Origin of the sequence: Amycolatopsis sp. NBC_01480 (assembly GCF_036227205.1) — a bacterium.
Lineage (GTDB): Bacteria > Actinomycetota > Actinomycetes > Mycobacteriales > Pseudonocardiaceae > Amycolatopsis.
Map to the genome: position 1 here is coordinate 5608651 of NZ_CP109442.1, position 229532 is coordinate 5838182.

The 229532-nt window shown below is 69.2% G+C and carries 213 protein-coding genes and 12 pseudogenes (2 of these 225 only partly in view); 129 read left to right on the top strand and 96 right to left on the bottom strand.

Annotation, left to right across the window (positions count from 1 at the left end; translation table 11 throughout):
- From OG371_RS26870 to OG371_RS26895, 6 genes and pseudogenes are all read left to right on the top strand, one after another.
- A protein-coding gene (locus OG371_RS26870; protein WP_329057942.1) for a flavin-containing monooxygenase crosses the window boundary here: on the top strand, positions 1-338 show its 3' portion. It extends 1489 nt beyond the left edge of the window; 338 of the gene's 1827 nt are visible here — the last part of the coding sequence; the start codon falls outside the window, past its left edge; its stop codon occupies positions 336-338.
- Positions 338-667: a hypothetical protein gene (locus OG371_RS26875; RefSeq protein WP_329057943.1), complete on the top strand. Its 330-nt coding sequence runs from the start codon at positions 338-340 to the stop codon at positions 665-667. The genes OG371_RS26870 and OG371_RS26875 overlap by 1 nt, the downstream gene beginning before the upstream one ends.
- Positions 664-1584, top strand: a complete 921-nt coding sequence (locus OG371_RS26880) for an NADP-dependent oxidoreductase (RefSeq protein ID WP_329057945.1) — start codon at positions 664-666, stop codon at positions 1582-1584. Before OG371_RS26875 ends, OG371_RS26880 begins: the two co-directional genes overlap by 4 nt.
- Positions 1581-2492 carry an alpha/beta hydrolase gene (locus OG371_RS26885; RefSeq protein WP_329057946.1) on the top strand — a complete coding sequence of 304 codons (912 nt, stop codon included), beginning with the start codon at positions 1581-1583 and terminating at the stop codon, positions 2490-2492. The genes OG371_RS26880 and OG371_RS26885 overlap by 4 nt, the downstream gene beginning before the upstream one ends.
- Before the next feature lie 10 nt (positions 2493-2502).
- Entirely contained in the window at positions 2503-3072 is a 570-nt protein-coding gene (locus OG371_RS26890; protein WP_329057947.1) for a TetR family transcriptional regulator, read from the top strand.
- A gap of 161 nt (positions 3073-3233) precedes the next feature.
- A pseudogene (locus tag OG371_RS26895) lies at positions 3234-3662 on the top strand (SDR family NAD(P)-dependent oxidoreductase); the annotation flags it as partial.
- A gap of 307 nt (positions 3663-3969) precedes the next feature.
- Here the strand turns inward: OG371_RS26895 and OG371_RS26900 are convergent.
- Entirely contained in the window at positions 3970-4164 is a 195-nt protein-coding gene (locus OG371_RS26900) for a hypothetical protein (protein WP_329057949.1), read from the bottom strand.
- Positions 4165-4432: 268 nt separating this feature from the next.
- Here OG371_RS26900 and OG371_RS26905 point away from each other — a divergent pair, with 268 nt between their 5' ends.
- The 17 genes from OG371_RS26905 to OG371_RS26985 all read left to right on the top strand — a co-directional run bounded on the left by OG371_RS26905 (position 4433) and on the right by OG371_RS26985 (position 23380).
- Positions 4433-5470 carry a helix-turn-helix transcriptional regulator gene (locus tag OG371_RS26905; protein WP_329057950.1) on the top strand — a complete coding sequence of 346 codons (1038 nt, stop codon included), beginning with the start codon at positions 4433-4435 and terminating at the stop codon, positions 5468-5470.
- A 168-nt stretch (positions 5471-5638) separates the two neighbouring features.
- The gene (locus OG371_RS26910; protein ID WP_329057951.1) at positions 5639-6739 is read left to right on the top strand and encodes a hypothetical protein; all 1101 of its coding nucleotides are present in this window, start codon (positions 5639-5641) and stop codon (positions 6737-6739) included.
- Positions 6740-6753: 14 nt separating this feature from the next.
- Positions 6754-8052 carry an ATP-grasp domain-containing protein gene (locus tag OG371_RS26915; RefSeq protein WP_329057952.1) on the top strand — a complete coding sequence of 433 codons (1299 nt, stop codon included), beginning with the start codon at positions 6754-6756 and terminating at the stop codon, positions 8050-8052.
- Complete coding sequence (locus tag OG371_RS26920) at positions 8049-9305, top strand: ATP-grasp domain-containing protein (protein ID WP_329057953.1); 1257 nt, start codon at positions 8049-8051, stop codon at positions 9303-9305. The genes OG371_RS26915 and OG371_RS26920 overlap by 4 nt, the downstream gene beginning before the upstream one ends.
- 108 nt (positions 9306-9413) lie before the next feature.
- The gene (locus tag OG371_RS26925; protein ID WP_329057954.1) at positions 9414-9602 is read left to right on the top strand and encodes a hypothetical protein; all 189 of its coding nucleotides are present in this window, start codon (positions 9414-9416) and stop codon (positions 9600-9602) included.
- Between the two features lie 61 nt (positions 9603-9663).
- Positions 9664-10920 carry an ATP-grasp domain-containing protein gene (locus OG371_RS26930; protein ID WP_329057955.1) on the top strand — a complete coding sequence of 419 codons (1257 nt, stop codon included), beginning with the start codon at positions 9664-9666 and terminating at the stop codon, positions 10918-10920.
- A 145-nt stretch (positions 10921-11065) separates the two neighbouring features.
- Positions 11066-12082 (top strand): amino acid--tRNA ligase-related protein, encoded by a 1017-nt coding sequence (locus tag OG371_RS26935; protein WP_329057956.1) that lies wholly within the window; start codon positions 11066-11068, stop codon positions 12080-12082.
- 52 nt (positions 12083-12134) lie between these two features.
- On the top strand, positions 12135-12575 hold the full coding sequence (locus OG371_RS26940; protein ID WP_329057957.1) for a hypothetical protein: 441 nt from the start codon (positions 12135-12137) through the stop codon (positions 12573-12575).
- Positions 12576-12581: 6 nt separating this feature from the next.
- On the top strand, positions 12582-13829 hold the full coding sequence (locus OG371_RS26945; protein ID WP_329057959.1) for a hypothetical protein: 1248 nt from the start codon (positions 12582-12584) through the stop codon (positions 13827-13829).
- A complete protein-coding gene (locus OG371_RS26950) occupies positions 13829-15406 on the top strand; it encodes a methionine--tRNA ligase (protein WP_329057960.1) in 1578 nt (525 codons plus the stop codon). The genes OG371_RS26945 and OG371_RS26950 overlap by 1 nt, the downstream gene beginning before the upstream one ends.
- The gene (locus OG371_RS26955) at positions 15403-16440 is read left to right on the top strand and encodes a S66 peptidase family protein (RefSeq protein WP_329057961.1); all 1038 of its coding nucleotides are present in this window, start codon (positions 15403-15405) and stop codon (positions 16438-16440) included. Before OG371_RS26950 ends, OG371_RS26955 begins: the two co-directional genes overlap by 4 nt.
- Positions 16437-17483, top strand: a complete 1047-nt coding sequence (locus tag OG371_RS26960; RefSeq protein WP_329057962.1) for a hypothetical protein — start codon at positions 16437-16439, stop codon at positions 17481-17483. The genes OG371_RS26955 and OG371_RS26960 overlap by 4 nt, the downstream gene beginning before the upstream one ends.
- Positions 17484-17515: 32 nt before the next feature.
- On the top strand, positions 17516-18385 hold the full coding sequence (locus tag OG371_RS26965) for a class I SAM-dependent methyltransferase (RefSeq protein WP_329057963.1): 870 nt from the start codon (positions 17516-17518) through the stop codon (positions 18383-18385).
- A gap of 32 nt (positions 18386-18417) precedes the next feature.
- Positions 18418-19644 (top strand): pyridoxal phosphate-dependent aminotransferase, encoded by a 1227-nt coding sequence (locus OG371_RS26970; RefSeq protein WP_329057964.1) that lies wholly within the window; start codon positions 18418-18420, stop codon positions 19642-19644.
- On the top strand, positions 19637-20872 hold the full coding sequence (locus OG371_RS26975; RefSeq protein WP_329057965.1) for an MFS transporter: 1236 nt from the start codon (positions 19637-19639) through the stop codon (positions 20870-20872). Before OG371_RS26970 ends, OG371_RS26975 begins: the two co-directional genes overlap by 8 nt.
- Before the next feature lie 13 nt (positions 20873-20885).
- On the top strand, positions 20886-22010 hold the full coding sequence (locus tag OG371_RS26980; RefSeq protein WP_329057966.1) for an inosamine-phosphate amidinotransferase 1: 1125 nt from the start codon (positions 20886-20888) through the stop codon (positions 22008-22010).
- Positions 22007-23380 (top strand): MFS transporter, encoded by a 1374-nt coding sequence (locus OG371_RS26985; protein WP_329057967.1) that lies wholly within the window; start codon positions 22007-22009, stop codon positions 23378-23380. Before OG371_RS26980 ends, OG371_RS26985 begins: the two co-directional genes overlap by 4 nt.
- A 344-nt stretch (positions 23381-23724) precedes the next feature.
- Here OG371_RS26985 and OG371_RS26990 read toward each other — a convergent pair.
- The 3 genes and pseudogenes from OG371_RS26990 to OG371_RS27000 form a co-directional block, all read right to left on the bottom strand.
- Positions 23725-23946, bottom strand: a pseudogene (locus OG371_RS26990) (IS3 family transposase); the annotation flags it as partial.
- Between the two features lie 44 nt (positions 23947-23990).
- On the bottom strand, positions 23991-24158 hold the full coding sequence (locus OG371_RS26995) for a hypothetical protein (protein WP_329057968.1): 168 nt from the start codon (positions 24156-24158) through the stop codon (positions 23991-23993).
- A 190-nt stretch (positions 24159-24348) separates the two neighbouring features.
- Positions 24349-25299 carry an AraC family transcriptional regulator gene (locus OG371_RS27000; protein ID WP_329057970.1) on the bottom strand — a complete coding sequence of 317 codons (951 nt, stop codon included), beginning with the start codon at positions 25297-25299 and terminating at the stop codon, positions 24349-24351.
- 100 nt (positions 25300-25399) lie between these two features.
- On the opposite strand from OG371_RS27000, the gene OG371_RS27005 reads away from it, so the two are divergent.
- A complete protein-coding gene (locus tag OG371_RS27005; RefSeq protein WP_442876184.1) occupies positions 25400-26365 on the top strand; it encodes an NADP-dependent oxidoreductase in 966 nt (321 codons plus the stop codon).
- Here the strand turns inward: OG371_RS27005 and OG371_RS27010 are convergent.
- From OG371_RS27010 to OG371_RS27025, 4 genes and pseudogenes are all read right to left on the bottom strand, one after another.
- Positions 26327-26900 (bottom strand): annotated as a pseudogene (locus OG371_RS27010) (IS701 family transposase); the annotation flags it as partial. The gene OG371_RS27005 and the pseudogene OG371_RS27010 overlap by 39 nt on opposite strands.
- Positions 26901-27025: 125 nt before the next feature.
- On the bottom strand, positions 27026-28489 hold the full coding sequence (locus OG371_RS27015) for a nitrilase-related carbon-nitrogen hydrolase (protein WP_329057972.1): 1464 nt from the start codon (positions 28487-28489) through the stop codon (positions 27026-27028).
- 9 nt (positions 28490-28498) lie between these two features.
- Positions 28499-28639: a hypothetical protein gene (locus OG371_RS27020; RefSeq protein WP_329057973.1), complete on the bottom strand. Its 141-nt coding sequence runs from the start codon at positions 28637-28639 to the stop codon at positions 28499-28501.
- A gap of 5 nt (positions 28640-28644) precedes the next feature.
- Positions 28645-29670 (bottom strand): NAD-dependent epimerase/dehydratase family protein, encoded by a 1026-nt coding sequence (locus tag OG371_RS27025; RefSeq protein WP_329057975.1) that lies wholly within the window; start codon positions 29668-29670, stop codon positions 28645-28647.
- Positions 29671-29779: 109 nt separating this feature from the next.
- On the opposite strand from OG371_RS27025, the gene OG371_RS27030 reads away from it, so the two are divergent.
- Positions 29780-30418, top strand: coding sequence for a TetR/AcrR family transcriptional regulator (locus tag OG371_RS27030; protein ID WP_329057976.1), 639 nt, complete (start codon positions 29780-29782; stop codon positions 30416-30418).
- 598 nt (positions 30419-31016) lie between these two features.
- Here the strand turns inward: OG371_RS27030 and OG371_RS27035 are convergent.
- The 3 genes from OG371_RS27035 to OG371_RS27045 form a co-directional block, all read right to left on the bottom strand.
- Positions 31017-32111, bottom strand: a complete 1095-nt coding sequence (locus tag OG371_RS27035) for a glycosyltransferase (protein WP_329057977.1) — start codon at positions 32109-32111, stop codon at positions 31017-31019.
- 1029 nt (positions 32112-33140) lie between these two features.
- Positions 33141-33725 carry an NADP-dependent oxidoreductase gene (locus OG371_RS27040; protein WP_329057979.1) on the bottom strand — a complete coding sequence of 195 codons (585 nt, stop codon included), beginning with the start codon at positions 33723-33725 and terminating at the stop codon, positions 33141-33143.
- A 34-nt stretch (positions 33726-33759) separates the two neighbouring features.
- On the bottom strand, positions 33760-34443 hold the full coding sequence (locus OG371_RS27045; protein ID WP_329057981.1) for a DNA-binding response regulator: 684 nt from the start codon (positions 34441-34443) through the stop codon (positions 33760-33762).
- Positions 34444-34557: 114 nt separating this feature from the next.
- Between OG371_RS27045 and OG371_RS27050 the strand changes: the two genes are divergently transcribed.
- Complete coding sequence (locus OG371_RS27050; protein WP_329057982.1) at positions 34558-35400, top strand: NAD(P)H-binding protein; 843 nt, start codon at positions 34558-34560, stop codon at positions 35398-35400.
- 279 nt (positions 35401-35679) lie between these two features.
- Here the strand turns inward: OG371_RS27050 and OG371_RS27055 are convergent, their stop codons facing one another.
- A complete protein-coding gene (locus OG371_RS27055) occupies positions 35680-36111 on the bottom strand; it encodes a tautomerase family protein (RefSeq protein WP_329057983.1) in 432 nt (143 codons plus the stop codon).
- A 445-nt stretch (positions 36112-36556) separates the two neighbouring features.
- Between OG371_RS27055 and OG371_RS27060 the strand changes: the two genes are divergently transcribed.
- Positions 36557-37039, top strand: a complete 483-nt coding sequence (locus OG371_RS27060; RefSeq protein WP_329057985.1) for a winged helix-turn-helix transcriptional regulator — start codon at positions 36557-36559, stop codon at positions 37037-37039.
- A gap of 22 nt (positions 37040-37061) precedes the next feature.
- Here the strand turns inward: OG371_RS27060 and OG371_RS27065 are convergent, their stop codons facing one another.
- Positions 37062-37655 carry a TetR/AcrR family transcriptional regulator gene (locus OG371_RS27065; protein WP_329057986.1) on the bottom strand — a complete coding sequence of 198 codons (594 nt, stop codon included), beginning with the start codon at positions 37653-37655 and terminating at the stop codon, positions 37062-37064.
- 116 nt (positions 37656-37771) lie between these two features.
- Here OG371_RS27065 and OG371_RS27070 point away from each other — a divergent pair, with 116 nt between their 5' ends.
- The gene (locus tag OG371_RS27070) at positions 37772-38638 is read left to right on the top strand and encodes an SDR family oxidoreductase (RefSeq protein WP_329057988.1); all 867 of its coding nucleotides are present in this window, start codon (positions 37772-37774) and stop codon (positions 38636-38638) included.
- A gap of 339 nt (positions 38639-38977) precedes the next feature.
- Here OG371_RS27070 and OG371_RS27075 read toward each other — a convergent pair.
- The 4 genes and pseudogenes from OG371_RS27075 to OG371_RS27090 all read right to left on the bottom strand — a co-directional run.
- Positions 38978-39694, bottom strand: a pseudogene (locus OG371_RS27075) (ABC transporter ATP-binding protein); the annotation flags it as partial.
- A complete protein-coding gene (locus tag OG371_RS27080; RefSeq protein WP_329057989.1) occupies positions 39691-41613 on the bottom strand; it encodes a dipeptide/oligopeptide/nickel ABC transporter permease/ATP-binding protein in 1923 nt (640 codons plus the stop codon). The gene OG371_RS27080 and the pseudogene OG371_RS27075, both read right to left, overlap by 4 nt.
- Positions 41613-42617, bottom strand: coding sequence for an ABC transporter permease (locus tag OG371_RS27085; RefSeq protein WP_329057991.1), 1005 nt, complete (start codon positions 42615-42617; stop codon positions 41613-41615). Before OG371_RS27085 ends, OG371_RS27080 begins: the two co-directional genes overlap by 1 nt.
- Positions 42618-42622: 5 nt before the next feature.
- Positions 42623-44212 carry an ABC transporter substrate-binding protein gene (locus OG371_RS27090; RefSeq protein WP_329057993.1) on the bottom strand — a complete coding sequence of 530 codons (1590 nt, stop codon included), beginning with the start codon at positions 44210-44212 and terminating at the stop codon, positions 42623-42625.
- Between the two features lie 164 nt (positions 44213-44376).
- Between OG371_RS27090 and OG371_RS27095 the strand changes: the two genes are divergently transcribed.
- Positions 44377-45855 (top strand): amidohydrolase family protein, encoded by a 1479-nt coding sequence (locus tag OG371_RS27095; RefSeq protein ID WP_329057995.1) that lies wholly within the window; start codon positions 44377-44379, stop codon positions 45853-45855.
- Between the two features lie 3 nt (positions 45856-45858).
- Here the strand turns inward: OG371_RS27095 and OG371_RS27100 are convergent, their stop codons facing one another.
- The 3 genes from OG371_RS27100 to OG371_RS27110 are packed head-to-tail and all read right to left on the bottom strand — an operon-like array spanning position 45859 to position 52402.
- Positions 45859-49335: an indolepyruvate ferredoxin oxidoreductase family protein gene (locus tag OG371_RS27100; RefSeq protein ID WP_329057997.1), complete on the bottom strand. Its 3477-nt coding sequence runs from the start codon at positions 49333-49335 to the stop codon at positions 45859-45861.
- Positions 49332-50693, bottom strand: coding sequence for a serine hydrolase domain-containing protein (locus tag OG371_RS27105; protein ID WP_329057999.1), 1362 nt, complete (start codon positions 50691-50693; stop codon positions 49332-49334). The genes OG371_RS27100 and OG371_RS27105 overlap by 4 nt, the downstream gene beginning before the upstream one ends.
- Entirely contained in the window at positions 50690-52402 is a 1713-nt protein-coding gene (locus tag OG371_RS27110) for a serine hydrolase (protein ID WP_329058001.1), read from the bottom strand. Before OG371_RS27110 ends, OG371_RS27105 begins: the two co-directional genes overlap by 4 nt.
- A 123-nt stretch (positions 52403-52525) precedes the next feature.
- Here OG371_RS27110 and OG371_RS27115 point away from each other — a divergent pair, with 123 nt between their 5' ends.
- The gene (locus OG371_RS27115; RefSeq protein WP_329058003.1) at positions 52526-54100 is read left to right on the top strand and encodes a PucR family transcriptional regulator; all 1575 of its coding nucleotides are present in this window, start codon (positions 52526-52528) and stop codon (positions 54098-54100) included.
- Here OG371_RS27115 and OG371_RS27120 read toward each other — a convergent pair.
- The 4 genes from OG371_RS27120 to OG371_RS27135 form a co-directional block, all read right to left on the bottom strand.
- Positions 54084-54434 (bottom strand): RidA family protein, encoded by a 351-nt coding sequence (locus tag OG371_RS27120; RefSeq protein WP_329058005.1) that lies wholly within the window; start codon positions 54432-54434, stop codon positions 54084-54086. The two genes, OG371_RS27115 and OG371_RS27120, sit on opposite strands and share 17 nt — an antisense overlap.
- A 31-nt stretch (positions 54435-54465) precedes the next feature.
- Positions 54466-55581 (bottom strand): NAD(P)/FAD-dependent oxidoreductase, encoded by a 1116-nt coding sequence (locus OG371_RS27125; protein ID WP_329058007.1) that lies wholly within the window; start codon positions 55579-55581, stop codon positions 54466-54468.
- 149 nt (positions 55582-55730) lie between these two features.
- Positions 55731-56852, bottom strand: a complete 1122-nt coding sequence (locus OG371_RS27130; RefSeq protein WP_329058009.1) for an epoxide hydrolase family protein — start codon at positions 56850-56852, stop codon at positions 55731-55733.
- A 30-nt stretch (positions 56853-56882) separates the two neighbouring features.
- Positions 56883-58247, bottom strand: coding sequence for an MFS transporter (locus tag OG371_RS27135; protein WP_329058011.1), 1365 nt, complete (start codon positions 58245-58247; stop codon positions 56883-56885).
- Between the two features lie 81 nt (positions 58248-58328).
- Between OG371_RS27135 and OG371_RS27140 the strand changes: the two genes are divergently transcribed.
- From OG371_RS27140 to OG371_RS27160, 5 genes are all read left to right on the top strand, one after another.
- Positions 58329-58892 (top strand): CGNR zinc finger domain-containing protein, encoded by a 564-nt coding sequence (locus OG371_RS27140; RefSeq protein WP_329058013.1) that lies wholly within the window; start codon positions 58329-58331, stop codon positions 58890-58892.
- 183 nt (positions 58893-59075) lie between these two features.
- Entirely contained in the window at positions 59076-59522 is a 447-nt protein-coding gene (locus OG371_RS27145; RefSeq protein ID WP_329058015.1) for a TIGR03618 family F420-dependent PPOX class oxidoreductase, read from the top strand.
- Positions 59523-59654: 132 nt separating this feature from the next.
- Positions 59655-60950: an MFS transporter gene (locus OG371_RS27150; RefSeq protein ID WP_329058017.1), complete on the top strand. Its 1296-nt coding sequence runs from the start codon at positions 59655-59657 to the stop codon at positions 60948-60950.
- A 58-nt stretch (positions 60951-61008) separates the two neighbouring features.
- Positions 61009-61962, top strand: a complete 954-nt coding sequence (locus OG371_RS27155) for an SMP-30/gluconolactonase/LRE family protein (RefSeq protein WP_329058019.1) — start codon at positions 61009-61011, stop codon at positions 61960-61962.
- A complete protein-coding gene (locus tag OG371_RS27160; protein WP_329058021.1) occupies positions 61959-63200 on the top strand; it encodes an epoxide hydrolase family protein in 1242 nt (413 codons plus the stop codon). The genes OG371_RS27155 and OG371_RS27160 overlap by 4 nt, the downstream gene beginning before the upstream one ends.
- A 57-nt stretch (positions 63201-63257) precedes the next feature.
- Here the strand turns inward: OG371_RS27160 and OG371_RS27165 are convergent, their stop codons facing one another.
- Positions 63258-64448: a Coenzyme F420 hydrogenase/dehydrogenase, beta subunit C-terminal domain gene (locus OG371_RS27165; protein WP_329058023.1), complete on the bottom strand. Its 1191-nt coding sequence runs from the start codon at positions 64446-64448 to the stop codon at positions 63258-63260.
- A 279-nt stretch (positions 64449-64727) separates the two neighbouring features.
- Here OG371_RS27165 and OG371_RS27170 point away from each other — a divergent pair, with 279 nt between their 5' ends.
- Complete coding sequence (locus OG371_RS27170; protein ID WP_329058025.1) at positions 64728-65603, top strand: LLM class F420-dependent oxidoreductase; 876 nt, start codon at positions 64728-64730, stop codon at positions 65601-65603.
- Positions 65604-65677: 74 nt separating this feature from the next.
- On the opposite strand, the gene OG371_RS27175 is transcribed toward OG371_RS27170, so the two are convergent.
- From OG371_RS27175 to OG371_RS27190, 4 genes are all read right to left on the bottom strand, one after another.
- Positions 65678-66562, bottom strand: a complete 885-nt coding sequence (locus OG371_RS27175; RefSeq protein ID WP_329058027.1) for a hypothetical protein — start codon at positions 66560-66562, stop codon at positions 65678-65680.
- Positions 66563-66591: 29 nt separating this feature from the next.
- The gene (locus tag OG371_RS27180; RefSeq protein ID WP_329058029.1) at positions 66592-67344 is read right to left on the bottom strand and encodes an SDR family NAD(P)-dependent oxidoreductase; all 753 of its coding nucleotides are present in this window, start codon (positions 67342-67344) and stop codon (positions 66592-66594) included.
- A 34-nt stretch (positions 67345-67378) separates the two neighbouring features.
- Complete coding sequence (locus OG371_RS27185) at positions 67379-68431, bottom strand: 2,3-butanediol dehydrogenase (protein WP_329058031.1); 1053 nt, start codon at positions 68429-68431, stop codon at positions 67379-67381.
- Positions 68432-68540: 109 nt separating this feature from the next.
- Positions 68541-69878, bottom strand: a complete 1338-nt coding sequence (locus tag OG371_RS27190) for an MFS transporter (RefSeq protein WP_329058033.1) — start codon at positions 69876-69878, stop codon at positions 68541-68543.
- A 184-nt stretch (positions 69879-70062) separates the two neighbouring features.
- Here OG371_RS27190 and OG371_RS27195 point away from each other — a divergent pair, with 184 nt between their 5' ends.
- Genes OG371_RS27195 through OG371_RS27205 form a run of 3 tightly spaced genes read left to right on the top strand, consistent with a single transcriptional unit; the run spans position 70063 to position 72754 of the window.
- Positions 70063-70518 (top strand): VOC family protein, encoded by a 456-nt coding sequence (locus tag OG371_RS27195; protein WP_329058035.1) that lies wholly within the window; start codon positions 70063-70065, stop codon positions 70516-70518.
- Positions 70515-71774 carry a Coenzyme F420 hydrogenase/dehydrogenase, beta subunit C-terminal domain gene (locus OG371_RS27200; RefSeq protein ID WP_329058037.1) on the top strand — a complete coding sequence of 420 codons (1260 nt, stop codon included), beginning with the start codon at positions 70515-70517 and terminating at the stop codon, positions 71772-71774. The genes OG371_RS27195 and OG371_RS27200 overlap by 4 nt, the downstream gene beginning before the upstream one ends.
- 44 nt (positions 71775-71818) lie before the next feature.
- Positions 71819-72754 (top strand): cyclase family protein, encoded by a 936-nt coding sequence (locus OG371_RS27205; protein WP_329058040.1) that lies wholly within the window; start codon positions 71819-71821, stop codon positions 72752-72754.
- Between the two features lie 32 nt (positions 72755-72786).
- Here the strand turns inward: OG371_RS27205 and OG371_RS27210 are convergent, their stop codons facing one another.
- The 4 genes from OG371_RS27210 to OG371_RS27225 all read right to left on the bottom strand — a co-directional run bounded on the left by OG371_RS27210 (position 72787) and on the right by OG371_RS27225 (position 76412).
- Positions 72787-73578, bottom strand: coding sequence for an IclR family transcriptional regulator (locus tag OG371_RS27210; RefSeq protein WP_329058042.1), 792 nt, complete (start codon positions 73576-73578; stop codon positions 72787-72789).
- A gap of 22 nt (positions 73579-73600) precedes the next feature.
- Positions 73601-74416, bottom strand: coding sequence for an alpha/beta fold hydrolase (locus OG371_RS27215; RefSeq protein ID WP_329058044.1), 816 nt, complete (start codon positions 74414-74416; stop codon positions 73601-73603).
- Entirely contained in the window at positions 74413-75390 is a 978-nt protein-coding gene (locus tag OG371_RS27220) for an NAD-dependent epimerase/dehydratase family protein (protein WP_329058045.1), read from the bottom strand. The genes OG371_RS27215 and OG371_RS27220 overlap by 4 nt, the downstream gene beginning before the upstream one ends.
- Positions 75391-75512: 122 nt before the next feature.
- Positions 75513-76412 carry a LysR family transcriptional regulator gene (locus tag OG371_RS27225; RefSeq protein ID WP_329058046.1) on the bottom strand — a complete coding sequence of 300 codons (900 nt, stop codon included), beginning with the start codon at positions 76410-76412 and terminating at the stop codon, positions 75513-75515.
- Between the two features lie 134 nt (positions 76413-76546).
- Here OG371_RS27225 and OG371_RS27230 point away from each other — a divergent pair, with 134 nt between their 5' ends.
- On the top strand, positions 76547-78277 hold the full coding sequence (locus OG371_RS27230; protein ID WP_329058047.1) for an acetolactate synthase catalytic subunit: 1731 nt from the start codon (positions 76547-76549) through the stop codon (positions 78275-78277).
- 50 nt (positions 78278-78327) lie between these two features.
- A complete protein-coding gene (locus OG371_RS27235; protein WP_329058048.1) occupies positions 78328-79146 on the top strand; it encodes an MBL fold metallo-hydrolase in 819 nt (272 codons plus the stop codon).
- A 17-nt stretch (positions 79147-79163) separates the two neighbouring features.
- Here the strand turns inward: OG371_RS27235 and OG371_RS27240 are convergent, their stop codons facing one another.
- Positions 79164-79925: an aspartate/glutamate racemase family protein gene (locus tag OG371_RS27240; protein WP_329058050.1), complete on the bottom strand. Its 762-nt coding sequence runs from the start codon at positions 79923-79925 to the stop codon at positions 79164-79166.
- Positions 79926-80061: 136 nt separating this feature from the next.
- Between OG371_RS27240 and OG371_RS27245 the strand changes: the two genes are divergently transcribed.
- From OG371_RS27245 to dmpG, 4 genes are all read left to right on the top strand, one after another.
- A complete protein-coding gene (locus OG371_RS27245) occupies positions 80062-80931 on the top strand; it encodes an alpha/beta fold hydrolase (protein WP_329058051.1) in 870 nt (289 codons plus the stop codon).
- Between the two features lie 95 nt (positions 80932-81026).
- On the top strand, positions 81027-81842 hold the full coding sequence (locus tag OG371_RS27250) for a 2-keto-4-pentenoate hydratase (protein WP_329058052.1): 816 nt from the start codon (positions 81027-81029) through the stop codon (positions 81840-81842).
- A complete protein-coding gene (locus OG371_RS27255) occupies positions 81839-82837 on the top strand; it encodes an acetaldehyde dehydrogenase (acetylating) (RefSeq protein ID WP_329058054.1) in 999 nt (332 codons plus the stop codon). The genes OG371_RS27250 and OG371_RS27255 overlap by 4 nt, the downstream gene beginning before the upstream one ends.
- Positions 82834-83856 carry a 4-hydroxy-2-oxovalerate aldolase gene (dmpG, locus tag OG371_RS27260; RefSeq protein WP_329058055.1) on the top strand — a complete coding sequence of 341 codons (1023 nt, stop codon included), beginning with the start codon at positions 82834-82836 and terminating at the stop codon, positions 83854-83856. The genes OG371_RS27255 and dmpG overlap by 4 nt, the downstream gene beginning before the upstream one ends.
- 465 nt (positions 83857-84321) lie before the next feature.
- Here the strand turns inward: dmpG and OG371_RS27265 are convergent, their stop codons facing one another.
- Complete coding sequence (locus OG371_RS27265) at positions 84322-84921, bottom strand: TetR/AcrR family transcriptional regulator (protein ID WP_329058056.1); 600 nt, start codon at positions 84919-84921, stop codon at positions 84322-84324.
- Between the two features lie 56 nt (positions 84922-84977).
- On the opposite strand from OG371_RS27265, the gene OG371_RS27270 reads away from it, so the two are divergent.
- The 4 genes and pseudogenes from OG371_RS27270 to OG371_RS47505 form a co-directional block, all read left to right on the top strand.
- Complete coding sequence (locus OG371_RS27270; protein ID WP_329058057.1) at positions 84978-85337, top strand: hypothetical protein; 360 nt, start codon at positions 84978-84980, stop codon at positions 85335-85337.
- Positions 85338-85547: 210 nt separating this feature from the next.
- Entirely contained in the window at positions 85548-85961 is a 414-nt protein-coding gene (locus OG371_RS27275) for a hypothetical protein (RefSeq protein ID WP_329058058.1), read from the top strand.
- Positions 85962-86176: 215 nt separating this feature from the next.
- Positions 86177-87664 carry an alpha/beta hydrolase gene (locus tag OG371_RS27280; protein ID WP_329058059.1) on the top strand — a complete coding sequence of 496 codons (1488 nt, stop codon included), beginning with the start codon at positions 86177-86179 and terminating at the stop codon, positions 87662-87664.
- 390 nt (positions 87665-88054) lie between these two features.
- Positions 88055-88222, top strand: a pseudogene (locus tag OG371_RS47505) (hypothetical protein); the annotation flags it as partial.
- Between the two features lie 310 nt (positions 88223-88532).
- Here OG371_RS47505 and OG371_RS27285 read toward each other — a convergent pair.
- On the bottom strand, positions 88533-89153 hold the full coding sequence (locus OG371_RS27285) for a TetR/AcrR family transcriptional regulator (RefSeq protein WP_329058060.1): 621 nt from the start codon (positions 89151-89153) through the stop codon (positions 88533-88535).
- Positions 89154-89220: 67 nt separating this feature from the next.
- Between OG371_RS27285 and OG371_RS27290 the strand changes: the two genes are divergently transcribed.
- On the top strand, positions 89221-91467 hold the full coding sequence (locus tag OG371_RS27290) for a CocE/NonD family hydrolase (protein ID WP_329058061.1): 2247 nt from the start codon (positions 89221-89223) through the stop codon (positions 91465-91467).
- A 275-nt stretch (positions 91468-91742) separates the two neighbouring features.
- Here the strand turns inward: OG371_RS27290 and OG371_RS27295 are convergent, their stop codons facing one another.
- Positions 91743-92495, bottom strand: coding sequence for an alpha/beta fold hydrolase (locus OG371_RS27295; protein WP_329058063.1), 753 nt, complete (start codon positions 92493-92495; stop codon positions 91743-91745).
- Positions 92495-92863, bottom strand: a complete 369-nt coding sequence (locus OG371_RS27300; protein ID WP_329058064.1) for a DUF1330 domain-containing protein — start codon at positions 92861-92863, stop codon at positions 92495-92497. The genes OG371_RS27295 and OG371_RS27300 overlap by 1 nt, the downstream gene beginning before the upstream one ends.
- An 89-nt stretch (positions 92864-92952) precedes the next feature.
- Here OG371_RS27300 and OG371_RS27305 point away from each other — a divergent pair, with 89 nt between their 5' ends.
- Positions 92953-93555, top strand: coding sequence for a TetR/AcrR family transcriptional regulator (locus OG371_RS27305; RefSeq protein ID WP_329058065.1), 603 nt, complete (start codon positions 92953-92955; stop codon positions 93553-93555).
- Positions 93556-93588: 33 nt separating this feature from the next.
- On the opposite strand, the gene OG371_RS27310 is transcribed toward OG371_RS27305, so the two are convergent.
- Positions 93589-94467 (bottom strand): tyrosine-type recombinase/integrase, encoded by an 879-nt coding sequence (locus tag OG371_RS27310; RefSeq protein WP_329058066.1) that lies wholly within the window; start codon positions 94465-94467, stop codon positions 93589-93591.
- Between the two features lie 57 nt (positions 94468-94524).
- Positions 94525-95535, bottom strand: coding sequence for an NAD-dependent epimerase/dehydratase family protein (locus tag OG371_RS27315; protein ID WP_329058067.1), 1011 nt, complete (start codon positions 95533-95535; stop codon positions 94525-94527).
- 78 nt (positions 95536-95613) lie between these two features.
- Here OG371_RS27315 and OG371_RS27320 point away from each other — a divergent pair, with 78 nt between their 5' ends.
- Both OG371_RS27320 and OG371_RS27325 read left to right on the top strand, forming a co-directional pair.
- Positions 95614-96246 (top strand): TetR/AcrR family transcriptional regulator, encoded by a 633-nt coding sequence (locus OG371_RS27320; RefSeq protein WP_329058068.1) that lies wholly within the window; start codon positions 95614-95616, stop codon positions 96244-96246.
- An 89-nt stretch (positions 96247-96335) separates the two neighbouring features.
- Positions 96336-97114 (top strand): annotated as a pseudogene (locus OG371_RS27325) (ISL3 family transposase); the annotation flags it as partial.
- Positions 97115-97125: 11 nt separating this feature from the next.
- Here the strand turns inward: OG371_RS27325 and OG371_RS27330 are convergent.
- Both OG371_RS27330 and OG371_RS27335 read right to left on the bottom strand, forming a co-directional pair.
- Entirely contained in the window at positions 97126-98040 is a 915-nt protein-coding gene (locus OG371_RS27330; protein WP_329057475.1) for an IS3 family transposase, read from the bottom strand.
- Positions 98040-98372, bottom strand: a complete 333-nt coding sequence (locus tag OG371_RS27335) for a transposase (RefSeq protein ID WP_329057902.1) — start codon at positions 98370-98372, stop codon at positions 98040-98042. Before OG371_RS27335 ends, OG371_RS27330 begins: the two co-directional genes overlap by 1 nt.
- A gap of 53 nt (positions 98373-98425) precedes the next feature.
- On the opposite strand from OG371_RS27335, the pseudogene OG371_RS47510 reads away from it, so the two are divergent.
- Positions 98426-98569: pseudogene (locus tag OG371_RS47510) on the top strand (ISL3 family transposase); the annotation flags it as partial.
- A 26-nt stretch (positions 98570-98595) separates the two neighbouring features.
- Here OG371_RS47510 and OG371_RS27340 read toward each other — a convergent pair.
- Positions 98596-98781: a hypothetical protein gene (locus OG371_RS27340; RefSeq protein WP_329058069.1), complete on the bottom strand. Its 186-nt coding sequence runs from the start codon at positions 98779-98781 to the stop codon at positions 98596-98598.
- 181 nt (positions 98782-98962) lie between these two features.
- Between OG371_RS27340 and OG371_RS27345 the strand changes: the two are divergent.
- Positions 98963-99863: pseudogene (locus OG371_RS27345) on the top strand (IS5 family transposase).
- Between the two features lie 15 nt (positions 99864-99878).
- Here the strand turns inward: OG371_RS27345 and OG371_RS27350 are convergent.
- Positions 99879-100763 (bottom strand): alpha/beta fold hydrolase, encoded by an 885-nt coding sequence (locus tag OG371_RS27350; protein WP_329058070.1) that lies wholly within the window; start codon positions 100761-100763, stop codon positions 99879-99881.
- 89 nt (positions 100764-100852) lie between these two features.
- On the opposite strand from OG371_RS27350, the gene OG371_RS27355 reads away from it, so the two are divergent.
- Positions 100853-101347 (top strand): MarR family winged helix-turn-helix transcriptional regulator, encoded by a 495-nt coding sequence (locus tag OG371_RS27355; protein ID WP_329058071.1) that lies wholly within the window; start codon positions 100853-100855, stop codon positions 101345-101347.
- A 403-nt stretch (positions 101348-101750) separates the two neighbouring features.
- Here the strand turns inward: OG371_RS27355 and OG371_RS27360 are convergent, their stop codons facing one another.
- Positions 101751-102380 carry a TetR/AcrR family transcriptional regulator gene (locus OG371_RS27360; RefSeq protein ID WP_329058073.1) on the bottom strand — a complete coding sequence of 210 codons (630 nt, stop codon included), beginning with the start codon at positions 102378-102380 and terminating at the stop codon, positions 101751-101753.
- Positions 102381-102523: 143 nt separating this feature from the next.
- Here OG371_RS27360 and OG371_RS27365 point away from each other — a divergent pair, with 143 nt between their 5' ends.
- Positions 102524-103312: an SDR family NAD(P)-dependent oxidoreductase gene (locus OG371_RS27365; protein ID WP_329058074.1), complete on the top strand. Its 789-nt coding sequence runs from the start codon at positions 102524-102526 to the stop codon at positions 103310-103312.
- Between the two features lie 149 nt (positions 103313-103461).
- On the opposite strand, the gene OG371_RS27370 is transcribed toward OG371_RS27365, so the two are convergent.
- Positions 103462-104070 carry a TetR/AcrR family transcriptional regulator gene (locus tag OG371_RS27370; RefSeq protein ID WP_329058075.1) on the bottom strand — a complete coding sequence of 203 codons (609 nt, stop codon included), beginning with the start codon at positions 104068-104070 and terminating at the stop codon, positions 103462-103464.
- A 106-nt stretch (positions 104071-104176) separates the two neighbouring features.
- Between OG371_RS27370 and OG371_RS27375 the strand changes: the two genes are divergently transcribed.
- The 5 genes from OG371_RS27375 to OG371_RS27395 all read left to right on the top strand — a co-directional run bounded on the left by OG371_RS27375 (position 104177) and on the right by OG371_RS27395 (position 112965).
- On the top strand, positions 104177-104668 hold the full coding sequence (locus OG371_RS27375) for a nuclear transport factor 2 family protein (RefSeq protein WP_329058076.1): 492 nt from the start codon (positions 104177-104179) through the stop codon (positions 104666-104668).
- Positions 104669-104714: 46 nt separating this feature from the next.
- Positions 104715-105665, top strand: coding sequence for an NADP-dependent oxidoreductase (locus OG371_RS27380; RefSeq protein WP_329058077.1), 951 nt, complete (start codon positions 104715-104717; stop codon positions 105663-105665).
- A 190-nt stretch (positions 105666-105855) separates the two neighbouring features.
- A complete protein-coding gene (locus OG371_RS27385) occupies positions 105856-109116 on the top strand; it encodes a family 78 glycoside hydrolase catalytic domain (RefSeq protein WP_329058078.1) in 3261 nt (1086 codons plus the stop codon).
- 57 nt (positions 109117-109173) lie between these two features.
- Positions 109174-109566, top strand: a complete 393-nt coding sequence (locus tag OG371_RS27390) for a hypothetical protein (protein WP_329058080.1) — start codon at positions 109174-109176, stop codon at positions 109564-109566.
- Positions 109567-109578: 12 nt separating this feature from the next.
- Positions 109579-112965: a glycosyl hydrolase gene (locus OG371_RS27395; RefSeq protein ID WP_329058081.1), complete on the top strand. Its 3387-nt coding sequence runs from the start codon at positions 109579-109581 to the stop codon at positions 112963-112965.
- A gap of 70 nt (positions 112966-113035) precedes the next feature.
- On the opposite strand, the gene OG371_RS27400 is transcribed toward OG371_RS27395, so the two are convergent.
- On the bottom strand, positions 113036-115126 hold the full coding sequence (locus tag OG371_RS27400) for a hypothetical protein (RefSeq protein WP_329058082.1): 2091 nt from the start codon (positions 115124-115126) through the stop codon (positions 113036-113038).
- Positions 115127-115668: 542 nt separating this feature from the next.
- Here OG371_RS27400 and OG371_RS27405 point away from each other — a divergent pair.
- Positions 115669-116928 carry an alpha-L-rhamnosidase-related protein gene (locus tag OG371_RS27405; protein WP_329058083.1) on the top strand — a complete coding sequence of 420 codons (1260 nt, stop codon included), beginning with the start codon at positions 115669-115671 and terminating at the stop codon, positions 116926-116928.
- 255 nt (positions 116929-117183) lie between these two features.
- Here OG371_RS27405 and OG371_RS27410 read toward each other — a convergent pair whose 3' ends face one another.
- Positions 117184-118071 carry a DUF7666 domain-containing protein gene (locus OG371_RS27410; protein ID WP_329058084.1) on the bottom strand — a complete coding sequence of 296 codons (888 nt, stop codon included), beginning with the start codon at positions 118069-118071 and terminating at the stop codon, positions 117184-117186.
- Between the two features lie 105 nt (positions 118072-118176).
- Between OG371_RS27410 and OG371_RS27415 the strand changes: the two genes are divergently transcribed.
- Positions 118177-118905 (top strand): TetR/AcrR family transcriptional regulator, encoded by a 729-nt coding sequence (locus OG371_RS27415; protein ID WP_329058085.1) that lies wholly within the window; start codon positions 118177-118179, stop codon positions 118903-118905.
- Positions 118906-118992: 87 nt separating this feature from the next.
- On the opposite strand, the pseudogene OG371_RS27420 reads toward OG371_RS27415, so the two are convergent.
- Both OG371_RS27420 and OG371_RS27425 read right to left on the bottom strand, forming a co-directional pair.
- A pseudogene (locus tag OG371_RS27420) lies at positions 118993-119229 on the bottom strand (epoxide hydrolase N-terminal domain-containing protein); the annotation flags it as partial.
- A gap of 17 nt (positions 119230-119246) precedes the next feature.
- Positions 119247-119870 carry a TetR/AcrR family transcriptional regulator gene (locus OG371_RS27425; protein WP_329058086.1) on the bottom strand — a complete coding sequence of 208 codons (624 nt, stop codon included), beginning with the start codon at positions 119868-119870 and terminating at the stop codon, positions 119247-119249.
- A 102-nt stretch (positions 119871-119972) separates the two neighbouring features.
- Here OG371_RS27425 and OG371_RS27430 point away from each other — a divergent pair, with 102 nt between their 5' ends.
- Positions 119973-121001, top strand: coding sequence for an MBL fold metallo-hydrolase (locus OG371_RS27430; RefSeq protein ID WP_329058087.1), 1029 nt, complete (start codon positions 119973-119975; stop codon positions 120999-121001).
- 36 nt (positions 121002-121037) lie between these two features.
- On the opposite strand, the gene OG371_RS27435 is transcribed toward OG371_RS27430, so the two are convergent.
- Positions 121038-121442 carry a winged helix-turn-helix transcriptional regulator gene (locus tag OG371_RS27435; RefSeq protein ID WP_329058088.1) on the bottom strand — a complete coding sequence of 135 codons (405 nt, stop codon included), beginning with the start codon at positions 121440-121442 and terminating at the stop codon, positions 121038-121040.
- Between the two features lie 127 nt (positions 121443-121569).
- Here OG371_RS27435 and OG371_RS27440 point away from each other — a divergent pair, with 127 nt between their 5' ends.
- Both OG371_RS27440 and OG371_RS27445 read left to right on the top strand, forming a co-directional pair.
- On the top strand, positions 121570-122430 hold the full coding sequence (locus OG371_RS27440; RefSeq protein ID WP_329058089.1) for an SDR family oxidoreductase: 861 nt from the start codon (positions 121570-121572) through the stop codon (positions 122428-122430).
- 40 nt (positions 122431-122470) lie between these two features.
- Positions 122471-123418, top strand: coding sequence for an SMP-30/gluconolactonase/LRE family protein (locus OG371_RS27445; protein WP_329058090.1), 948 nt, complete (start codon positions 122471-122473; stop codon positions 123416-123418).
- Between the two features lie 128 nt (positions 123419-123546).
- Here OG371_RS27445 and OG371_RS27450 read toward each other — a convergent pair whose 3' ends face one another.
- On the bottom strand, positions 123547-124275 hold the full coding sequence (locus OG371_RS27450; RefSeq protein WP_329058091.1) for an SDR family oxidoreductase: 729 nt from the start codon (positions 124273-124275) through the stop codon (positions 123547-123549).
- A gap of 194 nt (positions 124276-124469) precedes the next feature.
- On the bottom strand, positions 124470-125510 hold the full coding sequence (locus OG371_RS27455; protein WP_329058092.1) for a LysR family transcriptional regulator: 1041 nt from the start codon (positions 125508-125510) through the stop codon (positions 124470-124472).
- A 298-nt stretch (positions 125511-125808) separates the two neighbouring features.
- Here OG371_RS27455 and OG371_RS27460 point away from each other — a divergent pair, with 298 nt between their 5' ends.
- From OG371_RS27460 to OG371_RS27490, 7 genes are all read left to right on the top strand, one after another.
- Positions 125809-126441 (top strand): nitroreductase family protein, encoded by a 633-nt coding sequence (locus tag OG371_RS27460; RefSeq protein ID WP_329058093.1) that lies wholly within the window; start codon positions 125809-125811, stop codon positions 126439-126441.
- Positions 126442-126470: 29 nt separating this feature from the next.
- Entirely contained in the window at positions 126471-127391 is a 921-nt protein-coding gene (locus OG371_RS27465) for an aldo/keto reductase (protein ID WP_329058094.1), read from the top strand.
- 27 nt (positions 127392-127418) lie between these two features.
- Positions 127419-127754, top strand: a complete 336-nt coding sequence (locus OG371_RS27470; protein WP_329058095.1) for a hypothetical protein — start codon at positions 127419-127421, stop codon at positions 127752-127754.
- A 67-nt stretch (positions 127755-127821) separates the two neighbouring features.
- Positions 127822-128445 (top strand): hypothetical protein, encoded by a 624-nt coding sequence (locus OG371_RS27475; RefSeq protein WP_329058096.1) that lies wholly within the window; start codon positions 127822-127824, stop codon positions 128443-128445.
- A gap of 51 nt (positions 128446-128496) precedes the next feature.
- Complete coding sequence (locus tag OG371_RS27480) at positions 128497-130050, top strand: acyl-CoA synthetase (RefSeq protein WP_329058097.1); 1554 nt, start codon at positions 128497-128499, stop codon at positions 130048-130050.
- A complete protein-coding gene (locus OG371_RS27485) occupies positions 130047-131318 on the top strand; it encodes a thiolase family protein (RefSeq protein ID WP_329058098.1) in 1272 nt (423 codons plus the stop codon). The genes OG371_RS27480 and OG371_RS27485 overlap by 4 nt, the downstream gene beginning before the upstream one ends.
- Complete coding sequence (locus tag OG371_RS27490; protein ID WP_329058099.1) at positions 131315-132421, top strand: FAD-dependent oxidoreductase; 1107 nt, start codon at positions 131315-131317, stop codon at positions 132419-132421. The genes OG371_RS27485 and OG371_RS27490 overlap by 4 nt, the downstream gene beginning before the upstream one ends.
- 205 nt (positions 132422-132626) lie before the next feature.
- Here OG371_RS27490 and OG371_RS27495 read toward each other — a convergent pair whose 3' ends face one another.
- From OG371_RS27495 to OG371_RS27510, 4 genes and pseudogenes are all read right to left on the bottom strand, one after another.
- Complete coding sequence (locus tag OG371_RS27495; RefSeq protein ID WP_329058100.1) at positions 132627-133595, bottom strand: AsnC family transcriptional regulator; 969 nt, start codon at positions 133593-133595, stop codon at positions 132627-132629.
- Between the two features lie 82 nt (positions 133596-133677).
- Positions 133678-133845, bottom strand: a pseudogene (locus OG371_RS27500) (IS5/IS1182 family transposase); the annotation flags it as partial.
- Positions 133846-133904: 59 nt separating this feature from the next.
- Positions 133905-135124, bottom strand: a protein-coding gene (locus OG371_RS27505) for an IS3 family transposase (protein ID WP_329058101.1) whose coding sequence is annotated in 2 segments (ribosomal slippage) — positions 133905-134842 and positions 134842-135124 — 1221 coding nt in all. Because the reading frame shifts where the segments join, the coding sequence is not laid out codon by codon here.
- Between the two features lie 190 nt (positions 135125-135314).
- Positions 135315-136217 carry an AraC family transcriptional regulator gene (locus tag OG371_RS27510; RefSeq protein ID WP_329058102.1) on the bottom strand — a complete coding sequence of 301 codons (903 nt, stop codon included), beginning with the start codon at positions 136215-136217 and terminating at the stop codon, positions 135315-135317.
- 112 nt (positions 136218-136329) lie between these two features.
- Here OG371_RS27510 and OG371_RS27515 point away from each other — a divergent pair, with 112 nt between their 5' ends.
- The gene (locus OG371_RS27515) at positions 136330-137166 is read left to right on the top strand and encodes an SDR family oxidoreductase (RefSeq protein ID WP_329058103.1); all 837 of its coding nucleotides are present in this window, start codon (positions 136330-136332) and stop codon (positions 137164-137166) included.
- Between the two features lie 259 nt (positions 137167-137425).
- Here the strand turns inward: OG371_RS27515 and OG371_RS27520 are convergent, their stop codons facing one another.
- Entirely contained in the window at positions 137426-138082 is a 657-nt protein-coding gene (locus OG371_RS27520) for an RBBP9/YdeN family alpha/beta hydrolase (protein WP_329058104.1), read from the bottom strand.
- A 30-nt stretch (positions 138083-138112) separates the two neighbouring features.
- Positions 138113-139000: a LysR family transcriptional regulator gene (locus tag OG371_RS27525; RefSeq protein WP_329058105.1), complete on the bottom strand. Its 888-nt coding sequence runs from the start codon at positions 138998-139000 to the stop codon at positions 138113-138115.
- 100 nt (positions 139001-139100) lie between these two features.
- Here OG371_RS27525 and OG371_RS27530 point away from each other — a divergent pair, with 100 nt between their 5' ends.
- The gene (locus tag OG371_RS27530) at positions 139101-140345 is read left to right on the top strand and encodes an FAD-dependent oxidoreductase (RefSeq protein WP_329058106.1); all 1245 of its coding nucleotides are present in this window, start codon (positions 139101-139103) and stop codon (positions 140343-140345) included.
- Positions 140346-140374: 29 nt separating this feature from the next.
- The gene (locus OG371_RS27535; RefSeq protein ID WP_329058107.1) at positions 140375-141640 is read left to right on the top strand and encodes an MFS transporter; all 1266 of its coding nucleotides are present in this window, start codon (positions 140375-140377) and stop codon (positions 141638-141640) included.
- Between the two features lie 103 nt (positions 141641-141743).
- Here the strand turns inward: OG371_RS27535 and OG371_RS27540 are convergent, their stop codons facing one another.
- Positions 141744-142736, bottom strand: a complete 993-nt coding sequence (locus OG371_RS27540) for a ketopantoate reductase family protein (RefSeq protein ID WP_329058108.1) — start codon at positions 142734-142736, stop codon at positions 141744-141746.
- 173 nt (positions 142737-142909) lie between these two features.
- Here OG371_RS27540 and OG371_RS27545 point away from each other — a divergent pair, with 173 nt between their 5' ends.
- The 4 genes from OG371_RS27545 to OG371_RS27560 all read left to right on the top strand — a co-directional run bounded on the left by OG371_RS27545 (position 142910) and on the right by OG371_RS27560 (position 147749).
- Positions 142910-143890: a LysR family transcriptional regulator gene (locus OG371_RS27545; RefSeq protein ID WP_329058110.1), complete on the top strand. Its 981-nt coding sequence runs from the start codon at positions 142910-142912 to the stop codon at positions 143888-143890.
- Between the two features lie 170 nt (positions 143891-144060).
- Positions 144061-145386, top strand: a complete 1326-nt coding sequence (locus OG371_RS27550) for an MFS transporter (RefSeq protein ID WP_329058111.1) — start codon at positions 144061-144063, stop codon at positions 145384-145386.
- Positions 145387-145396: 10 nt separating this feature from the next.
- Positions 145397-146593, top strand: coding sequence for a mandelate racemase/muconate lactonizing enzyme family protein (locus tag OG371_RS27555; RefSeq protein WP_329058112.1), 1197 nt, complete (start codon positions 145397-145399; stop codon positions 146591-146593).
- A gap of 55 nt (positions 146594-146648) precedes the next feature.
- Positions 146649-147749, top strand: coding sequence for an NAD(P)-dependent alcohol dehydrogenase (locus tag OG371_RS27560; protein ID WP_329058113.1), 1101 nt, complete (start codon positions 146649-146651; stop codon positions 147747-147749).
- 25 nt (positions 147750-147774) lie between these two features.
- On the opposite strand, the gene OG371_RS27565 is transcribed toward OG371_RS27560, so the two are convergent.
- The gene (locus tag OG371_RS27565) at positions 147775-148314 is read right to left on the bottom strand and encodes a TetR/AcrR family transcriptional regulator (protein WP_329057867.1); all 540 of its coding nucleotides are present in this window, start codon (positions 148312-148314) and stop codon (positions 147775-147777) included.
- Between the two features lie 89 nt (positions 148315-148403).
- Between OG371_RS27565 and OG371_RS27570 the strand changes: the two genes are divergently transcribed.
- Both OG371_RS27570 and OG371_RS27575 read left to right on the top strand, forming a co-directional pair.
- Positions 148404-149405 carry an amidohydrolase family protein gene (locus OG371_RS27570; protein WP_329058114.1) on the top strand — a complete coding sequence of 334 codons (1002 nt, stop codon included), beginning with the start codon at positions 148404-148406 and terminating at the stop codon, positions 149403-149405.
- Positions 149402-150289, top strand: coding sequence for a patatin-like phospholipase family protein (locus OG371_RS27575; RefSeq protein ID WP_329058115.1), 888 nt, complete (start codon positions 149402-149404; stop codon positions 150287-150289). The genes OG371_RS27570 and OG371_RS27575 overlap by 4 nt, the downstream gene beginning before the upstream one ends.
- Positions 150290-150393: 104 nt before the next feature.
- Here the strand turns inward: OG371_RS27575 and OG371_RS27580 are convergent, their stop codons facing one another.
- A complete protein-coding gene (locus tag OG371_RS27580) occupies positions 150394-151041 on the bottom strand; it encodes a TetR/AcrR family transcriptional regulator (protein ID WP_329058117.1) in 648 nt (215 codons plus the stop codon).
- 158 nt (positions 151042-151199) lie between these two features.
- On the opposite strand from OG371_RS27580, the gene OG371_RS27585 reads away from it, so the two are divergent.
- From OG371_RS27585 to OG371_RS27600, 4 genes are all read left to right on the top strand, one after another.
- Complete coding sequence (locus OG371_RS27585) at positions 151200-152054, top strand: NmrA family NAD(P)-binding protein (RefSeq protein WP_329058118.1); 855 nt, start codon at positions 151200-151202, stop codon at positions 152052-152054.
- Positions 152055-152118: 64 nt separating this feature from the next.
- The gene (locus tag OG371_RS27590; protein ID WP_329058119.1) at positions 152119-153069 is read left to right on the top strand and encodes an SDR family oxidoreductase; all 951 of its coding nucleotides are present in this window, start codon (positions 152119-152121) and stop codon (positions 153067-153069) included.
- A gap of 37 nt (positions 153070-153106) precedes the next feature.
- The gene (locus tag OG371_RS27595) at positions 153107-153640 is read left to right on the top strand and encodes a cupin domain-containing protein (RefSeq protein ID WP_329058121.1); all 534 of its coding nucleotides are present in this window, start codon (positions 153107-153109) and stop codon (positions 153638-153640) included.
- Between the two features lie 418 nt (positions 153641-154058).
- On the top strand, positions 154059-154961 hold the full coding sequence (locus OG371_RS27600) for a hypothetical protein (RefSeq protein ID WP_329058122.1): 903 nt from the start codon (positions 154059-154061) through the stop codon (positions 154959-154961).
- Between the two features lie 756 nt (positions 154962-155717).
- Here the strand turns inward: OG371_RS27600 and OG371_RS27605 are convergent.
- The 3 genes from OG371_RS27605 to OG371_RS27615 all read right to left on the bottom strand — a co-directional run bounded on the left by OG371_RS27605 (position 155718) and on the right by OG371_RS27615 (position 157423).
- A complete protein-coding gene (locus OG371_RS27605; protein ID WP_329058123.1) occupies positions 155718-156659 on the bottom strand; it encodes a quinone oxidoreductase family protein in 942 nt (313 codons plus the stop codon).
- 192 nt (positions 156660-156851) lie between these two features.
- Positions 156852-157127: a nitroreductase family protein gene (locus OG371_RS27610; RefSeq protein ID WP_329073276.1), complete on the bottom strand. Its 276-nt coding sequence runs from the start codon at positions 157125-157127 to the stop codon at positions 156852-156854.
- Positions 157091-157423, bottom strand: coding sequence for a hypothetical protein (locus OG371_RS27615; RefSeq protein ID WP_329058124.1), 333 nt, complete (start codon positions 157421-157423; stop codon positions 157091-157093). Before OG371_RS27615 ends, OG371_RS27610 begins: the two co-directional genes overlap by 37 nt.
- A gap of 385 nt (positions 157424-157808) precedes the next feature.
- Between OG371_RS27615 and OG371_RS27620 the strand changes: the two genes are divergently transcribed.
- The 3 genes from OG371_RS27620 to OG371_RS27630 all read left to right on the top strand — a co-directional run bounded on the left by OG371_RS27620 (position 157809) and on the right by OG371_RS27630 (position 160056).
- Positions 157809-158558, top strand: a complete 750-nt coding sequence (locus OG371_RS27620) for a hypothetical protein (protein WP_329058125.1) — start codon at positions 157809-157811, stop codon at positions 158556-158558.
- An 85-nt stretch (positions 158559-158643) separates the two neighbouring features.
- A complete protein-coding gene (gene rlmN / locus OG371_RS27625) occupies positions 158644-159750 on the top strand; it encodes a 23S rRNA (adenine(2503)-C(2))-methyltransferase RlmN (protein ID WP_329058126.1) in 1107 nt (368 codons plus the stop codon).
- Positions 159751-159780: 30 nt separating this feature from the next.
- Positions 159781-160056, top strand: coding sequence for a hypothetical protein (locus OG371_RS27630; RefSeq protein ID WP_329058127.1), 276 nt, complete (start codon positions 159781-159783; stop codon positions 160054-160056).
- Positions 160057-161617: 1561 nt separating this feature from the next.
- Here the strand turns inward: OG371_RS27630 and OG371_RS27635 are convergent.
- Together OG371_RS27635 and OG371_RS27640 are read right to left on the bottom strand one after the other, a co-directional pair.
- A complete protein-coding gene (locus OG371_RS27635) occupies positions 161618-163492 on the bottom strand; it encodes an AAA family ATPase (protein WP_329058128.1) in 1875 nt (624 codons plus the stop codon).
- A 247-nt stretch (positions 163493-163739) separates the two neighbouring features.
- Complete coding sequence (locus tag OG371_RS27640; protein WP_329058129.1) at positions 163740-164153, bottom strand: winged helix-turn-helix transcriptional regulator; 414 nt, start codon at positions 164151-164153, stop codon at positions 163740-163742.
- Positions 164154-164259: 106 nt separating this feature from the next.
- Between OG371_RS27640 and OG371_RS27645 the strand changes: the two genes are divergently transcribed.
- From OG371_RS27645 to OG371_RS27660, 4 genes are all read left to right on the top strand, one after another.
- Entirely contained in the window at positions 164260-165093 is an 834-nt protein-coding gene (locus OG371_RS27645) for an enoyl-CoA hydratase/isomerase family protein (RefSeq protein ID WP_329058130.1), read from the top strand.
- A gap of 816 nt (positions 165094-165909) precedes the next feature.
- The gene (locus tag OG371_RS27650; protein WP_329058131.1) at positions 165910-168078 is read left to right on the top strand and encodes a hypothetical protein; all 2169 of its coding nucleotides are present in this window, start codon (positions 165910-165912) and stop codon (positions 168076-168078) included.
- Positions 168075-168497, top strand: coding sequence for a hypothetical protein (locus tag OG371_RS27655; RefSeq protein WP_329058132.1), 423 nt, complete (start codon positions 168075-168077; stop codon positions 168495-168497). The genes OG371_RS27650 and OG371_RS27655 overlap by 4 nt, the downstream gene beginning before the upstream one ends.
- Positions 168498-169133: 636 nt before the next feature.
- On the top strand, positions 169134-169613 hold the full coding sequence (locus OG371_RS27660) for a hypothetical protein (protein WP_329058133.1): 480 nt from the start codon (positions 169134-169136) through the stop codon (positions 169611-169613).
- Here the strand turns inward: OG371_RS27660 and OG371_RS27665 are convergent.
- Both OG371_RS27665 and OG371_RS27670 read right to left on the bottom strand, forming a co-directional pair.
- Entirely contained in the window at positions 169561-170475 is a 915-nt protein-coding gene (locus tag OG371_RS27665; protein WP_329057475.1) for an IS3 family transposase, read from the bottom strand. The two genes, OG371_RS27660 and OG371_RS27665, sit on opposite strands and share 53 nt — an antisense overlap.
- Positions 170475-170807: a transposase gene (locus OG371_RS27670; RefSeq protein ID WP_329057902.1), complete on the bottom strand. Its 333-nt coding sequence runs from the start codon at positions 170805-170807 to the stop codon at positions 170475-170477. The genes OG371_RS27665 and OG371_RS27670 overlap by 1 nt, the downstream gene beginning before the upstream one ends.
- 222 nt (positions 170808-171029) lie before the next feature.
- On the opposite strand from OG371_RS27670, the gene OG371_RS27675 reads away from it, so the two are divergent.
- From OG371_RS27675 to OG371_RS27700, 6 genes and pseudogenes are all read left to right on the top strand, one after another.
- Positions 171030-171545: an ATP-binding protein gene (locus OG371_RS27675; RefSeq protein ID WP_329058134.1), complete on the top strand. Its 516-nt coding sequence runs from the start codon at positions 171030-171032 to the stop codon at positions 171543-171545.
- A gap of 32 nt (positions 171546-171577) precedes the next feature.
- A complete protein-coding gene (locus OG371_RS27680) occupies positions 171578-171865 on the top strand; it encodes a transposase (protein ID WP_329057890.1) in 288 nt (95 codons plus the stop codon).
- On the top strand, positions 171862-172746 hold the full coding sequence (locus tag OG371_RS27685) for an IS3 family transposase (protein ID WP_329057889.1): 885 nt from the start codon (positions 171862-171864) through the stop codon (positions 172744-172746). The genes OG371_RS27680 and OG371_RS27685 overlap by 4 nt, the downstream gene beginning before the upstream one ends.
- 73 nt (positions 172747-172819) lie before the next feature.
- Positions 172820-174379, top strand: a complete 1560-nt coding sequence (locus OG371_RS27690; protein WP_329058136.1) for a tetratricopeptide repeat protein — start codon at positions 172820-172822, stop codon at positions 174377-174379.
- A 312-nt stretch (positions 174380-174691) separates the two neighbouring features.
- Positions 174692-175264: pseudogene (locus OG371_RS27695) on the top strand (radical SAM protein); the annotation flags it as partial.
- 29 nt (positions 175265-175293) lie between these two features.
- Positions 175294-175566: a hypothetical protein gene (locus tag OG371_RS27700; RefSeq protein WP_329058137.1), complete on the top strand. Its 273-nt coding sequence runs from the start codon at positions 175294-175296 to the stop codon at positions 175564-175566.
- A gap of 531 nt (positions 175567-176097) precedes the next feature.
- On the opposite strand, the gene OG371_RS27705 is transcribed toward OG371_RS27700, so the two are convergent.
- Together OG371_RS27705 and OG371_RS27710 are read right to left on the bottom strand one after the other, a co-directional pair.
- Complete coding sequence (locus tag OG371_RS27705; protein WP_329058138.1) at positions 176098-176427, bottom strand: TetR/AcrR family transcriptional regulator C-terminal domain-containing protein; 330 nt, start codon at positions 176425-176427, stop codon at positions 176098-176100.
- Between the two features lie 120 nt (positions 176428-176547).
- Positions 176548-177453 carry an NAD(P)H-binding protein gene (locus OG371_RS27710; RefSeq protein WP_329058139.1) on the bottom strand — a complete coding sequence of 302 codons (906 nt, stop codon included), beginning with the start codon at positions 177451-177453 and terminating at the stop codon, positions 176548-176550.
- Between the two features lie 126 nt (positions 177454-177579).
- Between OG371_RS27710 and OG371_RS27715 the strand changes: the two genes are divergently transcribed.
- Positions 177580-178506: an AraC family transcriptional regulator gene (locus tag OG371_RS27715; RefSeq protein WP_329058141.1), complete on the top strand. Its 927-nt coding sequence runs from the start codon at positions 177580-177582 to the stop codon at positions 178504-178506.
- A gap of 42 nt (positions 178507-178548) precedes the next feature.
- On the opposite strand, the gene OG371_RS27720 is transcribed toward OG371_RS27715, so the two are convergent.
- The 5 genes from OG371_RS27720 to OG371_RS27740 all read right to left on the bottom strand — a co-directional run bounded on the left by OG371_RS27720 (position 178549) and on the right by OG371_RS27740 (position 185988).
- On the bottom strand, positions 178549-179490 hold the full coding sequence (locus OG371_RS27720) for an RNA polymerase subunit sigma-70 (RefSeq protein ID WP_329058142.1): 942 nt from the start codon (positions 179488-179490) through the stop codon (positions 178549-178551).
- A 4-nt stretch (positions 179491-179494) separates the two neighbouring features.
- A complete protein-coding gene (locus OG371_RS27725; RefSeq protein ID WP_329058143.1) occupies positions 179495-180055 on the bottom strand; it encodes a dihydrofolate reductase family protein in 561 nt (186 codons plus the stop codon).
- A 1375-nt stretch (positions 180056-181430) separates the two neighbouring features.
- Entirely contained in the window at positions 181431-181895 is a 465-nt protein-coding gene (locus OG371_RS27730) for a (2Fe-2S)-binding protein (protein ID WP_329058144.1), read from the bottom strand.
- A 23-nt stretch (positions 181896-181918) separates the two neighbouring features.
- The gene (locus OG371_RS27735) at positions 181919-184219 is read right to left on the bottom strand and encodes a xanthine dehydrogenase family protein molybdopterin-binding subunit (protein ID WP_329058146.1); all 2301 of its coding nucleotides are present in this window, start codon (positions 184217-184219) and stop codon (positions 181919-181921) included.
- A gap of 107 nt (positions 184220-184326) precedes the next feature.
- Positions 184327-185988: an AMP-binding protein gene (locus OG371_RS27740; RefSeq protein ID WP_329058147.1), complete on the bottom strand. Its 1662-nt coding sequence runs from the start codon at positions 185986-185988 to the stop codon at positions 184327-184329.
- A 90-nt stretch (positions 185989-186078) separates the two neighbouring features.
- Between OG371_RS27740 and OG371_RS47515 the strand changes: the two are divergent.
- Positions 186079-186356 (top strand): annotated as a pseudogene (locus OG371_RS47515) (IS701 family transposase); the annotation flags it as partial.
- A 433-nt stretch (positions 186357-186789) separates the two neighbouring features.
- On the opposite strand, the gene OG371_RS27750 reads toward OG371_RS47515, so the two are convergent.
- Both OG371_RS27750 and OG371_RS47520 read right to left on the bottom strand, forming a co-directional pair.
- Positions 186790-187950: an acyl-CoA dehydrogenase family protein gene (locus OG371_RS27750; protein WP_329058149.1), complete on the bottom strand. Its 1161-nt coding sequence runs from the start codon at positions 187948-187950 to the stop codon at positions 186790-186792.
- A gap of 526 nt (positions 187951-188476) precedes the next feature.
- The gene (locus tag OG371_RS47520) at positions 188477-188689 is read right to left on the bottom strand and encodes an IS3 family transposase (protein ID WP_442875990.1); all 213 of its coding nucleotides are present in this window, start codon (positions 188687-188689) and stop codon (positions 188477-188479) included.
- A gap of 599 nt (positions 188690-189288) precedes the next feature.
- On the opposite strand from OG371_RS47520, the gene OG371_RS27755 reads away from it, so the two are divergent.
- The 6 genes from OG371_RS27755 to OG371_RS27780 all read left to right on the top strand — a co-directional run bounded on the left by OG371_RS27755 (position 189289) and on the right by OG371_RS27780 (position 194737).
- Positions 189289-189492 (top strand): hypothetical protein, encoded by a 204-nt coding sequence (locus OG371_RS27755; protein WP_329058150.1) that lies wholly within the window; start codon positions 189289-189291, stop codon positions 189490-189492.
- A 20-nt stretch (positions 189493-189512) separates the two neighbouring features.
- Complete coding sequence (locus OG371_RS27760) at positions 189513-191411, top strand: RiPP maturation radical SAM C-methyltransferase (RefSeq protein ID WP_329058151.1); 1899 nt, start codon at positions 189513-189515, stop codon at positions 191409-191411.
- Positions 191412-191421: 10 nt separating this feature from the next.
- Positions 191422-192039, top strand: a complete 618-nt coding sequence (locus OG371_RS27765) for a DUF5825 family protein (RefSeq protein WP_329058152.1) — start codon at positions 191422-191424, stop codon at positions 192037-192039.
- Positions 192036-193268: an MFS transporter gene (locus OG371_RS27770; protein WP_329058153.1), complete on the top strand. Its 1233-nt coding sequence runs from the start codon at positions 192036-192038 to the stop codon at positions 193266-193268. Before OG371_RS27765 ends, OG371_RS27770 begins: the two co-directional genes overlap by 4 nt.
- Before the next feature lie 115 nt (positions 193269-193383).
- The gene (locus OG371_RS27775) at positions 193384-193731 is read left to right on the top strand and encodes a hypothetical protein (RefSeq protein WP_329058154.1); all 348 of its coding nucleotides are present in this window, start codon (positions 193384-193386) and stop codon (positions 193729-193731) included.
- Between the two features lie 418 nt (positions 193732-194149).
- Positions 194150-194737 (top strand): TetR/AcrR family transcriptional regulator, encoded by a 588-nt coding sequence (locus OG371_RS27780; RefSeq protein ID WP_329058155.1) that lies wholly within the window; start codon positions 194150-194152, stop codon positions 194735-194737.
- A gap of 26 nt (positions 194738-194763) precedes the next feature.
- Here OG371_RS27780 and OG371_RS27785 read toward each other — a convergent pair whose 3' ends face one another.
- Positions 194764-195315: a TetR family transcriptional regulator C-terminal domain-containing protein gene (locus OG371_RS27785; protein ID WP_329058156.1), complete on the bottom strand. Its 552-nt coding sequence runs from the start codon at positions 195313-195315 to the stop codon at positions 194764-194766.
- A gap of 85 nt (positions 195316-195400) precedes the next feature.
- Here OG371_RS27785 and OG371_RS27790 point away from each other — a divergent pair, with 85 nt between their 5' ends.
- Positions 195401-195862, top strand: coding sequence for a hypothetical protein (locus OG371_RS27790; RefSeq protein ID WP_329058158.1), 462 nt, complete (start codon positions 195401-195403; stop codon positions 195860-195862).
- A 32-nt stretch (positions 195863-195894) separates the two neighbouring features.
- Positions 195895-196602 (top strand): CPBP family intramembrane glutamic endopeptidase, encoded by a 708-nt coding sequence (locus tag OG371_RS27795; RefSeq protein WP_329058159.1) that lies wholly within the window; start codon positions 195895-195897, stop codon positions 196600-196602.
- On the opposite strand, the gene OG371_RS27800 is transcribed toward OG371_RS27795, so the two are convergent.
- Positions 196589-197581: an aldo/keto reductase family protein gene (locus OG371_RS27800; RefSeq protein WP_329073277.1), complete on the bottom strand. Its 993-nt coding sequence runs from the start codon at positions 197579-197581 to the stop codon at positions 196589-196591. The two genes, OG371_RS27795 and OG371_RS27800, sit on opposite strands and share 14 nt — an antisense overlap.
- Before the next feature lie 117 nt (positions 197582-197698).
- On the opposite strand from OG371_RS27800, the gene OG371_RS27805 reads away from it, so the two are divergent.
- Entirely contained in the window at positions 197699-198550 is an 852-nt protein-coding gene (locus OG371_RS27805) for a helix-turn-helix domain-containing protein (protein WP_329058160.1), read from the top strand.
- A 44-nt stretch (positions 198551-198594) separates the two neighbouring features.
- Here the strand turns inward: OG371_RS27805 and OG371_RS27810 are convergent, their stop codons facing one another.
- Both OG371_RS27810 and OG371_RS27815 read right to left on the bottom strand, forming a co-directional pair.
- Positions 198595-199560, bottom strand: coding sequence for an oxidoreductase (locus tag OG371_RS27810; protein WP_329058161.1), 966 nt, complete (start codon positions 199558-199560; stop codon positions 198595-198597).
- Between the two features lie 134 nt (positions 199561-199694).
- Positions 199695-200651 carry a DUF1152 domain-containing protein gene (locus tag OG371_RS27815; RefSeq protein WP_329058162.1) on the bottom strand — a complete coding sequence of 319 codons (957 nt, stop codon included), beginning with the start codon at positions 200649-200651 and terminating at the stop codon, positions 199695-199697.
- 87 nt (positions 200652-200738) lie between these two features.
- On the opposite strand from OG371_RS27815, the gene OG371_RS27820 reads away from it, so the two are divergent.
- Positions 200739-201185 carry a hypothetical protein gene (locus OG371_RS27820; protein WP_329058163.1) on the top strand — a complete coding sequence of 149 codons (447 nt, stop codon included), beginning with the start codon at positions 200739-200741 and terminating at the stop codon, positions 201183-201185.
- A gap of 4 nt (positions 201186-201189) precedes the next feature.
- Here the strand turns inward: OG371_RS27820 and OG371_RS27825 are convergent, their stop codons facing one another.
- The 3 genes from OG371_RS27825 to OG371_RS27835 form a co-directional block, all read right to left on the bottom strand.
- Positions 201190-201810, bottom strand: a complete 621-nt coding sequence (locus OG371_RS27825) for a class I SAM-dependent methyltransferase (RefSeq protein ID WP_329058164.1) — start codon at positions 201808-201810, stop codon at positions 201190-201192.
- A gap of 61 nt (positions 201811-201871) precedes the next feature.
- Positions 201872-202798, bottom strand: coding sequence for an NmrA family NAD(P)-binding protein (locus OG371_RS27830; protein ID WP_329058165.1), 927 nt, complete (start codon positions 202796-202798; stop codon positions 201872-201874).
- Positions 202795-203619, bottom strand: a complete 825-nt coding sequence (locus OG371_RS27835) for a polysaccharide deacetylase family protein (protein ID WP_329058167.1) — start codon at positions 203617-203619, stop codon at positions 202795-202797. The genes OG371_RS27830 and OG371_RS27835 overlap by 4 nt, the downstream gene beginning before the upstream one ends.
- Positions 203620-203708: 89 nt before the next feature.
- On the opposite strand from OG371_RS27835, the gene OG371_RS27840 reads away from it, so the two are divergent.
- From OG371_RS27840 to OG371_RS27850, 3 genes are all read left to right on the top strand, one after another.
- Positions 203709-204059 (top strand): winged helix-turn-helix transcriptional regulator, encoded by a 351-nt coding sequence (locus OG371_RS27840; protein WP_329058168.1) that lies wholly within the window; start codon positions 203709-203711, stop codon positions 204057-204059.
- 534 nt (positions 204060-204593) lie between these two features.
- Entirely contained in the window at positions 204594-205388 is a 795-nt protein-coding gene (locus OG371_RS27845; RefSeq protein WP_329058169.1) for a choice-of-anchor P family protein, read from the top strand.
- Positions 205385-205975 (top strand): class F sortase, encoded by a 591-nt coding sequence (locus tag OG371_RS27850; protein WP_329058170.1) that lies wholly within the window; start codon positions 205385-205387, stop codon positions 205973-205975. The genes OG371_RS27845 and OG371_RS27850 overlap by 4 nt, the downstream gene beginning before the upstream one ends.
- 74 nt (positions 205976-206049) lie before the next feature.
- Here OG371_RS27850 and OG371_RS27855 read toward each other — a convergent pair whose 3' ends face one another.
- Positions 206050-206289: a hypothetical protein gene (locus OG371_RS27855; protein WP_329058172.1), complete on the bottom strand. Its 240-nt coding sequence runs from the start codon at positions 206287-206289 to the stop codon at positions 206050-206052.
- A gap of 128 nt (positions 206290-206417) precedes the next feature.
- Here OG371_RS27855 and OG371_RS27860 point away from each other — a divergent pair, with 128 nt between their 5' ends.
- Positions 206418-207800 (top strand): FAD-binding oxidoreductase, encoded by a 1383-nt coding sequence (locus OG371_RS27860; RefSeq protein WP_329058173.1) that lies wholly within the window; start codon positions 206418-206420, stop codon positions 207798-207800.
- 132 nt (positions 207801-207932) lie between these two features.
- Positions 207933-209702 (top strand): MFS transporter, encoded by a 1770-nt coding sequence (locus tag OG371_RS27865; protein ID WP_329058174.1) that lies wholly within the window; start codon positions 207933-207935, stop codon positions 209700-209702.
- A gap of 75 nt (positions 209703-209777) precedes the next feature.
- Here OG371_RS27865 and OG371_RS27870 read toward each other — a convergent pair whose 3' ends face one another.
- Both OG371_RS27870 and OG371_RS27875 read right to left on the bottom strand, forming a co-directional pair.
- Positions 209778-210443 carry a peptidylprolyl isomerase gene (locus OG371_RS27870; protein WP_329058175.1) on the bottom strand — a complete coding sequence of 222 codons (666 nt, stop codon included), beginning with the start codon at positions 210441-210443 and terminating at the stop codon, positions 209778-209780.
- 26 nt (positions 210444-210469) lie between these two features.
- Positions 210470-210724: a DUF2631 domain-containing protein gene (locus OG371_RS27875; protein WP_329058176.1), complete on the bottom strand. Its 255-nt coding sequence runs from the start codon at positions 210722-210724 to the stop codon at positions 210470-210472.
- Positions 210725-210828: 104 nt separating this feature from the next.
- Here OG371_RS27875 and dxr point away from each other — a divergent pair, with 104 nt between their 5' ends.
- The 3 genes from dxr (at position 210829) to ispG (ending at position 214522) form a co-directional block, all read left to right on the top strand.
- Positions 210829-212034 carry a 1-deoxy-D-xylulose-5-phosphate reductoisomerase gene (gene dxr, locus OG371_RS27880; RefSeq protein WP_329058177.1) on the top strand — a complete coding sequence of 402 codons (1206 nt, stop codon included), beginning with the start codon at positions 210829-210831 and terminating at the stop codon, positions 212032-212034.
- 3 nt (positions 212035-212037) lie between these two features.
- The gene (locus OG371_RS27885; protein WP_329058178.1) at positions 212038-213252 is read left to right on the top strand and encodes a M50 family metallopeptidase; all 1215 of its coding nucleotides are present in this window, start codon (positions 212038-212040) and stop codon (positions 213250-213252) included.
- 136 nt (positions 213253-213388) lie between these two features.
- Positions 213389-214522: a flavodoxin-dependent (E)-4-hydroxy-3-methylbut-2-enyl-diphosphate synthase gene (ispG, locus tag OG371_RS27890; protein WP_329073278.1), complete on the top strand. Its 1134-nt coding sequence runs from the start codon at positions 213389-213391 to the stop codon at positions 214520-214522.
- 75 nt (positions 214523-214597) lie between these two features.
- On the opposite strand, the gene OG371_RS27895 is transcribed toward ispG, so the two are convergent.
- Positions 214598-214852 (bottom strand): hypothetical protein, encoded by a 255-nt coding sequence (locus tag OG371_RS27895; protein WP_091628189.1) that lies wholly within the window; start codon positions 214850-214852, stop codon positions 214598-214600.
- 81 nt (positions 214853-214933) lie between these two features.
- On the opposite strand from OG371_RS27895, the gene OG371_RS27900 reads away from it, so the two are divergent.
- On the top strand, positions 214934-215743 hold the full coding sequence (locus OG371_RS27900) for a helix-turn-helix domain-containing protein (protein WP_329058180.1): 810 nt from the start codon (positions 214934-214936) through the stop codon (positions 215741-215743).
- Here the strand turns inward: OG371_RS27900 and OG371_RS27905 are convergent.
- On the bottom strand, positions 215737-216033 hold the full coding sequence (locus OG371_RS27905) for a hypothetical protein (RefSeq protein WP_091628186.1): 297 nt from the start codon (positions 216031-216033) through the stop codon (positions 215737-215739). The genes OG371_RS27900 and OG371_RS27905 overlap by 7 nt on opposite strands.
- Positions 216034-216229: 196 nt before the next feature.
- Here OG371_RS27905 and OG371_RS27910 point away from each other — a divergent pair, with 196 nt between their 5' ends.
- Both OG371_RS27910 and OG371_RS27915 read left to right on the top strand, forming a co-directional pair.
- Positions 216230-216991: a GntR family transcriptional regulator gene (locus tag OG371_RS27910; RefSeq protein WP_329058181.1), complete on the top strand. Its 762-nt coding sequence runs from the start codon at positions 216230-216232 to the stop codon at positions 216989-216991.
- Between the two features lie 56 nt (positions 216992-217047).
- The gene (locus OG371_RS27915) at positions 217048-217446 is read left to right on the top strand and encodes a VOC family protein (RefSeq protein WP_329058182.1); all 399 of its coding nucleotides are present in this window, start codon (positions 217048-217050) and stop codon (positions 217444-217446) included.
- Here the strand turns inward: OG371_RS27915 and OG371_RS27920 are convergent.
- Positions 217443-217778 carry a cupin domain-containing protein gene (locus tag OG371_RS27920; protein WP_329058184.1) on the bottom strand — a complete coding sequence of 112 codons (336 nt, stop codon included), beginning with the start codon at positions 217776-217778 and terminating at the stop codon, positions 217443-217445. The two genes, OG371_RS27915 and OG371_RS27920, sit on opposite strands and share 4 nt — an antisense overlap.
- A 71-nt stretch (positions 217779-217849) precedes the next feature.
- Here OG371_RS27920 and OG371_RS27925 point away from each other — a divergent pair, with 71 nt between their 5' ends.
- Positions 217850-218785: a helix-turn-helix domain-containing protein gene (locus OG371_RS27925; RefSeq protein ID WP_329058185.1), complete on the top strand. Its 936-nt coding sequence runs from the start codon at positions 217850-217852 to the stop codon at positions 218783-218785.
- 42 nt (positions 218786-218827) lie between these two features.
- Here OG371_RS27925 and OG371_RS27930 read toward each other — a convergent pair whose 3' ends face one another.
- Positions 218828-219040 (bottom strand): DUF4177 domain-containing protein, encoded by a 213-nt coding sequence (locus tag OG371_RS27930; RefSeq protein WP_329058187.1) that lies wholly within the window; start codon positions 219038-219040, stop codon positions 218828-218830.
- 91 nt (positions 219041-219131) lie between these two features.
- Here OG371_RS27930 and OG371_RS27935 point away from each other — a divergent pair, with 91 nt between their 5' ends.
- The 3 genes from OG371_RS27935 (at position 219132) to map (ending at position 222740) form a co-directional block, all read left to right on the top strand.
- The gene (locus OG371_RS27935) at positions 219132-219986 is read left to right on the top strand and encodes a GNAT family N-acetyltransferase (RefSeq protein WP_329058189.1); all 855 of its coding nucleotides are present in this window, start codon (positions 219132-219134) and stop codon (positions 219984-219986) included.
- Between the two features lie 73 nt (positions 219987-220059).
- On the top strand, positions 220060-221865 hold the full coding sequence (locus OG371_RS27940; RefSeq protein ID WP_329058190.1) for a penicillin-binding transpeptidase domain-containing protein: 1806 nt from the start codon (positions 220060-220062) through the stop codon (positions 221863-221865).
- A gap of 17 nt (positions 221866-221882) precedes the next feature.
- Positions 221883-222740 (top strand): type I methionyl aminopeptidase, encoded by an 858-nt coding sequence (gene map, locus OG371_RS27945; RefSeq protein WP_329058192.1) that lies wholly within the window; start codon positions 221883-221885, stop codon positions 222738-222740.
- Positions 222741-222794: 54 nt separating this feature from the next.
- On the opposite strand, the gene OG371_RS27950 is transcribed toward map, so the two are convergent.
- Both OG371_RS27950 and OG371_RS27955 read right to left on the bottom strand, forming a co-directional pair.
- The gene (locus OG371_RS27950) at positions 222795-223766 is read right to left on the bottom strand and encodes an SGNH/GDSL hydrolase family protein (protein ID WP_329058193.1); all 972 of its coding nucleotides are present in this window, start codon (positions 223764-223766) and stop codon (positions 222795-222797) included.
- Between the two features lie 630 nt (positions 223767-224396).
- Positions 224397-225080: a FadR/GntR family transcriptional regulator gene (locus OG371_RS27955; protein WP_329058194.1), complete on the bottom strand. Its 684-nt coding sequence runs from the start codon at positions 225078-225080 to the stop codon at positions 224397-224399.
- Between the two features lie 48 nt (positions 225081-225128).
- Between OG371_RS27955 and OG371_RS27960 the strand changes: the two genes are divergently transcribed.
- The gene (locus OG371_RS27960) at positions 225129-226400 is read left to right on the top strand and encodes a CynX/NimT family MFS transporter (protein WP_442875991.1); all 1272 of its coding nucleotides are present in this window, start codon (positions 225129-225131) and stop codon (positions 226398-226400) included.
- 51 nt (positions 226401-226451) lie between these two features.
- Here OG371_RS27960 and OG371_RS27965 read toward each other — a convergent pair whose 3' ends face one another.
- Positions 226452-227846 (bottom strand): mycothione reductase, encoded by a 1395-nt coding sequence (locus OG371_RS27965; RefSeq protein WP_329058195.1) that lies wholly within the window; start codon positions 227844-227846, stop codon positions 226452-226454.
- An 86-nt stretch (positions 227847-227932) separates the two neighbouring features.
- A complete protein-coding gene (locus OG371_RS27970; protein ID WP_329058196.1) occupies positions 227933-228793 on the bottom strand; it encodes a M15 family metallopeptidase in 861 nt (286 codons plus the stop codon).
- Positions 228794-228981: 188 nt separating this feature from the next.
- On the opposite strand from OG371_RS27970, the gene OG371_RS27975 reads away from it, so the two are divergent.
- Positions 228982-229532, top strand: the 5' portion of a protein-coding gene (locus OG371_RS27975; RefSeq protein WP_329058197.1) for a S1 family peptidase. It continues 277 nt past the right edge of the window; the window shows 551 of its 828 coding nt (coding positions 1-551); it begins with the start codon at positions 228982-228984; its stop codon lies beyond the right edge, outside the window.

Genomic DNA, 229532 nt, shown 5'->3' on the forward strand with positions numbered 1-229532 from the left:
CCATCAATCTCCCGCACGTCACCTCCTACCAGGCCAGGCACGTCGCGGAGTTGGTCGCGCGCTTCCTGCGCGCGGGCGTCACCGTCGCCGAGGCGACGCTGGAGGCCGAGCAGCGCTGGGCCCATGAGATGGCGCGCGTGCACGTGGACCATTCGCGGTACGAGTCGGAGTGCACGCCCGGCTACTACAACAACGAGGGAAGCCGGGACTCCGGCCGGCCGTCGTTCGCCGACAGACAGTACGGGCGCGGGCCGATCGGCTACATCGCGGTGATCCAGGACTGGGCCGCCACCGATGTCGACCGCGATATCGCCATCACCACAGCAGGGGGACAGTGATGCTGAGCTCCGACGATCACGTCGAGATCGGCCAGACTCTGGCTCTGCACGGACACTTCTTCGACAGTGGGCACCTGGACCGGATCGAGGAGATCAGGAAAACCGCCGCCGAACTCGGCCCGAGGATCCCGTTGGCGCACCACGTCACCAACCTGGTCATCACCGAAACGGGAACCGACTTTGCGACCGTGCGGTCGAAAGGTCTTACGATCATGGCGAACGGAGCGTTCGCCGGTGTCGACCACCTGGACACTGTGCACAGGCACGACGGTTGCCGGCGGATCAGCCGCCGAGTGGTGACCCCACGACAGGGTAGGCAAGAATCATGAAGGCGATTCGTTTTGAGCAGTACGGGCCTCCGGAAGTGCTCGCTCTTCACGAAGTGGCCGAACCGCATCCGCGCGCCGGCGAGATCCGGATCCGGGTCCGGGCCGCGGGGGTCAACGGCCTGGACTGGAAGATCCGTGCGGGGCTCGTCCGAGAGCTGTACGAGGTGAACCTGCCCAGCGGCAGCGGTATCGACGCTGCGGGCGTCGTCGACGAGGTCGGTGCTGACGTGACCGATGTCCGGCTGGGCGACGCCGTGTTCGGCTGCGGTACCGGGGTGCTCGCTGAGTACGCCGTGCTCGGTTTCTGGGCCCACAAGCCGGACAGCCTGTCGTTTGAGGAAGCCGCGGGATATCCGATCCCGGTCGAGACCGCGTTCCGCATTCTCGACCAGGTCGGGATCCAGCCGGGTCAGACCCTGCTGATCAGCGGCGCGTCCGGCGGGGTGGGCAGTGCCGCCGCACAGATCGCCCGGTACCGGGGGATCACCGTCATCGGCACCGCAGGCGCCGCTCGCCAGCACTACCTGCGCACACTGGGTGTGGAGCCGACGACCTACGGCGATGGGTGGGTCGACCGGGTACGCGCGCTGGCGCCGACCGGCATCGACGCCGCACTGGACATCTCAGGCTCGGGCGTCGTCGCCGACTGCGTCGCGCTCACCGGCGACCCGTCCAAGGTCTTGTCCATCGCCGACTTCACTGCTCCGCAGCACGGTGCCCAGGTCTCGTTCGCACCCACAGAAGTTCCCGTCGCACTGCGCGCGGCGGCCGCGCTGCACGTCGAGGGAGGGCTGACCATCCCGGTGGAACGGACGTTCGCGCTGGCCGAGGCCGCCGCCGCACAGGCGCATGTCGCGGCCGGTCACGCCGCGGGGCGAACGGTCGTCATCGTGTCCGGCGAGGAGGCCACGACGTGAGCCGCGACCAGCGTGCCGAGATCGACGCGGTTCTGCGGGCGCCGCGGCCGGTGCCGAGCAGCTTGGCGGAGATGCGTGCGGGCTTCGCCGCGACGCAGTCGCGCAGGCTCGTCCCCGCAGCGATTCGGATCTCGGACACGGCGCTCGGCGCTCGTCGTGCGCTCCTGGTCGAGCCCGCCGGGCCTCCGGACGAGGGTACGCTCCTGTACTTTCACGGCGGCTCGTTCATGCTCGGCTCCCCGGAGACGTCGCTGTCGGTGACTGCCAACCTTGTTACCCGATCGGGCAGTCGTGGATTCTCGTTGGACTACCGGCTGGCTCCCGAGCACCCGTTCCCGGCGGCGGTCGACGATGGCATCGGCGCCTACCAGGCACTGCTGGCGGCCGGCACGGACCCCGCGAAGATTGTTCTCGCCGGAGACTCTGCTGGTGGCGGGCTCGCCGTCACCACCGTGCTCAAAGCACTGGATCGCGGCCTGCCCCTGCCTGCGGCGATCGTCGTCTTCTCCCCGGCCCTCGACCTCACGTTCAGCGGCGCGAGCATGAGCTCCAAGGAGGACGCCGACCCGATCTTCACTCCGGCCATGCTGCGGCCGGCCGTCGAGATGTATTGCGCAGGGCAGGACCTGCACCAGCCTCTGCTGAGTCCGGCTCGCTACGCTGATCTCACAAGGTTCCCGCCGATGCTGCTGCAGGTGGGCACGAACGAGCTGCTGCTCGACGACTCGGTCCGGATGGCCGAACGCGCCCGCGGAGCCGGCGTGGACGTGGTGCTCGACGTCACCGCGGACGTGCCGCACGTCTTCCAAGCATTCGCGGGCGTCCTCGGGGAGGCCGACCAGGCGCTGGACCGCGCAGCGCTCTTCGTGCGGCAGCATGTCGGCGCGAGGGGAGGACCGGGCGGGTAAAGTGGCGGTCATGCCCCGTTGGGAAACCGGCAGTAAAGAACGGCTGAAGAAGGCAGCTCTGGAGCTGTTCGCGGAACGGGGCTTCGAGGACACGAGCGTCGTCGAAATCGCCGAGCGCGCCCGCGTCACCACGCGCACGTTCTTTCGCTACTTCCTGGACAAACGCGAGGTGTTGTTCGCAGAGACCGACCACCTTCGCGAGGTACTCGTGGGGAGGCTCCTCGATGCCCCCGATGTCGCGGATCCATTGCAGGCCGTGATGCAAGCCCTGACCGGGTTCGACTGGAGCGGCCTGACGCTGCAACGCCAACGGCACGCGGTGATCGCCGCGAACCCGGGCTTGCTGGAGCGCGACCTCATCAAGAATCACGACATCGTGGTCGAGTTCACCGAGATCCTGAGGCAGCGTGGCGTCGAGGCGCAGGCGGCACGGCTCGCCACCGCGGTGGGGACGCAGGTGTTCCTCACCGCCTACGGACAATGGCTCGAAAGCGGCGAGACAGCGAGCTTGACGGAGCTCAGCGACACCGTGCTGGTGATCCTCAAGTCTCTCATGCCGGCAGACCGGGCGAAAATCTGATTTCCACCCGGTAACTCGAGCCTGACTGAGGCGCGCGAGGTCCGCACCGATAACCAGCGATTCCGTATCCACGGGGCCTGCCACGCTGTTGGCCCTGTTGAGCGACGTCGGCAAGGCCAAGCTCGCGAGCGACCCGCGCCTCGACGTGCTCGTCAACAACGCGGGCGGCGCTGCCGGCGTTGTCGCGGGCGCGGGGCGCGATCGTGAACATCGGCTCGAGTTCCGCGCGCGACCCGCGTGGGGTGCCGCTGTGCTATGCCGCGGCCAAGGCTGGGCTGAGCGCGTTCTCCCGTGGGTTGGCGGAGAAACTGGGGGAGACGGGTGTCCGGGTCAACGTCGTCACTCCCGGTGCCACCCGGACTGCGATCCAGACGAGCCCGGATGGCTATGTGGGACGGCTGTCGGCGAGCATGGGCCTGGACCATGAGACGGTGCTCGCGGCCATGCCGGAGCAGGCGGGCATGGTGACGGGCAAGCTGATCGAACCCGCTGAGATCGCCCGGGTGGTGCTGGTGCTGGCGTCGCCGGCGATGCCCAGCGCGGTGGGCTCCAACTGGATCGTCGACGGGGGCAGCCTCAAGACTCCGTGAAAGTCTTGACCAGGTGAAGCGGGTATCCGGAGCCTCGTGAAGCTGACAACCACCCTCGCCGGCCTGGCTGGCACCGAGGCGACCCTGCCGGCTCGGTCAGGGCATCGACCGGTGAGCATCCGCGACTGACGTGTCCTGTCCGGCCAACGACCCGTCCCCGTGCGGCCGGCCTGCTCGCCATCGAGCACGTCGGCATCGGAGCGCGCGGTGCTCTCCCGCGCGGCCGACGGCCGTCCGGTCGGACTTCGTCGTGTGCACACGAGAGGCCAGAAGTCCAGTGCAAGCCGGACCGGCTCTGGACAGAGCACTAGCTCGTGGCGAGCCGGTCGCTGATGCCGTCAATGCCGGACGAGCTGGCCCGCGCCATCGCCGGTTTCGCGAAGAAGGTCATGTCCTGAATGAACCCGCCGCAATCCTGACCGGCGCCGGTGGGCTGGGCCGAGCGGCGCTGATCGACGGCGCCCGGTATCGAGCTGCGGCTCGCGCTTGTCGACTCCTTCAAGGTACGCATTCTGGACCGTCGTCCGCGTCGCCGCCGGCTGGGCGATTGGCCAGGTACCTCCGATGCGGGCCGTATGCCTGATCTATTCGTATTCAGAACTTATTCTGAATTGACGACATATGTACGATTGTTGCCGAGTTTGGAGCCAAAGGTGCGCAGTTTGTGCTCGAAAATACATGCGCGCACCAGGCGCGGTGATCTTCGCGCAGGTATCAGGTAATCAGTGGGTTATGCGCGGCGACGGCCGTGGGGAGAAGGGAATTTCGTGGTGGACGATCCCGCGATGTGCTCGACGCATCTGGTCGAGCTGGTGGCCAGGCTGTCACCCAAGGCAGTCCTGCTGTACAAGTTCGCGGTGGAAGACCCTTTCTGGACGCGGCTGGAAGCCCAGCGCCGGCTGGGCGTCGGCGAGGCGGAGCTCGATGAACTCGTCACCACGCTGGCGGAGTTGCTGCTGCTGCGCCCTTCACGGGATTCCAGTCGCGAGTTCGACGCGGTCGGCCCCGGTACCGCCACTGCTGAGCTGCTGAACGCCGAAGAGAACGAGATCCGCCGACGGCAGGCAGTTCACCGGCAGGTCAAACGGGAGCTGCTCGCGCTGCAGCCCACCTACTTCGAAGCCCGCCAGGCACGCAGAAGCGCTGAGGCGATCGATGTGGTCGACGACGTGGCGGTGGTCCGGCAGTTGCTCGCCGACGAGGCCCAGCGATGCGGGCGGGAGCTGCACATCGCGCACCCGGGCGGCGGGATGGACCCGGACGGCCTGGACCGTAGTCTCCAGCTGGACATGATGATGTTGGAGCGCGGTGTGGTCATGCGCTCGGTGCTGCAGCACTCCACCCGCCTGCATCCGCCGACGCAGCAGTACGTGGCCGCGGTGACCAAGGCCGGCGCGCTGGTCCGGACCACGTCGATCGTGCCGCGCCGGATCATCGTCTTCGACCGGGAGGTGGCGTTCCTGCCGCCCGAGGACGGCGACCCTGCGGGCGGCGCCGTGGTGGTCCGGGAGCCGGCCGTGGTCAGCCACCTGCTGGAGAGCTTCGATCTGCTCTGGCACGTCGGGCACCGGTTTCCGCTCCTGCCCGAGAGCGGGGCCGACGACGGCACCGGGGCGGCGGAGCGGGAGCTGACCGGGGCGATCCTGCTGCAGATGGCGGCCGGGGTGAAGGACGAGGTCATCGCGCGCCGGCTGGGTATTTCGGTGCGGACCTGCCGCCGGCACATCGCCGACATCTCGACGAGCCTCGGTGCGCAGAGCCGGTTCCAGGCGGGCGTGCTCGCGAAGCAGCGCGGCCTGGTCGACTGACGACGAGACCTTCGGTGGGTTACGTCGAGCGGAACGGCTTCCGCCGTAACTTCCTGCAGGACCACTTGTTGCGTCGGTTCGACGCCGTCCGGCCCGTGATCGCGGTGCTAGATTTCCGCTGAGCACAACGACTATTGCCGGCCGAAGATCGGACTGAAAGGCAAAGAAATGACGGCTGCCTGGTTCGCCTCCGATAATCCTGAGCGGCTGACGCTCCGCGACTCCAAGGCGGCTCTGTCCACGGGATTCTGCGACGACACGACCGAACGGGCGATCACGGACATCCTGGCGGCGACCGACCACGGCACGGCCAACGCGAACCGCGCGCTCGAGGACCTGCAAAAACTCCTGGAGCGGATGCGGCACACCCCGGAAGGGACCGAGCGGGTCAGCCGGATGAACGCGTTCGTGCGCACCCTCGGCCGGGCCGACAACCTGGCGACCTTCCTCGAAATCATGCGGACCTCGCTGAAAACGGGTGAGCAGGCCGACCACGAGATCGCCGAACGGTCACGCGCCGGTCGCGGGCACTGCATCTACGGCTGGGCCGGGCAGTCGCTGATGCTGGCTTCGGAGACGCATCCCGTCCCGAGCACGACGCCGGCCGGTGAGGGGGTGGCGGAGTTCATGGGCTCCCCGGTCTCGGAGTGGCACCTCAGCATCCACATCTGGCAGCCGAACCCGGAGGCTCAGGGGTTCGAGTCGACCAAGCGCTTCGAACCCGGCGTGATCGTCGAACCGCCGCATTCACATCCCTTTTCTTTCGTCTCTTACGTTTCGGTCGGCGAGATGCGGCAGTCGATCTACGAGGAGTCCGCCGAACCCAGGCCGGCCGCCGCCGGAGACCGCTACCAGGACGTCGTCTTCGAGCGGGTGGACGGCGTCTGGCCGCCGCACCAGGAGTACGAGCCGAGCCGGCTCCGTACGGTCGAGGACCGCCTGCGACTGGAGCAGGGGGAGAGCTACTTCATGTCGACCGACCTGATCCACGACGTCGAGGTGGACCGGGCGGCGGCAGCCGACCGGCCGGCGATCACGGTGTTCCTCTGCGCCGAGACCACCCGGATCGCGAGGTCCTACATGGTCGGGTCGATGGCGGAGTTCCATCGTCGCAACGCGGACATCACCGATCGGGCGAAGGCGCTCGCCCCCGAGGAGTGGGACGCCAAGCTCGACGCCACGGCCCGTTATCTGCGCGGCGAGGCCGACCACCTCCGGCTGGGCGAGGTCTTCGAATGCGGCAGTTCGTACGCCTTTATGAACATCTGAGACGGAGCGGTGAAATGAATCCCGAAGTCAGCGGACCGGCCGGCCCGCGGCGGGCGGTCGTGCTGTGCAAGTGGCAGCCTGTGCTCGCCGGGGAACTGCTCGGACGGGTGCGCGTGCACGTCGTCCTGGACGCCTTCGACGTGGCGCACGCCGACATCGACGAAGGGCTTCTCGCGCTGGCCGCGTCGGTCCACACGGTGAGCACGTTTAACGCGCTCGAAGAACTCGCCACCGTGGCCGTGTCGATCCGGCTCCAGGACCCAGAAGTCGGCCGGGTGGTGAGCTTCACCGAGTTCTCCCAGCTCGGCGCGGCGTACCTGGAAGAGGTCTTGGGGCTCGGTGCCACGGTTCCCGCCTCGGTGGCGACGCGTGACAAGCGGCTGATGAAGCAGGTGCTCGCGGAGGCCGGCGTGCCCACCGCCTCCTTCACCTCGCTGCCCGATCCTTCCGACGACGCCGCGGTGGTATTGATGGCCGGTCGTCTGGACTACCCGGTCGTGGTGAAGCCGGCGGCCGGTTTCGGGACGATGAGCACGTACTTCGCCCAGGACGCGGAGGGGTTCCTCGAGGTCTGCCGCTCGTTCCGCTACGAACCGGCGCTGTCCTCCAGGCAGCTCACGGTCGAGTCCTTCATCGACGGTGAAGAACTCCATGTGGACGCCTACTGGGGAAGTGGAGGACCGCACTTCCTGTTCGTCTCCCGCTACTTCGCGCCCCGTCTGGCCGTCCAACGTGGAGAGTGCGCGCAGGACGGCGGCGAGCTGCTTTCCCGCGAGGCGCACCCGGCGCTGTACGACGAGCTGGAGCTGTTCACGCGGCGCGTCGTGGACGGGCTCGGGGTCACCGGGACGATGCTCCACCTGGAGGTGTTCCGGCAGGCCGACGGCGGGATCGTGTTCTCCGAGATCGCCACCCGGACCGGTGGCGGCTGGATCCCCGGGCTCGTCGGGCAGGCGCTGGGCCGCAGCATCTGGTCGGTCGTGGCCGATCTGGTGGTCGACGGCCAGACCGCCGCGCCCCGGCCGGTCGCCCCCTGCCTCGGCGTTGTCCACTTGCGACCGGACGCGCCCGGCCGCATCGTGGAGATCCCCACCGCGGAAGAAGTCCTCTCCGTGCCCGGGGTGTTCGAGGCGCACGTACTGCAGAAGCGCTCGGACGTGCTGTGGATGCAGCACCCCTCGGAGTGGGTGGTGTTCGCCTTCATCGGCGCCGAGACCGCGGACGAGCTGGCTGCCCTCGGCAAGGAGATCCCCGCGCTGTTCCCGATCCGCACCGTTCCCGTGGCGCCGGAAGAGCCGGGCCCGACCGGATGACCGGGGTTCCCGGGCCCGTCGCGCTGCTGCTCTCCGCCAAGCTCGCCGGTGGGGTGGTCATGCTCAGCGCGGCGTTGCGACGGCGTGGATGGCGGGCCGTGCTGGTGTCGGAGCTGGCGGACGACCCGAATGCCGCAGCGTGCGACGGCCACGTCGTGGTGGCGTGGGACAGCGCGGATAAAACCGTCGCCGCGGCGGTGGAACGCGCCGGCGTACGCCCCGCCGCGGTCGTGAACATGGTCGAATCCCTCAGCGCCCGCCGCGCCGCACTCCTGGGTCACTTCGGCCTGGCGGATCCGAGCCCCGGCCTCGTTTCGCTGCTGGACAAAGCCGCGGTCCGGAGCGCCGCCGACGCGGCCGGAGTCTTTCCGGTGTGGTGGACGGCGGGCTCGCTCCGGGTGCTCGCGGAGACCGGGCCGGGCCGGTACCCGGTGGTGCTCAAACCGGCCACGGAGAGCGGGGCCTCCCGCGATGTGCACCTCCTGCGTTCCGCGGAGGAGTGGGAGCGCACCGTGGCCGGTCTACTGGCGGGGCACGCCGAGGACCTCTTCGTCGTCGAGGAGTTCCTGGACGGCGAAGAGTTCTCGATCGACGGTTACGTCATCGCGGGGAGATTCGAGCCCGTGTTCGTGGCCGACAAACCCGACCACGACACGGTGCGGCTGCGTGATCGGGGCCTGCGGATGTCGCCCCCGCTGCGGATCCCGGCCGAGACCGTAGCCGGCTTCGTGGCGGATCTGCAGGTCCTGGTGAGCGGGCTGGGGCTCGACTCGGCGTGGCTGCACGTCGAGGGCCGGCTCGGTGCCGGCGGTCGGGCCGGACTGATCGAGGTCAATCCCCGGCCGGGCGGTGGCCTGTACCCCTCGGCCATCCGCCACCGGACGGGGGTGGACCCGATCGAGCTCTCGCTCAGCCTGGCCCTCGGCACTGCGCTTCCCGTTGCGGCCTCCGGACACGACGACGCGCTGGCGATCGTCCCACTGGACGCGGAGGCGCTCGGGGTGGTCGATTGCCGTACCACCGCCGCCGAGTTGAGGCGCCTTCCCGGCGTCGTCGACGCCTACGTGATCGACGGCTACCGGGTGTCCACCCTGGACAAGGAGAATTTCTTCGCCGCCGTGATGGTGACCGGCCGCGACGAGCGGCAGCTGCGCGAACGGGCTTCCGGGGCACTGGCGATCATGGACTACCGGGTGTCCCGTGGCCCGTTTTCGCCGGATTTGCCGGGAAACCCGGCTCGGCCGCCGCGGTGAACTTATGGCCATGCAACTTGCTGCGCCGGGGAAACCCCCGATCGCGGCCCCGGATTCGCCAGAATGACGAGTGTCCACCAGGACATGGACGATGAGGAGCAGGCAATCATGCGGAGAGTTTTCACGGCGGGCGTCATCGCCGCCGCGTTCTGTGTCAGCGTGGCTATCGCCCAGGGGGCCGTCGCGTTCGCCGCGACCGCCACCGCGGCTGCCGCTCCCGAGCACGGCCGGTCGACCGTGGCGCCCGACCACGACGGCGGCGGCACCGACTGGAGCGTCGTGCTCGGCGGCCATTGACGGAAATCGTAGTAGGAGGCGGAGCGTCGCTGTGGACTCGCAGACCCGGCACCATCTCCTCGTGATCCTGGGGACCGGCGGTCCCGGGCCGGGGCTGTTGGCCGCCAGCCTGACCGCGCTCGCCCGGGTCACCTGGCTGTACGACGCGCGCGACCTGCGTGATCCGGCGCGGGAGCTGGCGGTCATGCGCTCGGCCGGCCGGGCGGTCGAGGTCCGGCCTGGCGGTCACCTCGCGGCGGCCGCCGCGGTGCACGGCGTCGATCGTTTCGACGGCGTGCTGACCTTCGCGGAGAGCTCACTGAGGATCGGCGCGGTGATCAGCGAGGAGCTCGTGCTGAAGTCCAACTCGGCGGCCACGGTGGAGCATCTGACCAACAAGCACCTGCAGCGGCTCGCGCTGGCGGAAGCGGGGCTGCCCGGGCCCCGGTTCCAGCCGGTCCACTCGGCCGAGGGGATCGACCAGGCGCTGCGGCGGGTCGGGCTCCCCGCGGTGCTCAAGCCGATCCGCGGTGCGGGCGGGGCGCTGACCACGCTGATCTCCTCGGCCGAGGAGATCAGGTCCGCGTGGGCGGTCGCCTCGTCCGTCCTCGGCGGACTGGACGGCGAGCAGGGCGCGCACCGGCTGCTGGCCGACACGGCGACCCCGCACATGCTGCTCGAAGAGCTGCTGGTCGGGCGGGGATGGCACGAGGACACTCGCTACGGCGACTGTGTCAGCGTCGATTCGCTGACGGCCGACGGGATGACCGAGCACCTGGCCGTCAGCGACCGGCTGCCGCTGACGTCGGGGGTGCGGGAGAACGGGCAGATCTACCCGTCGGTGCTCCCCGGCGAGCTGCTGGCCGAGATCACCGCGATGGCGGAGGTCGGCCTGCGGGTGCTCGGGGTGACCGACGGGATGACCCAGACCAAGATCAAGCTGACCGAGGCCGGACCGCGGATCATCGAGATCAACGGCCGGCCCGCCAGCGGGCTCTGGACCACGGTGCGCGAGGCCTCCGGCTACGACGTGATCGCGGAGGCGGCCAAGGTTGCCCTACGGCTGGAAACGGGCGCCAGACCGGAATTCGCCGGTTACACGGCGATGCTGACGCCCTGCCTCGACGCCGGACTGGCCGACCGGCACGTCGAGGTCACCCTCGACGGGGTATTCGAACAACGGCCGGGAGTGCACGGCGTCCGGGCGCTGCATTCCGGGACTGTGGACCTCTCGCTGGACAGCGGCCACGCACTGGCGGCCTGGGTCAGCGGGCCGACCCCGGAGAGCATTCACGACCATGTGTCCGCACTGCGGCAGGCGATCCGGATTTCGATGTGAAGCTTCACCCGGTCGCCGGCCGGAGTGAAATGAAGTAATTCCCCTTCCTGGGGTCAGAACAATTCTTCCTGATATCACCGCGTTCCCCCGTACATTCCGGGTGGGTGCGCGAACCCGTGCTGCGCCGAACAGATGGAGGCTCTCCATGACCACGCTCACCAATTCCCCGGCTACGCGTTCCCGGGTAGATTCCCGCCGGCGCTACCTGGCCATTCTGGACGACCCGATGTACACCTGCCTGGTCGGTCTGCAGGACCTGGTCAGCTACGAAACCGCCCGGTTCTGGCGGGAACGGCAGGTCCGCGCACTCCACCTGCCCGTGACCACCGGCTCGATCTCGTCTCCGATGGGTCTGGGCAGCGATTCGCTCCCCGTGCAGGTCGACCTGTTCGGCGTGCCGACCTATCTCGCCGATTCCATGCAGTTCATGCTCGAATACGGTTGCCGGCTCGCGCCGGACGGCTGTTACTACCTGATGCCGAGTTTCCGCGGAGAAAAGGCGGACAGCACGCATCTCAGCCAGTTCTTCCACAGTGAAGCCGAGATCCCGGGTGAGCTGGACGACGTCATCACCGTGGCCGACGCCTACGTCCGGTACCTGGCGGCCGCGGTGCTGGAGCACCTCACCGACGAGGTGGCCGGAGTCGCCGGGGGAGTGGCCCACCTCGAAGCGTTCCTGGCCTCGGCCACCGCCCGGATGACCTTCGACGAAGCGGTGGCGGCGCTCGAGGGCCAGGCCGGTTGCTTCGAGGTGCACGACCAGTGGCGGACGATCACACGACGGGGCGAGGAGAAGCTCATCGAGCAGTACGGCCCCGGCGTGTGGCTGAGTCACTACGACCGGCTCTCGGTGCCGTTCTACCAGGCCGTCGACGAAACGGGCGCCAAGGCTCTCAACGCCGACCTCTTGCTCGGGCCCGGTGAAGTGATCGGCTGCGGTGAGAGGCACACCACGGCGGACGACGTGCGCGCGGCCCTGCACGGACACGGCGTCGCCGAGCACGACTACCAGTGGTACGTGGACCTGAAAGCCCGCCGTCCCCTGCCCACCAGCGGGTTCGGGATGGGCGTCGAACGCTTCCTGATGTGGGTGCTCCGGCGGTCCGACATCCGCGAGCTACAGCTGGTGGAACGTTACAACGGCGAGGTCACCGTGCCCTGAGTCGCCCGGTTTCGCGGGTCTGGCCGGGTTTCGACTGTTCGGGAGGTAAACGATGTTGTTCGGCGGCGAAAAGGCCGGCGCGATGATGTCCACGTTGGACACCCTCGGGTTCGAGCGGTTGCTCGCCCTGCCCGCGGTCCCCGCCGGCAACCCCCGGCGGATGCGTTACCCGGTGACCGTGAGCACCAGCGTCGACGACGGGCAGTGGTACGTCCGCTCCTTCGGCACGGACTTCGACCTCGTCGACCCGACCCGGCGCGGCACGCTCGGACGCTGGTACTCGCTGGGCTGGGGCGTGGTCGACGACCTGCAGGTCGCCGAGCTGCTGATGGTGCACGCCGGCGAGGCCGGCCCGGACGTCCTGCCGGTGCTGGACACCGAGCTCGAGCACCACGGCGTGACCCGAGCCGAGCGCAGTGTCCGGCCGGGCCGCTGGGGCACTGAGCTGCGCATCTCCGCGGTGTTCGACCGAATGCCCGAGGGGTGGTGCTGAGCCGGCATGTCCGCGCCACCCTACGTACGAGCGCTCGAAGCGGCCGAGTTCATCATGGGACCGCCGTCGATCAAAGGCATCCCCCTGTGGCGCGGCGCCGGCCTCCGCGCCGTGCGCCTGCTGATCGAGGGATTCCTCACGCTGGTGGCTCAGCGGGACGAGGCCGAGGTCGTCGAACACGGCTTCCTTGCCTCCGCCGAGGCCAACCGGCAGGTCTTCGGCAGCTACGCGAACGTCTACGAGCTGGTCGTCGTGCCAGGAAAGCCGGGTATGCAGTTCCGCTCGGACAACATCGTCAGCTCGGTCGGGCTGCTGCGGCGCGAGGGCCGCAGGACTCCGGTCGTCTCGGTCGGCAGCATCCTCCGCGACTCGCCGGGCAAGACACCGCCGTTGTTCCGCGACCGCAACATCTGGCCGGTCGTCGAGTTGAACCAGCTCGCTGACGAGGGAGAGGCTTCTGCCCTGCTGGATTTCTACGCCACCGTGCTCGAAGACCTGCTGTGGTCCATCGGGATCCCGTCGATCACGGTCAAGACACCCGAACTGGCGAGTTACGGCAAGACGACCTACCTGACCGTCGCCGTGCTGCCGAACAAGCGGCCGACCGTACTCGCCACACTCTACGTGCTGGCGGACGAACTCCGGCTCGCGCTGGGGGAGCGGCACGACGTGATCGACGTCGGGTTCACCGGCAAGCTGCTGGCGACGGCGGCCATGGTGCACGCCGACGTCCGCGGCTTGGCGCTGCCGAGCACCATCGCGCCGGTCCAGGTGGGCGTCACGCTCGCCGAGCGCGGTGATCGGGCCGAGCGGTGGCTGGCGGAACTGCACGGCGCCGGGTTGCGGTGTGAAACCGCGTTCGCGAGCGGCTCCGGAGGCCGGGCTCGCGCCGAGCGGAGCTGGCACCGCAGGAGTGTGCCCCTGGTGATCGGCCTCGACCGGACAACGGGCTCGGTGACGGTCTGCACGCGCTCGCCGCTGCACCGGGCCGAGCTGCCGGACCTCCCGTCGCCGCAGCAGGTCCGCGATCTGCTGGCCGGAAGCGACGCTCGGCTGGCCGGGACGGCGAAACGCTTGTTCGACGCGGCGATGGACGAGGGCGAGTACCTGCGGTCGATGTGCGAACCGTGTGCCGAAGCCGCCGATCTCGCCGTCTTCGGCGTGGTGGTCCCGAGTCCGCGGGTGCGGTGCGAGCGCTGCGGGGACTCCAAGGGACAACGGCTGTTCATCAGCGACGAGGGGCGGTTCTACTGATGGCGGAATCCGTGTTCGTCTCGACGGCCATCCCGTACGTCAACGCGCGTCCGCACCTCGGCCACGCGTTCGAGTTCGTGCAGGCCGACACCGCCGCCCGGCACCTGGCCCGGCAGGGCAAGCAGGTGTTCCTCTCCAGCGGGACCGACGAGAACAGCCTCAAGAACGTCCTGTCCGCGCAGAAGACCGGTGAGTCGACCGCCTGCCTGGTGGAGCGTCATGCCGGGGACTTCGTCCGGTTGATGAGCGAGCTGGGTGTGGTCGTCGACCGGTTCGTGCGGACGAGCGTCGACGCCGACCACCGGCTGGGCGCCGCCGCGCTGTGGCAGCGGATGGCCGACCGCGGTGACATCTACTCGCGCCACTACGAAGGGCTGTACTGCGTCGGCTGCGAAGAGTTCCGGACGCCGTCCGAGCTCGCCGGCGGGCGCTGCGCGGTGCACCGGACCGAACCCACCGTGGTGCGGGAGCGCAACTACTTCTTCCGGCTCTCGAAGTACCAGGACGCGATCGTCGCCGCGCTGAGCACCGGTGAGCTGCGGATCTGGCCGCAGTCCCGGTGCAACGAGATGCTCGGACTGGCCCGGGGCGGGCTGACCGACATCAGCATTTCCCGCTCGGTCGAGCGCGCGCACGGCTGGGGGATCCCCGTACCGGGGGACGACAGCCAGGTGATGTATGTGTGGATCGACGCGCTCACCAACTACGTCAACGCGCTGGGCTGGGTCCGGGACAGCGACGACTACGACCGGTACTGGCGTGACGCGGAACAGCGGATCCACGTGATCGGCAAGGACGTCACCCGGTTCCACGCCGTCTACTGGCCCGCGATGCTGATGTCCGCCGGCCTGCCGCTGCCGACCGACGTGGTCGTGCACGGCCACGTGACGCTGTCGGGGCAGAAACTGAGCAAGTCGCTGGGCCACGTGATCGACCCGGTGGAGCTGATCGGCAGGTACAGCGCGGAAGCGACCCGGTTGTTCATGCTCGCCGAGTTCTCGCCTTGGGCCGACGTCGACTTCACCGACCAGCGGCTCGTCGCGCGGTACAACTCCGACCTCGCAAACGGCCTGGGCAACCTCGTCGAGCGGGTGGCGGGCATGACCCACCGGTACCGCGCCGGGATCGTGCCCGAAGCCGGACCGCGTGGAACGGCGAAACATTCGCTGCTGCACAACGCCGTCGCGGCCGCCGCAGCGTGCCGGACGGCGCTCGACCGGTTCGACTACCGCGAGGCGGTGGCCCGGATCTGGGACCTGGTGCGCGGGGCGAACCGGTACCTCGACCGGCTTGTGCCCTGGGAGCTGGCCGCCGCGGAAGAGCGCGGCGACGGCCACGCCGCCGAGACCCTGGACGGTGCTCTGCACGACCTCGTCGCGACCCTGCGCACGATCGCGCTGCTGCTGGGGCCGGTGCTTCCCGAGACCGCCGCGAAGGTGCTCGACGTCCTCGGCGTGCACGTCGCGGACACGAGGGAAGACGGTTTCAGCGCTCTCGACGGCTGGTCACCCGGCATCGCCGGGGCGAAGATCGCCCGCTCCCCGCACCTGTTCCCCCGTCTGGAGCTGACCTGGTGAACCGCCGAGGACTGCGGCTGCCGCAGGAGATCACGCCCGGAACCGCGGTGGGCATCTGGACACCGTCCGCGCCGGCGCCGTCGCTGTTCCCCCGTCGTTTCGAGCGGGCGCTGAAGGCACTCGAGGCCGAAGGTTTTCCCGTGGTGCTCGCCGATTCGGCGACCGGAAACGCCGGGATCGGGGCGGCCGCTCCGGCCGTGCTCGCCGCCGACCTGCACGCGCTGCTCGCCGAACCGCGGGTCGGGGCGGTGCTGTGCGCGACCGGCGGGTACACGTCGTCGGCCGTACTGGCGCGGATCGACTGGGCGCTGGTGCGGGAGGCGGCGATCCCGATCATCGGGTACAGCGACATCACCGCCGTGTTGTGGGCGGTGATGTCCCAGGCCGGGCTGGTCTCCTTCCACGGACCGATGCCGGTCTCCGAGTGGGGCGAGTGGGGCGGTCCATGGGCCTACACACTGGAGAACCTCCGCCGTGCGCTGCACCCCGGAGCCGAGCCCGTTCCGTTGCCCGAGCCCGGCTGCTGGACCGACGAAACCCTGTGGTGGGACAAGGAAGACACCCGACGCAGGAAGACCCGGACCGGCGGCTGGCGCTGCCTGGTGCCGGGCCAGGCCGAAGGATGGCTGCTCCCCGGCTGCGCGGCCACCGCGACGCACCTGTTCGGCACGCCCTACCTGCCCGACGTCGACGGTGCCCTGCTCTGCCTGGAGTTCGCGGGCATGGGACCGGACCAGGTGTGGGCGCACCTGGTGCAGTGGGCGGACAGCGGCCTGCTCGGCCGGGTCGCCGGGCTGGTCGTCGGCCGTCACGCCGGACCGAAACCCGCGGCCGGCGGCTCACTCGACTTCGACGCCGTCGTCCTCGACGTCGTCGGAGACCGCGGGTTCCCGGTGCTGGCCGACGTCGACTTCGGCCACACCGAACCCATGCTCACGCTCCCGGTCGGCTGCCACGCCCTGCTGGACGCGACGGCTCGTGAACTGACCCTGCTCGAACCCGCCACCACCCCCGCTACGAGGAGAACGCCATGACCGGCGCGCATTTCACCGACGACGACGACCAGCTCGTCGTCCACTTCGAGCAGAAGCTGTGTGTCCGCTGCGTGCTGCCGGAGAACTTCCCCGGCTCCGATTTCGACGCCGACGGCGTCTGCGAGTACTGCTGCACCGAGGTCGAGCGGGTGGACACCTCGCGCGGCGAAGTCGACCAAGCGCTCGCGGAAGGCCTCGCCAGGACGGCCGGGGTCGCCGACTACGACTGCGTGCTGCTCTTCAGCGGCGGCAAGGACAGCTCGCTCTCGCTGATCCAGCTGGTCGAGGAGCACGGCCTCCGGGTGCTCGCGATGACGCTGGACAACGGGTTCCTGTCGCAGGTCACCGCGGCGAACATGAGCGCGGTCCTCGACAGCGTCGGCGCCGACCACATCGTGGTGCGTCCGCAGAAGCGCGTCATGCACGGCGTCTACCGCAGCGCGCTGACCAGCTCGTTCGGTCCGGAGACGGTGAAGTACTCGACCGCGGCGTGCGGCTCGTGCATTGGGATGGTCTTCGCCGCGGGCATGCGTACCGCGGCCTCCTACGGCGTCCCGCTGCTGGCCGGTGGCTGGACTCCCGGGCAGCTCACGACGTCGGCCTTCGTGCCGGCGAGCTTCCTGCGCGAGGTCATCGACCGCAACCTCGACCCGGTGCGCGCGACGACCCCGGCGCTCAACGACGACCTCGACGCCTGGACCCGCGACTCGGGCGAGTTGCCGACCGGGCTGGTCAACCCGCTCTACGCGACCGGCTACACCGAAGCCGGGGCGTTGAAGATCCTCGAGAAGCACGGCTGGCACGCGCCGCGCGACACGGACTCGTGCTCGACGAACTGCCGGCTCAACGGGCTGCTGATCGTCGACCACATCAAGAAGTTCGGCTACCACCCCTACGTCTACGAGATGGCACACCACGTGCGCATCGGGGCGATGTCCCGCGACGAAGCCCTGTCGAAGCTGCGCAACGTCAACCTGAAGAGCTCGGCGGTCGGCGCTGTCGCCGTCGAACTCGGCATCCCTTCGCCGCTGCACGTCCGCTGACCCGTTCAACCAACCACCAGGAAAGGCCCTTCATGGTCACCGCAACCATCGCCGCTGCCGAGGCGCTCGACGGGCTCTCCGTCGCCGACATCGCCAAGCTGGACTTCTCCCGCGTCGTCGGGCTCACCAACGAACCGAACATGCCCTCCGGCGGCGGCGAGACCGTGCGCCGGGTGCTGCAGCTCGCACACCCGCGTCCGGGCCGGCCGGTGCTGGAGGTCGGCAGCAACACCGGGTACACGAGCATCGAGATGGCCAGCTGGCTCGACGCCCCGGTCACCGGCCTCGACTACAACCCGGTGTCCAACGCCTTTGCCACGCACAAGGCGCAGCGGACCGGGATCGACAACGTCACCTTCGTGCTGGGCGACGGCCAGGGGATGCCGTTCGAGGACAACACGTTCGACCTGGTCTTCTGCAGCAACGTCACCTCGTTCATGGCCGATCACGCCAAGGCGATCGACGAGTACTACCGCGTCCTGGCTCCCCTCGGGGTGCTCGCCGCGGTGCCGATCTACTACCGCTCCGCCCCGCCGGAGCCGCTGCGCTCGGCCGTCGAAGAGGCCATCGCCGCTCCCCTCAAGGTCACCGACAAGGACTACTGGGTGGACATGTTCTCCCGGGAGGGCGTCAGCCTGGTCGAGGACGAGCCGTACGAGTACGTTCGTCAGAGCGGCGAGCGGATCGCCGAGTACGTCGAGACCGTGACGCGCCAGCCCCACCTCGAACTCCAGCCCGCCGAGAAGGTCGCCGCGCTGCGCGAGCGGCTGGCGCACTTCTACGAGCTGTTCGACGAGAACCTGTCATACTGCGGCTACTCGATCATGCTGTTCCGCCCCGGGCACCCCAACCCCGAGCCCGTCCTGCACGCCACCCGGCCCGCGCGGACGACGTCGCTGTGACGGCCGCCGAAGTGCGCAGTCCGTTGCGTGCCTTGACGGACGACGACGTCCGGCCCAACCGGCTGCAGGACGTCGCTTGGCTCCGTGAGTACCTCGCGGCCGGGGCCCGGGCGGGGGAGCCGATCCTGCTCAGCCTCGGCGAGACCTGGGCGAGCACGCCCGAACCGCTGGCCGCGGCCTTACGACAGGTGCCGGATGGTTCCCACGGGTACCAGATCTCGATGTACGGGCTCCCGCAGCTGCGCAAGGTGCTCAAGGAGTATGTGGCCGACACCCAGCGGCTGCCCCGTACCGCGGCGTGGGAGCTGGCCGTGAGCTGGACGGGGACCCGCAGCGCGATGCGGGACTTCGCCACCACACTGGAGCGTGGCACGGTCCTCGCCGTCGCGCCGGCTTGGGACTACAGCGGCGTGTTCGAGCCGCTGGGCTTCCGGAGCGCCTACGTCCCGTTCGACCCGGCCGAGCGATCGGGACCGAGCCCCGAAGCCGCCCGTGCGGCCGCCGCCGCGGTCCCCGGCGATCTCGCGATGGTCGTCCTCAACGCCCAGCACAACCCGACCGGCGCGAACTGGTCGCCGGCGCTGGTCGAGACGCTGATCGAGATCGCCCTCGAACGTGGAGCGGCGATCCTCGTCGACGACGCCTACTTCGGCGTCTGCGAGACCGACCCCCGGCCGACGTCGGTGCTGGAGATCCTGCTGACGCGGCTGGCCGGGGAACACTCCCCGGTGCCGTGGCTGGGAGTGCGCTCGCTGGGAAAGCAGTTCCACTGCAACGGCTGGGCGCTGGGCGCGGTCATCGCCGAGCCCGGGCGGCTCGACGACCTGGTGAACGACATCCGGCCTCAGCACACCTTCAACTACGGCATCCATCTCCAGTGGGCGATGGCCCGGTGGCTGGCGGACCGCCCCGCGGTGGAGCAGTACCTGGTTCGCGAGCGCGCGGGGACCGCGGAGAAGCGTGCCGCCGTCCTGGGCTGGCTGCCGGCCGGGATCCGGGAGCGGGTGATCGCCGGTCCGGCGGCACCGTACGTGCTCTACCCGGTACTGGAGGGCACCGACGTCACCGCCTACCTGCGCCGGGCGGTGCTCGAATGCGGGGTCGTGCTTTCGGACGCGTGGCCGTTGGCGCGCGTCGGGCCGACGGCGTCCACGGGCTACGTGCGGATGTACCTCGGTCCGGCTCTGGACGAGCTCACGACGGCACGGGACCGCTTGGCCGCGGCGGGTCTGTGGCCGGAGGAGAGCCGGGGTGAGTGAGACCGCGGCGGCCTCGCCCGCGAAGGTCCGGTTCCGCGGCCACCGGGCCCTGCTCACCGCGCTGGTCGTGGACGGCGTCGGATCCGGGCTGTTCCTCCCGTTCGCGGTGCTGTACTTCCTCCACACCACGACGATTCCCCTCGCTTCGGTGGGCGCCGCCCTGACCGCGGGCAACCTGCTCGCGGTGCCGACCCCGCTGCTCGCGGGCCCGCTGATCGACCGGTTCGGCCCGCGAGCGCTCACCATCGCCGGGAACCTGCTCAGCGCCGTGGCCTTCGCCGGCTACCTGGTCGTCGGTTCGTCGTGGCAGCTGGCGGTGACGGCGCTGGTCGCCGGCGTCGGCCGGATCACGAGTTCGACCGCGCTGGTCTGCCTGATCAGGGTGCTGGCCGCGCCCGGCGAGCGGCCGCAGTGGTTCGCGGTGCAGAGCGTGGCGCGCAACGCGGGCTACGGGCTCGGCGGGATCGCGGGCGCGGTGGCCGTCTCGGCCGACGGCCCCTGGGCCTACCCGTTGCTCGCGGCGGTCAACGCGGCCAGCTACCTGATCGTCGCCGGCGTTCTCGCGTGGCGACGGTTCGACACCTCCGCCGGGGAACAGGCCCAGCCGGACCCGGATCCGGCCGGGAAGCCCGCCGGCTACCTCGAGGTACTCGGGGATCGGCGGCTGCTCGTCGTCGTCGGGGTCAACGTCCTGCTGGTCGTCTGCATGAGCGTTCTGTCGGTCCTGGTGACGGTCTACCTGGTCGACGTCCTCGGCCGGCCGGCCTGGGTGGGCGGCGCCCTGTTCACGCTGAACACGGTCATCGTGGTGCTAGGCCAAACCGCGGTCACGCGCCGGGTCGACGGCTTCCGGAAGCCACGGATCGTGCAGGGGGCCGCGGCCGCGTGGGCGGTCGCCTTCCTGTGCCTGTGGCTGCTGAATGCGGCGCCGGGCTGGGTCGTGCTGCCCGGAGCGACGCTGGCCGTCTGCGCCTGCACCCTCGCGGAGATGCTGTACGCGCCCACGATCAACGCCTTGGCCGTGGACGCCGCGCCCCGCACGGGGTCGGGCCGCTACCTGGCGGTCTACCAGTTGTCGTGGGGCCTGAGCACGGCGATCGCGCCCGGGCTGCTGATCTGGCTGCTCGCCCAGGGCGGGCAGTGGCCGTGGCCTGTGCTGCTGGTGCTGTGTGCCCTCGCCGCCGCGGCGATCGGCCTGCTGCTGAAGAACCGTTCTGTCACAAATTAGAAAGCATGAGGAAATGACGATCACGACCGAGCAGGCCGCTGCCTCGGAGTCCCGCCCGGCCGCCGCCGGGATCAGCGGACCGGTGCGGTCTCCCGACGAGTTCTCCCCGCTGCGGGAGGTCGTCGTCGGGCGGGCGCGCGGTGCGTTCATCCCGAGTCCGCGGGACATTTCGGCGTGGCTCGCCCTCTACAGCCATCTCGGCGCGGCACAGGTCGCGGAGATCCAGGGCGGCGCTCTGCCCGCGCAGGTCGTGGCGGATACCGAAGAGGACCTTGAGACGCTCGTCGGGACTCTGCGCGGCCTCGGCGTGGTCGTCCACCGTCCGGCCGAAGTCGACCACACGCGGCCGTTTTCCACTCCGCACTGGGAATCGCCTTCGGGGATGTACTCCTACTGCCCGCGCGACCTCACCCTGATCGTCGGCGACACGATCATCGAGACACCGAGCTCGGTGCGGGCGCGCTACCACGAACTCGACGGGCTGCGCGAGCTGTTCCAGCGGTACCTGCGCGCGGGTTCGCCGTGGATTTCGGCACCGAAGCCGCAATTGCGGGACGAGCTCTACGAAATCGGCGTCGACGGCCTGCCCGCGCTCGGCGAGCAGGAGCCCGCGTTCGAAGCGGCGAACGTGCTGCGGTGCGGCCTCGATCTGTTCTACCAGGTCAGTTCCAGCGGCAACGAGTTCGGCCGGATCTGGCTGGAGTCCGTGCTGGCTCCGCGCGGCTACCGCGTGCACCCGGTCCGCGACGTGTATCCCTTCACCCACCTCGACAGCACCATCTCACTGATCCGGCCGGGCCTGGTGCTGCTGAACCCGGAGCGGGTCACCGAGCACACCATCCCGAGCGCGCTGCGCGGGTGGGACCGTATCTGGTGTCCGGCCATGCGTGAGCTTCGTACGCACTCGACGGCCCACCCGCTGAGTTCCCCGTGGCTGGGGATGAACCTGCTGATGGTGAGCCCCGAACTGGCGATCGTCGATGCCGCTCAGCCCGACCTGATCGCCGCGTTGGAGCAGCGGGGAGTCGGCGTGTTGCCGCACACGCTGCGGCACGGCCAGGCGCTGGGTGGCGGGTTCCACTGCGTCACGCTGGACACCATCCGCGACGCTCCCTCCGGCGTGGACTATTTCGCGTGAGCCAGGAGGGACGTCTGCCGTCGCGGCGAGGTGCCCCAGAGGATTCTCGCCGGCGTTCGGTGACGGTGGCCGTCCTCCTTCTGGTGACGCTCATGGGTTTCGAGTCCATGGGTGTGGCCTCGGCGATGCCGACGCTGGTCACCGACCTCCACGGCACCGCGCTCTACGCTTGGCCGTTCCTCACGTTCCCGGCCGCCGGTGTGGTCGCGGTGGTGTGGTCGGGCCGGTGGTGCGACGGCGCCGGGCCGCGGCCGGCGTTGATCGCCGGGCCCCTGCTGTTCGTCGCGGGGCTGCTGCTCGCCGGGGCCGCCCGGTCGATGGCGGTCCTGCTCGCCGCGCGGGTCCTGCAGGGGCTGGCCGACGGGGTGCTGATCGTCCCGATCTACGTCGTGGTCGGGCTCCTCTATCCCGAACGGGACCGGCCGTCGATGTTCGGCGCGCTGTCCACGGCGTGGGTGGTGCCCTCACTCGTCGGACCGGCGCTGGCCGGCTGGTTCACCGAGCACCTGTCGTGGCGGTGGGTGTTCTTCGCGATCGTGCCGTTCGCCGTGCTGGGCTGGCTGATGCTCGTGCCGGTCCTGCGCACCCTGCCGCCGCACACAGCGCCGGTGTCCGCCTCCCGCCGGACGCCGCTTTGGGCGGCGCTCGCCGGCGCGGGAGCGCTCTTGCTGATCAGCTGGGCGGCCCAGCTCCGCTCGGCCGCGGCGTTCCTCCCGGCGGAGATCGGGCTCGTCGTGCTCACGGGATCGGTGCGCACCTTGCTGCCTCCCGGCGCCTTACGGGCCCGGCGCGGCCTCCCGGTCACCGTTCTCGCACGCGGGTTGCTGACCGGCACGTTCTTCGCCACGGAGGCGTTCGTCCCGCTGACGTTGAGCACGGTGCACGGCTACTCGGTGACGGCGTCCGGCCTGCCTCTCACCGTGGGCGCGCTCGGCTGGGCCGGGGCGTCGATGTGGCAGTCGCGCAGGTCCGGGATTCGCCGGGAAACGCTGGTGTGGCTCGGTTTCCTGCTCAGCTGCGCCGGTATCGGGAGCATGGCGCTCATCGCTCCGGCCTGGGGACCGGCGTGGCTGACGGCCGCGCTCTGGACGGTGGCCGGAGCCGGCACCGGATTGGCGACGAGCAGCCTCAGCGTGCTTACCCTGTCCGCCTCGACCGACGCCGACCGGGGCTTCAACTCCTCGGCAATCCAGGTCAGCGACATGCTCGGTTCGGTGCTGCTCGCGGGCTTGGGCGGGGCACTGGTCGCCAGGCTGGCGCCCCCGGCCGGCGTCGTCGTGCTGGACCTGCTCATGGCCGCCTTGGCCCTGGCCGGTGCCGCGATCACGGGAAACCGTTGCGAAACAGCGGCTTCCGTGAGTCTCGAGTAGACCTTCGCGGTCACCGTGGCAGGGCGGTGCCGGCGAGTCCACGGGCGTATCCCGGGCGGTAGGGTCGCGGGCGTGATCATTCCGGCTGGCGTATCCGGAGCCGCTTGAGGTGATCGGGATGCTGTTCGCCGACTTCGGCTATCCGGGGGAGATCGAAGGGCTGGTCGAGGGCCGCAGCCGCGCGTGCACTTCATGTCTTTGACAGTCGTGATCGCGCGACAGCGCAACGTACTACCTGGCCATTACGCGCTCCGGCGATGACGGCCTGATCGGCCCTTGCCGGATGGGACTGCCCCGAGTTCGGTTGGCTCGCGGGTCGAGTGGATCAGGCGGCGGTTGCGCCTGTTGATTGTCTTGAACTCGATCGGGGTGAGCTTGCCGAGGCGGGCCTGCCGACGCCGGCGGTGGTAAGTGCGTTCGATCCAGGTCACGATCGCCGAGCGAAGCTCTTCGCACGTCTGCCGGCGTTGCCGGTCCAGGACGTACTTCTGCAGCAGCGCGAAGAAGGACTCCATTGCGGAGTCGTCACCACACGCCCCGACCCGTCCCATCGATCCACGTAAACCGTCGCGGTGTGAAGTGTGCACGCGGCCCACTGTCGATGACGCTCTCACTCCGCGTCGACCGGTCGGGGCTGGGCGACCCGGAACACCGGCGAGCCTCGGCTGCCCGGTCCCACCCAGTCCGGCTCACCCGCCAGCGACACCAGGAAACGCTGTCCATCGAGGACGACCTGCGTCAACGGCGACCGACGCCCCGGCACTTCGAGGGTCACCACGTAGGCCGGACTGAGCCCGTGCCTGGTCAGCCACCACCCCAGCGGTTGCAGCCGCTGACAGTGCCAGGGCGTCTCGCGGTATCGAGTGCGGTGTAGTCGACCGGGCCGATGATTCCCCTCGACGATCCGGTGCCGGCGAAAGCTGGGCATAGCGCGACCTCTCCGCCCTGGCGTGACCAGGAAGAGCGTGTCAGCGGATTGCGGCCGACGGTCGGCCGTCGTCGCGCCACGCGGTGCGGTATCGCCCGGGAGTCACACCGTGGGACCGGGCGAAAGCCCTGCTGAAGGCGGGGACCGACTGATAGCCGACCCCATCGGCTACGGACTCGACAGGGTCCCGGGTCTCGCGTAGGCGGACCGCGGCCAAGTCCATACGCCACTGCGTCAGGTAGGCGGCGGGGCTCTGCCCGGTGGCTGCCGGGAACCGACGCGACAGGGTCGCTCGGGAGACGCCGAGCGCGGAGGCCAGCGTCGTCGTGGTCCACGGCCGTGCGGGCTCGGCGTGCAGGTGTTCCATCGCACTGTGCACGAGCGGGTCGCCGAGCACGCCGAGCCAGGTGCCACGATGTCCGGACTGGGTGGGCAGCCAGGCCCGCACGAGTTGGACGAGCAGGACGTCGACCAAGCTATTCAGCACCGCCCGTCCCGCCAGCCGTGGGTGGCTCAACTCTCGCCCGAGCATCCGGACGGTGTCGTCGAAACCGGCCTCGCCCTGGTCCCCGCGGATGTGCACCACCTCCGGCAGTGTGCCGAGGATCTGGGTGTGCACGGTGTGGTCGCAGTCGTAGCCGATGTTCAGGATGCGGGTGCGGGTGGGCTGCGACCCGAGGCGGATCACCTCGCCCGTCTCGAACGCCCGAGCCACCACCGCCGGATCGGCTACCGGGGTGGTCATGCCCGGCGCGCTGCCGAGCACGTGCGACCGCCCGCTCGGCATGAGCACTACGTCTCCCGCCGCCAGCTCCAGCCACTGTGGTGACGAGCCGTCGAGACCGAGCCACGCGCTGCCGGCGGTGACCACGTGCAGGGCCGCCGTCGTGCAGCCTGCCACCGGGATCGACCAACTCCCGCCCGCCTCCACGCAGGCGCCGACCGTGCCCCGCACGCCGGAGATCTCCAGCACATCCGCAACGAGATCCATGCAGCCATGCTAGATGACGCAAACGAGCAAGAAAGTGAGTATTTCAAGCCTCGACTGCTCACGAGCTGCTCCATACGGTGAATTCATGACAACCGACACCATGCGGGCGCTCGTCGCGACCGGCTACGGCGATCCCGAGCAGCTCAGGATCGCCGAACTGCCGGTCCCACGCCCCGGCCCCGGCCAGATCCTGGTGAAGATCGCCGCCTCGACGATCAACCCCACCGACCTGCGCGTCATCGCCGGCGGCTTCCGCGACCTGGTCGAGCTGCAGTTCCCCTACACACTCGGCAACGAGTTCGCGGGCACCGTCACCGAAGCCGGCCCGGGCGTCACCCGCTTCCGTGTGGGCGATGAGATCTTCGGCCTGGCCCTGCCTCGCCAGCTACGCCTCGCCGCCGACCCGGTACGACCGTCGCTGAGCACCGGAGCCCTCGCCGACTACGCGGTCTTCGAAGCGGACACCTCCGCGCTGGACCACCGTCCGGCCGCCCTCGGCGCGGAGCAGGCCGCGTCCCTGCTGATCGCGGGCGGCACCACGCTGGCCCTCATGGACACCGCGAAGATCCGCCCCGGCGAGTCCGTCCTCGTGATCGGCGCCACCGGCGCGGTCGGCCTGACCCTGATCCCCAGCCTGGCCACCGCCGGCGCCGAGATCACGGTGACCGCTCGCACCACCGAGGCCGCCGACCTGCTGCACAGCCTCGGTGCCCACCACGCGGTCGGCTACGACGCCTACCCGACCGGCGTCGACGTCGTCCTCAACCTCGCACTCTTCGCCGACGGCCTGCCCGCAGCGGCACGCAGCCTGCGCCCCGGCGGCCGGCTGATCTCGATCATCTTCCCGCCACCGGAGCCCCAGCAGCTGGAACGCGACGACGTGGAGCTGGCCTTCGTGATGCAGACGGGCGACGAGACCAACGGTGCGCGGGCCGTCGCCGAAGCCGCGATCGCGGGCCGGCTCTCGACGCCGATCGCCCGCCGGTACCCACTCGACCACGGCGTCGAAGCGGCAGTCCACTATGCCCGTCAGCACCCGCTCGGCAAGGTCGTCGTGACCGTCTGAGCAGCGAAACCGTCCCGGCCACCGCAGCCGCGCCCAGTCGTATTCGCGCGGCCCGTGCGCACCGGCACCGACCGGCAACCGCCGTCACGACCGGGCCGGCAGGTCCGCGATCAGCTCGTCCGCCCGGGCCTCGGTGCCCTCGGTGGTGGTCAGGGTGTCGTTGACCTCGGTGGCCGGCACATACGCGGCATCCTGATCCTCCAGCCACACCCGCAGGTACCCGACCTGCCCATACATTTCGTCGGCGGTGATCCACGCGAACGGCACTTCTGCGGCGAACGCCTCCGCCGGCATCGCCATACCTTGGCGCGGCTTCGTCTCGAACTCGGTCCGTCGGGGATCCCGGCCCGCCGGCCCCATTCCTGGTCGATCAACGCATGCCCACGATCGGACGCGCAGGCCAGGAACGTGCCGATCTGGCAGTTTTCGATCCGGCCCGCGGTCCCGGAGTACTGCCGCTGCACTCCGGCCGATCGCACACCTTTCCTCGGGGGCCGGTGTCGTCCACGATCAGCACCCCACCCGGCTCACCGACCATCAACACACGGCCCACGACCGCCGGCCCGAGCTGGTCCCTAGCACTGTTGGCCGCCCCAGACACTGCCAGTACTCCTTTACACAGGGCGGTGTTCGAGGCTGCGATGGGGACGAGCGAGAGGTTCAACCCCCGCCTCCGCTTAAGGTGCCGCCGACACCGGCTCGCGCTCGGTGGGCCTGAGGAGATTCGGATTCGCGACGACGCGGCCGGGAGATGCCGACACCGATGAAGAAAATGGTGCCGGCCAGGCACAGCCAGGAAAAAACGTCTCCGATGACGCGGTAAGCCGTGGTGGTGCTGCGAGTCGGTACATCAGTCAGCCAAAGGCTACGCTCGACCGTGGTGTCCTGTATGGACAGCGAATGTCCGTTGTGGTCGAAGGCTTCGGACCCGCCGTCGAAGTCTTGGCGGACCAATGAGTAACCGTTTTCGACGGCCCGCAGACCTGACATCTCGGTGTGCACGCGACCCATCTCTGGCCAGTCACCTCCCGGTACCAGCATGATATCAGCGTCGACGTGCATCATGGCGGGGAAGTCGGCGTCGTAGCAGATCACGTTGGCGACGCGGCCGTATGGGGTATTCACGACCGGAACCGCGCCGTCACCAGGTGTGTAGCTCTCCAGGCCAGGAACGGGGTGGGCCTTCTGGTAGGTCCACAGTAGATTGCCGTCTGGTCCGATCAGGTGCGTTTCGTCGCGGTCGCGGGACGGGTCGGGCAGGTGGACGTTGTCGGCGACGTCGAGCCAGATGTGTTCCTGCCTTGCGACGTCCTGGGCTCGTGCGACGAACGTGGCTTCGCCCGCAGCCGAGATGCGCGCCGCGTTTTCGGACCAGACGACGATCTTTGCGCCAGCCCGGGCCGCGCTCCGGGTGTCAGCAAACAGACCGTCGATCACCGCGGTGGACTCCGCTCGCACTGTGTCCGGGTCGAATCGTGGGATGGCGGCCTGCCCGAGCCGCCCTACGGTCGCCGCGTCGACACGAGGCTCGCCGAGTGCCGTCATCTCGATGCCGAGCAGGGCCATTCCGGGGTTGATGCCGGCGACGCGGACGGTTTGCGCGGTGTCCACCGGGAACCAGGCCAGCCGCGCGCCACCAGCGACCGCCACGACGGCGACCACGAGCGCATAGGCGCCCACCGTCCGCGCGGTGCGCCGGGCCGGTGGATGCGCCCACGCCCAGTTCGCCACGGTGGCGAACGCGCCGATGAGGAATCCGATGCCGTACGGACCCACCACGGAGATCACCTGCAACAGTGCCAGGTTGCCGTCCTGTGTGGTGGCGAGCAGGCCGTAGGCCGTGCCGAACGGGCTGAACGTGCCCAGCAGGAACTCACACGCCGCCAGCGCCATCGGGAACAGCAACACCTCGCCGGCCGTACCCAGCCGTGGCACGAGCAGTCGATCTGCCACGTAGGGCAAGGCGAGCACGGTGCCGAAAGCCAGGCCACCCAGTACGGTCAGCCCGGCCAGCGGCACAGCCATCTGCCACATCCAGAACACCGCCGCTCCCACGGAGACCAGCCATACCAGGACCAGCCCGGCAAGACGACGGCTGGTGCGGGTGAAGCGCAACAGGAACACCGCGAACAGTCAGGCGGCCAACGGAATGTCCCAGCGTCCGCCCACGGCAAGCAATGACGTGGCCGCCCCGATGGCCGGCCACAGCCAGCGTCGCCGATCGTTCGTGCCCTGGTTCATCGAAGTCTCCGGAACGATCAAGTAGTCGAACATCCGGCTCAATGCTTGCCGGCTGGCCCGACAGGAGAAGCGGCCCGGACGGCCCGCGGTACGACAATGCCCTTCTCGATCAGGCTGATCGCGGTGTCGACAAGGGACTCCCGCGCCGGTCGCATCGCCCAGCCCAGCTCACGTTGCGCTTTCGCCGCGCTGACGCGCTCCCGTCGGCCCAGAAAGTACGGGAGGGGACGCAGCGACCGGTCGAACCTCGCCATCAGCCCCACCACGCAACTCGGGATCGTGTGCGTGGGAACACGAAAGCCGCGGTCGTTGAACTCGGCGGCGAGGATGCCCGCCGCATCACGCATCCATACCTCCTCGCCGGCGAGGATGTACCGGTTGCCCGCGGCCGAGGGGACCTCCAGCGCCAGCCGGTGCCCGACGGCCAGGTCCCGGACATCAACAATCGCCATCGCCATCTTGGGCGATGCCGGTACGTCCCTCGTCAGCAGGCGGCGCACCACCTCCACCGACGTCCGAGCCGACGTCGCGCCCACCGGCCCGAGTGCCCAGCCGGGGTGGACAGCGACCAGTTCGAACTGTTGTGCCGCGGGCAGTTCCGCCACGAAATCCCACGCGGCTCGCTCGGCGAGCGTCTTGCTCTTCGCATACGGCGGGCTGGCCTCCACAACCGACCAGTCCGCTTCGGTACGCACCGTGGGATCACGACGGTCGCGACCGGCCGTGATGGCCGCGATCGACGACGTCAGCACGACTCGTTTCACCGTGCCACTGGCCGCAGCCGCGCGCAGCACCCGCAGGGTGCCGTCGACCGCAGGTCCGATCAGTTCCCCCTCATCGTCCGGGAGGGTTGCCGGGAACGGGGATGCGACGTGCAACACGTGGTCGCACCCCCTGACGGCCTCGGCCCAGCCATCATCCGAGCCCAGATCCGCCCGGACGACCTCGACCTGGCCGGGCAGGGCCGCGGTGGCAGTCGTGCGCGCCGTCGCCCGCACCACGTATCCGTGATCGAGCAGTTCCTGGATGACGTGACCGGCGATGAAGCCGGTGCCGCCGGTCACGAGCACTCGTTCGGGCATCTCGACGCTCCGGGGTCAGGTGACGAGCAGGATGTATGCAGAGTATACATCTGCGGGTGTCAACGGCAACCTGGTCGCGTACCATCACGTCGTGCCCGAAGCCCGGACCAGCTATCACCACGGCGCCCTCCGCGAGACCCTGCTGGACGTGTGTCTCGGCCTCGTCGAGACCGAGGGGATCGGTGCGGTGAGCCTGCGCCGCGTGGCGCGCGATGCGGGAGTCAGCCCCAGAGCTCCCTACAACCACTTCCCGGACCGGGCCAGCCTGCTGGCCGCACTGTCCGGCCGCGGCTTCGCGGAGGTTGCGCGACTGCTGGAAGCCGCCGCCGCCGCAGCGGACACACCGGTGGCGGCACTGGTCGCACTCGTGCGCGCGTATGTCGACTTCGCCCGGGACAGGCCCGCCTACTTCCGCCTCATGTTCCGACCGGAACTGTCCGAGTCGGTCAACGTTCCCGCCGGACACGAAGCCCGCGATGCCGGGTTCAAGATCGTCAACGATGTCGTCGGACGCTGCGTCGACGGCGGACTGATCGCCGAGACACAGCCCGAGGTGCTCACCGTCGCCCTGTGGGGACTCGGGCACGGCCTGGCGTCACTGTGGACGGACGGAGAGCTGACCAAGCAAGCCGCCGACTTGGACCGCACCGCCGACACCCTCGTCGACCAAACTCTGGCACTACTGGAGCGACTGCTGAGCACGGGGCAACGCCCCAGTCCCGGCACGTGATCATGACGGACTGACCCCCAGGCCCCAGAACGGTGCTCACGGAGGCGCTCGAGGAAGTCTCCCGGGGCGTGGCGCCGGACGTACCTTCGATTACTACGGGCAGCGTCCCGATTCGGCCCGCTTGCCCCAAGGGGAAAGCCCGCGGAGCCGCCGGTGAACGTTCGTGGTGGAAGCCGCCCACCACCTGGCAGCCTGGTCGGCTGCGCCGGTTTCCGCGCCGATCACGAAGTCGTCGGGGCGTTCGCGGTGCGGCGTCCTGAGACGGAAGGCTCACGAGGCGGTACCTGCGCATTGTCGCGCTCCGTACTTGGAGATCTCCCCACCCCGGCGGGGCGCTGCGCACGAGCCGGCCGCAACGTCGAACCACACGCGGGGTCAGACCCGAACACTGGGGCCGCCCGGCGCCGGCACCTGTCGGGTCAACCCGATGCCCTCGAACAGGCCCACCGACCGGCGGCCTGCCGACCGGCCCGGGTGGCCGGCGCCTGGGCCGGTCTGATCGACCGGTCCTTCAACGAGTCGTCGGCCTCCGCAACGGTGCAGGCCGGCGGGCGTGCCGGCGCCGCGGACCCAGTGCGTCCGTCCACCCTCGGAGAGGTCAGGCCCCCTGAGCGCACCGGGCGATCAGCTCGTCCAGCGCCTCCGCCGGGGAGCTCGTCGACGCGAGTTCGGCCGCTACTGCCTTGGCGGCCGTCCGGTAGGCGGGGTCGTCCAGGACGCGGCGGGCGGCGGTACCGGCGTCGGCCGGGTTTTCGATGGCCACGGCGGCGCCGGCGGCCGCGGTGAGGGCGGCGTTCTGCGGCTGGTCGGCGATGTACGGGCGGAGCACCAGGGGGATGCCCTGCGACAGCGCGGAGAGCAGGGTGCCCGTACCACCCGCCGAAACGACGAGATCGACCTCGGGCAGCAGCTTCGACAGCGGGACGAAGCCGACCGTCCGCACGCGGTCGTGGTCGAGGTCGGCGGGCAGCAGGTCCGCGCCCTCCGTCACGATCACGTCACAGCCGGCCCCTATGACGGCGGACACCATGGCCGCCAGTTCGTCCTTGGCCTCCGGGACCGTGACCGTGACGGTCGTCCCCAACGTGACCAGCACGCGCGGGCGGTCCGATGCGAAGGCGGGCGGCGTGTACGCCGATCCCCCGTGCTCGTTGGCGACGGGCCGGACCCTGATTCGGTCGGCGTCTGGCCTGCGACCCTGGCCCAGCAGCACGTCCGGGTAGGAGTCCAGCAGCGCAATCCGCGGGGCCGGGGTCAGCGAGCGGGCCTCGTAGTTCGCCAGCGATCGCTGTTTCAATCCCCCTGCGAACTCTTCGGGCAGCGGGGCGCCGACCGTGTTCTCGGCCCAGGGCACGCCCAGGATGGTTGCCACCAGCGGGCCCAGGAAATCGACTTCCTCGCACACGATCAGGTCCGGGGCGAAGCCGCGCGCCTGCGCCAGCGCCTCGTCGAGGCCGAAATCGATGCGCACGCTGGCGAAGTACTCGATGGTGGAGGGACCGGGGTAGGCCGGGTGGGCCCCGGTGCGGCGCAGGGCCTCATCGACCATCGCCGACTGGTTCGGGCCGGCGGCGAGGACCGTCAGCGGCGCGACCTGGTCGGTCACGTCCTTCGCCGAGAGGACAGCCACCTCGTGCCCGGCAGCGACGGCCGCGTCGGCGATCGGCAGCAGCGGCAGCAGATGACCCGTCATGGGATTTCCGCTGAAAAGAATACGCACTGGAATCTCCTCATACAGTGACCGGTCCAGCGCGTCCAGCTGCTTTCCGTACGCGGCCGCCCGGAATCGACCTTGTCTCGGCGGCACCGCGTCAGGACGAGGCGGGCCCGATGTCAGAGCTGATGTAGGTGTCCTTCTTGCCGCCCGTCGGCCTGTCCGCGCTCCGTGATGGTCCGTTTCCGCGTCAACGGGGGCGTACACGGTCCGCCGGCCATGCCCATCAGGCTGATGGTCGCCGCGCCCGCCACGATCAAACTGCCGCGATCCATGTACTCGCTACCCCGATAGCGATACTTCCGCAAAGCGGTTTCCGCACCGAGGGTGCGAACAGGCAGGATAACTGCCCATTGCCCCCAAGGGTCGTGAGATGCGGAACCAGCGCCCTGCTCCGCGGGTGATGTCTCCGGGAGCCGTCAGGCAGCGGTCAGCTCGGACGCGCTGACCGCTGCCAAAACCGCGAAGATAGACAAACGCCGCTCGGCAAAACGTGCACAGGCGCGTGCCTGTCGTTGTCCCGTCAACCGGCAATGCCCGGAATGCCGACGTACTGACGGCAGCGCGCGCTGCCGGGCGGAATCGTCCGGCTGGGACATGGCCGCGAGGTGTCGATGGAGGGTTGGGGACGCCGGGTGGCGAGAATCCTCCATCGACGGACACCGAGAGCTCCTGCCGTGACGCGACCTTGACGGCGGAACCGTCGCCGGAGCTTCAGCGGACGAACCGCAGCGGCCGGCCGACCTCACGGAGCCGAGAACTTCCTCAGGGATTCGGTTCGTCGTGTTCTCTCCGCGACGCGAGACCGGGACGCTTCAGCCGTCCAGGACCGCGGGCCGATCATCAAAGCATCGCCGAGCGAGCTGCGGTACCGCCAGCGAAGGCGGGCCGCGATCACCGACGGCACCCCTGCGTAGCGAAATCGTTCGTATCGCATGGGCTCGGCGAAATAACGGTTTCCGGACTCGGAGAAACGTCGCCTTTTCGCACAGGATCGCACCGGGTTTCTCAGGCCTGGTCGTCCGCCAAGCGGATGATCGCCTTTCCGGTGTTCGCGCCGGTCAGCATGCCGGTAAACGCTGCGGGAACGGCCTCGATTTCTTGGCTGACCGTCTCTCGGTACGCAAGTTGGCCGTTCTCCAGCCACGCTCCCACCCGGGAATCGAAATCCTTTCGAAGATCCTCGTGGTCGAATGCGATGAACCCCTGCATGCGGAGCCGTTTGGTCACGATCTTGAACGCGTTTACCGGCACCGCGCGATGCTCGGACGCGTTGTAGGCCGAGATGGTTCCGCACAGCGCCACCCGCCCGAAGTCATTGAGGACTTCGACTGCCGCGGCCAGGTGATCCGACCCCACGTTGTCGAAGAAGATGTCCAGTCCTTCGGGAAACGCGCTCTGCAACTGCTGGAGTACGGGACCATCCTTGTAGTTGAACGCCGCGTCGTATCCCAGCTCGTCGACGAGGTATTTCGTCTTTTCGACGCTCCCCGCGCTTCCGACAACTCGTTTGGCGCCGGCGAGCGCGGCGAACTGCCCCGCCATGCTGCCTACGGCACCTGCCGCGCCGGACACGAAGACAGAGGCGCCCACGCTGACAACGTCCGCTCACGCCGCTTATCGGAAGCTAGCCAAGCTCTCCCGGCATCCCAGCCAGTCCGAGTTCGCCTGCCCGCACCCCGCCCTGGAACCGCGAGCTGGCTTCGAGCACGGCCATCAGGTCGGCGACCCGCCGCCGATACGTGCGCAGCGAGGTGCCGAGGCTCCGTGCGGCTGCCTCGTCGGTATTGCCCGCGCAGAGCGCCCGCAGGACCATTCTTGCCTCGGGAGCGAGTTCGGGTATGTCGCCGCGCAGGTAGACGTCGAGTTCGGTGGCTGTGTCCCAGGCCGCGGTGAACAGCGAACGAATCCCGCTCACCAGGATCGGGGAGGCTGTCACTGTGTATTCCCGGCCGAGCGGTGACGGCTCTCCGGCCACGATGGCCACCCGCCGGTCCATGATGATCGTCTCGTGCGGGAGCGACGCAGAACTGATCCGCATCCGGGTGCCTCCGGCGTCGAGCCGCCGCATCAGGGCACGCTGCGCCTCGGCGGCGAGCGCCAGCGGGCTCAGCAACTTGCGCACCGCGACGGTTCGCTTGCCGGGCGCCAGGACCCTGCGGGCGAGTGCCGATCGCAGCCCTGGCTGTGACCAGGAATCCAGGTCGCCGGCCACGAGCACGAACTCCTCCCGCACCGCGTCGAACAGATCCCCCGCCCTGGCCACGAGTTCCGCGTCGCCACGCACCGTGCTGGTCTGTGTATCGGTCACGTCTCCAGTGTGACAGGCGCTGCCGAGGAGGCCGTGTGGCAGGAAATGGCCAGTTCCTGGCCGTGGCCGCCGGACCGGGAAAGGCTTGTAGGTGCCACCTTGAAAGGACTTCAGATGTACCTCGTCATCGGAGCGACAGGCAACGTCGGCGGCTCGGTCGCACGACAGCTGTTCCACCAGGGCGCCGACGTGCGGGCACTCGTGCGAGATCCCGCCAAAGCCGACCTGCCGGCGGGCGTCGAACTCGCCGTCGGCAATCTTGACGACCGCGACAGCGTGTCGAAAGCGGTTCAGGGCGTCGATGCCATTTTTCTGATGCACGGTGCCGGCGGGACCGAGCAGACCAAGACGATGATCGCCGCCGCGCAGGACGCCGGTGCGCCGAGGATCGTCATGCTGTCCTCCGCCGGCGCGCGTCTCCTGCCGCTGGACGGTCCCATGCCGACCGCGCTCGCGGCTCGTGAACAGCTGCTGCGCGAGTCCGGTCTCGGGGTGACCTACCTCCGGCCCAGCGCGTTCGCGTCCAACACCCTCGGGTGGCGCGACGCGATCCGAGCGGGCAAAGTCGTCGACCCGACCGGTGACGGCCAGCTTGCCGTGACCGACCCGGACGACATCGCGCGCGTCGCCGTAGCCGCGCTCACCGAAGAGGGCCACGTCGGCAAGGGCTATCTGCTCACCGGCCCGGAGGCCCTGACCTCACGTCAGCAGGTCGAGATCATCGCCGACGTGATCGGGCGGCCGATCGACTTCGAGGACGTCACTCCGCACGAATTCGCCACGGCCGCCATCGAGCAGGGAACCCCGCCCGAGCACGCGCACCTCATGGAACGCCTGCACGAGGTGTTCCGCGCCCGCCGCCAGGTGACCATCACCGACGACGTCCAGAACATCACCGGAACCGCACCGAACAGCTTCCGCGACTGGTGCGAGCATCACGCGGACGCCTTTCGCTAGTCGGGACGCCGGCACCGCCACGGGCCACGTTCTGGACTCTGCCTCGTCTGATGGCGTGATCCCCGTGGACAAGGTGACCAGACAACCTCGGGCAGCGCCGTTGGCGGGCGTGGACCGGCAGTCCGGCGCGCCCGACACGTCTTCCCGAACGAGGGCGCGGCAAGCGCTCAACAGTCTCACCGAGACCGCCGCCACCGAAATGATCGACTAGTGGAAAGTGGCGGCGAGTCCCGGCCTCGGTGAGTGATGAGTGCTGTCGGAGGGGCGGGTGAGGCTGCATCAACCGCCCGAGATTCCCAGTGCGGCGAGCTTGTCCTGGTGCTTCGCGAACCAGGCGGCCTCTTGACCGGCAGGGGGGAAGAGGAGCCCGAGTTCCATCGCGGCGAGGGGGTCGGTCTCTTGGATGGCGAGGAGGACTTCGGTTTCGGGGGCGCCGGTGATCTCGACCCACATCGCTGAGAGCTGCCGGAGCATGGTCTGCCGCACCTCGATGTCACGGCCCTCGCGGATGTTGCCGATGATGAGTGACAGGCGTGAGGGCTTGCCGGCGCTGAACACCCGACCGGCCGGGAGGTCGGTGAAGACCACGTTGACGAACAGCGCGGGAGCGCCGGTGTTGCTCGTGTGGATGCGGGTGATTTCGTCGACGATCTGCTGGCGCTGCTCGTCGGAAAGCAGATTGTCGGGGCTGAAGACCTGATAGACGGGCATAGCCGGTTCCTCTGTGGTGGTCGGGGTCGGGTGGGGGCACGCCGGTCGACGTCGTCCGGCGCTGGTGCGGGCCCTCGACGAGTCGCCGCGAGCCGAGCCGGGGTTGGTCATCCGTGTTGGCTGACGCTGCATGCTCGAGGGGAGGGCGATGTGCCGACGGCACTTGGTCCCGGAACGGGGAGCGGCTGCCGGCGGCGACAGGTGGAACGTATCATGGTTCTATGATGGAACGCACTGATCCGGCAGGTCTTCAGGGGTTGTGGCACTGTTGCGGCGGTGATCGCTCCGTCTCCGTCGGCATCGGCGCGAGTATCGGGGCGCAGGCACTCCATCCGGCGGGAGCTCGATCAGCTTCTCGTTGATGCGGATGGCAAGTGCGTCGCGCACGGCATGATGACGTGCCTGATCTCGGCCGTCTGATCCGTGACCGACCTTGAGAGAATTGATGAAGCGCACCGACACCTCAGCGTGGCCCTGCACGATCGCTCGCGCCACGACCGTCTTCGGCGACCACTGGAACGTCCTGCTGCTCCGTGAGGCTTTCTACGGTGTCCGCCGCTTCGAGGACTTCCAGCGGTCCCTCGGTATCGGGCGCGGCATCCTCACTGAGCGGCTAAGCGGCCTCGTCCACGACGGTCTGCTCGTCAAGGTCGAGTACCAGGACAAGCCCGTCCGTCATGAGTACCGGCTCACCGGCAAGGGACGAGACGCCTTCCCGGTGCTGATGTCGATGGCGGTCTGGGCCGATCGCCACATGGTCGGCCCGGAAGGCACCCCGGTGATCTTCGAGCACAAGACCTGCGGCTATGACCTCCACATCGAGGTCGCCTGCTCTCACTGCGGAGATCCGGTCGATCTGCGCGAGACAGGGGTTCGGTGGGGTCCCGGGCACCCGTCTCACCGGCAGGACGATGATCGCCAGGCTTAAGCGATGTTCTGATGTTGGCCTTTCATTCTTTGGTTTCGCGCTGACTCACGTTCGAGACCATCTCGACGAGGGTGTCGACGAGCTCTTCCGCCTTGACGCCCCACTTCGGGTCGGCGAGCTGGTTGCTGACCTCCATGCCGGTGATCCCGTTCACGCTGCCGATGAGCAGGGCACCGTATCGGCGGGCGTTCTGCTCGCCGACCAGGTCGGCGACGATCATCAGGAACTCGTCCTGGCTGCGCTGGGCGGCACGGGCCATGGCGGTCGGGTCGCCGGCCGGATTGCTGAACATCAGCCGGTAAAGGTGAGGCTGACGGCGGCCGAGCTCGAGGAATGCGGTGACGACGCCCCCAAGTTTGTCGGCGGAGGAAATCCCGGTATTCGCGCGTAGCGCCGCCGACTGGTCCGCGAGCCGTTCCCATGCTCGTGTCCCGATCTCGATGAGCAGGCTCTCCTTGTCGGGGAAATGGGTGTAAGGCGCACCGCGGGTCACCCCGGCACGTGCCCCGACCGCCCGGAGCGTCACGGCGCCGAGACCACCGAGATCGAGCAGTTCGGCCGCCGCGTCGATCAAGGCTCGGCGAGTGGCGGCAGCGGATTCGGCACGACTGATCACGCGGCCATGCTACCGCAGCTCCGATGACAACGTCATCCCATTCACTTGACAACGTCACGCGAAGTCGCGATGCTGATTGCATGACAACGTCATCCGAAATTCGAGAGCTTGTGGTCGTGACCGGTGCGTCGACCGGGATGGGTGCGGCCACCGCGCGCGAACTTGCTCGCCGTGGCTTTCACGTCCTGGCTGGGGTCCGGCGTGAGAGCGACGGTGCGGCGCTGCGCGCCGCGGCCGTCGAGCCGGTGATCCTCGACATCACCAACCCGGAGCACGTCGCGGCATTGGTGGCACGCATCGACGGCGACCCGCAACGGCGTACGTTGCGGGCGCTGGTCAACAACGCCGGCGTCCCCGGCGCCGGCCCGGTCGAAGTCACGCCGCTCGACGAGTGGCGGCGCATCTTCGAGGTGAACCTGTTCGGCCACGTCGCCGTGACTCAGGCTCTGCTTCCCGCGCTGGTGCGCAGCAAGGGCCGCGTCGTCAACATCAGCTCGGTGAACGGCAAGCTCTCCATGGCCGGCTACGGCCCCTACGCGAGCAGCAAGCACGCGATGGAAGCCCTGAGCGACGCACTGCGCAACGAATTGGCTCCTCACGGCGTGCAGGTGGTCGTGGTCGAACCGGGCGGTGTCAAGACCGAGATGGCCGGCCACGGCCTGGCCGGACTGAGCCGGCTCAGCGCCGGCATGACACCGGAGCAGGATGCCCGTTACGGCACTCTGGTGCAGGCGTTGCCCTCCCACGTTGCCGCGTTCACCAAGGCCGGCGTGACCTCCGACGTCGCGGCCAAGACGATCGTCAAGGCCGTGACCGACCGCAGGCCCCGCACCCGCTATGTCATCGGCGCTGTGGCCGGGCTACTCATCCGTGCCTCTCGCTTCCTCCCTGACCGGCTGCTCGACCGGATGACGACCTCCGACCTGCGCAAGCACTACCCGGCTGAGAAGCACAACCGAACCGCTGCGGCGCACCACGCCTGATCGGCGACCCGCGCCGCCGCCCGATATTCCGAACCGCAGGATCCGGGCGGCGGTCCTGACAGTCGATGCCAGGCATCGACTGTCAGGACCCGGCAAGAGGGTGCGCACCAAACAATCCTCTCAGCTGGTTCAGCGACGGCGTTGCATTGTCGGAGAAGCGTTTTCGAGGTGTCCGCCAGCCGCGGCAAGGTCTGCTCGGCCCGCGCGGTACCGGGGCCAGTTCGACGGTTCTGGCGGTATTTCGTGATCATCGCGTCCCGCGTGGCGGCGGGCCGGGCGAGAGGCGACAAACCGAGATCGCGTGAGGCAAGAAAGTCCGAGTCAAGAAGATCTCCGACCGGGCACCGCCGCCAGCAGCCGGCGCGTGTAGTCGTGAACGGGACGCTCGAGCACCTCGGAGACCGGCCCCTGCTCGATCACGCGGCCTTGGAGCATGACCGCGACGTGGCTCGCGACATACCGGACGACCGCGAGGTTGTGGGAGATGAAGAGCAGCGACAGCCCGAGTTCGCGCTGGGTCTGACGGACGAGGTTGAGCACCGCGCCCTGCACCGAGACGTCGAGCGCCGAGGTGATCTCGTCGGCGATGAGGACCTCGGGCAGGCCGGCCAGGGCCCGCGCCAGCGCGACCCGCTGACGCTGCCCGCCCGACAGCTCGCTGGGCAGGCTGTCCGCGCAGGCGGGGTCGAGGTGCACGAGCTCGAGCAGCCGGGTGACCTCGGCCGCGCGAGCCGCCCGGGTCAGCCGGTGCGGGATCGCCTCGGTGACGCTGTGCCCGATCGTCATGCGCGGGTCGAGCGACGAGTACGGATCCTGGAAGACCAGCTGCAGCGGACGGCGGCGGCCGCGGCGCGGGAGCTCGGCGCCGTCGAGCAGGATCCGGCCGCCGCTCAGCGGGACCAGCCCGACGGCCGCCCTGGCCAGCGTGGACTTTCCCGAGCCGGATTCTCCCACCAGCCCGACGACCTGGCCGTCGGGCACGGTGAGGCTCACCCGGTCCAGGACTTTTGCGGTGCCGTAGCGCACCGAAACCTCGTCGAACACCAGCTCGCTCATCGGGTGACCGCCTCGTCGATCGTGACCGCGGGATCGAGCGAACACGTCTCGTTGGCACGCCAGCAGGCGACCCGGTGGCCGGCCGCGTCCGTGACCAGCTCGGGTTCGGCCGTCCGGCACCGGTCGTCGGCCAGCGGGCAGCGCGCGGCGTAGGCACAGCCGGCGGGGACCTCGGCCGGCCCGACCGGGCGACCGGGGATGCTGGCCAGCGGCGCGTCGACGTCGGTGGCCATGTCCGGCACCGCCGCGACCAGCGCGCGGGAGTACGGGTGCCGCGCCCCGGTCCACAGCTCGGCGGCGGGCAGCTCCTCCACGACCCGGCCGGCGTACATCACCAGCACCCGGTCGCAGACCTGCGCGAGGACTGACACGTCGTGGCTGATCATCAGCAGCGCGGCGTCGTCCCGGGCGCGGATCTCGGCGAGCAGGTCGAGAACCTGCTGCTGCACTGTGACGTCGAGGGCGGTGGTCGGCTCGTCGGCGATGATCAGCCGTGGTGAGCCCATCAGGCCCATGCCGATCATCGCGCGCTGGCGCATGCCGCCGGAGAACTCGAACGGGTACTGGCGCGCGCGCCGCTCGGGTTCGCCCACCTTGACCGCGCGGAGCCGGTCGACCGCCCGGGCGAGCGCGGCTTTGCGGCTGAGCCCCTGGTGCCGGCGGGCGCCCTCGGCGAGCTGGGGACCCACCCGGTGCCCCGGGTTGAACGACGTCATCGGGTCCTGGAAGACGATGGCGAGGCCTTGGCCCAGCAGCCGTCCGCGGTGTCGGGGATCGGAGCCGTCCAGCAGGTTCTGCCCGGCGAAGCGCAGCCGGTCGGCCTGCACCCGGCCCGGCTCTTCGACGAGCTGGGCGATGGCGAGCGCGGTGAGCGACTTGCCCGAACCCGACTCTCCCACGACGCCCAGCGCCTGACCGCGGCCCACGCGGAAGCTCACGCCGCGCACCGGCCGGATCGGCCCGGTGGCGCCCGGGAACGACACGTGCAGGTTGTGCACGTCGAGGACGGTGTCGAGCCGGGGATCGGCGTCCGCCGCGGCCGGTTCGGCGGGTGTGCCGGGGCCGGCCGCCGCCGTCGCGGGCGGGAAGCCGAGGATCCGGGTGATGCCGAAGCTCCGGGCGAACGCTTCGCCCGTGAGGTTGAACGCCAGCCCGGCGAGGATGACCGCGACGCCCGGGGCGAGCGCGGCCGACGGCTGGGTGTAGATGCCGGACAGGCCGTCCTGCATCAGCCGGCCCCAGTCGTAGGCCGGGGACTGGACGCCGAGGCCGAGGAACGACAGTCCCGCGAAGGCGAGCAGCGTGCTCCCGGCGCCGATGGTGACGTTGACGATCAGCGGCTCCGCGATGTTGGGCAGCACGTGGCGCACCAGGATCCGCCACCGGCGCACCCCGGAGATCCGGGCCGCCGCAACGAAGTCGAGGCTCTCCACGCCGGCCACGAGCGTCTGGCACAAGCGGCCGAAGACGGGCGCGCCGGCGAGGCCGACCGCGAGCACCGCACCCGTCGTCCCGACGCCGAAGACGACCGCGAAGAAGAGCACGAGCAGCAGCGCGGGGAACGCGACCAGGATGTTGACCACCGCCCCGATCAGCCGCCCGGCCCGGCGTCCCAGCAGGATCGGCGCCGCGCCGAGAAGCAGGCCGGCGACGAGGGAGACGGCCGTGGCGCAGACGGCGAGCAGGATCGAGAGCCGGGTCGCGACGAGAACGCGGAAGAAGTTGTCGCGCCCCAGGGCATCGGTGCCGAGGAGGTGCTCCGCCGACGGGCCCGCGAGGATGTTCGAGGTGTCGGCGGCGTCCGCGCGGTCCTGCCACAGGATCGGCGCGAAGACGGTCAGCAGCACCACGATCGCCAGCAACGTGAGGCCGACGACTCCCACGGGGGTGCGCAGCACGCGGCTCGGACGGCGCACCATCACGACTCTCCGATCGTCGAACGGGGATCGAGGACCGCGATCGCGACGTCGGCGAAGGTGTTGACCAGCAGCACCCCGACCCCGTACACGAGCACGATTCCCTGCACGACTGCGTAGTCCTTCGAGACGATCGAGGCGACGATCGTGCGGCCGAGGCCCGGCCAGGCGAAGACGTTCTCGACGAGCACGGTCCCGGCGATGAGGGAGCTGAGCAGCAGCCCGCCGAGGGTCAGCGTCGCGGTCACGGCGTTGGGCAGTGCGTGCACCAAGGTGATCCTCGACGTGGGCAGCCTCTTGGCCCGGGCCGTCCGGATGTAGTCGGTTTCGAGGACGGCGAGCAGCTCGACGCGCACGATCCGGGCCAGCACCGCCGCGGGGCCGAGGGCCAGCGCGACGACCGGAAGGATGTAGGACGACCAGGTGTCGTTCCCGGCCACCGGAACCCAGCCGAGGGTCACCGAGAAGACGAACACGAGACCGACCCCGAGGAGGAAGTCCGGGATCGTCCCGAGCACCACGCTGGTACCGGCGAAGACGAGCTCCGTGCGCCGGCCGCGGCCCCGCCGGGTCCGCATCGCGACCGCGACGCCGACCGGGACCGCGATGACTGCGGCGAGCAGGAACGCCAGCCCGGCCAGCACGGCCGTGGCCGGGAGCAACTGCCCGATGATCTGACCGACCGGGAGTTGCGAGACGATCGACGAGCCGAGGTCGCCGCTGAGAACCCCCTTGAGGAAGTGCAGGTACTGGACCGGCAGCGGGTCGTCGAGGCCGAGCGCCGCCCGCCTGGCGGCGACGACGGCGGGCGTCGCGGTGGGCCCGAGCGCGGCCCGGACGGGGTCGCCCGGCACGAGGTGGATCATCAGGAAGGTGGCGCTCACCAGTACCCACAGGGAGACCAGCAACCGGCCGGCCCGCCGCAGGGCGAACCGGGTCCACCGTCCGTTGAGGATGGCCAGCCGGGGTTCGGTCGCCGTCGCCGTCGCGCTCAGGGTTTCCGGCATTCCGATCAGCCCAGCATGTGGATGCTGGACGGGACGATGCTGCCCGTGGACACGAACTCGGCGTCCTTGCCGAAGGTCGTGAGGACCTGGTTCGCGAACGGCACCAGGTCCGCGGCCTTGAAGAGGGCGGCTTCGCCCTTGAGCCAGTCGGGGCAGCCGTCCGTGCCCGTCTGCCCCATCGCCTTGGTCACGGCGGTGGTGTAGCCGGCGTTCTCGACGGCGGAGAAGTTGCTGCCGTCCGGGACCGTGGCGCCCGAGAGCGTCGGGACCATCTGGTCGGGGGTCGTCACGTTGATCGGCTCCCAGGCGATGTCCCAGTCGCCGGTGCTGAACAGCGGGCCGGCCATCTCGGTCGTGGCCAGCTGCTTGACGGTGACCTTGATCCCCAGCGCTTTCCATTGGGAGACCGCGAGCTCCGACGCCGCCGCGCCGCCGGTGCCCAGCGCGGAGTCGGAGATGAAGGCGAGCGAGAGCTCGGCGCCGTTCTTGGCGCGGACCCCGTCGGGGCCCTTCGTCCAGCCGGCGGCGTCCAGCGCCGCGGAGGCGGCGGCCGAGTCGAACGGCGGCACGCTGCCGGCCACCGAGTTGCCGGTGCAGCCCGCGGAGGAGATCGTGGCGAGCTGAGTCGCCGCGGTGCCCTTTCCTGCCGTGAGCACCTTCGCCAGCTGCGTGTAGTCGGCGCCCTGCGTCAGCGCCTGCCGCACCGCGGGATCGCCGGTCGCGTGCCCGGGGGCGTGGTTGTACCACTGCTCGCCGACCAGTGTCGTGGTGTCGGCCGACTTGAGCCCGGCGGCCTGCAGCCGGGCGGCGTCGGGCCCGACGATCTGAGCCGCGTTGAGCTGTCCGGCGAGCAGCTGGTTGGCCGCGGTGGTCTCGTTGGCGACGATCTTCACCACGATCTTGGCGGGCGTACCCTTCGCGGCCGTCGACGCCCCGTCCGGCCCCCAGGTGTAGCCCGGGCGGACCTGGTAGACGTACTCCGCCCCCGGGGTGGCCTGCGTGAGCTCGTAGGGACCGGTCCCCGCGGTGTGGTCCTTGAGCCCGGCGCGGTCCTTCAGGCCCGACGCGCACACCATCGGCAGGAACGAAAACGAGCTCAGGACGAATGGCGCCGGGGCCGCGAGCTTGAGCGTGACCGTCGAGCCGGTAGCCGTCGCCGTGGCGCCGGCCGGCACGAAGACGCCCAGGAACGGGCTCTTGTTCTTGGGGTCCTCGACGTAGGAGATGTTGTCGGCGGCCGTCTTGGCGTCGAAGACCGAGCCGTCGGAGCAGGTGATGCCCGGCTTGATGTCGAAGGTGACCGTCATGGCGTCGACGGTCTTCCAGGCGGCCGCGAGCTGGGGCCGGACTTCGCCTTTCGCGTCGACGGCGACGAGCGCGTCGTAGGCGAACTGGTTGAGCTGCAGGAGCGAGCTGACGGCGGAACCCTGCGGGTCGAGCGCACCGGGGTCCGAGGACAGCGCCAGGGTGAACGTCTTACCGTCGACGTAGGTCTTGGGGCCGCCCGATGATCCGCCGCTGCCGCAGGCGACCAGACCCCCACCGGCCAGCAGGAGACAGAGCGCGAGCTGGGCACCCTTGTATGTCGGACTCATCTCGTACCTCGTTCGTACCGCTGCTCGATGGATGGGCCGTCAACCTTGCGGCCACATTAAAGCCGGGCAGCGCGCCGGTGTCTGTGCGACTCCACCAGGCACCCCCGCCCCATTGGTGGAATGCGCCAAGTTCGGGCCCGGCCGGCGGCACGACAATGACCGGCATGGAGACGACGATTCTGCGCGGTGGCCGCGTCATCGACCCGGCGGCCGGCACGGAGGTGGTGGCCGACGTCGTGGTGCGCGACGGACGGGTGGCGGCCGTGTCCCCCGTCCCGGTTCTCGAACCCGAAGCGACGGTCGTGGACGTGACCGGCCTCGTCGTCGGGCCCGGGTTCGTCGACCTGCACAGCCACGTCCATTCGGTGGCGGGGCAACGCTTGCAGGCCTTCGACGGCGTGACGACGAACCTCGACCTCGAGGCCGGTCTCATGCCGGTCGAGCGTGCCTACGCCGAAGCCGCGGCCGCCGGGCGCGTGCTCAACTACGGCTACTCCGCCTCCTGGGCCGAAGCTCGCGGCCAGGTGCTGGCCGGCGTCGAGCCCACGAGCCGGTTCGACGGCTCGCTCGAACTGCTCGGCAATCCTGCTTGGCAACGCGACTCGTCGGCCACCGAGCTCGCGGCGTGGCTGGCGCTGCTGGAGGGCGAGCTCGCGGCCGGCGCGCTCGGCATCGGCGTGCTCCTGGGGTACGCGCCGCGCTCGGACCCGGGGGAGTACCTGGCCGTGGCCCGGCTCGCGGCCGCCGCCGGCGTGCCCACCTACACCCACGTGCGCGACCTCGTCGAGGTCGACCCGACCACCCCGATCGACGGTTCCCGGGAGGTCACGATCGCGGCGGCGGAGACCGGCGCCGCGATGCACCACTGCCACGTCAACAGCACCTCGCGCCGCCACGTGGACCGGGTCCTCGCGACCCTCGACGACGCGCGGGCCGCCGGAGCGCCGGTCACCGTGGAGGCCTACCCGTACGGCACGGGCAGCACCGGGGTCGGGGCGTTCTTCCTCGCCCCGGACCGCCTGCGCGCCGCCGGGCTGGCACCGTCGAACATCGTGCTGCTCGGCACCGGCGAGCGGATCGCCGACGAGCGCCGGCTCGAGGAGGTCCGCGCCCTCGATCCGGCCGCGACCTGCCTCGTGGAGTTCCTCGACGAGCGCGCCGAGGCCGATCGTGAACTGCTGCGCCGCGCCCTAGCCTTCCCCGACACCATCGTCGCCAGCGACGCGATGCCGATCGAGTGGCCGGACCGACGCGCCGACACGCGGGAGTGGCCGTTGCCCGCCGGTGCCACCACCCATCCGCGCACCGCGGGCACGTTCGCGCGCAGTCTGCGGCTGATGGTGCGCGAGCACGCGTTGTGGGACTGGCCCGAGGCCTTCCGGCGGTGTTCCCACCTGCCCGCCCGCGTCCTCGACGGTGTCGCGCCGGCCATGCGGGCCAAGGGTTTCCTCGCGCCCGGCGCCGACGCCGACCTCGTGGTGCTCGACCCGGCGGCGATCACGGACCACGCGACCGCCGCCGACCCGGTCCGCCCGTCCGGCGGGGTGCGCCACCTCCTGGTGGGCGGCACGTTCGTCATCAAGGACGGGCAGCTCGATGTGACCGCCTACCCGGGCCGAGCGGTCCGCGCCGAACCGCGCTGACGGTCAGCTCTCGGCGGGCAGCAGCTCGGCACGGACGGCCGCCAGTTCACGGCGGTACTTCGCCACATTGCCAAGCTTGATCGCCTCGTAACCCCGGACCAGATCGGGCAGTCCGGCGAGCTTGACCACGACATCTGCGTTCTCCGGCCGCAACGCCGTGAGCGCTTCCCGCACGGCGTCGCGGTACTCCACGACGAGGGCGCGCTCGACCTTCCGGACCTCGGCGTAGCCGAACAGGTCGAACGGCGTCCCCCGCAGCCGGCGCATCGCCACGAGCAGGCGGAAAACGGGCTTGAACCACGGGCCGAGGCTGATCTTCCCGCGCATCCCGAGGGCCCGCAGCACCGGCGGGTGCAGCCGGTAGGCAACCTTGGCGTCCGGCCCGTACTCGGCCGCGAGGGCGTCGCGCACGTCGTTCCCGATCGACAGGCGCGCGACTTCGTACTCGTCTTTGTAGGCCATCAGCTTGTACAGCTGCCGCGCGACCGCCTCGGACACCGCGCCGCGGTCGGCTTCGGCCCGGTGCACCTCGGCGACGAAATCGGCGTATGCCTTGGCGTACCGGATGTCCTGGTACGCCACGAGATCGGCGACGCGGACCGCGACCAGCTCGGCGAGCACGGAACCCGGCCGCGCGCCGACGCTGTCCACCAGTGCCTGTACCTCGGGGGCGACGGGCGCCGCGGCCGGGGCGCCCGTGCCCACGGCGGTGTGAAAAGCGTCCGGGTCGCTCACGAGCTGCCGGCCCCGGCGGAAGGCCTGGACGTTGGCGTCGACCTGGGCGCCGTTGAGCTCGATGGCCTGCTCGATCGCGGTGGCCGGGATCGGCAGGACGCCGGTCTGGTAGGCCACCCCGACCAGGATCAGGTTGGCGAACTGGTCCCGGCCGAAGAGCGCGTTCGAGATCGCCCGCGCGTCGGCGAACAGGTTCTTGGCCGGGTCGGTGTGCTCGCCGATGAGGCCGGTCAGGGTGGTGACGTCCGGGAAGCCCACCCTGGTGTCGGCGACCATGCCGCCGGTCGCGACCTTCGCGGTCGAGACGACGGCGACGGTGCGTCCGGGGTCGGCGGCGGCCAGGTGCGCCGGATCCGCGGCGACCAGCAGGTCGGCGCCCAGATAGAGGTCGACTTCGCCGGCGGCCGCCTTGTTCGCGCCGCCGTCGTCGGCACGGCTGATCTTGAGGTCGGAGACGACCGCGCCGCCCTTCTGGGCCAGGCCGGTCTGGTCGAGCGACCGGACCCGCAGCCCGGCGAGGGCGGCGGCGACCCCGAGGATCTGGGACACCGTGACGACACCGGAACCGCCGATGCCGAGGATCCGGGTGGTGTGGTGGTCCCACCCGGCCGGGGCCGCGGGCGGTTCCGGCAGCGACGTCCCGAGCGCGGCCACGGCGCCCCGGGCCGGGCGCTTCTTGCCCGCCGTGACGGTCAGGAAGGACGGGCAATCGCCCTTGAGGCAGGAGAAATCCTTGTTGCAGGAGGACTGGTCGATGCGGGTCTTGCGGCCGAACTCGGTGTCCACCGGCTGCACCGAAAGGCAGTTCGACTGGACGCCGCAGTCACCACAGCCCTCGCAGACGCGTTCGTTGATCACGACGCGCTCGACGGGCTCCGCGGCGAGGCCGCGCTTGCGCTTGCGGCGCAGCTCGGTCGCGCACTCCTGGTCGTGGATGAGCAGGGTGACCCCGCCGATGGCGGCCAGCCGCTCCTGGGCCGCCACGATCCGGTCGCGGTGCCAGACCTCGACCCCGCGGGGCAACCCGCGGCGGCGGTAGGACTTGAGGTCGTCGGTCGTGATGATGATCTTCTTGACGCCCTCCGCGGTCAGGGCGCGCGCGATCTCCGCGACGGTCATCTGGCCGGCCGCTTGCTGCCCGCCGGTCATCGCGACCGCGGAGTTGTACAACAGCTTGTAGGTGATGTCGACGCCACCGGCGACCGCCGCCCGCACGGCGAGGCTGCCCGAGTGGTGGAACGTGCCGTCGCCGAGGTTCTGCAGCAGGTGCTTGCGCTCGAGGAACGGCGCCATGCCGAGCCACTGGGCACCTTCGCCGCCCATCTGGGTCAGGCCGATGACGTCCCCGACGAGATCGGGGGTCATCACCAGCGCCAGCGCGTGGCACCCGATCCCGGCGCCGACCAGGGAGCCCGGGGGTGTCCGGACCGAGCTGTTGTGGGGGCACCCGGAGCAGAAGTACGGCGTGCGGACGGCGAGCGGGAGCAGGGCGCGCCGGGCGCGCGGACGGCCGCGCTCCAGCCAGTCCGCGACCGTCGGCACGTGCCCGTGGGCCTGGATCCGGGCGGCCAGCGCGGCCGCGACCTCGTCGGGGCCGAGTTCTCCGTGTGTGGCAAAGAGCTTGCTGCCGTCCGGTGTCGTCTTGCCGGTCACCAGCGGCACGCCGGACCGGCCGAAGAGCAGGTCCTTGACGGCGGTCTCGAGGAACGGCCGCTTTTCTTCCACGACAACGACTTCGTCGAGCCCCGAGACGAACTCGGTGACGATCTCCGGGTCGAGCGGGTGGATCAGGCCGAGCTTCAGCAGCCGGATCCCGGCCCCGGCGAGGTCGGCCTCGCCGAGCCCGAGCAGGGTCAGCGCCTGGCGCACGTCCGCGTAGGACTTGCCGGAGGCGATGATCCCGAGGCGTGCGCCGGACGTGGCGCCGGTGATGGTGTTCAGGCCGTTCAGCCGGGCGTAGCGCAGGGCGAGCTCGAGGCGGGGGCCGTTGCGGCCGCGTTCGAGCTCGATCAGCGTCGGTCCGGCCAGCTTGGCGGTGACCGTGTGCGTGAAGGGTTTGCCGTCGACTTCGCGGGAGGGCATCGCGCGGGTCAGGCGGTCCGGGTCGACGCGGACGGTGCCGGACCCGTCGGCGATGTTCGTGACGATCTTCAGTGCGGTCCACAGGCCGCTCGCCCGGGACATGGCGACCGCGTGCAGGCCGAGGTCCAGGACCTCCTGCGGGCTCCCGGGGTAGAGCGTCGGCATGCCCAGATCGGCGAGCAGCAGCTCCGACGCGCCGGGGACGGTGGACGACTTCGCGGTCGGGTCGTCACCGACCAGCGCGACGGCGCCCCCGGCGTGGTGGGTGCCGCACAGGTTGGCGTGGCGCAGGGCGTCGGCCGCGCGGTCCAGGCCGGGTGACTTGCCGTACCAGAAGCCCGTGACGCCTTCGACGCGCTTGTCCGGCATCGTCGAGGCGAGCTGGGTGCCCTGCACCGCGGTCGCCGCGAGCTCCTCGTTGACGGCCGGGCGGAAGACGATGTCGAGCTGCTCGAGGAGCGCGGCGTGCTTGGCGAGCTCGAGGTCGTAGCCGCCCAGAGGTGAACCCTCGTAGCCTGAGACGTAGAGCGCGGAGTCGTGGCCGGCCGCCGCGTCGGCGCGCCGGACGTCCAGGGCGAGGCGCACCAGGGCCTGGATGCCGGTCAGGTGGACGACCCCTTCGCCGGCCAGGTACCGGTGGTCGAGCGAGGCCGGCGTGGTCATGCCGCCGGCCGGCCGGTGCGCGGGGCCGCCTGCCCACCGAGGTGCAGGTACCGAGTCCCGTCGTCGAGGTCGTAGAAGATGACGGACAGCCACTCCGAGCGACCCGGGATCTGCAGGACGTAGGTGTCCGGGGCGATCGGGACCAGCGCGGCCTCGATCCGGTCGGTGCCGAGCGAGGCCGCGAGCACGCCGCTGGGGCGCGCGACCAGCGCCAGCCCGTCGCCGTGGTCGGCCACTTCGTAGCTCATCAGGACGCGCTCGTAAGTGCCGGTGACGTCCGCGGGGCCGGCCGCCACCGGGGCGGCGGGCGGCTCCGGCCGGGCCGGCATGGTGACGCCCGCGTGCTCGGCGGCCAGCTCCGCGACCAGGTCCCGGTAGAGCTCGGCCGAGTCGGCGGAGTTGACCAGCAGCGCGATCGACACGGGTACCGGGCCGGGGATGACCTGCAGGTACGCGGTCTGGCCCAGGGTCTGCCCGTCGTGGCCGAAGACCGGCCGGCCCCAGTCGCCGAGCATCCAGCCGAGCCCGACGTGCGTCCCCTCCGCGTCCGTCCCGGGGATGGCCACCTGGGGTGCGCGCATCGACCGGGCCGCCTCGGCCGACAGCAGCCGCTTTCCCGCGGCCGTGACGCCGTCGGCCAGGTGCAGCTGGGCGAAGGTGAGCAGGTCCACGGCGCGGGCGTGGATCAGCCCCTGGGGGCCGGCCGCGCGCGGCAGGCCCCACTGCGCCGTGACCTCGGTTCCGATGTGGCCGACGGCCGCGCCCCACAGCAGCGCCTCCTCGGGAAGGGTGCCGGCGGCGTCGAGCCCGAGCGGCGTGAGCAGGCGTTCGCGCAGTACCGCGTCCCACGTCTGCTTCCGCAGCACCTCGACGAGCCGGCCGAGCAGCGCGAACCCGGAATTGCAGTAGCTCATCGTCGCGCCGAGCGGGTGCGTGGTGGCGAGCTGGGCCATCTCGCCGACGTAGCGGGCGAGGCAGTCGTCGCCGCGGCCGGTGTCGGCGAAGAAGTCGCCCCCGATGCCGCTGGTGTGGGTCAGCAGGTGCCGGGCGGTCACCCCGGCGGTGATCCGCTCGTCGAGGACCCGGAAGCCGGGCAGGTAGGTGCCGATCGGGACGTCGAGGTCGAGCAGCCCGTCGTCGACGAGCTGCATGACCAGCGTCGCGGTCCAGACCTTCGTGATGCTGCCGATCTGGAACACGCTGTCGACGGTGGCGGGGGCGCCGGTGCGGGTGTTCAGCACCCCGGTCGCGGCGAGCACCGTTTCGTCGCCGACGGCGAGGGCGACGCTCGCGCCGGGGACCTGGTGCTTCCCGGCGAGTTCGGTGAGCCGGGTTTCGAGGGTGGCGGGGTCCATCATGCCTCCGGGAGGAAGATGCCGACCTGGTCGACGACGATCCGCTGCACGGCGCCGTCGGGGTCCAGGTCGGCGGTGACGCCGATGCCGGGCTTGGCAGGGCAGCGGAACGCGGTACCGCCCGCGCTCGTGAGGACGAGGTCGCCGAGGACGTCGGAGACGGCGACGAGCTCCGAGCCGCGCGGGCGGATGGTCAGGGTGATCGGACCCATCCGGTAGCGGCCGGCCATCGCGGCGAGCAGCGCGTCCGACGCGGGTTCGGGTCGCCGGGTGAACACGGCGGGGGCCACCTGGGGCTCGAGTGTCACGCAGAGGCCGGCGACCGCACCGTCGGCGTCCTGGGTGAACACCAGCGGGCAGTCGATCTCTTCGTCGACGAACACCAGGTCCCAGGAGTCGTGCCCCCGGTGCTCGAGCCGGATCCGGCTCGTGGCGTCGTGGAAGCCCGGCACGAGCTCGCCGTCGGAGAGCCGGATGGTCAGGTCGCCGTAGGCGGGATGGGTGTAGGTGCCGGCGAAGCCGTCGAGCGCCCGCGACGGCGGTGCCCCGGATGCCCGCGCCCGGCGCTGCTCGCGGGCATCGGTGTAGCCGGCGTCGAGGGCGGTCTGGAGGTCGTGGAACCGGGCGCCCCAGCTCACAGTGGTGTCGCCGGTCAACCGGTCGACGATCCCGTAGATCAGCGGCAGGCGCAGGAAGCTGCTGTCGAGGTTGGTGAGCACGGCGACGCCGAGGCCGGCGTCCGGGACGACGCAGACGTCCGAGGAGAACCCGAGGGTGTTGCCGCCGTGGTGCACGAGCCGCCGGCCGCGGTAGCTCTCGACCTGGCAGCCGAGGCCGTAGCCCAGCGAGGCGATCTCGGCGAAGCGGTCGATGCTGATGCCGCCGAGCATGGCGGGCCGGTGCAGCTGCTCCAGCGCCGCGGCGGACAGCACGTCGGTCCGCCCGCCGAGCCGGGCCGACAGCCACCGGGCGAGATCGGCGATGGTCGACACGATCCCGCCGGCGGGGCCGGCCTTGACCGCCGTGGCCCGCGCCGGCAGCGCCTGCCGGACGAAGCCCGTGGACGTGGCCTTGTAGGGCTGCGCCGGCTCACCGGCCGGCACGTCCTGCACGGAGAACACGGTTTCGGCCATCCCGAGCGGCGCCAGCAGGCGGGCGCGGACGGCCGCCGCCCACGGCTGACCCGTCAGCACCTCGATGAGGTGCCCGGCCGCGAGGTAACACAGGTTGTTGTAGTCCCACACCGTGCGCAGCGGCCGGGACACCGGCAGGTGGCGCAGCCGCCGGGTGGTCTCTTCCAGCGACATCTCGGCGTCGCCGAACCACAGGAAGTCGTGCCGGGGCAGGCCGGTCCGGTGGCTGAGCAGATCGCGCGGGGTGACCAGCTCCGTCGCGTGCGGATCGTGCATCGCGAACCACGGCAGCACATCGCGGACCGGGGCGTCGAGGTCGACGAGCCCGGCGTCCGCGAGCAGGCAGAGGGTCGCGGCGGTGAAGGCCTTGGTGTCGGAGGCGAGGGGGAACGGCGTGCCGGCGTCGACCGGCCGCCCGGTCTCCAGGTCGGCGTGGCCGAACCCGTCGCACACCACCACTTCGCCGTCGGACACGACCGCGACGGCCAGGCCCGGGACGGTGAACCGGGCCTGTTCGGCCGCGATGAAGGCGCGGATCGCGTCGATGTCGGCCATCAGACGGCCCTGCCTGCCGAGCACCTGTTCATGTCCTCACGCTAGGGCGGCTCGGGCACCCGGTGTTGGTGGTGAGGCGCAAAACCGCCGGTTACGGTTGTTGCCCCGGCACTAGGTTCGGGCCGCTCGACCGGCCATGCTGGAGCGGTGCCCGCTATCCACGACCTGCTGAACCGGCTCGGCCACGAGCTCGCCACCTTGGCCGTCGCCCCGGCCGACGTCACCGGCGACTTCACCGACGTGGTCGTCTACGACCCGCTGGACGCTCCGGCTTTCGAAGCGGGGGCGCTGGTGCTCGCGGTGGGCGTGAGCGCGGAGTCCGCACTGGCGCTGCGGCTGGCCGCCGCGCGGCCGGCTGCGCTCGTGGTGCGGCACGACGGACCGGTGGGGCAGCCGCTGCTGGCCGAGGCCCTCGACGCCGGGGTCGCTCTCCTCGTCGTGCCGGCCGGCTGCCCGTGGTCGAGCGTGTTCGCGATCGCCTCGTCCCTGCCGGGGCAGCTGCCCCCGGTCCACGCCGACTCCGGGTCCGAGGTGATCAGCGACCTGTTCGCGGTCGCCAACGCGCTCGCCGGCACGCTCGACGCCCCCATCACCATCGAGGACAACCAGTCACGCCTGCTGGCCTACTCCGCGCTGCAGGGGGAAGTGGACGTGGCCCGCGCCGCCACGATCCTCGGGCACCGCGTCCCCACCTCGTTCCGCCACCAGGTGCGGCGGCTCGGCGTCACCAAGAGATTGTTGCGGGAGACGGAACCCTTCTTCCTGAAGTCCTCCGAACCGGACATCCACTCGCGCACCGTGGTGACGTTGCGCGAGCACGGCGAGGTGCTCGGCTCGATCTGGGCGGTCACCGACACGCCGCTCGACGCCGCGCGCACCGCGGCGCTGGCGGAAGCCGCCCGGAGCATCGCCGTCCGGCTGGCCCACCACCGGCTCATCACCGACCTGCGGCGCCGGCACGACCTGGCGTCGATGACGCTGCTGCTGCGTGGCGGGGCGGGTGCGGCCGGGGCCGGCCGCCGGCTGGGGCTGGCCGGGGCCGCGTACCGGCTGGCCGCCATCGCCGCCACCCGGGCGGCGAACGGGAACGAAGCCCTGCTCGACCGCTGCGCGACGGCCCTCAAGCAACACCTTTCCGTGACGTGCGAAGCAAGCGCGATCGCGCGGATCGACGACGTCGTGTACGCCGTGATCCCCGGCTCCGCCGATCCCGGCGAGAGCTTGGCGGCGGTGCGCAAGGTCGTGCTCGCTGCCCGCGCCGCGGCCCGCCTCGACTCGCCCGAGCAGGTCGTCATCGGGGTGAGCGGACCGGTGGCCGGCCTCGACGATCTCGACGAAGCTCGCGAGGAGGCCGATCGGGTCCTGCAGGTGCTCGCCGGCGCGCGCAGCCATGACGGGTGCGCCGAGGTCGGCGAGGTCGGCCTCGCGGTGAGCATGCTCCGCCTCGCGGAGCTGGAATCGGCCCGCCGGGCCGGGCGGCGCAGCGTGCTGGACGACATCGACGACTACGACTCGGCCCATGGAACGAGCTACGGCCCGACCATGCGGGTCTACCTGGGCTCGTTCGGCGATCCGGCCGTGGTGTCCAAGTCCCTCGGGGTGCACACGAACACCTTGCGCTACCGCGTGCGCCGGCTGCACGAGCTCTTCGCCGTCGACCTGGACGACGCGGATACCCGGTTCGAGCTCATGGTGGACATCCGCCTCAGGGCGCCGGCTTGACCGGGGCGTGGGCGATCACCTCGATTTCGACCAGCGCACCACCGATCAGGGTCACTTCGACGACGGAGCGCGCCGGGTACGGGTCGGCGAAGAGCTCGGCGTAGACCTCGTTCATGGCCGGCCAGTCCGCCATCGAGGTCAGGAACACCGTGGCCTTCACGACATCGCTCAAGTGTGCGTCGTGGGAGGCGAGAACCTTGGAAACGTTGGAAATCGCCTGACGGGTTTCCTCGGCGACTCCGCCCGGAACGAGGCCTGTGTCGCCGAGGCCGAGCTGGCCCGAGACGAACAGGAGGTCGCCGGCGCGAAAGGACGGTGACAGCGGGATGGTCACGAGAACTCCTCGGTCGGGAAATGCGGACTGGTCAGTGATCGAGCTTGGCCGGCAGCCGGTCCGCGGCGATGGCGGCCGCCAGCGCGCGGTCGGCCAGCGTGCCGGTGCGGAACAGTTCGGCGCCCGCCTTCGCCAGCGTCGGTGCCATCTGGACGCCGTAACCGCCCTGGCCGACGAAGCTGAACAACGCGGGTTCGCCGGCGTGCCGGCCGACCACGGGCGCCCGGTCCGGCGCGAACGTGCGCAGCCCGGCCCAGCTCGTCCGGACGCTGCGCAGCTGCAACGTCGTCACCGCGTTGACCCGTTCGAGCACCAGCGCCACGTCGAGCGGGTCCGGTTTGACGTCCCCGGGAAGCACTTCGCTCTCGTCGCCCGGCGACATCAGCACCGCGCCGCCCTCCGGCTTGAAGTACCAGGTCTCCGCGATGTCGGCGACCACCGGCCAGGCGCCGGCGACGGGTCGTGCCGGGCGCGAGATCACCACCGTGCGCCGCCGCGGGGACAAGCCGTGCCCGGCGTCGCCGCAGAGCCCGGCGACCTCGTCCCCCCAGGCGCCGGCCGCGTTGACGAGCACGTCGCCCTGCCACCGCCGGCCGTCCGCGGTTTCGACGTCCCACCCGGAGGCGAGCCGGGTGGTGGCGGCGAGGCGGGCGCCGGTGACGATCTCGCCGCCGCGGTGGCGAAGGGTTGCCGCGTAATAACTGTGGAGCGCGTGCACGTCGATGTCGCGGGTGCTGGGGTCGTACCCGCACAGCAGCACGTCGTCGGTTCGCAGCGCGGGGCACAGCGCCGAGGCTTGCTCCGCGGTCAGGGCCGTCATCGCCGGTTGAGCCGCGATCATGGCCTCCAGCGCGGCGGCGCCCGGCTCGTCCCACGCGGTCAGCAAGCCGCCGCGCGGGGCCAGCAAGGCGGGCATGTCCGGGAGCGCCGACAGCCGGGCGAACTCCGCCTCGCTGCGTCGCGTCAGCTCCCGCACGGGAGCCGGACCGTAGCCGGTCATGAACAAGGCGGCCGACCGCCCCGTGCTGTGCACGCCGAGCGAGGACTCCGCCTCGAGCAAGATCACGTCGTGGTCGAGGGCGAGTTCACTGCCAAGAGAAACACCCGCGATGCCACCACCGACGATGATTACCCGCTCCCGTGTCATTCCGTGAGTGTCGGCCGCCCGGGTGGGCCAAGGCTTGTGCACGGGACGAAAACCGTCGACGGTGATGTCTGCATCACCGACAAGACAACCGTTCCCGCCCGCGACTCGACGCCACCTTCTCGTGCCGAACGTCCACTCGGGACGGACGGTCAGCGGAAGAGGCGGAAGAACCCGCGCACCTGCTCGACCAGCGACTCCGGCTGCTCCAGCGCGGCGAAGTGGCCTCCTCGTGGCAGTTCCTCGAACCAGCGCAGGTCGGTGAACCGCAGTTCGGCCTCCCGCCGCGACGGGCGGGTGATGTCGCGCGGGTAGACCGACAGTCCGGCCGGCGCGGTGACCTTGTCCCGGAAGTTGGCGAAGCTTTCCCAATATAGGCGCGCCGACGACGTGGCCGAGGCGGTGAACCAGTAGACCGAGATCTCGTCGAGGATCTGCTGCCGCGACACCGCGTCTTCGTGGTGGCCGTCGTGGTCGGTCCAGGCCCGGAACTTCTCGGCGATCCAGGCGGCCTGGCCCGCCGGGGAGTCGGTGAGGCCGTAGCCGAGCGTCTGCGGCCGGGTCGCCTGCAGCGCCGAGTACCCCCGGCCGGTGCGCTGGAACTCCTTCTCCGCCTCGAGGTTCGCCAGTTCCGACGGTGTCGGGTCGTCGAACGTGCCCGCTGCCACGGATCCCAGGTTCAGGTGCACGGCCGCGGCCCGCTCGGGCGCCACCTCGCCCAGTGCACCGGACACTGCCGAGCCCCAGTCACCGCCCTGCGCGCCGTAGCGCTCGTAACCCAGCGAGACCATCAACGTGTCCCAGGCGCGCGCGATGCGCGTGACGCCCCACCCGGTCGTCGACGGCTTGTCGCTCCAGCCGTAGCCGGGCAACGAGGGCGCGACCACGTGGAACGCGTCCGCCGGATCGCCGCCGTGCGCGCGTGGATCGGTCAGCGGGCCGAGGATCTCCAGGAATTCGAGCACCGAACCCGGCCACCCGTGCGTGAGCACCAACGGGAACGCGTCCGGCTCCGGGGAGCGGACGTGCAGGAAGTGGATGCCCAGCCCGTCGATCGTGTCGCGGTACTGCGGGAAAGCGTTCAGCCGCTGGGCGAATCCGAAGTCGTAGTCCTCGGCCCAGCTGCGGCACAGGTCCTGCGCGTAGGCCAGCGGCAATCCCTGTGACCAGTCGTCCACCGGCTCGGGCTCGGGCCACCGCGTCCGGCGCAGCCGTTCGCGCAGATCCGCGATCTCGGCTTCGGTGACGCTGACTTCGAACGGCTTGGCGACCATGGCTTCCTTCCTCGGTGAGGTTTTGCCGGATCAGGCGCCGGGGCGCCGGGTCAGGCTGACGATGAGCCCGCACAGGGGGAGTGCTGCGAGCACGGTGAGGGCCACCGGCACAGGCACGATGCCGGACAGGCCCGCGACCGCGGCCGGGCCGATCCCGCCACCCAGTGCGTTCATGAAGTTGAGCAGGCTCTGTGCGGTGTCGCGGTCGCTCGTGGCGACGAGGTCGGTGGCGAGGCCCACCAGTACGGCCTGGGCGCCGGCGAACCCGCACACGGTGAGCGCCGTGCCGAGGATGACCGGGACCGGCCCGGTCCAGACCGCGACCACGAGCACGCCGGCGACGGTGACCGCGGCGAGCCCGGCCGACACCTGCCAGCCGGTGAACCGGCCGGTCAACGTGCCGATCAGCCGCCCGGCCAGTACGGAGCAGGCGGCGGCCGGGACCAGGAGCACGCCGGCTTCGAGGGGGCCGCCGCCGGTGGCCTGCTCGATCAGGGACGGGGCGAGGAACAGCACCCCGTAGTAGCCGGCGAAGACCGTCCCGCCGATGAGCCCGGCCGCCGGGAAACCGCGGGCCGTGAGCACCCGCCGGGGCACGAACCCGTCGGGCGTGCGCCGCACGCGCCACCACAGTCCCGCGGCGGCGAGCACCCCGGCGGCGGTCACGACGAGCGTGACCGGTCCGGGCAGGCCGACCGAGTGGGCCTGCAGCACCGTGATCACCGAACCGGCGAGCACCGACAGCACGGCCGCGCCGACGACGTCGAATCGCCCGGCCGGGCCGCCGCTCTTCCGCGTCAACACGCGCCTGCTCGGCAGGGCGGCCGGCAGGAGGGGCAGTGCGAGGACCGGGATCGCGAGCACGGCGCGCCAGCCCAGCCAGGCGGTGACCGCCCCGCCCAGCAGCGTCCCGGACCCCGACGCGGTCGCGCTGGCGGCGGCGATGATCCCGAGCGCGCGGATCCGGTCCCGCCCGGGAAGGGCGGTGGCGGCGGCGAAGACAGCGATCACGGTCGCACCCGCCCCGGCGCCACCGATCAGCCGGCCGGCGATCACGACCGGCAGCGTCGGGGCGAATCCCGCCAGCGCGGAGCCCGCGGCGAGGGTCACGACCCCGGTGACGAGGACCTGGAAGGGGTTCCACCGGGCCAGCAGCCGGCCCGCGACCGGCATCGCGAGCGCGGAGGTCAGCGACCAGGCGGCGAGGATCCACGCGGTGGCCCCGAACGGCACCGCGAGCGCGCGGCCGATGGCCGGCAGCGCCACCGACGGTGCGCCGAGCGCCACGTACATCGGCAGCACCAGCAGTCCCAGGGTGAGCCCCAGCCGCCGTCCGTCCGGTGCCGGGTCCGCCTCCTTGCCGGGAGCCTCTTCGGACGGGATCGCCTGCGGCATCATCGCCTCCTCTCCCGTATGGTTGTGACATGTGACATCCGGTTTGAGTGTCACGCTACGGAACCCGAGGAGACACGTCAAATGCTGGATGCGTGTTACAGCACGTCGGCGGTCCAGACGGCCGTCGACCTTGCCAACACCTTGAAGCCGGTCAAGGGCGAGGACGAGCTCGAGACCGTGGAGCAACTGCGGGACTTCCTCGACGGCCATCCCCCGGCCGGAACGGCCGGTCCGCGGCGGCGTCTCACCCGCGCCGACCTGGCGGAAGTCCGCGAGGTGCGTGAGACGGTGCGTGCCGTGCTCGAACGAGCGAGCACCGACGCGGCCGGAGTCGCGGACCTGATCAACGGCGGGCTGCGTCGCAGCCGCGCCACCCCGGCGCTGCGTCACGATCACGACCGTTGGTGGACCGAGGTGACCTCCGACACCGACCGCTGCTCGGCGCACCTGGCCGCGATCACGCTCAGCGCACTGGCCTCGGTGATCGCCACGCTCGGTCCCGCTCGTCTCGGGGTGTGCGCCGGGCCGACCTGCCGGGCCACTTTCGCGGACCTCTCGCGCAACGGCTCGAAGCAGTACTGCACCCGAACCTGCGCGCACCGGGCCAGTGTCGCGGCCTACCGGAGCCGGAACAACCCTCGCTGAGGGTCGGCACCCCGCCGGGCCGGTCGCTGATCATGCCGGCTGACGCTCGTCGCGGCCGCGTGCCGGGCGCTGTTCCGCGTGCCGGAACATGCCGGACCGACGGACCCGGCTTGCTGGCAGCGTCGGTCCTCGGCCCACGTTGTTTCGGCCGTCCGAAGACCGAACCGCAGAGGGAGAGGGACTATGCCAGAGCTGACCGCCGAATGCCGGTCCATGATCGAAGGCCGCAACTTCGCTTACCTGGGCACGATTCGCTCCGACGGCAGCGCTGCGGTGACCCCGGTCTGGGTGGATCTCGCCGGCGACCACGTCGTCGTCAACGGGGTCCCCGGTCGAGCCTGGGCGAAGCACCTGCTTGCGGACCCTCGCGTCACGGTGTGCGTCACCTCGCTGCTGAATCCGTACCAGTGCGTGACCATCACCGGTCGCGTCGTCGCCCACGAGCCCGATGACAACGCCGAGCACTTCGCCAAGCTGGTGACCAAGTACCGCGGCGGCAGGCCGGCGTCGGAGCTGCTGCCCGACGGCCAGCAGCGGCTGATCTTCAAGATCGCGGTCGACCGGTTCGGCTACCGCACCGAGGATCCGCCGGCCGAGACCCGCGACCTCGTGTCGGCGAATCATCAGTAGCCCTCGCCCCCCGGACCTGAGCGGGCGCGCCTTCCGAGGTCGTGCCGCCACCAACTCGATGAGAGGGAAGACATGAGCGCCGACCTCCACCACGCGGTGGCCAAGCCGTCAGGGGCGGAACAGAAGAAGAGGGTGCGGAGAGCGGCTCTCGCGGCTTACCTGGGCGGGACTCTCGAGTACTACGACTTCTACCTCTACGGGACGGCCGCGACCATCGTCTTCCCGAAGATCTTCTTCCCGGCCGGCAATCCCGCCCTCGCCACCATCTCGTCCTTCGCCACGTTGGGTGTCGCCTACGTCGCCCGGCCGTTCGGCGCGATTCTCTGGGGGCACCTGGGCGACCGCATCGGGCGCAAGCGCACCCTGGTGATGACGCTGTCGCTCATGGGCATGTCGACGTTCCTGATCGGGCTGCTGCCGGCCTATGGTCAGGCCGGCACCTGGGCACCCATCCTGCTCGTGCTGATGCGGGTGCTGCAGGGTGTCTCGGCCGGCGGGGAGACCGCGGGCGCGGCATCCGTGGCGATGGAGGAATCGCCGATCGGCAAACGCGCCTTCTACCCGTCGTTCACGATGTCCGGCATCGCCGGCGGTCTCATCCTGTCCGCTGTCGCATTCCTCCCGATCGCTGCCATGAACGAAGCTGATCGGCTTGCCTGGGGCTGGCGGATCCCGTTCCTGGCTTCGGCCCTGGTCCTCGTCGTTGCCTTCCTCGTCCGCCGGACCCTCGCCGAGCCGGTGATCTTCGAGGAGGCGGCGGAGCAGCGCGAGATCCAGAAACTTCCGATCGTGACGATGCTCAAGACCCACCCGAAGCAGCTCGCCCAGGTCGCGCTCATGACACTGTCGAGCGTCCCGCTCATCGTCATGCAGTCGTTCGGACTCTCTTTCGCGGTCCGCGCCGGCATCGCGTCGTCGACGATGCTGTGGGTCACGATCAGTGGGAACGTCCTGTCCTCGATCACGATCCCGCTGATGGCGCTGCTGTCCGACCGGTACGGGCGACGGCCGGTCTTCGCCGGCGGAATTCTCCTCTGCGCCGTCCTGATCTGGCCCTACCTCTCCGCGATCTCGGCGCTGGACGTCCCGCTCGTCTTCGTGGTCGGCATCGTCATCATCGCGGTCGGAAGCGCCATGCCCACCGGGGTGTACCCGGCGTTCTTCGCCGAGCTGTTCAACGTCAAGGTTCGCTACAGCGGCATGTCACTCGGCATGCAGATCGGCTTCGTCGTCGGCGGATTCACGCCGCTGTTCGCGACCACGCTGGTCGGCGGCTCGCTGGACTGGTCGCCCGCGGCCTGGATCGTGTCCATCACCTCCGTGGTCGCCGCCGCCGCGGCGCTGTGGGCCCGGGAGACGAACCGGTCGTCCCTGGAGGACCTCGGCAACCCGATCACCCGGTCGGATCGTCGGCAAGCGCACGTCTGAAAGGACGGAATACCATGACGTTCTTCGCTGCAGAGCCGCATCGAGAGATGGTCCCCGCATGACAGAGATGAAGCTCCTGGCCGAGGGACTGAGCTTCCCGGAGGGCCCGGTCGTGGCGCCGGACGGATCGGTCCTGGTCGTCGAGATCCGGCGCGGGACCGTCACGCGGATCTTCCCCGAGGGGCGGGTGGACCGGATCCTGGACGTCCCGGGCGGCCCGAACGGGGCGGCCGTCGGGCCGGACGGCCGGCTCTACCTCTGCAACAACGGCGGCTTCTCGTGGGCGCGGCGCGACGGGCTCGACCTCGTGACCGGCCGGGCCGACGACTGGATCGGCGGCCGCATCCAGGCTGCGGACCTGGCGACGGGCACGCTGGAGACGCTGTTCACGGAGTGCGACGGCCGGCCGCTGGGGGCGCCCAACGACCTGGTGTTCGACCACGCCGGAGGCATCTACTTCACCGACAACGCCTCGACGTACCCCCGCCACCAGGACCGCGGCGGCCTGTACTACATCTCACCCGGGCTCGACCGCATCACCGAGGTGGGGTTCCCGCTCGGGCACCCCAACGGGGTCGCGCTCTCGCCCGACGGGTCACGGGTCTACGTGGCCGACACGCTGACCTCCGCGATCTGGTACTGGGACGTGGAGTCGCCCGGCGTCCTCGCGCGGGGGCCGCACGACGGCGGCGCGAACTTCCTGTACCGGCTCCCGAACGTCAAGACCTTCGACTCCATCGGCGTCGACGCCGAGGGCAACATCGCCGCCGCGACTCTCGTCGAGGGTTCCGTGGTCGTCATCAGCCCCCGCGGCGAGACCGTCGCCGTGCACGAAGTGCCGGAGCCGGACCCGCTCGTCACCAACGTCGCCTTCGGCGGAGACGACCTGCGCACGGCGTTCGTCACGTCGGGCGCGCGCGGCCGGCTGTACGCCATGGAATGGCACTGCCCCGGGCTCCGGCTCAACTTCACCGAAGTCCGCCTTCCCCCCGACGAGGAGGTTCCTGCGTGACCGCAGGCCGACAGCAGCACGTGACCCCGTTCAAAATCGACATCCCCCAGGACGACCTCGACGACCTGGAGCAGCGGCTGCGGCGCACCCGCTTCGCGCCGGACTTCGGGAACGAGGACTGGCGCTACGGCCACAACGGCGACTACCTCCGTCGGCTGGTGCGGTATTGGATCGACGAGTACGACTGGCGTGACGTCGAGCGGCGGATGAACGAGCTGCCACAGTTCAAGGTCGAGCTCATGGGTGTGCCGCTGCACTTCATCCACGTGAAGGGCACGGGCCCGGACCCGATGCCGCTGCTCCTGCACCACGGCTGGCCGTGGACCTTCTGGGAGCTACGCAAGGTGATCGGGCCGCTCACCGACCCGGCGGCCCACGGCGGCGACCCGGCCGACTCCTTCGACGTCGTGCTGATCTCGCTGCCGGGCTACGGCTTCTCCTCGCCGCTCACCCACACGGGCTGGAACTGGTGGAACACCGCCGACCTGGAGCACGCCCTGATGCGCGACGTCCTGGGCTACGAGCGCTACGCCACCGCCGGCGGCGACTGGGGCGGACTGATCGCGCAGCAGCACGGCCACAAGTACGAGCAGGACGTCATCGGCGTCTACACGCACTTTCCCGCGCAGCTGAGCCATTACCTGCCCAAGCACCCCGACGCCCCGCCCGGGGTTGCCTACGACCCGGTCCTGGGCGTGCCGGCCGAGAGCGAATACAGCGATGACGAAGAAGGCTGGTTCGCCCGCGGCAAGCAGTTCGCCGGGAACGAGAGCGGCTACGGCGCGATCCAGCTGACCAAGCCGCAGACCCTGGCCGCGCTGCTCGCCGACTCCCCGGCGGGCCAGCTCGCCTGGATCACGGACCGGCGCTACATCGGCGGCCTGGCGGAGCGCGGGGCCGGCGTGGCGGCGTTCGAGCGGGCGTGGCCGAAGGAGGACCTCGTTACCACGGCGGCGGTCTACTTCCTGACCAACACCGGTGGCACGTCGTCGCGCTACTACTGGGAGTCCCGCGGAAATCCGTGGACGCCCTCGCACGACCGGTTCCCCGTGGTGGGAGTGCCGACCGCGGTCAGCATCTTCGCTGGCGAGTCCTACAAGCCCCCACGGACCTTCACCGAGAAGTACTTCAACCTCCAGCAGTACCGCGTCCACGACGAAGGCGGCCACCTCGCACCGGCGGAGGTACCCGCGACCTTCGTCGACGACGCCGTGACGTTCTTCCGCACCTTGCGCTGAGCCACGGGGTTGGTCGCCGGTGGCCGCCGCCCACTCGGGCGGCGGCCACCGGCCGTCTCAGCAGCCGGAGCCCGTACGCGCCGGCAGCGATGCCGGGTCGACCATCGGCTCGACGTTGTCGTGGCGCCGGATCCGGCGCAGAGTGCCGGCGAACTGCTGCCACAGCCGCCGGGGGCCCGCCGCCCGGAGAGCGGCCAGCGGCCGGTACTTGCGCAGCGCGACGCGACGCGAGCCCGTCACCTGCAGGGCCAGCTGCTGCGCCGGGGCGCCGAGGCGGCGGTCGAGGTGGTTGACGTGCATCTGTTCGAGTTCCACGGTCGAGAGCGGGGAAAGCACCAGCGCTCCGGCGGCGACGGCGCGCCGGACGAGGTCCTGACCCCGCGCGGTCCGGACGAGCAGCGCGTTCGTCCCGGGCGCCTCCTCGTAAATGGGCTTGCCGTCGCGCAGGATCCAGCCGTCCGGGGCGGACAGGTCGGCGGACTCGCCGACCGCGTCCGGGCAGATCTTGCACCGGAACTGCAGGTCGTAGCGCCAGCTCTGGGCGCCGGTGGTGTGCCACGCCTGCTCGTAGGTCAGGTCGTGCCGGGTGCCGTCGGTGGTCTCCACCCGGGTCGGCCCGGGCCAGCCGTCCCCGCGGTAGCGGAAGACGCTCACCTCATCCGTCTCCACGCCGTGGTGCCGGATGATCTGGAGCGGGACCTTCTCGTTGTGCACGCCCCCGCAGAAGATCGTCAGCAGGTAGCGCACCTGCTGGTCGACCCGCGGGTCGACGCGGCCCAGCGAGCGCACCGCCGAGATGTCGCACGGCTTGGCGAGCACCGCGAACCGCAGCCCCTCGTCGAGCAGCCGTTTGATGTTCACCAGCGGAGCCGCCGGGCCGTAGCGCGACTGGGCACCGCTCAGCGCCGTGTCGGGGTCGGTCGAGACCAGTGCGTCGGTCAGCCACGGGGTCGTCGTCGACGCCCGCACCTGTACCACGGCGTCGATCTCCCCGGTTTCGAGCAGGAACCGGCCCAGCGCGGTGAGCGTGCCGCCCGCCGCGGCGCGGTGGCGCACTGCCTCGTCGCCCGCCCACGACCGGTGCAACGCCCGGACCGGGCCCCAGGCGGCGGTGGTGCGCGCCCCTGCGGGGCGGCCCTCACCGGTGAGCGTGGCGCCGGGGCAGGCGGCGAGGATGCGCTGCTCGGTCGCCGCCGGCAGCGGCCCGAGGAAGGCCGGGCGGGAGTGCCCCGACGCGTTCAAGCCCATCCGGACGGCCTCCCCGCCGGTCAGGCTTGCGCAGAGCCCGCATCCGGTGCAGAGCCCGGACGTGACGACTTCCTGCAGTGTGCGAGGTGCTCCGCGCGAGGTCACGACGTGTCGATCCTTTCTCGGGGTGAACGATCCCGTACCACGATGCGGGGTCGCACCCCCCGGGCGCCGCGCTTCGTTCCGGCGCCCGGAACGAAGCGTGCTCGGTCTTCCGCGCGCTGCCTAGGTTCGACTGTGCGTGCGTCGCGTCCTGACCCGTCCACTGAGGAGCAGTTGGTGCACATCGGAGTCGTCCTCCCGCAGACCGAGATCGGCGCGGACACCGCCGGCATCCGCCGGTACGCCCAGCGCGTCGAAGAGCTCGGCTACCGCCACGTGATGGTCTACGACCACGTCGTCGGTGCCGACCCGGAGGTCCACGCACCGTGGACCGGGGCCTACGACGTGCACACCACCTTCCGTGAACCGATGGTCCTGTTCGGCTACCTCGCCGCGCTGACCGAACTCGAGCTGGTCACCGGAATCCTGGTCCTGCCCCAGCGCCAGACCGCGCTGGTGGCCAAGCAGGCCGCCGAGGTGGACCTGCTCACCGGTGGCCGGTTCCGCCTGGGCGTGGGCGTGGGCTGGAACGCCGTGGAGTACGAGGCGCTGGGCAAGGAGTTCCACAACCGCGGTCGGCGCAGCGACGAGCAGGTGACGCTGCTGCGCAGGCTGTGGACCGAGCGGATCGTCACGTTCGCCGGCGAGCACGAGCGGGTCACCGCGGCCGGGCTCGCCCCGATGCCGATCCAGCGCCCGATCCCGATCTGGTTCGGTGCGCACTCCGCCCCCGCCTACCGCCGGGCCGGACGCCTGGGCGACGGCTGGTTCCCCGAGATGGCGCCGGGCCCCGCGCTCGACGAGGCGATCGCGATCATCGAGAAGTCCGCCCGCGACGCCGGCCGCGACCCCGCGGAGATCGGCATGCACGCCCGGGGCCGCTGGAAGGGCGACCTCGATGGGCTCGTCGCCGAGGTCGAGGCGTGGCGCGACAGGGGAGCGACTCACCTCGCGGTGGACACCATGAAGCAGGGGCTGACCACGGTCGACGAGCACCTCGACGTCCTGGAGCGGGTGGCCAGGGAGCTGCGGCTGGCCGACGCCCCGAGCTGATCCCCCGGCGCACGAAGGAGGGGCCACCCCGGACGCGGGGTGGCCCCTCCTTCGCATGGTGCGCGCTGCCTCCGTCAGGAGGCGGGGGTGAGGCCGGCCGACGCGGCGACTCCCATGCCCGTGATCCATTCCTCGACCGGCTCGTAGGCCACCGTCGCCAGCGGCCTGCCGCCGGTGAACTGGGCCGCGACCCAGGTCCGGACCTCGGCACCGCCCGTGCCGGCCGGTTGCAGCTCGGCCGGGGTAAGGGTCGCCATTGACGACCAGGAGTCACCGGCCATGCGTGCGAGGAAGTCTTCGTCCCAGCCCGGGTTGATCGCCTCGGCGGCCTTGGCGATGTTGTCGGCGATCAGGGCCTGCCGCTCCGCCTCGGAGAGCTTCTTGACCCCGGGGATCAGCGATGGCGGGGCGTGGGAGATGCCGCCCGAGGCGACGACGAGCACCCGCTCGTCGTCGGGCAGCGTGCGCAGGTGGTCTCCGACCGCTCGGCCGAGTGCCGCGGTCCGCTCCAGCGTGGCGAGCGGGGTGCCGACGCAGTTGATGACGATGGGGATCATCGGCACCGCGGCGAGCGAGCCGAACAGGTCCGCCGTCGTCTGCCCGAAGCCGTGGTCCAGCGAGAGGTGCTCCGCGACCGCGATGTCGATCCCCGCGGCGACCAGGTGGTCGGTCAGTGCCTCGGTGCGCTCCGGGGGAACCAGGTAGTCCTCCTTCGGCGTGCCCCAGTCGCCGTAGCCGGTGGCGGTCTCCACCACCGTGAAGCACGGGGCGATACCCGCCAGGGCCCGCATGTGGTCGGGCCCGAAGTACACCAGGAGGGTCGGGTCGAACTCCTGGACGGCCGCGGCCACCCGTTCGAAGCCGGCGCGGAACCGCAGGCCCTCGCGCTTCTCGACGTCCTGGGCCATCTGGGGGCTGTGCGAGGCGCACAGCACTTCAATCGTGGGACCGGTTCCCATGCGTGTCGTCTCCTCGGTCGGTGTGTCGGTCAGGTCAGCAGTCCGCCGTCGACGCCCAGCGACTGGCCGGTGATGCTGTTGGCGTCGGGCGAGAGCAGGAACGCGGTGGCGCCCGCGACGTCGTCGGCCGTCTGCGGCCGGCGCAGCGGCATCCGCGAGGCGAACTCCGCCATCAACGCGTCCGGGTCGTCGACCTGCTGCGCCTCGGCGCTCCAGATGGCGGTTTTGATCACGCCGGGGCAGACGGCGTTGACGCGGACCTGGTCGGGCCCCAGCTCCCGGGCCATCGCGCGGGTCAGGCCGATGACGGCGTGCTTGGACGCGGCGTAGTGCGACCACAGGGGGAACCCGTCGCGGCCCGCGATCGACGAGATGTTGACGATGGCCCCGCCACCCGCCGCCACCAGCAGGGGGGCGACGTGGCGCGACATGAGGAACACGCCCCGGGCGTTGACGGCCTGGACCTGGTCCCAGTCCTCCACCCGCATCTGCAGGAACGGGGTCGCCCGCCCCACTCCGGCGTTGTTCACCAGCCCGTAGAGGCCGCCGAATCGCTCGGCGATCGCGGTCACGGTGCTCTCCACCGCCGCGGGGTCGGCCACGTCGAGCCGCCACGACTCGGCCCGGCCGCCCGCTTCCTCGATCTCCGCGGCGACGCGCTTCGCGCCGTCGGCGTCGACATCGGTCACCGCGACCTGGTACCCGTCACGGCCCAGCCGGGCGGCGATGGCCCGGCCGAGGCCGGTGGCCGCACCGGTGACGATCACACCTTGGTTGCTCATCTCTCCTCTTCCTCTGCAGTCGTCGGGGCGGTTCTCAGGGCCCGACAAGGATCTTGATGTGGTCCGCGCCGTGCTCCAGCAACGCCGTGAAGCCGTCGTCGATCACGTGGCCGAGGTCCGTGCGCCGGGTGACCATCGGCTTGGCCGGGATCTTCCCGGCGGCCAGCAGCGCCAGCGCGCGCGGGAAGTCGCGCTGGTAACCCAGCGACCCGCGGATGTCGCGCTCGTTCATGGTCAGCTCGTTGAGGTCGAACGTCACCGGCTCGCTGTGCAGTCCGACCGTGACGACGACCCCGCCGCGGCGGGTGAGCGCGATCGCCGAGGCGAGTGCGGTGGGTTGGCCCGAGCACTCGACGACGACGTCGTAGCCGCCGGTGGCGCGCAGCTCCGCGTCCTCGTCGTGCTCGCCGGCCGTCGCCGCGTCCGCGAAGGTCCGGTCCGCCCCGAATTCGCGGGCGAGGCCGGTGCGGCGCGCGAGCGGGTCGACGATGGTGATCAGCCCGGCGCCGTGGGCGCGGGCCACCGCCGTCACGCCGAGCCCGACGGCCCCCGCGCCGAGCACCGCGACCGAGTCGCCGATGTCCGGGGTGCCGCGGCGGACGGCGTGCACGGCGACCGCCAGCGGCTCGAGCAGGGCCGCGGCTTCGTCGTCGACGTCGTCGGGAATGCGCACGGCCTGCGCCGGGTCGACGGTGACGTACTCCGCCAGGCCGCCGTCGGCGTTGAAGCCTAGGTAGGCCGCCATGTCACAGAGGTGGTAGTCGCCGCGCCGGCACTGCCGGCAGGCACCGCAGCGCAACTCGGCCTCCAGCGCGACGCGGTCCCCGGCCGCCCATCCGGCGACGGCCGGCCCGACGTCGGCGACCACCCCGACGAACTCGTGCCCCATCGTGATCGGGGGCTCGGCGTGGGTCGCGGGGTGCGGGCCGTCGGCGATGACGACCGGCCCGGCCTGCCACTCCTTGAGGTCGGAACCGCAGATGCCGCACCAGGTCACCTTGACGAGGAGCTCGGCCGGGCCGGGGACCGGCACGGGGACGTCGTCGAGGCGGATGTCGCCGCGTCCGTGCCACCGCAGTGCCTTCATGCCTTCCTCCTCGTGTGCGGAGCGGCGGCCAGCGGGGCCACCCTGCCACGGGTGATCGTGCCCCGCCCGGTATCGGGCGGGGCAGCGTTCGTTCCGGGAACCGGGACGCTCAGTCCTCGACGACGACGCGGGGCCCGCTGCGCGGCTCCACGAAGGCGACCGGCAGGGCGATCAGCGCGGCGATCGCCAGCAGGACGACCATCCAGGTGACGGTGCCGGTCGAGGCCACGATGGACGCGGTGGCCAGCGGCGCGAGGCCGGCCATCACGTAGGCGAGGTTGTAGGACAGCGACACCCCGCTGTAGCGGATCGCGACGGGGAACAGCGCCGCGAGCACCGACCCGCGGGTCGCCTCGATGGCCCCCACCGCGAAGAACACCAGGCAAAAGGCGATGGCCACGGCCACGATGCTGCCGAGCGCCATCAGCGGGAACAGCAGGACCGCAGCCGGGATCTGGAGCACTGCGACGGTGATGAGCACGGTGCGGCGCCTGCGGTCGACCAGGCGCCCGACCGTCAGGAGCGCGATCAGGCCGAACACGTAGCTGAGGTTGAGGATCATGAGGACCGTCCCTCGCGAGGCGCCGGTGCTCTGGATCGCGTAGGTGATCCCGTAGGTGTTGACGACGTAACCGGTCGCCCCGCTCACCAGCACCCACGACATGGCGCGCAGCACCCCGAGCGGGTGTTTGCGCAGGACCGGGATCAGCGGCACCCGCGGCGGCTCGTGCGCCAGCGCCGACTCGAACAGCGGGCTCTCGGTGACGCGCCGCCGCAGGTAGAACCCGAAGACGAGCAGGACGAAGCTCAGCCCGAAGGCGATGCGCCAGCCACCCCCGACGAATCCGCCGGGGTTGACCGCCGAGAGAACCACGAACACGGTGGTCGAGAGGAGCGGGCCCGCCGTGGTGCCGAACGCCGGGGCCGACCCGTAGAGCCCGCGCTTCTCCGGCGGCGCGTGCTCCACGGCCATCAGCGCCGCCCCGCCCCACTCGGCGCCCGCGGCGATGCCTTGGATCGCGCGCAGCAGGACCAGCAGCGCGGGGGCGGCCAGGCCGATCGTCGAGTAGGTCGGCAGGAAGGCGATCAGCAGCGTCGAGAAGCCCATCACCAGGAAGCTCCAGATCATCACCTGCTTGCGGCCGATCCGGTCCCCGAAGTGCCCGGCGACGATGCCGCCCACGGGGCGGAAGAAGAAGCCGATGGCGAACGAGGCGAGCGCGCCGAGCTGGCCCGCGACCGGGTTGGCGGTCGGGAAGAACTGGGGGGCGAAGACCAGCGCCGAGGCGAGGCCGTAGAGCGCGAAGTCGTAGAACTCGATGGTCGTGCCGACCGCGCTCGACAGCACGACGGTGCGCGCCTCCCGGGGGTCGATGCGCGCGACGGGGGTGGATGGCGTACCGGACGTGGCTTCGTCGCCGGTCGTCGTAGGAGTGCTGTCCGTCATCGGTGTCCCTCTACTGTCCTGGGTGCCGTTGGGGCTGGTCCCGTGCGGAGACGGGGTGGCGCACAGGGTGCGACCGCCGAGCCGGGCAGCCCACACATCGGTCCGCTCTGCGGAACGCGCGATGGCGGGCGGACAGTGCTCCAATGATGCTGGTTGCCGGCTCCGCAGGAAAGGGAGATCACCCATGGATCTCGTCGTGAACCACGTCGGCCTGACGGTCGCCGACCTCGACCGCTCGACCGCGTTCTACACCGCGCTCGGGGGCGAGGTCGTCGGCGGTGACCGGTTCGACGGCCCGCACATGGACCGCGGGCTCGGCGTCGAGGGCGTCGATCTGCACGTCCGCATGGTCCGTTTCGGCTCGGTGATCCTCGAGCTGCTCCAGTACGCGGCGCCTCCCGGGCAGCCGTGGACCGGGCGGAACAACGACGTCGGCGCCTCGCACCTCGCCTTCACCGTGGACGACATCCAGGCCGTGCACGCCGCGCTGGTCGCGCAGGGCGTCGAATTCTACTCCGAGCCGATCGAGATCAAGACCGGCGCCTTCGCCGGCGGCTTTTTCGTGTACGCGAAGGATCCCGATGGGGTGACGGTCGAGTTCCTGCAGGCGGGCCCCACGCTCGCGGGCCTGGCCCCGTGACCGCCCTCCCGCTGCGCGCCCGCCGGCCGGCGTCGCTCACCGAGGTCGTGCGTTCCGGGCTCTGCTCGGGCTGCGGCCTGTGCGCGAGCCTCGCCGGCCCCGGGAAGATCACGATGGGGCTCAACATGAAGGGCAACTCGCGCCCGCTCGTGGTCGGCGAGCTCGACGAGCGGACCCACCGCACGATCCTCGACGTCTGCCCCGGCGCCACCCTCACCGGCCCCGGCCGCCCGGCGGGCGCGAAGACCCACCCCGTGTGGGGGCCGATCCGCGAGATCCACCGGGTGTGGTCGGCCGAATCGGAGGTCCGCCACCACGCCGCCGCGGGCGGCACGCTGTCGGGCCTCGGCCGCTACCTGATCGACAGCGGCGAAGTCGACGCGATACTTCACGTGCGCGCGTCGGCGAAGACACCGTGGCTGACGGAGGCGACGGTCTCGCGGAACGCCGACGACGTGTACGGCGGCGCCCAGTCCCGCTACGGGCCTTCGGCGCCGCTGGTCCACGTCAAGCAGCTGCTCGATGGCGGCGAGCGGTTCGCCGTCGTCGCCAAGCCGTGCGACATCTCCGCGGTACGGGCGCTGGCGCGCGTGGACCCGCGGGTGGACCGGCAGGTCCGCTTCCTGCTCACGAACTTCTGCGGCGGGGTGTTCAACGCGCAGGTGGCGCGGGCGATGATCCGCTTCCACGGGGTCGAGGAGTCCGAGGTCGACACCTTCCGCTTCCGCGGGGACGGCTGGCCGGGCCCGCACCGCGTGCAGGCCAAGGACGGGCGGACGTTCGACCTCAGCTACGAGAGCGCCTACAAGGATCGGCCCTGGGGTTACGACATGCAGTTCCGCTGCAAGATCTGCCCCGACGGGGTCGGCGAGTCCGCCGACATCTCGGTGCCCGACGCGTGGATCCTCAAGGACGGCAGGCCCGTCTACGACGAGGCACCCGGGGTCAACGTGGCGGTGGTCCGCACCGAGCGCGGCCGGGATCTGCTCGCCCGCGCGGTCGAGGCCGGCTACCTGGAACTGTCGTCGATCTCGATGACCGAGCTCGAGCAGATGCACGGCAACCACCCGGCCCGCAAGGTCGGCGCTCCCGCGACGTTCACCGCTCTGCGGGTACTGGGTCAGCCCGCGCCGCGGGTGACGGGGTACCGGCCGCTGGCTTCGGTGCTCCGTGCCGGGTGGCGCGTGTCGTGGGGGCAGTTCGCCGGCACCGTCCGCCGGGTTCTGAAGCGCGACAACCGCGAACCGGTCATCTGAGCCGGGGCGTCCTCGCCCCATCGCCGAGGAGGAGTCGGAACCGCATGACGACCCAGGACCACCGGACCGAAGACTGGCGAGCGCTCGGCAAGCGTTTCGGCAACTGGGGCCGGTGGGGTGCCGACGACCAGCTCGGCACCCGCAACCTCATCACCGCCGACCGCGTCAAGGCCGCGTCCGCGCTGGTCCGCCGGGGCGCCGTGTTCGACCTCGGGATCCCCTTCGACGAGGACGGGCCGCAGATCGGCGGCGGGCGCACCAACCCGACCCGGGTCATGTCGGTGGTGGGCGGTGCCGCCGCCGACTACGGCGCCCAGCGGTACAACGACGACTACGTCTTCATGCCGCTGCAGGCCGCGACGCAGTGGGACGCGCTGTCCCACGTCTACTACGACGACCTGCTCTTCAACGGCTTCCCGAGTTCCTCGGTGGACCGTCACGGCGCGCACAAGCTCGGGATCGAGACCCAGTCCAAGGGGATCGTCGGGCGCGGCGTGCTGCTCGACGTGGCCGCCCACCTCGAGGTCGACTGGCTCGCCGCCGACCACGTGATCACCCCGGAGCAGCTCGACGAGGTCGCCGGCCGCCAGGGCGTCGAGGTCGGTGCGGGCGACATCGTGCTCATCCGCACGGGGTGGCGGCGCAAGTTCGTGCGGGAGGGCGACGGGCGCGCGTTCCTCGCCGAGGAACCGGGCATCGGCCTGGAGTGCTGTGCCTACCTGCGAGAGCACGACGTCGCCGCCGTCGCCAGTGACAACTGGGCGGTGGAGGTCGTCCCGTCGCAGCTGGCGGACGAGACCTTCCCCGTGCACATGGTGCTGATCCGCGACATGGGCCTGCTGCTGGGGGAGATGTTCGACCTCGAGGAGCTCGGGGCGGACTGCGCCCGGGACAGGGTCTACGAGTTCTTCCTGTCCGCGCCCGTCCTCAAGTTCACGCACGGCGTCGGGTCGCCGGTCAACCCGCTGGCGATCAAGTAGAGAGGGAAGGCGCTGACAGGGGAGGGGCGAGGTCAGCCGGCCAGACCGTCGAGCGCAAGCAGGTCGAGGTGCCCGGGGATCCGGTACAGGTCGCGGCCCACCCGGGCCGCGGTCTCCTGGAGCGCGAACAGCCCGTCCTTGGGCAGCTCGGTGTCGCTGGAATGCGCGATCGAGATCGCCGCGACCGTTTGACCGCCGACCTGGACCGGGACGGCCAGACAGCGCAAACCGACCGCCGCCTCCTCGTCGTCGCGGGCGAAGCCGCGCTCCCTGATCTGGAGCAGGCACCGGCGCAGCTGGTCGACCGAGGTGATCGACGTCGTGGTCCGGCCGGGGAGGCTACGGCGCTCGCGCAGGACCTCGGCGGTGTCGAGGGAGCCCCACGCCATCAGCACTTTGCCGGCGGCGGTGCAGTGCGCGGGCAGGCGTCCTCCGATCGACGACGGGGACGCCGCGGTCGCCCGGCTCTGCAGCTTCTCGATGTAGAGGACGTCCGCGCCGCACAGCGTGGCCAGGTGCACCGTGTGGCCGTAACGGCGGTTGAGCTCGGTGAGGTGGGGCAGCGCGACGTCGCGCACCGTGGCTTCGCGCGAGCGCGCGCTCACGGCGAACACGCGGGTGCCGACCTGGTAGCGGTGGCCGACCCGCTCGATCGCCCCAACCGACAGCATCTGCTGCAGGATCCGGTGCGTCGTCGTCTTGGGCAGGCCGCTGCGGCGGGTGATGTCGCTCAGGCTCAGTGCCTGCCGCGTCGGTCCGAACGTGTCGAGGACGTCGAAGGCCTTGCTCAGGACCCCGGTGACGTCGTTGTCGATGGCAGTCATGTCCTCTTCCTCTTTCTGTGTCTCAGTCCTGCAGCTCGCGCGGCCGTGCCGCCCTCGCGAGGAGGTCGAGGATCAGCGGGGTCACCGTGGCGGCTCGCTCCAGGAGGAACCAGTGCCCGGTCCCGGCGAAGACGTGTAGGTCCGCGTCGGGAAGCAGTCCGGCCAGCTCCACGCTGTCCCCGAAGGGCACGACGCGGTCCTCGCGACCGGCTACGACGAGCGCCGGCACGGAGAGCGCGCGCAGGTCGTCCCCGGAAGGCCCTGGGCCGGCGGCGGGCAGGCCGGCGAACAGGGACTGCAACGCCTCGTGCGCGCCCGGCGCCGCGCTGTCCCGGTAGCGCTGATCAACCTGTTCAGGGGTTACGGCGGCCGGATCGGTGGCGAAGCACTCCCGCAGCAGCTCCGCCATCGCGGCGCGGTCCGGGTGGTAGGCGCGGATGAGGTCCTGGGCCTGCGACCGCGACGGATGCAGCCGCGCGCTGAACAGGACCAGCCCGCGCACGAGCCCGGGGCGCCGGAGGGCCATGGTGAGCGCGACCCGGGCACCCATGGAGTTGCCGAGCACGACCGCGTCGCCGATCCCGAGCGCGTAAAGGAGCGCGAAGGCCTGCTCGACCCACAGCTCCGGGCCGTAGGCGAGCCCGGCGGGCTTGCCGCTGGCGCCGAAACCCCACAGGTCGGGAGCGACGACGCGGTGGTGCTGTGCCAACGCCGGGACCAGGTGGTCGAAGTTGGCGGCGGCCGTCGTCCCCGGCGCGGTGCCGTGCAGAAGCAGGACCGCCGGGCCCTGGCCGAGGTCGACGTGGGCCGTCGCGGGCCGGGCGCCCACGGAGCTCATGGTGTGGCCACCTGTGTCCGGTCCAGCGCCAGCCGCTCCGCGGCGGTGCGCTCCCAGCGCCGGCGCTCCGGATCGTCCAGCAGCGCCAGCAGCGCCCCGTCGACCATCTCCCGCAGGTCGAGGAACGGCGGGAGCAGGCCGGCGTCGCGCGCCGCGCCGAGGTCGGCGACGGTGTTCTCGTTGGTGAAGGGGAAGACGCAGTCGAGCTGGTCGAACACGGGCCGGTCCAGGCCGGTCGGGCCGCCGCCCACGGTCCGCACCGTCGCCGGCACGCCCGCCACCTCGGCGCAGATCTGCACGAACCCCTCCAGCGACGTGACGCAGCGCGGGGAGGCCACGTTGTAGGCCGTGAAGCCTGGCGTCGTCGTGGTGACGGCCCGGGCCAGCGCGTCGGCCGCGTGGCTGAGGTGGACGTACTGGTGCACGGCCTGCCCGTCCCCGGGCAGCAGGACGGTCGCGCCGTCGAGCAGCCGGTTGAGCACGAACTCCTCGCGCGGGATGAAGTTGCGCGGCCCGAGCACCAGCGGCAGGCGCACCGCGACGGTGCGCAGCGGGGCCGGCCGGGCCGAGCGCAGCTCCTGCTCACACCCGATCTTCTCGACCGCGTACTGCCCCCAGAGGGGGTGTGGCCCGTACGGCGTGTCCTCGGGCCAGGGGAGCAGGGGGGACGGGCGGTAGACGTTCAGCGTCGAGGCGTGCACCAGGTGCGGCACGGAAGGGAGCACGTCGAGCAGCAGAGCGGTCTGCGCCCGCGTGTAAGCGGACAGGTCGAGCACGGCGTCGACGTCGAGAGCGGCCAGCGGCATCAGGTCGGCACGGACCGTGCGGTCGCCCAGCACCTCGCCCACCGGCGTGCTCCACCGCGGGCGGCGGCTGCCCCGGTGGAACACGGTGACCTCGTGCCCGTGTGCCAGCAGCGCCTCCACGGCCGCCACTCCGACGAACCGCGTGCCTCCCATGACGAGAACCCGCATCTGCACCCCTTCCCGGCAGCGTGCTCCACCTCGTGTCCTGGAGGTCGAATCTCGCTCCGGCGGGTGTCCACTGTCCAATACCGGTCAGGGGTGCGCGAGAAGCTGTGCTTCTCAGGTCCCCCTCATGCGGGAGCGGGGAGCTCCCCGTGCAGCGACCTGCAGATCTCGAGGAACTCGGCGACCGGCGTACCACGGGCGTGCGCCAGATAAGCCACCCCGAAGCCCGCGGTGACCCGGTTCCGGAACCGTCGGACCGCCACCCCGGAGGGCCGCAGTTTCAGTGCCCGGTTCCGGTCCATCACGCCGACGCCGGCCCCGGCGGCGATCGCGCGCAGGATGCGCTCGGGATCGGGTTCCCAGGTCGTCGACGACGGCGGTACGCCGCCCCAGAGGCGAGCCTGCACGTCGTCGAAGTAGCCGGGCGCCTGGGCGCGGGGCCAGAAGACGAACGGCAGGCCGCGCAGATCGGTGGGCTCCAGAGCGCGCCGCTTGGCGAGGGGGTGATCCGCGGGGAGGACGGCCACCAACTCGGTCTCGCCGAGGGCGAGCACCTGCACGTCCCCGGGGTCCGCCACCGGCAGGCGGACGAAGGCGACGTCGACCTCGCCGGCTCGCAGCATCACGAGGTTCTGCGTGGTCCAGGCGGTGTCGATCACCAGCCGCACCCGGGGATGGCACTCGGAGAAGCGCGCGATCGCCTCGTCCGGGAGAGCACCGACGACCGAGCGGGTGTGGGCGATGCGCAGTTCGGGCTGCTCCTGCTCCACCGCGTCGCGGACCCGTTGTTCGACGCGGTCGATCTGGCCGAGCAGGGGGACACCCTCCTCCAGCAGGATCTGACCCGCAGCGGTCAGCGTCACCCCGTCGGGCCGGCGGTCGAACAGTTCGGCTCCGAGCTCACCCTCGAGGATCTTGATCTGCTGTGACAGGCCCGGCTGGGCGATGTGCAACCGGGCTGCGGCCCGCCGGAAGTGCCGCTCCTGCGCGAGCACGGCGAAGTACTGCAACCGCCGCAGGTTCATGCGCTCGATGATTGATGATCACCGAGCGATAGTCAACGCTTATCGGGCCGGTGGACGCGCTATTGGACGACTCCGGGGACCCCGGCCGACGATCGGGCGATGCAGCTCACCGCAATCGTCTTCCGGACCCTGTCGTGACGTCGCCCACCGTGGCCGAGGCGCTGGCCGCCGGTCTGGCCCGCCATCACGTCACCACCATCTTCGGGCAGAGCCTGCCGTCGGCGCTGTTCCTCGCCACGCCGCACCACGCGATCCGGCAGGTGGCCTACCGCACCGAGAACGCCGGTGGTGCGATGGCCGACGGCTACGCCCGCGTGAGCGGCCGCATCGGGGTGGTCGCCGCCCAGAACGGGCCCGCGGCGACCCTGCTGGTCCCGCCGCTCGCCGAGGCGATGAAGGCGTCGGTCCCCGTTCTCGCCCTCGTGCAGGAGGTGCCCCGGGCGAACCGCGACCGCAATGCCTTCCAGGAGTTCGACCACGAGGCGCTGTTCGCCTCGTGCGCGAAGTGGGTCCGGCGGCTGGACGATCCGGCGCGCGTCGACGACTACCTCGACATGGCGGTCGCGACGGCCTGCTCCGGGCGGCCCGGCCCGGTCGTGCTGCTGCTGCCGCGGGACGTGCTCACCGCTGCGGTACCGCCGGGGACGACCGCGCGGCGGGCCCGGCTCGGCACCTTCCCGCAGGATCCGACGCGCCCCGCGGCCGAGCCGGTCGCGCGGGCCGCGGAGCTCCTGCGCACCGCGCGCCGGCCCGTGGTCGTCGCCGGGGGCGGGGTGCACCTCTCCGGCGCGAGCGCGGCGCTCGCCCGGCTGCAGGAGCGGGCGTCGCTGCCCGTCGGCACGACCACCATGGGCAAGGGCGCCGTCGACGAGCAGCACCCCCTGTCGCTGGGCATCGTCTCGAACTACATGGGCCGCGGCTCGACGGGCCGGCACGTGCGCCCGGTCGTGCAGGAGGCCGATGTGGTGCTGTTCGTCGGCACCCGCACCAACGAGAACGGCACCGACGCCTGGCGTGCCTTCCCGCCGGGGGCGACCTACGTCCACATCGACGTCGACGCCGCGGAGGTCGGCCGCAACTACGAGTCCGTTCGGCTCGTCGGCGACGCCCGGCTGACCCTCGAAGACCTCTGTGCCGCGCTGGAGGCCGGGGACCTCGCCGCCCGCAAGGCCGCCCGCGTCGACGTCGTCGAGCGGATCGCCGGGGCGCGGCGGGCGGCCGACGCCGATCTCGCCCCGCTGGTCACGGGCGAGTCCGTACCGCTACGGCCTGAGCGGGTCGTGGCCGAGCTCGACGCCGTGCTGCGCGACCACGACGTCGTCCTCGCGGCGGACGCCAGCTACTCGACGATCTGGATGGGCAACCAGCTCCGGGCCCGCCGGGCCGGCCAGCGGTTCCTCGCCCCGCGGGGGCTCGCGGGGCTGGGCTGGGGCGTCCCGCTCGCCCTCGGGGCCCGGGTGGCCCGGCCCGACGCCGTCGTGGTCGCGCTGGTGGGCGACGGCGGTTTCGGCCACGTCTGGTCCGAGCTCGAGACCGCCGTCCGCGAGGACCTGCCGATCGTGGTCGTGCTGCTGAACAACGGCATCCTGGGTTTCCAGAAGCACGTGGAGCTGGTGCAGTTCGGCGCCCACACCAGCGCGACCGACTTCGCCTCGGTCGACCACGCCGCCGTCGCCCGCGCCTGCGGTGCCGACGGGGTGCGGGTGGACACCGTCGCCGACCTGGGTCCCGCGCTCGCCAAGGCCGTGGGGAGTGGCCGGCCGACCCTGGTCGAGGTGCTCTGCGACCCGGACGCCTACCCTCCGATCACGGCGTGGGACGAGGTGGGCGAGCGGGCGATCCGCGGCACGGGGGGCGCCGCGTGACCGGCGGCGCGCGAGACCGGGTGACGGCTGACGGCGTTGTATTGGAACGAGTGTCCGAGCACGCCTGGTGGGCGCAGTGCGAGGGCTACCAGACCACCGCCGTGGTGTCGGGGACGGCGGCGCTCCTGCTCGACCCGCTGAGCGGCGGGCGCGGGCCGCGTGTCCGCGACGCCGTGCGCTCGGTGCTTGGGGCCGACGTCACCGCCGTCGCGTACAGCCATGCCCATCGCGACCACGCCGGCGACGCGGCCGAGCTGGTGGGGACCGCCGGCGGGGAGGTGGCCGTGCTCGCGGCCCGGGACTGCGCCGCCCGGCTCCCGCGCCTGCGGGGGACGGTCGCCCCGACCCGCCTCCTCGACGACGGTGAGGTCGTCGACTTCCACGGCGTCGCGGTCGAGGCACGCGTCGTCGGCGGCCACACCGTCGATTCGACGTGGTTCCGGCTGCCCGACGAGGGCGTCCTGCACCTGATCGACCTCGTCCACCCCGGTCAGGCCGAGTTCGACGGGTTCGGGATGGCCCCCGACCTCGGCGACTACCGCGCGGCGCTGCACCGCGCGCTGGAGGCCGACTGGCAGGTGCTGACGGCCGGGCACGGCCTCCCGGGTACGCGGGCTGACGTGGCGCTCGTCCTTGACTACTTCGCGGACCTGGAAGTGGCGGTCGCCGGTGTGCTGGACGCCCGGCCGCCGGCGGAGTTCGCCGACGCGGCTCCGCACAACTACGGCCGCATCGAGGCCCGGGTGGCGGCGGTGCAGGCGGACGCGGTGGCCGTGCTTACTCCGCGGTGGGGCGGCCTGCCCGGCTTCGGCGACGCGGCACCGTCCCACGTCAAGCGCATGTACTCGCACCTCGTCTGGTTCGGCTGAGCGGGGCCGGGGCGGCGTCAGGGTGCCTTCGGGTAGCTGTACCGGCGCCCGACACCGGCCGCGCCCGAGCGCAGCAGGCGGGCGAGCATCGCGGTGTGGGCGATGGCCACCTCGACGCAGTCGAGGACGGGGACGCCGTCGACCGCGGTGATGTCGTGGGTGCGGGCTACCTCGGACAGGATGCCCTCTGCGGGGACGACGAGATCGGCGCCGGCCTCGGTGGCGCTGCGGCAGGCGCGGACGAAGGCGTCGGGCAGCTCCCCGCCCCCGGCGGTGGCGTCGAGGGCGGCCGACACCGTCGCCTCGTCCGCGGGCACGTCGACCGGCAGGGCCACCACGTAGTGGTCGTCCAGGCCGAGCGCCGTGATCAGGTCCGTCGCCGTGCCCACCTGGTGCTCGTTGAGGCACACCAGGCCCACCCGCCGCGACAGCGACCGCGCGGTGAGCAGGACGCTCTCGGTCATCGACGTCACCGGTACGTCCACCGCGCTACGGGCCTCGCGCAGCAGCGGGGCGACGAACGACCCCATGAGGAACGCGTCGAACCCCCGGCCCGGGGCGGCCTCGACGTTGTCGAGCACCTGGGAGAGCGCCCGGTGGAAGCCGAGCGGGTAGCGCAGCACCTCCATCGGCGCGCGGTCCCCGTACGTTCCCGCCCGCAGGCCGTGCACCTCGACGGTCACACCGGGCGAGCCGGCCGCGGCGACGTGCTGGCGGAGCACGCGGGCGTACCCCGGAACCCGGTCGAGGTCGGTCATCGACTGATACCAGATCCGCATGGGCGCCACGCTAGGGACCGCGGGGATCACCCGGCGGCCGGCGATCCGCAGAGCGGAACGATCGGCCGCGGCGACAGCCGGGTGCGGGGGAGGGTCGCGGTTCGTGCGGGGCCGCCCGGCCCCGGGGAGGAGAACCATGACGACCCGTCCCTACAGCAGCGTGTGGTCCGACTTGGCCCCGCTGCCGTTCTCCCAGGGATACCTGCAGGCGGGCCCGTACCGGACCCGCTACCTGCACGCCGGCGGCGAGGACAAGCCGGTGCTGCTGATGCTGCACGGCATCACCGGGCACGCCGAGGCCTACGTCCGCAACCTCGCCGCGCACGCCGAGCACTTCTCGGTGTGGGCGATCGACTTCATCGGCCACGGGTGGTCGGACAAACCCGATCACCCGCTGGAGATCCCGCACTACCTCGACCAGGTCGAGCACGTCCTCGACGCGCTCGGGGCGCGGAAGGCGTACTTCACCGGCGAGTCGCTGGGCGGGTGGGTCACCGCGAAGTTCGCGCAGACCCGGCCCGGCCGGGTCGACCGGATCGTGCTCAACACCATGGGCGGCACTATGGCCAACCCCCAGGTCATGGAGCGGCTCTACACCCTGTCGATGGAGGCGGCGAAGGACCCGAGCTGGGAGCGGGTGAAGGCCCGGCTGGAGTGGCTGATGGCCGACCCGTCGATGGTCACCGACGACCTGATCCGCACGCGGCAGGCGATCTTCCAGCAGCCGGGGTGGCTCGAGGCGTGCAAGGCGAACATGGCGTTGCAGGACCTCGAGACCCGCAAGCGCAACATGGTCACCGACGACGACTTGCGGGCGATCGCGGCTCCCGCGTTGGTGCTGTGGACCACCAAGGACCCGTCCGGCCCGGTCGACGAGGCACGGCGGATCGCCTCGCTGATCCCGGACGCACAGCTGGCGGTCATGGAAAACTGCGGGCATTGGCCGCAGTACGAGGACACCGCCACCTTCAACGGGATCCACCTCGACTTCCTGCTCGCCCGGTGACGTCTACTCGTTGACCGGCACCTTCGGCGGATGAGCCGTTCCGGGGGTCGGAACACTGCGGTTCCACCGGGTGAACGTCCGGGCAGGGTGGCGTCATGACCGGTTCGATCCTCACCGACCAGATCGCCAAAGCGGCTCAGCGTCTGCAGGAGGCACAGCGGTCGCGGACCCCGTGCCCACCCGTGCGCGAGCACCTGAGCGATCACGGCGTGGCCACGGGGTACGCCGTGCAATCGGTGCTCACCCGCGCCCGGCTCGACGAGGGACGCCGGGTGGTCGGGCGCAAGGTGGGCCTGACCTCTCCCGCTGTCCAGGCCCAGCTCGGGGTCGATCGGCCGGACTTCGGCGTGCTGTTCGACGACATGGCCTGCGCGCCGGACCACCCGATCGACATCGGGCGGCTGCTGCAGCCGCGGATCGAGGCCGAGATCGCGTTCGTGCTGGCCGGGGACCTCGACCGGGACGACCTGGACGAAAACACCGTGCGCGCGGCGGTGGCGGAAGTGGCGCCCGCGTTGGAGATCGTCGACAGCCGGATCACCGGTTGGGACATCACCTTCGTCGACACCGTGGCCGACAACGCCTCCAGCGGGCTGTTCGTCCTCGGGGACGACCGCCACCCGCTGGGCGACCGGGATCTGCGCGAGGTCGCGATGACCCTTGACGACGGCTCCGGCGTCGTCAGCTCCGGGAGCAGCGCCGCCTGCCTCGGCGACCCCGTCTCCGCGCTGCTCTGGCTCGCCCGGACCGCGTACGAACTCGGCGACCCGCTGCGCGCCGGCGAGGTCGTCCTGTCCGGGGCGCTGGGGCCGATGGTCCCGGTGCGGCCGGGGTCGCGGTTCATCGCCACCCTCACCGGCCTGGGCACCGTTCGCGCCGCGTTCACCGATCCGACAGGAGCCACGGAATGACCGCCTCCACAGCGACCGCGACGACCGCCCGCTGGGGCGACCCGGCCGAGACCCAGGTCGCGATCATCGGGTCGGGCAACATCGGCACGGACCTGATGATGAAGATCATCCGGCTGTCCGGCACTCTGCAGGTCGCCGCACTGGTCGGGATCGACGCCGACTCCGACGGTCTGGCCCGGGCGCGGCGCCTCGGTGTCCCCACCACCGCCGAGGGGGTCGGAGGGCTGATCGCCCTGCCGCACTTCGAGAAGATCGCGGTGGTGTTCGACGCGACCTCGGCCGGGGCGCACCAGGCGAACGCGAAGGCGCTGGAGCCCTACGGCAAGGTCCTGATCGACCTGACCCCGGCCGCGATCGGGCCGTTCGTCGTGCCGACGGTGAACCTCGACAGCCACCGCGAGGCTCGCAACGTCAACATGGTGACCTGCGGCGGTCAGGCCACGATCCCGATCGTCGCCGCGATTTCCGCGGTCGCCCCGGTGGCCTATGCCGAGATCGTCGCGTCGATCGCGTCGCGGTCCGCCGGTCCGGGCACTCGGGCCAACATCGACGAGTTCACCGAGACCACCGCCCGGGCGATCGAAGAAGTCGGGGGCGCCGAGCGCGGCAAGGCGATCATCGTCCTGAACCCGGCGGACCCGCCGATGATCATGCGCGACACGGTGTTCTGCCTGGTCGGGGACGCCGACCCGGCCGCCATCCGGGCCAGTGTCGAGGCGATGGCCGGGCAAGTCGCCGGGTACGTGCCCGGCTACCGGCTCAAGCAGGAGGTCCAGGTCGACCCGGTGGCCGACGACGAGCCGCTCGCCACGCTCGTCGGCCCCGGCGTTCGGCCGCGGTGGAAGGTGTCGGTGTTCCTGCAGGTCGAAGGCGCCGCTCACTACCTGCCCGCCTACGCGGGCAACCTCGACATCATGACCTCGGCCGCGCTGCGCACCGCCGAGGAGCTCGTCCGCCACGCCGGAACTGGCCAGGCCGCGGAGGCCCTGCGATGACCAACGCCGCCCCCCGCCTCTACCTCCAAGACGTCACCCTGCGGGACGGCATGCACGCCGTACGCCACCGCATGCGCCCGTCCGACGTCCGCCGGATCGCCGCCGCGGTCGATGCCGCCGGCGTCGACGCGATCGAAGTCGCCCACGGCGACGGCCTGGCCGGGGCCAGCCTCACCTACGGGCCCGGCAGCAACACCGACTGGGAGTGGATCACCGCCGCCGCCGAGGTCCTCCAGCACGCCGTGCTGACGACGCTGCTGCTGCCCGGGATCGGGACGTTGCACGAGCTGCGGAAGGCCCACGACCTCGGGGTCCGGTCGGTCCGGGTGGCCACCCATGCCACCGAGGCCGACATCGCGGCCCAGCACATCGGCGCCGCCCGCGAGCTGGGCATGGACGTCTCGGGCTTTCTGATGATGTCGCACATGGCCCCCGCCGCCGAGCTGGCCGCGCAGGCGAAGCTGATGGAGCAGGCGGGCGCGCAGTGCGTGTATGTCACCGACTCCGGCGGCCGGCTGACGATGGGCGACGTCCGCGACCGGGTCCGCGCCTACCGCGACGTCCTCGACCCGGACACGCAGATCGGGATCCACGCCCACGAGAACCTGTCGCTGTCGGTGGCCAACTCCGTCGTCGCCGTCGAGGAAGGCGTCATTCGTGTCGACGCGTCGTTGGCCGGGCATGGCGCGGGTGCCGGCAACTGCCCGATCGAAGCCTTCGTCGCTGTCGCGGACCTGCTCGGCTGGAAGCACGGCGCCGACCTGTTCGCCCTGCAGGACGCCGCCGACGACATCGTCCGGCCGCTGCAGGACCGCCCCGTGCGAGTCGACCGCGAGACGCTCAGCCTGGGCTACGCCGGGGTCTACTCCAGCTTCCTGCGCCACGCCGAGCGCGCCGCAGCCGAACACGGCCTCGACACCCGCACGATCCTCGTCGAGGTCGGGCGACGCGGACTCGTGGGCGGCCAGGAGGACATGATCACCGACATCGCCCTCGACCTGACGCGGGCCAGGACCTGACGGACGGCCGTTTGTCCGGGACGGACGAGGCCATCCATCTCTACAAGCTCGGCTGGTCCTTGGCGCGAGTCGGTGATCACGTGGGTGTCAACCACGCCACTGTGCTGAACAAGCTGCGCGAACGAGGCATCCCCACCCGAGACACACCCACGGGTGACCCTGCGCCGAAGCAGGTGGAACTCGATGACCCGGCCTGCGGCTATGTCCACTCGGTCAGTTTGGATGCGGCTTCTGTCGTTCACGTCGTAACGGTGGCCATCGGAGTTGTCGTCGGCCTGACCTTGTGTTCGGCTTCGGCAACGTCCTTAACCTCGCACTCGACTCGAAGCGCCAGTTCGGGTCGCGCCTCTCGTCGTACCCGCGGTCGACCTCGATGCCCGTCCAGTTGTTCGAGCATTACATGAGGATCCTTGACTCAGCATTAAAGATCCTCATGACCCGCAACCGCCAGCTGGTCCTGCCCGGTCACGCCCGCAAGCCGTTGATCGCGGCGTCGACCGCGGCCAGGGCCGCCTTCCTGTCGAGACCTGCCCTCGAGACGAGCGAGAGGCCTTGGACCACGTACAGCAGTAGCTGGGCCTGGGCCTCAGGGCTGGCGCTCTCGGTGACTTCCCCGGCGGCCTGTGCGCGGCGCAGCGCGTCGGTAACGATGTCGGTGAACCGGCGATATGAGCGGACGACGATTTCCGTGGCTTCACTGTCGTGCGGTACGAGTTCGGCAGTCGTGTTTCCGACGAGGCAGCCGTTCGGCATCCCCACGTCGGAAATCAGTTCGTCCAGGCGAGCCGGGTGGGTCAGGATCTCGCGAAGCGCCGGGAGGAGTGGAGCAGTGTCGAGCGTGACGGTCAGGCGCCGCTCGTACACCTCCCAGTAGAGCCTGACGGCTTCGAGGTAGAAGCGGCGTTTGTCCCCGAACGTTCCGTAGAGGCTGCCGCGCTCGACGGCCAGTGCGTCGACCAGGTCTTGGATCGACGTAGCCCCGTATCCCCGGGACCAGAACAGTTCGAGCGCGCGCTCCAAAGCCTTGCCTTTGTCGAACTCGCGGGGGCGTCCGGTTCGTGCCACGTCTCCGACTCTACGACTTCTTGACAGTCCGTTCAAGAAGTCATAGCGTCCCCCTCATGACTTATGGAACGGACGCACAGAAGTCGATGAGCGCCGCTGTCGCGAAGGGTGAAGCAACGGAATTAACAGGCAGGACTGCACTCGTCACCGGATCCGGCGCGGTCGGCGGACTCAGGCATGCGACAGCCAGGGTCCTGGCCGCACAGGGCGCCGACGTGATCGTCACCGGCACCGATCCGGCGCGGTCACCGGCATTCGACCCGCAGGTTTACAAGCAGCGTCATGCCGTGGAATGCGGCATCAACCAGCTCAAACAACACCGGGCTGTGGCCACCCGCTACGACAAGTCAGCCGTGCGCTACGAAGCGACCGTTCACATCGCCTCCATCAATATCTGGCTACGACCACACATATGAAACGCGCTCTAGCCTCGCGCCTTCACGAGATGGGTTGGCCGATGCTTGATCAAATCAAGCAGAGAGTACTTCTGACCTGCGACGATGGGCCTTGACTATGGTCCTGTCGGTTGCACGGACAGAAGCGCTCTCCAGGTGAGTTGCGCATCGGATCGTACCCGCGTGTCCGCGTCGAGGGCGGTGGCAGCGGGGCGGTCTTAGACTGGCACGGTGCTGTCGGTCGAGACGGTCCACAAGTTGGGTACTGGACGCCGCGATGTCGACGGCGTTGGCGCCGTGGAGCGCACGGTCTCCCGGCTCATGGACAGCCTCGCCGAAGCTGGACCGAAGGCGCTCACCGCGATCCGGTCGCAGTCGGCCGAAGTACGGTTGCCGGCCTGGGAACTGGCCGAAGCGAACGGTCCGGCAGCCGACGGCTCGGTGATCGAAGACGTCGACGGCATGCTGGTCCTTGCGCACGCCGGGAACCAGGACGTCATCGCGACCTGGAAGAAGAACTTCGGCCATCATCCGCTCGTCGCATTCGTCGACCACGGCCAGGTTGGTTCCGGTGAGCCGGCGGCCGCGCTGCAGCGGCCAAAAACTAGGTTCCCCGACCACGGAGCCGATCGAAGAACTCGATAACGAAACAGATGCAAGTCCGTAGCACCTGTCCAAAGATCTACTGTGGTGGTCTCCGCATAAGAACCCCCGTCCGATTTGTGGGCAACACCAAGTAGCGGTGAAGGCCACGTGGGTACGTTCGAGGTTGCCGGCGAGTCACGCGCCGCCGTGCAGTCATCCCAGGTGAATCCCGAGGGGTTCAGCTCTGGTCCATGAAACCCGGTCAAGGAATCCTCGTGAGCAAACGTCATGCAGTCGCAGCCGTAGCAGCCGTCCTGGTGGTGACGGGCTGTGCCGACGACACCGAATCGCCGAAACCCTCGAACATGACGACCTCGGCCGCCTCGAGCCGGCTGTCTCCATGCGAGGTGCCGCAAATCCCCACTGCGACGTGTGGCAGCATCACGGTCCCACTGGACCGTGCCCAGCCAAACGCGGGCACGACGACAGTGGGGTTCGTCCTCATTCCGCGCACCGACCAGTCGCAGCCTTCGCTGGGCACCATCGTCACGAATCCCGGCGGTCCCGGCAACGCGACGACCGACGGCCTCGGCCACCTCTACGCCGACGGGTTGCGGCCGCTCCTGGACCGGCGTGAGCTGCTGCTCATCGACCCGCGCGGAGTCGGCAGGTCCGATCCGATCAATTGTGCCGCGCTGGCAGGCCCGGAGGTGGTCTTCGCTCCATTGGACCAGCAGCGGTCGGCCATCGGGGAATGCGGAAGGCAGCTGGGCGGCAAGGCCCGGTACTACGGCACCGCTGCCGTCGCCGACGACTTCGACGATGTGCGCACAGCGCTGGGGCTCGAGCGTCTGGACCTGCTCGGAGACTCGTACGGCACGTACCTGATGGCCACCTACGTCGCACGCCATCCCGAACACGTCAGGTCGGTCGTACTGTCCGGCGCCTACCCGGTCCACACCGACAACAACGTCTCGGGTGGTGTCGCCGTGGCAGCACTCCGACGCGCGATCGAGCTGGTGTGTGAGCGATCGACATCATGCTCCGGTGACACGGTCCTCGACGACCTCGGCCGGCTCGCGGCGAAGCTTCGCGCCAACCCGGTCAGCATGGATGTGCAGTACGAGCAGAAGAATTACCGGGTGGACCTCGACGAACGAATGCTGGCAAGCACCGTCGGTATGATCTACTCGGGCTCCGCTGACCTCGAGAAGGACTTGAAACTCGCTAAGGCCTTGGCCGCGGCCAAGACCGGCAACCTCGACCAGATACAGGAGCTGGTCCGCGAACACCTGGTCACGATCGCGAAAGACTTCGCACTAGGCGCCAAGTTTGTCTCGCAGACGCTGCTGTGGGCCACCACGTGCCATGACTACCCGGAAGACTTCGACTACGCCGACAGCTTCCCCGACCGCAAGCATGACTTCGACGACTCGGTGAAACGGCTCCCGCCTCAGGACTACACCCCCTTCTCCACCGAGGCTTGGCTCAGCAGGGACTTCTACGACCTCGGCGCCTGCCTGGAGTGGCCATCCGACCCGACGGCTGGCGCGCCCTTCGCCAAAGGCACCGAACTCCGTGACGTTCCGGCACTGGTGCTCACGGGGGATCTGGATGCCAACACGTCGATCGCCTCCGGCAAGGAAGCTGCCGCCCAGTTCCCGAACGCCAGGTTCGTCGAGGTCACAGGCGCCGGCCACACTCCCACGTACACCCCGGACGGCTTGAAGCAGATTTTGGAGTTCATTGCCCAAGACCGGTGATTGCGGCACGAGGCGGAGTCCTCGCCCGCGGTACACAGTACCGGCCTCCCTGGCGCGCCGTGGCGGACATGGCTGGGGCATATGGGTCCTGGGCAGCTGTTTATGGATTGTTCCGGTGCTGGCAACGCGCGGGTGTCTGGTCAGCAATCCTGACTGCGCTGCAGGCGGTGGCTGAGGTGGCTGGTCGGATCATGTGGGACGTGAGTGTGGATTCCACGATCGTGCGGGCGCATCAGTATGCGGCGGGTGCGCGGAAAAGGGGGATCTTCAGGCCGGGCCGCCGGGCGGGGTCACCGCCGAACCGGATGATCACGCGTTGGGGCCGTCGCGGGTGGGTGGACTACGAAGGTGCATTTGGGGTGTGAGCAGGGGCAGAAGCCGTTGTCGGTCGTGCTGACCGCCGGGCAGCGGGGTGATAGCCCGCAGTTCGTTCCGGTCCTGGCCGGGATCCGGGTGCCCCGGACGGGTGGTAGGCGGCCGCGGACGTGTCCTGATCGGGTGCCGGCGGACAAGGCTTACACGTCGAAGCCAATCGGGCTCACCTGCGCGGTCGCGGGATCAAGGCGACCATCCCGAGTAAGGCTGATCAGGACGCGTACCGCAAGGCCAAGGGGTCGAAGGGCGGGCGGCCACCGGCCTTCGACCCGAGATCTACAAGCAGCGTCACGCGGTGGAGCGCGGTATCGACCGGCTCAAATGCCACCGCGGGGTGGCCACTCGTTACGACAAGTTCGCTGTCCGCTACGAAGCCATTGTCCACGGGGCTGCGATCAACGAATGGCTCTGGCCGACTTCGATACAGGCGTTAGGACATCATGCGCCGCCCAGGTAACAGATCAGGCGGGTAGTTCCTGCCGCCGTGACCCGCCTAGGGTCGAGGTGCGAGGAGCGTCTGCAGCGCCGGACCGATGTGCCGGACGATCGCCTCGGTCTCTTCTTTGGCGAGTACGGCCACTTGCACGATCTGCCGGCCGACGACGATGCCGACGAGCATCGAGGCCGCGAGAGCGACGCGGACCTCGGTGTCGTGACTGTCCGAAGCGGACTGCCGGGCGCCTTCGGACAGGCGCGCTTCGATGAACTCGCGGAGCAGCGTGTTCGCCTTCTCGTTGGCTATCGCTCCACGAAGCATCGCGCGCAGCGCGTCGGCGTCAGGCTGATCACTCTCCCAGACGGCGAGGTGCGCACGTGCCACCCGCTCGCCAACGGACTCGGCGGGACCGCGGTACGCGCTCGCGATGCGGGAGAGCGCTTCGGGCGAAATCGACATCACGGCGCCGAACAGCTCGTCCTTCGACCGGAAGAACTGCATGACGAGGGCGGCGTCGACGCCGGCGTCCGCGGCGATCGCCCGGATCGTCGTGGCTTTGAAGCCGTCTGCCGCGAACCGCCGGCGGGCGGCGTCGAGCACCGCCTGGCGGGTCGTGTTCTGCCCGGGCCTGCGGCCGCGCCGGGTGTGCGACATCGGCCCTTCGGGTTGCTCTTCCACGTCGGCAGTCTACGATCACCAGATATCAACAGATGTTGATATGCTCACCGTAGTGAAGGGAGCTCCGATGACGCACACAGGAGTTCTGGCCGGTCCGATCAGCGGGCTGAAGTACGAAACCCCGACGCACCGTGGGCTCACGGGCAAGCAGGGCGAGTTCCGGTACGAGGAGGGGGAGCGGGTCGCCTTCCTCGTGGGAGCGACGCCCATCGGCAACGTCTCCGCGCGCCCCCGCGTGAACCTGGCGCAAATCGTCGCCCGCGTGGACGGCGACGTCGCCAAGCTGCGCGATCCGGGGCTGACGAACGTCGCCCGGTTCGTGTTCTCCCTCGGCCGGCGCGCCAGCCGGGACGAGGGGACGGAGATCGCCCCGGAGGTCCACGACATCGTCGGCCACCGGCGGATCGACTTCCGGCACGACGCCGACTTCGCGGGCACCGCCGTCGCCGACAAGGTCCAGGCGTTCGCCGACGACCCGGTCGTCGGCGAGCTCCTGCGTGACTTGACCGAAGCCGGGGTCTTCGAGGAGCTCGGGCCGCGGACGCTGTGCACGCCGGCGAGCGCCCGCAACGAGGTCCGCCGCAACGCCATGGGCATTCTGCGGTTCCGGGACGTCGAGATCCCGCTGCGGAACGGCGGGTATGTCCTCGCGGACGTCTTTCGGCCCGCCGAACCGGGGAACTACCCGGTCGTCCTCAGCTCGGGCCCCTACGGCAAGGCGTTCAACCACCACTCCATCGCGACGGCCGCCGACCTCGAAGCGCACGAGCTCATGGAGGACGACTACTTCTCGGGCAATCCCGGCGGCCAGCCGTTCGAGAACCACGAAACGGTCAACACCGCGTCCTGGGTCCCCGACGGCTACGTGGTCGTGCGGACGGACATGCCCGGCGCCGGCAACACTCCCGGACAGCTCGCTCCCTGGGGCATCGCCGGCGCCGAGGCGCTGCGCGACTGCATCGAGTGGGCGGGCGGGCAGCCGTGGTGCAACGGCAACGTCGGCACCTGGGGCATGTCCTACCTGGCGATGAACCAGCACCAGGCCGCGAGCTTGCACCCGAAGCACCTCAAGGCGATGATCGCCATCGGCACGGATGTCGACCTCTACGAGGAGGTCGCCTACAACGGCGGGATCTTCAACGAGCAGTTCTGGTCCGTCTGGAAGGCCTCCGGGATCGACCCGGCGATCGTGGGGGAGCCCGACATCGCCGATTTCATCCGGACCCTGAAGGACAGTCCGTTCCGAGACAGCGATCCGGACGCCGTCTTCGGACCGCGGGCGGACGTCTTCATGAGTCCCGATCTGACCGGCGTGACCGTGCCGCTCTGGGCGGTCGCCGCGACGACCCACTCCGCGCACTTCCACCAGCTCGGCGGCAGCAACGCTTATCTCGCCACGCCCACCTCGGACAAGAAGCTCGACCTCTGGGACGACTGGTTCCAGAAGGCCTACGCCGACGAGACCGTGGCCGCGCACAAGGCGTTCTTCGACCATTGGCTCAAAGGGATCGACAACGGGATCATGGACGCTCCGCCGGTGCGCCTCGAGATCCGGTCCGGTAACGGTGCCGCGGTCGTCCGCCACGAGGACGAGTGGCCCGTCGAACGCACCCACTACCGCCGCTGGTACTTCGACGCGGCTTCCCGGGAGCGACGGTACTTCCGGCTCACGACGACCGAGCCGACGGCCTCGGCCGAGGCGTCGTACTCGGCGGAGATCGCGCTCGTTCCGCCCGCCGCCGGCGCGGCTCTGCGCGTCGATCCCGCGTCGCCCCGGTCCGATCCGCGCGTCACCGGAATCTCGTTCCTCAGCGCGCCGTTGCCGGCCGACGCGGTCCTCGCCGGGTACGGCAAGGTCGGCATGGTGGTGTCCGCCACCAGTCACGACATGGACATCTACGTGTCGGTCCGGGTCATCGACGAGGCCGACCGCGAGGTCGACTTCACCGGTTTCGCCACGAGTGGCTTCGGTGACCGCCCCATCCCGCTCATGAAGGGCTGGCTGAAGGCGTCGCACCGCCGGATCGACGAAGAACGCAGCACGGACTACACGGTCAAGCACACCCATCGCAAGGCCGACTACGCGCCGCTCGTCCCGGATGAGGAGGTCGAGGTCGAGATCGAGCTGATCCCGAGCACCGGCCTGCTGCGGAAAGGACACCGGATCCGCGTCGACGTGCAGCCCTACGACGGGGTCGCGCACGGCATGCACCACGCCTACGACCCCACCTTTCACGACGGAGCCGTCAACACGATCCACACGGGCCCGTCGCGCCTGGGTTACGTGCAATTGCCGATCATCGATGAAGGGTAGTGAAGTTCGGGGAATGCGGTGCTCGGGCTCGAGGTCAGGAAGCTGTCCTGTGATAGTGCCGCGGGCACGGTTGTGGAGCGGTGGCATAAGTTCCGTAGAACCGAGCCATTAGTTGTCCTGGCAATGACCTGGCCGGACCTCGGCTCGGCACCACTCGCCGGCACCGGCCAGGGAGTCAGCCGGCGCCGGTGGTGGCGTGCCGTTTCCTGCGCGCCTCGCACCGGAACCAACCAGCCCGCAGACCGGCTCGGATCAGCCGGGATTTTGGGCCACACTCAGGGGATCGTTGCCCAGAAGCCGGTCAGGACCGCAGCGCCACGAGCCGGGTCTTCGGTCATCCACCAGTGGCCCAAGCCTTCGAGGACCGCCACCTGGGCACCGGCACGGGCGGCGGCTCGCCGGCGTTGTTCTTCGGTGCCGACGGCTTGGTCTGCCGTGGCCAGGATCGCCAGACCCGGACACGCCGCAGCGCGCTCCATGTCCAGCCCGAGCCCGAGCGTCCCCGGATCGGCGGCCGAGCGGTACAGCGCGAGGACCGCCCGTCCCATCGCAGCGTCCTGCCCGGCCGCGACGCGAGCCGCGACCTGCCGGCTCATTCCCCGCTCCGCCAACGCTTCTGCACGCTCCTCGGCCGTACCGCCGAACCGCGCTACGACATCGGCTTCGCCGACATCCGGTGTCTGCCAAAGGCGGGCCAGCTCGTGCCACCGGTAGCCGGGGTCGTAGATCCCGAGCACGTCGCTGACCCAGCTGCGCACGAGGTCCGGGCGGCTCAGCACGACGTTCAGCACGTGGCCACCGCCCCAGTCGTGACCCACCAGGTCCACCGGCTCGCCCAACGCCGTCAGCTCCTCGACGAGCCAGTCCCGGTAATCCGCCTGGGTGGCGCCGAACCCGGCGGGCAGCGGCGCGCCGAAACCGGGCGGTGACAGGCAGATCAGGTCGGACCGGACGCCCGCCAGTTCGGCCAGCAGCGGCTCCCAGACCGCCGTCGTCTCCGGGTTGCCGTGAACGAAGACCGCGGGCATCAGACGGCGAACGGCGTGGTCGGCTGCAGCACCGATTCCACCAGCGCCTCGCTGCGCAAATGGGCGACCGCCTGGTAGTCCGGGTCGCCGATCATGGCCGCGAACGCCTGCCGGTCCGGGTAACGGACCAGCACCACCATGTCCCAGGCTTGTCCGTCCTCGGCGACCAGGGCTCGCCCGCCGTCGCCCAGGTACTCCAGGCTCAGGCCGTAGCGGGCGTTGATCGACTGGCCGAGTGCCTCCGCGTAGCGCTGGTAGCTCTCGCGGCCGCCGTCCGGGCGGAATCGCAGCAGGTTGAGCATCACGACCGGGCCGCCCGGGTCGTCGGCCAGCAGGGCGTCGAGGGCGCGGTCGTCGATTTCGATCATCGGAAGCCTCCTGTAGCGGGGTACGGGTACGTCACCACACTACACATGCTTGTTGGGCGACATGCAAGTTACTTTGCTAGACTCCAGGCATGACCACCACCCGCCGCACCCAGCAGGAACGCCGAGACCAGGCCGAAGCCGCCCTGCTGGCCGCCGCCGCCGAACTGGTCGTCGAGCAAGGCGTTCGCTCGCTGACGCTGGCACGCGTCGGGCAACGTGCCGGCTACAGCCGCGGCATCGTCACCCATCACTTCGGCGGTAAGCAGGCACTGGTGGAACGCCTCGCCCGGGCAACGCAGGCCGGGTTCGTGCCCGGCCTTGACGATCTGCCGCCCGGGCTCGACCGTCTCCTGCGGCTGATCGACGGCTACCTCGGCGAACTCGCCCGCCTCGGCGTGTTCAACCAAGCTTTTCTGCTGTTGTGGGCCGAGGCTGCCACGCAACCCGACTTGGCGTCGATCTTCCGCGAGCGCGACGCCGCCTTCCGCGCCGACTTGCGCGTCGACGTCGAGGCCGGCATCGCGGCCGGTGTCATCGACCCCGGTCTGAGGCCCGACGACGTCGCGGTCGCCATCGTCGGGCAGCTACGCGGGATCGCTTTGCAGCGACTGTTGGACCCGCGTGGTGTGGACATCGAGCAGGTGCGCCACAGCGTCACCGGCTACTGGCGCCGGGCGCTCGCCCCGGCATAATCGAACCTCCCCTTGTTCGCTCAGTGCCGGGCGCTACGAGCGGGCTCGGCCGCGACTGCGCGAGAAGTACCGAGACGCTGCCTTGGTCGATTGCAGGCCGAGACGCTCCCGCACGAGGGAGACGTCCGCGCCGTCCTCGCGAAGCCGGACGCCACAGGTATGGCGCAACCGGAACGGGCGGAGCCCGGGTATTCCAGCGGCTTCACCCGTCAAGACCACGACGCGGGTGATCCCCGCGACAGTCATCGGCATTCCCCCCGGACCGATCCACAACGGACCTGGTCGCTCGCAGCATGCCACCCATGCTGCGAGGCGTTCCCTCGCGATATCCGGCAACGGAACCACTCGGACGTGGCCATCTTTGCGTCGCAGGTGAACGCTCGCGGCAGCGTCCACCAGGCTGAGGTCTTCGACGCGAAGGCGTACACACTCCTCCGGCGTCGCTCCGGCGTAGAGCAATACCGCAACAATCGCAGCATTGCGCACCCCACTGCGCACGGACGCACGGTCGACGTTCCGCTGTTGCATCAGGCTGAGCGGATGAACGTCCGCCGGCTGCTTCCGCGGCACGCGTTCCACCTGGATTCGTAACCCTGCACCGCGCTCGTAGAGCAGAGTCGCCGCGATGAGAGCCTGATTGATCGACGATGGAGCGGTCCCGGACTCCACGAGGTAGGCGCGCCATGACGCTACGGCAGCTTCAGCGCCACCGACGTCGGAAAACGCCGCTGAATGATTTGCCTCGTTTGCCGTGACCCATTGCACATACGCCGCAACCTGCCCTTTGTAGGCACGAACGGTGTTGACCGCGAAGCCGCAGCTGTCCAGATAGCGGCCCATGGCACCCGCGGCGTGATTGGCGAGATCGCTGACACCGCGCGCGGGAGGAACACCGACGGACTCAGCGTTCATACGCCGTCTCCAGAAATTGTCAGAACGGGGAGCAGGTGCGCAGTCACGTACCGGAGTTCAAATGAGCTGCCGTTCGGCCAGGCTGCGTCCGGTCTGCTCGATCGCGTCGGGGATCGATCGCAATGGGTGTCCGAGGAGAGTCTCGGCGGTGGTGCTGTCGAAGCGCTGGTTCTGGCCGATCAGCCATCGGTTGTCGCGCAGTTGGGGTTCGAACACGCTGGCGAGCCAGGTGAACCAGGTCGGCATCGCCCGTGCAGGCATCCTCCGGCTTGCTTCGGGAAGGCGTTCGCGGATCACTCTGGCGACGTCGATGAGTGACATCGGGTCGGTGGCGATGATCGTGCGGCGACCGGCGGCGCTCGTGGAGGTCATCGCGGCGATGTGGGCGTCGGCGACGTCCCGCACATCGACCCACGGAAGCCGAAGGTCGGGGATCATCGGGAGTGCCCCCGACATGATCTGTTGGATCGCGGTGACTGAGGTCCCAGGATCGTTCGTCAGGAGTGGCCCGACCACCGCGCCCGGGTTGATGACTGCAAGCCGGTCCGGGACCCCACGCTGCTGCACAAGCTCTCGCGCGGCCCGCTCGGCCTTGACCTTCGAGACGGTGTACGCGTTGAGGCGCGGATCGTCCGGGTCGGTCCAGTCGGCGTCGGTGTAGATGTGCCCTTTGGGTGCGCGGGCGAACTGCATCGTCGCCAACGCCGAGGTCATGACCACTCGCTCCACGCCCTCGTCCAGTGCCGCTCCGACCGCCCGGATCGCCCCCTCGACGGCGGGACGGATCAGCTCGTCCGGGTCTTTCGGTTTCGCCAACACGAACGGGGAGGCCACATGCAGTACGTATCGGCAGCTGCCGACCGCTTCCGTCCACCCCTGATCGGACAGCAGGTCGAGCTGGCAGATCTCGAGCTCTGCGGTGTCGACGCCCGCTGCCGCCATCGCCGCATGCACCTCGCCGACACGAGAGTGCGACCTCACCGAGCCACGTACCGCGTATCCGCGCCGCAGCAGCTCGGCTGCGATGTGACCACCGATGAACCCCGAGATGCCCGTGACCAGCACCATATCCGGCATATCCACCCCCGCCCGTCATCTTGACAGTGAGTAGTTTACGAAGCATCTGCTCACTGTCAAGATGACGGGATGGACAAGGAACCACTCACCGGGGATCAGTACCACCACGGCAACCTGCGCGCCGCGCTGCTCGACAGCGCGCTCGTCGTGCTGACCGAGAAAGGTGTCGCCGGGTTCAGTATGCGCGAAGCCGCACGACGGGCGGGGGTGTCGCAGTCTGCTCCCAAACATCACTTCGGTGACGCGCGCGGGCTCCTCGGTGCGCTCGCGACCCGTGCGTACCGGCAGCTCTGTGATCGGCTCGAATCACTCGAACTCGCAGGGCTCGATGCGCGAGAGAGCGTCACGTGCATCGCTGCGGAGTACGTCGCCTTCGCGGGTGAGAACCGTGCCCTGTTCGACCTGATGTGGCGGATGACGCAGTTCGACTTCACCGCACCCGAACTGGCCGAGCAGAAGCACCGCGCCCTCCTCGTCCTGGATCGAGGCCTGCGCGGTGAGGACGCCGAACCGGCGGCTGGCGACACCGACCCCGCACTGCTGCCGAGCTACGCGGTCTGGTCTCTCGTGCACGGGTACACGACCCTCGCCTTGGAGGGGGCAATCGACCGCAGCAACCCGGATCCACTGAACAGCGAACTGCTTCCCGCCATGCTCGCGCTTCTTGACGTGTCCGGCCCTCAGCGGACGAGCATTCCGTAGGGGATGAAGTACAGCCCTACACCCTCAATTGCGTTGAGCTACTACCGCACCGCTGAGGGAACTCGGGGATACGACTGGCTCTCCGCCGGCGCTGGGCTCTGGAAGCCCTCGTGATCGACCACCTCACCGTCGCCCGCGTCGCTGCCGGTCTCGGAGTCTCCTGGCACACGGCGAACATCGCCGTCGACGAACACGTCTGGCGGCACACGAAACTCGGCGACAAATACGTGACCGTGATCATCGACCTGACCCCGGTCCGCGGCAAGACCGGCCCTGCCCGCTTGCTGGACGTGGTCGAGGGTCGTTCGCAGGCCGGGTTCAAGACCTGGCTCGCCGAACGGCCCGACACTTGGCGGGACGGGATCGAGGTCGTCGCGCTGGACGGATTCACCGGCTTCACGACCGCCACCGCCGAGGAGATCCCTACCGCTGTCACGGTGATGGACCCCTTCCACGTCGTCCGCCTCGCCGGCGACGCGCTCGACACCTGCCGTGGCCGGGTCCAGCGCGACAGGTTCGGCAGACGCGGGCGGAAACACGCCCCGCTCTACAAGGCCCGCCGCACACTCCACACCGGCGCAGCCCTCCTCACCGAGAACAGCAGACCCGCCTGGAGGCACTGTTCACCGACGACCGGCACGTCGAGGTCGAGGCGACCTGGGGCATCTACCGGCGCATGATCACCGACTACCGGGAACCGGACCGCGAACTTGGGAAGAAGGTCATGCAGACCGTCATCGACACTCTCAGCAGCGGCGTTCCCACCATGCTGGCATAGCTCCGCAAGCTCGGCCGCACGCTGAAGAAACGCGCTGGAGGCATCCTCGCGTTCTTCGACCGGCCCGGCACTGAGGTTCCCCCCGAACAGTGGACAGGTCTTCAAGCAGCTTTCGCTGCGCCTGTCAGGGACTGTTCGTAGCACACAGGATTGAGCATCCCGATAGCCGAGTGACGCCTCTCATTGTTGTACCGACCGATCCACTTGTCAACTGCAGCAACAAGTTCTGCCTTGACTGTGAACGTGTGGCGGTAAAAGTACTCGTGCTTGAACGTTGACCAGAACGATTCCGCGGGGCTGTTGTCCCAGCAGATACCGGTCTCACCCATCGACCGTTTCAACCCGTACCGGTCGCAGGCTCGCGCCGTCAACCCGGCCGTGAATTCCCCACCGCGATCGGAATGCAGCACTGTGCCGGCGACACCGCGGCTGCGGCAGGCCACCGCCGCGTCGATGGCCTCACAGACCATGTCAGCACCGATATGGTCGGCGACGATGTGCCCGAGCACGCGGCGGGAATGCCCGTCGCGGATCGCGCACAAGTACAGATCACCCTCACCGCAGGTGAGGTAGGTGATGTCGGTCAGCCAGACCGCGTCGAGCTTGCCCTGGTCGAAGTTGCGTCGCACCAGATCCGGCGGAAACGACGCCGCCGGGTCAACCACCGTGGTGCGGACTTTGAAGGTGCGGGGACTGATGCCCTCGATCCCGATTCCGGCCATGATTGCCGCGACGGTTTTCTCGTTCACTGTTTCACCGCGTGCCCGTAGTTCGGCGGTGATCCGCGGGGACCCGTAGGTACCGTCGGACTCGGTGTGTACGTCGAGGATCTTCACCGCCAGATCAGCGCGGCGCTGCCGCCGGGGCGTCAACATCGTTGCTGCGGAACGTTTCATGTACGCGTAGTAGCCGGACGTCGAGACACCGAGCAGCCGCGCCATGCGCAGGACAGAGAACCGTGTGCCCTCGGGTGGTGTGGAGCCGGCGGGCTCGTCGGGGCCGGCGTACTTCGCCATCAGATCGAACCTCGCGGGTTCTTCTGCATCGCGGCAAAGTACGCCGACGCTTTTACCAAGAACGCGTTGTCCTTCTCCAGCTCGGCCACCTGCCTGCGCAATCGCAGCAGTTCGGCTTGCTCTGCAGCTTCCAGGGGTTTCTCGCCGTGGACCCCGGCGGCGGCGATCCTCCGCCGTTCGTCTTTGACCCAGACACTGAACATCCCCGGATCGATCCCCAGCTCACGGGCAACCTCGGCGATCGTGCGGTCGGAGTCGATCACACGATGCGCAGCCTCAATCTTGTACTCGGCCGTGTACGACCGACGCTTACGAGGAGGCATAACGGACATCCTTCCAGCAGGACCGCAGTCCTGCTAGCTCGGTGTCCACCGCCCAGGGGGAACCTCACACCGGCAACGGACCACCGAGCCATCAACGGGTGGCTCGAACACCTCCGCGGCTCGGCGCTCGGGTTCCGAAACCTGACCAACTACATCGCCCGGTCACTATCGAAGCTGGCGGCTTCAGACCACTCCTACTCCGCTGACTGCGATGAGCCGATATGCATGCCTGTCACATTGGGGAAGTTTCTCGCGCTTCCTGCAGCTGGCCATCACCGGACGGGCTGTCGACCACCTCGTCGATCGCATGAAGCTTGAACCGGGATGGGTCGTAATCGCCGACCTGCCACGCGAGGTCCATGGTGCCGACGCGCCGCTCATGGCCAGTGCGGACGGGTGAAGTCGGCGTTTCGATCACCAGTTCGTCGGCCCGGTCGCGTTCGACCCCGCTGGCGAGTTATTAATCCGGCCAAAAGTAGGCCGACCCCTACGTGGCGCGTAACCGTTGCTACGAAGCCGTTCGGCCGTGACGAACTACGACTGGAGTACTAGGGCGTGTTTCCTGGATCTTGATCTAGAGATCCGGTAGATCGTGGTGGGTGTTTGATCGGCACGATCTGCGTGATGAGGAGTGGGGCCGGCTGCGGTCGTTGCTGCCGTTGAATCTTGGCCGTGGTGGTCGGTGGGCTGATCACCGGGCCACGATCAACGGGGTGTTCTGGCGGGCCCGCACCGGGTGCCCGTGGCGGGACATGCCCGCCGAGTACGGAAACTGGGTGACGGTCTACAAACGGCACAACCGGTGGTCGCAGGATGGGACGTGGGCGGCGATCCTGGACCGGTTGCGGGCTGGGTGCGACGAGGCCGAAGGGATGGACTGGACGGTCGGCGCGGACTCCACCGTGGTCCGTGCGCATCAGCACGCCGCCGGAGCCCGTCACGGCCGGGCCGCCGAGGCTGACACAGGGGGCTGGGTCGAATGACACGAAATCCCGGGCTGGCCGTCAGGCTCTGGGGCGCTCGCGTGGTGGGCTTTCCACCAAGATTCATCTGGTCGCCGACCGGCGGTGCCGGCCGATCGCCCGGTTGACCAGCCCGGGTCAGCACGGTGATTCGCCCCGCTTTATCCCGCTGCTGCAGCGGATCCGGATCCGGCGTCGTGGTCTGGGCCGGTCCCGGGTCCGGCCTGCTCGGGTGATGGCGGACAAGGCTTACTCCTCCAAAGCCAACCGGGCTTACCTGCGCGGGCGCGGGATCAAGGCGGTGATCCCGGTCAAGGACGACCAGAAAGCCAACCGCCGCAAGCGCGGCTCGGCCGGTGGCAGGCCACCAGCTTTCGACGCCGAGCGCTATAAGGACCGCAACACCGTCGAGCGTGCCTTCAACAAGCTCAAAGCGTTCCGGGCCGTGGCCACCCGATACGACAAGCTCGACATCATCTATCAGGGCACCATCGACGTCGCCTCGATCAAGATCTGGCTTCGCGACCCCGTCCCATGATCCAAGAAACACGCCCTAGTCGACCTGGGCGATGAAATCCAGCAGGATCTCGGCCAGGGCTTGCGGAGATTCCTGCGCTATGAGGTGGCCGACACCTTCCACATGGGCCGAAGTGATTTCACGCGTAGTCAACTGGCGAAGGGTCTGCTCGGTGATGGGGGCATTGACGCCGTCGACACTGAGCACGGGGACGTCCAGTGGGCGAGTCTCGGCTAGCGCCCTGGTCCTGCCTCCGTCGGAGAAGATGGCCTGGTAGAGGCCCGTGGTACCGCGCCAGCCGTCTGGCCGCTTGTAGGTACGCAGGAATTCGTCGAAGTCGACCTGGGTGATCGCCCCCTGCACTCCGGTCATCATTGGATAGGCCCATCCCTCGATGAACTCGCGCTCATGGCCTGGGATGAGCATCTCCGGGATGCCGGGGGCACCCAGGAACCCGTTATGCCAGGACCCGCCGTTGTTTACGTCAGCAAGAGCCTCCAGGCCGAAGCCGGCGAGAGTCGTCTCGATGCCAGTGAAACTGAGGACATCCTCGGGGTGCGTGGCTGCGAAATGAAAACCCACGCCTCCGCTGATGTCCTGACATGCGACGTGGACGGCACCCAGGTCGATGTGCTCGACCAGCTGATGCAGATCCTCGGCGGAGGCGGATTCGCTGTAGTCCCCTTCCTCGGTGCTGGAGTCGCCGAAACCCCTGAGGTCGACAGCGATCACACGGTGAACGCGAGCCAAGATCGGGATCAGCTTGCGGAAAGCCCACCAGGTCTCCGGCCATCCATGGAGGAGCAGGATCGGGGAGCCACTGACACCTGCTGCGACATGGTGCAGGCGGGCGCCGTTGATGTCCGCCAGGTGGTGGGTCACACCGGGAATGGTCATGCCGGCGGGTTCGGTGAGAATCATGGATTCACTCCCAAATAGACAACCTTGGTTGTCCATCACATTAGACAACTAAGGTTGTCGTTGTCAACGGTCTGTCGTAAGCTCCGCGAGTGTCCCGAGCCGGTGCCGACCTCGCGCAACTACTTCTTGGCGCGTTCCGCACGTTGGCCGATCGAGCCACAGCCGAACTCATCGCCCGTGGCTACCAAGAGGTGCGACCGGTCCACGACTTCGCGCTGCAGGCGATCCTGTCCGGTGCTGACACCACCTCCGAAGTCGGCCGCCGGATGCACGTCAGCAAACAAGCTGCGGCGAAGACCATCTCCGCTCTGGAACAAAGCAACTATGTAGCGCGTGAACCCGATCCTGCGGACAGGCGCCGCCAGCGTCTCTACGTCACCGCAAACGGGCTCGCGATGCTGAGCGAAGCTGAGGCAATCTTCGACGAGCTCCGCGGGGAATGGGAGAGACAAGTGGGGGCAGCCCCGCTCGCGCAGATGGAAGGAATGCTGAGCGCACTGCTGGGCAAAGACCCTACCCAGGTCGACATCCAGGTCGACGCAGCCAAGTGGATGGCACCAGAAGCGAGTTCCTTAGGCCACTAGCCTCGATCCTTCATAAGGGTTTCGTTGCGAACGCGGTGGTGGCGGTGATTCCGGCGTCGGTGCAGAGGTCGGCCACGCGGGGTCTATGGTGCCGACGCGCCGCTCATGGCCAGTGCGGACTGATCGACGTCCGTGCGGTCGCTGTGCCGGCCAAAAGTAGGCCGACCCGTGCGCGGCACGTAACCGTTGCTACGAAGCCATTCGGCCGTGGCTGTGGTCGGATTAGTAACGGTCGGCACAGTAGTCATCGCGAGCGGCTGGGATCTCGTTGTGCTGGAACGGAGACCGCCGCCGGCCAGCTGAGGAAAGCCCGACTGCGCCGCTGCCTTCGTGCGGCTGGCGACCACTGCCGCGCTGGTCGGGATCGCCGACATCGGCGTAACCCGATGTACCTGGCGCGAAATCAGGAGCGGGGTTCTCCGTGAGGCTCAAGGTGCGGCCGGTCGCCTCCCAGCGCGGCCAGCACGGTCCGGTAGGTCAGGTCGGCCCGCGCGCCCACGTCGCCCGCCGCGATGCCCAAAGCCGGTGAGTCCGCCGGCAGCTGCGCTGCTTCGTGGACGACGGCCAGGTAGATGGCGCAGCACCACGCCGTGTCGGTGGCGGTGATCTCGCCGGCTTCGCGCAACCGCCTGAACAGCTGCGCCAGCCCGGTTGTCACCTCAGGACTCAGGGGTGTCATCTTGGTGGCCGGGTCCGCGGTGAGTTCCATGATCGCCCGGCTGTCGACCTTCAGCTCGAAGAGCAGCTCGGTCAGCCGGTACAGCGCCGCGACGGGCGGCGCCGTCGCCACTCGTGCCTGCTCGAGCCCCCGCAGGTAGCGCTCGTTGAGCAGGCGGGTCAGCGCCTCCAGCAGGGCCTTCCGGGACGAGAACCGGCGGTGGACGGTGGCGCGCGCGAGCCCCGCGGCGTCGGCGATCCGTTCCAGCGTCGCGGTCGGGTCGACCGCGAGCAACTCCTCGGCGGCCGCCAGGATCCGCGCCGTGCTGCGCTCCGCGTCCGCCCGCAAGCGCCTCGGTTCGGCGTCTGCGCTCACCCGGAACCCCCTCCTTCTCGCTCGGCTCAACCGAGAGTCCCGGATCAGCTTACATCCGAATCATCAACGTCTCGACTCGGCGACTAAATGAGACTGTGGTGTAGCATTTGTTGAGTCAAGTCAGATGCGAACGGAGAACCACCATGGATCTGGATCTTGCGGGCAAGCGTGTCCTCGTGACGGGGGCGAGCCGGGGCATCGGGCTGGCGACGGTCGAGGCGTTCGTCGCCGAAGGCGCCGAAGTCGTCGCCGTGTCGCGGAAGAACACCCGCGAGCTCGAAGCCACCGGCGCGACGTTCGTGTCCGCCGACCTCCTCGACCCCGGCGCACCGCGCCGGGTGCTCGACACCGTGCTCGCGAGCGCCCCGCGCCTCGACGTGCTCGTCAACAACGCGGGCGGCGGGGAAGCGTTCGACGCGGACCTCCTCGACCCCATCGGCGGTTCCGGCGCGGCGTGGGACGACGTGCTCGCGCTGAACCTGCGCGCCGCCGTGGAGATGACGCGGGCCGCGCTGCCGGCGTTGTCGCGGGCGCGGGGCGCGATCGTGAACATCGGCTCGAGTTCCGCGCGCGACCCGCGTGGGGTGCCGCTGTGCTATGCCGCGGCCAAGGCTGGGCTGAGCGCGTTCTCCCGTGGGTTGGCGGAGAAACTGGGGGAGACGGGTGTCCGGGTCAACGTCGTCACTCCCGGTGCCACCCGGACTGCGATCCAGACGAGCCCGGATGGCTATGTGGGACGGCTGTCGGCGAGCATGGGCCTGGACCATGAGACGGTGCTCGCGGCCATGCCGGAGCAGGCGGGCATGGTGACGGGCAAGCTGATCGAACCCGCTGAGATCGCCCGGGTGGTGCTGGTGCTGGCGTCGCCGGCGATGCCCAGCGCGGTGGGCTCCAACTGGATCGTCGACGGGGGCAGCCTCAAGACTCCGTGAAAGTCTTGACCAGGTGAAGCGTGTAACTCGAGTAGCTCGGCCGGCGCAGCCCGAGCTCGGAGCTCGCGGTTCGACCGCGCTCAACGTCGAGGCCTGGCCCGAACTCACCAGCCCTGACCCGAGCGGATCCGAGGTCCTCGGAATTCTCCTCAAGAAGTTGTGACGTCCGGCCGTGATCGGGTCAGGCGCCGGGCCGCCTCCACGACGCAGGCCCGCCTCCGGGCCCGCTCGTCCGGGTCGTCGGCCTCCGCACCGGTCAGCATGGTGGCGAGTTGCGGGACGCTGAACCACCATGCAGCGAGTCCGATGATCAGGAACATGAGGTGGCCGGCGTCGATGCCGCTGTCGATGGTCCCGTCGCGTTGGGCCCGGGCGGTGGCGGCGACCTTGCGGCGGTAGTGCTCGACGCGGACGGAGGCGTTGACCGGTGGCGCGCCGCGCAGGCCTTCCCACTGCAGCAGGCGCGCCAGTTCGGGGTGCCGGCCGTAGTAGTCGAAGGTGCGTCCGGCGACGTCGCCCATGTCGCCGAAGCTCGGGCCGTCCGGTGCGACGACGCGGGAGAGTTCTTCCAGGGCTTCGGTGAGCACTTCGTCGAAGAGGGCGTCCTTGTCGCCGAAGTAGGCGTACAGCCGTTCCTTGTTGACGCCGGCGCGGGCGGCGATGCGGGTCACGGTGGTGCCGTCGGACCCGTGCTCGGCGAACTCGACCAGCGCGGCTTCCCGGAGCAGGCGGCGCGTGTCGTCGACGGTTCGCTTCATGCGTGAAGGCTAGCACCGACGCCAACGTTGCCGTTGGTGGAAGCGGAGTGCTACGTTCGGAATATGCAACGCCAACGTTGGCGTTGGTCGTGAGCGGAGACTTCTGATGAGCTTGACCGAGGCGACGGCGTACACCGACCGGGACGGAATCGTGGACGCGGTCACCCGGCTCGTCGAGGGAATCGACTTCGGCGACGAGGAACTGCTGAGGTCCGCCTTCACCGAGGACGCGGTGTTCGACCTCGGCGGCATCGACCACAGCATCCACGTTTTCGAGCCCTACGTCGGCCGCGAGCAGGTTGTCGAGACGCTGATGCGGACCGTGGGCACGGCGATGGACACCTTCCACGCCCTGTCCAACATCCGGGTGTGGGTGGCGGGCGACACCGCCAAACTGACCTGCTACCTGATCGGCCAGCACCACCGGACCGGCGAGGGACCCTCGGTCGACTTCCAGGACCACCTCCTGCTGGGCAACCGGTTCGAGACCGACCTGGTCCGCGACCACGACCACGTGTGGCTGGTCCGGCGCAACCGGATCAGCTCGCGCTGGTCGGTGGGCAACCCCGCCGCCGGCAAGATCCCCGTCGAGCACTGACTGTCGAACCCGCGTCGAGAACACAACCGAAAGTGGAGGACTGGACATGCGTGCGATCGGCCTGACCGAGTTCGGCGGCCCCGAGGTGTTGCGGGTGATCGACCTGCCCGATCCCGTTCCGGGCCCCGGCGAGGTGCGTATCCGCGTGCACGCCGCCGCGGTCAACCCCACCGACACCGTGCTGCGCGCCGGCGTTGTGAAGGCCTGGTTCGACGGCCGCCCCGGGCCCTACGTGCCGGGTATGGACGCCGCCGGCGTGGTCGACGCGATCGGCCCGGACACGGACACCTCGCTCCGGCTCGGGGATCCGGTGGTCGCGATCCTGCAGGCCTACGGTCCGCGCGGTGGCGCCTACGCCGAACTCGTCGTCGCGCCCGCGGAATCAGTGGTCTCGATACCGCCCGGCGCGGACTTCCCCGCCGCGTCCACACTGCTGATGAACGCCCTGACTGCCCGGCTCGCGCTGGATCTGGTGGCCGTACCGGCCGGCGGCACCGTCGCGGTGACCGGAGCGGCCGGCGCCTTCGGGGGGTATGCGGTGCAGCTGGCCAAGACCGAGGGATTGCGGGTGTTCGCGGACGCCTCGGAGGCCGATGTCGAGCTGGTGAAGGAATTGGGCGCGGACGAGGTGGTGCCGAGGGGCGCCGACCTCGCCGGCCGGTTCCGCGCGCTCGCGCCGGACGGGGTGGATGCGGTGCTCGACGGGGCGGCGCTGGACGGGCTGATCGTCGCGGCGGTCCGGGACGGTGGCGGGTTGGCCGTCGTCCGCGGCTGGGACGGCCCGGTCGACCGCGGTATCAGGCTGCACAAGGTCTTCGTCACCGAGGTGGCGACCGACCACGCCCGCCTGCTTCGGCTGCGGGAGCAGGCCGGCGCGGGCGAGCTGACCCTGCGGGTGGCCGACGTGCTGCCGGCCGACCAAGCCGCAGAAGCCCACAGTCGGCTGGCCGAGGGTGGCGTTCGCGGCCGTCTCGTCCTGGATTTTGCCGCCTTCTAACGGATCGTATGGCTCGTGCGTCAGGTGTTCAGGTGACGCCTCTGACAGGGCGAGACAACATCTCGCCGGAATCTTGCTTCGGTGGGCGAGTGGTTGTAGACAGACTGGGCTTGATTGAAACGTTTTGATCGCGCGTTCCCGCACGACGACGCTGACGGGTGAGACGATGCCGTCGAACAACAGCTCAGGGATGTCCCGACGCCGGGTCCTGGGCGCCGGAGCCGGTGTCGGTGCCGGCGTCGCGCTCGGAGCCCTGTTCCCCGGGGTGGCGAAAGGCGAGGCGGCCGCGACCGTCGGCACCGAGCCGATACGCGCCATCGAGCCGCGGACCGAGTTCGCCCGGAACCCACTGGGAATCGACGCGGTGAAGCCGCGGCTGAGCTGGTGGCTCGCCGGAGGCGGCCGCGGAGTGCGGCAGAGTGCCTACCAGATCCTGGTCGCGAGTTCGCCCGACCGCCTGACGGACAAGCGGGCCGACATGTGGAACAGCGGACGTGTTCCCTCGAGCGAGTCGGTGAACATCGAGTACGCGGGCCGGCCCCCGGCCGCGCGAACCCTGTGCCACTGGACGGTGCGGGTCTGGGACGCTGCCGGCGAACCCTCCGCGTGGAGCGCACCGAACCAGTGGGAGATGGGTCTCCTCGACCCGGCCGACTGGCTCGGTACGTGGATCGGCGCCGCCGCCGGCCCGGCGGAGCTGACCTTGGACATGGCGCGGTGGATCTGGTTCCCCGAAGGGGATCCTGCGGCCGGGCTGCCCCCGATGGAGCGTTACTTCCGGCGGTCGTTCGACATTCCCGCGGATCGCCGGGTGAAGCGCGCCAGGATACTGCTGACCGCGGATGACCGTTTCGTCTTGTGGGCCAACGGCGTGAAGCAGGCCGAGACCGCAGCGGACGGGCAGTGGCGGGACGGCCGCGTCGTGGATCTGACCGCGGCACTCGGAACGGGTGGCAACGTCCTGGCGATCACAGCCATCAATACGTCCGCGTCCCCGGCCGGGCTCATCGCTCGCCTTGCCGTCGAGTACGAATCGGGTCCACCGTCGATCCTGGACAGCGGCGGCGAATTCCGGGTGAGCGAACAGGCGCCGGACGGCTGGCAGGGTCCGGCGTTCGACGACAGCGCCTGGGTCCGGGCCCGGGAGGTCGCCTTGTACGGCGGAGGGCCGTGGGGCCGCGGAGTCTCCGAGGCGGAGGTCGTGACGCCCGCGCCGTTGCTGTGCCGCGAATTCACGGTGCGCGACAACGTCCGCCGGGCAAGGCTGTACGTGGCCGGGGTCGGCTACCACGAGCTGGAACTCAACGGACTCAAGGTGGGCGACCACGTGCTCGACCCCGCGCCCACCGACTACGACGAACGCGTTCTGTCCGTGACGCACGACGTGACCACTATGCTCCACAAAGGACAGAACGCCGTCGGGGCCGAACTGGGCCGGGGTTTCTTCGGCGAGAAGGTCTCGACCGCATGGGACTGGACCACCGCAACCTGGCACGGCGAGCCGCGGTTGCTCGCCCAGCTGGAGATCGAGTACGCGGACGGTACCCGGGACACCGTGGCGACCGATCCGCAGTGGTGTTACGCAGGGGGTCCGACCCAGTCGGATTCGATCTACGCCGGCGAGACCTACGACGCACGGCTCGCACGGCCGGGCTGGTCGACGCCGGGGCACGACCGGCGCGACTGGCCGGCTGCTGCGGAGCTGGCCGCGCCGGCCGGCCGGGTGGTCGCTCAGCGGGGCCATCCGATCCAGGTGGTCGAGACGGTTGCGCCTGTCGCGATCACCGAGCCGATACCCGGTACCTACGTGTTCGACCTGGGCCGGACGCTCGGTGGTTGGGCGGAGCTGCGTGTGCAAGGGCCGCCTGGAACACGGTTGGCGCTGCAGTATTCGCAGCAGCTGCACGACGACGGGACCGCCGATGCCGATCAGACCTATGTGCAAGGCGGGCGTTTCCAGCGCGACGAGTACGTTCTCGGCGGCAGCGGGACGGAGACCTGGCGGCCGCGCTTTAGCCACAAGAGCTTCCGCTACGTCCAGGTGACCGGTCTGCCCGCAAAGCCCGCGAAGGACTTTTTGCGAGGGCAAGAGGTGCGTACGGCGGCTCCGGTGACCAGCAGTTTCTCCTGCTCGAACGAGCTCTACAACCGCATCCACGGGTTGGTCGTCCGCAGCACCGGCCACCATCTGCTCGGCATCCCCGCGGTCGACGTCATGTACGAGAAGATCGGCTGGACCGCCGACGGGCACCTCAACCTGCCGTCCGTCGCGCTGAACTTCCGTGCCCAGGCCTTTCTGGCCAAATGGCTGGATGACCTGGGCGACAGCCAGCGGCCGGACGGCCTGATGCCGGTGATCGCCCCCAGCGGGGGATGGGGGTACGACTGGCGGGCACCGGAGTGGACCGCGGCTTACCCGATCGTGATGTGGGAGGTCTACCAGCGCTTCGGCGACCGCCGGACACTCGACGCGCACTACGCGCGAGTTCGGCGATATGTCGACTGGAGCATGGCTCAGCTGGACCGTGACGGCTTGGCGGTCAGCAGCCTCGGTGACTGGCTCGCCCCGGGTGGGACCCAGCCACCGGAGGACAGGCGGCTCAGCGCGACGGCGTATCTGTGCCGCACGTTGCAGATCGTCGTCGACGCGGCGACCACGCTGGGCTTCGACGCCGACGTGCGGTCGTATTCCCAGCTGCTGAACGCGGTTCGGGACCGGTTCAACGCCGCGTTCCTCGATCGGGAACGGGGCAGCTACCGCACCTCGACGGACGACGGCTACCGCCAGACCTCGAACCTGCTCCCGCTCGCCTTCGGTCTCGCGCCGGCGGACCTGATCGAACAGGTCGTCGCCGGCCTCGTCGCCGACGTGCGTGCGCGCGGCCAGCACCTCAACACCGGTGCGCTCGGCACCGCCCTGCTGCTTCCCCTGCTGACCCAGCACGGTCACGTCGATGTCGCGCATGCCGTCGCGAGCCGGCGCACCTACCCGAGCTGGGGTTACTGGCTCGACAACGGTGCCGACACCCTGTGGGAGACCTGGGAGCTGCACAACGAGGGGCAGGGCCGGCCGCCTTCGCACGACCACTACCTGTTCGGCTCGATTGATCGGTGGTTCTTCGAGCACCTCGCGGGCATCACCGCGGCCGAACCCGGATACCGGCACATCCGGATCCAGCCCAGTGTCACCGGGTTGGCACACGCCGCTGCCCGGATCGAGACCGTGCGCGGCGTGGTGGGTGTCGAGTGGCGCCACGACGGGGGAACTCTGGTGCTGCGGGTCGAGGTGCCCGCCAACACGACCGCGGATGTCCACGTGCCCGGAGCGCGGGCGGACGGCACGCTCGAAGGTGCCCGGCCGACCGGTGGACCACCGGATGTCACGCCGCTCGGCGACGGCGTGTTCCGCGTCGGCGCCGGGAACCACCGGTTCACCAGCCGGATCGCCTAGGTGCCCCGGAGCACGACCTCCTACCCGGCAACGACCCCAGGACAGGTGAGGGTGGCAATGGGCGACTCAACGGACCACGGCCCGCAAAGCGGCGTGACCCGGCGGTCCGTGCTCGGCGGGATGGCCGGAGCGGGGATCCTGGCGATGACCGAGGCGGGCGGGGCGGCCGCGGCCGCCGGCATCGGGCCGGGCGGGGGACCGGGCGCCGATCCGGCGCCTGAGCTGACCGGGAACCTGTTCGCCGCGCCGCCGAGCACGACCCGGCCGAAGTACCGGTGGTGGATGCCGTTGGCCTACACCGACGACGCGGAACTGGCCGCGGAGCTGGCGCAGATGCGTGAGGCGGGTGCGGGTGGCGCGGAGGTCGCGGCGTTCGGTGTCGCGGGCAGTGGCAACGACCAGAACCCGTTCCTGGAGCAGTACGGCTTCGGCACGCCGAAGTGGACATAGAAGGTCCAGACCATGCTCGCCGCCGCCGAGCGTGAAGGCCTCGGCCTCGACCTGACCATCGGCCCGCGCTGGCCGGCCACCGTCTCGACGGTGACCGACGTCAACGACCCGGCCGTGTCCAAGATGCTGGTCTTCGCGCACGAGTTCCACCCGGGAGGCTCGTCACGTTCCGGGCCGTTGCCCACCAACTACGACCGCACTCCGCCGCAGGACGCTGACACCACACTGGTCGCCGCGCTGGTGGCCCGGTGCACCACGCCCGGCACCAGTGATTCCTCGCCGCTGCCCTGGCTGCTGGTCCGCTCCACGGTGCTCGACGTCACCGCCGAAGTCACCGGCGAAGATGCCCTTTCGGTCACGTTCCCGGGCGGCGAGAACGACACCTACGCACTGATCGTCTTCCGTTACGCCCCCACGGGCCAAGCCCTCTCCGGTTTCACGCCCACCGGGGCGAACTACGCGCTGGACATCCTCAGCGCGGCCGGAACCAACGCCATCACCGGCTTCTACGACACGAAGATCCTCACTCCGGCGGTTCGCGACCTGCTGCGGCGATCCGGGCGCAGCGACCTGTTCGAGGACTCGCTCGAGCTGGGGGAAACCCAGAAATGGACCGGCGATTTCACCGAAGAATGGACCGCGCGCCGCGGATACTCGCCCCTGACGGTCCTGCCCGCTCTCGCCGGGGCGGGCCAGCACGGGATGAACACCGACAGCGAGCAGTTCTTCGACTTCGACGACGGCAGCGGTTCGCGCGTCCGCCACGACTACCGGCAGACCCACAGCGACCTCTACATCGCCCGCCACCTCGACGGCCTGCGGCGTTGGGCGAGCATCCGGTCGCTCCGCACCCGGATCCAGCCCTACGGCGCGCCGATCGACACCGCCGAGGCGGCGTCGCACATCGACGTGCCGGAAGGGGAAACCCTCGCCTTCGGCGCCAACACCACCGATTACAGCAACATCGAGGACCACAAGGTGGTCGCTTCGGGAGCCCACCTTTCCGGAGTTCCGGTGATTTCGAGCGAAGCCTGCGCTTTCGAGAGGACGGTGTGGGCGACGACCGCCGGCGGCGACCGAACACCGACTTCCGCGCTGCGCGCCATCTACCTGGGCTTCGCCGGCGGGGTCACCCAGGTGGTCTGGCACGGCTTCCCCTACCTCACCGCGGGGCCGCCCGGGTCGGGCTCCCAAAGCCGGTGGCCGGGCATGAGCTACGGCGGCAACACCGACTTCTCCGAGGCCTGGGGGCCCAAGGGCGGACCTAACTGGGCCGACTACCGGTTCGTCAACGACGCCCTCGCCCGAGTTCAGCTCACCATGCGCCAGGGTGTGGCCCGGTTCGACTGCGCGGTGTTCCGGCACGACTTCGGGATGAACGGGACGTGGACCACCGGCGTCGGCGGAGACACGCTGCTTCGCTCCACCTCCGAGCTGGCAGCGGCCGGGTACACCTACGAGTACCTCGCTCCGGCCCACATCATGCGCAAAGACGCGACCGTGAGCGACCGCGTCCTGTTCCGCGACAGCGGTGGTTACCGTGCCCTGATCCTGCGCAAGCAGTCGACCATGAGTGTGGCGGCGGCCAAGACGGTGCTGAGCTTCGCCCGCGACGGACTACCCGTTCTGGTGGTGGGCGACCCGCCGTCCCAGGTCCCCGGCTTCGACCCCGCCGGGGTGCTGGACAAGCAGCTGGCCGATGTCGTCAGCCGGCTGATGGCACAGCCGACGACCCGATCGGTCAACGAGGACGAAGACTTACCCGCTGCGCTGCAGGCCTTCTCCATCGAACCGGCTGCCGCGCCCATCGGCGGAACCGGTCCACTGCTGTCGCTGCGCCGCCACACCCCGTCAGTGGACTACTACCTGCTGATCAACCCCACCGGTGTGCCCGTCCGGCAGCTGATGCGGCTCGCCGGTCGCGGTAAGCCCTACCTGATGGACGCTTGGACGGGCGAGATCACGCCGGCATCCGGCGCCCGCCCCGGCAACGGCGCGGCCGTCGTGCCGGTCGAGCTCGGTGCCGGAGACATCACCGTCGTCGCGGTCACGGCTCGCGACGACCACACCTTCAGCCGGTCCGCGCCCTGGTCCGTCCCCTCGATGCTGGCGGCCGCCGCCGGCGGCGGGAATCCGGAACCGTTGCACCTCGGCGCCTGGACGCTGACGGTGGAGAGCTGGACTCCCGGTCCCAGCGGGCAGCCCGGCGATACCGCCCGAACCCGGCTCGGCGCCGTCACGGTCGCGAGCGGCGACGACGGCACACTGCCCGCCTGGACGTCGATCACCAGGGAAAAGGGTTATCCGGAGGACCTGGCCGACGTTTCGGGGATCGGGACCTACACCGCGGACATCACCCTGGGAGACGTCTGGCACGGAGTGAAATCCGCGTACCTGGACGTCGGTGCGGTCGTGGACACCGTTCGCGTGGCGGTCAACGGCCGTGATCTGCCGCCGGTCAACCAGCTTGACCGGCGGCACATCGAAGTCGGCCCGTACCTCCGCCCCGGCCGTAACACTGTCTCGATCCGAGTCGCGTCCACCTTGCTCAACGCGGTCCGGGTCGCACCGGGCACCGACGCCTCCGGGCGCCCGCGGATGGACTACGGACTGATCGGGCCCGTCACCCTCACCCCGCGTGCGAGCCGCAACCCGATCCTCACCGCGGAAGCACTGCAACGGCTGGTCCCGCTGGCCAGGGGCGGGTACAACGAGGTCGCGGTCACCGTCACGAACGGGTCGCCGCGTTCGTGCGCGGTGACGATCGCTGCCTCCGCGGCGGGTGGCATCACCGCGTTTCCGGAGCCCGCGCGGGTGACCCTGGCCGGCGGTGAGTCCACTGTGGTCACTGTCAAGGTGCGCAATGCCGGTCTCGAATCCGGTACGAGCTTGCTCACGGTCGTCGCGGGCGTGGACAACGGGCCGGCCGCCACGACCACGTCCACGCTGGCCCACTCGCGTAACCTCGCGCAGAATCCTTACGGGACGGTGCTGCCTCGGCTGTACGGGTCCGCGAGCCAGGACTTCTATCCGCCCTTCAGAGCGGTGGACGGCAAAGAGGACACGTTCTGGGTTTCCCGGGGGAGAGCGACCGGACAGGGGCCGACCAGGGAACGCCCCGTCGACTTCACCGTCGACTTCGGTGACAAGGTCCAGGTCGGCACGGTCAGCGTGAGCAGCGGGCCGCAGGCCGACTACGGACCGCGCGACTTCGACGTGGACGCTTCCGGCGATGGCCGGAACTGGACCACCGTCCGCAGCGTGACCAACGCGCCGCGCGGCACGTCGACAACGACGTTTCCCCCGGTACAGGCGCGGTTCCTGCGGTTGCGGATCACGGCCACCCTGGATCCACTGCGGCGCAACGTGCAGATAGCCGAACTCGTGGCTACTCCTTGACTGTCGGCACCGAGGCGCGCGTTGAGCCGTGGGGTGCCCGGGACGGGGCCGGGACTCGCTTCGACTGGCCTCAACCGGCGAGTACGGCGACGGCGACCGCGTATCCGCCGAGGGTGATCGCACCGTCCGGGTTCCGCTCGTCCCGGATCGGCCCCCCGGCGGACCGCTGGTCCACGATCCTGACCCGTCCTCCGCGCAGTCCGTCGAGGCTGACCTCGACCGGCGCGTTGGTCTTGTTGATCACCAGCACCTTGCGGCGCCCGTGATCCTTCATCGCGAGTGCGTAGAGGCTGCCGGAGGACGGCTGGCCCGGGATCTCGACGAGGCGGCAGCCCGGCTTGACCTCGTCGAGGATCAGTTCCAGCACGCGGTACCGGGCGTTGGGCGTGCCGGTCGTCCAGTCCAGCATCGAGACCGACGGGAACTGGCCGGGATGGCCGACCAGCTGGCTTTCGCCGATGATGTCGATGCCCATGAGCGCGAGGCGGGCGAACACGTAGGCGTAGATGCCGCCGGAGAAGTTCCAGTACGCGTCCGGGATGGGCGCCGGATCGGTCTGGGTGGACGACGCCGGGAGGATTGTGCCGAGCTCGTTGACGGTCGTGCGGACCGTGGGTGCGAGTGCCTTGCGGATCTCTTCGATCTGTCCGACGGTCGCGAGGAATCCGTCCGCCTGCGCGAATCCGTCGGGTCCGTACTGGTCTGCGGTGTCGGCGGTGTTCGGCTGGGCGTAGAAGTGGTAGCTGATCAGGTCCAGCGGAATGCCCGGCCGGTGGTTCTTCGGGTCGAGGAAGTGCCGGTAGTAGTCCAGGCTCGCGGCGTTGCCGAGCGCCAGCCCGACGAACTTCGTGTGCGGTGACACTTCGTGGATCGCGGTGACGATCGCGTCGTACAGCGTCGTGTAGTCCTGCGGGCTGATGGCGTGCTCGAAGTCGATCTCGTTGAGCACTTCCCAGTACGGCAGTGGGTAGTGGTGGTGTGAGGCGTGGAAGACGCCGTACTCGTCGGTGAATCCGCCGGCGGTGTACCAGGAGACCAGGCGCTTGTAGTAGTCGGCCACGACGCCGGGCGAGACCGCGAGCCGATTGCCTTGCGAGTAGCCGAATGCCGCCTCGTCCGGATCGGCCGGATAGGCGGTGGGGGCGGCCCAGCGAGACAGATCGCGTGAGAAGTCGTCGGTGAGCAGCGTCGCGCCGGTAGCCGCCGTCACGGCGACGTTGTCGAAGGTGGCCGACTCCGTGCCGTACTCGCGGAAGCCGACCGTCCCCGAGGCGAAGGTGCTGTCGTGCACGGTCAGGACCTCGGTGCCGTTCACCGTGACGGCGAGGTCGGCACCGGCCGCTGTCGTCCGCACCTGGTAGGTCCGGCCGGGCTCGACCGCGAAGGGCAGCGCGGTGGGCTGGACACTGGCGACCTGGCCGCCTTTGAACAGGACGAAGACGATGTACCCCGGGGCTGCCGGTGAGCCGTAAGGGTAGTTCGACAGGAGGAAGCCGTAGCCGTTGCCGGTGTCCTGCATCCGGACGAGCCATCCCGCCTGCGCGTAGGACAGCCCGTTCTGCGAGCCCGTGCCCAGGGGCGTGACGTCGACGGCGAAGGTGTAGTCGGTCCAGTCCGTCCCGCTCGCCGCGAGGCCGTTGCCGCCGCCGATCACGCGCAACGCGCCGCCCTGGAGCGCCCACGCGGTGGGCAGCCACATCCATTCCGGGATCGTGCTGAAGTTGAGCATCGGCGACCGGCCCCTGGTGGCGTTCTCGAAGTCCTCGACGAGCGGGTCGAGGAGCGAGAAGTCCCAGCTCGTACGGCCGCCGGCCGGCGGCTCCAGCTCGGCGACCCCGAGCTTCGGGTAGGGGTACCAGGGCACGAAGCGCACGTAGTCGGTGTCTAGGCTCCGCAGCGCGCTGTAGACGCGGTCATGGATCGGCGACTCCCGCCGGATCTTGGGGTTCACCACGACCTGGAGCGTCGGCGTCGATCTGGACACCCTGCTCGGGCCGTTCCAGTCGATCGGCACGGACGCGCCGGTACCCGCCGCGTTCGCGGGTGTGGCGCCCAGAAGCGGCAGCCCGGCGGCGGCGAACCCCGCGACGCCGAGGGATTTCAAGGCGGTCCGGCGGTCGATCGATGCCGGCTCGGCTGGTGTGCGGATCGGGCGGTTCATAACAGCTCCTGTCGGAATCGGGCCTGGGCCCGGCGATCACTGTGCCTACGCACGGTGGTCTTCGATCGCGCCCGAGACCGAGCGGAAGTCGTTGCCGTAGCGCGGGAAGAGGCGGTGTCCGGCAGTGGGCGGGCGCCGCGGTACGCCGGCCACTCGAGGCGCCTTCCCGTCGTCGAAGGCGGCGTGGCCCAATCGCCTCGGCCGGTCGGAGTTTGCTGAACGACCCGTCCCGCACAGCCTGGACAGCGCCGGATCGCCGGGGGTGCCCTGCCGCGGACGAACGCCGGATCTGTCCGTCAGGTCGCTTTTCACGCTTGATCATCACCTCGGTGTGATGTTCTTCCACAGTGGACGGGCTGCGCCGCGACGCACCTCCGGGATCCGGGGTGCCGACACGCCGACCCTGGGGATTGCGCAGCCCTCGAGCATTGGTTGAATCGTTTCATATCGACGCAGTGACGAGAGTATGCGCTACAGGTGCGAGCGTCCAGGGCTCGAGCCGAAATATCTGCCCCGCTCCTTCGCGGGACAGGTTGCCCTCGTTGCCCTCGGGCGCGCCGGTCAACGGCCGCACGGACTACTCCGCCGAGACCGGCGTCTCCGGCACCGGGACGCAGTTGTCCTACGCCTTGCCGCTCGTGTTCGGGCTCGTCCCGGCGGGCCGTGAGCAGTCCACAGTGGACCGGCTGGTCGCCGACGTCGCGGCGCACCAGAACCACGTGACGACCGGGTTCGTCGGCACCACGCTGGTGTTCCAGGCGCTCGGCAAGTACCAGCGCAACGACGTCGCGCTCGCCATCGCGCAGCGCACCGACTGCCCGAGCTTCGGCTACATGGTGAACCAGGGCCCGGGGACCATCTGGGAGAAGTGGGACAACTCCTCGGCGTCGGACGGCACGTCGTCGAAGGACCACATCGGCCTCGGCGGCGCGATCGGCCAGTGGTTCCAGCAGCAGCTCGCCGGGGTCCAGCCCGGCAGCCCCGGCTGGCGCGAGTTCACGCTCGCCCCGGCCGTCGCCGGGAACCTCGCCCACGTGACGGCGCAGCAGCAGACCGTGCGGGGCAACGTGGTGAGTTCTTGGCAGCGCGACGGCAGCACGCTCACCTACCACGCGACGGTTCCGGTCGGCGCGAAGGCGACGATCCGGCTGCCGCTGCTCGGCGGGAAGCAGTCGTCGGTGCGGGAGAACGGGCGGACGGTCTTCGCCGACGGCCACGCCGCCCAGCCCGACCCCGGCCTGACGGTCGGCCGCGCCGACGACGAGACGCTCACCCTGACCGCCGGTTCGGGCGACTACACGTTCACCGTGACGCCGCCGCGCACGCCGTTCACCCGGCTCGCGCTCACCACGGGCACACCCCCGGCCATCACCGCGGGCGGCAGCGGTGACATCCCGGTGGTCGTCGAAGGACGGTCCACTGTGGCCGGTCAGGCGACGCTCGGGGCCCAGGTCCCGGCGGGCTGGACCGTGACGGCCACCCCGGCCGCGATTCCGTTGACCCCGGCCACGTCCGAGACGCCGGGCAGCGTGCGGATCACCGTGCCCGCCGGGGTGAAGAGCGGACTGTACCCGGTGACGCTGACCGTGAAGGCACCTCTCGGGGGAGAGGCGAAGACGACCGTGAACGTGCCCGTGTTCGGCAGCTGGGCGAGCGGCACGACGGCCGCGGCGTCGAGTGAGCACGCGCCGAACGTCGTCAACGGCGCGACTCGTACCTATGTGGCGTCGAATGCGATCGATCACGATCTCGCGACGTTCTGGAACGACGACACCGACGGCCGGTACCCCCGGACACGGTGACCGTCACCGCGCCCGCCGCGACCACGCTGACCGGTGTCGGATTGGCGTCCCACCCGGACGGTGTCCCGACCGACTTCACCGCGCAGACCTGAGACGGCGCCCAGTGGGCCGAGCAGGTGCACGTCACCGGCAACACGGCGGTCTACCAGTGGATCCTGTTCCCGGCGTCGGTGACCACGACCCAGGTGCGGATCGTCGTCGCGGCCGCACAGAACAATTTTTCGAGGATCGCGGATCAGCCTTGGGCCGCGTCGATCAGGCCTGTTTTGCTCGTGTGCCGGCGATCAGCTCGAGCAGGTGCGCGTTCTGGGCCAGGTAGTGATAGTCGGCGGGGCGTACGGTCGTCGCGGACCAGGCTGCGAAGTAGGCGTCGGCGGCGGTGTCCGGTGCGTAGGTGCCGCGGGCCGCGGCGACAGCCGCGGCGTGCGCGACAGCGCCGGATGCCGCGGCGGTGCGCGCGGCGGTGGCGGCCTGTTCCGCGATGTTCGCGGCGGCAAAGCCTTTCGCGACATTGTGGATCTCGGCGTACGCGGTCGTGAGGGCGGCAGCCGCGTCGATGGCGTCCGCGGCGAGGTTGGCCGCGTGGGCGGCTCCCGCCGCGGCGGCCGTCCATGACGCCGCATCCCCGTCGGCGGCCTGGGACGCCGCCATGGCCGCGGCTATGAGGCGTCCGGTGTCGGGGCCGGTAGCCGGATCGGCGATGACCGCGCCGGCCGCCTGGCGTCCTTCCCGGAGGTCGTCTTCCCCGAGCGCGCCGTCGAGAAAGCCTTCCGTGACCTCGATGCACTGGCGGATCCGGGCGTCCACCGGGTGTCGTTGCTCGAGGTAGCCGAAACTGCGTTTCGCGCAGCCGACGGCGAAGTGTCGCAGAACGTCGGGCGGGATCTCTTCGACGAGCCTCATCTCGCGTGCGGCGAACTTGGTTCCCTGGTGGGAGGTTTCGCCTCTGGCTTCCGCTGCGAACCAGCGCTGTCCGTAGACGTTGCGGACGGAGTCTCGCGGGGTCGGCGCGGCGTGCAGGCCGTGGGCGCAGCAGACGATGGTCCCGCTCACCTCGTTCCATTCCCCGATGCGCCAGGACAGGTTGCCGTTCGCCGAGGTCAAATCGTCCCTGACGAACCGGTAGCACTCGATGATCGACATTGTTTCCTCCGGCGGGTACGCGGTGTGCCGCACTCTCACCGTACAGCGTATCGCGAGTTCGTACGCTGTATCGCCAGACCGTCATGGCTTCGCTAGACTCACCCAGTGCCCGCGCCGCGTCGTCCCGCCCAGCCCCGAAGCGAGCCACTCTGGGTTCGCGAGTCCCAGCAGGAGTCGAAGTCTCGGCCGCTGACCCGCGAGCGGATCGTCCGAGCGGCGATGGCCGTCGCCGATGACGAAGGCCTCGACGCCGTCTCCATCCGCCGGATCGCCGGCGAACTGCAAGCCCGCCCGATGAGCCTCTACACCCACATCGGCAGCAAGGACGACCTGCTCGAGCTCATGCACGACGCCGCGGTCGAAGAAACGCTCATGGGCGATGTCCCCGCCGACTGGCGCGAGGCCTTGCGGATGCGCGCGCGATACAACCGGGCCGCCGCCCTGCGTCACCCCTGGCTCCTGGCCACCCGGGACGCCGGATGCCCGATCGGCCCGGCCTCGCTCAAGCGCCTGGACGAATCCGCGGCCGCGGTCCGCGGGCTCGACGCCGACAGTGCCGTGCGTCGGGCACTCGTCCTCGCGGTCGACACCTTCACGTTCGGCCACGTGCAGGCCCAGCTGTCCGGGGGGATCCGCCGCCGGACCGCGGACGAGGTGAACGCCGCACGCCGCAAGGTCACCACGGAGTACGTCCAGACCCGGATCGATGCCGGCGAGCTTCCCCATCTCGCCGGCACCGGCGTCTCCGAGCTGCTGTACGACGATGATGCCGAGGCGAGCTTCGAACTCGGTCTCGAATGGCTGTTGGCCGGGGCGGCCGCGTCGCTCTCCTGACCAGCCCGGAACTCGTAAGGTCCGGATCCGACCTGGTACCTCGCATAGCCGTTCCGCGTGTCCGCCACGTCGCGCCGACCGGCGCGGCCACCCGGTCGTCGGCGGCTTGTCGCTCCAGCCGTAGCCGGGCAACGAGGGCGCGACCACGTGGAAGGCGTCCGCCGGGTCGCCGCCGTGCGCGTGCGGGCCGGTCAGTGGGCCGAGGATCTCCAGGAATTCGAGTACCGAGCCCGGCCGGCCGTGCCTGAGCATCAGCGGGAACGCGTCCGGTTCCGGGGAGCGGACGTGCAGGAAGTGGATGCCCAGCCCGTCGACGGTGTCACGGCTTCGGTTACTCATTCTCACACTTGAGGTCTGGGTCTCGAACCTTTCGGTGAATGGTTCGTGGTGCCGGTCAGGGGACCGAATGCCGCGAGGGACAGCGCCTCGTGGAGGCCGGTGATCCAGTCGTCGACCGGTTTGTCCGGGGCCATGCGCACGAACGCGAGAGCCATCGCCGCGAAGAGCGCGAACAGGGACAGCCGCCGCTGCTGCTCGGCGTCGGCGTCCGGGGGTGTGATGCGCCGGGCGAGCTCGCCGATGTCGCGGCCCATCGACTGGGTTCCGACGCCCAGCAGGTCGGGTTCGCTCAGGATGAGCGCGCGGCGGCGTGCCTCGAGATCGCGGTCCTGCCGGGTCATTTCCCGGGCCGCGGCGGCCGCGGACTCCGACACCGCCGCGAGCGGATCCAGCGCGGCGGTGGCGGGATCGAGGTGGTGCACCAGGCGCTGGAGAAACGGGTCATGCCAGAAGATCCCCGCTTTACTGCCGAAGGTGCGGAACACGGTGCGTTCCGCGACGCCGGAGCGTTGCGCGATGTCGGCCATGGAGACCGCGGAGTAACCCACCTGCTCGGAAAGCTCCAGGGCCGCCAAGCGCACGGCGGCCTCCTTGCGGGCCGCGTTCGCCGCCCGCCGCCCCAGCATCTCGTTTGTCTCCACGTCGCCAGCCTAGCAAAGTTGGCAGTTTCTGCCACAATCGGCTACGGTCGAAAGGTGGCAGAAACTGCCAACTTTGGAGGGAGCAGGATGAAGAAGCTGACCCGGCGGCAGGTCCTCGCCCGGGCCGCGGGCATCGGCGGAGTCGTTGTCGCCGCGGCCGGCACGGGTGGCTATCTCGGTTTCCTGACGCCGTCAGGCGACGTCGCGGACTACGCCGAGCACCTCGTCGACGACCAGCGGGCGCTGCAGCCCGGGGAAGTGCGCGTCACCTTCCTCGGCACGACCACGCTGCTGGTCGACGACGGGACGACGCAGCTGCTCTTCGACGCCTTCATCACCGACATTTCGCTCAGCACAGCCATTTTCGGCAAGCTGCGGACGGACCCGGCGAAGGTCGAGGCGACGCTCGACCGGGTCGGCGCCGACCGGATCAAGGGCATCTTCGTCTCGCACTCCCACTACGACCACGCCCTCGACGCGGCCTACATCGCCCGGCGCGCGAACGCGACGTTGCACGGCTCTCCGTCCACTCTCAACATCGGCCGCGGCGGCGACGTCCCCGAGGCACAGCTGCGGGCCTACGAGGTCGGGCGGCCGGTGAAGATCGGCGACTTCGCCGTCACGGTGCTGGCGTCGAAGCATTCCCCCGGCACCAAGGGCGGCGACGGCACCCCGATCACGCAGCCGCTGCGCCAGCCCGCCGATGCCGGCGACTATCTCGAAGGCGGCTCGTTCGACTTCCTCGTCGAGTACGGCACGCATTCGCTGCTGGTGAAGGCATCCGCGGGGTACCTGCCGGGCGCGCTCGACAATGTCCGGGCGGACGCGATGTTCTGCGGCACGGCGGGAAGCGTGGGCAAGGATGCGGCGTTCCGGAGCGAGTTCTACGCGCAGACCGTCGCGAAAGTGCGGCCGATGCTGTTCGTTCCGTTGCACTGGAACGACTTCTTCACGCCGGTGACCGGTCATCTCACGACGAACATGAAGGCGATCGACGACGTCGCGGCCGGCTGGGACTACCTCATCGACCAGCTCGGCCGCACGCATGCGGAGTTCGCGCCGATGGAGGGGTACAGCAGCGTCATCCTGTTCGGCCCGACCGGCCGGGCGGCGTAAGGCTCGGAGAAGTCTTGCCGGCTCGGCGACGGGACGTCAGCCGGCGTGCTCGTCGCGGTGGTCGTAGGCGTCGTGGGCGGCGAGAACCTCCGGCAGGTGCTGCACCGACCACTCCGTGAGCGCCTTCAGCGGCACCCGCAGGGTTTCGCCCAGCGGAGTCAGCCCGTACTCCACGCGCACCGGCACCGCCGGGTAGACCGTCCGCCGGACCAGGCCGTCGCGCTCGAGGGCGCGCAGTGTTTGGGTGAGCATCTTCTCGCTCACGCCCGACAGCCGGTTGCGCAGCTGGGTGAACCGGCACGGCCCCTCCTTGCCGAGCTCACCCAGCACCAGGATCGACCACTTGTCGCCGATCCGGTCGAGCAGATCCCGTGACGGGCAGCCGCGCGCATACGGATCCCACGACGTTGTCGTCCTGGTCACAGCGTTGTCGGTCGTCACCGCATCCACCTCTTTCCTTTCCGGCGGGTGGCTACCTTACCAAAAGGTGGCTACTTCCCGACGGTAAGCCACGGCGTCATGGTGGAGCCGTGCCGCGGATGGGCCGCGGCGGAAAAGAGGATCGCCCGTGTCCATCGTCGTCACCGGAGCCACCGGCCAGCTGGGCCGGCTCACCGTCGAAGCGTTGCTGCGCCGCGGGATTCCCGCCGCACGGATCGTCGCGACCGGCCGGGACCTCACGCCGCTCAAGGACCTCGCCGACCGCGACGTCGTGGTGCGCCGGGCCGACTTCGCCGACCCGGACAGCCTCGAGTCGGCCTTCGCCGGAGCCGAAAAGCTGCTCCTGATCTCGGCCTCGGCCCCGGTGGACGAACGCGTCGCCCACCACCGGCGTGCCATCGACGCCGCGCGGGCCGCCGGCGTGTCCCTGGTGGTGTACACGAGCATGGCGCACGCCGACACGGCCACCACGATCCTCGCCGCCACCCATCGCGCCACCGAGGAGTACCTGCGGGAGCGCGACATCCCCAGCGTGCTGCTGCGCAACAGCTGGTACCTCGAGAACTACACCGCCTCCCTGCCCTCGGTCGTCCGGCACGGCGCGGTCATCGGGGCCGCGGGCGACGGAAGGGTCAGTGCCGCGACCCGGGCCGACTACGCCGAGGCCGCGGCCGCCGTGCTGAGCACCGAAGGCCACGCCGGCGCGGTGTACGAGCTGGGCGGCGACAACGCGTTCACCCTCACCGAGCTCGCCGCGACGATCTCGGCCGCCACCGGGAAACCGATCGCCTACAACGATCTTCCGGCAGACCAGCTCGTCGAGGCGCTGCTCGGCGCGGGGCTGCCCGCCGAGCTGGCGAACGTCCTCGCCGACGCCGACCTGGGCCTGGGGCGCGGTGAGCTGTTCACCGGGTCCCGCGACCTGAGCCGCCTGATCGAGCGTCCGACCACGTCCCTGGCCGACGTGGTCGCCGACGCACTGCGCTGACCCCGGCCACCCTTCCCCGCACCAGAACGGAAAACCCACGATGTCCACTCGCACCGCGCTGCTCACCCTCACCACCACGGCGGCCGCACTGGTCGCCCTCGCCGCGCCCGCCACCGCCCACGAAGGCAGGGCACACCCGGTCACCATCAACGGCACCGACGCCTTTCCCGAAAGCGTCGCGGCCGACCGCCGGTACGTCTACACCACCAGCATCGGCGACGGCACCGTCTACCGCGGACGCACCGGGGCGAAGACCCTCGACCCGTTCCTGCCCGCCGGTCAGGACGGCCGCACCCAGGCCACCGGGATCAAGATCACCGGCGACCGCCTCCTGGTCGCCGGCGCCTTCACCGGTCGGTTCTACACCTACACCGCCACCGGGAAACTCGTTTCCGCTTACACCGTCCCGGAAACGGGCGAACCGACCCTCGTCAACGACGCCGCCGTCACACCCCGCGGAGACGTCTACATCACCGACTCCTTCCGCGCCGTCGTCTACCGGATCCCGGCCGCCGAGGTACACGCCCCCGCCACCGGCACCCACCGGACCCTGCAGGTGGCCTACCACCTGCCGGACTACACCGCCGGCCAGTCCAACGGCAACGGCATCGTCGCCACCCCCGACGGCAAGTCACTGATCATCGGCTACTGGTACAGCGGCGCGCTCTACCGGATCACCCTCGCCACCGGCGAACTCCGCAAGATCGACGCACCGGCCCTGCCCAGCGCCGACGGCATCGCGCTGCGCGGAAACACCCTCTACATCGCCCGCTCGGTCGACAACAAGGTCGACACCGTGCGGCTCTCCGCCGACGCCACCCGGGCCACCGTCGTCTCCGAACGCACCTACCCGGGCGCCGACACCACGACCGGCGTCGCGGTCAGCGGGGACCGGCTGCTGGTGACCAATTCCCAGATGGACACCTACCTGTACGGCACCCCGCTGACCAGCCCGGTGTTCACCCTCGAAAGCCTGCCGCTCCGATGAGGACGGTGCCGGTCTGCAGCGAGCGGTTGAGGCGTGCTCGGCGCCAGGTCAGACCCGCGGCAGGCCGGTCGACCGTGGCGACGCCTGCTTCGGTGGTGTAGCTGTCCGGTGTGAAGCCACGCCGAGGCTCAGAGCAGCAGTCTGCCGCCGTCGACGGTGACAATGCTTCCGGTCGCGTACTCCTGCTCCATCAAGTGGACGTAGCTGCGCGCGACATCGGCGGTCTCGCCGACGCGGCCGACCGGCAACGCCTCGCCGGTCGAGTGGAACATTTCCGCGCGCACCTCCTTCGGGTATTCGCGCCACATTTCGGTGCGCACCATGCCGGGCCGCACCACGTTGACCCGGATCGGCGCCAGCTCCACCGCCAGTGCCCGGCCCAATGCTTCCATGGCGCCCAGTGCGCTGGACGCCGCCGCCCAGCCAGGCCCAGGACGCTGGGAGGAGCCACCGCTGGAGAGCACGATCGAGCCGCCGGGCCGGATGTGCGGGGCGGCGTACTTGACCGAGGCGTAAGCACCCCAGAAGCGGGTTTCGAAGAACTGCCGCACTGCGCTGATCTCGGTGGCCAGCACCGGGGCCGGTGTCATCGGCTCACCGGCGGTGTACACCAGGTGGTCGATCGGGCCGATCCGATCGAACAGGGCCTTGACCCCACCCTCGTCTCGCACGTCGACGGTCTCACCCTGGGCACCGGCCGGCAGCTCGGCGAGCACCTCGGTCACCTTGGCCTGCCGGCTGGACACCACCACGACCTCCCCGCCGGCCGCAACCGTCGCGTGCGCGGTGGCCAACCCCAAGCCGGCCGTGCCGCCGATCAACACGACACGTTTACCCTGCAGAGGTGCCTCTGACATTTCATTGACCTTTCGAATAAGACGTCACTGAACGGTCGAACGTGCACCGAATCTGTCGTTACACGGTCGCTGCCTCAGCGTGTGGACTCAGAAACTCCAACAAGCAGGCGATCCCCCGCTGTTCCCACGGCAGCATCGAAGATTTGAGGGCTGGTCATCCACTATTCGAATGCTGCCCACAGGTCACCCGGTTGTCACCGGTGAGATGGTCGCGGCCGCGAGTCCTCCGCGGCGAGCTGGATTCGGATGTCCTCGGGTACGTGTACGCCGCGGGTTCGCACGTCCTCGACGAACCGGTCGGTGAGCGGTTCCGACTTGGCGGGCCGCAGTGCGACCAATTGCCTGAACCATCGCGGCGAGAACGATCTGACGGCTCCGGGAAATCCGGGGCTGACCGCGCTGATCGGTGATACCGCAACGCCGAGGCCGGCGGCCGCGAGCTGCGGCGCCGCGGTGGTCACCGACGTTCTCATCACCGGCTCCGGGCGCACTCCGGCCTCGGCCAGCGATCGGTCAAGCCACGCACTGAGACCGTTGTCCGGTGCGAAGTGCACGAGCGGGGCGCCGTCGAGATCCGCCACCCGCATGGTCGGCTGCTCGGCCAGGCGGTGACCGGTCGGTGCCGTCAGCACGATCTCTTCCTCGGCCACCGTGATGGCCGTGGCCGCCATGCGGTCGGGCACGGGAGCGGGTGCCAGGACAAGGTCGACCTCTCCGGAGTCGAGTAATCCGACCAGCTCGGCCATCTTGGCGGATTCCCGCAGGGTGATCAGCACCTCCGGGTGACGTTCGTGCCACCCTCGGATGATCGGTGCCACCAGTGGCACGCACAGGCTCTGCGCACAAGCCAGCCGCAGCGTCCCGCCGGCCGCCTCTCCGGTCGCGCGGGCGGACCTGACCGCGGCTGCGGCGGCGGTGACCGCTCGCCTGGCGTCCTCGACAGCGGCCCGCCCCGCAGGCGTCAATATGACGCCGCGACGCTCGCGACGCACAAGGAGCGTCCGGGTCTCACGTTCCAGCATGGCGAGCTGATGGGAGACGGCGGGCTGCGACGAGTGCAGCAGCCGCGCGGCCTGCCGCGGTTCTGGGTAAGGAGAAGTGTTCGATGTCGACGCCCGCGCGGAAGCTGGGTGGCAGAAGGAGCCGGTGGAGATGACGTGTCCGGCTCGCGGCGCCTCGGCGTTTGCCGATGAGCTAGTACTGCGACGGCACTCGGGTGGCGTGAAGTAGATCATCCTGGTGGTGGTCGATGCGGCGGTGGATCAGCTGGTCGCAGGTTTGGAGCGGAAGAACGGACAACCGTCGAACCGGATCGCCCACCGGCCGCTCGCCTCGAACCGGCACGGCTCTGCGACCTGCAGGTCGAGCACGGCGAGGACCTTGGACCACGCCTGCGTCAGCGCTCGGTCGTGGCCGAGTAACGACGTCAGACCCGTCGATATTCGACGGCTGAGCTCTTGACGATCGAAAGTCGAACTTGTACGTTCCGAAAGTCGACCTAACGCGCCGATATTCGGACGACAGGAGATCGATATGACGGACGACATCGACGTGCAGACCGTGGACGTGTTCGAAGCGATGGGCTCGGCCATGACGATGCGCTGGCTGACCGAGGAGCCGGTCCCGGACGAGGTGATCCGTAAATTGATCTGGGCCGGGACCCGGGCGTCGACCCCGGAGAACTCCCAGCTCTGGGACTTCATCGTGGTCACATCACCGGAACAGCGTGCGCGTCTGCACGAGACCATCATTCCCGACATCTCGGCGCTCGACGGCGTCAAGGCTCGGACGGCGGGCGTCACCGACCCGGTGAAGCGCCGCATGTACGACGGTGGATCGCACCTGCTCACCACCCTTCGAGACGCGCCGGTGCTCATCTTCATCTGCGCATCGTCCTGGGTTCCCGGCGACCCGAAGGAAGATCGCTACCAGTTCGCCGCCGTCTACGGGGCCGCGCAGAACATGCTCGTGGCCGGACGGGCGATGGGCCTGGGGGTCGCTCCGACCGGCATACACACGCTCAACACGAGGGGCGTCCGAGCGGTGCTCGGCGTGCCGGACCACAAGATCATCGGCGTGACCATGGCGGTGGGGTGGGCAGCCCGCCCGTTCGGCCCGCTCAAGCGGAAGCCGATCGAGGACGTCATGCACTTCGAGACCTGGTGACCGGCGTTCACCGACCGAGAGGAACAGACATGCCTCAAACGATGCAGACGTGCACGATGGCCGGCCGCGACGTCACCCGCGTCGGCTTCGGCGCGATGCAGCTGGGGGAGCTGCCGGGGCGGCCGACCGTCGACCGCGACACCGCGATCGACGTGGTGCGCACCGCCGTCGAACTGGGCGTGAACCACATCGACACGGCCGCCTTCTACGGCCCCGGCACGGCGAACGAGGTGATCCGAGAGGCGCTGACGCCGTACGGCGACGACCTCGTGATCGTCTCGAAGGTCGGCGCCGTGCACAACGGCGAGGGCAGGGACCTCGCGCAGCGGCCCGAACAGCTGCGCGAGCAGGTGGAAGACAACCTGCTCGGCCTCGGTGTCGACCAGGTCGACGTGGTCAACATCCGGAGCGTCCAGCACGGCCTCACCGGCGGCTTCGCCATCCCGGACGACCAGATCGTCGATGTGGACGACCAGCTGGCCGAGCTCATCGCGCTCCGCGACGAGGGCAAGATCGGCGCGATCGGCCTCAGCTCCGTCGACTCCGACACGCTCCGCCGCGCGCTGCCCGCCGGGATCGTGTGCGTCCAGAACTTCTATAACCTCCTCCACCGAGCCGACCACCCGGTGCTCGAGCTCTGCCGCGAGAACGGAATCGCCTGGGTGCCGTTCTTCCCGCTCGGCTCGGCCACACCCGGGAGCCGGAACGTCCTGGCCGAACCCGCTGTGCTCGACATCGCCGCCCGGCTTGACGTCACACCCGCCCAGGTCGGACTCGCGTGGCTGCTCGCGCACGATCCCTCCACGCTGCTCATCCCCGGCACCGCCAGTGTCGACCATCTCCGGGACAACGTGGCGTCGGCTTTCGTCGAACTCGACGATTCGGCGATGGCCGTCCTCGACGGTCTTGTCCCGGCCGCGCAGCCTCAGGCAGGCGCGTCATCGTCGTAATCGGAATTCGGAAAGGATGATCGGTTCATGGCGACCGTGCAGCTTCGCCGTTATCAGGTCAAGTCGGACGAGCTGGAAAACTTCGTCAAGCATTGGGATTTGATTATCCCCTTGCGGCAACAGTATGGGTTCGACGTGCTCTTCGCCTTCGTGGACCGATCCACGAACCAGTTCGTGTGGGCAGTCAGTCACGAAGGGGACAGCGACGAGTTCGATGTCGCCGAGAAACGTTTGATGGATTCTCCTGAAGCTGCCGCTGTAAGGGCGGAGCACCAAGCCACGGATACCTCCGGCCGGCTTCCTGTGGAACTTCTTGATGACATGTTCATCGTCAAGGTCGACGTCATGCACCAAATCTGGTGACTGACCGACTCGAGCACGCCCCTCGAGGGCGGGGGCCGTCGCGATCGAACGAAAGGAGACAAAAGACATGGGAACTCTTCCGTGGCGAAGGGTCTTGCTCGGCGAGGTCGAGACGGGGATATCGAAGTTCGAAATCGCGGAGATCGATTCCACGGACCCGAACGGTTTCGGTGCCGGGTTCATCTGGGGCTACGACGAGGCCCCGACCTTGCCCTATTATCCGGATGAGCCATACCGGGTTCGCAGTGTGCTGGCCAACCCTGGCGGACTGCGCGTGTTCGGCGCGCACTTCCCCCCGCTGTCACACTTGGCCGAGATGAAGTGGTCGCCGGCGGCCCCGGATCAGAAGAAGCTCATCGATGCGCAGCCCAGCGGGATCCATTGGTATGACGGACCCGGCTTTGGGTGTTTTCATTCTCACGACAGTATTGCCATCGATACGGTTGTCAGCGGAACGATCGCGCTCGAGGCGTCCGATGGAACCCGCGAAATCCTGAAGCAGGGTGACGTGGCCGTCTTTTGTGGTTCGAACCACAGGTGGCAAGTGATCTCCGAGGAGCCGTGCACCATAGTCGTCACGGAATTCCATGTGACTCGCCGCCAGGGCGAGGAGCCGTCCGGAACGATGGAAGACGTGCGGAAGCGTATCGCCGCGCTGGCAAACGTATCAAAGCCCCGGCACGAACACTGACACAATTCAGTTCATCGAGGTTTGCCTTCCAAAGGCGGAAGGGAGAGAACCGTGTACCTGACTCAGGGGCTGCACCGCTCACTCCAGCAGAACCCGAACGCGCCCGCCACGATCTGCGGCAAGAGGGTGCGCACGTTCGCCGAGCAATCCGACCGGGTTGCCCGGCTGGCCGGAGCGCTCCGGGAGCTGGGAGTGGTCGACGGCGAGAGGGTAGGCATCCTGTCGCACAACTCCGACAGATACCTCGAGGCGCTCCTGGCTGTGCCGTGGGCCAACGGCGTGATCAACCCGGTCAACTTCCGCTGGAGCGCGGCCGAGATGATCTACGCGCTCGCGGAGTCCGAAACCGAGATCCTCTTGGTCGATGACACGTTCGCCCCGATGGTTGCCGCATTGCGCCCGGGCTACGAGGGCCTGCGTGCCGTGATCTACCTGGGCGACGGGCCGCCGCCGCTCGACGACGCCCTCGGCTGCGAAGATCTGATCGCCGGGACCGCGCCGCTCGCCGACTCGATGCGCGGCGGCCACGCGCTCGCCGGCCTGTTCTACACCGGTGGCACGACGGGGTTCCCGAAGGGGGTCATGCTCAGCCACGCCAACATCCTGACCTCCGCGTTCGGCAGCCAGGCCACCTGCCCCTTCGTCGTTCCACACGGGCGTACGTTGCACGTCGCGCCGATGTTCCACCTCGCCGACCTCGCGATGTGGGTGGCTCAGTTGATGCTCGGGGGCACGCACGTGGTGCTTCCCGCCTTCGATCCACCCACGGTCATGGCAGCCATCGACGAACACCGCGTCACCAATGTCGTCCTGGTGCCCAGCATGATCCAGATGCTGGTGGACCACCCGGAGCTGGCGCGACACGACCTGTCGAGCGTGCGTGTCATCGTCTACGGCGCCGAGCCGATCACCGAGGTTCTGCTCGAGCGGGCGATGAACGCCTTCCCCCGAGCGGACTTCGTGCAGTGCTACGGCATGACCGAACTCGCTCCGGTGGCCACGATGCTGTCGGGGGAAGACCATCGCCAGGGATCACGGTTGCGTTCGGCCGGTCGCGTCGCGGCGCACGCCGAGGTGCGTGTGGTCGACCAGGAGGACAACGAGGTGCCACGCGGCACGGCCGGCGAGATCGTCGTGCGCGGTGACCACGTGATGCTCGGGTACTGGAAAAAGCCCGAAGTGACGGCCATGGCGTTGCGCGACGGATGGATGCACACCGGCGACGGCGGCTACATGGACGACGAGGGCTACCTCTTCATCGCCGACAGGATCAAGGACATGATCATCTCCGGAGGCGAGAACGTCTACGCGGCCGAGGTCGAGAACGCCGTCGTCAAGCACCCGGCCGTCGCCGCGTGTGCCGTCATCGGGATCCCGGATGACCGCTGGGGCGAGCGGGTGCACGCGGTCGTGGTGCTCAAACCCGGTGCGCGGACGCCGACCGCCGAGGCGATCCGCGGGCACGCCAAGGGGCTGATAGCGGGATACAAGGCGCCGCGCAGCGTGGAGTTCGTCGACGCTCTCCCGACCTCCGGGACGGGCAAGATCGACAAGCGCGTGCTGAGCGCGCCGTACCGGCCCGACGCGGCCACGAAAGGCACATGATGACTTCAAGCGGGGACGTTTTCGTTCTGGGCATCGCAAGTACACCCGCCGGCCGCTTTCCCGGCCAAACGTTCTTCGACCTGTGCCGCAACGCGGTCATCGGGGCCGGCAACGACGCCGGCTTCACCGCGTTGCCCGTCGAGCGCGTGTGGTTTTCGAGCGTGTTGATGGACTTCTGGGGCCAGCGTGCGTGCCGCGGCCAAGAAGTCCTCACCCCGCTGTCCGATGAAGGCGTGCTGCCGCACGGTCTGTGCATCCAGAACGTGGAAGCCGGATGCGCCAGCGGGACGATGGCGTTCTTCGGGGCCGTGAGCGACGTCCTGTCCGGCGAAGCAGAGGTCGCGCTCGCTGTCGGCGCCGAGAAAATGAACCATCCGACACGGCCACGGCAAGACATCCTCGCATGGATCGAAGGCACCGCGGGCCAGCTTGACCCGGAATACTTCTACGCCCCGCATCGCAAGCTCGCCGCCGAACTCGACGTGAGCTTCGATCCCGGCGAAGAAGGCCGGTCGGTCGCCATGGACGTCTACGCCCTGTGGGCCCAGGCGCACAAACAGGCCTTCGGGACCACAGACCAGCAGATCGCCGCCGCGGCCGCGAAGAATCACACCAACGCCGTGAACAACCCCCGGGCCCAGTACCGCTTCCCGATGACCATCGAGGAGGTCCTCGCCGACAGAATGGTCACCCAGCCGCTCACCCGTGCCATGTGTGCCCCGACGGGTGACGCGGCAGCAGCCGTCCTGGTGTGCTCACGCGCGTACCTGGAATCACAACCCCGCGCCGTGCGCGAGCGTGCGCTGCCGATTCTCGGACACGCCGCCTGCGGTGGCCGGCGATGGTCGTTGTTCGAGGATGACCGCTCGGCCGCCCGAGCAGCCGAACGCGCCTACAAAAAGGCAGGCATCGGGCCGTCGGACCTGGACCTGGTGGAGCTGCACGACGCCACTTCGATAGCGGAAATCCTTCTCGTCGAGGACCTGGGCCTCTGCGCCCGAGGGCAGGGCGGACCATTCACGAAATCAGGCGCGACGGCACCGGACGGCACGATCCCGGTCAATACGTCGGGAGGTCTCGTGTCCCGCGGTCATCCGATCGGCGCATCGGGAATCATGATGCTCAACGAGGTCGCCTTGCAGCTGCGTGGCGAAGCCGAGGCGCTGCAACTGCCCCGGGCGCGGGTCGGGCTCGCGGAGAACGGCGGCGGGATCATCGGTCACGACAACGCCGTCTCCGCGGTGACGATTCTCGGCGCTCCCTCGTGAACGACGGTGTGAGGGCGCGCGGCCGGGCGATCGTGGCCGGTGCGGGCATAGTCGGGTTGAGTACCGCGCTGTCGCTGCGCCGGGCGGGCTTCGAGGTCGCGGTTCGAGAACGGGCACCGCAGGTCAGGCAGACCGGTGCCGGGCTCGGAATCTGGCAGCACACGATCACCGAGCTCGAACGTCTCGGGCTCGGTCCACGGCTGTCCGAGATCAAGGCCGAACTCAGTTTCGACCGCTTTCGCGACCCCTCCGGTGCCGTGCTGGACGTAGGCGACATGCCGCCGGGGCGGGTGGTGCACCGCCGACGGCTCGGCGCGCTACTCGTCTCCGCCGTCGGCGAAGAGAATATCCGCACCGGCAGGGAAGTAGTCGACTACACCGAAGACGAGGCCGGCATCGTTGTGCACTACGCGGGTGGTGACCAGGAGCGAGCGGATCTGCTCGTCGGCGCCGACGGCCTGAACTCCCGAGTGCGCAGGAGGCTCATTCCGGGCTCGGAGAGCCACTACGACGAAGAGGGCCACCATGTTTGGCGGGCGGTACTGCCGTTCGACGGGGATCTCGGCGATGGCTACCCGACTATCGGGCACCACCGCACCCGCGGCACGGTCATGCGGCTCGCCGACGGTTCCTGCTTCTGGGTGCTGGCCCAGTTCGGTGTCACCGGCGAGTTCGCCGGAAGCCCCAAACAGGAAGCCGTTGCGAGGGTTGAGAACCTGCACGACGGACCTGCCCGGTGCGTGCTGCGCGAGGTCGTCCTGGCCACCCCGGAAGATTCGGTTCTGGACAACCAGGTCGCCGTGGTACCGGAGATCCCACGCTGGAAGAGCAACCGTGTCGTGCTCGCCGGGGACGCCGCACACGCCATGTCCCCGCACATCGGATCAGGTGCCTCACTGGGCATCGAGGACGCGTATGTGCTCGGCGACCGGCTCGGCCGAACCGATATCGCCTCGGCACTGGACAGCTACCAAACCGATCGCATGGCCCGATATCGGCAGGTGCGCCGGCACGCCAAGGCCATGGCCACCGCGCCGACCCCGGCGTCCTACGTGGAACTCTTCTCCCGCTACTTGAACTGGTTGAACAACACCGCAGCATGATGAACGGGAAGCAGATCCGAGGGCGGGGAGCGTCACGTATCAAGCGGAGCCGGTGTGTCCCCGATGAAGCGGAGTCCGGCACAAGCCGAGCGGGATACCCGGCAGCCCGTCCGCTCCGGCGCTGCTCGTCTGGCCGCGGTACACCGCCCGGCGACGGTCGGGCCGTGAACCCGTGCGCGCCCCCGTGCGGACGAGGGCAGGAACCTCAGGCCGGTACCGGCGAAGTCTCCGCCGGCTCGGGCGAGAAGCGCGGTAGGTGCTTGCCGAGGGTGTCGGCCAGTTCCTGGCCTTGGCGGACCAGGTCCTCGCGGTAGGCGATGACGGTGTTCCAGTACAGGCAAAGGGTGCCGTGGCGGGTGTCGCCGTGGCACACCGGCATGCCCAGCCAGCTGTGGAATCCTTCGGAGACGACGAGGTCGGTCGCGGATCGGAAGATCGGATCGGTCTGAGCGTCGGCCACGAAGATGTGCTGGTTGTGTTTGACGATGTTGGGGAGGACGACTCCCTCGGTCTGGCCTTTGATCAGGATCTCCTCGACGTAGCGAGACGAGAGACCGCGCCAGCGCATCGTGGACGGTGACGGGGACAGCGTCGGATCAGCGGCCCAGACGTTCCCGGCGGACACGTGGACCCGGTCGGCGCCCAGCGACGCGGTGGCCACGTCGCAGGCGAGGTCGAGCAGTTCGGCCATGCTGCCGGCCCGGGACGCCTGCTCGTCGAACTGCTTGACGTGGTCCGACCGACCGGCGGTGCCGAGGGTGATCGTCTCGACGACGTGCGTCGAGAGTGACTCCTCGATTCCAGGTACCTGCTCGACGTGGCGGACGTAGAACTCGAGAGCCTCGCTGTCGGATTCGAACGACGCCAGGACGATCAGCTCGTAGGCCCCTGTCGTCAGGTGGACCTCGTCGACCTGGGGCATCGACGCCAGACGGTCGGCCACGGCGAACCGCTGGCCCGACTCGACCCGCACCAGGACGATGAGCCGCGACGGCGCCGGGAGGTTCATGGTGGCTCCGACCCGCATGCCGTCGCGCTCGATCAGCCGGCGGATCCGCTGGCGCACGGTCTTCTCCGACACGCCGACCTGGGCGGCTACCTCGAGGTTGGACATGCGCCCGTTCTCGGCCAGCAGTCCGAAGATCCTCTTGTCCAACGGGTCGAGTTCGGGCACGTGAACCTCCTTGACTTCGACACGGTAGCGTACCGGCCTCCGAATATCGACCATCGATGGTCGATATTCGGCGATCAAGTGTCAAGACGCGGTCTTCCAGCGGCAACGCCCATTGCCGGCCCGGACGGCCGTCCGCGATCTCGTCCCCACCCCGCCTTGCGACCAGCCGCACCAGCTTGCGGAACTGGCCCGGCGCCAGCCCGGTGAACGGGGCAATCCACTCCGGCCGCGACGCTGTGATCACCTGCACCACACCGACATGATCGACTACCGGCCCGGCCAGCCCGACACCGGGTTACGAGACATCCCTTAGACCGCTGCGCCGGCGTCAGTGGCCGTGGTGTGGAACGTCTCTTCGTACTCGGCCGGAGGAATGTTCCCGCAGAACGAATGTAGCCGTTCGGTGTTGTACCAGGCAACCCATTCCATGGTGGCCAGTGTCACGTCCGTTGTGTTCTCCCATTCTCCTCGGTAGTCGATGAGCTCCTTCTTATAGAGACTGTTGAGCGATTCGGCTGCGGCATTGTCGTAGGAGTCTCCTGTGCTGCCGACCGAACGTGCCGCACCGATCTGATCAAGCCGTTCGGCGTAGCGAATGGATGTATATTGAACGCCTCTATCGGAATGATGAACAAGACCGTCAATGCCACCTTCGGTGTCGCCTGCGCGTGCCCAGATCGCCATTTCCAGGGCGTCGAGTGCGAGATCGGCGCCCAGATGGTCAGCGACCTGCCAGCCCACGATCCGGCGGGAGCACAGGTCCTGAACGAACGCGGTGTACACCCAGCCGGCCGTGGTGGCGACGTAGGTGATGTCGGCGACCCACCGCTGGTCCGGCGCGTCCGCGGTGAAGTCACGTTCCAGCAGGTCACATGGCCTGTCCGTGCCCGGGATGGTGGTCCGTGGCCGCCGACGGGACGCGGTCACCCCGCTGATGCCCAGCTCGCGCATCAGCCGCTCGACCGTGCACCGCGCCACCTCGACACCCTCCCAACAGAGCTGGCCCCAGACCTTCCGTGCCCCGTACAGGCCACGGCCCGGCCCACGCCACACCCGCAGAATCTCCTTCTTCAGCCATTCGTCCCGGACCGCACGAGCCGACGGGGCCGACTCCCGTTTCTTCGCCGCCCAATACGTCGACGGCGACACCTCCAACACGGCACAGACCGGCTCAACACCGAACTGATCCCGGTGGGTATCGATGAACTCGACTAGCGCGGCGGTTTCGGGTCGAGTTCCCGGGCGAAAAACGCCGACGCGGCCTTCAGGATCTCGTTCGCCCGCCGCAGCTCACGATTCTCCCGCTCCAGCTCAGCGATCCGCTGGATATCACTTGTCGACGTACCGGCTCGTTTCCCGCCATCGACCTCGGCTTGCCGCACCCAGGTCCGCAACGCCTCCCGATGCACACCGAGCTGGTCGGCGACCCGAGCGATCACACCCGTCCGCTCGCCCTGCTCACGTAGCTCAAAGACCATCCGGACGGCACGTTCCCGCAGCTCAGACGAGTATTTCCTCGGTGGTGCCATAGCTCCTCACCCTTCCAGGTATCAGAGCCTCCAACCAACCCGGGGCGATCCACTTCCAGATTCTGACCAAGCCGTCCCAGGTTACCAACCGCAGGCCGCGCGACCGTCGCTGCCGCCCTCGTCGCCAGTGCGCACGGTTAGCGGGCGGCCGGCCCCCGCTCTATGTCGCCGAGCGGTGATTCGCGGCCGGTCAGCCGGCCTCGCGGGCGAATCGGGCCGGTGAGCGGCCTACAGTTCTGGTGAAGGCGGTGCTGAACGCGCTGGCCGAGCCATATCCGGTGGCGAGCGCGATGTCGCCGATCGATTGCCGGCCGGAGCGGAGCGCATCGCGGGCGACGGCCATCCGCCAGTGGAGCACATACATCATGGGTGGTTGACCGACCAGGACATTGAACCGTTCCGAGAAAGCGGAGCGGGACATGTGCGCCTCGGCTGCCATTGAGGACACCGACCAGCCCTGACCGATGTCGGCGTGAAAGGCGTGCAGCGCCGGGGCGATCTGTGGGTCCATCAGCCCGGCGAGCATGCCGTGCTGCTGCTCCAGAAGCAGTTCGGGCGACCGCATAAGTTCAATCAGCACGATCTCCAGCAATCGGGACAATACAGCCTCCTGGCCGGGTGGGGCGTCGAGGGCTTCCGCGTCGATCAGCGCGAAGACACCGTTCAGTCGAGTACTGGACTCGCTCGCGCGCAGGTGCAAGACCGGGGACAGAAAAGCAGTAAGCATTTCGATGTTTGTCGAATCAAACTGGAAGTGCCCGGCGAGCATCCGGACCAGCTCAGGGTCGCTCTCGTCCGAGCGCTCCGGGCTCATCTCCGCGAAGACTTTCTCGAAGTCGACGATCTCGGCCGCCTCGTTCCCGCCGCGCAGCAGCCACGTAGAAGGCCTGGTCAGCAACAGGTAGTCGCCGGCCTCCAGGCTTCTCTCACCGGCGCCGGGCAGGTCGAAGCGGCAGCGCCCACTGACGAGGCGGCCGAAGACCACGCCCTCGGTGGCCGGGAATCGCCACGCCCAGTCACCGCGTCCGGTGACCCGCTTCCACACCAGGGCGCGCGGCCGAAGCATGTCGACGAGCTGATTCAGCGGATCCACCTAGCACCCCTCCGGGCTGGACGATCTGTAATTAATCGCGGACTCCCAACTATAGATCGTCTGACCTGTGGTTTCTAGACTCAGAAACAGTCGATCTCTAGAGGAGGCCTTCATGGCAAGGACCGCATTCATCACCGGCAGCTCCACCGGCTTCGGCAAGGCCACGGCGGTCGCTTTCTGCGACGCCGGCTGGAACGTCGTCGCCACCATGCGTAACCCGCAGGACTGGGACCGCGAGCCCTCGGACCGGCTGTTGCCGATCGCGCTCGACGTGACCGAGCCGACGTCGATCCGGTCAGCCTTCGAGGCCGGCGTCGCCGCTTTTGCGCGAGTGGACGCCGTCATCAACATTGCTGGCATCGCCGCGTTCTCGGTCTTCGAGACGACGCCGGACAAGGTGGTCCGCCTGCTGTTCGAGACGAACCTGTTCGGCCCGCTGGAGCTGATGCGGGTGGCGATCCCGCACCTGCGGGAACACGGAGGCGGACACATCGTGAACCTGACCTCGGCGTCGTCGATCGTGCCCGAACCGCTGATGGCCGCCTACAACGCGAGCAAGGCCGCGTTGGACAACTTCTCCGAGACCGTACGCCTGGAGCTGGCGCCGCAGAACATCGAAGTCAAAATCATCGAGCCTGGCTTTGTGCCGACCACGGCCTTGGTGCCAAAGTTGTACGCCTCCGCGCCGACGCTGGACATCCCTCCGGCCTACGCCGCGTACGTGCAGCAGCGGATGAACTTCTTCGCGCAGCACGCCGCCGAACCCCCGGTCCCCCTGCCCACCGCGGAGGACGTCGCGCAGGCCATCCTGGCATCGGTGAACGACGACGCCCGCCGACTGCGTTGGGTGGTCGGCGAGGACCAGAACGAGCGGATGAGGATGAAGTGGAGCACCTCCGAGCCCGAGTACACCGCTTGGTCCTGGCGCGAGTTCGGCCCAGCCTTGTGAGCAACGCCTGCCCGGCGGACCGCTGACTTCCCTGTCCGCCGGCCGCGCGGACGGCATATGCCTGTCTCGCTTGTGTTTAGCATGCGATTTAGACTCCGGTGCATTTCGAGGTGGTCAGGAAGTGCGACGACCCCGTGCCTGGAGGTAGTCGAAAAGGCGCCCGCTGGGCGCGTCATGGACTTGATCCATGTGTGCGGTCCGCGTACAGGGATGCACTGGCCTTCCCGATCCCCACCTGACGCGATCACGCCGCGCCTTCTCACTCAACGCTCATCACGACGGTCTCGGCGAGGAGGTCTCGGAGCAGTGCTTCACCCTGAGGCCAGGGACCGAAGCCGGCCTCGGGGTTGACGTGGTCGGCGTCGCCGAGGTCGACGAACCGTGCACCCCACTGTTCGGCCAGCCGGCGGGACCAGCCGATCGCTGCCCAGGGGTCGGTGCTGCTGGCCGTGAGGACAGCCGGGAACGGCAGCGGGTTCGCCGCGGACGGACCGAAACCGGCGATCGGCGCGCCGTGGGTTGCCGAGTAGTCGATATCGGGCGGTGCCACCAATAGCGCCGCCCGGACCTGATCGGCGTGTCGGTGAGCCCAATGGGCGACGGTGTGACAGCCGAGGCTGTGGGCGACCAGCACGATCGGCCCTGTCGTCCGCTGGACGGTGTCGTGCAGTTCGGCGACCCACTCATCCCGCTCCGGTCGTTCCCAGTGCCGGTGCTCGACCCGGACGGCGCCGCGCAGGTCCCGGTGCCAGTGGGACTGCCAGTGACCACGCCCGGAACCACCCAAGCCCGGCACGATGATCAAGTTCTCCACGGCGGAGACGATAGCGCCTCCGACCGTATCCGAACCGGTCAGGCCGGGGCGTCCGCCAGCTGGGCGCGGGGGCGTCGACGTACAGCGGAGGGCGCTGCCCATGCGTGCAAGTCATGCCCCAGCCGCAGGGCGTCACGTGGCTGGGTCGGTCGGCGACTTCGTTGCGAAGACGTCGGCCACCGTGGCCACGATCGCGCGAACCTGCGGTTGCCGTGCCAGCCAGGTGGGCAGGGCGAATCCGGGGTCGGAAAGCGGCGCCCATGGCCAGCCGGGAAGCAGCCGTTCCGCACTCGGGCGGGTCAGCAGCGCGGCGACGGCGTCGCTCGCGGTGACGCAGGCGAGTGCGTTCTCGGTGAACCAGGCGAACACCCAATCAGGGCGCACTTCGAGTGCCTCCGCCGCGCTCAGGACCCGGTCGTGCTCGGCGGTCACCTGGTCACGGCTGTGCGCGAGGACCCGCACCCCGTCCAGGTCGGCGAGCGGGCAACGAGTCCGGCCGGCCAACGGGTGGTCAGGCCGGATCGCGACGCCGAACGGCTGCTCGTAGAGCAATCGCGCCGTGAACGGCGGTGCCGGACGTTGGTGGGTGAGGGCGAGGTCAAGGTGGCCTTCCCGCAACATGCGCACCTGGTCGGCGCTGCTGGCGTCGGTGAAGGAGACCGCCGCTTCGGGGACGCGGTCGCGGAGCGTGCGCAGCACCTGCTCGAGCCACGCCACGGGCGCGCCCGGCGGCAGCCCGACGCGGACGATCTCCTTGGCCGGGCCGGCCGACCGGACGACCTCCCGGGTCGCGTCGGCCAGCCGTAGCACGAGCCGGGCGTGTTCGTGCAGAGCCAGGGCCGCCGGCGTCGGACTGACGCCGGCGGGCACGCGGTCGAACAGGGGAGCGTGCACGAAGCGTTCGAGCTGACGAAGCTGGCGGGTCAGCGCCGGCTGCGAGATGCGCAGGTGTTCGGCCGCACGCGAGATCGAGCGGTGCTCGAAGATCGCGACGAAGTACCGCAGCTGCCGCAGCTCCATGGGTGGCCATACCTTTGCGTTATACCCTGCCTGCCCGAATGATATTGGCGCCGTCCCCACCGCGCATCGTGTACTGGCTGGACACGAGGAAGGGCAGGCGATGAGCAAGTCGTACGACGTCGTTGTCGTCGGGGGCGGCGCGGGCGGTATCGGGGCGGCGGTGGGCGCCGCACGGACCGGGGCCAGGGCGCTCCTGGTGGAGCAGTACCCGTTTCTGGGCGGGGCGGCCACGACCAGCTCGGTGCTGACCTACTGCGGGTTCTTCGATCAGCGAGGCGAGCGCGTGGTCGCCGGGGTGGGCGAGCAGGTGCTCCGGCAGCTGCGAGGCCTCGGCGCGTACGAGGAAAAGACCATGGGCTGGACCGGCAACCGCATCGTTCTGCTCGACACCGAGGCGACCAAGCTGGCGTGCGACACCGTCACCGCCGCGGCCGGGGTCGACGTGCTCCTGCACACCACACTCATCGGCGCGCGTCGTGAAGACGGCAGGGTGGCCGAAGTCGAGCTGCACCATCGGGGTGGCCGCGAGAAGGTGACCGCGCCGGCCTTCGTCGACGCGAGCGGCGACGGCGCGCTCCTGGCGGCGGCGGACGCCGGTGTACGGGTGGAGCCGGTCGAGCGCCGGCAGACCAGCACGCTGGTCTGCCGCTTTGGCGGTGTCGGCCGGGACGCGGACCTTTCGCGCGAGGGTCTGCGGGCCGCGATCGCCGCCTACCACCAGAACACCGGCGTGGAGCTGGCCAGGGACTACGGCATCGCGGTGCACCTGCCGCTCACCGGCGAAGTCATCGCCCTGCTGGTCGATGCGCAGGTCGATGTGCTCGACGCGGCCGCGCTCAGCCGGGACGAGGCCGGCGCGCGCCGCCAGGCGTGGCTCTACCTGGACGCGCTGCGCAAGCACCTGCCCGGCTGGTCCGGCGCGTACCTGATCGAGACCGGACCCCAGATGGGCATCCGGGAAAGCCGGCACCTCGCCGGCCGGGACACGCTCACCGGTTCCGACGTACTCGGTGCGCGCAAGCGGCCCGAGGTTTCGATCGCCCGGTGTGGCTGGCCGATCGAGGACCACGCGGGTCCCGGCGTCACCCGCTACACCGAGCTGGCCGGGCGCGGCTGGTACGACGTGCCCTACGACACGATCTGCTCGGCCGGCACCGGCAACGTGTGGGGTGTAGGCCGTCTGACCAGTGCCGACGCTCAGGCCTACGCTTCCGTGCGCGTGATGGGTACGGCCTTCGCCACCGGGCATGCCGCCGGCGTCGCGGGCGCGCAGTACGCCGGCGGGACGCCGCACGACGTGGGCGCCGTCCGCGCGGAACTTCTCCGCCAGGACGCGATCGTCTGACCACATTCTTCGCGATTGGAGACTCGACGATGAGTTCCGCAGCACCCTCTCCCTACCGCTGGGTCGTCCTGCTGTTGTGCTGGGCGAGCTTCACGATGACCTCGGTGGACCGTTCGACCTGGGGGCCGGCCTCCGCCGCGGTGAGTGACTCCCTGCACGTCCCCTTGGCGGCGCTCGGCATCTTCGCGACCTGCTACTACATCGGCTATGTCGTGTCGAACGCGGCGGGTGGGTTCCTGACCGACTGGCTCGGCAGCCGCGTAGTGCTCGGTACGAGCCTGCTGGCGGCAGGCTCGCTGATGATCGTGTTCGGCTCGACCACCTCGATCCCGCTCGGGCTGACCGTGCAGGGTCTGGTCGGTCTCTTCGCCGGAGTGGAGTTCTCCGCCGGGATGAAACTCATCACGATCTGGCTCCCGGAAAGCGAACTCGGCCGGGCGAGCGGGATCTTCATGACGGCGACCTCGCTGGGCACCGTCATCGCCAACGCTGTCGTGCCGACCCTGATCGAGCACGCGGACTGGCACGCCTCCTACCACCTGTTCGGGGGAGTGACGGTGGTTCTGGCTCTTCTGTGCGCGGTCTTCCTGCGCGACGGCGCAGCCCGGGCCGACAGCGCCGGGCGTGCGCTGCCCGACATCCGGCCGCTGCTGCACAACCGGAATCTGCTGTTGCTCGGTCTGGCCGGCTTCGGTGGCCTTTGGGGTACCTACGGCTTCGTCACGTGGTCCAACACCCTGATGATCAAGGGCAGCCACATCTCCCCGGTCGACGCCGGAATCGTCGTGGTGATCTTCTCCGCCGTCGCCGTCGCCGTCGGCGTGAAGCCGGTGGTCGGGTGGCTCACCGACGGGCTCGGCTTCGGGATGCGGCTGCCGATCATGGTGATCTTGGTGCTGTTCACCGCCACACTGCTGGTGTTCGGGGCATTGCGCAGCTACACCGCCTTCCTGGTGGTCGCGCCCGTCCTCGGGATCACGGCTTACGCCTACAGCCCGCTCACCGCGGCGATGATCCCGAAACCCGCCGGCGGCCGGCTCACCGGCTCGGCGGCGGGAACGGTCAACGCGATCTGGCAACTGGGGAGTGTCCTGGTGCCCGCCGCGGTCGGCCCGGTCTTCCACGCTTCGGGCTCCTTCCACGCCGCGTTCGCGGTGCTGGCGATCGGTCCGCTGCTGGGCGCCCTCGCCGTCCTCGGCGTGCGGGATGACCGTCCACAAAGGTCCTCCGCGGTGGACGTTCCCGACCGCGGTCTTCGTGCGGGGGCCTCGTCGGCCGGCGGGCCCACCGCTTGACGACTCGCCGGTCATCGACGCCACCGTCGCCGACAGCCGCGTCGCGCTCAGCAAGCACTGGATCGCCGAGGGGAGAACGTCTGTGCAGGGTCACCGGGAGCTGTCACCGGCGGTGGTAAAGGCCGTTGGCTTCCCCGTGCAGGCGGCACAGGCCGAGCAGCGCGTCGATGTTCGGCGAGGGCACGCCCAGCGCGGCGCCGATCTCGCGGACGGAGGTGAGCAAGGCGTCGAGTTCGATGGGCCGTCCGGCCTCGGCGTCCTGCAGCATCGAGGGCTTGAACGAGCCGAGGCGGGCGGTCGATTCGAGCCGTTCGTCGGCGGACTGGTCGATCCCCAGTCCGATGGCGCGGCCGATCGCATTCGCTTCGGTCACGCACCGGGCGACAAAATCGCGGGCGAGGGGGTCACCGAGGATGCGGTCCACCGGCATCCGCGTCAGGACCGAAGCCGGGTTGAGGGACACGTTGCCGTACAGCTTGAACCAGATGTCCCGGCGGATGTCCGGGCTGACCTCGACGTCGAACCCTGCCTCGCGGAGATCGGACCGGAGTGCGCCTGCGTGGGCCGCCCGGGAAGCCGGATCCGCGGCTCCGATGACGATGCGGTTGCCCGAGGTCCGCACGATTTCTCCCGGCGCCGGCGTGAACCCGCTGAGGTGGATCGCGGCCCCGATGACCCGTCGCGCGGGAAACGCCGAGGCGAGCCGGCCGCCCGGATCGACCGAGTGCAGCCGGTGATCGCGCATGCGGCCGCCGAACCCGTCGAAGAACCACCACGGCACCCCGTTCATCGCGGTCACGATCGACCTGTGCGCCGGCAACCCCGCCGCGAGGTCGTCGGCGATCGCGGGCAACGCGGTGGTCTTGACCGCGACGACGACACAATCGGCCGGGGGCAGGTCCGTGAGCCGTTCGGCGACCTCGATCGGTTGCCACGCGATCGGCGCCCCGCGGTTCTCGCGCAGGCCGATCCCGCGCTCACGGATCGCGGCCAGGGTGTCGTTGCGCGCCACTCCGCTCACGGTGGCGCCCGCCCGCGCCAGGCGGGCCGCGATCTGCCCGCCGATCGCCCCGAGCCCGTAGATGCAGTACCGCATGCTCTCCTTTCCCAGCCCGTCGGCGGCGCACTTTCCGGCCACAGCCTTTTCCGAAGGCTAGGGGCAGCCGGTGGTGGGTCACCAACAACGGCCCGTTGTGAGAGCGCGCAACCCATTGTCGACCCGGTACGGCGTGCAGTGCCGTCACCGGACTCGCACGCCCGGGAGGGACGATGGCTGTGACCGAGCACAAAGGATCTCTCCGTGTTCCCCGTGACCTCGACACCCGTCTGGTCCGCACGTTCACGATGGTCGCCCGCGAGATGAGCTTCACGAAAGCCGCCGGTGTGCTCGGCCTGACCCAACAGGGCGTCAGCAGCCACATCCGGCGCCTGGAAGAGCTGGTCGGCCGTCCGCTGTTCGAGCGCAACCGGTCGCTCGTTCGGCTCACCGAGCAGGGAACGTCGCTGCTCGCCCACGCCCGGGCGCTGGTGGCCGCGACGGACGACTTCTTCGGCTACTCCGACGCCGGAGCCTCGCACGTCCGGGTCGCCGAGATCCAGGGCAGGCGGATGATGCAGGACTGCTGGCCGGTATTCCGGCGGCAGCACCCCGAGTCGCAGGTGGACTTCTACGACATGCTGAGCTCGGAGCAGGTCAAAGCGGTGCAGGACGGCCGTCTCGACGTGGGCATGGGCCGGCTGGCCGAAATCAACCCCGCGCTCGGTTCGGCTCCACTGCGGCTGGATCCCGTGCTGGCGCGCGACGTCCGGGACCCGGGTCCGCTCGCCTTGCGCACCAGCCGGCTGGGGGTCACCGGCATCTCCGGTGGCAGGGTCCACAGCTGGATCAGGTTCTGCGACGAACTGGCCGCCGCCTACGACGTGGAATTCGAGAAGATCCCGCACGACAACACGATGGTCGAAGCCATCGGCCGTGGCCAGATGGCCGGTGAGATCCCGCCGATCCTGGCCATGGCGGGAACGCGCGACAGGCCTGGTGCCGAATACTTCCATTTCGAGACGTTGACGGACGTTCAGCCGTACTTCCCGTGGCGGATCTTCTGGCGGAAGAACGAATCGAGGCGCGAGGTGCACGGGTTCGTCGCGGCCGCGAGGCAGGTCGCGCGTGAGCAGAAATGGCTGCGACTGCTACCGCGCGACGTGGAAACCTGGATACCGCCGGACGGCGAAGAGCATTTGACATCAGCCTGAATGGTGCTCGCCAGACGCTGGTTCGGCGTCACAAAAAGTCGTTGTCACGTTACGTGAATCTGTTGTGTGACATCACTCGTGAAGGCCGGGTAGCCTGGCTGGACCGGCGACGATGCCGGTCATCATCCGGAAGATTCGAGAACGCGATGACCAAACCTCAAAGCGCTTCCGTGACCAGGGACGTGCCGGCCGCCTTCGATGGAAAAGGATATCGGCGCGTATTGATCTCGAGCTTCATCGGCTCGACCGTGGAGTTCTATGATTTCCTGCTTTACGGCACGGCGGCGGCGCTCGTGTTCGGTCCGCTGTTCTTCCCTAGGCTCGGTTCGGCGGCGGCGCTGACGATTTCCTTCGCGACTTTCGCGGCGGGGTATCTCTCGAGGCCGCTCGGCGCGGTGGTGTTCGGACGGCTCGGCGACCGGATCGGCCGCAAGTCGACACTGGTGATCACGATGTCGATCATGGGGGGAGCGTCGACGCTCATCGGGGTGCTGCCGACGGCGGCCCAGATCGGTGTCGCGGCACCGCTGCTCCTGCTTGCGCTGCGGATTCTGCAGGGGATCGCGGTCGGCGGCGAATGGGGCGGAGCGGCCTTGATGGCGCTCGAGCACGCACCGGAAAAGGATCGTGGCTTCGCGGCGTCGGCGGCCAACATGGGGGCTCCCGCGGGCGGGCTGCTCGGCACTCTCGCGTTCGCCGCCGTCGCGTTGCTGCCGGCACCGCAGCTGATGGCGTGGGGCTGGCGGATCCCTTTTCTGCTCTCCGCGGTGCTCGTCGGTTTTGCGCTCTACGTCAGGGTCCGGGTTTCCGAGAGCCCCTTGTTCGTCGCGGCCCGGGAACGCGCCGAGAAGTCGGCGACCGGACAGCGGTCGCCCATCCTGGTCGTGTTTCGCCGTTACCCCGGGCACGTCGCGGTCGCGACGCTCGCCTCGCTCGCCACGTTCCTCTACGCGATCTTCATGGCCACCTTCGGCGTGACGATCGCCCGGTCCGCGGGTCTTTCCGCGACCACGGTCCTGGCTTGCACGGCACTGGCCTCGTTCGTCCACGTCTTCGCCATCGGCTTCTACGCGCGGCTGTCCGACCGGGTGGGGCGCAAGCGGGTACTGCTCACCGGATGCGTGCTCAGCTTCGTGTTCGCGTTCCCGCTGCTGATGCTGCTCAGCAGCGGCCGGCCGCTGCTGGTGCTGGCGGGTTACCTGCTCGGCAGCCCGATCATCCAAGGCTGCCTGCTGGGGCCGCTGGCGGCGTACATCTCTGAACGGTTCGCCACCGAGTCCCGCTACACCGGAGCGAGCGTCAGCTACCAGTTCGGCAGTTTCCTGGGCAGCTTCACGCCGATGGTGTGTGCGCTCCTGTGGAGTGCCGGCCAACGCAGTTTCGGCAACGCCGGCTGGACCCAGTTCACGTTCGTCGGGCTGTTCCTCGTGGGCGTGACAGCGGTGAGCGCGGCAGTGATCGCGTCGTCGCGGGAAACGCTCGGAAGCGCTCTCTGAAAAGGACGAAATGAAGATCACCAGTGTCGACGTCATGGTCCTGCACCCCCGGGGCACGGGTAACACGTGGCGGCCCGTCGTCTGCCGGGTCAACACCGACCAGGGAATCCACGGGTACGGCGAAGCGGCGATGGCCTACGGGATCGGATCTTCCGGGGCGTTCGGCATGGTCAAGGATCTCGCGGGCCTGGTCATCGGCATGGACCCCCTGGCGAACGAGGTCATCTGGGACAAGCTCTACAAAGAGTCGTTCTGGGGCCAGAACGGAGGTGTCACGGTCTTCGCCGGCATCAGCGCCATCGACGTGGCGCTCTGGGACATCAAGGGCAAGTACTTCGACGTGCCGGTGCACCAGCTCCTCGGCGGTAAGCGCCGGGACCGGCTGCGCAGCTACGCCAGCCAGCTGCAACTGGGCTGGGGCCAGGAGTTCGGCCGGGCCGGCCGGACCGCCGACTACGTCGACGCCTGCGACCGGGCCGCGGCCGAAGGCTACGACGCGGTGAAGATCGACTTCCTCACGTTCAGCCGGGAAGGGGTCCGCTTCCGGCCGGAACAAGGCACCCGGCTCCTCGGCCCCGCCACCCTCGACCTCGTCGAAGAACGGATCGCGGCCGCGCGCGAAACCCTGGGAGCCGGCCGCGACCTCATCGTCGAGGCGCACTCGTTCACCGACGTGGCCTCCGCGATCCAGATCGGCAAACGAGCGGAAAAGTACGGCATCTTCTACTACGAGGAGCCGACCACGCCACATCCCCGATTGCACAAGCGGGTGGCCGAGGCCGTCGACATCCCCCTGGCCAGCGGCGAACGCATCGTCGGGCGCTGGGACTACGCGCCCTACCTCGAAGAAGGGATCCTCGGCGTCATCCAGCCGGATCTCGGAACCTGTGGCGGGCTGACCGAGGCCAAGAAGATCTGCGACATGGCGGCCACCTACGACGTCGGCGTCCAGGCTCACGTCTGTGGCACGCCGTTGTCCACGGCGGCGGCGCTGCAGATCGAGTCGGTCCTGCCGAACTTCACCATCCACGAGCACCACGTCGCCAACCGCACGCCGTGGAACAAGGAGCTGTGCGTCCACGACTACCAGCCCGTCAACGGCTACATCTCGGTGCCCGACCTCCCGGGCATCGGCAACGAACTGTCCGATTTCGCGCTCGAGACCGCGCACATCGAATCGGTGACCGAGTCCCGCGAGTGGCTGTAACGTCGAGGAGCAAACCCGTGAGCAGGCAAGCGTCGATCCATGGTGGAGACACGAAATGCGCATGACCGCGGCGGTGACCGAGTCGAAAGGCGCGGCTTTCACGCTGGCCGAGCTGGAACTCGACGAACCCCGGCGGAACGAGGTGATCGTCCGGCTCGTGGGCTCCGGAGTGTGCCACACCGACCTGGCGGTGCGCGACCAGCGGCGTCCCGTGCCGCTGCCCGCGGTACTCGGCCACGAGGGCGCCGGGATCGTCGAAACCGTCGGGGCGGACGTCACCTCCGTCTCGGCCGGCGACCACGTGGTGCTCACCTTCAGCTCCTGCGGCACCTGCCGGATGTGCATCCGAGGGCGATCCGCTTACTGCGACCACTTCGTGGCCTGCAATTTCGCCGGTGGCCGCGCCGACGGCAGCACTACCCTGCACCGGGAAGCGGGCGACGTCCACGGAGTTTTCTTCGGACAGTCGGCCTTCGCAACCCACGCCTTGGCGACCGAGCGCAACATCGTGAAGGTGGCACCGGAGGCACCGCTGGAACTGCTCGGCCCGCTGGGGTGCGGCGTCCAGACGGGCGCGGGCGCCGTGCTCAACGCCCTGCGGCCGCCGGCGGGCAGCAGCATCGCCGTCTTCGGCGCCGGGTCGGTCGGCCTCAGTGCGGTCATGGCGGCGATCGTCGCGGGGTGTACGACCATCGTGGCCGTCGACCTCAACGAACAGCGCCTGGAACTGGCACGGGAGCTGGGCGCGACGCACGTCATCAACGGTGCCGACGACGAGGCGGTCGACCGCCTCCGCCGGCTCACCGGCGGTGCGGGCCTCGACTACACGCTGGACACCACCGGTGTCCCGCACGTGCTCCGGCGCGCGGTCAGCGCCCTCAACCGGGGCGGGACCTGCGGTCTCGTCGGCAGTTCCGCGCCCGGCACCGAGGTGACCCTGGACATGCCGAGCTTGCTGTTCGGACGGACCGTGCGCGGCATCATCGAGGGCGACAGCGTTCCGCAGCTGGTCATTCCGGCGCTCGTCGATCTCCACCGGCAGGGGCGGTTTCCGCTCGACAAGCTGATCACGACCTACCCCTTCGAGGACATCAACCGGGCCGTCGAGGACGCGGAGAACGGCCTCATCGTCAAACCCGTCCTCACCTACGCCTGACCCACGCCCGGTCTGCGCGGCGGTCCTACGAGTCGCGGGACAAATATTCGGTCCAGCCGCGCGTGGCCCGCAGCAACTCTTCGTGGGAGGCGTCGTCGAAGGCGCGCAGCTTCAGGAAGTGCTGCGTGATCGTCAGGCCGAGGATGCCGCTCACGGTGATCAGGGCGCGCAGGTGTGCGTCGTCGCCCTTCAGTGACCGGGCGAGGTTGTCGACGCGTTCGTCGAGGTAGGACCGCATCGTGTCGGCGGCTTCGGGCACCGTGAGCATGGACCGGACGAGTGCGCTCGTCTCCGGGGGCAGTTCGCGCAGCCGGTTGGCGAGGACCTCCAGCAGGTGCTCGGCGGCGCTCTCGACGTCGTCGCTGGGCAGCTGGACGGCGGCGGTGAACAGGGCCGCCTTCGAGCCGTAGTGCTGCATCACCAGCGAGGCGTCCACGCCCGCCGCGCCGGCGATGCCCCGGATCGTCGCGCCCTCGAAGCCGCGGGTCGCGAACTCCTGCCGTGCGGCGACGAGGATCCGCTGTGCGGTACGGGCGCGTCTGGCGTCGCGGGAGGTCTCGGTCATCGCTTCACTCTACAGTCGTTGAGCGATTCGTGTACAGTCTCACTCAACGGCGGTTGAGTGGGCTGCCCGCAGCGGATCGGGGACCTGGCGTGGCACTCATCGCGATCGAAGAACACTGGAACCTGCCCGAGCTCACCTCGGCGGTGCAGGCACTCCCGGAAGACCGCGGTGACCCGAGCGTCATGCTCGACGGGCTGGGCGACAACCTCGAGCGCCTCCACGACATCGGCGACGCCCGGATCGCGGCGATGGACGCCCAGGGCGTCGACCTGCAGATCCTCTCGCTGGCGCCACCCGGGACACAGCCGCTGGAGCCGGCGGACGCACGTACGCTGAGCAGGCGGGCCAATGACATCGCGGCCGAGGCCGTCGGCCGGTACCCGGCGCGGCTGCGGGCCTTCTCCACCCTGCCGATGGCGGACCCGGCAGCCGCCGTCGCGGAGCTCGAACGCGCGGCCGGGCTCGGGTTCGTCGGAGCGATGGTCTACGGGCGGACGGCCGAGACGCCGCTGGACGACCCGCGTTACGACGACCTGTTCGCCGCCGCCGCGGCCTTGCGGCAGCCGATCTTCATCCACCCGCAGATTCCCTCGCGCACGGTCCGTGAAGCCGTCTACAGCGGCTTCGACCCGTTGACCGAGCTGGCCTTGGCGACTTTCGGCTGGGGGTGGCACCTGGAGGCCGCGGTCGCCGCCTTGCGCCTGATCGTCCGCGGCACCTTCGATCGCCATCCCGGCCTGCAGCTCGTGCTCGGTCATTGGGGCGAACTTCTGTTGTTCTGGACCGACCGCACCGACAGCCTCTCGAGTCTCGCAGGGTTGGACCGGAAGGTGTCGGACTACGTCCGCTCCAACATTCACATCACCAGTTCCGGGATGTTCGATCCCGCGCTGCTGCGTCATGTCCTGGAGGTCACGACGCCCGACCGGCTGCTGTTCTCGAGCGACTACCCCTTCCAGCGGCCGGACAAGACGGACATCGAGAAGTTCCTCATCGAGTTCCCGACCGACGAAGACCGCGGCAAGTTCACCGCAGGCAACGCCTGCTCCCTTTTCGGTATCGACATCACATCACGGAAGGAACAGCAATGACTCTTCAAGGAAATGGCTCACCCACCCGCGCGGTCGTTCTCGGCGGCGGCGGATCCGTTGGTGTTGCTTGGCAGACGGGTTTGCTCACCGGATTGCGTGAAACCGGCGTCGACTTGGCGGAAGCGCCGGCGATCGTGGGCACGTCGGCGGGATCCCTGGTCGGTGCGATGCTGGCCTGCGGCCGTGACGTCACCGACGCGCTCGCCGTCTTGGCGGAGGTGGGGAAGAAGCTCGACTTCGGCAGCTTGGGGGCGGGCTCGCAAAGCTTCCTGGACGCGTCGCGCCAAGCCGTCTTCGCCGCCGATCCGCGGCAAGCGCTGCGGGCGATCGGTTCTGCGGCACAGGAAGCATCGACCACACTCACCGAAGACGACTACCTCGGCCTGCTCGGAACACTCGACGGTGTCGCCTGGCCCGCCGGGTTCCGCTGCACGGCGATCGACACCGGCACCGGCGAGCTTGTCGTGTGGGGCGAAGAATCCGGTGTTCCGCTGCTCCACGCGGTCGCGGCCAGCTGCGTCGTGCCGATGCTGTTCCCTGCCGTCACCATCAACGGAAACCGCTACATGGACGGCGGAATCGTCAACCACCTGAACGCCGCGGCGGCGCCACCGAGCGACGTTCTCGTGGTCGTGTCCTGCCTGCCGCTCGAGGCCCCGAGTGGCGCACCCGGCAGCGATCGATCCCCTTCGACGATCAAGGCGGACTTCGAAGTGGCCCAGCTGCGTGGAAAAACCCGGCTGGTGGCCGTGGACCCCGACTTCGGCGACCTCGAAGCGCCGGTGAAGATGATGGACCCGGAGACGGCCGGTCGGGCTTTTCACATCGGCAGGCGCCAGGCCGAACGCGAGGCGGCAGCGATCCAGGCCGCCTGGGACTCCTGATGGTCAGCGGGATCCTGATATCGGCGGGTGGCCTCCGGAGGTAGATCTCGTCGCCGCTTACCGGGGCGCCCGGCTCGCCGGAGAATCTACTGCGGTGCCGGTGGTCACGAGAGGCTGAGCCAGCGGTCGAGTTCGTCGAGGACGTTCTCCACCATCGGGCGCAGTTCGTGGGCGATCTCGGCCTGGCTCTGGCCTTCGCTGGTGCGGCGGCCGGCATCGCCGATGATGATCCGGAACACCGCGGCGAGCGCGATGCCTTGAAGCCTGGCGACTTCCGGCGTCACCGCAGTGGTGTCACTGATGGCAGCGGCCAGGGCAGCGGCTTGGCGGTCGGTCAACTCCAGCATCAGCCGGTGCACGGTCGGGCTGATGGCGGCCAGGTGGCCGAGTTCGCCGCGCCAGATCTCCGGTGGAATGGCGGGAATCCCGGCGAGGGTTTCATCGAGGACGAAGTCGCGGATCGCGGCGGCCGGAGTGACGGCCGGCGGCCGGGAGCGGATCAGCTCGCACAGCCGGTCCTGAATCTGCTGTTCGCGATCAGTGACCAGCTTGTCCTTGGTCGGAAAGTAGTTGTAGACGGTTTGCTCGGCGACCTCGGCCTCCCGCGCAACGTCGCTGACCGCGACACGTTCGTACCCGTGCTCAGCGAACAGGCGGGCCGCCGTCTCGGCGATGAGCCGGCGCGTGCGCGCCTTCTTCAGCTCGCGCAGTCCCGTAGTGGCCACCCGTGCATGGTAGCAGGGCCACTCCAAGTTTGTACTGAACTCTATACATCGACCGGACCCAATCGTCGCGGGAAGGCGCTACCCGCGGCACCGCGGTGAGGAGTGCTATGGTTAGAGTCAACTCCAAAATTAGAGTTGACTCAATCAAGGTGAGCCACTCGTCTCAACCGTAGGGAGACGGCACGATGATCCTCGTCACGACGGCAGGCAAAGTGGGTGCGGAGACAGCGAGGTTGCTCGCCGGGCAACGAGAACCGGTGCGGATCCTGGTCCGCGACCCGGTGAAGGCCGAGCCGCTCGCCCAGGCCGGCGCCGAGGTCGTCGTTGGTGATCTGGGTGTGCCGGCGACCGTCGACGCGGCGATGAAGGGCGTCTCGGCCGTGGTTCTCGTCAGCCCGGCGATACCCGCCGAGGAGCTGAACGTGATCGCCGGTGCTGTCCGGGCCGGCGTCGGGCACGTCGTGAAGATCACCAGCAAGTCCTCCATCGACTCTCCCATCGCGCGGCGGCGTGACCAGGCCGAGATCGAGAACGGCCTGATCGCCGGCGGGCTCGGCTACACGCTGCTGAAGAACAACGCCTACATGCAGAACTTCCTCATGTCGGCCCCCGCGATCGCCGGGACGAGCAGCTTCGGGTCCGCCGCCGGTGACGGTCGGATCGGCATGATCGACACCCGCGACGTCGCCGCCGTCGCCGCGGCGATCGCTTCCTCACCTGCCGATCACGTCGGCAAGACGTACTGGCCGACGGGGCCCGAGAGCCTGTCCTACCCCGACGCGGCAGCGGTCTTCTCGACGGTGCTCGGCCGGCCCATCACGTTCCACCCGTTGACCTACTCGGAGCAGAAGCAGGCCATGGTCGAGGCCGGCGTTCCGGAACACATCGCCGAGATGAACACCCAGGCCATCACGTTGTTCGCCGAGGGCGACTCCGATTGGGTCACCGGCGACGTGCCCTCGATCCTCGGCCGGCCGGCGCGGACGTTCGCGCAGTTCGTCCACGACAACGCCGCGGCGTTCTCCGCGAGCAGGCGTTGACCCCGCAGGTCGCTCCGTTCTCGCCGCCGGCAGGTACGCCTCATCGTTCACGGGAGGAATCACCATGACCGTCTACGGCGTCACCGGAGGATCCGGAGCGCTCGGCCGCCTGGCCGTCCGCGAATTGCTCGCTCGCGGCGTGGTCGCTCACGAGGTCGTCGCACTCGCCCGTACCCCGAGCAAGGCCGCCGACCTGAGCGCGCTCGGCGTGCAGGTGCGTGCGGCGGACTACGGTGACCTTCGAGCGCAGACTGCCGCGCTGGCCGGTGTGGACCGGCTCCTGCTGGTGTCCAGCAGCGAAGCGGGCCGGCGGGTAGCGCACCACGCCAACGTCATCGAAGCCGCCGAGAAGACCGGCGTCTCTCGCATCGTCTACACGAGCATGCTCAACGTCGACGGCTCCACCAATCCGCTGGCCGGGGAACACCGCGACACCGAAGCGATTTTGCGCGCCGCAGCCGTGCCGTTCGTCACGCTGCGCAACGGCTGGTACACCGAGAACTACACCGACCAGCTGGGATCGTATCTGGAGCGCGGCGAAATCGTCGGGGCCGCCGGAACGGGCGCCATCTCGGCGGCGACTCGCCAGGACTACGCCGAGGCCGCCGTGGTCATCTTGTCGCAGGACAGCGACAGCGCTCGGGCCTACGAACTCGGCGGTCCGGCCTTCGCGCTCGCCGAACTGGCTCAGGTCGTCCACGAGGTCACCGGCACCCCGGTGGCCTATCGCGACCTCCCCACCGGGGAATATGTCGCGGCTCTGCAGAGCGCCGGCATGGGCGAGGACACGGCACGGTTCGTCGCCGCCCTGGACACCTCCATCGCCCACGGCGACCTGCAGACCGACAGTCAAGACCTGGCCCACGTGCTGGGCCGGCCGCCGACCAGCCTCGCCGACGCCGTCCAAGACGCGTACGCCGGAGCCGCCGAGAATGACCGGCTGGCACCGTCGAGCTCGCGCCCAGCCGAATCCAGCGTTGCGAGAGCGGCGTTGCGCTCGTTCGGCGACCTCTGAGAGTGCGGCACAGACGTCCATCAGCCGAGGAGGATTGATGTCATCACCCGGAAATACCCGAAATTCCACCACCGTTTTCCCGGACCGAGACGGCTTCGTCGCCAGTAAAGACGACGCGCCGGCGTATTGGTTCTACGGCACGCTCTGGATCATCCTCGCCGACATCCACCAGACCGGCGGCTCGTTCTCCGTCATCGAGCAGTGGATGCGGGCGGGGGTCGGGCCGCCGCTGCACGTCCACAACGTCGACGAGTGGTTCTTCGTCTTCAGCGGAGCGATGGACATGCAGCTCGGGGAACGCCACGTCACGGCCACGGCAGGAGACTCGATCTGGATACCTCGCGGCACCGATCACGCCTTCACGACCAGCCAGGAAACGCACGTCCTCAACGGTTACGCGCCCGGCGGCGTCGAGCAGATCATCGCCGGGATCGGGATGCCGGCCCAGCGCCGCGAGTTGCCACCGGAGGACCTCGAGCTACCGAACTCCGACGCCTTCGGTCGATTGCTCGACAACTACTGGTCCTCCCTCAGCACCAACAGCTGGGCCCGGACCGCACCTCAACGCTGAATCCATCCGCCTGGCATGGGTGCTGTGACCAGCAGAGTAAACCAGGCCCTGAGTGGCTGGACCGACTGCTTCCGGCACGCCGCCTGCAAGCTGAGGGTTCTCCCGTGCGGTGGACACCGAGTTGGCAGGACTTCGGTGCGGCTGGACGGATGAGCCGGCCGTGTCCTCCTTGCCGTGCGTGGGCGTCGACCGGGGCTTCCACCTGGCCGGCCGAGCCGGCCGTGCTGCACCTTGCTGCGCGGCGGATGTTCAGCGGGTGGCACCCAGGTTGCGAAGCCGGCCGAGTGCTGCCCGTAAGGACCGGACAGCCGGACTTTCGGGCAACCCTACGGTCTGCCGGCGCCCAGGAGCAACGTGATTCCGTTTCCGACGTCTTCGGAGACAAAGCTTCAACAAAAGCTGCAAGAGGGGCGCCGAGATGGAATTCACCGCGAAGAAGACTATCAAAATGGCCGTGGTTGCCGGGGCATTCACTGCCACCGCTCTGCTTTCCGCGTGCAGCGGGAACAATGCCGCGGGCACCAGTCCTCCGGTGCAGAACGCGATGGCGATGGCGACGGCGGCGGCCGTGGAGCAGGTGCCGGAAGGCGGCGGCCAGGGGGCTGCCACCGGAGGTGCCGGCGCCGCGGATTCCGGCACCGCGCCGAACGGCGACGTCAACTGCAGCCGGCACGGCGGCCAGGTCGGCGCACCGGGACGGCCGAAGATGGACCTGATCGCGGTGGCCGCCACCGATGGAACCACGCCAGGCTGCACCGAGGCGTTCACCGTGATCACCGAGTACTACCAGCAGTTGCCGCAAGCCGAAGGCCCGGGCGAGCGGGTGCTCGACGTCCGGGGAAAGTGGACCTGCGCCCGTCAGGCGGACTCCGCAGGCGGCAGTCAGGGTGCGGTGGTCTGTGGCGTGCCCAACAGCTCCCTGCAGCTGGAGACGAGGCCCTCGGCCGGCGCCGGCAAGACGCCGGTCCGCCTGTTCCCGAACACCACTCAAACGGTGCAGTTCGCCGGGTACGACGCCGGTGCGCAGATGGTCCGCTTCCAGCTGGCCACCCGCCAGGAGGGCGGTCCGGACGGCAGCCACTACGTGCCCCTCGACGGCAAGACCTACCGGCTTCCGCTGCAGAAGGGCGGCAAGGTGCTCAGCGCGGCCACCCTCTGTCCCGGCAACTCGGTCACCATCGACGGCCAGGGCTACGGCAACGGGCCGTGCAGCCAGGATCGCCTGCTCCAGCAGGTGAAGGACGGCAACCCGGTGCTCGCGCAGATCAATGTGACCGGCGACGACCAGATCGCCACGGTCAAGGAGATCTACCACCCCTGATTCCGAGGAAATCGAAGACCGGCAGCCGGGAATCCGCCCGGCTGCCGGTTTTCGGGCCGGCGGAAGTGGGGGCCGGTTCTGGCTGACCATCAGATTCCACTGTGGACAGCCAATTATCGAGGTTTCGCCTTCCCGCCGGACCATCATCGTGGCGAATGCTTTGACGTGCTCCGCGAGGCTGTCGAGGTGATGGCAGCGGGACCGGATGTCGGCGAGCTGGCGCTGCTCGTCGTCGTCGAGCCTGCCGGGGCGACGCGGCAGCCAGCCGGTGACTTGGCGAACCTTGGGCGCGACCGACGGCGCCGGGGGTAGTGTGAGCATCTCGCGGAAAGGGTGCAGGTAGCGGCGGACGGTCTGCTTGCTGCCTACCCCTGGGTGGAGATCTCTCGAGTGAGTTGTGCGGCGTCGGTGACGCCCTCACCCCAGCGCCGGTGGATCACCCCGGGTTTTGCAGAGAGGCCGACCGCTCCGCGAAGGATGGACAGCGTGGCAACAGCAGGCAAGTACCCCGCGGAACTGAAGGAACGTGCCGTGGAGACGGTGCGTCAGCTGGAGAAAGAGCTAGGCCCAGGCCGCGGAGCGATCGCTCGTGTGGCGTCTTGGTCGGGGAGGAACCCCGAGTCCCTGCGGTACTGAAATCCTGAAGCTGGCCTCGGCTTTTTTCGCACGGGAAATGGATCCTTGACCACCACGATGAGGTTTCTCAGTAGCGTCTTTGGTGATCCAAGAAACAGGCCCTGGTCGCGCTGGGCGATGTCAGTGAGGAAGCAGCACGACTTTGCCGAACGGCGTTGCGCGCTCCACTCGCCGAAGTGCGGTGGCCGCATCGGAGAGAGGGAAGCTTTCATCGAGCACGGGAGACAGGTCGCCCTCGACCGACAGTGTCATGACTCGATCCCACGACCGCCGGAGATCCTTTGGCGACAACGAGTTGAGGCTGAACGTGAAGAATGTCACCGACTTGTGGAACTCACGCAGTAACGGGGCGAATGGTTCAGGCCCCGGACTGCCGCCGACACCGCCAATGAGGATGTATCGCCCGTTGGGACGCGGCAGTTCCAGGTATTCGGGCAACTGCGGGCCTCCCACGGTGTCCACGATGAGGTCGTACGTCTCATCGGGAAGACCAGCGCCGGTGCGGTCGAACACCTTGGCCGCCCCGAGCGCACGCAGGCGTTCTCCTCGCTCACGAGACGACGTGACCACTGTGACCTCGGCCCCGCGGGCGCGCGCGATCTGTGTTGCCAGCACGCCGATTCCGCCACCGGCGCCGCGGACGAGTGCCCGATCGCCGGCGACGACCCCGGTCCGGTGCAGCGCCCCTTCGGCAACCAGCGCATTCACCCCCAGAGCGACCAGATCGACCGGATCGGCACCGCTTGGCGTGGGTAGCAGCCGGTCGGCGCCGGCGACGATCTGCTCGGCGTAACCACCGAAGGCGGCCAACGCCAGCGCTTCGGTCCCGATCAGGTCTTCAGACACATCCCGGCCGACCGCACGCACGCGGCCCACGACCTCCAGTCCGGGCACTGCGCCAGTGCCGGGAAAGCGCACATAACCACCCCGCACCGCCATGACGTCCACGTAACCGACGCCGATCGCCTTGACGTCGACCAGCGCCTGGCCCGGTCCTGGAACCGGCTCCGGCAGGTCGATCAGGGCGAGTTCGCGTGACTCCTTGACGATTATCGCCTTCACCGCAACCTCCTCGTGGTGAGATCGAACGCTGGCAAGGTGGACTCGCACGAGTGACCGGAACCGGCGAGGCATCGGCCGCGGATACCGGGCGGCCCATCCACCGCGGCGGGCAGTGACAGCCCCGGCCAGGTGGTACGCCTGCACCCCGAGTCGACCATCATCGACTGCTGACCAGTCCCCGTGGACGTCCGGTCAGCGGTGGAATCGCGTTGTCTCCTCCATCGGTTCGCGGCCGACGGCGACCGCGTTGATCGTCGCCGCCGGGTCGGCGTATCCGAACGAGATGCCGAACAACAGCTTCCCTCCGGTCACGCCGAGCGTCTCGCGCACCGTGTCGGCATAGAAACTCAGCAGCGCTTGGGGACAACTGGCCACCCCGTAAGCGGCCATGGCCAGCAGCAGTGTCTGCGCGTACATGCCGACATCGGCCGTCAGCCGCGGATCGCCCGATTCCGGTGCATACAGCAGAGCAACGTGGGGCGCGTCGTAGAAGCCGAGGCTTTTGGCGTCTGGAACAGCACTGCGGCGAGCCGAGCGGCCGGAATCCGGGACGCCCAGCTGAGCTGGATGTCGACGTCGGTCAACGAGCGTCGTGCGTCGACCACGACCCTGATCGTGCCGCTGGGGTCCCGGGCTTCGTATTCGGCCGCGGGCTCTACTCGCTGCCCACCGGGTTGCAGCAGTTCCTTCAGCTGCGCATTCGCGGTGGCAACGTCAGGCACGTCGAGCTGCGCGAGCACGACGTGGTCAAGATTGAACGTCAACGGTCCTCCCCTTGCGGCCATGGCTGGCTACACCGTCGCGAAGACCCTACAGGCGGTTGGTTTCTTTCGCCCGGGTTCACCGGAAAGAGTGACTTGAGGAACTACGGTGTCTGCGGCAGCGTCAGGCATCCCGTCATCGCCGAACCCGCGTGTCGGTGCCGCCTGCTCGGGCAAGCCCTGCCGACCCGGCTCGTCCAGACGTTGATCGAGAGTGGTCGCAGCGATTGGATGTGCCGATAACAGCTCTTATGTAAACCTGCGGTCCGGCTGCTGCAGACCATGCCATCGGTCTGTATAACGACGTGTACCTTCTGGGCGCACTAAGAATAACGGCTGACAAGGGCGAGTGATGAGCCACGCCGGAGAAGCTGGCAGGCTCCGACAGATGATCGACGTCCGTGACGGTTCAACCTCAGATCCCGACGACGCCCACGGGCAGATGTCCATAGCCGACTGGGAGCGGCGGCTGCAAGCTATGCCGGGGTTTCGCGCGTTCGTCTGGCAGCGGCAAGTGCACCGGGTTGCCTACGTCTTCCAAACCAACCTCGCCGAGTACCGGCACTTCATCGACACGCTGCAATGGCAGGGGAGGCGCCCGCCGACCAGAGATGTCGCCAATGCCGACGTCCTCGACCAAGTGCTCGACGAGAGTCAACGGCTGTTACACAACGTACTCGCCGCAATGGCGACGCGCGTCGCGCAACTCCGCCGGTTCGTCAGGCATAACTTCGATGCTGGCTCCCCGATCGCCATCGAATACGACGAACGAGTCGCCGCGTTGTTCGCCAGCGACGTCACGGCAGCCTTCCTGCAGAAGATGCGCAACGAACTCGCACATGCTCAGTTGCCGATCGTCTCGAGCACGGAGACCATTCGCGCTGGTTCGACCACCGTCGCGATCGTGCTACCGTGCGACGCCTTGCTGGACTGGACCGATCGGAACAGCAAGATCACCACCTGGCTGGCCCGGCATCCGGGCGGCGTGGTCGACATCGGCGAAGTCCTCGATGGCTATGCGCGCCGGGCCGGCAATCTCGACGATTGGCTGCAGCAGCGCATCGGGATCGAGTACCGCGGCGAAATCGACCAGTTCGCGGCTGCCGAAGATGCCTTCTTCCGGTCGCGTGGGCTTTGAGGGCTGCGCAGGGTCGTGACCTGACATACACCCGGCCGGGGCGGTCCGGGCGATGCCAGGGGGCGCGTGGGAGACTGGTCAGGTTATGACTGCCCTCCCCCTCGTCTTCGACGCCCCCAAGCGCGGCCTGCCGCCGCGCCACCTCGCCGACCTTTCGGTGGCCGACCGCGCCGCCGCGGTGGCCGAGCTGGGGGAGAAGCCGTTCCGCGCGAAGCAGCTGTCGAACCACTACTTCTCGCGCTTGACGGTCGACCCGGCGGAGATGACAGACATCCCGGCGGCTTCCCGTGAGCGCTTGGTCGCCGACCTGATGCCGACGCTGCTGACGGAGGTCCGCGCGCTGGAGGCCGACAAGGGCGCGACCCGCAAGACGCTGTGGCGTGCGCACGACGGCACGTTGCTGGAGAGCGTCCTGATGCGCTACCCGGACCGCGCGACGCTGTGCATCTCGAGCCAGGCCGGCTGCGGCATGGCGTGCCCCTTCTGCGCGACCGGCCAGGGCGGCTTGGACCGCAACCTGTCGACGGCGGAGATCGTGGACCAGGTCCGCTCGGCGGCGGCGGTCATGCGCGACGGCAAGATGGCCGGCGGTCCCGGGCGGCTGTCGAACATCGTCTTTATGGGTATGGGTGAACCTTTAGCGAACTTTGTCCGAGTTGTGAAGGCTGTTCGCCGCATTACCGACCCTGCACCAGGGGGTCTGGGGATCGGGCAGCGTTCTGTCACGGTGTCGACCGTGGGCCTGGCGCCGGCGATCCGCAAGCTGGCGGACGAGAAGATGCAGGTCCGCCTCGCCGTGTCGCTGCACACGCCGGACGACGAACTGCGGGACACGCTCGTGCCGGTGAACGAGCGCTGGTCGGTCGACGAGGTGCTGTCAGCCGCGCGGTACTACGCCGACACCTCCGGTCGCCGGGTCTCGATCGAGTACGCGCTGATCCGGGACATCAACGACCAGCCGTGGCGGGCGGAGCTGCTCGCGAAGCGGTTGCGCAAGCACCTGGGCCAGCTGGTCCACGTGAACGTGATTCCGTTGAACCCGACCCCGGGTAGCAAGTGGGACGCGTCGCCGAAGCCGGTCGAGCGCGAGTTCGTCCGCTTGGTGAACGCCGGCGGTGTCGCGTGCACGGTGCGGGACACCCGTGGCCAGGACATCGCCGCAGCCTGTGGCCAGCTGGCTGCTGAAGGCTGAGTTGTTCGTTTCGATGATGGAGAGTTTGTCGTGATGTATGCCCCCAGCCTGTTGGATCCGGCTGCGGACGAGCTTCGACTCGCGGACGTGGTCGGCCGTGGTGCCACCGAAGTGGCGCGCGAGGCGCGGACGTTGCTGGGTGAGCGGTTCAGCTCGGTGACGTTCATGTACGTCCTGATGCGCGCCTTCGAGGTCGAGTACACGGCCGCGTGTGACGCATCGCGATGGCACGAGTTCCACGGCGGTCCACGTGCCCTGTCCGATGCTGATCTGGAGAAGCTGCTGGCCCCCTGGCTGGCTCGCTAGCGATCTTGGCGCCGCGTCTTGGGTGAGATTGCAAGCGGCCTCAAACTGCTGCCGTCCAGTCCACCATCGGCCCCGATTGCCGCTGCTCGTGCATAGATCCTCCGACGGTGGGGCGCGTTCGCCTTTCTGTCGTTCGACAAGATGCGCTGTCCGCGAACGGCCGCGACTCCAAATCCGCCGGAAATGACTGCGCAGGTCGCGGCGACTACCCAAGCCCAGGTCGCATGCACGGTCAGCCCTAGGAAGAGCTGCATGAATGCGACGACGCCGTAAGTGATGGCGAGCGCGCGCCAAGTGGCGTGGTACGCCATCAGGCGACCCTCGATGCAGACATGAGCACTACATCGTCTCGATCGGCCGCGCGGTTACACCTCATCGCCGGTTGAGGCGGCTTCGGCGAGTCATGCGTGCAATGCCGCTGACGTGTGCCCATCCTGGTGCAGTGGTTGCTGCAAGCTTCGAGGAAAAGACCTATGAGATCGCGTACAACGCGGAGCTTGCGGCCGGGTCGGGCGGCGACCGGCTAGTCTTCGCGCCCGGGCAGGTACTGGAAAAGTTGACTGGTTTCGATGCTGCTGCAGATCCTGACCCGGAGCACCTGATTTGGACGGTGCTCGGGGTACCTCGACCTCGCGGCCTCTCGCTCTTGCCGTCACACTGGGTGAACTCACGCTCTGGAATGCCAAAATCTGCGGATCTGCCACGAATTCCTAAAAGCCTGATCCTGCAATTCAAACGACCAGAGTACCTCTATGGATCGCGAGCAGCGCAGCGGCGACTATGGCACGGTCCATACTACCGATTCGTGCGCAGTAGAGAACAACACGAAGTACTTAAGAGGCTAGAGAAGAACCTAGTGGGCGCAGCCGTTGTCCGATACGCTGCGCCTGCCTTCCATACCCTCGGCGAGCTAGAGATCGCCCAGATGCAAAAAGCCATTATCTCTCGATCTGGCTACGTAGCGCCTAGCGTCTTCGGTCGCCATCAAGTGTGGACATATAACAAGGCGGGCACGCATGGCCGTGGAAACCCCGCCGGGCGCACTCGGTCCGTTGAGTCGTTCGACCAGTTATTCGCATCATTGCTAGGCGTATCAGGTCGCAAAGGAGAGGTCGTCAGGTATGACGGATTGGCCGAGCACCTAGCTGTCCTAGCTGATGCCTGTCGACCACGAGCTCCACGGTTGCGTCGCGTTGTCGACGAATGGGCGAGAAGCTTAAGAAGAGCTCCAGTGCCTCGCAGTCTAATACCGCCACTGGCTGACTACGCAACCATTCAGACGCTGGTTGCATGGCAAGGTGCAGCTTGGTGGATTGTCGATCGCCGCAATGATATCTGACCGTGCGCCGGCAACGGCGAGGCCACGGCATTGACAGGCAGTGTGCGCCATTGGCCGCGGCGGGTAGCCGCAAGGAGCGTGTCCCTAGATCGCGTGCGTGGTCACCGCGAGGTAGGCCTGGATGGTGACAATTAACCCGTAGGGGATGGCGAGTGTGCACCAAGTGAGATGGCTTGACGGTAGGCAATTCGTGAGTTTAGCCAAAGTTGCCTATTGCTCGATCTACCGGCCTGTTGCCAGCAGTTTAAGGAACACGATGACATCTTCGCAGATTGCTTCGGATGGAAGCCTCTTTGCTACTTCGATTGCGTTCACGCCAAGTCCGGATAGAATTTCCTTCGCGTGAATATTCATCAATGTCTGAGGGGCATTTTGATTGATAAAAGTTGCCCCAATGGCGATACCATGCTGATCTCGCAAGAATTCTGCGACTTCGTTCTCGGTCCTTCCTGAGCATTCAGCGAGGGTGGGTGGCCACAGTAAATAGGCTTCAATGTAGCGACGACGCCATTTGCGCGAGTAAAAATCGCCGTTGTCGGGGAAATTGTGGTCCTGTAGGTCTTGGTCTACGGACTTGATGGGCTCATCGTCTCTGTCGCGTAAGCTGACAGCGACTATGCCCGGAATATCTTCGTTGAGTGCTCGCCACAGGGCTTTACGTTCCTTGTGGGAGGTTGTGGTTCGCCACTCTATCCAACTGTCAGGCCACGGCATACCTGCCGTCTCCGCGAGGCTTTTAAGAATGGGTACGTCCGTCGTGCCTTCGACAAAAAGAACATGCTTAGAGTTGCGGATTTGATCAATACGTGGAGCATAGCCGGATCCGAGGCCTTCGAGTAGGCCCACCTTCTGATGCTCTTCGACAAGATATCGCGTGGAACCGCCTGGTTTTATCTCAAGTATTCTGGCGGGGGCCGCATTGCGCAGAATCTCGCTTGAGTGAGTTGCCAAAAGGACCTGTTTTCCGACATTTGATGCTAGATCAGTCAATCGATCCAGTAACTCTTTTTGCAGGGTTGGGTGCAGGTGTGCGTCCGGCTCGTCGAATAGTAGGACATCTGCTTCGGGTGATGTGGCGAGAGTGTAAACGCTCAGCCATTGCAGAAATCCGCTTCCCTCCACCATTAGGTCGCGGAGGTTGTAGCCATGATGACGCTTGAACTGGTAGCCGTCTACTGTGCCTCTATCGACTAGAACCTCAATATACGAGTGGTACTCCTCTCGAAAATCCTTCACTTGGAGTTCCGTTTGAAATACGCTGCGGAGAGTGTGCAGCAGAAGTTCCCAGGGATCTTCCTCGCGAAGTCGTTTTAGATCTGAATCGCTGATCTTCGTCCGACGCTTTCCTGGTGCAGTCAGTGGACGTTCAAGCAGTTCGGCGCGCTTCCTGAGATTTGCTTGATGCATATCTAGAAGAAGATTCCGCAATACCGCCCCGGCGAGGCCTTCACCAATGCGACGCCTTCTGATGGCGCCGTTGGTCCGCTCCTCTCGTGAGGTTATCCCGGCGAACGGAGGCAAGTAAGCGATGGCTGGTGTTCGATCGCCGGGGTGGAGGTTGGAGGTCGACGTCTTGATGAAGAGACGATCATTCACCAAAGCTAGGCCGAATCCGAGCACTTTTGCGATGCCATCCTGGTCCCATTCGCATGTGAGGCGTAAAGTGTAGCCGCCGTCTGTTGCGTCTGGCTCCTTGGCTGATTTAAGATTTGTCCAGAGGTGTTTGAGCGATGGAACGTTGATGGGGGAAAATTGCTCATCGCCAAGGCCGAAACCTTGCCTTGTAATTGCCTCGGGGAGCAGTCCATCTTCACCTCGCTCCATGCGGGTAGCCGTTCTGCAAAACTCCCAAACGGCAAGTCCGTGAAGTAGTGAAGTTTTGCCTGAGTTGTTCCCGCCAGCGATCAAAGATACGCCGGGCCGGAGGGTGATTGCGGTATTCTTGAATTGTTTGAAGCGTTGGAAATAGACTCTTTGGATTGTGACCGGCCGACGAGGTGAATCGATTGTAACTGGTGACGTGATTGACTCGCCGGTGTCCTCGGTTGGCGCGGTGGTCTCGAGGATCGGCATGTCGGCATCTTGCGAATCGGTCACTCTACGATCATCGTCACGTGCTTGGCGATTGTTGCGTGCCACTCGGCATCGCGGGCTGTTCGTAGTGAAATTGTGTCCCGATGCTCGACGGTGAGGCAGGTAGTCAGGCCGGAGGCGCGCGGGGCGGTGTGGTGACCTGCGGAAGCTCGCCGACGGGTAGTTCAACTGATGAGGTTGAGCGTGTTCTACGAGCTTGATTATTACTCTCTGTCACCCGGCAACGAAGTGGTTCGACGTACAGCCGATTTCACGGTGTGGACCCGCGGTCGGTGCGGTGGTCGTAGGTCTGCTGGGCTTGCTGGATCTGTGCGCTGTGGTCGACCGTCCAGGAGTAGAGGTGACCGAACGGCTCCCGCAGTGACTCGCCCAGCGGGGTCAGGGAGTACTCGACGCCGACCGGCGAGGTCGGCAGCACGGTGCGGCGGATCATCCCGTTGCGTTCCAGGCGGCGCAACGACTGGGTGAGCACCCGCTGCGTGACCCCCTCCAGCCGGCGCATCAGCTCGTTGAACCGCGTCGGCCGCTCCAGCACCGCCATGATCATCATGGACCACTTGTCCGCGATCTGGTCGAGGATCGGCCGGCTGGGACAGTCCGAGCGGAACACGACCCGGCCGCCGGTGACGTCCGCGGCCTCGCCGAGCAGGTAGGTATCCCTCATGATCCCTGGTTCTCCCAAAGTGCGTTCTTGATCTTCATCGTCGTGCTGACCAGCATGGGTATGCATCGCAAACCTACAGGCCGATCAGTAACGCGAGGGATCCGTGATGACCGAACAGCCCTACTCGACCCTGCACGTGAGCACCGATCGCGGGGTCGCCCGCGTCGTGCTGCACAACCCGCCGGTGAACGTGCTCGGCTCGACGATGATGCGGGAGCTGCGCACCGTGCTCGACGGGTTCCGTGACGATCCTTCGGTCCGGGTCGTCGTCTTCGCCAGCGCCGACCCCGAGTTCTTCCTCGCCCACGTCGACATGCTGATCCTGGAGGACACCGACGGCCTCGACGAACTCGCCAAGGCGGCACCGGCGGGGGTCAATGTGTTCCAGGCCGTCGGCGAGCTGCTGCGCCACCAGCCTCAGGTGACGATCGTCGAGCTCGCGGGCAAGGCCCGCGGCGGTGGCGCGGAGTTCGTCGCGGCCGCGGACATGGCTTTCGCTGCGGCGGAGACGGCCGGGCTCGGCCAGGTCGAGGCACTCATGGGCATCGTTCCGGGTGGTGGCGGTACGCAGTACTTGCGTGAGCGGGTCGGGCGCAACCGTGCTCTGGAGATCGTCCTGGCCGCTGACCTGGTCGACGCGCAGACCGCCGCGGCCTACGGCTGGATCAACCGGGCCGTGCCGGCCGCCGAGCTGCGCGGTTTCGTCGATCGGGTCGCCCGCAACATTGCTGCGTTGCCCGACGGGGTCGTCGCCGCGGTGAAGCGCGCTTTGCCCGCCGACGACCTCACCGCCGGATACCGGCGCGAGCACGACGCGTGGGCGTCTCAGGTCGAATCGCCGGCCGTGCAGAAGCTGATGGCCGCGGCGGTGCCGAACGGGGTTCAGACACGCGAAGGTGAGCGCGATCTCGAAACGTTGATGCGCACCATCGCCCGCTGAGTCTCGGCGGGTGGCAGTTTGCAGCGAACCGCGCCCGGCTCATCCCGTACGTGTGGTGATCTCGGAGGACCGAGCCGGCCGTTGCCCGGGAAAGCCATCGGCTCACTTGGGGCACGAATGAAGAGGCGCGCGCCGCTGCCCGTCACCCGGCGCGGCTTGGCTCGCTCCTGGGTCCGGCCTGCGAACACGCCCGGCCCCGCCGGGACACGCCCTACCCCCCGGTACGGCCGGAAGTGACTCCAACACCGGTACGCCGAACGGTTGACCACCACGTCAACCTGCACAACGCCGACAACAGGACCGTCGGCGCTGCTCACGCCGCCCTCGACCGACACCGGGCGGGCGGTCCGTGTCGCCGACGCGGGATGGGCTACTCCCCGCGCCGGCGCCGGCGACGGCAGCGATCGCGACAGGTCGTTGCTGTAAGGCCCTGGGACGATGTTGCGTCCGCAAGCAGCCTTACGAGACCCGCCCGTGAGACAGATCACTTCAGCGGTAACCTGTAGGCGTCGAGGCTTTCGAGTCTCGATCGCGCACCGCTTCGGTGGTCCTGACACTCGGGCGCCGCAGACCTATGAGCTGCAGCGTGACGCGATTTCGGCGACATCCCGCACGGGATGGTCAACCCGGCACGAGCCGGCGGACCGGAATCACAACCCGACCGACGGCAACTCCGAGCCGGCCCGCCACGACCCGGACCTGAGAGCCGGCGACTGACGGATTGGACGCCCATCCCGCGGCATGCGGGTTCCGGCGGCGGGGTCGAGACGGCACGTCGCCCTCGGCCTGTGCGCGCGAGTGTCCAAGGAGGGCACCGTGAGCACCACATCGATCTCCACAGCAGAGCCTGGCTCCGACGACGACGGGAAGATGCCGGCTCTCAAGCACCGACCGCGGCCCCTGCCGACACCGCTCCCGGCACGTAACCTCACCTCCGTCCGGTCCGCGCTGCAACGCAACCAGGCTGTCAACCTGCCCGACGAGGCCGCGTCGGTGATCACCGGCGGCCTGACCGATCCGGACCGCTTCAAGCTGCTGGTCGAGCCGTACCCGGCGGCGAACGGCGGGCAGACGTCGTTGCTGAACTCCAAGCGTGTCGGTGAGGGCGACGTGCTCGTCACCCAACAGCACGACCGGTTCATCGACATCGGCGTCATCCCCGATCTGGCCGGCGCCCGCTGGGCCCACACGCTCCTCAACCAGCTCGACAACGCGACTGGAGAGCGGCCGGCAGCGAACCTCACGACCGCCACCGGACCGAACAACAGGCCCTATGCGATGCTCGAGCTGCAGGTCGCCGACCACCAAGAGTTCGCTGCGCGGATCCGGGAAGCCTTCGTCAGGACCCTTCCGGACAGCTCGACCGTCGGCAACGACTACACCGCCAGCGTCCTGCAGTCCGGCGTGAAGGAGCCACTGCTGCTCGTCCCGATCCGCATCCGGTTCGCGGACGGATCGGCAGACGAGTACTACCTCGTCGCGATCGACGGCAACTCCCGCCTCGTCTCGATGTGGAAGGGACGGGTCGGCGGGAAGGTCGACGACGCGGCGACCGCCTGCATCGAGACCGTCGTCGGGACGATCACCGGTAAGACGGTGCAGCGGGCCTCGGCCCGGCACGTGCGTGACCAGCTCACCTCCCGGATCGTTCGGGTCAACAAGGGTCTGAAGGAAGCGGCCCTCAGCGAGGCGACGATCCGCGCCGGGCACACCACCACCGCGCCCTCCGTTGTCGTGGTCGGCGGGCTGACCACTGACGGCGCGGGTCCATTGACCGACTTGGTCGCCGCGCGCGAGGACGTGATCGCGACGATCCACACGGACGCGACACCGTGGGGTGCGGTGGCACAGGCGGAGCAGGGAATGGCCCGCCTGCTCCGCCGCGCCCTCAACGGTCACCTGATCACCGCCGACGAGCGGATGGTGATCGAGGGCCGCTGCACCGTCGAGCAGATGCACGCCACGCTCGGTGTTCCCGCGCACCGGCTGTGGGCGGTCGCGGTCTCGCTCAAGGCGATCCTGACCACGTGGTACCCCGAGATGCGGACCCTGTTCGCGGAGGAATTCAACAACAGCAGGCCGAACCGCCTGGCGATCGGCAAGCAGATCGCGGCCACGGCGCTGTCCGGGTATCGGTCGTGGGAGGGCTACGGGGTCGCAGTTAACGCTTTTGCCGACGGCGGCCCGATCAGCGAGCAGGTGTGGGCGACCACGTGGAAGCTGACCCGGGGTGAGACGCCGTTCGAGGTCCTGGACGCAGTCCTCCGGGCGGCGCTGGACGGAGACCAGTCGGCGGTCGCTGAGCTGTGCGTCCTCGGCGGTGCCGCGGCGATGCTCGACGGGCTGATCACCCGTGACCGCGGGTCGAAGCTGAATCCCTTGGCTGGCGGTGAGGTCCGGTACGTGCCTCTGCGGCTGCGCCCGTACCGCGTGGTGGAGGAGCTCGCCAAGTCCAAGGGTGGCTTGAGGACGCTGCACTCGCTGGCCGTCGCGCACATCAACGAGGGGATCGCCAAGCAGTTCCACACGCACAACGACCCGGAGGGCACGTTCGTCGACGGCGACCGTGTCATGGACTTGAGCGACGTGCAGGCGGAGATCTACTCGGAGTGGCACATCGTCTACGCGGCCGACCCGCGGCGCTCGCAGGAGGCCATCGACACTGCCACGAAGGACCAGTCCGGCGGCGGGGATGGGAAGCAGACGGAGCCGGAAGCGGTCAAGCTCCGACGGATGCTGCTCGATGGAGCGCAGGCGGTGCAGAAGGCGGCCCACGGGCTTGCGACGCTCTCGCAGTCGCAGGGCAAGGCCGTCTTCGGCGGCTACGAGAACGTCGAGGCGATCAAGGTCAGCCTGCAGGGGAGTCGCGACGTCCTGAACACCTACGGTCCTGCCCCGCGGGTAATCATCGCCGATGACCCGGATGACGACGAAGTCGAGGGGGCCCTGTTTGGAGATGACGGCGCTCCGTCGGTGCGCGCATGACGCCGACCGCGATCATGCGGCGCCAGATCGAGCAGGCCGTCGGCCTGATGCGGCCGGTGCTCGACCTGCCAGCCGGCGGCCTCCAAGCCTGCACGATGACTGTAGCGCGCTACGCGCGGGTGTCGTCGACGCCGACCTCGGCGGTGTACATCACCTGGGGTACCCGGGGTGACTGCCGGTACGTGGGAAGCGTCTGTCGCCTCAAGGACGTGACTGCCGTGCGAGCCCGGGTGCGCGAGCACCTGCGGCGACCGGAACGACGCGCCCGCTGGTACGCCGTCACGATCTTGCCCGTGACACCGAAGACGTCGCTGGAGGTCGTCCGCCGATGCGAAGGCTGGGTTGCCTTCGCGCTCAGGCCCGCTGAAGGTTCGGCTCATCCGTTGATCGACATGGAAACTCCGATCACCGCGGCGTGAGAAGCAGGAAGTGGTGGTGGCGTGCTCCGATGGCCTCGGAGCACGCCACCACCGCCCTCATCAAGACGCCGCCGGCCCTAGTTGGTCTTGGTGTTGGGCAGGTGCGGGCCGAGGTAGCCCACGCAAAGCAGCCCGAGGTCGTCGAGGAAATGCAACCGGGGCGCCAGCGGCTTGAACCGCTCTCGGAGCGGTACCTATTCCTGCTGGTTCGCCGGTCTGCCCTGAGTTTTCCTGTGTATGACGCGCTGAGCGTTGGCGGCCCACTACCTGCCGAAGCGCCGGCGCTTCCTGGCGGGTTGAGCCAGGCGTGACTGCTCACCAGATGGCAGTCCGGTGGGGTAGTCCGCGCGATCGCCGGTGACCGGTGGGAGCGTTTGCATCCATTCGACTGAGGCGCCGGGGTTCGCTGGCCTCCGCAGCGTGAGTCGCTTCTCGGGGTTTGTGGGTCGCTGCCGGTGCGGGTCCCCGGGGATTCAACGCCTGGCCGCATTCTCCGGGGCGCCCGTCCCGGCAGCGCGGCCCCGCAGGGGCCGCGCCTTGAACAAGTAAAGAAACTCTAGACATAAGCCTGGGAAGACCTGGCGGACGTCGTCAGGTGGCCCGTTGCACGCGAGGTTGTCGGATTCGATTGGCTTCGTGTGCGCCGACGAACTAGGGACTGCTGCTGATCGTCCACAGCCTGTGGATCCCAGCCTGGTTCACGACGTCCAATGCGACCTGCCGAACCTGATTGAGGTAGTCGGCGTCAACGACGTTGCTTTGCACTGTGATGTCGATCGGGATGAACCTGCTGATGGGCAGGTTATCGGTGTAAATGAGACCAGAGTTGTCGACGGTGGTGATGAACAGAGGCTTCGTGTGATCGTGTTCGATGCCAACGCGCAGTTCGTAGTTCCCGATGTTGAAAAACTCGCCAGCTGCTCTGATCAGACCCATCAGGTCCGCGACGAACCACTCGGCCCGGTGCGATGTGAGCTGGTTGCCCGGAGCGTGGCCTTCGTGCTCGCGTCTTCCTCCGATCGCTGCGGCGAGTTGAGGTTCCCCCCGAACAGTGGACAGGTCTTCAAGCAGCTTTCGCTGCGCCTGTCAGGGACTGTTCGTAGCACACAGGATTGAGCATCCCGATAGCCGAGTGACGCCTCTCATTGTTGTACCGACCGATCCACTTGTCAACTGCAGCAACAAGTTCTGCCTTGACTGTGAACGTGTGGCGGTAAAAGTACTCGTGCTTGAACGTTGACCAGAACGATTCCGCGGGGCTGTTGTCCCAGCAGATACCGGTCTCACCCATCGACCGTTTCAACCCGTACCGGTCGCAGGCTCGCGCCGTCAACCCGGCCGTGAATTCCCCACCGCGATCGGAATGCAGCACTGTGCCGGCGACACCGCGGCTGCGGCAGGCCACCGCCGCGTCGATGGCCTCACAGACCATGTCAGCACCGATATGGTCGGCGACGATGTGCCCGAGCACGCGGCGGGAATGCCCGTCGCGGATCGCGCACAAGTACAGATCACCCTCACCGCAGGTGAGGTAGGTGATGTCGGTCAGCCAGACCGCGTCGAGCTTGCCCTGGTCGAAGTTGCGTCGCACCAGATCCGGCGGAAACGACGCCGCCGGGTCAACCACCGTGGTGCGGACTTTGAAGGTGCGGGGACTGATGCCCTCGATCCCGATTCCGGCCATGATTGCCGCGACGGTTTTCTCGTTCACTGTTTCACCGCGTGCCCGTAGTTCGGCGGTGATCCGCGGGGACCCGTAGGTACCGTCGGACTCGGTGTGTACGTCGAGGATCTTCACCGCCAGATCAGCGCGGCGCTGCCGCCGGGGCGTCAACATCGTTGCTGCGGAACGTTTCATGTACGCGTAGTAGCCGGACGTCGAGACACCGAGCAGCCGCGCCATGCGCAGGACAGAGAACCGTGTGCCCTCGGGTGGTGTGGAGCCGGCGGGCTCGTCGGGGCCGGCGTACTTCGCCATCAGATCGAACCTCGCGGGTTCTTCTGCATCGCGGCAAAGTACGCCGACGCTTTTACCAAGAACGCGTTGTCCTTCTCCAGCTCGGCCACCTGCCTGCGCAATCGCAGCAGTTCGGCTTGCTCTGCAGCTTCCAGGGGTTTCTCGCCGTGGACCCCGGCGGCGGCGATCCTCCGCCGTTCGTCTTTGACCCAGACACTGAACATCCCCGGATCGATCCCCAGCTCACGGGCAACCTCGGCGATCGTGCGGTCGGAGTCGATCACACGATGCGCAGCCTCAATCTTGTACTCGGCCGTGTACGACCGACGCTTACGAGGAGGCATAACGGACATCCTTCCAGCAGGACCGCAGTCCTGCTAGCTCGGTGTCCACCGCCCAGGGGGAACCTCACCCAGGGCGGTCGCGGGAGACCACGCCGTCGTCGTCGCCGGAGGGGTAAGTGCGACCGGCGGAGGTATCGCGATCGGTGGGGTCACGGGCGGCTCAGTCGGGGTTAACCTCCCGGACCCTCTGGAGCCGACGCGAAACCAGGGCTGACCGCGTCCGGCGTCTCTGTGCCCAACCCGCTCGTGGCAGCTGGCCGCTTCGGCAACGCGTTCGGCCAGGTCGGCCAGGTCATCGTCAACCAGACGCTCGCGGCTGCGGCTTCCCGCACGATGGTCGACCGAGTGATCTGTCCTCAGGTCGGAGGTCTTGTTCGCGTCGTGGGGCGCGAAGACGAGTTGAGGCAACTGGGCGTCGGACTGGCGACCGGTCGCATGCCCGTGGTCCGCATTTTGTGCGGCATGGGAGGTGTCGGCAAGACGACCTTGGCCCGTGCTTACGCCCAGCGACACCAAGGTGACTACCAGGTCGTGTGGTGGATCCGGGCGGAAGATTCCGACGCTATTGACGCCGAATTCCGCGGTTTGCTGGAATTCCTCTTGCCCCCGGGTGAAGCGGGCCGCATCCGCGACGCCCGGTCCGCGGCGCTGATCCTGTTGTCCCGCTGGCAGAACCCCTGGCTGCTCATTCTGGATAACGTGGCGGATGCGACGGTTGAGGTTCCCCCTTCGGGCCGGACACTCTGAGCCCAGACAGTGGTCTGGGGAAGGATGTCCTGGTGCCACGTCCGTCGAAGTATCCCGAGCAGTTCCGCAAGGACGCAGTCGAGTTGGTCCGCAACTCTGATCGTCCGCTGCGCCAGGTCGCCCGCGACCTGGGCGTGAACCACGAGACCCTGCGCAACTGGGTCAAGACCGCCGAGAAGCAGGCCGGGCAACCGTCCGCTGTGTCGGGCGCCGATCAGGACGAGCTGCGGACACTGCGTAAGCGGGTGGCGGAACTGGAGGTGGAGAAGGAGATTCTGCGGAAAGCGGCCGCCTATTTCGCGAAGGAGATGGGTCGTTGACCTGCAGCTACCGGTTCATCTCCGAACACCGCGCCAGCTTCGCTGTCGCACTGCTGTGCCGGGTCCTGGGTGTCCGCCGCCCCGGGTTCTACGAATGGATCGCAGCCGCCCCTGTCAGGGCCGCGCACGCCGCGACCGAGGAGGAACTGGCCACCGAGATCGCCGAGGTCCACACCGAGCACCGTGGGCGCTACGGCTGCCCGCGGGTCACCGTCGAACTGCGCCGCCGGGGCCGGGTGGTCAACCACAAACGCGTTGAACGGATCATGCGCCAGCGCCGGATCGTCGGGCTGACCCGCCGGCGCCGCCGGTCCCTGACCAAGCAGGACACGACCGCCGCACCGGCACCAGACCTGATCAGCCGGGACTTCACCGCCGACGCTCCCGGCGAGCGGTTCGTCGGCGACATCACCTACCTGCCCACCCAGGAAGGATGGTTGTATCTGGCGACCGTGCTGGACCTGCATACCCGGGAAGCGGCCGGTCACGCGATGGCTGAGCACATGCGTGCCGAGTTGGTATGCGATGCGGTCGATCTCGCCGTGGGACGTGGTCTGACCAGTGCTGATGCGATCTTCCACTCCGATCGTGGTTCCCAGTACACCTCCTCGACCTTCCGCGCCGCACTCACGGCGGCGGGTATGCGGCCGTCGATGGGGCGGGTCGGGTCGTGCTACGACAACGCCGTCGCCGAGTCGTTCTTCGCGACCCTCAAAACCGAGATCGGGACCCAGGTCTGGGCCACCCGCGACGACGCCCGCCGGGCAGTGTTCGCCTACCTCAGCTACTACAACCACGACCGTCTACATTCGACACTCGGATACCGAACACCCCACGAAACCCGCATCAGCTATCGTCAACCTATCGCCCTCGCGGCATAAAACCCCGGTGTCCGGATCCCGGGGGCAACCTCAGGTCGCGCAATCTCTCATACCCGGCGCAGGCAACGGTCATGTGCTGATCACCAGCCAGTCTGGTCACTGGCCGGCCGAGGACGCCGTTCTGCGGATCGGCGCTCTCACGCCGGCAGGGGCGATCGATCTACTCATCCAGCTGTCGCTGGACACCGACCGAAGAAGCGCCGAAGCGCTGGCTGCCGACCTGGGACGGCTCCCGTTGGCCCTCAGCCAGGCAGGATCGTTCACTCGCGCCAATGGCATCGACCTCGCCACCTATCTCCGGCTCTACCAGGCGCGGTCTAGTGAGCTGAACGCCGATGCCCAGCCACCCGATTACCCTCACACTGTGGCTACCACGTGGCAGCTTGCGATCGGACGGCTCCCGCCGAGCGCGGCGGCGCTGCTGAACCTCCTCTCCTTCTACGCCTCCGATGCGATTCCGCTTTCGTTGCTGCTTGCCGGTGTTCCGGAGACGATCGATTTGCCCGTCGCGGTCGGACCACAGCTGCGTCCGCTGCTCGCCGACGAGCTGACCAGGCGTCGCGCCGTGGGCGTGCTGCACGGCCACAGCCTGATCACCGGCGCCGGGGCGGACAACGTTACGGTCCACCGCTTGGTGCAAGCCGTGACCCTCGACCGGCTCCGCGCCCTGTCCGAGGCTGGCGCGTGGGCCGAGGCCGCCCACTCGCTCGTCGTCGCCGCGATGCCTCCGTGTGATTCCGTGACTGCCGCCAGCCTCAGCACCTGGAATGTCCTCCGCGCGCACGTTCGCAAGCTCTTGGACATCCTGCCACTGGAGCAAGCCCCAGTCCTCGTCACTCGGCGGGACGTCGCCTGCTGGACCGGCTACGCCGGTGATCCAGCTATGGCGCGCGACTTGCTCCGCGATCTGCTCCCAGTGTGCGAGCAGGTACTCGGCGGCGAGCACCCAGCGACCCTCGCCACCTGCCACGAACTTGCGTATTGGACCGGGCATGCCGGCGATCCAGCTATGGCGCGCGACTTGCTCCGCGATCTACTTCCCGTCCGCGAGCGCGCACTCGGCGCCGAACATCCGGCCACCCTGACGACTCGACACGACCTCGCGAGCTGGACCGGGCACGCTGGCAATCCCGTTGCCGCGCGCGACCAGGTCAGAGAACTCTTGACCACGGGCGAACGAGCACTGAGCACCGAGCACCCCGCGGTGCTGGCCGTCTGGAGCACGTTGGCCCGTCTCACCGGTGAAACGGGTGACGCGGCCGCCGCCCGTGACCTGTTCGCCGAGCTGCTGCCGGTCCGGCAACGAGTACTCGGCCTCGAACATCCTCGGACACTGCTCGTGGAGAGTCACTTGGCCTATTGGACCGGCCAGGCGGGCAACCCGGCTGGAGCTCGCGATCTGCTGGCAGAGCTGCTTCCCGTTCGTGTGCGAATTCTGGGTGCAGAACACCCCGTCACCCTGTCGACTTGTCACGATGTCGCTGTCTGGACCGGTCGTGCCGGCGATGCGGCAGGCGCCCGTGATCTCCTCGTCGAACTGCTGCCTATCCGCGAACGAGTGCTGGGCGTCGAACACCCCGATGCTGTCGAGACACGTGACGCGCTCGACTACTGGCGTGCTCAAGTGGTTTGAACGTCCACCCAGTGGGACGCGGGCCGGGAGAGCGCATCGGCCAGTTGGTGACCAACTGGGCTACGCCGTCCCCGCCGTCCGCTTCGTTGACCAGGTGCCAAAACACCACCGACGCAACACGAGGGACGTCTCGACGACTTCGGGGTGCTATTGCCCGCTGTAGCCTAGCGATAAGTCGGCGATGTATCGCGTGTTGGGCGATGTGCCCTACGTGAGAATTGGACTGAGAATCATCGAGTGACGAAGGGCACAGCGGGGAGCTGGATGGGTGGTGACCTGCGCAAACATGGAAATTCTCGTAGTTGTAAAAGGGTAGGCATGGGTGAGCCGCTGGCGAATTACAAGCGCGTGGTGGCGGCCGTGCGCCGTATTACGGATCCTTCTCCGGCCGGTTTGGGGATCGGCCAGCGTTCGGTGACGGTGTCGACGGTCGGTTTGGCCCCGGCGATTCGCAAGCTGGCGGACGAGAAGATGCAGGTGCGTCTGGCGGTTTCGCTCCACACGCCGGATGACGAGCTGCGGGACACGTTGGTGCCGGTGAACGAACGCTGGTCGGTGGACGAGGTTCTTTCCGCTGCCCGGTACTACGCGGATACTTCCGGTCGTCGTGTGTCCATTGAGTACGCGTTGATCCGGGACATCAACGACCAGCCGTGGCGGGCGGAGCTTCTGGCCAAGCGGTTGCGTAAGCACCTGGGTCAGCTGGTGCACGTGAACGTGATCCCGCTGAACCCGACGCCGGGTTCGAAGTGGGATGCCTCCCCGAAGCCGGTGGAGCGTGAGTTCGTACGCCTGGTGAACGCGGGCGGTGTCGCGTGCACGGTGCGCGACACCCGCGGCCAGGAGATCGCCGCGGCTTGCGGTCAGCTTGCCGCCGAAGGCTGAGTTTTTCTTTCTGTGATGGAGAAGTAGCGATGATGTCTGCCCCCAGCCTGCTGGACCCGGCTGCCGAAGAACTGAAACTGGCCGTCCCCGGCCGCACGGCGACCGACGTCGCCCGCGCGGCCCAGACCCTGCTGGGCGAGCGTTTCGACTCGGTGAGCTTCATGTACGTCCTGATGCGCGCCTTCGAGGTTGATTTTTATGCCGCTCGCGACGCTTCCCGTTGGCGCGGGTTCCATGGCGGCCCGCGTGCGCTGTCGGACGCTGACCTGGAGACGTTGCTGGCTCCGTGGCTTGGCCGCTGACCACGCGTCGTACTGGCCGTCGCTGTGGCGGTCGGCGGTGTCGACTCGGCTCGCTCATGAAAACCCGCACCGCAGGCCATAGCGGAGAAATATGAAAAGTGGGTCAAAAAAGATCACTATGATCCACGGCGGTGATTCGGCCGAGGGTTTGGTCGAATGGAGTCATGAACTCGACGACCACGGCCGTGGTCGCTATTCACCCGAGTTTCTTGGAATGACGAGATTGCCAGCGGAATAGCTAATGATATGTTCGAGACGCTCGTCGAGGACGGTCGGCGCTTCTCGCTGACCTGGTTGATACCTTGGCGCCTGCCCGGACGGACTTGCGACGGTGGAAAAACAGCTGCAATTCTTCGAGAGCTGGGTAGGTGGCAGCTGACAAAGCTTGCCGAGGACTTTTCATCGGCAGGTTGGTGGTCGAGGCGCGCTTCAAGCTTCCAGGCTCCGGGACGGAGCCTGTCATGAGCGCCATCGCGTGCGTACATGCTGGACCAGGGTCTGTCCTGCACCTGGCCGACGGGCTTGAGGCCACTATTCGGTGGCTGGGCGGCCGTTGTCTGAGGGGTGGATCAGACCGTCCGTGAGGGTGTGGGCCAGTGATGCCGCGAAGCGGCTCGTGGAGTCGTTGTCGTCTTGCTGGTCCGTGAAGTGGCTCAGGAAGGCATGCTGGAGACAGGCACCGAGCAGGAGCGCGGCCGCGGTTTCCGGGTCGGCTTCGGGCCGGATACGACCGAGATCCTGTTCTGCGGCGAGGTAGCCGGCCAACGCGATGTTGACGTGCTGGGGTCCGGCGTTGCGCTCGCGTAGCGCCGTGCGGTGCGCGGTGAGCAGTTGTGGCTCGGAAAACAGCGACGCGGCCATCGGGAAGGTGTGGCAGTAGAAGTCGATTGCCGCTCGCGCGACTACTTCCAGGGTCTGCCGGACCGAGTCCTGCCCGACCCGCTGTGGTAGCCCGCCCAGCAGCGTGGCGAACGCTTTCGGTTACGAGGTGATCGGCGAGAAAATCTGTGGCAGGCCGGTGAGAACGCGTGCGTCGTCGTCGGGTGCCGGTGCGAAGACCTCACGCGCATAGTCATCCAGAGAGCGTGGAGCGTGGCCAGTGAGCCACTGCACATCGTCGGTCACCGGGGCGAAGACATCGGCGCGCACGTGGACGAACAGGTCCATCATGTGCTCGACCCACGCGTCCGGGCGACCGGAGCGGGCGAAATGGGCCCGGTGCGTCTCGAGGTCGGCGTCGACGTGGCTGATGGGCCGGCCCGACGCGCCGGCCAACGTGCCGGCCACTTCCGCGAAGGTCAGCGCCCGAGGGCCGGTGAGGTCGTATCCTCGGCCGTGATGGCTGCCGGTCGTCAGGACCGCGACGGCAGCGTCGGCGACGTCGCGGGTGTCGACGAAGCTCGCGCGGTGGTCTCCGCTTCCGGCGTACAGTTCGCCGTCGTCGCGGATCGCCCTGGCATATACCGCGTCGTCTTCGTCGAAATTCTGCATCAGCCAGTTGGGGCGCAGGATCGTCCAGTTCCGGCCCGACTCCCGCACCGCGTGTTCGACTCGCGCGCGGGGAGCGGTCGCTGGTGCTTTGTCGACCCCCAAAGCGGACATCAGGACCACGTGACCCGCCTGCGGGGCGACGGCGATGAGCCGCGTGATGAGCGAGGCCGCGTCGTCCAGGGTGTCGAGTCCCTTGAGGAACAGCGCGTCGGCGCCGGCGACCGAATCCGTCCACGTGGACTCGTCGGCCCAGTCGAACCTGACCGGGGTGATGCCCGCCGTGGGCGAGCCCGGATGGCGGCTCGCCGCCCGCACTGGGAAACCCACCGCGGCGAGGGCGGCTGCGACGCGTTTGCCCGCCTTGCCGGTGGCGCCTTCGACCCATACCGTCTTCATTGTCATCTCCCGTTTTCTGTCAGTGGCTGCGTCCAGATTATGCGGACATTCGGAGACGGAAAATGTTCAATAGTCGTGGTGTTTTGTCTCAACGTCTTGTCGAAATGGACTCGTAGACTGGTCGACATGGACGTACTGGCCGACATTCTGACGGCGATGCGGGTGGGGCGGCCCGTCGCCGCCCTCACCGAAGTCCACGCGCCGTGGGGCCTGCGCTTCGACCAGGTTCTGGGCGCAGCCTTCCATGTCGTTCTCCAGGGCGGCTGCCTGCTGATTCCCCTGGACGGGACGGCGTTCGCGGAGGTACGGCTGGGGCCCGGCGACGTGGTGCTGCTCGGCGGCGGAGCTCCGCACGCGATCGTCTCCGCCCCGGGCGTGGCCCTGACCCCGTTCGCCCCGGTTCGCGACACGCCGGGCGGATCGTTCGGGCGGTTTGCGCTGCCGGGGCCCGGGGCCCGATCGACGATCGTGTGCGGCGCGTACAAACTGGTGCGCCGCCGCCCTCATCCGCTGCTGCAGGATCTGCCGGAAGTCGTCCACCTGCCCGCCGCGCCCGGCCGGCATCCGGGTCTGCGTGCGATGGTCGACCTGCTCGGCGCCGACCTGCACGAGGCGCCACCCGGGGCCGCTGCCGTGGCACCGTCGCTTGTGGACGCTCTGCTGGTGTACCTGCTCCGCGCGTGGATGTCCGACTCCGAAGACACCGCCACCAGCTGGTCGGCCGCGTTGACCGACCCTGGGATGTCCCGTGTGCTGGCGGCCATGCACGCCGACCCCCGCCGGGGGTGGACGGTGGAGCAGCTCGCCGCGGTCGCCGGGCTCTCGCGTGCGGCGTTCGCCCGCCGGTTCGCCTCCGTCGTGGGCGAACCGCCGCTGACATACCTCACGCGCTGGCGGATGACGACCGCGGCCCAGCTGCTGCGCACCACCGACAAGACACTGGCCCAAGTCGCGTCCGCCATCGGATACGGCTCTCCGTTCGCCTTCGCCAAGGCCTTCCAGCGGGAGTACGCGACCACCCCGGGCAGCTACCGGGCCGACGCTGCCGGATGACCTTCCCTTCCGGTGCGGCCCAGCGTAGCGGCCCCGCAGCGATTACCTCACCCGCCCGGGATCGTCGGGAAAGCCTGCCGCGCCAACGAGTTCTGGGTCGAGGAAGGTGGTGATCGAGACCAGGCGCGTGGGGTCGGTGGTCAGCACGGCCAGGCCGAACGGGCGGAACGGCTCGTCGGTTCGGTCGCGGTGGTAGGCCACGGCCGCCGGCTGGGTGTTGGCGACGGTCGGGAACATGCGGTAGAGGCCCGGTGCGGTGAGCACGTGCTCGGCGAGGAACGGGACGCACGAGCGTTTTCCGGACAGCGACAAGCCGGACGGGATCACCTCGAGGGTCGCGTCGTCGCGTAGCAGGCGGGTCAGGGCCGGGACGTCGGCGGTTTCGAAGGCGGCGATGTAGGAGTTCAGGACATCGCGCGCCGCGGGCGAGTCCGGCTCGGCGAAGTTCTCCGGTGCCGGCGCCAGCTCGTCGAGCCGGGCCCGGGCGCGTTGAAGGGCGCTTTTGACCGCGGGCACGCTCGTGCCGAGCACCTGGGCGATCTCGGCGGCCGGCATGGCCAGCACTTCGCGCAGCAGGAACGCCGCGCGCTGGCGCGGCGGCAGGTGCTGCGCGCTGGCGACCAGCGAGAGCCGCAGCATCCGCCGCTGTTCGGCCACCTGGGCCGGGTCGCCGAGCCACGGGGCGAGCCACAGCACCTCGGCCGCGGCCAGCGGGACGTCCGGGTCCTCGCCCGGCGCGCCGAGCCCGGCGGGCAGTACCCGGCGGCCCCGCCCTTCCAGCGCCGTGAGGCACACGTTCGTGGCGATCCGGTACAGCCAGGTGCGCACCGACGAGCGTTCCTCGAAGGAGGCGCGGCTGCGCCAGGCCCGCAGGTAGGTCTCCTGAACGAGGTCTTCGGCCTCGTGCGCCGAGCCCGTCATGCGGTAGCACAGGGCCACCAGCTCCGGCCGGTACTGCTCGAGACCGTCCCATGTTTCCGGCATTCCCTCATCCTCGCCGTGGCCTGTAGCGCAGGGACACCAGCCCCGGGTCGCCGCCCGGACCGGCGCTGAGCAGCTCCCACGCGCTCGGCGCGTCGCCGGGCCAGGAGCGGGAGCCGCCGCCGGGAACGATCACGGGCACGACGGTCACGGCCAGCTCGTCGACCAGCCCGGCCGCGGTGAGCGCCCGCCCGAACCGGCTGTGCCCGTAGACGATCAGGTCCCCGCCGGGCTCCCGCTTCAACGCGGCGACCGTGTCGGCGACGCCGGTGCCGAGCACGGTGGTGTTCGTCCAGTGTGGATCCCGCAGGGTCGAGGAGAACACGTATTTCGGCATGGCGTTGAGGTGGGCGGCGTACTCGCCGGGAGTGTCCGGCCACTGCCGGGAGAACACGTCGTAGGTCCCGCGGCCCATCAGCATCGCCGAACTCCCCCGCAACACCGCCAGGGAGGCAGCCGCGCTGCCCGGCCCGAAGTAGGGCCCCGCCCACGCCATCGGCTCGTCGATCACGCCGTTGAGCGACACCAGGGTGCTCAGCACCAAGCGCCGCGAACAGTGCATCGTCATAGCAGGTCAGACTCGGCCGGGCCCGGAAAGGAATCGGTCCGCAGCCGATTCCTCCGGGTGTTGACGAGCGCGTCGATACCGCGCTCGTACGCCGAATACGAGTGGTACACCTCGTCGCCGTCGCGCTGGAAGCCCAGGACGGCCTGCTCACCAGGATTGTGGTGTTCCTGGACGCCACCCTGTTCCCCGCGTTCGGTCTGCCGGCGACGTTGCCCGCGTGAACCGGGGCCGCGGCCCAGACCCGACGCCCTGACGGCTCCGACTCGCGCGCGTTGAGACGGAGGGCCCGGCTACAGGCGAATCGGGCCTGTGCCGAACTCCGTGGGGACACGGCAGATGCCAGTAGAAGGCCGAAGAAGCTAGCCGGCAGCGGTCGATGGCCGCGGCCATCGCGCGGAACGCCGTCCGGGCTGGGCCAGCGCGGCGTCGTCCCAATCCCGGACCCCGAGTGCGCGCGGTCGCGCTTGCGGTGATGCAGGCAGCGCCGGCTGGGGAGTTCCACCCGCCGTCAGCACGCCTGGGTGCGCGACTCGCCCCGTCAGTCCGAAGGCCGCCTTCCTGAGCACGGCGCTGTGACACGGTGCGCAGGCCGGCACCACCGCCGGGCTGCCTGGCAGAGGGACGGTCTTCCCGGCTTCCGCGATCGTGGTGCAGACGTGGTGTTGATGCCCGGCCGGAACGCACAGGCACAGGCACTCGGTGGTGGAGATCATCGGACCCCTTCCGGATCGGAGGCGTGACGCACGCCTGGACTACCGAGCCGGCCGGAAGGCTCACCGTACGGCCGGGCGTGCTCCGGCAACGCAGGCTCGGTGCTCACCCATCGCGCCGGGTCGAGCGGGCCGGCAGCCCAAGCCGCCACAGAATTGACGATCGGGGCCGCGCCGAGAAGGTCGGCGTTCGGCATCGCGAGTTGCAAGCAGGCCGCCGGGCTCACCCGCGAGCTGACCGCGGGCCCGGCATGGTGAAGAGCGTCGAGGACCAACGCGTATCCCACGGCGTCGCCCACGCGCAGTGGGCAGCGGTCGTGAACCGTGATCGTCGTCGCACCGGCAAGTGTGCTCGCTTGCCGGCTCCGGGAACACGAACTCATCGGTCCTCGAGCCGATCGAGGTGAACGCGGCTGTAGCAGGCAACGGTGCGTAGATCGCGGCGGCGGTGGTGTGCGACCCCATCGCGACCTGCCACGCCGGCGGCGCGCAAGACCTGGCTACGCACAACGTGTTCAAGAGCCGGCTGTCGTTCATCGGACCGGAAAGGCCGATCACATCCGTAGCGTGGTCGGCGATCCCGGGCCAGAACTTGGCGATTCAGCCGGCACCATTCGCCACCAGGTGGTTCAGCTCGCAATACGGTCATATGCCGCCGGGACTCACTACTCGGCTGCCATCTTCTTTGCCGCCGACTTGATCGCCTGACGAATCCGAAAATAAGTACCACATCGGCATACGTTCTCGATCTTATCGATCTCATCATCCGTAGGTTCGCGGGTTTTCTTGAGTAGAGACACCGCATTCATGATCTGGCCCGGCTGACAGAAACCGCATTGGGGGACGTCCTGCTCCAGCCATGCCTCTTGCACCGGATGCAGAGAGTTTTCGGTACCCAGTCCTTCGATTGTGACGACCTCACGCCCAGCCACGTCGGCGATGCGGGTGACGCAGGTTGTCCAGGCTTCACCGTCGATCAAGCAGGTGCACGCCTTGCACACGTCGAGATTGCAACCCATCTTGGGTCCGGTGACGCCGAGCTGGTCACGCAAGGTCCACAACAGAGGGTGATCCGGGTTCGCATTCACGGTAACGGTCTTGCCGTTCAGTGTGAAGCTGTAGTCAGGCACGCGGACTCCTTTGGGCGCAGTACTCAATGTTTCGGCGGAAGCGGACGCATGGGCGGCGGGGGCAGTAATCCCGGCGGGTAAGGCTCGAAGTCGACATTGGCGTTGATCGGGAAGCTCTTCGGCATGATCCCGGTCGCTCGCCGATACGCGTTGACCACGGCCGCAAAGCAGACCGGAACTGCGAACTCACCCATTCCGCCTGGCTCTCCGTTCGCCGGGAGGACGATGACTCGCACGTCCGTGGCAGAATCCTTCTGCCGTGCGTAGTGGAAATTGTGGTAGCTACCTTCGAGAAAGTTCCCGTCCCGGAGGTGCAGGCCGCCGCGAAGCGCGACTGAGATACCGTCGATGAGCCCGCCCATCGCCTGCGCCTCGATACCACTCACGTTGATGGGCCTGCCGACGTCGATCACCATCACCGCTTTGGTGACACGAGGGCTCTTCGGGTCACGCGCGTCGATCTCCACCAAGCACGCCATGACGCCCTTCATTTCGGCATGGAACGCCATCCCTTGGGCGAAGCCGGCTGGCATGGGTTTTCCCCACGCTCCCTCGGTGGCAATCCTGTCGAGGACCGCTCGCTGCCGGTCGTCCTTCAGAAATTCCTTCCGGAAGGCGATCGCGTCTTTCTTGAAGCGCCGCGCAAGTTCGTCGACGACGATCTCTTCCACTCCACGCACATTGAGGGAGTACACCGACCGCCAGCTGCCGGTGTCGATCGGTGTCGGTACCTCGTGGAGGCGCTGGAGCACGACGCCGAAGTTATACGGGCAGTGAACCATCGCGTCGAAGAAGACCTGTCCGACGGCGGCATTGCCGGCAATCGGAAGGTTGGTGATAGCCATGGTGAGGGCTTCGCCGAACCCGTGCTGAAGCGAGGTGTCGAGGGCTGCGTTCCAGTGCTCGTAGGACAGCACGTTGCCAAGCGCGTAGGCCACCCGGACCTTGTGGTGCTTCGCCGGGTGCACCCGGCCGTGCCGGATGTCATCGGTGCGGTGCCAGATCAGCTTGACCGGACGCTTCATCGCCCGGGAGATCTGGGCGGCTTCCATCGCCGCGTCGAAGAAAAGCCGCCTGCCGAACGAACCGCCGCTCGGCATGACGTGCACCGTCACCTTGCTCTGCGGCAGGCCCAGCTCGGCAGAGATGGCCAGCTGCGCGCTGGTTGGCAGCTGCAGCGCCGACCAGATCTCGGCGCTGTCCGCGCGTACGTCGGCGACGGCCGCGTTGGTCTCCAGGGGAGCGTGAGTCAGAAATGCGAAGTCGAACTCCATCTCCAATGTCTGGCCGAGCAGCGGCAGCGACACCGGCAAGTTGCCGAGCAAGCCGATAGCGTCGCGGAGCTTCTGCCTGATCGTGTCGTCGCTCTCGTGATCGACCGGACCGGGTCCCCAGGAGACATCGAGTGCGTTCACCGCGTCCACCGCGAGAGCGAACGTCTCTGCCAGCACCGCCACGCCGCTCGGAACCACCGCCACGTCCACAACGCCCGGCATGCCCTTCACGGCATCCGCGTTGTTGACCGCGCGGACCGTTCCCTTGATCGTCGGAGGGCGACGAACCACACACGGCTTCGCGCCGGCCACATTCAGGTCGTGCGTGTACACGCGCTTGCCCGTGACGATTTCCCGGGCATCGACACGAGGCACCCGGCTCCCGATCAGCGTCGACTGAGACTCCGGCTTCGGTTCGGCAGTCAGACTCGAAAGGCTTGCCGACGCGGCCGCCGTGGCGAGAGAACCGTAGGTGACGGTCCGGCCGTCCGGTGCGTGGATGACACCTTCGTGCACGGTGAGCTGCTGTGCCGGCAGATCCCATTTCTGTGCGGCGGTCGCCACGAGCCGAGCCCGCGCGGCCGCGGCCGCCGCCCGGGCCGGCTTGTACAGTGACGTGATCGACGATGATCCTCCCGTCAACTGTCCCATCAGCAACTCCGGCCGCGCATCCGCCAGCGGCATGTGGATCATCGACAGCGGGAGGTCCATCTGATCCGCGATCAACATCGAGATCGAGGTGGTCACGCCTTGCCCGACTTCGGCACGAGGTAACGGAACAGTGACCGTTCCGTCCTCGTTCACCTTGATCACGAACAACAGACCGACGGTCGGAGCCCCGATGACGCTGATGATGTCCTGAACATCGATGACCTCGCCGAGGAGATCCGGCGGCGATGGGATGGCCGCATCAGCTGTCGCGGGCGCCAGGCTGTCCGAGGCGATCCGCACACCCACCGTGAGTGTGGGAGCCGCAAGCAGATAAGTCAGGAACCGGCGGCGCCCGATTGGCACTGCCGTCCCCCGGTCCTTCGCATCGTCGGGCAGCATAGAACTCTCGCATTCTCATCGTCGGTCGATGGCAATGGGCGGTTTGGATCTGCTACGGCCTGTCGAGGCACGAGCGGGCGAAACAGGTGCGCTCTCCGGGCACTTGCTCAGACGTCGGCGAGGCCGGCTTGGACCGAACTGGTCACCCGGACGTAGTCGAACGTCAAGGAGCCGTCGTTCACGCGATCGCGCAGGATGAACTTCTGGATCTTGCCGCTCGGCGTGGCCGGCATCTCGTCGACGAATTTCCAGTAGACCGGCGTCTTGTGCGGTGCGATCTGGGAGCGCAGGAACGTCGTCAGGTCCTCGATCGCCGGGCGCTCGAATCCTTCGCTCAGGGTGACCACGGCGCAGATCTGTTCTCCCCACTCGGGATCGGGGACCCCGATCACCGCGGCGTACTCGACCGCCGGGTGGTCGCCGATCGCCCCCTCGATCTCAGCCGGGTAGATGTTCAGGCCGCCGCGGATGATCATGTCCTTCACCCGGCCGCGGATCTTGAGGAAGCCGCGCTCGTCCATCGATCCGATGTCGCCCATGTGGAGCCAGCCCTCGGCATCGATCGTCGTGTCCGTTTCGGCGTCCATGCGGTAGTACCCCACCATGTTCTGGTAGCCGCGGCAGCAGATCTCTCCCGGCTGGTTCAGCGCCACGGGTTCCCCCGTCACCGGGTCGGCGATCTTCAGCTCGAGCTGCGGCAGCGGCTGCCCCACAGTCTCGGCTTGGTCCTCCGCGGTGTCGGTGACTCGGGTCTGGCTGACGACACCGTGGGTCTCTGTCTGTCCGAAGAGGATGCTGAACTGGCAGTTCAGCAGCTCCTGAGTCCGGTGCACCAGGGACGCCGGAACGGCAGCCGCCCCGCTCATGATCGTCTGGAGACTTGAGAGGTCCCGGCGTCTCAAGTCGGGGTGGTCGAGCATGGCGATCAACATGGTGGGGACGACGAGAGCGTGTGTGCCCCGGAAGGTCTCGAATGCTTCCAGCAGCAGCCTCGGGTCGAACTTGGGCAGGATCACGAACGTCCCGCGTTTCGACCACGCGCCGAACGACGTGACCGCGCCCCCGCCGATGTGGTACATCGGCATCGCGTTCACGTAGACGCCGCCGTCGCCCATCCCGGCACGTTCGGCCACGTGGCGTGCCTCGTTCACCAGTCCTTTGTGGTGCAACATCGCGCCCTTGGGAAAGCCGGTCGTGCCGGAGGTGTACTGGATCTGGATCACATCGTCCGGGCTGATGACCGGAAGGGCCGCGTCCGTGTCGCCTTCGGCCAGGAAGTCTTCCCACTGCTCGAAGGTGATGATCTTCCGGAGGCTCGGGATCTCCCCGTGGATCTGCTCGACCATGCCGAGCATGTCGAAACCACGGTAGCTCGCCGGGCAGAAAATCCCGGCCGCGGCCGACTGCTTGAGCACGAAGCGCATTTCCCTTGCGCGGTATGCGGGGTTGAGGGCGACGAGGACCATCCCGGCCATGGCGATGCCTTGCTGCAGGACGATCCACACCGCGCTGTTCGGAGCCCAGATGGCGATCCGGTCGCCCGGTTCGAACTTCGCGAGCAGCGCCCGGGCTACGCGTCCGGCATCGGCGACGAACTCGGCGTAGGTCCACTCGCGCCGCGCGCCGGCATCCTCCACGCAGTCGACCAGAGCCAGTCGGTCGGGCACGGTCGCGGCGGCGTGCCGCAAGGTGTCGCAGACGGTCACGTCCCGCACGTCCCCCGGTTCGGCCAACCAGTACGAGGTCTCCAAAGCGCGCGCGTCCACCATCGCTACTCCTATGTACCTGATGTGACTCCGGCCACTGTAACCGAGAAGGTCTGACCGAGCAAATGGTCAGACCTAATGCTGCAACGGCAGATGATCGTTGTAGTGGTTGATGTGGTGATGGATCAGCTGGCCGGATGCCTGAGCGGATCGGGGGCCGGTTCGTGCGGTCGGCGCCGCAGGCCCGGGAGTATGTGTCCGGGCTGGTTGCGGGCTTGGGGCGGAAGAACGGGTGGACGCTGGCCGAGCAGGCCGGCGAGATGCCGCCGGACGGGATGCAGCGGCTGCTGCGCTGGGCGGACTGGGACATCGATGCTGTCCGCGACGACTTGCGCGACGACGTCATCGAGCATCTCGCAAGTACCTGCGGTTGTGGCTGGAAGGCCGCCACGCCGCGCATGTGCCGGCCACCAAGGTCAACGACATCCGGTGGTCGCCACCGGTGGTCGCGAACAATCCGGATCGGCTGGCGGGCCGGGCGCGGGCATTGGTTGCTCGCGCGGCGCTCGATCACCGATCCGGCCGAGATCGCCCGCTACGTCTGCTACGGGCCCCGCCACTCGACGCCGCTGGGTCTGGCCTGGCTCGCCGTTTCCAGATCCGTTGCCATAAAAGGGGAATCGTGGTCGCCGAGCCAGGCATGATCGGATTCACGCTACCGGAGATCCGGCGCTTGCTTGCCACTGTCGACCACATCTGGGCCAAACGGCGCGGCCACCCGCTCACCCGACTGCCGTCGCAGTACCAATGGGAACTGGACCTTGAGGCATCGCCGACGAGCCGCCGACTTGTGGTGACGCTTACTCAGCGCGCGTAGGGCACGAAGCCGGAGCCGAACCGCTCCCGCGCGATGATGATCTTCTGGACTTGCGCGGTGCCGTCGGCGATCTCGACCGCCATCACGTCGCGCAGCCGTTGTTCCATCCCGTATTCCTGCGCGTAGCCGTAATTGCCGTGCAGCAGCAAGCAGTCTTTCACGGCCCGGCTGGCCATCAGCGGCCCGTACCACTTGGACATGGCCGCCTCGGCGGTGTGCCGGATCCCTTCGTTGCGGCGCCACAATGCCCAGTAGCACAGCAGCCGCGCGGCTTCCAAGGTCGTGCTGTGCTCAGCCAGCGGGAAGGACACACCTTCGAACTTGGCCAGCGGGGCCCCGAAAGCCTCCCTGTCCCGGACGTACTCCGCGGTCTTGTCGACGCAGTACTGCGCGCAACCGATGCCCGTCAGCGCGAGCAGCGGCCGGGTGAAGTCGAACCCGGCGAGGACGCTGCGGAACGCCGAGCCTTCCTCCCCCAGTAGCGCTTCCCGGGGCACCCGGACGCCATCGAGATGCAGGACGCCGCGGCCCATCGGCTTCCAGCCGGTGTCGGGGATGTCCGACTTGGAAACTCCTCTTTGGCCGAGCTCGACCAGGAAGGCCGAAACGCCGGTCGATTGCCCGTCGCGACTGGTCCGAGCGGTGACGATCATGGCGTCCGCGTGGGCGAGCATGGTGACGGAGGTCTTCTCGCCCGTGAGCACGTAGTCGTCACCGACGGCGACCGCCTGTGTTCGCATGGCCGCCGCGTCGGAGCCCGAATGCGGCTCGGTGAGCCCGAACGCGATGTACGTTTCGCCGGAGACGAGCGGTTCGAGCCAGCGCCTCCTGATCTCCGGGGTCGCGAACCGAGCCAGCAGGGACGACATCAGCAGCACCGGGATCACGGCGTTGGCCACGTTGAAGTCGCCGTAGGCCAGTTCCTCGACGACGAGGCCGGCGACCACGTAGTCCTCGCGGTCGAGCGGGTTGTGCCCGGGCCCCGCCAGCAGACCGAACACGCCGAGGCCGGCGACCTGCCGGTGGACGTCCCAGGGGAACTCGGTGCCGACGGCCCGCTGGAGATAGCCCGGCTCCAGCCGGCGGCGGGCCAGGTCACGGACCGTATCCCGGATGGCGGTCCGCTCCTCGGTGAGTCCGAAGTCCATAAAATTGACACCTCTCAAGTTTGAGTTACGTCTGATGTAGAATGTAAAGGGGCGGCGGCCCGCCCGCCAGACCCTCGTCAGCCTGCGGTGTACCGAGTACCGAAGGAGGCGCCAAGCCGACCCGCGAAGCCCGTGAGGCCCCCGGCACGCGGTCGGCCGAGACCGGACTGGGCCAGCCGAGCACGCGCTCGCTGCTCATCACGATCCTCGGCGAGTCGGCCTGGCCCGCCGACGCGGCGACCATCGCTTTGCCCACCCGGCTGAGGCGCATCCGGACATCACCGTCGGCCGGCTGAGCGCGTCCACCTACGCCGCGCCACCGTCCGTCAACGTTTTCGCGAACGCCGTCGTCGCCACCCGTGTGGCCGACCTGACGGGATGCCGGATCATCGTCGGCATCTCCGCCAAGCGGGCCACAGTCCGCGACGCGACCTTCGGGTGGGCGATTCTCGACGAGTCTGACCGGATGCGCTCGGACGTGCTGCTCCGGATCGTCGAGCGGTTCGACCGCGGCCTGTTCGTGGGGTCAGGGCGTCGCGTCTGGTGGCTGGGTGAGAGCCTCAAACGTGGCGGGACTGTGCGTCCCGATCTTGGAGTGTCTCCGTTGCGGGTTGTACCGGCACTCGGTCCATTCGAACAGCGCGTTGGCAAGTTCGCCGCGGGTTTTCCAGGTTTTCGAGTCGAGAACTTCGAGCTGGAGAGTGGCCCCGCCGCGCGGAGGCGTTGCCCGAATGTCCACGACGTGTATTGCGAGCCGTGGCCAGAAAGCGGAATCGTTTTTCCGCCGTCGGGTCGGCGGCGGAGGATGGCCATACCGAGGGCGTCGGTGACCAGGTCGGCGCTGGGTTGTCCGGCCGGGTCGCGGACCGTGGTGACGTGCCGCCGTCTCCGGTAGAGGCCCTGGATGCCTGCCTCGCGCATGAGCCGTGCGACTCGTTTGAGGATCTCGTTCTCCGTTGCGCAGGCAGGACTCACTGATACCGAGGTCCTTCGCCAGTGCGGCGACCGGTTTGTCGCCGGGGCGGGCCAGCTCGACGGCACGCTGACGAAACTCGGGCGGGTCAGGTGCAGGTACGGAAACATCCTCCCTGGTGACCGGCGGTGATGGCCGTCCAGGTCTGCGGCGGGCACGGAAACCCTGGAAGCGGCCACCTTCGACCGCTGGTTCCGCGACTCGAAGGCGTATGAAGTCGCCGCCGGACCTTCGGAGCTCCTCGGCTGAGGAAATGCTTTACCGACGAGGCTTTCGGGAATTACCCTGTAGCCGAGGGGCAGCTGGCGGACGACCTCGTCGGTGCGTCCCAAGTTTCGGAATTCGTGTCGAAACGAGGGGGAAAGATGGAATCCACACCTGCCGCCGCGCTCACGGTGACGAATCTCGCGGAGTCCGACGATCGTTCCGAGGCCGGCCGCAACGTCCGGATAACCGCCGCGGCGACGTCCGCGCTCACCGTGACGCCCCTGGCCGAGCGTGACGAACACGGCGGCACCGGCCGCGGCGTGACCATGTACAACGAAGCCGACGCTGCGAAACCACACTGAGCGGCGGAACGGGCGCTTCGATGTCCCGCGGGCAGGTTCCGCGCACCTGCCTGGTGTCGATGCCGTGGCACTCGCTGCACCGGCCATCCCTCGCACTCGGCGTACTGCGCGCGGCGTGCGCGCGGGAGGGGCTTCCGGTCCCGGTTTCCTACCACGGCAGCCTCGCCTTCGCCGACATGATGCTGCGGGCCGGCCTGACCGCGGGCGACTACGCGGAACTGGCGGACACCGGATTCCACCATTCACTCGGCGAATGGATCTTCGCGGGCGCGCTCAACGGACCCGATTTCGGTTACGCGGGCATGCGGGAGCTGGCCCGACGCGCCGGGTTGCCGTTCGACGCCGCCGCGGCGGTTCGTGAGCTCGCGGACGAATTCACCGATCAGGCCGCCGACGCGATTCTCGCCCACGAGCCGGAACTGGTCGGCTTCAGCGCGACCTTCAGCCAGACCGTCGCCAGCCTCGCGGTGGCCCGGCGGATCAAAGCACGGCAGCCCGGCGTGCAGATCCTGGTCGGCGGCTACTCGACCGACGGGCCGATGGGCGCGGCGCTGCACCGCGAGTACCCGTTCGTCGACTACGTCCTGCGCGGCGAGGCCGACGTGACGTTCCCGAAACTGCTGCTGGCCCTCGCCGAATGCCAGGCCACCGGCAGCCGCGACGGCCTCGACGACGTGCCCCAGCTGTGCTGGCGCGACGACGACGGCGCCACCCGGGTCAGTCCGTCGCCGTCCCGGCTGGTTTCGCCGGCGTCGATCACGATCCCGGACTACGACGACTGGTTCGCTGCCATTCCCGCGTCCGTCGCGGCCCGCGTCGAACCGGAGCTGGTCGTGGAGTCCTCCCGCGGCTGCTGGTGGGGCGCGAAACACCACTGCGTCTTCTGCGGCCTCAACGGCACTGCGATGACCTACCGCGCCAAGCCCGCCGAGTCCTTTGTGGACGAAGTGCTCGGACTGGTCCGCCGGCACCGGATCCTCGATATCACCACAATCGACAACATCCTGCCGAACGAGTACTACCGGTCGGCGCTGCCCGGGCTGGCCGGCGCCGGCCACGACCTGCGCATCCACTACGAAATCAAGGCCAACGCGCAGCTCGAGGACGTGGCCGCACTGCGGGCGGCCGGGGTGTGGGACGTCCAGCCCGGCATCGAGAGCCTGGTCGACGACGTGCTGCACCGGATGCGCAAGGGCGTCCGCGGCGCGCACAACGTGCGGATGCTGCGCGACGGCGCCTCGGCCGGGCTCAACATCAGCTGGAACTGGCTGTACGGGTTTCCGGGCGAACGCATGGCGGACTACGCCGCGGTCGTGGCCCAGCTGCCCGCCCTGGTGCACCTGCAACCGCCCAGCGGCGCGGCCCGTATTGCGCTGCAACGGTTTTCGCCCAACTTCGACGACCCACAGCAGGGCTTCACCGAGCGCCGCCCGGCGGCCGGGTCGCGCCTCGTCCACGACATCGACGACCCGGAGCGGCTTGCCGAGCTTGTTTACTCCTTCGACACCCCGGACCAGGGGCTCACGGCCGAGGAGGTCAGGCCGCTGGCCGACGCGCTGGCCGCGTGGACCGCGGGTTACGCGGGGAGCACGCTGATCGCCCGCACCATCGGCGACGTCGTGGTGATCCGGGACCGGCGCCACGGCTGGGCGCCGGCCGACCACGTGCTCGAGCACCCGCGTGAAATCGCGGCCTGGCAAGCATTGGAGACCGGCCGCGCCCCGCTCCGGGTCCTCGCCGAACAGAACCACGAACAGAACCACGAATGGGACCCCGACGAGTTCGACTACTGGCTTCGCGGGCTCGAGGAGGCCGGTCTGGTCTTCACCGACGGTACTTTGTGGATCACCCTGGCCACCTCGCCTGCCGTGACACGGAAGACCCACCTGCCGTTGTCGGTTCTCGCGCCGTCCGCCTGAAAGGAGCTGCATGCGCACCCAGTCCGCTCCGCACCCGGCGTGGCCCGAAACGGTCGAGCTCGACTTCGGCCGGATCGACGCCGGTCCCGACGACGCACTGCGGGTCGTGGCCGGGCTGGCCGGGAGTGCGCAGCGGCTACGGCTGCCGGAGCCGTTCTCCTTTGGCGAGGAAGCGCATCGCGACGCGACGATGGTGCGCCTGCTCGCCACCGCCGCGGCGGCATTCGTTCCGGTGGACTGGACCTTGCGGAAGTCGTTGCCGGGCACCATTCCCGAACGCGCGCTGTGCCATTTGCCGCCACCGCGGGACGACGGGGAACCCGGCCGCCGTTGGCGCGAAGCCCACGGCACGGGCACCTGCACCTACCGGTACGGCCCGGGATTCGTCCTCATCCACGACACCCGCCCGCGCGGCCCGATCAACCGCGTCCACGTCGAAGCCGGCTGGGTCGACGCTTTCCGGACCCTGGCCGGCACGGACCGGCCGCCGGCCGACGGGCTCGCGGCGGATCTCGTCGACCAGCTGGCGGCGCACCAGCTCGCGCTGCGGCTGGACGACCGGTACGCCGTGGTCCTGCCGTATCACGCGGACCGGCGTCCGCCACCCGGCCGGGAGCCGGGCCCATGACCGACGAGCCGACGCCGTCGGCCGGGCTGCGCGGGCATCGCGCGTTCCGGTTCCTGTGGACCGCGGACGCCGCGTCCCAGCTCGGCACCGCCGCCGCGACCGCGCTGGTGCCCCTGCTCGCCGCGACCACCCTCGGCGCCAGCCCGTTGCAGATGGGCCTGCTCACCGCGGCGGAGACCGTGGCGTTCCTGGTCATCGGCCTGCCCGCCGGCGCCTGGATCGACCGGACCCGCCGTCGCCGCGCGGTGCTCGTCGGCGCCGACCTCGTGCGGGCCCTGCTGTTCTTCGGGCTTCCGATCGCGGGCTGGGCCGGTGTGCTGGACTTCGGGCAGCTGCTCGTCACGGCGTTGCTCGTCGGCGTCGCGACCGTGTTCTTCGACGCCGCCTACCAGGCGTACCTGCCGGTGGTGATCGGGCTGGAGAACCTGGAAACCGGCTACGCGCGCTTGCAAGTCACCCTGTCGGTCGCCGCGGCCGCCGGACCCGGCATCGGCGGCGTGCTCACTCGCTTGATCGGTGCCGCCTCCGGCCTGGTGCTCACCGGGGCGGGCTATCTGGCTTCGGCCGCGCTCCTTTCGCGCGTCCGGGCCGACGTGCCGCCGATCCCGCCGCGGTCGCGGGAGGTGCGGCTGCGCACGGAGATCGCCGAGGGCCTGCGCTATATCGTCCACCACCGCCAGCTCCGCCCGATGGCCGTCGCGAGTTCCGTCGCCGCGTTTTTCACCGCGGGCATCATGTCGATGGAAGTCCTGTTCTTCACCCACGACCTGCGCCTGGACGCGGCGGGGGCGGGCGTGCTGCTGGCCCTTTCGGGCGTGGGCAGCGTCATCGGCGCCACGACGACCGGCCGCTGGACCCGCCGCCTCGGGGCGGCTCGCGCCAACTGGCTGGTGCCGGTGCTGACCTGGCCGCCCCACCTGCTGCTCCCGCTCGCCCAGCCCGGCCCGATCGGCCTGGCCATGGCCGCGACGGGAATCGTCATCCACGCCGCCGGGGCCACGACCTACAACGTGATCGTGATGACCCGCCGCCAGCACCTGACCCCGGACGCCCTGCGCGGCCGCGTCCACACGAGCATGCGCGTGCTGATCTGGGGAACCATGCCGCTCGGCGCGCTGGCCGCGGGCGTTTTCGCCGAGTCGGCAGGCACGCGCGTGACCCTGACGGTCGCCGTCGCCGGAATCCTCATCGCGATCGTGCCCGTCGTCCGGTCCTCGCGCGAAGGCTGAGTTTTACAGCGTGCGGTGCAGCCGAGTTCGGCATGATGACGGCATGGCAGACGGGAGTCCCGGGTACGAGCCCAACGGATTGCTCGGACGATTGGTCGGGTTCCGCCTCTTCTGCGTGCAATTCGTGCTGGACTACGTCCAGTTGCGTTTCGACGGCCCTGCTGAGGACATGCCCATCCTCAACTGCGACGCCCTGCCTGCCGTGACGATCTCGGGCCACACGGTCACCGACGGCCTTCCGGGCTACGCGGACGCCTTGCGTGCACTGATCCCGGGAACCGTGCTGCACACGCAGGAAGCCACCGGGATCGGCCTGCGGATCGAACTCGACAGCGGCGATCTCACACTGCATCCGACGCGCTCCGAACTCGTCGGACCCGAGATCGCGATACTGAACGGCTTCACCGACCGACGATGGATGTGCTGGCGCCCAGGTGAAGACTCCTTCGAAGACCTCGCCTGACGTCTTCAGACCGCTCTCGGCATCGTGCCGGCTCGCCGGCCGCGGCGGTGCGGCAGGCCCGGACCGCGCTCGAACTCGCCGGAAAATTCGACAGCCCGTTCGAACGTGACCGGATCGAGCAGCTGCTGGCCGAACTCGCCGCCGAATGAATCCCACCGGGACGGGCAGGTGCCAGTGCTACCGATCTTCGGCAGCGGGGGCCTACCCGCCCATGCGCGCGGCGCGGCTGACTCCGACGGAGGCACTGGATTTGTGAGGGTGCGGTCAGCTTGCCGCGTCGACGAGCATGACAAAGGAGAGGTCGGTTTTTCCACGCCGCCAAGGGTTTCGTAGCTAAACTGGCCTGACTCGTGGCTTCGACCAGCTGTGTATGGTTGCGCCGCGCCCCGAGTGGATCGCCGGGTTATAGGATCATGCCGTGGTTGGGAATGCCGACAAGCGACAGCACATCCTCGACGTGGCGACGCGCCTGGCGAGCACGGACGGGCTGCGCGGCCTGAGCGTGCGGTCCGTCGCCGCGGAGGCGGGGGTGGGGGCGACGACGCTGCGGACCTACTTTCCCTCGCAGGCATTGCTTTACCGCGCCGTCGCCGAGCGGTTGGTGTCTTTTGCGCTCAGTGATGACTGGATCGGGGATTCCTCGCTGGACCCGGGGGAGCGGCTGTACACGAGCTTGCGGCAGTTCCTCCCCAACTCCGAGAACCGGCAATACGCCCTCACAGTGTGGTTCGAGCTGATCACCCTCGCGGTCGGGCCCGATGCGAACACCGAGGTGCTCGAGCTGGTGAACTCCGGGCAGGCCGAGTCGGTCTCGATCGCGACTCGCTGGTTCAAGCAGCTGGACGACGACGGGTGCGCGTTGCGCGAGAGCCCGGAGGTGCTGGCGGACCGGTTCGAGACCGTGGTGGACGGGTTGCAGCTCAATCTCCTGCTCGACCCGGACGAAGCCGCGCTCGGGCGGGCGGAAGACACCCTTCGCTGGTTTGTGAAACAGGCCCTGGCCTGAGCGGAGCTGGAACATTACTGAGTGGGCTACCGGTCGACCACGCGCTCGGCGAACCACCTGATCGTGTTCTTCGCGGCATCGAGATCGGCTTGCCCAGGCTGGAAAAGCGCCCGCAGGTACAGCCCGTTCACGAGAGCCAGCGCGGACGACGCATAACCATCGACGTCCTCGGGGCGCAGGTGGCCACGGCCGGCGAGAACGGTGAGCCATCGGCGCACGCGCTCGGCCAGTGACCGTTGCGCGCTTTCCGCGATGGCGGGGGCCGACATCCGGTGCAGCTCGAACCAGCTCTCGACGGTTGCCCGCCGGCCGCCCGGTGGCAAGAGCTGGGCCAGGCACTCGAACAGCCGATCCGACGGGTCGCGCCGGTCGTCGGCGATCGCGAGGTCGTCGACGGGGCGGCGGGCCAGTTCCGTGGCGACCACAAGATGCAGCTCGGCCTGGGTGGGGAAGTAGTGGCGGAGCGTCGTCGCACCGACCCCCGCCGCCGCGGCGACGGCTCGCACGCTCAGTGAATTGAGCCCTTCGGCCGCGGCCAGACGGAGCGCGGCCTCGATGATCTTCTCCCGCGTGGCCATGCCGTCGAGTGTATCCGCACAGTGTGCGGTACGGTGTGCCGCACGCTGTGCGGGAGACGCCCGGCCGAACCAGGGGAGAAGACCCATGATCGAGAACTTGCAGCACTTCGTCGGCTCGTGGCCGGGCGCGCTCCAGTGGATCGGGGTCGCGCTGATCGCGACGATCCCGTTCGTCGAGAGCTACATCGGCAGCGTCATCGGCATTGTGATCGGGGTGCACCCGGTGATCGCGGCCATTTGCGCGGTGATCGGCAACGTCGCGATCATGATCGCCATCGCCTTCATCACCGATTCCGTGCGCAAACGCGCCACACGCGGAAAAGAGCGCACCACCACCCCGGGCAAGGCTCGCGTGAAGAAACTGTTCGACCGTTTCGGCGTGCCCGGCGTCGCCCTGCTCGGGCACCCGACGCAGATCTCGACCGCCGCGCTCATCGCGCTCGGCGCGCCCCGGAGCAAGGTGATCGTCTGGGAGCTGATCTCCATTGTGCTCTGGGGAACGATCGTCGCCGTCGTCGCCGGGCTCGGCATCAGCGCGCTGGCCTGAATTCACGCTGACCGATTTGAAAGGAACTGCAAGTGAACCTGGATGCCAAGACCGTCGAGGTGACCGTGGAAAAGCGGCGAGCCGGGTGGCCCGAGATCGTCGCGGGCGCCATCGTCTACACCCTGAGCTTCTACGTCGGCCCGCCGATCGTCAGCGCCATCACCCATGACTCGCCGGCTTCGAGCGGGATCGGCCTCGCCGTGCTTTCCGGGGTCATGGGCCTGCTCGGCTTTTTCGCCGCTTTCGCCCTCCGGTTCCGGGCCTGGCCCGCGTTCAACGTCCGCGCGATCCCGGCCCGCTGGATCTTCATTTCCCTCGGCTTCGGACTGCTCGCGCTCATCCTGAATCAGGCCACCAGCATTGTGTACGGGCTGCTCAGCGACGGCTCGGGAAACAACGTCCAGGGCGATTACCAGTCCGCGACCCAAGCTGGTGGACCGGCTTTCCTCTTGTATCTGCTGGGCATTGCCGTGTTGACTCCGCTGGGCGAGGAATTCCTGTTCCGCGGTGTGCTCGCCACCGCGCTCACGAAATACGGATCGTGGGTCAGCGTCCTCGGCAGCACCGTCGTTTTCGCACTGGCCCACGGCATCAACCTGGCCCTCATTCCCGCGATCATCGTCGGTGCGATCAACGGGATCCTCTTGGTGCGCACCAAATCGGTGTGGCCGGGTGTCATCGTGCACGCGGTCAACAACGGTGTGGGCGGCATTCTCTCCCTGCTGGTCAGCGGTGGGTGACGCCCTCGGTGGCGAACGCGGCGAGCGTCGGGGCCTTGACCGGGACGTCGCCCAGCGCCTCGTCGATCACGGTGAGCACGTCTTCGCTGAGGTCGACCCCCGATGCCGCCACGTTCGCGCGAACCTGCTCCGGCCGGGAGGCGCCGACAATCGCCGACGCGAGTTCGCCGCGCCGCAGCACCCAGGCCAGCGCCAGGGTCGGCAGGGTCACGCCGGCGTCCGCGGCGATCGGCACGAGCCGCTGCACGGCCTCCAGCGCGGCCTCGCTGAACACGATGTCCATCGACACGCTCATGCTCTTGTCGGCGAGCCGGGAGTCCGCGGGCACGGGCTGGCCGGGCTGGTACTTGCCGGTCAGGATGCCCTGCGCGAGCGGCGACCAGACGATCTGGGAGATGCCGTTGGCCGCGCAGAGCGGGAACACCTCGGCCTCGGGCGCCTGCCAGAGCATGGAGTACTGCGGCTGGGAGGAGACGAACAGGTCCGGGCCGGCCAGGTCGATGGCGGCCTGGATCTGCTCGGGGGTCCACTCGCTGAAGCCGAGATAACGCGCCTTGCCCTGCTCGACCACCTTCTGCAGCGCCTCGACGGTCTCCTCGATCGGCACGCCGACGTCGAACCGGTGAGCCTGGTACAGGTCGACGTAATCGGTGCGCAGCCGGGCCAGGGAGGCGTCGATCTGCTTGGCGATCTGGGCGCCTGACAGGCCCCTGTCGGTGTCCGACATCTGGCCCCAGACCTTGGTGGCCAGCACGTATCCCTCGCGCTTGTGGCCGGACAGGATCTCGCCCCAGACCGACTCGGCGGCGCCGCGGCCGTAGACGTTCGCGGTGTCGAAAAAGGTGATGCCGGCGTCGAACGCGGCTTCGGTGCAGGCCCGGGCCCGGTCGGCCGCGACCCCGCCCGAGTAGGTCAGCCACGACCCGAGCGAGATCTCCGAAACCTCGAGGTCCGAGCTGCCGAGCTTGCGGTAACGCATGATCCCTCCGGATTCCCGCGGCACGGTGCCGCTCCTTCGAGCTTAAGATCTTTTCGCGCGTCTGCCAGGCCTCAGCAGGGTGCCCTTCAGCGCGTCCGGCGGGCTTATCGTTGAGGTATGCCTGAGCACGCCGACACGGAGAAACCCCTGGGTGCGTTCCTGCGGGCGCGGCGTGAGCTGCTGGACCCGGCGGAGCTGGGCCTGCCCGATTACGGCCCGCGACGGGTGCCCGGCCTGCGCCGGGAGGAGCTCGCGCAGCTGGCCGGGGTCAGCCCGCACTACTACGCCCGGCTGGAGCAGGGCCGGGACCGCAATCCGTCCCCGGTAGTGCTCGAGGCGATCGCGAAGGCCCTGCAACTGGACGAGGACGCGCTCGGCCACCTGCGGCAGCTGGCCGCGCCCGCGCCCCGGCGCCGACGGCGGGCCTACCGTCCGGAGAAGGTACGGGCCGGACTCGCGGAACTCATCGCGAGCTGGACGGATCAGCCCGCCGTGGTCATCGGCCGGCATCGCGACGTGCTCGCGGCTAACGACCTCGCCGCGGCGCTGAACCCGGGGTTCACGCCCGGGCGAAACCTCCTGCATGACGTATTCCTCGATCCGGCCGCACGGGACATTTACCTCGATTGGTCCGTGATCGCGCACGGTGCGGTCGCCGGGGTCCGCTCCACCGTGGGGTCCGAATTGGACGATCCTCATCTGACCGACCTGATCGGCGAACTTTCCCTGAAGAGCGAGGAATTCCGGGCGATGTGGGCCCGGCACGACGTGGCGGAACGCACCGACGGCGTGAAGCGGTTCAACAACCCGCTGGTCGGCGAGGTCGTGGTGAACTTCCAGGCCTTGGCGGTGACCGGCGCGGTCGGGCAGATCCTGTACATCTTCTCCGCGGAACCGGGTTCGGCCTCGGCGCAGTCGCTTAGCTTGCTGGCAGGGATTGCGGCCACTGCGAAGCGCCGTCCTAGCTGAGGCCGGGGCGCGCGTGTGGCGGCCGCACGCGCGTCCCGGGGCTCTCACTCGAAGGCGTTGACGCCGGTGAGTTCGGCCGAGATGTCCCACAGCCGGGCTGCCGAGGCCGGATCCGCCGCGTACGGGTGGAGGCCGGATTTCATGGCGTCCGGAGCGCTGGGGTCGACGATTTCGGCGACCTCGTTGTCCTCCAGGTAAACGCCGCCCTTTCCACCCAACTGCGCCGAGGTCGCGGCCCAGGCGGCGGTCGCCGCGCCCGCCTGCGGCGACTTCCACTGGATGAGGTGGTTTCCGTCCCGGTCGATCCAGCCGAGCTGGATCTGGTCCGCAGGGGACACGTGGCGCTGCAGGTTCGTCCGGATTCCGCCCGGGTTGAGCGAAAAAGCACGCACCCCCGACGCTTCGCCCAGCTTGTCCAGGTGCAGCGCGAACAACGCGTTCGCGGTCTTGGACTGGCCGTACGCGTGCCATTTGTCGTATCCGCCGGTGAAGGCGAGATCGTCCCACCGGATGTCGGAGAACTTGTGCCCGCGCGAGGAGTACGCGACCACACGGGCGCCATCGCCGGCGGACAAGGCTGGCCAAAGCCGGTTCGCCAGGGCGAAATGGCCGAGGTGATTGACTGCGAACTGGAATTCCCAGCCCGGCCCGACCCGGGTTTCCGGCGCGGCCATCACGCCGGCGCAGTTGATCAAGATGTCGATTTCGCGACCGCCGTCGAGGAACCGGTCGGCGAAGGTCCGCACCGAGGCGAGATCGGCCAGGTCGAGTTCGCCGATCTCGACCCGTTCCATGTCGTCGAGGGCCTTTTTCGCTTCGTCGACGCGCCGGGCCGGGACCACGACGGTCGCGCCGGCCGCGCTGAGCCCGCGTACGTCCTCGATCCCGACGCCCGAATATCCCCCGGTGACGACGGCGAGCTTGCCGGTCAGATCAACACCGGCCAGGACGTCGCCGACGGTGGAAGCCGGCCCGAATCCGCTGCCGATGGGCTGTTGTGCACTGGTCATAACCCAACCGTAAGAAGCTTCGCGGCCCACAGCCACGCCCTGGCAGGGCGACCATATCCGGTGTCCGAAGAGGACGGTCTGGGCCGGGACCGGCTGAACAAGCGTCGCGTGTGGACTGTCCACGTCGCTCGAGATCAGTGCGGGAACACGCGCCGCGGCCTGTGGATGACGGTGTCGCGGTGAGCCTCGATGGCGAGCATCACGTCGACCATCGTGCCGGTGTCCTCGAGCTGCGCCAGGTAGCCGACGGACGCGGCGAGCGCGGGCAGGTCGACGGTGAAATACAGGCCCATCAACGGGTTCACGAACAGCTCGCTGCCCTCGGTGCGCGTCGTGAAGGCCACGTCCCCGAACTCGCCGCGTAGCGCCGCCGCGATCTGGCCGTTCACGATGCTCGGCCGCATCGGCGTGGCGGCCTGCGCGTGGGCGACGGCATCGACGTACGCCCGCGCTTCCGGTGAGGCCGACGGGATCGACAGCGCGCCGAGGTACCCGCCGGCCCGGTCCAGCGAGGCCAGGTTCTCCAGCACATGCGCGTGGCAGACGCCGTGGTAAGCGTCGATGCCGAAGCCCAGGCAGACCACGAGCCGGTCCACCGCGTCCAGGCCGGACACCGCGGCGAGGCTGGTCATATCCTCTTCGGGGGTGCCGAGACCGGCCTCGTCGCCGCGCATCAGGATGTCCGTGCCGCCGTCCACCAGCACGATCGCGTCCACGCCGAGGTGCTGCACCAGCGCGCGGTACGCCTCGCGCAGCGGCCGCGCGCCGGTGCGCGGGAACGCGTGCACGGTTGATGGCAGATCCTGCTCGGAAAGCCACCGCGCGAGCGTGCGCTCGGGGAAGTAGTCCTCGCTGCCCACGCTTTCGGGCCCCACTGCGGCGACACCCGGAGCGACCCAGTCGTCCAGGTCGAGCGGGGCCAGTTCGCTGAACGACAGGTTCGCCAGGTGCACCCGCTTTCCCTGCGCGCGCAACGCGAACGCCAGCGGCAGCCCGGCGTAAACGTCGAAGCCGCCGCCCGCCCCGGCGATGAGCACGGAGGACGCGGGTCTCAGGCGGGCGAACAGCGGCGGTTCGGCCAGGGAGAACATCTTGCCAGCCTACGGGGGCCGAGACCCAGGCAATTCAGGTCTCCGCCCAGGGAGCCGCTGACGTCGCTCGTTGGGGTGTCCTCGCGCGTGTCCGGCCGGGCGGACGGCGCCGGGACCGACACACTCGTCGCGGTGATGAACACGTCGATGGACGATGCCGGCCGCTGCCTGCTCTCGGTGGCCTGGAACATCCGGAGCAGCTTCTCCCGCGACGCGCCGAACAGCGTGGTCGACCGTCAGGAGCGGATCCGCGAGAACCTCCGCGACGTCTGCCGCTCGGCCGGGCACGGGGCCTGCGCCTGGGCGGGCCGGCACGGTCCGGGCACCGAAGCCGACTACCTGCCGTTCCTGCGGCTGGCCGACCTGGCCTACGAGATCGACACGCTGCTGGCCCTCGTCGGCCGCTCGCTGGTCCCCGACCCCGAGCGGGAAGCCCGCCGCTGGGCGGAAATCGACGTGCTGGTCACTCGCGCGGACGTGCTCGCGGAGGGCACGGCGGTTTTCCTGCGCGAGCCCGTGGCCGTGACCTGCTGAGCCTTCACCGCTCACGGCGCAGCGCGATGACGTTGTCGGTCACCTCGGCGACCTGACCGTCCGGCCCGGTGGCGGTACGCCGGGGCGCATCGAGCCGTTCGACGCGCCAGCCCGGCCCCAGCCCCAACTCGTCGGCGGTCTCTTGTGGCGTGGGGAAAACCTGCTCGCGGTTCCAGGACCACGGCGCGGCCGACCCATGGTCGACGACCAGCAGCAGCCCGCCCGGGACCACCGCCTCGGCCGCCCGCCGCAGGACCCGCTCGCGCGGGAACTCGACCGGGCTGTGGAAGTAACTGGCGGACACCAGGTCGAACGTGCCGTCCGGGAAACTGCGGGAAAGATCGTGACAGGCCACGGAGATCCGCTCGGCCACCCCGTCGGCCTCAGCGGCTTCGACGATCCGCGCCAGCGCCGTCTCCGACACGTCGACCGCCGTGACGCGCCAGCCGCGCCCCGCGAGCCAACGCGCGTCGCCTCCGTGACCGCAGCCCAGGTCCAGCGCCGTGCCGGGCTCGGGACACAGCGCTGGGACGATGTCGGCGAAGACCGCGTTGGGCCGTGTGCCCCAGCTGGGATCCGTGTGCTGGTAACGGTTTTCCCAGAACTGCGTGCTTTCGGTGGTCATGGTCTCCACCGTCGGCCGATCGGGGCCGGAGCGCAAGGAAACTTGCCATTACGGCAAACGGTCAGCCCGTCCATCCGGTGTGGTGCAGCCAGTCCTCGAAGGTCATCAAGCCGGGGTGCAGGCGACGCAGGAGGCCGACGTCCCGGTCTCGGGCGTAGACGTCCCGGTCGGCGAAGAACCGGAACATGGCCGCGTAATCGTGGCTGAACTCGGGGACGGCGGCGTGCAGCTCGTCCGGCGGCATCGGGGTGTACGTGCTGGGGGTGCCGGTGACCCGGGTGAAGGCGGCGGCGATCTCGGCGCCGGTCAGGCTGTCGCCGATCACCGCGAGGTCGCGGCTGCCCCAGGACTGCCAGTTGCCGAACATGTGGCCGGCGAACCAGGCGATGTCGTCGAGGGCGACGAGCGGGTAGCGAGCGGCGCCGAGGGGGAGCCGGAAAGCCAGGCCGCCCCGGCCGTCCGGGCGGGGAGCGAGCCGGTCCCGCAGGTTCTCGTAGTACGGCGCTGTGGTCAGTACCGAGACGTGGGCGGTGTACCAGCCGTCGGCCTCCTTGCGGAGCATCTCTTCCGACCGCATCAGCCCGATGTGGGCGGCGACGGCGGCTTTGCTGTCGAAGTGGGGGACCGGGTGGCCGGTCAGCGTCACCGGACTGTCCAATGAGGACCAGATGAAGCGGTCCACGCCGGCCCGCTCCGCGGCGGCCAGCAAATGCAGCCCCTGCTGATACTCACCGAGCGCGCTGCCCGTCGCGAAGAAATCGGTGTTGGCGAACACGCGGTCGGCCTGCCCGAGCAAGGCGTCGAGGTCGGCCGGATCGGCGCCGACGAGTCGCACGCGGCCGGGCGCCGTGGCGGCGAGCCGGGTGGCATGGGCGGACTCCGGATGGCGGCTGGGCACAGTGAGGGGGGCGTCGGTGGTGGCCAGCAGGTGCCGGACCAGGTGACGGCCCATGGCCCCGGTGCCGCCGACGACCAGGACGTGGGTCATCGTCTTCCCTTCTCCTGGTTCAGGACGTGTTCGGCCACCTGGGCGTGGGTGGCGACCCACACGTCGGCGGAGTCCCGGAGGCGGTCGAGAATCTGGCCGGCCATGCCCGCGAGCAGCGGCCGGCCGCCGACGTGGGCGTGGACGGTCAGGTGGAAAACGCCCGGGCCGGGGGCGGCGAGCAGCTGGTTCAGCAGCTCAAGGTGCAGGTCGCGGTAGGCGTACGGGCCGGCCGCCGCGTCGCGCACGTCGGAGTGGTCGCTGTGCATGAGGGAGGCCAGCGGGCCGTGCGCGGTGGACAGGACCTGCGGGAGATCGCGGTCGCTGTGGTCGCCGGTCCAGCGGTAGCCGGCCTCGGCGAGCAGGCCGGCCGTGTGCTTCGAACCGGTGGCGCGCGGGCTCATCCACCCGGTCGGCCGTACGCCGGTGACGTCGCGAAGGACGTCGGTGCAGCGGCGGATATCGGCCCGTTCGGCCTCGACGTCCAGCAACGCGGGCACCATTTCCTGCGCCCAGGCGTGCGCGGCGATTTCATGGCCCGCCCGGTGCACGGCCCGGACGGTGTCGGGGTGCCGCTCGGCCACCAGCCCGTTCACGCCGACGGTGGCGGGCAGGTCGCCGAGGACGTCGAGCAGCCGCCAGATCCCGGTGGTCACGCCGTAGTCCGCCCAGGACGTGCTGTGCGTGTCGTCGACGTCGGGCAACGGCCACGCCGCGGCCATCGGCGCGTACGCGGGCCAATGCCCCGGCGACCACAGCTCCAGCGCGACGGTGACCAGCGCGGCCACCTTCCGCCCGCCCGGCCAGCCGATCCCTGCTGTCATGCGCTTCCCTTGTTCGGTGGCTTACGCCGGGGACGCTAATGAGCCGGCAGGTACCTCCAGGTTCCTGGCGCCGGGCTACCGTCGGGGGCATGCGTGAGTACCCCGGCAGCGTCTTCCTCGCCGACTGCCCGGCCCGGCTGGCGATCGAGATCATCGCCGACAAGTGGGCGGTGGTCGTGCTGTTCGCGCTGAGCCGCCAACCGTGCCGGCACGGGGAGCTGGTCGACCTGATCGGCGGCATCTCCCGGAAAGTCCTGACCCAGACGCTGCGCCGGCTGCGGGGATACGGCCTGGTCGACCGCCACGCCGAGGCCGGGAAGGTCGAGTACGCGCTGACCGACCTGGGCCGGACCCTGGTGCAGCCGATCGCCGTGCTGACCCAGTGGGCGCACGAGCACGGCGCGGCGGTGGCGGGATTCCAAGAGTCCACAACGGACTGAATCGCGCGGCGCGCTTCCATACCCCCTCGAATACCTGGCCTGGTGGCCTTGTGGTAATGGAGCCGACGAACGCTGCAAACGCCGGTCTACGCTCCATAGTGGACAATTTCCGTGATGCGCCGGTTATCTGCGGGTGATCACCGCCGCCCCGTTTTTCCGCGGATTTCCCGGCGCTCGACGAAGCCGGCGCGAGTAGCGGTCACATCACGGTAAGTGTGCGAATGTCACGCATTGCAGGATCACCCCTCAGAGTGGCCGACGCGGCGATCCCTGGAACAAGGCCAGGTTTCGGTGGCTCAGAGTAGGGAAATCCCGTCGGCGCCGCCGCGTTACATCACTCTTTAGTGGTGAAATTGCGGAAAACGTGGTCACTGTGGCGGCTGATCCGGCGGCCCGCGCCGATGATCTTGTTTTGTTATTCCCGGGGCCCTTGCTAGCGTCGCAGTCTCGCCGGTGATCGACAGTTACGTCCGGTCACGCGCGGATTCGGGGATCCGCCGGTGGACCCATTCTTGATGTTCGGAAGGACAATTCATGCGCTCTGCCCTGCTGCGCGGACGGACCTTCGTGGTCGCTGCTCCGGCACTGGCCCTGCTCGCCACCTCGGCCCCCTCGGCCGTCGCCGCCGATTCGCCGGCCGGGTCGGCCTACGGCGCGTCCGCCTCGGTCTCCCTGCTGGCCGGGGTGCTGGGGAACAAGGGGATTTCCGTGGAGACGGGCAAGCTCGCGCCGTCCAGCACCGACGGCCCCACCTCGGCCTCGGTCGTGGACGTGCCGCTGAAGGGCCTGGTCACCGCCAAGGCCGTGACCAGCTCCGCGAAGCAGATCGACGGGCCGGTGCAGGCCAAGGCCGCCATCGTCGACGCCACGCTGCCGGTGCTGGCGCCGCTCGCGGGCAGCACGCCCAAGGCGAGCGTGATCAGCTCCGAGTGCAAGTCGACGGCCGACGGCATCACCGCGTCCTCCGACCTGGCGAACCTCGACCTCGGCCGGATCGGCAAGCTGCCGGTGGGCTCGGGCCCGAACCAGAAGATCGGCGTGCCCGGCATCGTGCAGGTGATCGTGAACGAGCAGATCAAGCACGCCGACGGCAGCCTCACCGTCAACGCGCTGCACGTGAAGCTCCTGGGCGGCACCACCCTCGGCGCGCTGGGCAGCGGCGACATCGTGCTCGCCTCGTCCACCTGCGGCAAGGTCGCGCCGGCCGTGGTCACCACCCCGACCGCGCCCGCGAAGCCGCCGGCCCAGGGCCCGGGCCAGGTCACCGTCGTGCCCGCCGGCGCGCCGGAGACCGGTGACGGCACCCTGGCCGCGGTGACCGAGCAGTGACCCGTTCCCGGTTCGGGCTCTTCGCCCTGCTGCTGGCCCTCGTCGCGAACTTCGCGCTGCTCGGCTGCGGCTCATCGGAAACAGCACAGCCCGCGCCCGCGCCCGCCGCGGCCGCCGCCCCGGCCGCCGGGCTGCCGCGCTCGGTCCCGGTGTCGGTCGACGTGCCGAGCATCGGCGCGCACTCCTCGCTGGTGCCGCTCGGCCTCAACGCCGACAAGACGGTGCAGGTGCCGCCGGTCGACCAGCCGCTGCAGGCGGGCTGGTACTCCTACGGCCCGACGCCGGGCCAGGTCGGCCCCGCGGTGGTGCTCGGGCACATCGACGGCAACCACCAGAAGGGCATCTTCTGGCGTCTGCACGAGGTGAAGAAGGGCGACCAGATCGTGGTCGGCCGCCAGGACGGCTCGAAGGCCACCTTCACCGTGAGCAAGGTGGACCAGATCGCGAAGCAGTCGTTCCCCACCGAAGCCGTATATGGCAACACCACCGCGCCGGAGATCCGGCTGATCACCTGCGGCGGCGCGTTCGACGCCTCGGCGCACAGCTACCTGGACAACATCATCGTCTACGGCTCGCTCGACACCTGAGCCGTTCCCCCGCGAAAGGGGCCTGGACGTCCGCCCTCCCCTGCGGACGTCCGGGCCCCTTTCCCTTTGCGGCGTCAGCCCGCGACCAGCGCCAGCCCTGCAGCGGTGAGCACCGCGGGCATCCGCAGTCCGGGCCGGCCGGGCCGCTCGGAGCGGACGAACCCGTTGTGCGCCAAGGCGTGCGCGGCGTACTGGTCGCAGCACGGGAGCCCGTCGACGAACAGGTCCGGCTCGGCTCCGTACCCGATCTCGCCGCGCCCGGCGGCCACGGCCCGGAGCATCGCGATCGCGCGCCGGCTGACGGTGGTTTCCATGGCTGCCTCCCTGGCGGTTCCGCTCGGTGGTCTTGCCTGTGCGTCGAAGGAGAGGCCGCCGTTTCGACAGGCATTCGGAGCCCGGACCTAATCTGACGGGAGAACGTCGCGACGAAGGGACCCGCCAGATGCTGATCGACGACCTCCAAGCCGTGCTCCCGGGGGACCGGATCGTGCGGGATCCCGACGTCATGCGCAGCTTCGCGCACGACGAGGCGGAGTGGGCGCCGTACGCGCAGCCCGCCGTCGTGGTCCGGCCGCGCTCGGCCGACGAGGTGCAGGCGACTGTGCGGCACTGCATCAAGCACGGAACGCCACTGGTCACGCGGGGCGCGGGCACCGGGCTGTCCGGCGGCGCCAACGCCGTCGAGGGTTGCGTGGTACTGGTGCTGGATCGGATGACGGCGATCCGCGAGATCGACCCGGTCGAACGGCTCGCCGTCGTCGAGCCGGGAGTGGTGAACGACGACCTGCGCGCGGCCTGCGCCGCCCAGGGCCTCTGGTACCCGCCGGACCCGGCCAGCTCACCGTGGTCGACGATCGGCGGCAACGTGGCCACCAACGCGGGCGGCGTCTGCTGCGTGAAGTACGGCGTGACCCGCGATTACGTGCTCGGCCTCCAGGTCGTCACCGGCACCGGCGAGCTGGTGCGGCTCGGCCGGCGCACCGCGAAGGGCGTGGCCGGCTACGACCTCGCGGGCCTGATGGTCGGCTCCGAGGGCACCCTCGGCGTGGTCACCGAGGTGGCGGTGCGGCTGCGGGCCCAGCGCGCGCCCGAGCGGACCGTCGCCGGTTACTTCGATTCCACCGTCGCCGCGGGGGAAGCCGCTGCCGCGATCGCCGCCGCCGGCGTGGTGCCCTCGGCGCTGGAACTGGTGGACCGGCACTGCCTGGCCGCGGTCGACGCGTGGAAGAACATGGGCCTTTCCGCCGACGCCGAGGTGGTGCTGCTGGGCCGCAGCGACGCGCCGGGCGAGGCGGGGGACCGCGAGGCCACCGTGATGCTGGAGTGCTTCGAGAAGGCGGGCGCGACCTGGGCGGCGCAGTCGTCCGACCAGGAGGAGGCCGACGCGCTGTTCGCGGCCCGGCGCCTGGCGTACCCGGCGCTGGAGCGGCTCGGCCCGGTACTCACCGAGGACGTCTGCGTGCCGACGCACCTGGTCCCGGAGATGCTCGCGCGCATCGACCTCGCGGCGAAGCGGCACGACACGCAGGTCGCCAACATCGCGCACATCGGCGACGGCAACCTCCACCCGCTGCTGATCACCCCGGCCGGGGACGAGGACGCCCGGCGGCGCGCGCAGGCGGCGTTCGACGACATCGTGGCCGACGCCCTCGCGCTCGGCGGCACCGTGACCGGCGAACACGGGGTCGGGCTGCTCAAGCGGACCGGCCTCGTCCAGGAGCTCGGGCCGGCGGTGCTGGAGCTGCACCACGCCGTGAAGAAGGCTCTCGACCCACACCGAATCCTCAACCCGGGGAAGGTGGTCGGCTTTCACTCGGGCGAGTGAAAGTAAACAGTCCACAAAGGACATTCAAGCGATTGTGACGGTTCTCTCGCAAACGATTCCGAAACTTGGTTGCCTTACGCAAGCAAGTTGCTTAGCCTAGCTAAGGGAACTGAGCGAGAGAGGTCTTCGACTGTGGCGGAGCGCAGAACTTATTCGGTCGCGGAGCTGGGGCCGCGGTACAAGTGGATCGCGCTGTCCAACACGACGCTGGGCATGCTGATCGCGACGATCAACTCGTCGATCGTGCTGATCGCATTGCCTGACATCTTCAAGGGCATCGGGATCAACCCGCTGGAGCCGTCCAACACCAGCTACCTGCTGTGGATGATCATGGGATTCCTCGTGGTCACCGCGGTGCTGGTGGTGAGCTTCGGGCGGCTCGGCGACATGTACGGGCGGGCCAGGATGTACAACCTGGGCTTCGCGGTCTTCACGTTCTCCTCGATCATGCTGGCCATCACCTGGTTCGACGGTGACGCGGCCGCGCTGTGGCTGATCGGCTGGCGGATCGTGCAGGGCGTCGGCGGCGCCTTCCTGATGGCCAACTCGTCGGCGATCCTGGCCGACGCCTTCCCGTCCAACCAGCGCGGGCTGGCGCTGGGCATGAACGGCGTCGCGGCCATCGCGGGCTCGTTCCTCGGCCTGGTCATCGGCGGCGTGCTGGCGCCGATCGACTGGAACCTGATCTTCCTGGTGTCGGTCCCGATCGGGGTCATCGGCACGATCTGGGCGTACCTGAAGCTGCACGACACCGGCATCCGCCAGCACGCGCGGATGGACTGGTGGGGCAACATCACCTTCGCCGTCGGCCTGATCGCGGTGCTGGTCGGCATCACCTACGGCATCCAGCCCTACGGCTCCTCGCCGACCGGCTGGGGCAGCCCGATGGTGCTGTCCTGCCTGATCGGCGGCATCGCGGTGCTGATCGCGTTCATCGTGATCGAGACCAAGGTGGACAACCCGCTGTTCCGCCTCTCGCTGTTCCGGATCCGGGCGTTCAGCTGGGGCAACCTGGCGAACCTGACCGCCTCGCTCGGCCGCGGCGGGCTGCAGTTCATCCTGATCATCTGGCTGCAGGGCATCTGGCTGCCGCAGCACGGCTACACCTTCGAGCAGACGCCGCTGTGGGCGGGCATCTACATGTTGCCCATGACGGTCGGCTTCCTGGTCTCCGCGCCGACCTCGGGCATCCTGTCCGACCGGATCGGCAGCCGGCTGCTGGCCTCGGGCGGCCTGGTGCTGACGGCGATCACCTTCGTGCTGCTGATCATCCTGCCGGTGAACTTCAACTACTGGTCGTTCGCCGCGATCCTGCTGATCAACGGCATCGGCATGGGCATGTTCTCCTCGCCCAACCGCGCCGAGGTGATGAACAGCCTGCCGGCGGACGCGCGCGGCTCCGGCTCCGGCATGATGACCACCTTCCAGAACGCGGCCATGGTGCTCTCGATCGGCTTCTTCTTCAGCCTGATCATCGCGGGCCTGTCGAACAACCTGCCGGCGGCGATGAGCGCGGGCCTGACCGCCCACGGCGTCCAGCCCGGCGCGGCCGACCAGATCGCGCACCTGCCCGCGGTCGCCGTGCTCTTCGCGGCGTTCCTCGGCTACAACCCGATCCAGCAGCTGCTGGGCGGCCAGCTCGCCACCCTGCCCCCGGACCAGGCCTCGTTCCTGACCGGCCGCAGCTTCTTCCCGAACCTGATCTCCGGCCCGTTCCAGGACGGCCTCGCGGTGGCGTTCGGCTTCGCGATCGTGGTGTGCCTGATCGGCGCCGTCGCTTCGCTGCTCACGAAGAGCAAGAAGTCGGTGTCGTCGGAGTCGGTGGGTGAGGAACTGGCCGCGGTGGCCGGTGAGTCCGGTGGCGGGCCGAGCGAGCTGGTGGCTCCTTCCAGCGAACGCTGACTCGGCCGGTAACAACACGCGAAACCGCCCCGGGACACCTCGTCCCGGGGCGGTTTTTGTTGCCGTGGAAGGGTTTTACCAGCCGAACGAAGCCCGCTCGATCTTCACCGGATGCTTGGGCGCCCCGTCCAGCGGCCCGTTCGGGTCGGTCGGGATGATGCCGTCCGCGACCATCCGGTCCAGCGCCGACATCCCGCTCACCACGGTCCCCAGCACCGAGTACTGCGCCGGGATGTGCGCGAAGGAATGCACGATGAAGAACTCCGACCCGTTGGTCCCCGGCCCCTGGTTCCCCATGGCCACGGTGCCGCGCGGGTACGTTTCCGCACCGGTGACCTCGTCCGGGAACTTGTAGCCGGGGCCGCCCTTCTCCACCTCGTAGATGTCGCCGCACTGGAGCACGCCCAGCCGCGAAGAGTTGGACAGGCGCCAGCACTGCGAACGGTCGTAGAAGTGCTGCAGGACCAGGCTGGCCATGTTCGCCACCGCGCACGGGGCCGCGCCGCCGCTGTTCAGGCGCATGGTGACCGGGCCGTAGTTGAAGCGGAAGGTGACGTCGATGGTCCCGCGCGTCAAGGCGAACGGGAGCGGCCGGACCACCGGGCGGGCGGCCGGGTTGTCCGGCGTCGGCGTGAAGGTGCACCGGACCACGGGCGGTGCGGGAGCGGCAGAGGCCGGGGCGGCGAACAGCGCTACCCCGGCCACGACCGAAAGAATGAGAGCAACCCAGCGCGACTTCATAGCCCCGCAAGGTAGCGAACGGGGAACTACTTACGCCAGGCCGTGCGGCGCTTGCGGATGTCGAGCACCAGCAGGAACGCCAGGAAGATCGCCAGGCCGACGAGCCACACGTTCTCGGTGTTGTTCTCGTGGTTGCCCTTGAGCATGAGCAGCAGCACGACCACGCTGACCCAGCCGGCGACGCGGGTGGCCTTCGGGAACGAGCCGTGCCAGCCCCACTCGGCCGAGGGCTCGTCGCGGGGGTCCACTTCGGGCCGCTTCTCGATCGCCTTGCCTGCCACGATCACTCCTCCTGACCCGCTGGACCTCGTACCCCCGAATGATCCCACACCGCCGGGTGCTCCGCGGACACGGCCCGCGCCACCGCGGGCGATAATGAGCGGCGATGACTACCTCGCGAAGCGTCCTCGTGCTCGGCTCGACCGGGTCCGTCGGGGCCCAGGCCCTCGACGTCGCCGCCCGTAACCCGCACCTGTTCACCGTGGCCGGGATCGCCGCCGGCGGGTCCGACCCGCAGGCGCTGGCCGCCCAGGCGCTGGCCCACGGCGTGGCCGCCGTCGCCGTGAGCAGGCCCACGGCGGTGGAGGACCTGCAGCTCGCGCTGTATGCCGAGGCCCAGCGCCGCGGCTACTCGAAGGGCGAGTTCCGCATCCCGCGCATCTTCGCGGGCGCCGACGCCGTGACCGAACTCATCGACGCGGTGAACGTCGACGTCGTCCTGAACGCCCTGCCCGGCTCCCAGGGCCTCGAGCCGACGCTGAAGGCACTGGCCACCGGGTCCACGCTCGCCTTGGCCAACAAGGAGTCGCTGATCGCGGGCGGGCCGCTCGTGCTCGCCGCCGCGAAGCCGGGGCAGCTCGTGCCCGTCGACTCCGAGCACTCCGCCATCGCGCAGGCGCTGCGCGCGGGCCGGGAAAACGAGGTGGCGCGGCTCGTGCTCACCGCGTCCGGCGGCCCGTTCCGCGGCCGGCAGCGCGCCGACCTCGCCGACGTCACCGTCGAGCAGGCGATGGCGCACCCGACCTGGTCGATGGGCCCGCTGATCACCATCAATTCCGCGACGCTGGTCAACAAGGGCCTGGAGCTGATCGAGGCCGCGCTGCTGTTCACCATCGAGCCCGCGCGCATCGACGTCACCGTGCACCCGCAGTCGATCGTCCACTCGATGGTGACCTTCACCGACGGCTCGACGATCGCCCAGGCCAGCCCGCCCGACATGCGGCTGCCCATCGCGCTCGCGCTGCACTGGCCCGAGCGCGTGCCCGGTGCCGCGGCCGCCTGCTCCTGGGACACGGCGGCGAGCTGGACGTTCGAGCCGCTCGACAACGAGGCGTTCCCGGCCGTCGAGCTGGCCCGCCACGTGGGCACCGAGGGCGGCTGCCTGCCGGCCGTCTACAACGCCGCGAACGAGGAGGCGGTGGCCGCCTTCCTGGCGCAGAACGCCGGTTTCACCTCGATTGTGGACACTGTTTCGCAGGTGGTGGAAGCCGCCGACGAGTGGCGTCGCGTGCCGCGTGACGTCGAAGATGTACTCGCCGCCGAGCGCTGGGCTCGCGCGCGTGCAGGGACAATGCTGGGTAAGGGGAAGTAGCGCGTGCTCGCCTACATCATCGGGGTGGTGCTGTTCGCGCTGGGGATCTGCATCTCCGTCGCACTGCACGAGGCCGGTCACATGCTGACCGCCAAGGCGTTCGGCATGAAGGTCCGGCGCTACTTCGTGGGCTTCGGGCCCACGGTCTTCTCCTTCCGCCGCGGCGAGACGGAGTACGGCCTGAAGTGGATCCCGCTCGGCGGGTTCTGCGACATCGCCGGCATGACGGCGCTGGACGAGGTGACGCCGGACGAGGCGCCGCGCGCGATGTGGCGGTTCAAGACCTGGAAGCGCACCGTGGTGATGTCCGCGGGCTCGATCACCCACTTCCTGCTCGCCTTCGTGGTGCTCTACCTGATGGGGATCACCATGGGCCTGCCCAACATCAACCCGGTCAGCGACCCGGTGGTCCAGTCGACCTCGTGCGCTCGGGCCGCCACCAACACCCAGCAGCTCACCGACACCAGCTGCCCGGCGGGCGCGCCCACCCCGGCGAAGACCGCGGGTGTGAAGGCCGGCGACAAGATCCTGTCGGTCGCGGGCAAGCCGACGCCGCAGTGGAGCGACGTGCTGGCCATCGTCCAGGCGTCCGGCGGCCCGACCCCGATCACCGTGCAGCGCGGCAACCAGACGCTCAACCTGACCGTCGACATCCCGCGGGTGCAGCGGCTGACCACCGACGGGACCGTGCGCCAGGTCGGCATGATGGGCGCGTCCACGCAGACGCCGCCGCAGTACCTGCACTACAACGGCGTCACCGCGATCGGCGCCACGTTCTCCTTCACCGGGGAGATGTTCAGCCAGACCGCGCAGCGCCTGGTCCAGTTCCCCGAGCGGATCCCGGCCGTGGTCAGCGCGATCTTCGGCGGCGAGCGCGACCCGAACACCCCGGTCAGCGTCGTCGGCGCGAGCCGGATCGGCGGCGAGGCCGTGCAGAACGGGCTGTGGCAGCTGTTCTTCTTCCTGCTGGTCAGCTTCAACTTCTTCATCGGCGTGTTCAACCTGCTGCCGCTGCTGCCGCTGGACGGCGGGCACATCGCCATCGCCTGGTACGAGCGGGTGCGCGACTGGCTCCGCGGGCTCCGCGGCAAGGCGGCGGGCGGGCCGGTGGACTACACCAGGCTGTCCGCAGTCACGATGGTGATCGTCGTGCTCGGCGGTGGCATCACGCTACTGACGGTGACAGCGGACATCGTCAACCCGATCCGCTTGCAGTAGCGGGCCGTACCGGCCGGGGCACGACCCGGCCGGTGCCGCCCGGACAGGGCGTAATACTGCTCACCGTGACGGCTGACTTCGTTGAATGTCGTCCGGTCGGTGTAGGTACGCTGGGGTCGTGACCGTCGCGCTAGGTATGCCCGCTCTGCCGCCCCCCGTCCTCGCCGAGCGCCGCAAGACCCGCCAGCTCAAGGTGGGTTCGGTCGGCGTCGGCAGTGAGTCCCCCATCTCCGTCCAGTCGATGACGACGACGCTGACCTCCGACGTCAACGCCACCCTCCAGCAGATCGCCGAGCTGACCGCGGCCGGCTGCGACATCGTCCGGGTCGCGTGCCCCTCGGCCGACGACGCCGAGGCCCTGCCCGCGATCGCGAAGAAGTCGCAGATCCCGGTGATCGCCGACATCCACTTCCAGCCCAAGTACGTGTTCGCCGCGATCGAGGCCGGCTGCGCCGCCGTGCGCGTGAACCCGGGCAACATCCGCAAGTTCGACGACCAGGTCAAGGAGATCGCGCAGGCCGCGAAGGACCACGGCACGCCGATCCGGATCGGCGTCAACGCCGGCTCGCTCGACAAGCGGCTCCTGGAGAAGTACGGCAAGGCGACGCCCGAGGCGCTGGCCGAGTCGGCGCTGTGGGAGGCCTCGCTGTTCGCCGAGCACGACTTCCACGACATCAAGATCTCGGTCAAGCACAACGACCCGGTGGTCATGGTGCGCGCGTACGAGCTGCTGGCCGAGCAGTGCGACTACCCGCTGCACCTGGGCGTCACCGAGGCCGGGCCCGCGTTCCAGGGCACGATCAAGTCGGCCGTCGCGTTCGGCGCGCTGCTGCGCCAGGGCATCGGCGACACCATCCGCGTGTCGCTGTCCGCCCCGCCGGTCGAAGAGGTCAAGGTCGGCATCCAGATCCTGCAGTCGATGAACCTCAAGGAGCGCAAGCTCGAGATCGTCTCCTGCCCGTCCTGCGGGCGGGCGCAGGTGGACGTCTACACGCTCGCCGAGCAGGTCACCGCCGGGCTCGAGGGCATGGAGATCCCGCTGCGCGTCGCCGTGATGGGCTGCGTCGTGAACGGCCCGGGCGAGGCCCGCGAGGCCGACCTCGGCGTCGCCTCCGGCAACGGCAAGGGGCAGATCTTCGTCAAGGGCGAGGTCATCAAGACCGTGCCCGAGCACGCGATCGTGGAGACGCTGATCGAAGAGGCCATGCGCATCGCCGAAGCGGCGGGCGAGGGCATCGGCGAAGGCGCTCCGAGCGTCACCGTCGGCTGATCCGCTCTTAAGGCCGTCAAGGCCTCCTTACCCGCGTACAACGCAGGCAAGGAGGCCTTGACGGCATTTGCCAGGTCAGCCCTGCAAGTGGTGCTGCGCGGCGTCCTTGATCTGGATCCGGACGTTCTCCAGCGCCGCGGCCACGTCGTCGATCTGCTGCGACGCCAGCTGGATCGAGCCCTGGATGGCGGTGGCCGTCGAGGTCTCGCCGAGCAGGCCGAGCACCTGGGACTGCAGGTCCGCGAGCTCGCTCTTCGTCGCGAGGGCGATGCCGGTGGGCACCTGGTCGGCCAGCTGCTCGAGCTGCTGCGCCTGCTCCTGGATGGTCATCACGAACTCCGCTTCGTTTCCGGGTGGGGACCCCGCCTCCGTGGTAGCAGAAACCCGGCCCTCGCGGCTTACGCTGGTCAGGTGAGTCACAGCTGGGCGTCGCACGCGCCGCACCCGTTGGTGCGGCCGTTGGTCACGCGCTACATCGGCTACGCGCAGGAGAACGTGACCCTCTCCGTCCACCGTGGACTGCCGTCGCGGCACGTCACGCTCATCATCAGCCTGGAGCAGCCGGTCCGGTTCGCCGGAGAGCCGGGGGAGGGCGCGCTGCAGGGGCTCGTCGGCGGCCTGCACACCGCGCCCGCGCTGATCACGCAGGACCGGGTGCAGCGCGGCCTGCACCTGGAGCTGGACCCGTTCGGCGTGCGGACGCTGCTGGGCGTCACGGCCGCCGAGCTGAGCGGCCAGATCGTCGACCTCGCCGATTTCGGCGGTGACCTCGCTTCGCTGCCCGCGCGGCTGGCGGAGGCGCCGGACTGGCCCTCGTGCTTCGCGATCCTCGACAACGTGCTCGCCGCGCGCGCCGTGGAGCCTGCTTCGCCCCCGCCGGAACTGGGGGAGGCCTGGCGGCTGATGCGGCGCAGCGGCGGCCGGGCGCGCGTCGCCGATCTGGCCGGGGAGGTCGGCTGGAGCCGCCGGCACTTCGGGGAGCTGTTCCGCGCGGAGACCGGGCTGGCGCCGAAACAGGCGTCTCGTGTGCTGCGGTTCGAACGCGCCGGGCAACTGCTGCGCGGCGGCCTCCGGGACCTGGCGGACGTCGCCGTCGAAGCGGGTTTTTACGACCAGGCGCACTTTTCCAACGAATGGCGCTCGCTGGCCGGCTGTTCACCGCGGACGTGGATCGCCGAGGAGCTGCCGTTCCTGGGCCTGACGGAAGAGCCTGCTTACTGAAGCGGCCGTCGCGGCGAAGGCGGTGTGGCGCGGGAGAAGCAGCTCCGGCAGTCCTGTGCGCGGTCGCGTGCTTCGCCCAGCTCGTCCGACAGCTCGTCGCGGAAGGCGCACCGGGCCGGGATCATGGACCTCGCCTGCGAGCATTCGGGCTCGAGCAGGCCGCTGTCCGGGTCGGCCAGCTGCTCGCGGCGGTACCGGTGGTTGCGGGTGTCGCGCGCCCAGAAGTGGATGGCGTACAACGCGTGCTCGACCTCGGCCGGGGGCAGTTCGCCCGTGACCCATCCCGTCATGCCTCGCCGATCACCCATCATACTGCGCCGTTCATCGCCAATCCGACTACAGCTACGGCGGAAACCGGTCCTTACCAGCAGATCGGCTGCAGACCGTATCCGCCTACTTCCGGTCGGATTGGCGATTTCTTGACCGCCCACCGTGGCACGTTCCGGTCAACTGGTCAAGACAAGCTGACCAGTGGATACTGGCCGGATGGTGGATCGCACAAGCGGGATGCCCGCGTTCCGGCAGGTAGCGGCTGCCCTGCGCGCGAAAATCGCCGGTGGCCACTACGCGCCGGGCGACCGGTTGCCGAGTGAGCGGGAACTCGTCGAGGCATACGACGCTTCGCGGCCCACCGTCCGGGCCGCGGTGGAAATGCTTCGCACGGAAGGACTTGTGACGGCGGAGCACGGTCGCGGCGTGTTCGTGCGGCCGTCGGCGAGCATCCAGCGCATCGCCCGATCCCGGCTGTCCCGCGAGGCGCGCGAACAGGACCGCGGCGCCTTCCTGGCCGACGCCGAGGCCCGCGGCTTCACCCCGTCGACGTCCACGGAGATCCGCTTCGAGCAGGCCGACGCCCGCGCCGCGCTGCACCTCGCGATCGACGAGGGCGCCGAGCTCACCGTGCGGGACCGGGTGATGCGCGCCGACGGGCTGGTGGTCCAGCTCGCGGTGTCACGCCTGCCGCGGGCGTTGACGCGCGGCACCGCGATCGAAGACGTCGACACCGGCCCGGGCGGCACGTACGCCCGGCTGGAGGAGCGGGACCACCGGATCGGCTCGTTCGCCGAGCACGTCGGCGCGCGGATGCCCGCGCCGGACGAGGCGTCGCTGCTGCAACTCGCCGACGGCGTCCCGGTCATCACCGTGACCCGCGTGGCCTACGGCACCGACGGGACGCCGTTGGAGATGAACGAGATGGTGCTCGCGGCCGACCGCTACGAGCTGTCGTACGAGTGGCCCGCGGACTGACCGCGGCTCCCGTTCTTCCAAGACCGGGGCACCGGCCGCGGGCGAGACTCATCGGCATGACACCTCAACCGACAGTCTGGCCCGCCTTCCGCTACAACGACGCCCCCGCCGCGGTCCGCTTCCTCGTTGATGTCCTGGGCTTCCAGGAGACGCTCGTGGTGCCCGGCACCCCGGAGCGCGAGATCGTGCACGCGGAGCTGACCTGGCCCGAAGGCGGCGGCGTGATGCTCGGCAGCACCGGCGGCCCTTGTGACGGCGTCCACGACGCGATGCGCCCCGGCGGTGGCGCCGCGTACGTCGTCTCCGACCACGTTGACGAGATCTACGCGCGGGTGAAGGACTCCGGCGTCACGATCACCGAAGAACTGACCGACACCGACTACGGCTCCCACGGCTTCAGCCTCCGCGACTCGGAGGGCAACTCCTGGAGCGTCGGCACGTACCGGGGCGCCTAACCCTCGGGGTAGAAGAGGAACAGCGTGCAGCCGGTGGTGGTCTGCGGGACGTGCCAGGAGCCGGCCGGGGCGTGCAGGAACGACCCGGCCGGGTAGTCGCGGGCGCCGTCGTTGAAGGTCCCGGAGACCACGAACACCTCTTCGGGGCCGGGCTCGTGGACGTCGTCGCGCGGCCAGGAGGTGCCGGGGTCCATCTCGAGCACGTGGGCCGTCGCGCCGGCCTTGCCGGTCCACAGTGGACGGAGGCGGATGCCGGGGAACAGCTCGTGCACCGGGGCGTCTGCCGAGTGGGCCGATTCGTAGCCCTCTTGGGCGAGGATCGCGGGGTTCATGCCCTCGACGGTGCCGGTCCGGCGGCGAGGCGGACAGTGTCAGGAAAGACGTCATCGGGTACTTTCTTGCCATGCACCGAGTGGTGGGACTGGTCAACCCGGTGCAGTCGACGTTCGAGCTCGGCTGCGCCGCGGAGGTGTTCGGCACCGAGCGGGCCGGGGTGCCGCAGCACTACGAGTTCCTGGTCTGCACGGAGACGCCGGGGCCGGTGCCGACGACGGCGGGGTACTCGATGGCCGTCAGCGACGGGCTCTCGTTGCTGGCCTCGGCGGACACCGTGCTGATCCCCGGCTGGCTGTCGGTGGACGAACCGCTCTCGCCCCGGGTGTCGCGCGCGCTGATCCGCGCCCACCGCCGCGGCGCCCGGCTGGTCACGATCTGCTCCGGCGTGTTCGCCCTCGCGCGCACCGGCCTGCTCGACGGCCGCACGGCCACCACGCACTGGTCGCGCACCGCCAAGCTGCAGCGGGATTTCCCGCGGATCCGCGTCGAGCCGGACGTGCTGTACGTGGACCACGGCGACGTCGCCACCAGCGCCGGCGCGGGCGCCGGCATCGACCTCTGCCTGCACCTCGTGCGGCGCGACCACGGCGACGCCCACGCGACGCTGCTCGCGCGCCACATGGTGATGCCGCCGAGCCGCGAGGGCGGCCAGACGCAGTACGCACCCGCCGTGCCACCCGCCGACACCCTCGACGGCCTCCTCGACTGGGCCACCGCCCGCCTCGCCTCACCACTGACGGTCGACGACCTGGCCGGGTTTCTGAACGTTTCGCCGCGCACCTTGGCCCGCCGCTTCGCCGACCGCTTCGGCACCAGCCCCGGCCAGTGGCTGCTGGCCCGGCGGGTCACCGCCGCCCGCACTCTGCTCGAGGAGACGGACCTGCCGGTGGAGGCCATCGCGAGCCGGGTCGGCCTGACTTCGGCGGTCAACCTCCGCCGCCGCTTTCGCAACGCCCTCGGCACTACGCCTGCCGCTTACCGGCGGGCTTTCCGGACCCCATAACCGCTCGTGAGTGTTTATGACGGTTCTAACCGTCATAAACACTCACGAGCTCTGCACCGGCCGCTCGAACGTCACCAGCAACCCGTCCACCCCGCCGGGCCCGACCCGGCCCTTCACCTCCGCCGAGGTGATCTGCTTGAGCTGCCAGCCCTGCGCGGCGTGCTCGTTCAGGAGCTTTTCGAGCTTGTCGCCGGACATTTTGCCGCCGATCATCTTCTCGCGGACTTCCACGACCTTGTACGTGTAGCGCTGCATGGGCCCGATTGTGCCCGCTGCCGCTCGTTCATCTGAGCGTGTCGGCGGGCTCGCGTTCCGTTCACCCGGTTCATCTGGCACTCTGGACGATGTGTTGCGGCTTGCAGGTGCACGGCTGCTCGATGATCGGGATTACCCCGCGGTGCGCGCTGCGCTCGCCGCCGACCCGGTGGGCAGCTGCATGGTCAGCGCCCGGGTCGAGGCTTCCGGTCTCGACCCGTGGCGCCTCGGTGGCGAGCTCTGGGCCGCCGACAACCGCCCGGCGCGGACCGGGCGGCTCCAAGGGCTGTGCTTCGCCGGTCCGAACCTGATTCCGTTGCGCGGCAACGCGTCCGCGCTGCGGTCGTTCGCCGACCGGGCGCTGCGGCGCCAGCGCACCTGCTCCTCCCTGGTCGGCCCGTCCGAGCAGGTGCTCGGGCTGTGGGAGGAGCTGTCCGACGAGTGGGGCCCGGCCCGCGAGATCCGCGGCGACCAGCCGCTGATGGCTCTCGACGGCTCCCCGCTGGTGCCCGCCGACCCCCGGGTCCGCGCGGTGCGCCCCGACGAGCTCGACCGGTACCTGCCCGCGGCCGTCGCGATGTTCATCGAGGAGGTCGGCGTCGACCCGCGCAGCGGCGACGGCGGCGCCAGCTACCGCGCCCGGGTCAGCGAGCTGATCTCCACCGGCCGCGCGTTCGCCCGGTTCGAGGACGGCGAGGTCGTGTTCAAGGCCGAGATCGGCGCCATGTCCGCGAGCGTCGGCCAGATCCAGGGCGTCTGGGTGCACCCGGACCGCCGCAGCGAGGGGCTCGGCACGGCCGGCACCGCCGCGGTCGTCAACCGGCTGGTCCACGGGCTGGGCCGCACCGCGAGCCTGTACGTGAACGGCTACAACGGGCCCGCCCTCGCGGCCTACCGCCGGGTCGGGTTCCAGCAGGTCGGGCAGTACGCGACCGTGCTTTTCTGAGCGGTACGGGCCACTCTTCCGGGTCGGCGTTGCAACCGGCGAGCCGCCGTCTCCGGCTGGTTCGATCGGTCCCATGGCTTCTGGTCGACGTCATGCGGCTCTGGCCGCCGTGCTGGTGACCGTGCTCCCGCTGGCCGGCTGCGGCCTGTTCGGCTCGGACGGGCCGCAGGAGGCGCTCGGCGCGTTCCTGACCGCCGTCACCTCGGGTGACATCGCCGGCGCGGCCGCCCGCACGGACTCGCCGGCCGCCGCGAAGACCTTGCTCACGCAGGTCCGCACCGCGCTGCACCCGGATTCCGTCGAGGCGCTGGACGAGACCGTGAAGCAGTCCGGCGACACCGCCACTGGCGGCTACCGGCTCACCTGGCACCTGCCGCGCGGGCGCACCTGGTCCTACACCGCCGACGCGCAGCTGCGCTCGGCCGAGGACGGCTGGCAGGTGCACTGGCAGCCGACCGTCGTGCACCCGCAGCTGGCCGAGCAGCAGAGCATCGCGATGGTCGCCGCCCCCGCCCAGCCCGCGCCGATGTTCGACCGCGACGGCCTCCCGCTGCTGACCCCGCAGACCGTGGTCGGCGTGGTCGTCGACCCGGCCCGCGCCGGGGACGCCACCACGGTCGCGCGCACGCTGGGCAAGGCGCTGCACCGGTTCGAGCCGACGGTGACCGGGACCTCGGTGCTCGACGGCATCAAGGCCACCAAGCCCGGCGGCGCGTACTCCGTGCTGTCCCTGCGCGCGGCCGACTACCAGCAGGTCAAATCCGTGATCCACGATCTGCCCGGGGTCCGGTTCACCAGCCAGGAGCGGCTGCTGCCGCCCGACCGCGACACCGGCCGCCAGGTGCTGCCCGCGTTGCGCTCGCTGGTGGAGCAGCAGGCAGCGAGCGCGGCGGGTTGGCGGATCGTCACGCTCGACGTCACCGGCAGCGAGGCGAGCGAGCTGTACGCGGTCCAGCCCAAGGACCTGCCCACGGTGACGAGCACGCTCAGCACCCACGTCCAGACGGCCGCGGAGAAGGCGCTGTCCACGGTGCCGAACGCCGCCGCGCTGGTCGCCCTCCAGCCGTCGACCGGGGAGCTGCTCGCCGTCGCGCAGAACGAGCCCGCGGACGAGCAGGGGCCGCTCGCGCTCACCGGCCGGTTCCCGCCCGGGTCGACGTTCAAGATCATCACCGCCGCGGCCGCGCTGTCGGCCGGGAAGGTCACCGCCGCCTCGCCCGTCGCCTGCCCCGGCACGGTGACGTTCTCCGGCCGCGTGGTGCCGAACGAGGGCCGCTTCGACCTCGGCACCGTGCCGCTTTCGACGGCGTTCGCGCGCTCCTGCAACACCACGTTCGCGCAGCTTTCGGCCGACCTCTCGCCGACGGCGCTGACCGACGCGGGGCACTCGCTGGGCATCGGCGCCGACTACTCCGTGCCCGGCCTGACCACGGTCACCGGCTCGGTGCCGAAGGCCGATTCGGTGGTGCAGCGCGCGGAAAACGGCTTCGGCCAGGGCACGGTGGTCACCAGCCCGTTCGGGATGGCGCTGGCCGCGGCGGCCGTCCAGGCCGGGAAGGTGCCGGTGCCGACGCTGGTGCGCGGCCAGCCGTCGAAGGCCACCGACGTCGGCCCGCCGCTGCGGCCGGACGTGCTGGACGCGTTGCGCTCGATGATGCGCGACGTGGTCACCGACGGCACCGCCACCGGCCTGCGCGACCGGCCTGACGTCCGCGGCAAGACCGGCACCGCGCAGTTCGGCGACGGCACGCATTCGCACGGCTGGTTCGTCGGCTACCAGGGCGACCTGGCGTTCGCCGTGCTGCTCACCGACGCGGGCTCGTCGAAACCCGCGGTCGAAGCGGCGGACCGGTTCCTCGCCGACGTCGCCGGGAAGTGACGTCGTAGGCTGGTCGCATGTCCGTTCGTGCCCCCTTGAAGCCCGGCGTCCAGACGCCGCGCCGCGCCGTCCCCGCCGACATCGCCCGCCCCGAGTACGTGGACCGGCCGGCGCCGAAACGGGACACCGGCAACGGGGTCCGCACGCCCGAGGTCATCGAGGCCATGCGCGTCGCGTCGAAGATCGCCGCGCAGGCGCTTGAGGAGGGCGGCAAGGCCGTCAAGCCCGGCGCCACCACCGAGGACATCGACAAGGTGGTGCACGAGTTCCTGCTCGACCACCACGCCTACCCCTCGACGCTCGGCTACCGCTCGTTCCCGAAGTCGTGCTGCACCTCGCTGAACGAGGTCATCTGCCACGGCATCCCGGACTCGACCGTGATCGAGGACGGCGACATCTGCAACATCGACGTCACCGCCTTCATCGGCGGCGTGCACGGCGACACCAACGCGACCTTCCTCGCGGGCGACGTCTCCGAGGAGGCGCGGCTGCTGGTCGAGCGCACCCGCGAGGCGACGGCGCGCGCGATCAAGGCAGTGCGCCCCGGCCGCCAGCTGAACGTGATCGGCCGCGTGATCGAGGCGTACGCGAAGCGCTTCGGCTACGGCGTGGTCCGCGACTTCACCGGCCACGGCGTCGGCCCGGCCTTCCACACCGCGCCGACGGTGCTGCACTACGAGGAGCCCTCGGTGCACACGATGATCGAGGAGGGCATGACCTTCACGATCGAGCCGATGATCACCCTCGGCACCATCGACTACGACATCTGGCCCGACAACTGGACCGTCACCACGAAGGACAAGAAGTGGACCGCCCAGTTCGAGCACACCCTCGTGGTGACGGCGGACGGCGCGGAAATCCTCACCCTGCCGTAGCCCCCTCGTGAGTGTTTATGACGGTTCTAACCGTCATAAACACTCACGAGTAGTTCAGTGGATTCCGGCGGTGCGGGCCATGTCGCGGACCTGGCCGCTGCTGGCGGCGTCGCGGGCGGCGGGCGCGTGGCCGGTGCTCGAGCCCACGCCCAGCGCCTTCGCGATCAGCGACGCTTCGGCCTCCATCCCCGCGCGCAGCGGGTGGTAGGCGGCCGCGACCAGCAGGTTGGTCGACTGCCCGTTGACCCAGGCCGCGTCGCCGGCGCAGGCGTCGTGGCCGAGGCTGGGGCCGTAGGTATCGACGTAACGGGCGCCCTGATTCCGTGCCGCGGTGGCGATCGCGTTGTTCAGCTGGCGCTCGACGCTGTCGGCCCAGCCGTAGTCGCCGTCGGCGAAGGGGAGCACGCTGGGGCAGTAGCCGCTCGGCGGCGCCAGCCGCGGGTAGCCGACCATCACGATCGTCGCGGCGGGGGAGTGTTCCCGCACCCCGCGGACGACGCCCTCCAGGTTCTGCTCGGTGTTCTTCAGCGCGGCCGCGACGGTGTCGACGCCGTTGACGGTGAAGTGGTCGCGGCAGGGCGAGCCGGTCGGGTCGCTCGCGCGCAGGGTCGGGCAGGTGCCGACGAGGCTGCCGAAGACGCTGTAGTCGTTGCCGCCGATCCCGACGGTCACCAGATCCGTGTCCAGCGACAGCGAGTCGAACTGCCCGGGCTGCGTGGACAGCGGAATGCTCGGCGACGGCGTGACCTGCGAATGGGTCATGTTCGTGGTGTCGGCTGACGAGCAGCTGGCATCGGTGAACGCGCCGGCGGTGTCGTAGAGCCCGAGCCGCGTGGCCAGCCAGGACGGGTAGTTGTTGTTGGAGCGGAAGCACCAGCTCGCCTGCTGCCAGGGAATGAGCGGCCCCGCGGTGTACGAGTCGCCGAGCGCGACGTACTTGTGGAACGACGGCGCCGCGGACGCGCTGGTCGCCCCGGCGACCAGGCCCACGATCACGAGCAGGACAGCGAGTGGTGAACGGCGCACGGTCTCTCCCTCGGGACGGGGTGTTCCCCGCACTCTCGCATGATCCGGACCGGATGTGAGAGTCTTTCACGTTCAAGTGTCCTGCACGCGGGTGACGAGGAAGGTCGCGTTTCGCGAGGATTCCGGACGGCCGGGGGTGGGATTGCCCGGATTCCGGGCTTGGCGCGGTTGCTGCCGTGCGCCGGTCCGGGCATGTTGGCCATGGCTGGTCGCCGGGTCGGCCCGGGTTGGTTACTGGGTCTGCCTGCGAGGACTGGTCACCGGATCGGCCAGAACTGGGCGGCGGGTCGGCCGGCCAACGCCGATCGCGGTAGGCCGATCAAGTCGGCCAGGGCTGGGCCGTCGGACAGCCAGCCAGAGCTGGGTCGCCGGGTAGGTCAGTCTCCTCGGTGAGGGTCGGTCGCCGGGTTCGGCCAGCCAGAGTTGGGCGTCGGTCAGGTTGGCCGGGGCCGGGCACAGGGTTGGCCAGCCAGGGGGTGGCCGATCAGGGTCGGTCGGAGCCGGTCGCGGCTGAACCGAGCGGGTCGGGCAGGGCTGGTCGGTGGGTGAGCCGGGTTGGGTCGATCGGCTCTGCGGTCGGCGAATCAGGCAGATCAGTCGGCGAATCAGCTGGCAAAGTCAGGCAGCAAATCAGCCAGCCGCAGGCGCGTCCGTCCGGGCCAGCAGCTCGTCAAGGAAACCCGCGGCTTCCGCAGCCGCACGACCAGGGTCGCCGGCTTCGATGGCGTCGACCAGGCCGTCGTGTTTGATGTCCTCCGCGTGTTCCGGGTCGTCGGAGGTTGAGGCGACGCTGGCGGTGATGGCTTCCATCAGGCCGCGGTACAGCTCGAACAGCAGGCTGTTGTGTCCACATCGGACAACCTCGAGGTGGAACTCCGCGTCGTAGCGGATGAAGTCGTCGAGGCTGCCTTCGCCTTGTTCGGCGTCGCGGCGGTCCAGGAGGTCGCGGAGGGTGGCCAGGTCCTCGGTGGTGCGGGCGGTGGCGGCCAGGCGCGCGCCCTCGACCTCCAGCGTGCGGCGGACCTGGAGTACCTCGCGCAGCTCGGTCCCGCACAGCCGCCGGATCGCGCCGGAGACTTCGCTCGTCGCGCGCACGTACGTGCCGTCGCCCTGGCGGACCTCGAGGATGCCGGTGTGCGCGAGCGCCCGCACGGCCTCCCGCACCGTGTTACGGCCGACGCCGAGTTCCGCGGTCAGCGCCGCCTCGGTCGGGATGCGCTGCCCGAGCGGCCATTCCCCGCGGGTAACCGCGTCCCGGATCTGGTCGATGACCTGGTCGACCAAGCCGGCGCGGCGTGTGGTGGCCAAAGGCACAGGTTTATCCCCTCATCCAATCATCCTACGTATGCGATAGTAGCCGACGTGTCCGTCGATTCCAGGGAACCTGCCCCACGCCCCGCCGCCTCGTACTCCGACCGCCTCGAACTCGAACTCGAGGGCACCCTGGAACAGGAGGCCGGCGGCCGTCGTCCCGGGGTGATCGCCGGCGGTGTCCTGCTCGCCATCGCCGTGGTGCTCACGGCCATGAACCTGCGGCCCGCCATCACCAGCGTCGGCCCGCTGCTCGCGGAGATGCGGGCCGACCTGGGCGCGTCCGCGCTGTGGGCGAGCCTGCTGACCACGCTGCCCGGCCTCTGCTTCGCGGGCGCCGGCCTCGCCGCGCCGCTGCTCTCCCGCCGGTTCGGCATCGGCGCGGCCATCTCGTTCGCGCTCGCGGTGCTCACCGTGGGCCTCGTGCTGCGCGTGGTCGACGGCCCGCTGGTGGTGCTCGGCGGCACGCTCGTCGCGACGGCCGGGATCGCCCTGGTCAACGTCCTCATCCCGGTGGTCATCAAGGACTCCTTCCCGGCCCGCGTCGGCATGATGACCGGCGTCTACACCGCGGCGCTGCAGGGCGGCGGCGCGCTCGGCTCGTCGGTCAGCCCGCCGATGGAGGGCGTGCTGGGCGGCTGGCGCCCGGCGCTGGGCGGCTGGGCCGTGCTGGCCGCCATCGCGCTGGTGGCGTGGCTGCTCGCCTCGCGCGGCACCGGCCGGGCCGCTCGTGCCACAGGTGAAGGCGGGGCCGGGCGTTCGCTGATGCGCAACCGGCTGGCCTGGATCGTCACGATTTTCTTCGGGCTACAGGCTTTCATCGCGTACGTCGTGATGGGCTGGCTGCCGCAGGTCTTCATCGACGCGGGGGTGTCCAAGGGCGACGCCGGGCTGCTGCTCGGCCTGATGTCCGTGATCGCCGTGCCGATCAGCCTGGTGATCCCGCCGATCGCCGCGCGCCAGGGCAGCCAGAGCCTGTGGATCCTCGGCATGGGCCTGTGCGGTTTCGCCGGCATGTTCGGCCTGCTGTTCGCGCCCGCCGCGTCGCCGCTGCTGTGGAGCATCCTGATCGGCATCGGGATGAGCGTGTTCTCCTTGGCCTTGACCGTGATCGCGCTGCGTGCGCGTACGGGCGCCGAGACCGCGCGGCTTTCGGGTATGGCTCAGGGGTTCGGGTACTTGCTGGCGGCGGTGGGGCCGTTTGTGTTCGGGCTGCTGCACGACGCGACCGGCGGGTGGACGGTGTCGTTGATCGTGCTGATCGTGGTGATGTGCGCGCAGATGGCCTTCGGTGTGCTCGCCGGACGCCGCCGCTTCGTCTGACTCGTGAGTGTCTATGCCGGTTAGAACCGTCATAGACACTCACGAGGGGCGTCAGTCGAGCGGCAGGTTCAGCAGCGCGTTTTCGATCAGCTCCGGCATCGCCGGGTGGATCCAGTACTGGCCGCGCGCCATGGCCCGCGCGTCGAGGCCGAAGCTCATCGCCTGGATCAGCGGCTGGATCACCGAAGACGCCTGCGGGCCGATGATGTGCGCGCCGAGCAGCTGCCCGGTGGCCGGGTCCGCGAGCAGCTTGGCGAAGCCGGTGGTGTCCTCCATCGCCCAGCCGTACGCGATGCCCGCGTAGTCCTGCTTGCCGACCACATAGGACACACCCTTGGCGCGCGCCTTCTGCTCGGTCAGCCCCACCGACGCCACCTGCGGCGCGGTGAACACCGCGTGCGGGACGAACCGGTGGTCGGCCTCGACGCGCTCGTCCGGGTGCAGCAGATTGTGCTGCACCACACGGGATTCGTGGTTCGCGACGTGCTTCAGCTCGTGCGGCGAGGACAGGTCGCCGAGCGCGTAGATGCCCTCCACCACGGTCTGCTGGTAGTCGTCCACCACCACGTGCCCACTGTCCATTGTGGTCACCCCGGTGGCGGCGACGTCGAGCCGGTCAGAGTTCGGCGTGCGGCCGGTGGCGACCAGGATCAGGTCGGCCTCGACCGTTTCGGCGCCCTGCGGGCCTTCGAGGTCCAGCGCGACGCCCGACGCGGTCTTGCGCGCCCGCGTGGTCTTGCGGTCCAGCCGCACGTCGTAGCGCTCCGCGGCCAGCTCGGTGAACCGGGCGCTGACCTCTTCGTCCTCCGAGCGCAGCAGCGCGCCGGACCGGCCGACGATCGTCACCTCGACCCCGAAGGACGCGAAGACGTGCGCGAACTCGGCCGCGATGTAGCCGCCGCCGATGATCACGATGCGCCGCGGCAGCTCGTCGAGCCGCATCACGGTGTCGGAGGTGTGGTAGCCGGTCTCTTCGAGGCCCGGGACGTCCGGGATCACCGGGCGCCCGCCGGCGGCGAGCACAAAACGGTCGGCGGTCAGCACCTCGTCGGGCCGCCCGTCGGCGAAGCTGACGCGCAGCTCCTTCATGCCGGTGAAGCGGCCTTCGCCGGTGTAGACGTCGACGTTCTTGTTGTCCTCGTGGTGCTTCCGGTACTCCGCGCCGCCCGCGGCGATGGGGTCGATCCGGCCGAAGATGCGGTCCCGGACGTCCGGCCAGCGCACGCCCTTCAGCTCTTCGTCGACGCCGTAGCGCGAGCTGTGCGAAGGCGTCGCGGCGACGTCCGCGGCGTAGACAAACATCTTGGTCGGGATGCAGCCGACGTTCAGGCAGGTGCCGCCGAAGGTGCCCTTCTCCACGATCGCCGTCTTCCAGTCGGCGAACTGCGGGCCGAGGATCGAGTTCCCCGATCCGGTCCCGACGATCACCAGGTCGTAGTGCGGCACAGTCTTCCTCCGAAAGCCGGTCAGGCGGGTGTTCCCCACCCTAGCCAACCGGTTCGCCCGACCGGGTGTTCCCGCTGAGCCGCCCGTCACTGCCCGGTGGCGGTGAAGTGCATCCGGTCCGTCGGCGAGGTCCAGGCGCCGCCCCAGCTCCAGCCCACCGCGGCGAAGTCGCGCACCACTTCGCTGCCCGCGAGCGCCATGCCCGGCCGTACCCGCGAACGGTCGACATACGCCGACGCCAGCTCCGGCAGCACCAGATCGCCCTTGGTGTAGGGGTTGCAGAACGGGTTCACGTCCACGGCCAGCCCGTACGCGTGCGCGGACCAGTTCGCCTGCCCGCGCACCGGGCGGCAGACGAACGCGCTGGTGTCGTTGCCGTCGCCGGTGGGCGGCGCGTCCAGCTCGGCCGGCGCGGTCACGCGCATCTCCTCGATCGGGAAGCGGGCGGCGAAAAGCTGCGCGAAGACCTGTGTCATCGCCTGCGCGCCGGTGCGGTTCACCAGCAGCTCGCCGGTGTGCGCGCGGTTGTCGAAGCCCCAGAAGGACACCGTGACGTAGCGCAGGTCGGACGCTTGGACCGGGCAGGCGGGCTGCCAGGTGCTGCGGGCGAGGACGTCCGCGGGCACCGAGCTGATCTGGGCGGCGAACGTGTTCCCGGCCGGCGGCGGCAGGAAGTCGCGGGTCGGCAGGGACCGGTTCACCAGTTCGGGTGGGGTCGGCTCGATCTCGCCGAAGCCGTCCGGGCGGCGGGGGAGCGGGTGGGCACCCACCTGCCAGGTGACGGCCGGGGCGCTCGACGGCGCCGGAGATGTCGGAGATGCCGGGGTTATCACGCTTCGTGACGGCGGAACCGGGCTCGCCGACTGCGTGGCCGGGTTGTAAGTCGTACAACCGACCAGCAGGAACGCCATCAGCGCGCCTGCCGCCACCATCGCTGTCCGTCGCATGGACCCAGCTAAACAAACGCGCTCGGTGAGCACGCAGTCCACCCGTTCCAGTGACACCATTTCGGGCCTGCTCCGTTTAGGGTAACCGGGGTCGTCCGTTCACGCGCCGGAGTCGAACAGTCTCAGCCGGTTGACTCCCGAGCGCGCGGACCGAACCGCGCCGCTGTCCGATCGTGAAGGGGAACCCCATGCCCGCCAAGTATCGCCGTCCCCTGCTGCTCGTGGCGGGAGCGCTGCTCGTGACCGCGGCGGCGGTGCCGATCGCGGTCGGCTCGGCCTCGGCGCAGGACGAGCCCAGCGGCCCGTCCTCCGGCGCGCAGCCGCGGATCGTCGGCGGCGACGAGGCTTCGCTGTCCGACCACCCGTACGCGGTGTACCTCACCGATTCCGGCGGCAACCAGTACTGCGGCGCGGTGATCGTCAGCTCCTCGGCGGTCGCGACGGCGGCGCACTGCGCGAAGGCCATCGCGGCGTCCGACACCCGCGTGGTCGCGGGGCGCGAGGACAAGCGCACCGACGACGGCATCGTGCTCGCGGTGTCGAAGGTGTGGATCGACCCGGACTTCTCCGACCCGACCAAGGGCGACGACATCGCGGTGCTGACCGTGCGCGGCCAGCTGCCGTACCGCCCGGCGAAGGTCGCGGACTCGAGCGACCGCTCCTCGTACGACACCGGCACGCAGGCCACCGTGCTCGGCTGGGGCCGGCTGTCCGACGGCGGCGCGCGCTCCGACACCCT

Coding starts and splice junctions, on each gene's coding strand:
- OG371_RS26875 (WP_329057943.1), top strand. CDS start 338: ATGCTGAGCTCCGACGATCACGTCGAGATCGGCCAGACTCTGGCTCTG.
- OG371_RS26880 (WP_329057945.1), top strand. CDS start 664: ATGAAGGCGATTCGTTTTGAGCAGTACGGGCCTCCGGAAGTGCTCGCT.
- OG371_RS26890 (WP_329057947.1), top strand. CDS start 2,503: ATGCCCCGTTGGGAAACCGGCAGTAAAGAACGGCTGAAGAAGGCAGCT.
- OG371_RS26910 (WP_329057951.1), top strand. CDS start 5,639: ATGACGGCTGCCTGGTTCGCCTCCGATAATCCTGAGCGGCTGACGCTC.
- OG371_RS26915 (WP_329057952.1), top strand. CDS start 6,754: ATGAATCCCGAAGTCAGCGGACCGGCCGGCCCGCGGCGGGCGGTCGTG.
- OG371_RS26920 (WP_329057953.1), top strand. CDS start 8,049: ATGACCGGGGTTCCCGGGCCCGTCGCGCTGCTGCTCTCCGCCAAGCTC.
- OG371_RS26925 (WP_329057954.1), top strand. CDS start 9,414: ATGCGGAGAGTTTTCACGGCGGGCGTCATCGCCGCCGCGTTCTGTGTC.
- OG371_RS26935 (WP_329057956.1), top strand. CDS start 11,066: ATGACCACGCTCACCAATTCCCCGGCTACGCGTTCCCGGGTAGATTCC.
- OG371_RS26940 (WP_329057957.1), top strand. CDS start 12,135: ATGTTGTTCGGCGGCGAAAAGGCCGGCGCGATGATGTCCACGTTGGAC.
- OG371_RS26945 (WP_329057959.1), top strand. CDS start 12,582: ATGTCCGCGCCACCCTACGTACGAGCGCTCGAAGCGGCCGAGTTCATC.
- OG371_RS26950 (WP_329057960.1), top strand. CDS start 13,829: ATGGCGGAATCCGTGTTCGTCTCGACGGCCATCCCGTACGTCAACGCG.
- OG371_RS26960 (WP_329057962.1), top strand. CDS start 16,437: ATGACCGGCGCGCATTTCACCGACGACGACGACCAGCTCGTCGTCCAC.
- OG371_RS26965 (WP_329057963.1), top strand. CDS start 17,516: ATGGTCACCGCAACCATCGCCGCTGCCGAGGCGCTCGACGGGCTCTCC.
- OG371_RS26980 (WP_329057966.1), top strand. CDS start 20,886: ATGACGATCACGACCGAGCAGGCCGCTGCCTCGGAGTCCCGCCCGGCC.
- OG371_RS27000 (WP_329057970.1), bottom strand. CDS start 25,299: ATGGATCTCGTTGCGGATGTGCTGGAGATCTCCGGCGTGCGGGGCACG.
- OG371_RS27005 (WP_442876184.1), top strand. CDS start 25,400: ATGCGGGCGCTCGTCGCGACCGGCTACGGCGATCCCGAGCAGCTCAGG.
- OG371_RS27020 (WP_329057973.1), bottom strand. CDS start 28,639: ATGTTCGACTACTTGATCGTTCCGGAGACTTCGATGAACCAGGGCACG.
- OG371_RS27035 (WP_329057977.1), bottom strand. CDS start 32,111: ATGACGGGTCATCTGCTGCCGCTGCTGCCGATCGCCGACGCGGCCGTC.
- OG371_RS27050 (WP_329057982.1), top strand. CDS start 34,558: ATGTACCTCGTCATCGGAGCGACAGGCAACGTCGGCGGCTCGGTCGCA.
- OG371_RS27055 (WP_329057983.1), bottom strand. CDS start 36,111: ATGCCCGTCTATCAGGTCTTCAGCCCCGACAATCTGCTTTCCGACGAG.
- OG371_RS27060 (WP_329057985.1), top strand. CDS start 36,557: ATGAAGCGCACCGACACCTCAGCGTGGCCCTGCACGATCGCTCGCGCC.
- OG371_RS27080 (WP_329057989.1), bottom strand. CDS start 41,613: ATGGTGCGCCGTCCGAGCCGCGTGCTGCGCACCCCCGTGGGAGTCGTC.
- OG371_RS27085 (WP_329057991.1), bottom strand. CDS start 42,617: ATGCCGGAAACCCTGAGCGCGACGGCGACGGCGACCGAACCCCGGCTG.
- OG371_RS27090 (WP_329057993.1), bottom strand. CDS start 44,212: ATGAGTCCGACATACAAGGGTGCCCAGCTCGCGCTCTGTCTCCTGCTG.
- OG371_RS27095 (WP_329057995.1), top strand. CDS start 44,377: ATGGAGACGACGATTCTGCGCGGTGGCCGCGTCATCGACCCGGCGGCC.
- OG371_RS27100 (WP_329057997.1), bottom strand. CDS start 49,335: ATGACCACGCCGGCCTCGCTCGACCACCGGTACCTGGCCGGCGAAGGG.
- OG371_RS27105 (WP_329057999.1), bottom strand. CDS start 50,693: ATGATGGACCCCGCCACCCTCGAAACCCGGCTCACCGAACTCGCCGGG.
- OG371_RS27125 (WP_329058007.1), bottom strand. CDS start 55,581: ATGACACGGGAGCGGGTAATCATCGTCGGTGGTGGCATCGCGGGTGTT.
- OG371_RS27130 (WP_329058009.1), bottom strand. CDS start 56,852: ATGGTCGCCAAGCCGTTCGAAGTCAGCGTCACCGAAGCCGAGATCGCG.
- OG371_RS27135 (WP_329058011.1), bottom strand. CDS start 58,247: ATGCCGCAGGCGATCCCGTCCGAAGAGGCTCCCGGCAAGGAGGCGGAC.
- OG371_RS27140 (WP_329058013.1), top strand. CDS start 58,329: ATGCTGGATGCGTGTTACAGCACGTCGGCGGTCCAGACGGCCGTCGAC.
- OG371_RS27145 (WP_329058015.1), top strand. CDS start 59,076: ATGCCAGAGCTGACCGCCGAATGCCGGTCCATGATCGAAGGCCGCAAC.
- OG371_RS27155 (WP_329058019.1), top strand. CDS start 61,009: ATGACAGAGATGAAGCTCCTGGCCGAGGGACTGAGCTTCCCGGAGGGC.
- OG371_RS27165 (WP_329058023.1), bottom strand. CDS start 64,448: ATGGGCTTGAACGCGTCGGGGCACTCCCGCCCGGCCTTCCTCGGGCCG.
- OG371_RS27175 (WP_329058027.1), bottom strand. CDS start 66,562: ATGGGAACCGGTCCCACGATTGAAGTGCTGTGCGCCTCGCACAGCCCC.
- OG371_RS27180 (WP_329058029.1), bottom strand. CDS start 67,344: ATGAGCAACCAAGGTGTGATCGTCACCGGTGCGGCCACCGGCCTCGGC.
- OG371_RS27185 (WP_329058031.1), bottom strand. CDS start 68,431: ATGAAGGCACTGCGGTGGCACGGACGCGGCGACATCCGCCTCGACGAC.
- OG371_RS27190 (WP_329058033.1), bottom strand. CDS start 69,878: ATGACGGACAGCACTCCTACGACGACCGGCGACGAAGCCACGTCCGGT.
- OG371_RS27195 (WP_329058035.1), top strand. CDS start 70,063: ATGGATCTCGTCGTGAACCACGTCGGCCTGACGGTCGCCGACCTCGAC.
- OG371_RS27205 (WP_329058040.1), top strand. CDS start 71,819: ATGACGACCCAGGACCACCGGACCGAAGACTGGCGAGCGCTCGGCAAG.
- OG371_RS27210 (WP_329058042.1), bottom strand. CDS start 73,578: ATGACTGCCATCGACAACGACGTCACCGGGGTCCTGAGCAAGGCCTTC.
- OG371_RS27215 (WP_329058044.1), bottom strand. CDS start 74,416: ATGAGCTCCGTGGGCGCCCGGCCCGCGACGGCCCACGTCGACCTCGGC.
- OG371_RS27220 (WP_329058045.1), bottom strand. CDS start 75,390: ATGCGGGTTCTCGTCATGGGAGGCACGCGGTTCGTCGGAGTGGCGGCC.
- OG371_RS27225 (WP_329058046.1), bottom strand. CDS start 76,412: ATGAACCTGCGGCGGTTGCAGTACTTCGCCGTGCTCGCGCAGGAGCGG.
- OG371_RS27240 (WP_329058050.1), bottom strand. CDS start 79,925: ATGCGGATCTGGTATCAGTCGATGACCGACCTCGACCGGGTTCCGGGG.
- OG371_RS27245 (WP_329058051.1), top strand. CDS start 80,062: ATGACGACCCGTCCCTACAGCAGCGTGTGGTCCGACTTGGCCCCGCTG.
- OG371_RS27250 (WP_329058052.1), top strand. CDS start 81,027: ATGACCGGTTCGATCCTCACCGACCAGATCGCCAAAGCGGCTCAGCGT.
- OG371_RS27255 (WP_329058054.1), top strand. CDS start 81,839: ATGACCGCCTCCACAGCGACCGCGACGACCGCCCGCTGGGGCGACCCG.
- dmpG (WP_329058055.1), top strand. CDS start 82,834: ATGACCAACGCCGCCCCCCGCCTCTACCTCCAAGACGTCACCCTGCGG.
- OG371_RS27270 (WP_329058057.1), top strand. CDS start 84,978: ATGACTTATGGAACGGACGCACAGAAGTCGATGAGCGCCGCTGTCGCG.
- OG371_RS27290 (WP_329058061.1), top strand. CDS start 89,221: ATGACGCACACAGGAGTTCTGGCCGGTCCGATCAGCGGGCTGAAGTAC.
- OG371_RS27295 (WP_329058063.1), bottom strand. CDS start 92,495: ATGCCCGCGGTCTTCGTTCACGGCAACCCGGAGACGACGGCGGTCTGG.
- OG371_RS27300 (WP_329058064.1), bottom strand. CDS start 92,863: ATGATCGAAATCGACGACCGCGCCCTCGACGCCCTGCTGGCCGACGAC.
- OG371_RS27305 (WP_329058065.1), top strand. CDS start 92,953: ATGACCACCACCCGCCGCACCCAGCAGGAACGCCGAGACCAGGCCGAA.
- OG371_RS27310 (WP_329058066.1), bottom strand. CDS start 94,467: ATGAACGCTGAGTCCGTCGGTGTTCCTCCCGCGCGCGGTGTCAGCGAT.
- OG371_RS27315 (WP_329058067.1), bottom strand. CDS start 95,535: ATGGTGCTGGTCACGGGCATCTCGGGGTTCATCGGTGGTCACATCGCA.
- OG371_RS27320 (WP_329058068.1), top strand. CDS start 95,614: ATGGACAAGGAACCACTCACCGGGGATCAGTACCACCACGGCAACCTG.
- OG371_RS27330 (WP_329057475.1), bottom strand. CDS start 98,040: ATGGCGAAGTACGCCGGCCCCGACGAGCCCGCCGGCTCCACACCACCC.
- OG371_RS27335 (WP_329057902.1), bottom strand. CDS start 98,372: ATGTCCGTTATGCCTCCTCGTAAGCGTCGGTCGTACACGGCCGAGTAC.
- OG371_RS27350 (WP_329058070.1), bottom strand. CDS start 100,763: ATGATTCTCACCGAACCCGCCGGCATGACCATTCCCGGTGTGACCCAC.
- OG371_RS27365 (WP_329058074.1), top strand. CDS start 102,524: ATGGATCTGGATCTTGCGGGCAAGCGTGTCCTCGTGACGGGGGCGAGC.
- OG371_RS27370 (WP_329058075.1), bottom strand. CDS start 104,070: ATGAAGCGAACCGTCGACGACACGCGCCGCCTGCTCCGGGAAGCCGCG.
- OG371_RS27375 (WP_329058076.1), top strand. CDS start 104,177: ATGAGCTTGACCGAGGCGACGGCGTACACCGACCGGGACGGAATCGTG.
- OG371_RS27380 (WP_329058077.1), top strand. CDS start 104,715: ATGCGTGCGATCGGCCTGACCGAGTTCGGCGGCCCCGAGGTGTTGCGG.
- OG371_RS27385 (WP_329058078.1), top strand. CDS start 105,856: ATGTCCCGACGCCGGGTCCTGGGCGCCGGAGCCGGTGTCGGTGCCGGC.
- OG371_RS27390 (WP_329058080.1), top strand. CDS start 109,174: ATGGGCGACTCAACGGACCACGGCCCGCAAAGCGGCGTGACCCGGCGG.
- OG371_RS27395 (WP_329058081.1), top strand. CDS start 109,579: ATGCTCGCCGCCGCCGAGCGTGAAGGCCTCGGCCTCGACCTGACCATC.
- OG371_RS27400 (WP_329058082.1), bottom strand. CDS start 115,126: ATGAACCGCCCGATCCGCACACCAGCCGAGCCGGCATCGATCGACCGC.
- OG371_RS27410 (WP_329058084.1), bottom strand. CDS start 118,071: ATGTCGATCATCGAGTGCTACCGGTTCGTCAGGGACGATTTGACCTCG.
- OG371_RS27425 (WP_329058086.1), bottom strand. CDS start 119,870: ATGCTGGGGCGGCGGGCGGCGAACGCGGCCCGCAAGGAGGCCGCCGTG.
- OG371_RS27430 (WP_329058087.1), top strand. CDS start 119,973: ATGAAGAAGCTGACCCGGCGGCAGGTCCTCGCCCGGGCCGCGGGCATC.
- OG371_RS27445 (WP_329058090.1), top strand. CDS start 122,471: ATGTCCACTCGCACCGCGCTGCTCACCCTCACCACCACGGCGGCCGCA.
- OG371_RS27450 (WP_329058091.1), bottom strand. CDS start 124,275: ATGTCAGAGGCACCTCTGCAGGGTAAACGTGTCGTGTTGATCGGCGGC.
- OG371_RS27455 (WP_329058092.1), bottom strand. CDS start 125,510: ATGATCTACTTCACGCCACCCGAGTGCCGTCGCAGTACTAGCTCATCG.
- OG371_RS27460 (WP_329058093.1), top strand. CDS start 125,809: ATGACGGACGACATCGACGTGCAGACCGTGGACGTGTTCGAAGCGATG.
- OG371_RS27465 (WP_329058094.1), top strand. CDS start 126,471: ATGCCTCAAACGATGCAGACGTGCACGATGGCCGGCCGCGACGTCACC.
- OG371_RS27470 (WP_329058095.1), top strand. CDS start 127,419: ATGGCGACCGTGCAGCTTCGCCGTTATCAGGTCAAGTCGGACGAGCTG.
- OG371_RS27475 (WP_329058096.1), top strand. CDS start 127,822: ATGGGAACTCTTCCGTGGCGAAGGGTCTTGCTCGGCGAGGTCGAGACG.
- OG371_RS27485 (WP_329058098.1), top strand. CDS start 130,047: ATGATGACTTCAAGCGGGGACGTTTTCGTTCTGGGCATCGCAAGTACA.
- OG371_RS27515 (WP_329058103.1), top strand. CDS start 136,330: ATGGCAAGGACCGCATTCATCACCGGCAGCTCCACCGGCTTCGGCAAG.
- OG371_RS27520 (WP_329058104.1), bottom strand. CDS start 138,082: ATGGGCAGCGCCCTCCGCTGTACGTCGACGCCCCCGCGCCCAGCTGGC.
- OG371_RS27525 (WP_329058105.1), bottom strand. CDS start 139,000: ATGGAGCTGCGGCAGCTGCGGTACTTCGTCGCGATCTTCGAGCACCGC.
- OG371_RS27530 (WP_329058106.1), top strand. CDS start 139,101: ATGAGCAAGTCGTACGACGTCGTTGTCGTCGGGGGCGGCGCGGGCGGT.
- OG371_RS27535 (WP_329058107.1), top strand. CDS start 140,375: ATGAGTTCCGCAGCACCCTCTCCCTACCGCTGGGTCGTCCTGCTGTTG.
- OG371_RS27540 (WP_329058108.1), bottom strand. CDS start 142,736: ATGCGGTACTGCATCTACGGGCTCGGGGCGATCGGCGGGCAGATCGCG.
- OG371_RS27545 (WP_329058110.1), top strand. CDS start 142,910: ATGGCTGTGACCGAGCACAAAGGATCTCTCCGTGTTCCCCGTGACCTC.
- OG371_RS27555 (WP_329058112.1), top strand. CDS start 145,397: ATGAAGATCACCAGTGTCGACGTCATGGTCCTGCACCCCCGGGGCACG.
- OG371_RS27560 (WP_329058113.1), top strand. CDS start 146,649: ATGCGCATGACCGCGGCGGTGACCGAGTCGAAAGGCGCGGCTTTCACG.
- OG371_RS27565 (WP_329057867.1), bottom strand. CDS start 148,314: ATGACCGAGACCTCCCGCGACGCCAGACGCGCCCGTACCGCACAGCGG.
- OG371_RS27575 (WP_329058115.1), top strand. CDS start 149,402: ATGACTCTTCAAGGAAATGGCTCACCCACCCGCGCGGTCGTTCTCGGC.
- OG371_RS27585 (WP_329058118.1), top strand. CDS start 151,200: ATGATCCTCGTCACGACGGCAGGCAAAGTGGGTGCGGAGACAGCGAGG.
- OG371_RS27590 (WP_329058119.1), top strand. CDS start 152,119: ATGACCGTCTACGGCGTCACCGGAGGATCCGGAGCGCTCGGCCGCCTG.
- OG371_RS27595 (WP_329058121.1), top strand. CDS start 153,107: ATGTCATCACCCGGAAATACCCGAAATTCCACCACCGTTTTCCCGGAC.
- OG371_RS27600 (WP_329058122.1), top strand. CDS start 154,059: ATGGAATTCACCGCGAAGAAGACTATCAAAATGGCCGTGGTTGCCGGG.
- OG371_RS27620 (WP_329058125.1), top strand. CDS start 157,809: ATGATCGACGTCCGTGACGGTTCAACCTCAGATCCCGACGACGCCCAC.
- rlmN (WP_329058126.1), top strand. CDS start 158,644: ATGACTGCCCTCCCCCTCGTCTTCGACGCCCCCAAGCGCGGCCTGCCG.
- OG371_RS27640 (WP_329058129.1), bottom strand. CDS start 164,153: ATGAGGGATACCTACCTGCTCGGCGAGGCCGCGGACGTCACCGGCGGC.
- OG371_RS27645 (WP_329058130.1), top strand. CDS start 164,260: ATGACCGAACAGCCCTACTCGACCCTGCACGTGAGCACCGATCGCGGG.
- OG371_RS27655 (WP_329058132.1), top strand. CDS start 168,075: ATGACGCCGACCGCGATCATGCGGCGCCAGATCGAGCAGGCCGTCGGC.
- OG371_RS27665 (WP_329057475.1), bottom strand. CDS start 170,475: ATGGCGAAGTACGCCGGCCCCGACGAGCCCGCCGGCTCCACACCACCC.
- OG371_RS27670 (WP_329057902.1), bottom strand. CDS start 170,807: ATGTCCGTTATGCCTCCTCGTAAGCGTCGGTCGTACACGGCCGAGTAC.
- OG371_RS27700 (WP_329058137.1), top strand. CDS start 175,294: ATGATGTCTGCCCCCAGCCTGCTGGACCCGGCTGCCGAAGAACTGAAA.
- OG371_RS27705 (WP_329058138.1), bottom strand. CDS start 176,427: ATGGCCGCGTCGCTGTTTTCCGAGCCACAACTGCTCACCGCGCACCGC.
- OG371_RS27710 (WP_329058139.1), bottom strand. CDS start 177,453: ATGAAGACGGTATGGGTCGAAGGCGCCACCGGCAAGGCGGGCAAACGC.
- OG371_RS27715 (WP_329058141.1), top strand. CDS start 177,580: ATGGACGTACTGGCCGACATTCTGACGGCGATGCGGGTGGGGCGGCCC.
- OG371_RS27720 (WP_329058142.1), bottom strand. CDS start 179,490: ATGCCGGAAACATGGGACGGTCTCGAGCAGTACCGGCCGGAGCTGGTG.
- OG371_RS27725 (WP_329058143.1), bottom strand. CDS start 180,055: ATGACGATGCACTGTTCGCGGCGCTTGGTGCTGAGCACCCTGGTGTCG.
- OG371_RS27735 (WP_329058146.1), bottom strand. CDS start 184,219: ATGCTGCCCGACGATGCGAAGGACCGGGGGACGGCAGTGCCAATCGGG.
- OG371_RS27740 (WP_329058147.1), bottom strand. CDS start 185,988: ATGGTGGACGCGCGCGCTTTGGAGACCTCGTACTGGTTGGCCGAACCG.
- OG371_RS27750 (WP_329058149.1), bottom strand. CDS start 187,950: ATGGACTTCGGACTCACCGAGGAGCGGACCGCCATCCGGGATACGGTC.
- OG371_RS27755 (WP_329058150.1), top strand. CDS start 189,289: ATGGAATCCACACCTGCCGCCGCGCTCACGGTGACGAATCTCGCGGAG.
- OG371_RS27760 (WP_329058151.1), top strand. CDS start 189,513: ATGTCCCGCGGGCAGGTTCCGCGCACCTGCCTGGTGTCGATGCCGTGG.
- OG371_RS27765 (WP_329058152.1), top strand. CDS start 191,422: ATGCGCACCCAGTCCGCTCCGCACCCGGCGTGGCCCGAAACGGTCGAG.
- OG371_RS27770 (WP_329058153.1), top strand. CDS start 192,036: ATGACCGACGAGCCGACGCCGTCGGCCGGGCTGCGCGGGCATCGCGCG.
- OG371_RS27785 (WP_329058156.1), bottom strand. CDS start 195,315: ATGGCCACGCGGGAGAAGATCATCGAGGCCGCGCTCCGTCTGGCCGCG.
- OG371_RS27790 (WP_329058158.1), top strand. CDS start 195,401: ATGATCGAGAACTTGCAGCACTTCGTCGGCTCGTGGCCGGGCGCGCTC.
- OG371_RS27800 (WP_329073277.1), bottom strand. CDS start 197,581: ATGCGTTACCGCAAGCTCGGCAGCTCGGACCTCGAGGTTTCGGAGATC.
- OG371_RS27805 (WP_329058160.1), top strand. CDS start 197,699: ATGCCTGAGCACGCCGACACGGAGAAACCCCTGGGTGCGTTCCTGCGG.
- OG371_RS27810 (WP_329058161.1), bottom strand. CDS start 199,560: ATGACCAGTGCACAACAGCCCATCGGCAGCGGATTCGGGCCGGCTTCC.
- OG371_RS27815 (WP_329058162.1), bottom strand. CDS start 200,651: ATGTTCTCCCTGGCCGAACCGCCGCTGTTCGCCCGCCTGAGACCCGCG.
- OG371_RS27825 (WP_329058164.1), bottom strand. CDS start 201,810: ATGACCACCGAAAGCACGCAGTTCTGGGAAAACCGTTACCAGCACACG.
- OG371_RS27830 (WP_329058165.1), bottom strand. CDS start 202,798: ATGACCCACGTCCTGGTCGTCGGCGGCACCGGGGCCATGGGCCGTCAC.
- OG371_RS27835 (WP_329058167.1), bottom strand. CDS start 203,619: ATGACAGCAGGGATCGGCTGGCCGGGCGGGCGGAAGGTGGCCGCGCTG.
- OG371_RS27840 (WP_329058168.1), top strand. CDS start 203,709: ATGCGTGAGTACCCCGGCAGCGTCTTCCTCGCCGACTGCCCGGCCCGG.
- OG371_RS27845 (WP_329058169.1), top strand. CDS start 204,594: ATGCGCTCTGCCCTGCTGCGCGGACGGACCTTCGTGGTCGCTGCTCCG.
- OG371_RS27855 (WP_329058172.1), bottom strand. CDS start 206,289: ATGGAAACCACCGTCAGCCGGCGCGCGATCGCGATGCTCCGGGCCGTG.
- OG371_RS27860 (WP_329058173.1), top strand. CDS start 206,418: ATGCTGATCGACGACCTCCAAGCCGTGCTCCCGGGGGACCGGATCGTG.
- OG371_RS27870 (WP_329058175.1), bottom strand. CDS start 210,443: ATGAAGTCGCGCTGGGTTGCTCTCATTCTTTCGGTCGTGGCCGGGGTA.
- dxr (WP_329058177.1), top strand. CDS start 210,829: ATGACTACCTCGCGAAGCGTCCTCGTGCTCGGCTCGACCGGGTCCGTC.
- ispG (WP_329073278.1), top strand. CDS start 213,389: ATGCCCGCTCTGCCGCCCCCCGTCCTCGCCGAGCGCCGCAAGACCCGC.
- OG371_RS27895 (WP_091628189.1), bottom strand. CDS start 214,852: ATGACCATCCAGGAGCAGGCGCAGCAGCTCGAGCAGCTGGCCGACCAG.
- OG371_RS27905 (WP_091628186.1), bottom strand. CDS start 216,033: ATGACGGGATGGGTCACGGGCGAACTGCCCCCGGCCGAGGTCGAGCAC.
- OG371_RS27910 (WP_329058181.1), top strand. CDS start 216,230: ATGGTGGATCGCACAAGCGGGATGCCCGCGTTCCGGCAGGTAGCGGCT.
- OG371_RS27915 (WP_329058182.1), top strand. CDS start 217,048: ATGACACCTCAACCGACAGTCTGGCCCGCCTTCCGCTACAACGACGCC.
- OG371_RS27920 (WP_329058184.1), bottom strand. CDS start 217,778: ATGAACCCCGCGATCCTCGCCCAAGAGGGCTACGAATCGGCCCACTCG.
- OG371_RS27925 (WP_329058185.1), top strand. CDS start 217,850: ATGCACCGAGTGGTGGGACTGGTCAACCCGGTGCAGTCGACGTTCGAG.
- OG371_RS27930 (WP_329058187.1), bottom strand. CDS start 219,040: ATGCAGCGCTACACGTACAAGGTCGTGGAAGTCCGCGAGAAGATGATC.
- OG371_RS27940 (WP_329058190.1), top strand. CDS start 220,060: ATGGCTTCTGGTCGACGTCATGCGGCTCTGGCCGCCGTGCTGGTGACC.
- map (WP_329058192.1), top strand. CDS start 221,883: ATGTCCGTTCGTGCCCCCTTGAAGCCCGGCGTCCAGACGCCGCGCCGC.
- OG371_RS27970 (WP_329058196.1), bottom strand. CDS start 228,793: ATGCGACGGACAGCGATGGTGGCGGCAGGCGCGCTGATGGCGTTCCTG.